The sequence below is a fragment of the Nonomuraea fuscirosea genome, from assembly GCF_035917475.1.
GTDB lineage: Bacteria > Actinomycetota > Actinomycetes > Streptosporangiales > Streptosporangiaceae > Nonomuraea > Nonomuraea fuscirosea.
Genome location: NZ_CP109074.1, coordinates 9,788,551 through 10,012,585, shown reverse-complemented (window position 1 = coordinate 10,012,585; position 224,035 = coordinate 9,788,551). Strand labels below are relative to the sequence as shown.

General features: G+C 70.4%; 228 protein-coding genes and 1 pseudogene (2 of these 229 running past the window's edge). 138 read left to right on the top strand and 91 right to left on the bottom strand.

The window, feature by feature from the left end:
* A protein-coding gene (locus OIE67_RS45965) for an ATP-dependent Clp protease ATP-binding subunit (RefSeq protein WP_326632455.1) crosses the window boundary here: on the top strand, positions 1–800 show its end. The gene continues 1,702 nt to the left of window position 1, outside the view; 800 of the gene's 2,502 nt are visible here — the last part of the coding sequence; the start codon falls outside the window, past its left edge; the stop codon is at positions 798–800.
* 366 nt (positions 801–1,166) lie between these two features.
* Here the strand turns inward: OIE67_RS45965 and OIE67_RS45960 are convergent, their stop codons facing one another.
* Complete coding sequence (locus tag OIE67_RS45960; RefSeq protein ID WP_326632454.1) at positions 1,167–1,847, bottom strand: GntR family transcriptional regulator; 681 nt, start codon at positions 1,845–1,847, stop codon at positions 1,167–1,169.
* 74 nt (positions 1,848–1,921) lie between these two features.
* Here OIE67_RS45960 and OIE67_RS45955 point away from each other — a divergent pair, with 74 nt between their 5' ends.
* Both OIE67_RS45955 and OIE67_RS45950 read left to right on the top strand, forming a co-directional pair.
* Positions 1,922–2,500 (top strand): YbhB/YbcL family Raf kinase inhibitor-like protein, encoded by a 579-nt coding sequence (locus tag OIE67_RS45955; RefSeq protein ID WP_407674933.1) that lies wholly within the window; start codon positions 1,922–1,924, stop codon positions 2,498–2,500.
* Positions 2,497–2,907 carry a cupin domain-containing protein gene (locus tag OIE67_RS45950; protein WP_326632452.1) on the top strand — a complete coding sequence of 137 codons (411 nt, stop codon included), beginning with the start codon at positions 2,497–2,499 and terminating at the stop codon, positions 2,905–2,907. Before OIE67_RS45955 ends, OIE67_RS45950 begins: the two co-directional genes overlap by 4 nt.
* 85 nt (positions 2,908–2,992) lie before the next feature.
* Here the strand turns inward: OIE67_RS45950 and OIE67_RS45945 are convergent, their stop codons facing one another.
* Positions 2,993–3,607 (bottom strand): TetR/AcrR family transcriptional regulator, encoded by a 615-nt coding sequence (locus OIE67_RS45945; RefSeq protein WP_326632450.1) that lies wholly within the window; start codon positions 3,605–3,607, stop codon positions 2,993–2,995.
* A gap of 67 nt (positions 3,608–3,674) precedes the next feature.
* Here OIE67_RS45945 and OIE67_RS45940 point away from each other — a divergent pair, with 67 nt between their 5' ends.
* Both OIE67_RS45940 and OIE67_RS45935 read left to right on the top strand, forming a co-directional pair.
* Positions 3,675–4,466: an SDR family oxidoreductase gene (locus tag OIE67_RS45940; RefSeq protein ID WP_326632448.1), complete on the top strand. Its 792-nt coding sequence runs from the start codon at positions 3,675–3,677 to the stop codon at positions 4,464–4,466.
* 347 nt (positions 4,467–4,813) lie between these two features.
* Entirely contained in the window at positions 4,814–5,752 is a 939-nt protein-coding gene (locus OIE67_RS45935; RefSeq protein WP_106245945.1) for a TIM barrel protein, read from the top strand.
* A 15-nt stretch (positions 5,753–5,767) separates the two neighbouring features.
* On the opposite strand, the gene OIE67_RS45930 is transcribed toward OIE67_RS45935, so the two are convergent.
* Positions 5,768–6,703, bottom strand: coding sequence for a substrate-binding domain-containing protein (locus OIE67_RS45930; protein WP_326632445.1), 936 nt, complete (start codon positions 6,701–6,703; stop codon positions 5,768–5,770).
* Positions 6,704–6,758: 55 nt separating this feature from the next.
* Between OIE67_RS45930 and OIE67_RS45925 the strand changes: the two genes are divergently transcribed.
* The 3 genes and pseudogenes from OIE67_RS45925 to OIE67_RS45915 all read left to right on the top strand — a co-directional run.
* Entirely contained in the window at positions 6,759–7,646 is an 888-nt protein-coding gene (locus OIE67_RS45925; RefSeq protein WP_326632443.1) for a substrate-binding domain-containing protein, read from the top strand.
* Positions 7,647–7,668: 22 nt separating this feature from the next.
* A complete protein-coding gene (locus OIE67_RS45920) occupies positions 7,669–8,370 on the top strand; it encodes an ABC transporter permease (RefSeq protein ID WP_326632441.1) in 702 nt (233 codons plus the stop codon).
* 167 nt (positions 8,371–8,537) lie between these two features.
* Positions 8,538–9,542 (top strand): annotated as a pseudogene (locus tag OIE67_RS45915) (ABC transporter ATP-binding protein); the annotation flags it as partial.
* A gap of 65 nt (positions 9,543–9,607) precedes the next feature.
* Here the strand turns inward: OIE67_RS45915 and OIE67_RS45910 are convergent.
* A complete protein-coding gene (locus OIE67_RS45910) occupies positions 9,608–10,072 on the bottom strand; it encodes a MarR family winged helix-turn-helix transcriptional regulator (RefSeq protein WP_326632437.1) in 465 nt (154 codons plus the stop codon).
* Between the two features lie 60 nt (positions 10,073–10,132).
* Between OIE67_RS45910 and OIE67_RS45905 the strand changes: the two genes are divergently transcribed.
* Both OIE67_RS45905 and OIE67_RS45900 read left to right on the top strand, forming a co-directional pair.
* Entirely contained in the window at positions 10,133–10,510 is a 378-nt protein-coding gene (locus OIE67_RS45905; protein WP_106245954.1) for a cupin domain-containing protein, read from the top strand.
* 96 nt (positions 10,511–10,606) lie between these two features.
* Complete coding sequence (locus OIE67_RS45900; protein ID WP_326632434.1) at positions 10,607–10,969, top strand: cupin domain-containing protein; 363 nt, start codon at positions 10,607–10,609, stop codon at positions 10,967–10,969.
* Positions 10,970–11,000: 31 nt separating this feature from the next.
* Here the strand turns inward: OIE67_RS45900 and OIE67_RS45895 are convergent, their stop codons facing one another.
* Together OIE67_RS45895 and OIE67_RS45890 are read right to left on the bottom strand one after the other, a co-directional pair.
* Positions 11,001–11,909, bottom strand: coding sequence for a VOC family protein (locus tag OIE67_RS45895; protein WP_326632432.1), 909 nt, complete (start codon positions 11,907–11,909; stop codon positions 11,001–11,003).
* Positions 11,910–11,970: 61 nt separating this feature from the next.
* Positions 11,971–12,240, bottom strand: coding sequence for a DoxX family protein (locus OIE67_RS45890; protein WP_326632429.1), 270 nt, complete (start codon positions 12,238–12,240; stop codon positions 11,971–11,973).
* A gap of 78 nt (positions 12,241–12,318) precedes the next feature.
* Here OIE67_RS45890 and OIE67_RS45885 point away from each other — a divergent pair, with 78 nt between their 5' ends.
* Positions 12,319–12,903, top strand: coding sequence for a TetR/AcrR family transcriptional regulator (locus OIE67_RS45885; protein WP_326632427.1), 585 nt, complete (start codon positions 12,319–12,321; stop codon positions 12,901–12,903).
* Between the two features lie 147 nt (positions 12,904–13,050).
* On the opposite strand, the gene OIE67_RS45880 is transcribed toward OIE67_RS45885, so the two are convergent.
* A complete protein-coding gene (locus tag OIE67_RS45880) occupies positions 13,051–13,926 on the bottom strand; it encodes an HhH-GPD family protein (RefSeq protein WP_326632425.1) in 876 nt (291 codons plus the stop codon).
* A gap of 79 nt (positions 13,927–14,005) precedes the next feature.
* Here OIE67_RS45880 and OIE67_RS45875 point away from each other — a divergent pair, with 79 nt between their 5' ends.
* Positions 14,006–14,686 carry a hypothetical protein gene (locus OIE67_RS45875; RefSeq protein ID WP_326632423.1) on the top strand — a complete coding sequence of 227 codons (681 nt, stop codon included), beginning with the start codon at positions 14,006–14,008 and terminating at the stop codon, positions 14,684–14,686.
* 49 nt (positions 14,687–14,735) lie between these two features.
* Here OIE67_RS45875 and disA read toward each other — a convergent pair whose 3' ends face one another.
* From disA to OIE67_RS45850, 5 genes are all read right to left on the bottom strand, one after another.
* On the bottom strand, positions 14,736–15,812 hold the full coding sequence (disA, locus tag OIE67_RS45870) for a DNA integrity scanning diadenylate cyclase DisA (RefSeq protein ID WP_326632421.1): 1,077 nt from the start codon (positions 15,810–15,812) through the stop codon (positions 14,736–14,738).
* A gap of 40 nt (positions 15,813–15,852) precedes the next feature.
* Positions 15,853–17,259 (bottom strand): DNA repair protein RadA, encoded by a 1,407-nt coding sequence (gene radA, locus OIE67_RS45865; protein WP_326632419.1) that lies wholly within the window; start codon positions 17,257–17,259, stop codon positions 15,853–15,855.
* A gap of 105 nt (positions 17,260–17,364) precedes the next feature.
* A complete protein-coding gene (gene trxA, locus OIE67_RS45860) occupies positions 17,365–17,670 on the bottom strand; it encodes a thioredoxin (RefSeq protein ID WP_219912102.1) in 306 nt (101 codons plus the stop codon).
* Positions 17,671–17,672: 2 nt separating this feature from the next.
* Positions 17,673–18,041: a MerR family transcriptional regulator gene (locus tag OIE67_RS45855; RefSeq protein ID WP_106245964.1), complete on the bottom strand. Its 369-nt coding sequence runs from the start codon at positions 18,039–18,041 to the stop codon at positions 17,673–17,675.
* 60 nt (positions 18,042–18,101) lie between these two features.
* Positions 18,102–18,800, bottom strand: coding sequence for a class I SAM-dependent methyltransferase (locus OIE67_RS45850; RefSeq protein WP_106245966.1), 699 nt, complete (start codon positions 18,798–18,800; stop codon positions 18,102–18,104).
* A gap of 204 nt (positions 18,801–19,004) precedes the next feature.
* On the opposite strand from OIE67_RS45850, the gene OIE67_RS45845 reads away from it, so the two are divergent.
* The 7 genes from OIE67_RS45845 (at position 19,005) to OIE67_RS45815 (ending at position 25,831) form a co-directional block, all read left to right on the top strand.
* Complete coding sequence (locus tag OIE67_RS45845; RefSeq protein WP_106245968.1) at positions 19,005–19,814, top strand: sugar phosphate isomerase/epimerase family protein; 810 nt, start codon at positions 19,005–19,007, stop codon at positions 19,812–19,814.
* Positions 19,815–19,848: 34 nt separating this feature from the next.
* On the top strand, positions 19,849–20,646 hold the full coding sequence (locus OIE67_RS45840) for a class I SAM-dependent methyltransferase (protein WP_326632411.1): 798 nt from the start codon (positions 19,849–19,851) through the stop codon (positions 20,644–20,646).
* A complete protein-coding gene (locus OIE67_RS45835; RefSeq protein ID WP_326632409.1) occupies positions 20,643–21,239 on the top strand; it encodes a TetR/AcrR family transcriptional regulator in 597 nt (198 codons plus the stop codon). Before OIE67_RS45840 ends, OIE67_RS45835 begins: the two co-directional genes overlap by 4 nt.
* A 138-nt stretch (positions 21,240–21,377) precedes the next feature.
* Positions 21,378–23,483 (top strand): (Fe-S)-binding protein, encoded by a 2,106-nt coding sequence (locus OIE67_RS45830; RefSeq protein ID WP_326632407.1) that lies wholly within the window; start codon positions 21,378–21,380, stop codon positions 23,481–23,483.
* Positions 23,484–23,631: 148 nt separating this feature from the next.
* Positions 23,632–24,438: a hypothetical protein gene (locus tag OIE67_RS45825; protein ID WP_106245972.1), complete on the top strand. Its 807-nt coding sequence runs from the start codon at positions 23,632–23,634 to the stop codon at positions 24,436–24,438.
* Positions 24,435–25,520, top strand: coding sequence for a glycosyltransferase (locus OIE67_RS45820; protein WP_326632404.1), 1,086 nt, complete (start codon positions 24,435–24,437; stop codon positions 25,518–25,520). Before OIE67_RS45825 ends, OIE67_RS45820 begins: the two co-directional genes overlap by 4 nt.
* Positions 25,521–25,549: 29 nt before the next feature.
* On the top strand, positions 25,550–25,831 hold the full coding sequence (locus OIE67_RS45815) for a metal-sensitive transcriptional regulator (protein WP_080044376.1): 282 nt from the start codon (positions 25,550–25,552) through the stop codon (positions 25,829–25,831).
* Positions 25,832–26,336: 505 nt separating this feature from the next.
* Here OIE67_RS45815 and OIE67_RS45810 read toward each other — a convergent pair.
* Positions 26,337–27,761 carry a hypothetical protein gene (locus tag OIE67_RS45810; RefSeq protein WP_407674779.1) on the bottom strand — a complete coding sequence of 475 codons (1,425 nt, stop codon included), beginning with the start codon at positions 27,759–27,761 and terminating at the stop codon, positions 26,337–26,339.
* 203 nt (positions 27,762–27,964) lie between these two features.
* On the opposite strand from OIE67_RS45810, the gene OIE67_RS45805 reads away from it, so the two are divergent.
* Positions 27,965–28,729, top strand: coding sequence for a DUF1349 domain-containing protein (locus tag OIE67_RS45805; protein WP_106245976.1), 765 nt, complete (start codon positions 27,965–27,967; stop codon positions 28,727–28,729).
* Here the strand turns inward: OIE67_RS45805 and OIE67_RS45800 are convergent.
* Entirely contained in the window at positions 28,701–29,222 is a 522-nt protein-coding gene (locus tag OIE67_RS45800; protein ID WP_393270217.1) for a gamma carbonic anhydrase family protein, read from the bottom strand. The genes OIE67_RS45805 and OIE67_RS45800 overlap by 29 nt on opposite strands.
* Positions 29,223–29,372: 150 nt before the next feature.
* Here OIE67_RS45800 and OIE67_RS45795 point away from each other — a divergent pair, with 150 nt between their 5' ends.
* The gene (locus tag OIE67_RS45795) at positions 29,373–30,458 is read left to right on the top strand and encodes a coiled-coil domain-containing protein (protein ID WP_326632386.1); all 1,086 of its coding nucleotides are present in this window, start codon (positions 29,373–29,375) and stop codon (positions 30,456–30,458) included.
* 574 nt (positions 30,459–31,032) lie between these two features.
* Here OIE67_RS45795 and OIE67_RS45790 read toward each other — a convergent pair.
* The 3 genes from OIE67_RS45790 to OIE67_RS45780 form a co-directional block, all read right to left on the bottom strand.
* Positions 31,033–31,785: a GntR family transcriptional regulator gene (locus OIE67_RS45790; protein WP_106245982.1), complete on the bottom strand. Its 753-nt coding sequence runs from the start codon at positions 31,783–31,785 to the stop codon at positions 31,033–31,035.
* 152 nt (positions 31,786–31,937) lie between these two features.
* A complete protein-coding gene (locus OIE67_RS45785; protein WP_326632384.1) occupies positions 31,938–32,480 on the bottom strand; it encodes a VanZ family protein in 543 nt (180 codons plus the stop codon).
* Positions 32,481–32,536: 56 nt separating this feature from the next.
* The gene (locus OIE67_RS45780) at positions 32,537–33,241 is read right to left on the bottom strand and encodes a dienelactone hydrolase family protein (RefSeq protein WP_326632381.1); all 705 of its coding nucleotides are present in this window, start codon (positions 33,239–33,241) and stop codon (positions 32,537–32,539) included.
* Positions 33,242–33,396: 155 nt separating this feature from the next.
* On the opposite strand from OIE67_RS45780, the gene OIE67_RS45775 reads away from it, so the two are divergent.
* The 4 genes from OIE67_RS45775 to kynU all read left to right on the top strand — a co-directional run bounded on the left by OIE67_RS45775 (position 33,397) and on the right by kynU (position 37,449).
* Positions 33,397–34,806 carry an aldehyde dehydrogenase family protein gene (locus tag OIE67_RS45775; protein ID WP_326632380.1) on the top strand — a complete coding sequence of 470 codons (1,410 nt, stop codon included), beginning with the start codon at positions 33,397–33,399 and terminating at the stop codon, positions 34,804–34,806.
* Positions 34,799–35,596: a 2-keto-4-pentenoate hydratase gene (locus OIE67_RS45770; protein ID WP_326632379.1), complete on the top strand. Its 798-nt coding sequence runs from the start codon at positions 34,799–34,801 to the stop codon at positions 35,594–35,596. Before OIE67_RS45775 ends, OIE67_RS45770 begins: the two co-directional genes overlap by 8 nt.
* Positions 35,593–36,018 (top strand): RidA family protein, encoded by a 426-nt coding sequence (locus OIE67_RS45765; protein ID WP_326632377.1) that lies wholly within the window; start codon positions 35,593–35,595, stop codon positions 36,016–36,018. The genes OIE67_RS45770 and OIE67_RS45765 overlap by 4 nt, the downstream gene beginning before the upstream one ends.
* A gap of 159 nt (positions 36,019–36,177) precedes the next feature.
* Positions 36,178–37,449 carry a kynureninase gene (gene kynU / locus OIE67_RS45760; protein WP_407674778.1) on the top strand — a complete coding sequence of 424 codons (1,272 nt, stop codon included), beginning with the start codon at positions 36,178–36,180 and terminating at the stop codon, positions 37,447–37,449.
* 34 nt (positions 37,450–37,483) lie between these two features.
* Here the strand turns inward: kynU and OIE67_RS45755 are convergent, their stop codons facing one another.
* The 4 genes from OIE67_RS45755 to OIE67_RS45740 are packed head-to-tail and all read right to left on the bottom strand — an operon-like array spanning position 37,484 to position 40,605.
* Positions 37,484–38,017: a pyridoxamine 5'-phosphate oxidase family protein gene (locus OIE67_RS45755; RefSeq protein ID WP_326632373.1), complete on the bottom strand. Its 534-nt coding sequence runs from the start codon at positions 38,015–38,017 to the stop codon at positions 37,484–37,486.
* A 34-nt stretch (positions 38,018–38,051) separates the two neighbouring features.
* A complete protein-coding gene (locus OIE67_RS45750; protein WP_326632371.1) occupies positions 38,052–39,143 on the bottom strand; it encodes a serine hydrolase domain-containing protein in 1,092 nt (363 codons plus the stop codon).
* A gap of 36 nt (positions 39,144–39,179) precedes the next feature.
* Positions 39,180–39,551 carry an MmcQ/YjbR family DNA-binding protein gene (locus tag OIE67_RS45745; RefSeq protein ID WP_326632369.1) on the bottom strand — a complete coding sequence of 124 codons (372 nt, stop codon included), beginning with the start codon at positions 39,549–39,551 and terminating at the stop codon, positions 39,180–39,182.
* A 10-nt stretch (positions 39,552–39,561) separates the two neighbouring features.
* Positions 39,562–40,605 (bottom strand): DUF2293 domain-containing protein, encoded by a 1,044-nt coding sequence (locus OIE67_RS45740; protein WP_326632367.1) that lies wholly within the window; start codon positions 40,603–40,605, stop codon positions 39,562–39,564.
* A 148-nt stretch (positions 40,606–40,753) separates the two neighbouring features.
* Here OIE67_RS45740 and OIE67_RS45735 point away from each other — a divergent pair, with 148 nt between their 5' ends.
* The gene (locus OIE67_RS45735; protein ID WP_326632365.1) at positions 40,754–41,557 is read left to right on the top strand and encodes an FKBP-type peptidyl-prolyl cis-trans isomerase; all 804 of its coding nucleotides are present in this window, start codon (positions 40,754–40,756) and stop codon (positions 41,555–41,557) included.
* 130 nt (positions 41,558–41,687) lie between these two features.
* Here the strand turns inward: OIE67_RS45735 and mads6 are convergent, their stop codons facing one another.
* Positions 41,688–43,040: a methylation-associated defense system protein kinase MAD6 gene (gene mads6 / locus OIE67_RS45730; RefSeq protein ID WP_326632362.1), complete on the bottom strand. Its 1,353-nt coding sequence runs from the start codon at positions 43,038–43,040 to the stop codon at positions 41,688–41,690.
* Positions 43,041–43,101: 61 nt separating this feature from the next.
* Here mads6 and OIE67_RS45725 point away from each other — a divergent pair, with 61 nt between their 5' ends.
* Both OIE67_RS45725 and OIE67_RS45720 read left to right on the top strand, forming a co-directional pair.
* A complete protein-coding gene (locus OIE67_RS45725) occupies positions 43,102–43,719 on the top strand; it encodes a DJ-1/PfpI family protein (protein WP_326632360.1) in 618 nt (205 codons plus the stop codon).
* Positions 43,716–44,162 carry a MarR family winged helix-turn-helix transcriptional regulator gene (locus OIE67_RS45720; protein ID WP_326632358.1) on the top strand — a complete coding sequence of 149 codons (447 nt, stop codon included), beginning with the start codon at positions 43,716–43,718 and terminating at the stop codon, positions 44,160–44,162. Before OIE67_RS45725 ends, OIE67_RS45720 begins: the two co-directional genes overlap by 4 nt.
* 44 nt (positions 44,163–44,206) lie before the next feature.
* Here the strand turns inward: OIE67_RS45720 and OIE67_RS45715 are convergent, their stop codons facing one another.
* On the bottom strand, positions 44,207–44,695 hold the full coding sequence (locus OIE67_RS45715) for a hypothetical protein (protein WP_326632356.1): 489 nt from the start codon (positions 44,693–44,695) through the stop codon (positions 44,207–44,209).
* Positions 44,696–45,098: 403 nt separating this feature from the next.
* On the opposite strand from OIE67_RS45715, the gene OIE67_RS45710 reads away from it, so the two are divergent.
* Positions 45,099–45,365 carry a hypothetical protein gene (locus tag OIE67_RS45710; protein ID WP_326632354.1) on the top strand — a complete coding sequence of 89 codons (267 nt, stop codon included), beginning with the start codon at positions 45,099–45,101 and terminating at the stop codon, positions 45,363–45,365.
* 223 nt (positions 45,366–45,588) lie between these two features.
* Here OIE67_RS45710 and OIE67_RS45705 read toward each other — a convergent pair whose 3' ends face one another.
* On the bottom strand, positions 45,589–46,152 hold the full coding sequence (locus tag OIE67_RS45705) for a C40 family peptidase (protein ID WP_326632352.1): 564 nt from the start codon (positions 46,150–46,152) through the stop codon (positions 45,589–45,591).
* Between the two features lie 363 nt (positions 46,153–46,515).
* On the opposite strand from OIE67_RS45705, the gene OIE67_RS45700 reads away from it, so the two are divergent.
* A complete protein-coding gene (locus OIE67_RS45700; protein WP_326632351.1) occupies positions 46,516–46,782 on the top strand; it encodes a hypothetical protein in 267 nt (88 codons plus the stop codon).
* Positions 46,783–47,146: 364 nt separating this feature from the next.
* Positions 47,147–47,527 (top strand): STAS domain-containing protein, encoded by a 381-nt coding sequence (locus OIE67_RS45695; protein WP_326632349.1) that lies wholly within the window; start codon positions 47,147–47,149, stop codon positions 47,525–47,527.
* On the opposite strand, the gene OIE67_RS45690 is transcribed toward OIE67_RS45695, so the two are convergent.
* From OIE67_RS45690 to OIE67_RS45665, 6 genes are all read right to left on the bottom strand, one after another.
* Positions 47,451–49,694 (bottom strand): terpene synthase family protein, encoded by a 2,244-nt coding sequence (locus tag OIE67_RS45690; protein ID WP_326632347.1) that lies wholly within the window; start codon positions 49,692–49,694, stop codon positions 47,451–47,453. The genes OIE67_RS45695 and OIE67_RS45690 overlap by 77 nt on opposite strands.
* Before the next feature lie 19 nt (positions 49,695–49,713).
* Positions 49,714–51,090 (bottom strand): family 2B encapsulin nanocompartment shell protein, encoded by a 1,377-nt coding sequence (locus OIE67_RS45685; protein WP_326632345.1) that lies wholly within the window; start codon positions 51,088–51,090, stop codon positions 49,714–49,716.
* 31 nt (positions 51,091–51,121) lie between these two features.
* Positions 51,122–52,537 (bottom strand): family 2B encapsulin nanocompartment shell protein, encoded by a 1,416-nt coding sequence (locus OIE67_RS45680; RefSeq protein ID WP_326632343.1) that lies wholly within the window; start codon positions 52,535–52,537, stop codon positions 51,122–51,124.
* Between the two features lie 30 nt (positions 52,538–52,567).
* Entirely contained in the window at positions 52,568–53,509 is a 942-nt protein-coding gene (locus OIE67_RS45675; RefSeq protein ID WP_326632342.1) for a 4-hydroxy-3-methylbut-2-enyl diphosphate reductase, read from the bottom strand.
* Positions 53,510–53,521: 12 nt separating this feature from the next.
* Complete coding sequence (locus OIE67_RS45670; protein ID WP_326632340.1) at positions 53,522–54,571, bottom strand: polyprenyl synthetase family protein; 1,050 nt, start codon at positions 54,569–54,571, stop codon at positions 53,522–53,524.
* A 206-nt stretch (positions 54,572–54,777) separates the two neighbouring features.
* Complete coding sequence (locus tag OIE67_RS45665; RefSeq protein ID WP_106246021.1) at positions 54,778–55,047, bottom strand: hypothetical protein; 270 nt, start codon at positions 55,045–55,047, stop codon at positions 54,778–54,780.
* Positions 55,048–55,141: 94 nt separating this feature from the next.
* Here OIE67_RS45665 and OIE67_RS45660 point away from each other — a divergent pair, with 94 nt between their 5' ends.
* The 5 genes from OIE67_RS45660 (at position 55,142) to OIE67_RS45640 (ending at position 59,456) form a co-directional block, all read left to right on the top strand.
* On the top strand, positions 55,142–56,323 hold the full coding sequence (locus tag OIE67_RS45660; RefSeq protein WP_326632337.1) for a zinc-dependent alcohol dehydrogenase: 1,182 nt from the start codon (positions 55,142–55,144) through the stop codon (positions 56,321–56,323).
* A gap of 64 nt (positions 56,324–56,387) precedes the next feature.
* A complete protein-coding gene (locus tag OIE67_RS45655) occupies positions 56,388–57,437 on the top strand; it encodes an NAD-dependent epimerase/dehydratase family protein (protein WP_326632336.1) in 1,050 nt (349 codons plus the stop codon).
* Between the two features lie 98 nt (positions 57,438–57,535).
* Positions 57,536–58,009 (top strand): ATP-binding protein, encoded by a 474-nt coding sequence (locus OIE67_RS45650; RefSeq protein WP_326632334.1) that lies wholly within the window; start codon positions 57,536–57,538, stop codon positions 58,007–58,009.
* Between the two features lie 132 nt (positions 58,010–58,141).
* Positions 58,142–59,041, top strand: coding sequence for a dihydropteroate synthase (folP, locus tag OIE67_RS45645; protein WP_326632333.1), 900 nt, complete (start codon positions 58,142–58,144; stop codon positions 59,039–59,041).
* A 13-nt stretch (positions 59,042–59,054) separates the two neighbouring features.
* A complete protein-coding gene (locus OIE67_RS45640; protein WP_106246028.1) occupies positions 59,055–59,456 on the top strand; it encodes a DnaJ family domain-containing protein in 402 nt (133 codons plus the stop codon).
* 182 nt (positions 59,457–59,638) lie between these two features.
* Here OIE67_RS45640 and OIE67_RS45635 read toward each other — a convergent pair whose 3' ends face one another.
* Positions 59,639–61,951 carry a glycoside hydrolase family 6 protein gene (locus OIE67_RS45635; protein WP_326632329.1) on the bottom strand — a complete coding sequence of 771 codons (2,313 nt, stop codon included), beginning with the start codon at positions 61,949–61,951 and terminating at the stop codon, positions 59,639–59,641.
* A 358-nt stretch (positions 61,952–62,309) separates the two neighbouring features.
* Between OIE67_RS45635 and OIE67_RS45630 the strand changes: the two genes are divergently transcribed.
* Together OIE67_RS45630 and OIE67_RS45625 are read left to right on the top strand one after the other, a co-directional pair.
* Positions 62,310–65,204, top strand: a complete 2,895-nt coding sequence (locus tag OIE67_RS45630; RefSeq protein WP_326632327.1) for a glycoside hydrolase family 48 protein — start codon at positions 62,310–62,312, stop codon at positions 65,202–65,204.
* A gap of 44 nt (positions 65,205–65,248) precedes the next feature.
* On the top strand, positions 65,249–67,708 hold the full coding sequence (locus OIE67_RS45625; RefSeq protein WP_407674932.1) for a glycoside hydrolase family 9 protein: 2,460 nt from the start codon (positions 65,249–65,251) through the stop codon (positions 67,706–67,708).
* Positions 67,709–67,900: 192 nt separating this feature from the next.
* On the opposite strand, the gene OIE67_RS45620 is transcribed toward OIE67_RS45625, so the two are convergent.
* From OIE67_RS45620 to OIE67_RS45600, 5 genes are all read right to left on the bottom strand, one after another.
* Complete coding sequence (locus OIE67_RS45620) at positions 67,901–68,422, bottom strand: hypothetical protein (RefSeq protein ID WP_326632326.1); 522 nt, start codon at positions 68,420–68,422, stop codon at positions 67,901–67,903.
* Entirely contained in the window at positions 68,419–69,486 is a 1,068-nt protein-coding gene (locus tag OIE67_RS45615) for a lytic polysaccharide monooxygenase auxiliary activity family 9 protein (RefSeq protein WP_106246031.1), read from the bottom strand. Before OIE67_RS45615 ends, OIE67_RS45620 begins: the two co-directional genes overlap by 4 nt.
* Before the next feature lie 383 nt (positions 69,487–69,869).
* Positions 69,870–71,123, bottom strand: a complete 1,254-nt coding sequence (locus OIE67_RS45610; RefSeq protein WP_146178374.1) for a serine/threonine-protein kinase — start codon at positions 71,121–71,123, stop codon at positions 69,870–69,872.
* Complete coding sequence (locus OIE67_RS45605; RefSeq protein ID WP_106246034.1) at positions 71,110–72,081, bottom strand: LacI family DNA-binding transcriptional regulator; 972 nt, start codon at positions 72,079–72,081, stop codon at positions 71,110–71,112. Before OIE67_RS45605 ends, OIE67_RS45610 begins: the two co-directional genes overlap by 14 nt.
* 221 nt (positions 72,082–72,302) lie before the next feature.
* A complete protein-coding gene (locus tag OIE67_RS45600) occupies positions 72,303–74,462 on the bottom strand; it encodes a transglycosylase domain-containing protein (protein WP_326632321.1) in 2,160 nt (719 codons plus the stop codon).
* Between the two features lie 357 nt (positions 74,463–74,819).
* Between OIE67_RS45600 and OIE67_RS45595 the strand changes: the two genes are divergently transcribed.
* The 3 genes from OIE67_RS45595 (at position 74,820) to OIE67_RS45585 (ending at position 77,667) form a co-directional block, all read left to right on the top strand.
* Positions 74,820–76,100, top strand: coding sequence for a hypothetical protein (locus tag OIE67_RS45595; protein ID WP_326632319.1), 1,281 nt, complete (start codon positions 74,820–74,822; stop codon positions 76,098–76,100).
* The gene (locus OIE67_RS45590) at positions 76,097–77,095 is read left to right on the top strand and encodes a hypothetical protein (RefSeq protein ID WP_326632317.1); all 999 of its coding nucleotides are present in this window, start codon (positions 76,097–76,099) and stop codon (positions 77,093–77,095) included. Before OIE67_RS45595 ends, OIE67_RS45590 begins: the two co-directional genes overlap by 4 nt.
* A gap of 194 nt (positions 77,096–77,289) precedes the next feature.
* Positions 77,290–77,667: an STAS domain-containing protein gene (locus OIE67_RS45585; protein ID WP_326632315.1), complete on the top strand. Its 378-nt coding sequence runs from the start codon at positions 77,290–77,292 to the stop codon at positions 77,665–77,667.
* A 61-nt stretch (positions 77,668–77,728) separates the two neighbouring features.
* Here OIE67_RS45585 and OIE67_RS45580 read toward each other — a convergent pair whose 3' ends face one another.
* Positions 77,729–79,135: a dihydrolipoyl dehydrogenase family protein gene (locus tag OIE67_RS45580; RefSeq protein WP_326632312.1), complete on the bottom strand. Its 1,407-nt coding sequence runs from the start codon at positions 79,133–79,135 to the stop codon at positions 77,729–77,731.
* A gap of 158 nt (positions 79,136–79,293) precedes the next feature.
* On the opposite strand from OIE67_RS45580, the gene OIE67_RS45575 reads away from it, so the two are divergent.
* The gene (locus OIE67_RS45575; protein WP_326632311.1) at positions 79,294–80,430 is read left to right on the top strand and encodes a sialidase family protein; all 1,137 of its coding nucleotides are present in this window, start codon (positions 79,294–79,296) and stop codon (positions 80,428–80,430) included.
* Here OIE67_RS45575 and OIE67_RS45570 read toward each other — a convergent pair.
* The 3 genes from OIE67_RS45570 to OIE67_RS45560 all read right to left on the bottom strand — a co-directional run bounded on the left by OIE67_RS45570 (position 80,393) and on the right by OIE67_RS45560 (position 84,721).
* A complete protein-coding gene (locus tag OIE67_RS45570; protein WP_326632309.1) occupies positions 80,393–82,222 on the bottom strand; it encodes a CheR family methyltransferase in 1,830 nt (609 codons plus the stop codon). The two genes, OIE67_RS45575 and OIE67_RS45570, sit on opposite strands and share 38 nt — an antisense overlap.
* Positions 82,223–82,267: 45 nt before the next feature.
* The gene (locus OIE67_RS45565; RefSeq protein ID WP_326632307.1) at positions 82,268–83,068 is read right to left on the bottom strand and encodes an STAS domain-containing protein; all 801 of its coding nucleotides are present in this window, start codon (positions 83,066–83,068) and stop codon (positions 82,268–82,270) included.
* A 96-nt stretch (positions 83,069–83,164) separates the two neighbouring features.
* Complete coding sequence (locus OIE67_RS45560; protein WP_326632305.1) at positions 83,165–84,721, bottom strand: IucA/IucC family protein; 1,557 nt, start codon at positions 84,719–84,721, stop codon at positions 83,165–83,167.
* A gap of 79 nt (positions 84,722–84,800) precedes the next feature.
* Here OIE67_RS45560 and OIE67_RS45555 point away from each other — a divergent pair, with 79 nt between their 5' ends.
* Both OIE67_RS45555 and OIE67_RS45550 read left to right on the top strand, forming a co-directional pair.
* Positions 84,801–86,495 (top strand): IucA/IucC family C-terminal-domain containing protein, encoded by a 1,695-nt coding sequence (locus tag OIE67_RS45555; protein ID WP_326632303.1) that lies wholly within the window; start codon positions 84,801–84,803, stop codon positions 86,493–86,495.
* 52 nt (positions 86,496–86,547) lie between these two features.
* The gene (locus OIE67_RS45550) at positions 86,548–87,393 is read left to right on the top strand and encodes an alpha/beta fold hydrolase (RefSeq protein ID WP_326632300.1); all 846 of its coding nucleotides are present in this window, start codon (positions 86,548–86,550) and stop codon (positions 87,391–87,393) included.
* 54 nt (positions 87,394–87,447) lie between these two features.
* Here the strand turns inward: OIE67_RS45550 and OIE67_RS45545 are convergent, their stop codons facing one another.
* Positions 87,448–87,939, bottom strand: a complete 492-nt coding sequence (locus tag OIE67_RS45545) for a DUF1440 domain-containing protein (protein WP_245956151.1) — start codon at positions 87,937–87,939, stop codon at positions 87,448–87,450.
* A gap of 78 nt (positions 87,940–88,017) precedes the next feature.
* Positions 88,018–89,433 carry a D-glycero-beta-D-manno-heptose 1-phosphate adenylyltransferase gene (gene rfaE2 / locus OIE67_RS45540; protein ID WP_326632297.1) on the bottom strand — a complete coding sequence of 472 codons (1,416 nt, stop codon included), beginning with the start codon at positions 89,431–89,433 and terminating at the stop codon, positions 88,018–88,020.
* An 84-nt stretch (positions 89,434–89,517) separates the two neighbouring features.
* On the opposite strand from rfaE2, the gene OIE67_RS45535 reads away from it, so the two are divergent.
* From OIE67_RS45535 to OIE67_RS45515, 5 genes are all read left to right on the top strand, one after another.
* The gene (locus tag OIE67_RS45535; protein WP_326632295.1) at positions 89,518–90,606 is read left to right on the top strand and encodes a glycosyltransferase family 9 protein; all 1,089 of its coding nucleotides are present in this window, start codon (positions 89,518–89,520) and stop codon (positions 90,604–90,606) included.
* Between the two features lie 148 nt (positions 90,607–90,754).
* Positions 90,755–91,264 (top strand): SigE family RNA polymerase sigma factor, encoded by a 510-nt coding sequence (locus OIE67_RS45530; protein ID WP_106246425.1) that lies wholly within the window; start codon positions 90,755–90,757, stop codon positions 91,262–91,264.
* A complete protein-coding gene (locus OIE67_RS45525; protein ID WP_326632292.1) occupies positions 91,261–92,472 on the top strand; it encodes a hypothetical protein in 1,212 nt (403 codons plus the stop codon). Before OIE67_RS45530 ends, OIE67_RS45525 begins: the two co-directional genes overlap by 4 nt.
* Positions 92,473–92,598: 126 nt before the next feature.
* Complete coding sequence (locus OIE67_RS45520) at positions 92,599–93,177, top strand: TetR/AcrR family transcriptional regulator (protein ID WP_326632290.1); 579 nt, start codon at positions 92,599–92,601, stop codon at positions 93,175–93,177.
* Positions 93,178–93,196: 19 nt separating this feature from the next.
* A complete protein-coding gene (locus tag OIE67_RS45515; RefSeq protein WP_326632288.1) occupies positions 93,197–93,958 on the top strand; it encodes an SDR family NAD(P)-dependent oxidoreductase in 762 nt (253 codons plus the stop codon).
* Here the strand turns inward: OIE67_RS45515 and OIE67_RS45510 are convergent.
* Complete coding sequence (locus tag OIE67_RS45510) at positions 93,896–94,699, bottom strand: hypothetical protein (RefSeq protein WP_326632286.1); 804 nt, start codon at positions 94,697–94,699, stop codon at positions 93,896–93,898. The two genes, OIE67_RS45515 and OIE67_RS45510, sit on opposite strands and share 63 nt — an antisense overlap.
* Before the next feature lie 431 nt (positions 94,700–95,130).
* Here OIE67_RS45510 and OIE67_RS45505 point away from each other — a divergent pair, with 431 nt between their 5' ends.
* Positions 95,131–97,452 (top strand): sodium-translocating pyrophosphatase, encoded by a 2,322-nt coding sequence (locus tag OIE67_RS45505; protein ID WP_326632284.1) that lies wholly within the window; start codon positions 95,131–95,133, stop codon positions 97,450–97,452.
* 309 nt (positions 97,453–97,761) lie between these two features.
* Entirely contained in the window at positions 97,762–98,247 is a 486-nt protein-coding gene (locus OIE67_RS45500; RefSeq protein WP_326632282.1) for a SixA phosphatase family protein, read from the top strand.
* A gap of 38 nt (positions 98,248–98,285) precedes the next feature.
* Here the strand turns inward: OIE67_RS45500 and serB are convergent, their stop codons facing one another.
* From serB to OIE67_RS45480, 4 genes are all read right to left on the bottom strand, one after another.
* Positions 98,286–99,506: a phosphoserine phosphatase SerB gene (gene serB / locus OIE67_RS45495; protein WP_181307985.1), complete on the bottom strand. Its 1,221-nt coding sequence runs from the start codon at positions 99,504–99,506 to the stop codon at positions 98,286–98,288.
* 78 nt (positions 99,507–99,584) lie between these two features.
* Positions 99,585–100,151: a hypothetical protein gene (locus OIE67_RS45490; protein ID WP_326632279.1), complete on the bottom strand. Its 567-nt coding sequence runs from the start codon at positions 100,149–100,151 to the stop codon at positions 99,585–99,587.
* Positions 100,152–100,251: 100 nt separating this feature from the next.
* A complete protein-coding gene (locus tag OIE67_RS45485) occupies positions 100,252–101,259 on the bottom strand; it encodes an S-adenosylmethionine:tRNA ribosyltransferase-isomerase (RefSeq protein ID WP_326632277.1) in 1,008 nt (335 codons plus the stop codon).
* Positions 101,256–101,921 carry an SDR family oxidoreductase gene (locus OIE67_RS45480; RefSeq protein ID WP_326632275.1) on the bottom strand — a complete coding sequence of 222 codons (666 nt, stop codon included), beginning with the start codon at positions 101,919–101,921 and terminating at the stop codon, positions 101,256–101,258. The genes OIE67_RS45485 and OIE67_RS45480 overlap by 4 nt, the downstream gene beginning before the upstream one ends.
* A gap of 123 nt (positions 101,922–102,044) precedes the next feature.
* Here OIE67_RS45480 and OIE67_RS45475 point away from each other — a divergent pair, with 123 nt between their 5' ends.
* Entirely contained in the window at positions 102,045–103,160 is a 1,116-nt protein-coding gene (locus OIE67_RS45475; RefSeq protein ID WP_326632273.1) for a GAF domain-containing sensor histidine kinase, read from the top strand.
* On the top strand, positions 103,157–103,777 hold the full coding sequence (locus OIE67_RS45470; protein ID WP_326632271.1) for a response regulator transcription factor: 621 nt from the start codon (positions 103,157–103,159) through the stop codon (positions 103,775–103,777). Before OIE67_RS45475 ends, OIE67_RS45470 begins: the two co-directional genes overlap by 4 nt.
* A 191-nt stretch (positions 103,778–103,968) precedes the next feature.
* Here the strand turns inward: OIE67_RS45470 and OIE67_RS45465 are convergent, their stop codons facing one another.
* Positions 103,969–104,685 (bottom strand): hypothetical protein, encoded by a 717-nt coding sequence (locus OIE67_RS45465; protein WP_326632269.1) that lies wholly within the window; start codon positions 104,683–104,685, stop codon positions 103,969–103,971.
* A 68-nt stretch (positions 104,686–104,753) separates the two neighbouring features.
* On the opposite strand from OIE67_RS45465, the gene OIE67_RS45460 reads away from it, so the two are divergent.
* The 4 genes from OIE67_RS45460 (at position 104,754) to OIE67_RS45445 (ending at position 107,642) form a co-directional block, all read left to right on the top strand.
* Positions 104,754–105,542: an ABC transporter ATP-binding protein gene (locus OIE67_RS45460; protein WP_326632267.1), complete on the top strand. Its 789-nt coding sequence runs from the start codon at positions 104,754–104,756 to the stop codon at positions 105,540–105,542.
* An 86-nt stretch (positions 105,543–105,628) separates the two neighbouring features.
* Positions 105,629–106,552 carry an SPFH domain-containing protein gene (locus OIE67_RS45455; RefSeq protein ID WP_106246076.1) on the top strand — a complete coding sequence of 308 codons (924 nt, stop codon included), beginning with the start codon at positions 105,629–105,631 and terminating at the stop codon, positions 106,550–106,552.
* Positions 106,553–106,629: 77 nt separating this feature from the next.
* Positions 106,630–107,385 (top strand): sulfite exporter TauE/SafE family protein, encoded by a 756-nt coding sequence (locus tag OIE67_RS45450; RefSeq protein WP_326632264.1) that lies wholly within the window; start codon positions 106,630–106,632, stop codon positions 107,383–107,385.
* A gap of 23 nt (positions 107,386–107,408) precedes the next feature.
* Positions 107,409–107,642, top strand: a complete 234-nt coding sequence (locus tag OIE67_RS45445; RefSeq protein WP_106246079.1) for a hypothetical protein — start codon at positions 107,409–107,411, stop codon at positions 107,640–107,642.
* A gap of 154 nt (positions 107,643–107,796) precedes the next feature.
* Here the strand turns inward: OIE67_RS45445 and OIE67_RS45440 are convergent, their stop codons facing one another.
* From OIE67_RS45440 to OIE67_RS45415, 6 genes are all read right to left on the bottom strand, one after another.
* On the bottom strand, positions 107,797–108,621 hold the full coding sequence (locus OIE67_RS45440; protein WP_326632262.1) for an NAD(P)H-binding protein: 825 nt from the start codon (positions 108,619–108,621) through the stop codon (positions 107,797–107,799).
* A gap of 29 nt (positions 108,622–108,650) precedes the next feature.
* A complete protein-coding gene (locus OIE67_RS45435; protein ID WP_326632259.1) occupies positions 108,651–109,472 on the bottom strand; it encodes a Rieske 2Fe-2S domain-containing protein in 822 nt (273 codons plus the stop codon).
* A gap of 120 nt (positions 109,473–109,592) precedes the next feature.
* The gene (locus OIE67_RS45430) at positions 109,593–110,204 is read right to left on the bottom strand and encodes an HD domain-containing protein (protein ID WP_326632257.1); all 612 of its coding nucleotides are present in this window, start codon (positions 110,202–110,204) and stop codon (positions 109,593–109,595) included.
* 1 nt (position 110,205) lies between these two features.
* On the bottom strand, positions 110,206–112,386 hold the full coding sequence (locus tag OIE67_RS45425) for a molybdopterin-dependent oxidoreductase (protein ID WP_326632255.1): 2,181 nt from the start codon (positions 112,384–112,386) through the stop codon (positions 110,206–110,208).
* Between the two features lie 135 nt (positions 112,387–112,521).
* Complete coding sequence (locus OIE67_RS45420) at positions 112,522–113,172, bottom strand: hypothetical protein (protein WP_326632253.1); 651 nt, start codon at positions 113,170–113,172, stop codon at positions 112,522–112,524.
* A gap of 2 nt (positions 113,173–113,174) precedes the next feature.
* Complete coding sequence (locus tag OIE67_RS45415; RefSeq protein WP_146178377.1) at positions 113,175–113,390, bottom strand: hypothetical protein; 216 nt, start codon at positions 113,388–113,390, stop codon at positions 113,175–113,177.
* A 650-nt stretch (positions 113,391–114,040) separates the two neighbouring features.
* Here OIE67_RS45415 and OIE67_RS45410 point away from each other — a divergent pair.
* A complete protein-coding gene (locus OIE67_RS45410; protein ID WP_326632251.1) occupies positions 114,041–114,904 on the top strand; it encodes a helix-turn-helix domain-containing protein in 864 nt (287 codons plus the stop codon).
* A 52-nt stretch (positions 114,905–114,956) separates the two neighbouring features.
* Positions 114,957–115,181: a DUF397 domain-containing protein gene (locus OIE67_RS45405; protein ID WP_106246091.1), complete on the top strand. Its 225-nt coding sequence runs from the start codon at positions 114,957–114,959 to the stop codon at positions 115,179–115,181.
* A 323-nt stretch (positions 115,182–115,504) separates the two neighbouring features.
* Here OIE67_RS45405 and OIE67_RS45400 read toward each other — a convergent pair whose 3' ends face one another.
* The 4 genes from OIE67_RS45400 to OIE67_RS45385 form a co-directional block, all read right to left on the bottom strand.
* Complete coding sequence (locus OIE67_RS45400) at positions 115,505–115,843, bottom strand: hypothetical protein (RefSeq protein WP_326632247.1); 339 nt, start codon at positions 115,841–115,843, stop codon at positions 115,505–115,507.
* A 9-nt stretch (positions 115,844–115,852) separates the two neighbouring features.
* Entirely contained in the window at positions 115,853–116,296 is a 444-nt protein-coding gene (locus tag OIE67_RS45395) for a VOC family protein (protein WP_106246094.1), read from the bottom strand.
* 86 nt (positions 116,297–116,382) lie between these two features.
* Positions 116,383–117,828 carry a catalase gene (locus OIE67_RS45390; RefSeq protein WP_326632244.1) on the bottom strand — a complete coding sequence of 482 codons (1,446 nt, stop codon included), beginning with the start codon at positions 117,826–117,828 and terminating at the stop codon, positions 116,383–116,385.
* 148 nt (positions 117,829–117,976) lie between these two features.
* Positions 117,977–119,386 carry an MFS transporter gene (locus tag OIE67_RS45385; RefSeq protein WP_326632242.1) on the bottom strand — a complete coding sequence of 470 codons (1,410 nt, stop codon included), beginning with the start codon at positions 119,384–119,386 and terminating at the stop codon, positions 117,977–117,979.
* A 103-nt stretch (positions 119,387–119,489) separates the two neighbouring features.
* Here OIE67_RS45385 and OIE67_RS45380 point away from each other — a divergent pair, with 103 nt between their 5' ends.
* From OIE67_RS45380 to OIE67_RS45365, 4 genes are all read left to right on the top strand, one after another.
* Positions 119,490–120,317, top strand: a complete 828-nt coding sequence (locus OIE67_RS45380) for a helix-turn-helix transcriptional regulator (protein WP_326632240.1) — start codon at positions 119,490–119,492, stop codon at positions 120,315–120,317.
* Between the two features lie 59 nt (positions 120,318–120,376).
* Positions 120,377–121,459 (top strand): CapA family protein, encoded by a 1,083-nt coding sequence (locus OIE67_RS45375; RefSeq protein ID WP_326632238.1) that lies wholly within the window; start codon positions 120,377–120,379, stop codon positions 121,457–121,459.
* An 86-nt stretch (positions 121,460–121,545) separates the two neighbouring features.
* Complete coding sequence (locus tag OIE67_RS45370; protein WP_326632236.1) at positions 121,546–123,288, top strand: SDR family oxidoreductase; 1,743 nt, start codon at positions 121,546–121,548, stop codon at positions 123,286–123,288.
* 19 nt (positions 123,289–123,307) lie between these two features.
* Positions 123,308–123,961, top strand: coding sequence for a TetR/AcrR family transcriptional regulator (locus OIE67_RS45365; RefSeq protein WP_364662648.1), 654 nt, complete (start codon positions 123,308–123,310; stop codon positions 123,959–123,961).
* Between the two features lie 20 nt (positions 123,962–123,981).
* Here the strand turns inward: OIE67_RS45365 and OIE67_RS45360 are convergent, their stop codons facing one another.
* Positions 123,982–124,293, bottom strand: coding sequence for a hypothetical protein (locus tag OIE67_RS45360; RefSeq protein ID WP_146178378.1), 312 nt, complete (start codon positions 124,291–124,293; stop codon positions 123,982–123,984).
* Positions 124,294–124,465: 172 nt separating this feature from the next.
* On the opposite strand from OIE67_RS45360, the gene OIE67_RS45355 reads away from it, so the two are divergent.
* Entirely contained in the window at positions 124,466–124,996 is a 531-nt protein-coding gene (locus OIE67_RS45355) for a tetratricopeptide repeat protein (RefSeq protein WP_245956155.1), read from the top strand.
* 248 nt (positions 124,997–125,244) lie between these two features.
* Here OIE67_RS45355 and OIE67_RS45350 read toward each other — a convergent pair whose 3' ends face one another.
* From OIE67_RS45350 to dnaK, 6 genes are all read right to left on the bottom strand, one after another.
* On the bottom strand, positions 125,245–125,934 hold the full coding sequence (locus tag OIE67_RS45350; RefSeq protein WP_326632232.1) for a hypothetical protein: 690 nt from the start codon (positions 125,932–125,934) through the stop codon (positions 125,245–125,247).
* A gap of 293 nt (positions 125,935–126,227) precedes the next feature.
* Positions 126,228–128,801 carry an ATP-dependent chaperone ClpB gene (gene clpB, locus OIE67_RS45345; RefSeq protein ID WP_326632230.1) on the bottom strand — a complete coding sequence of 858 codons (2,574 nt, stop codon included), beginning with the start codon at positions 128,799–128,801 and terminating at the stop codon, positions 126,228–126,230.
* A 6-nt stretch (positions 128,802–128,807) separates the two neighbouring features.
* Complete coding sequence (locus OIE67_RS45340; RefSeq protein WP_106246113.1) at positions 128,808–129,158, bottom strand: heat shock protein transcriptional repressor HspR; 351 nt, start codon at positions 129,156–129,158, stop codon at positions 128,808–128,810.
* Between the two features lie 4 nt (positions 129,159–129,162).
* Positions 129,163–130,341 (bottom strand): molecular chaperone DnaJ, encoded by a 1,179-nt coding sequence (gene dnaJ, locus OIE67_RS45335; protein WP_106246115.1) that lies wholly within the window; start codon positions 130,339–130,341, stop codon positions 129,163–129,165.
* Between the two features lie 22 nt (positions 130,342–130,363).
* A complete protein-coding gene (grpE, locus tag OIE67_RS45330) occupies positions 130,364–130,954 on the bottom strand; it encodes a nucleotide exchange factor GrpE (RefSeq protein WP_326632228.1) in 591 nt (196 codons plus the stop codon).
* On the bottom strand, positions 130,954–132,828 hold the full coding sequence (gene dnaK, locus OIE67_RS45325) for a molecular chaperone DnaK (protein WP_106246118.1): 1,875 nt from the start codon (positions 132,826–132,828) through the stop codon (positions 130,954–130,956). The genes grpE and dnaK overlap by 1 nt, the downstream gene beginning before the upstream one ends.
* A gap of 138 nt (positions 132,829–132,966) precedes the next feature.
* Between dnaK and OIE67_RS45320 the strand changes: the two genes are divergently transcribed.
* Both OIE67_RS45320 and OIE67_RS45315 read left to right on the top strand, forming a co-directional pair.
* Complete coding sequence (locus OIE67_RS45320) at positions 132,967–133,518, top strand: RNA polymerase sigma factor (protein ID WP_326632225.1); 552 nt, start codon at positions 132,967–132,969, stop codon at positions 133,516–133,518.
* The gene (locus tag OIE67_RS45315) at positions 133,511–134,647 is read left to right on the top strand and encodes a hypothetical protein (protein WP_326632223.1); all 1,137 of its coding nucleotides are present in this window, start codon (positions 133,511–133,513) and stop codon (positions 134,645–134,647) included. The genes OIE67_RS45320 and OIE67_RS45315 overlap by 8 nt, the downstream gene beginning before the upstream one ends.
* 315 nt (positions 134,648–134,962) lie before the next feature.
* Here the strand turns inward: OIE67_RS45315 and OIE67_RS45310 are convergent, their stop codons facing one another.
* Positions 134,963–135,406, bottom strand: a complete 444-nt coding sequence (locus OIE67_RS45310; protein WP_326632222.1) for a hypothetical protein — start codon at positions 135,404–135,406, stop codon at positions 134,963–134,965.
* Positions 135,407–135,532: 126 nt separating this feature from the next.
* On the opposite strand from OIE67_RS45310, the gene OIE67_RS45305 reads away from it, so the two are divergent.
* From OIE67_RS45305 to OIE67_RS45285, 5 genes are all read left to right on the top strand, one after another.
* Positions 135,533–136,414 (top strand): proline dehydrogenase family protein, encoded by an 882-nt coding sequence (locus tag OIE67_RS45305; protein ID WP_326632220.1) that lies wholly within the window; start codon positions 135,533–135,535, stop codon positions 136,412–136,414.
* A gap of 44 nt (positions 136,415–136,458) precedes the next feature.
* Positions 136,459–137,253, top strand: coding sequence for a pyrroline-5-carboxylate reductase (gene proC / locus OIE67_RS45300; protein WP_106246122.1), 795 nt, complete (start codon positions 136,459–136,461; stop codon positions 137,251–137,253).
* Positions 137,254–137,368: 115 nt separating this feature from the next.
* Complete coding sequence (locus OIE67_RS45295) at positions 137,369–138,715, top strand: efflux RND transporter periplasmic adaptor subunit (protein ID WP_326632217.1); 1,347 nt, start codon at positions 137,369–137,371, stop codon at positions 138,713–138,715.
* The gene (locus tag OIE67_RS45290) at positions 138,712–139,428 is read left to right on the top strand and encodes an ABC transporter ATP-binding protein (RefSeq protein WP_326632215.1); all 717 of its coding nucleotides are present in this window, start codon (positions 138,712–138,714) and stop codon (positions 139,426–139,428) included. Before OIE67_RS45295 ends, OIE67_RS45290 begins: the two co-directional genes overlap by 4 nt.
* A 46-nt stretch (positions 139,429–139,474) precedes the next feature.
* Positions 139,475–140,659 (top strand): ABC transporter permease, encoded by a 1,185-nt coding sequence (locus OIE67_RS45285; RefSeq protein WP_326632212.1) that lies wholly within the window; start codon positions 139,475–139,477, stop codon positions 140,657–140,659.
* Between the two features lie 84 nt (positions 140,660–140,743).
* Here the strand turns inward: OIE67_RS45285 and OIE67_RS45280 are convergent, their stop codons facing one another.
* The 4 genes from OIE67_RS45280 to OIE67_RS45265 all read right to left on the bottom strand — a co-directional run bounded on the left by OIE67_RS45280 (position 140,744) and on the right by OIE67_RS45265 (position 144,259).
* Entirely contained in the window at positions 140,744–141,487 is a 744-nt protein-coding gene (locus tag OIE67_RS45280) for an ABC transporter permease subunit (RefSeq protein WP_326632210.1), read from the bottom strand.
* On the bottom strand, positions 141,484–142,374 hold the full coding sequence (locus OIE67_RS45275; RefSeq protein WP_326632209.1) for an ABC transporter ATP-binding protein: 891 nt from the start codon (positions 142,372–142,374) through the stop codon (positions 141,484–141,486). Before OIE67_RS45275 ends, OIE67_RS45280 begins: the two co-directional genes overlap by 4 nt.
* Positions 142,375–142,454: 80 nt before the next feature.
* Positions 142,455–143,123 carry a response regulator transcription factor gene (locus OIE67_RS45270; protein ID WP_326632207.1) on the bottom strand — a complete coding sequence of 223 codons (669 nt, stop codon included), beginning with the start codon at positions 143,121–143,123 and terminating at the stop codon, positions 142,455–142,457.
* Positions 143,120–144,259 carry a sensor histidine kinase gene (locus OIE67_RS45265; protein ID WP_326632205.1) on the bottom strand — a complete coding sequence of 380 codons (1,140 nt, stop codon included), beginning with the start codon at positions 144,257–144,259 and terminating at the stop codon, positions 143,120–143,122. Before OIE67_RS45265 ends, OIE67_RS45270 begins: the two co-directional genes overlap by 4 nt.
* Positions 144,260–144,410: 151 nt before the next feature.
* On the opposite strand from OIE67_RS45265, the gene OIE67_RS45260 reads away from it, so the two are divergent.
* From OIE67_RS45260 to OIE67_RS45220, 9 genes are all read left to right on the top strand, one after another.
* Positions 144,411–145,574: an acetoin utilization protein AcuC gene (locus OIE67_RS45260; RefSeq protein WP_181307990.1), complete on the top strand. Its 1,164-nt coding sequence runs from the start codon at positions 144,411–144,413 to the stop codon at positions 145,572–145,574.
* Between the two features lie 13 nt (positions 145,575–145,587).
* A complete protein-coding gene (locus OIE67_RS45255; protein WP_326632203.1) occupies positions 145,588–146,376 on the top strand; it encodes a phosphatase in 789 nt (262 codons plus the stop codon).
* A 306-nt stretch (positions 146,377–146,682) separates the two neighbouring features.
* Positions 146,683–146,886 carry a helix-turn-helix domain-containing protein gene (locus tag OIE67_RS45250; protein WP_043629748.1) on the top strand — a complete coding sequence of 68 codons (204 nt, stop codon included), beginning with the start codon at positions 146,683–146,685 and terminating at the stop codon, positions 146,884–146,886.
* A gap of 174 nt (positions 146,887–147,060) precedes the next feature.
* The gene (locus tag OIE67_RS45245; protein WP_018654693.1) at positions 147,061–147,159 is read left to right on the top strand and encodes a 30S ribosomal protein bS22; all 99 of its coding nucleotides are present in this window, start codon (positions 147,061–147,063) and stop codon (positions 147,157–147,159) included.
* A 22-nt stretch (positions 147,160–147,181) separates the two neighbouring features.
* Complete coding sequence (locus OIE67_RS45240; RefSeq protein WP_326632150.1) at positions 147,182–148,177, top strand: NAD-dependent epimerase/dehydratase family protein; 996 nt, start codon at positions 147,182–147,184, stop codon at positions 148,175–148,177.
* Positions 148,174–149,073: a lysophospholipid acyltransferase family protein gene (locus tag OIE67_RS45235; RefSeq protein WP_393274426.1), complete on the top strand. Its 900-nt coding sequence runs from the start codon at positions 148,174–148,176 to the stop codon at positions 149,071–149,073. The genes OIE67_RS45240 and OIE67_RS45235 overlap by 4 nt, the downstream gene beginning before the upstream one ends.
* A gap of 87 nt (positions 149,074–149,160) precedes the next feature.
* The gene (locus OIE67_RS45230) at positions 149,161–149,946 is read left to right on the top strand and encodes an SDR family NAD(P)-dependent oxidoreductase (protein ID WP_326632148.1); all 786 of its coding nucleotides are present in this window, start codon (positions 149,161–149,163) and stop codon (positions 149,944–149,946) included.
* 58 nt (positions 149,947–150,004) lie between these two features.
* A complete protein-coding gene (locus OIE67_RS45225) occupies positions 150,005–150,583 on the top strand; it encodes an RNA polymerase sigma factor (protein WP_326632146.1) in 579 nt (192 codons plus the stop codon).
* Positions 150,584–150,585: 2 nt separating this feature from the next.
* Positions 150,586–151,587, top strand: a complete 1,002-nt coding sequence (locus tag OIE67_RS45220) for an LCP family protein (protein ID WP_326632144.1) — start codon at positions 150,586–150,588, stop codon at positions 151,585–151,587.
* 40 nt (positions 151,588–151,627) lie between these two features.
* Here OIE67_RS45220 and OIE67_RS45215 read toward each other — a convergent pair whose 3' ends face one another.
* Genes OIE67_RS45215 through OIE67_RS45205 form a run of 3 tightly spaced genes read right to left on the bottom strand, consistent with a single transcriptional unit; the run spans position 151,628 to position 153,861 of the window.
* On the bottom strand, positions 151,628–152,500 hold the full coding sequence (locus OIE67_RS45215) for an HAD family hydrolase (RefSeq protein WP_326632143.1): 873 nt from the start codon (positions 152,498–152,500) through the stop codon (positions 151,628–151,630).
* A gap of 30 nt (positions 152,501–152,530) precedes the next feature.
* Positions 152,531–153,163, bottom strand: coding sequence for a DUF5667 domain-containing protein (locus tag OIE67_RS45210; protein ID WP_326632141.1), 633 nt, complete (start codon positions 153,161–153,163; stop codon positions 152,531–152,533).
* Positions 153,164–153,222: 59 nt separating this feature from the next.
* Positions 153,223–153,861 (bottom strand): sigma-70 family RNA polymerase sigma factor, encoded by a 639-nt coding sequence (locus OIE67_RS45205; protein WP_106246146.1) that lies wholly within the window; start codon positions 153,859–153,861, stop codon positions 153,223–153,225.
* Between the two features lie 179 nt (positions 153,862–154,040).
* On the opposite strand from OIE67_RS45205, the gene OIE67_RS45200 reads away from it, so the two are divergent.
* A complete protein-coding gene (locus OIE67_RS45200; RefSeq protein ID WP_326632139.1) occupies positions 154,041–155,585 on the top strand; it encodes a putative quinol monooxygenase in 1,545 nt (514 codons plus the stop codon).
* Positions 155,586–155,645: 60 nt separating this feature from the next.
* On the opposite strand, the gene OIE67_RS45195 is transcribed toward OIE67_RS45200, so the two are convergent.
* Positions 155,646–155,882, bottom strand: a complete 237-nt coding sequence (locus OIE67_RS45195; RefSeq protein WP_326632137.1) for a glutaredoxin family protein — start codon at positions 155,880–155,882, stop codon at positions 155,646–155,648.
* A gap of 116 nt (positions 155,883–155,998) precedes the next feature.
* Between OIE67_RS45195 and OIE67_RS45190 the strand changes: the two genes are divergently transcribed.
* The 7 genes from OIE67_RS45190 to hemL all read left to right on the top strand — a co-directional run bounded on the left by OIE67_RS45190 (position 155,999) and on the right by hemL (position 163,463).
* Entirely contained in the window at positions 155,999–156,676 is a 678-nt protein-coding gene (locus OIE67_RS45190) for a redox-sensing transcriptional repressor Rex (protein WP_326632135.1), read from the top strand.
* Positions 156,673–157,929 (top strand): glutamyl-tRNA reductase, encoded by a 1,257-nt coding sequence (locus OIE67_RS45185; RefSeq protein ID WP_326632133.1) that lies wholly within the window; start codon positions 156,673–156,675, stop codon positions 157,927–157,929. Before OIE67_RS45190 ends, OIE67_RS45185 begins: the two co-directional genes overlap by 4 nt.
* Entirely contained in the window at positions 157,926–158,846 is a 921-nt protein-coding gene (gene hemC / locus OIE67_RS45180; protein ID WP_106246155.1) for a hydroxymethylbilane synthase, read from the top strand. The genes OIE67_RS45185 and hemC overlap by 4 nt, the downstream gene beginning before the upstream one ends.
* Positions 158,837–160,387, top strand: coding sequence for a bifunctional uroporphyrinogen-III C-methyltransferase/uroporphyrinogen-III synthase (locus tag OIE67_RS45175; RefSeq protein WP_407674931.1), 1,551 nt, complete (start codon positions 158,837–158,839; stop codon positions 160,385–160,387). The genes hemC and OIE67_RS45175 overlap by 10 nt, the downstream gene beginning before the upstream one ends.
* Positions 160,388–160,407: 20 nt before the next feature.
* Positions 160,408–161,391: a porphobilinogen synthase gene (hemB, locus tag OIE67_RS45170; RefSeq protein ID WP_326645690.1), complete on the top strand. Its 984-nt coding sequence runs from the start codon at positions 160,408–160,410 to the stop codon at positions 161,389–161,391.
* A 130-nt stretch (positions 161,392–161,521) separates the two neighbouring features.
* Positions 161,522–162,151, top strand: a complete 630-nt coding sequence (locus OIE67_RS45165) for a bifunctional DNA primase/polymerase (protein WP_106246160.1) — start codon at positions 161,522–161,524, stop codon at positions 162,149–162,151.
* A 22-nt stretch (positions 162,152–162,173) separates the two neighbouring features.
* Positions 162,174–163,463 (top strand): glutamate-1-semialdehyde 2,1-aminomutase, encoded by a 1,290-nt coding sequence (hemL, locus tag OIE67_RS45160; RefSeq protein WP_106246161.1) that lies wholly within the window; start codon positions 162,174–162,176, stop codon positions 163,461–163,463.
* 15 nt (positions 163,464–163,478) lie between these two features.
* Here hemL and OIE67_RS45155 read toward each other — a convergent pair whose 3' ends face one another.
* Positions 163,479–164,354: an EamA family transporter gene (locus OIE67_RS45155; protein ID WP_326632128.1), complete on the bottom strand. Its 876-nt coding sequence runs from the start codon at positions 164,352–164,354 to the stop codon at positions 163,479–163,481.
* Positions 164,355–164,538: 184 nt separating this feature from the next.
* Here OIE67_RS45155 and OIE67_RS45150 point away from each other — a divergent pair, with 184 nt between their 5' ends.
* A complete protein-coding gene (locus tag OIE67_RS45150) occupies positions 164,539–165,459 on the top strand; it encodes a LysR family transcriptional regulator (protein WP_326632126.1) in 921 nt (306 codons plus the stop codon).
* A gap of 40 nt (positions 165,460–165,499) precedes the next feature.
* On the opposite strand, the gene OIE67_RS45145 is transcribed toward OIE67_RS45150, so the two are convergent.
* Positions 165,500–166,351 carry a DMT family transporter gene (locus OIE67_RS45145; protein ID WP_326632124.1) on the bottom strand — a complete coding sequence of 284 codons (852 nt, stop codon included), beginning with the start codon at positions 166,349–166,351 and terminating at the stop codon, positions 165,500–165,502.
* Positions 166,352–166,442: 91 nt separating this feature from the next.
* Here OIE67_RS45145 and OIE67_RS45140 point away from each other — a divergent pair, with 91 nt between their 5' ends.
* The 6 genes from OIE67_RS45140 (at position 166,443) to OIE67_RS45115 (ending at position 171,687) form a co-directional block, all read left to right on the top strand.
* Positions 166,443–167,081, top strand: coding sequence for a histidine phosphatase family protein (locus OIE67_RS45140; protein WP_326632122.1), 639 nt, complete (start codon positions 166,443–166,445; stop codon positions 167,079–167,081).
* A gap of 122 nt (positions 167,082–167,203) precedes the next feature.
* Entirely contained in the window at positions 167,204–167,779 is a 576-nt protein-coding gene (locus tag OIE67_RS45135; RefSeq protein WP_326632120.1) for a TlpA family protein disulfide reductase, read from the top strand.
* Positions 167,772–168,494, top strand: a complete 723-nt coding sequence (locus OIE67_RS45130) for a cytochrome c biogenesis CcdA family protein (RefSeq protein ID WP_326632118.1) — start codon at positions 167,772–167,774, stop codon at positions 168,492–168,494. The genes OIE67_RS45135 and OIE67_RS45130 overlap by 8 nt, the downstream gene beginning before the upstream one ends.
* Positions 168,494–170,068: a cytochrome c biogenesis protein ResB gene (gene resB, locus OIE67_RS45125; RefSeq protein WP_326632116.1), complete on the top strand. Its 1,575-nt coding sequence runs from the start codon at positions 168,494–168,496 to the stop codon at positions 170,066–170,068. The genes OIE67_RS45130 and resB overlap by 1 nt, the downstream gene beginning before the upstream one ends.
* A complete protein-coding gene (ccsB, locus tag OIE67_RS45120; RefSeq protein ID WP_326632114.1) occupies positions 170,058–171,116 on the top strand; it encodes a c-type cytochrome biogenesis protein CcsB in 1,059 nt (352 codons plus the stop codon). Before resB ends, ccsB begins: the two co-directional genes overlap by 11 nt.
* A gap of 61 nt (positions 171,117–171,177) precedes the next feature.
* Positions 171,178–171,687 carry a DinB family protein gene (locus OIE67_RS45115; protein WP_326632112.1) on the top strand — a complete coding sequence of 170 codons (510 nt, stop codon included), beginning with the start codon at positions 171,178–171,180 and terminating at the stop codon, positions 171,685–171,687.
* Here the strand turns inward: OIE67_RS45115 and OIE67_RS45110 are convergent.
* Positions 171,684–171,977 carry a PLDc N-terminal domain-containing protein gene (locus tag OIE67_RS45110; RefSeq protein ID WP_326632110.1) on the bottom strand — a complete coding sequence of 98 codons (294 nt, stop codon included), beginning with the start codon at positions 171,975–171,977 and terminating at the stop codon, positions 171,684–171,686. The genes OIE67_RS45115 and OIE67_RS45110 overlap by 4 nt on opposite strands.
* 157 nt (positions 171,978–172,134) lie before the next feature.
* Between OIE67_RS45110 and OIE67_RS45105 the strand changes: the two genes are divergently transcribed.
* Together OIE67_RS45105 and OIE67_RS45100 are read left to right on the top strand one after the other, a co-directional pair.
* A complete protein-coding gene (locus OIE67_RS45105) occupies positions 172,135–173,304 on the top strand; it encodes a hypothetical protein (RefSeq protein ID WP_326632108.1) in 1,170 nt (389 codons plus the stop codon).
* A 10-nt stretch (positions 173,305–173,314) separates the two neighbouring features.
* The gene (locus OIE67_RS45100) at positions 173,315–173,557 is read left to right on the top strand and encodes a hypothetical protein (RefSeq protein ID WP_106246178.1); all 243 of its coding nucleotides are present in this window, start codon (positions 173,315–173,317) and stop codon (positions 173,555–173,557) included.
* A 271-nt stretch (positions 173,558–173,828) separates the two neighbouring features.
* On the opposite strand, the gene OIE67_RS45095 is transcribed toward OIE67_RS45100, so the two are convergent.
* Entirely contained in the window at positions 173,829–174,050 is a 222-nt protein-coding gene (locus OIE67_RS45095; protein WP_026214226.1) for a BldC family transcriptional regulator, read from the bottom strand.
* A 256-nt stretch (positions 174,051–174,306) separates the two neighbouring features.
* Between OIE67_RS45095 and OIE67_RS45090 the strand changes: the two genes are divergently transcribed.
* The gene (locus OIE67_RS45090) at positions 174,307–174,525 is read left to right on the top strand and encodes a DUF4229 domain-containing protein (RefSeq protein WP_326632095.1); all 219 of its coding nucleotides are present in this window, start codon (positions 174,307–174,309) and stop codon (positions 174,523–174,525) included.
* Here OIE67_RS45090 and OIE67_RS45085 read toward each other — a convergent pair.
* Positions 174,522–175,727: a delta-60 repeat domain-containing protein gene (locus tag OIE67_RS45085; RefSeq protein WP_326632093.1), complete on the bottom strand. Its 1,206-nt coding sequence runs from the start codon at positions 175,725–175,727 to the stop codon at positions 174,522–174,524. The genes OIE67_RS45090 and OIE67_RS45085 overlap by 4 nt on opposite strands.
* A gap of 107 nt (positions 175,728–175,834) precedes the next feature.
* On the opposite strand from OIE67_RS45085, the gene OIE67_RS45080 reads away from it, so the two are divergent.
* The 17 genes from OIE67_RS45080 (at position 175,835) to OIE67_RS45000 (ending at position 194,496) form a co-directional block, all read left to right on the top strand.
* Positions 175,835–176,551, top strand: a complete 717-nt coding sequence (locus OIE67_RS45080) for a demethylmenaquinone methyltransferase (RefSeq protein ID WP_326632091.1) — start codon at positions 175,835–175,837, stop codon at positions 176,549–176,551.
* A gap of 358 nt (positions 176,552–176,909) precedes the next feature.
* Positions 176,910–178,166: a geranylgeranyl reductase family protein gene (locus tag OIE67_RS45075; protein WP_106246184.1), complete on the top strand. Its 1,257-nt coding sequence runs from the start codon at positions 176,910–176,912 to the stop codon at positions 178,164–178,166.
* Positions 178,167–178,230: 64 nt separating this feature from the next.
* A complete protein-coding gene (locus tag OIE67_RS45070; protein WP_080043646.1) occupies positions 178,231–178,626 on the top strand; it encodes an NADH-quinone oxidoreductase subunit A in 396 nt (131 codons plus the stop codon).
* 2 nt (positions 178,627–178,628) lie between these two features.
* The gene (locus OIE67_RS45065; RefSeq protein WP_106246186.1) at positions 178,629–179,180 is read left to right on the top strand and encodes a NuoB/complex I 20 kDa subunit family protein; all 552 of its coding nucleotides are present in this window, start codon (positions 178,629–178,631) and stop codon (positions 179,178–179,180) included.
* The gene (locus OIE67_RS45060; protein WP_407674777.1) at positions 179,177–179,872 is read left to right on the top strand and encodes an NADH-quinone oxidoreductase subunit C; all 696 of its coding nucleotides are present in this window, start codon (positions 179,177–179,179) and stop codon (positions 179,870–179,872) included. The genes OIE67_RS45065 and OIE67_RS45060 overlap by 4 nt, the downstream gene beginning before the upstream one ends.
* On the top strand, positions 179,869–181,194 hold the full coding sequence (locus OIE67_RS45055; RefSeq protein ID WP_106246189.1) for an NADH-quinone oxidoreductase subunit D: 1,326 nt from the start codon (positions 179,869–179,871) through the stop codon (positions 181,192–181,194). The genes OIE67_RS45060 and OIE67_RS45055 overlap by 4 nt, the downstream gene beginning before the upstream one ends.
* On the top strand, positions 181,181–181,915 hold the full coding sequence (nuoE, locus tag OIE67_RS45050; protein WP_326632082.1) for an NADH-quinone oxidoreductase subunit NuoE: 735 nt from the start codon (positions 181,181–181,183) through the stop codon (positions 181,913–181,915). The genes OIE67_RS45055 and nuoE overlap by 14 nt, the downstream gene beginning before the upstream one ends.
* Complete coding sequence (nuoF, locus tag OIE67_RS45045; RefSeq protein ID WP_106246193.1) at positions 181,912–183,201, top strand: NADH-quinone oxidoreductase subunit NuoF; 1,290 nt, start codon at positions 181,912–181,914, stop codon at positions 183,199–183,201. Before nuoE ends, nuoF begins: the two co-directional genes overlap by 4 nt.
* Positions 183,198–185,576 (top strand): NADH-quinone oxidoreductase subunit G, encoded by a 2,379-nt coding sequence (locus OIE67_RS45040; RefSeq protein WP_326632079.1) that lies wholly within the window; start codon positions 183,198–183,200, stop codon positions 185,574–185,576. Before nuoF ends, OIE67_RS45040 begins: the two co-directional genes overlap by 4 nt.
* Positions 185,573–186,856, top strand: a complete 1,284-nt coding sequence (nuoH, locus tag OIE67_RS45035) for an NADH-quinone oxidoreductase subunit NuoH (RefSeq protein ID WP_106246196.1) — start codon at positions 185,573–185,575, stop codon at positions 186,854–186,856. The genes OIE67_RS45040 and nuoH overlap by 4 nt, the downstream gene beginning before the upstream one ends.
* Positions 186,843–187,358, top strand: coding sequence for an NADH-quinone oxidoreductase subunit NuoI (gene nuoI / locus OIE67_RS45030; RefSeq protein WP_106246440.1), 516 nt, complete (start codon positions 186,843–186,845; stop codon positions 187,356–187,358). Before nuoH ends, nuoI begins: the two co-directional genes overlap by 14 nt.
* A complete protein-coding gene (locus tag OIE67_RS45025; RefSeq protein ID WP_326632075.1) occupies positions 187,351–188,130 on the top strand; it encodes an NADH-quinone oxidoreductase subunit J in 780 nt (259 codons plus the stop codon). The genes nuoI and OIE67_RS45025 overlap by 8 nt, the downstream gene beginning before the upstream one ends.
* Positions 188,127–188,423, top strand: coding sequence for an NADH-quinone oxidoreductase subunit NuoK (gene nuoK / locus OIE67_RS45020; protein ID WP_106246199.1), 297 nt, complete (start codon positions 188,127–188,129; stop codon positions 188,421–188,423). The genes OIE67_RS45025 and nuoK overlap by 4 nt, the downstream gene beginning before the upstream one ends.
* A gap of 73 nt (positions 188,424–188,496) precedes the next feature.
* The gene (gene nuoL / locus OIE67_RS45015) at positions 188,497–190,347 is read left to right on the top strand and encodes an NADH-quinone oxidoreductase subunit L (RefSeq protein ID WP_326645686.1); all 1,851 of its coding nucleotides are present in this window, start codon (positions 188,497–188,499) and stop codon (positions 190,345–190,347) included.
* Positions 190,347–191,906: an NADH-quinone oxidoreductase subunit M gene (locus OIE67_RS45010; RefSeq protein ID WP_326632072.1), complete on the top strand. Its 1,560-nt coding sequence runs from the start codon at positions 190,347–190,349 to the stop codon at positions 191,904–191,906. Before nuoL ends, OIE67_RS45010 begins: the two co-directional genes overlap by 1 nt.
* On the top strand, positions 191,903–193,495 hold the full coding sequence (gene nuoN, locus OIE67_RS45005) for an NADH-quinone oxidoreductase subunit NuoN (RefSeq protein WP_326632071.1): 1,593 nt from the start codon (positions 191,903–191,905) through the stop codon (positions 193,493–193,495). Before OIE67_RS45010 ends, nuoN begins: the two co-directional genes overlap by 4 nt.
* Positions 193,496–193,506: 11 nt before the next feature.
* Positions 193,507–194,496, top strand: coding sequence for a polyprenyl synthetase family protein (locus tag OIE67_RS45000; protein WP_326632069.1), 990 nt, complete (start codon positions 193,507–193,509; stop codon positions 194,494–194,496).
* Here the strand turns inward: OIE67_RS45000 and rarD are convergent.
* The 3 genes from rarD to OIE67_RS44985 form a co-directional block, all read right to left on the bottom strand.
* A complete protein-coding gene (gene rarD, locus OIE67_RS44995; RefSeq protein WP_326632067.1) occupies positions 194,472–195,410 on the bottom strand; it encodes an EamA family transporter RarD in 939 nt (312 codons plus the stop codon). The two genes, OIE67_RS45000 and rarD, sit on opposite strands and share 25 nt — an antisense overlap.
* A gap of 147 nt (positions 195,411–195,557) precedes the next feature.
* The gene (locus OIE67_RS44990) at positions 195,558–196,211 is read right to left on the bottom strand and encodes a response regulator transcription factor (protein WP_326632065.1); all 654 of its coding nucleotides are present in this window, start codon (positions 196,209–196,211) and stop codon (positions 195,558–195,560) included.
* Positions 196,189–197,340 (bottom strand): sensor histidine kinase, encoded by a 1,152-nt coding sequence (locus OIE67_RS44985; protein ID WP_326632062.1) that lies wholly within the window; start codon positions 197,338–197,340, stop codon positions 196,189–196,191. Before OIE67_RS44985 ends, OIE67_RS44990 begins: the two co-directional genes overlap by 23 nt.
* Before the next feature lie 165 nt (positions 197,341–197,505).
* Here OIE67_RS44985 and OIE67_RS44980 point away from each other — a divergent pair, with 165 nt between their 5' ends.
* The 3 genes from OIE67_RS44980 to OIE67_RS44970 all read left to right on the top strand — a co-directional run bounded on the left by OIE67_RS44980 (position 197,506) and on the right by OIE67_RS44970 (position 201,514).
* On the top strand, positions 197,506–199,350 hold the full coding sequence (locus OIE67_RS44980) for a serine hydrolase domain-containing protein (protein WP_326632061.1): 1,845 nt from the start codon (positions 197,506–197,508) through the stop codon (positions 199,348–199,350).
* Between the two features lie 91 nt (positions 199,351–199,441).
* Positions 199,442–199,744, top strand: coding sequence for a PIN domain-containing protein (locus OIE67_RS44975; RefSeq protein ID WP_326632059.1), 303 nt, complete (start codon positions 199,442–199,444; stop codon positions 199,742–199,744).
* A gap of 678 nt (positions 199,745–200,422) precedes the next feature.
* Positions 200,423–201,514 (top strand): helix-turn-helix domain-containing protein, encoded by a 1,092-nt coding sequence (locus OIE67_RS44970; protein ID WP_326632056.1) that lies wholly within the window; start codon positions 200,423–200,425, stop codon positions 201,512–201,514.
* Positions 201,515–201,604: 90 nt separating this feature from the next.
* Here the strand turns inward: OIE67_RS44970 and OIE67_RS44965 are convergent, their stop codons facing one another.
* Positions 201,605–202,561 carry an NADP-dependent oxidoreductase gene (locus OIE67_RS44965; protein WP_326632054.1) on the bottom strand — a complete coding sequence of 319 codons (957 nt, stop codon included), beginning with the start codon at positions 202,559–202,561 and terminating at the stop codon, positions 201,605–201,607.
* Between the two features lie 110 nt (positions 202,562–202,671).
* On the opposite strand from OIE67_RS44965, the gene OIE67_RS44960 reads away from it, so the two are divergent.
* The 4 genes from OIE67_RS44960 (at position 202,672) to OIE67_RS44945 (ending at position 204,886) form a co-directional block, all read left to right on the top strand.
* Positions 202,672–203,232, top strand: a complete 561-nt coding sequence (locus tag OIE67_RS44960; RefSeq protein ID WP_435876018.1) for a TetR/AcrR family transcriptional regulator — start codon at positions 202,672–202,674, stop codon at positions 203,230–203,232.
* Between the two features lie 159 nt (positions 203,233–203,391).
* Positions 203,392–203,874, top strand: coding sequence for a hypothetical protein (locus tag OIE67_RS44955; protein ID WP_326632049.1), 483 nt, complete (start codon positions 203,392–203,394; stop codon positions 203,872–203,874).
* Between the two features lie 181 nt (positions 203,875–204,055).
* Complete coding sequence (locus OIE67_RS44950) at positions 204,056–204,364, top strand: hypothetical protein (RefSeq protein ID WP_326632048.1); 309 nt, start codon at positions 204,056–204,058, stop codon at positions 204,362–204,364.
* A gap of 3 nt (positions 204,365–204,367) precedes the next feature.
* Positions 204,368–204,886, top strand: coding sequence for a type II toxin-antitoxin system RelE family toxin (locus OIE67_RS44945; protein WP_326632046.1), 519 nt, complete (start codon positions 204,368–204,370; stop codon positions 204,884–204,886).
* A 105-nt stretch (positions 204,887–204,991) separates the two neighbouring features.
* On the opposite strand, the gene OIE67_RS44940 is transcribed toward OIE67_RS44945, so the two are convergent.
* Both OIE67_RS44940 and OIE67_RS44935 read right to left on the bottom strand, forming a co-directional pair.
* Entirely contained in the window at positions 204,992–205,174 is a 183-nt protein-coding gene (locus tag OIE67_RS44940) for a DUF397 domain-containing protein (RefSeq protein WP_326632044.1), read from the bottom strand.
* Positions 205,175–205,387: 213 nt separating this feature from the next.
* Positions 205,388–206,227, bottom strand: a complete 840-nt coding sequence (locus OIE67_RS44935; RefSeq protein WP_326632042.1) for a helix-turn-helix domain-containing protein — start codon at positions 206,225–206,227, stop codon at positions 205,388–205,390.
* Positions 206,228–207,204: 977 nt separating this feature from the next.
* Here OIE67_RS44935 and OIE67_RS44930 point away from each other — a divergent pair.
* On the top strand, positions 207,205–207,798 hold the full coding sequence (locus OIE67_RS44930; protein ID WP_326632040.1) for a hypothetical protein: 594 nt from the start codon (positions 207,205–207,207) through the stop codon (positions 207,796–207,798).
* Positions 207,799–207,907: 109 nt separating this feature from the next.
* Here the strand turns inward: OIE67_RS44930 and OIE67_RS44925 are convergent, their stop codons facing one another.
* Positions 207,908–208,633 carry a MerR family transcriptional regulator gene (locus tag OIE67_RS44925; protein WP_326632038.1) on the bottom strand — a complete coding sequence of 242 codons (726 nt, stop codon included), beginning with the start codon at positions 208,631–208,633 and terminating at the stop codon, positions 207,908–207,910.
* Positions 208,634–208,692: 59 nt separating this feature from the next.
* Here OIE67_RS44925 and OIE67_RS44920 point away from each other — a divergent pair, with 59 nt between their 5' ends.
* The gene (locus OIE67_RS44920) at positions 208,693–209,382 is read left to right on the top strand and encodes a hypothetical protein (protein ID WP_326632035.1); all 690 of its coding nucleotides are present in this window, start codon (positions 208,693–208,695) and stop codon (positions 209,380–209,382) included.
* A gap of 84 nt (positions 209,383–209,466) precedes the next feature.
* Here the strand turns inward: OIE67_RS44920 and OIE67_RS44915 are convergent, their stop codons facing one another.
* Positions 209,467–210,276, bottom strand: coding sequence for an isocitrate lyase/PEP mutase family protein (locus OIE67_RS44915; RefSeq protein WP_326632033.1), 810 nt, complete (start codon positions 210,274–210,276; stop codon positions 209,467–209,469).
* Positions 210,277–210,417: 141 nt separating this feature from the next.
* Here OIE67_RS44915 and OIE67_RS44910 point away from each other — a divergent pair, with 141 nt between their 5' ends.
* The 4 genes from OIE67_RS44910 to OIE67_RS44895 all read left to right on the top strand — a co-directional run bounded on the left by OIE67_RS44910 (position 210,418) and on the right by OIE67_RS44895 (position 213,632).
* Positions 210,418–211,326, top strand: a complete 909-nt coding sequence (locus OIE67_RS44910; RefSeq protein ID WP_326632031.1) for a LysR family transcriptional regulator — start codon at positions 210,418–210,420, stop codon at positions 211,324–211,326.
* A gap of 16 nt (positions 211,327–211,342) precedes the next feature.
* Entirely contained in the window at positions 211,343–212,272 is a 930-nt protein-coding gene (locus OIE67_RS44905) for an MBL fold metallo-hydrolase (RefSeq protein ID WP_326632030.1), read from the top strand.
* A gap of 59 nt (positions 212,273–212,331) precedes the next feature.
* Entirely contained in the window at positions 212,332–213,069 is a 738-nt protein-coding gene (locus OIE67_RS44900) for a polysaccharide deacetylase family protein (RefSeq protein ID WP_326632028.1), read from the top strand.
* 143 nt (positions 213,070–213,212) lie between these two features.
* The gene (locus OIE67_RS44895) at positions 213,213–213,632 is read left to right on the top strand and encodes a VOC family protein (RefSeq protein WP_326632026.1); all 420 of its coding nucleotides are present in this window, start codon (positions 213,213–213,215) and stop codon (positions 213,630–213,632) included.
* Here OIE67_RS44895 and OIE67_RS44890 read toward each other — a convergent pair.
* From OIE67_RS44890 to OIE67_RS44880, 3 genes are read right to left on the bottom strand one after another with little or no spacing between them, the layout of a single operon-like run.
* Complete coding sequence (locus OIE67_RS44890) at positions 213,577–214,239, bottom strand: TetR/AcrR family transcriptional regulator (protein ID WP_326632024.1); 663 nt, start codon at positions 214,237–214,239, stop codon at positions 213,577–213,579. The two genes, OIE67_RS44895 and OIE67_RS44890, sit on opposite strands and share 56 nt — an antisense overlap.
* Before the next feature lie 26 nt (positions 214,240–214,265).
* Positions 214,266–214,934 (bottom strand): DUF4166 domain-containing protein, encoded by a 669-nt coding sequence (locus tag OIE67_RS44885; protein WP_326632021.1) that lies wholly within the window; start codon positions 214,932–214,934, stop codon positions 214,266–214,268.
* Entirely contained in the window at positions 214,856–215,674 is an 819-nt protein-coding gene (locus OIE67_RS44880; protein WP_326632019.1) for a hypothetical protein, read from the bottom strand. Before OIE67_RS44880 ends, OIE67_RS44885 begins: the two co-directional genes overlap by 79 nt.
* A gap of 107 nt (positions 215,675–215,781) precedes the next feature.
* On the opposite strand from OIE67_RS44880, the gene OIE67_RS44875 reads away from it, so the two are divergent.
* From OIE67_RS44875 to rfbD, 10 genes are all read left to right on the top strand, one after another.
* A complete protein-coding gene (locus tag OIE67_RS44875; protein WP_106246256.1) occupies positions 215,782–216,153 on the top strand; it encodes an MmcQ/YjbR family DNA-binding protein in 372 nt (123 codons plus the stop codon).
* An 11-nt stretch (positions 216,154–216,164) separates the two neighbouring features.
* Positions 216,165–216,692, top strand: a complete 528-nt coding sequence (locus tag OIE67_RS44870; RefSeq protein ID WP_326632016.1) for a GNAT family N-acetyltransferase — start codon at positions 216,165–216,167, stop codon at positions 216,690–216,692.
* A gap of 57 nt (positions 216,693–216,749) precedes the next feature.
* Positions 216,750–217,133, top strand: coding sequence for a hypothetical protein (locus OIE67_RS44865; protein ID WP_326632014.1), 384 nt, complete (start codon positions 216,750–216,752; stop codon positions 217,131–217,133).
* Between the two features lie 33 nt (positions 217,134–217,166).
* Positions 217,167–218,099 (top strand): EamA family transporter, encoded by a 933-nt coding sequence (locus OIE67_RS44860; RefSeq protein WP_326632012.1) that lies wholly within the window; start codon positions 217,167–217,169, stop codon positions 218,097–218,099.
* Positions 218,096–218,740 (top strand): GntR family transcriptional regulator, encoded by a 645-nt coding sequence (locus OIE67_RS44855; protein WP_326632011.1) that lies wholly within the window; start codon positions 218,096–218,098, stop codon positions 218,738–218,740. Before OIE67_RS44860 ends, OIE67_RS44855 begins: the two co-directional genes overlap by 4 nt.
* Before the next feature lie 57 nt (positions 218,741–218,797).
* Complete coding sequence (locus OIE67_RS44850) at positions 218,798–219,148, top strand: hypothetical protein (RefSeq protein WP_106246263.1); 351 nt, start codon at positions 218,798–218,800, stop codon at positions 219,146–219,148.
* 333 nt (positions 219,149–219,481) lie between these two features.
* Positions 219,482–220,936: a sugar transferase gene (locus OIE67_RS44845; RefSeq protein WP_326632006.1), complete on the top strand. Its 1,455-nt coding sequence runs from the start codon at positions 219,482–219,484 to the stop codon at positions 220,934–220,936.
* A 2-nt stretch (positions 220,937–220,938) separates the two neighbouring features.
* A complete protein-coding gene (locus OIE67_RS44840) occupies positions 220,939–222,006 on the top strand; it encodes a glucose-1-phosphate thymidylyltransferase (protein WP_326632004.1) in 1,068 nt (355 codons plus the stop codon).
* Entirely contained in the window at positions 222,003–222,968 is a 966-nt protein-coding gene (rfbB, locus tag OIE67_RS44835; RefSeq protein ID WP_326632002.1) for a dTDP-glucose 4,6-dehydratase, read from the top strand. Before OIE67_RS44840 ends, rfbB begins: the two co-directional genes overlap by 4 nt.
* Before the next feature lie 25 nt (positions 222,969–222,993).
* Positions 222,994–223,845 carry a dTDP-4-dehydrorhamnose reductase gene (rfbD, locus tag OIE67_RS44830; RefSeq protein ID WP_326632000.1) on the top strand — a complete coding sequence of 284 codons (852 nt, stop codon included), beginning with the start codon at positions 222,994–222,996 and terminating at the stop codon, positions 223,843–223,845.
* Here rfbD and OIE67_RS44825 read toward each other — a convergent pair.
* Positions 223,827–224,035, bottom strand: the final stretch of a protein-coding gene (locus tag OIE67_RS44825; RefSeq protein ID WP_326631997.1) for a dTDP-4-dehydrorhamnose 3,5-epimerase family protein. It continues 379 nt past the right edge of the window; 209 of the gene's 588 nt are visible here — the last part of the coding sequence; its start codon lies off the right edge, out of view; the stop codon is at positions 223,827–223,829. The genes rfbD and OIE67_RS44825 overlap by 19 nt on opposite strands.

The following is a 224,035-nucleotide window of genomic DNA, read 5'->3' as shown; positions in this document are numbered from 1 at the left end:
GCGACGAAGACGCTCTGATCAGCCTGGACATGTCGGAGTTCATGGAGAAGCACACCGTCTCCAGGCTGTTCGGCTCGCCTCCCGGCTACGTCGGCTACGAGGAGGGCGGCCAGCTCACCGAGAAGGTGCGGCGCAAGCCGTTCTCCGTGGTCCTGTTCGACGAGATCGAGAAGGCCCACCCCGACATCTTCAACTCGCTGCTGCAGATCCTGGAAGACGGTCGCCTGACCGACGCCCAGGGCCGGGTGGTCGACTTCAAGAACACGGTCATCATCATGACCACCAACCTCGGCACCCGCGACATCTCCAAGGGCATCGGGGTCGGGTTCGCGAAGTCCAACGACGCCGACTCCAACTACGACCGGATGAAGGCCAAGGTGCAGGAGGAGCTCAAGCAGCACTTCCGGCCCGAGTTCCTCAACCGTGTCGACGACATCGTGGTCTTCCACCAGCTCACGCCGGCCGAGATCATCAAGATCGTGGATCTGATGCTCGCCCAGGTCGACGCCAGGCTGAAGGACCGCGACATGGGGCTCGACGTCTCTCCCGACGCCAAGCAGCTGCTGGCCGACCGCGGCTACGACCCCGTCATGGGCGCCCGGCCGCTGCGCCGGACGATCCAGCGCGAGCTGGAGGACTCCCTGTCGGAGAAGATCCTCTACGGCGAGCTCCGTCCGGGGCAGGTCGTGAAGGTGACCATCGAGGGTGAGGGCGACAACGCCAAGTTCATCTTCAAGGGCGAGACGTCCTCGAAGATCCCGGACTCGGCCGCCGCCATCGCCGCCCCGATCCAGAACTGACCCTGTTCTGACGAAAGCCCCCGCGTGGAGTCTCACGCGGGGGCTTTTCGCGTCCTCAGTGCTTGCGGCGTTGCCGGCGGTGAGCCGTCACGCGAGCAGCCTTGCCTGTACCCGCGTAGGCACATGCCGTCGCCTATGTGGGCGTCATAGACCGCCCGCCGCCGCCCGCCCGCCGCCGCCCACCCGTGCGCCGCCTACTGCCGCGAGCTGCTGCCCGCCACCGCCCGCTGACCCCCGGGGCGCTGATCCGGACGGGTGGCACGTACCGTCCGCTCAGCCGGGCAACGTGACGACAAGCCGGTGAGACCTCGATGCTGTCGCTTCTCTCCGGGGTCGTCGAGGGCGCTGCTGGTCAGCGGGGCGTGCTCAGGCCTCGTCAGGTGGCGATGTGAGCGCGGCGACGGTCAGGGTCAGGTGCTGGGTCAGTACCTCGGCGGCGGTGTCGGCGTCGCGGGCCAGGGCCGCTTCCTCCAGGCGGCGGTGCTCCGCGACGCCGTCGCGGTCGGGGGTGCGCTGGGCCGACCAGCGGCGGGCCAGCTCGCCGGCCGTCCACAGCCGGTCGAACATGTCCAGCAGCACCGGGTTGCCGCACCCGTCCAGCAGCGTCCGGTGGAAGACGCGATGTGCCTCCGACCACGCACTGCTGTAATACTCGCCTTCCTCGAGCGCGTACGCCGGCGTGCGGGTCAGGCGGTGGTGGGCCGCCCGTACCCGTGCCTCCCAGTCGAGGTCGCCGTGCTCGATCGCCAGGCGCAGCATGACCGGCTCGATCGTGCGGCGGGCCTGCGCGATCTGCTGCCACCGCCGGTCCGAGAAGTCGGGGACGGCGAAGCCGCGGTTGGGCAGCCGCACCGCGATGCCCTCGCCGACCAGGCGCACCAGAGCCTCGCGTACGACGGCCAGGCTGACGTGGTGCCGCTGGGCCAGCTCCTGCGGCTTGAGCGCCTCGCCCGGTGCGTACTCGCCTCTCATGATCGCTGTCTGGAGCAGGGCGTGGACCCGCTCGGAGAGCATCGGTTTCGCCGATGGGTCGGCCGTCTGCGTCATGTCCCCAGGATAGACCATTCGCCAAATAATCGATTATTCGTGTTATGGTCGATAGTGTCGCGACGGCGCCCCGGATGGTGCTGTACGCGGCTGCCGACATCCCGCACCAGCTCAATGAAGGAGCAGACGTGAACAACCCCTTTGCCCGCCTCCCCGAAGTGCCCTCCTTCACCGTCACCAGCACCACGCTGGCCGACGGCGCTCCCTGGCCCGCCGCGCAGATGTCCGCGGGCGTCCCTGGAGGCAAGGACATCTCCCCGCAGCTGTCGTGGAGCGGCGCCCCTGAGGGGACGAAGAGCTATGCCGTCACGGTGTACGACCCGGACGCGCCGACCGGCTCCGGGTTCTGGCACTGGGCCGTGGCCGACATCCCCGCCACCGTCACCGAGGTGCCGGAAGGCGCGGGCGACGACACCGGCTCCGGTCTGCCCGAAGGCGCGTACCAGCTGCCCAACGACGCTCGCGTGGCGCGTTACCTCGGCGCGGCCCCGCCGGCCGGGCACGGCCCGCACCGCTACTTCGTCGTGGTGCACGCCCTCGGCACCGACGCCATCGGCGTCCCGGCCGACGCCACCCCCGCGTACCTCGGCTTCACCATCGCCGGCCACGTCCTCGCCCGCGCAGTCCTGACCGCCACCGCGGAAACTCCATGACCGTGACCCCGATCGAGCTCTCCGCGTCCGTCATCCACCTGTCCCAGGGCGGCCGGATCCACACCAGAGCCCGGCCGGTGGACGTCGGGCGCGACGGCTGGCATCTGAAGGCGTTCCACGCCAGGACCGGTGCCGATGTCCACGCCGACCACTGGCAGGTGAACACCGAGGCCGAGCAGATCGTGTCCTGCGTCATCGGCAAGATCCGCCTCTATCTGCGTGCGGAACGGCCGGGGGAGGGCGAGGAGGAGATCCGGCTGACGGCCGGCACCGCCGCCGTCGTCCCGCGTGGACGGTGGCACCGGATCCAGCTCGACATCCCCAGCACCGTCATGACCATCACTCCGCCGTGTGGCGGCCGCTCGGAGAGACGCGCCGACGTGCCTGCGACGACGCCTGCTCTCTGATGGCGCACACCCCGGTGCAGTCCGACGGCACCCGCTCTCAGCTTCGCGCAGGCGGTACACGACCTTGGTCACGTGGGAGTGCGCGTCAGCTTGGGGGACGGCTCGGCCAGGCGGCCAGGGCCAGGTCGGCGATCTGGGTGAGTTCGGCCGCGTCGGCTCCGTCCCGGGCGCGTTGCGACATTCCTTGGACGACGGCGGCGAAGTATCCGGCCAGCGCGCGGGGATCGGCGGACGGGGGCAGTTCGCCGTCCCGCTGGGCGGCGCGCAGGCGGTCCTGGAAGACCGCGAGGTTGGCGTTGCGCAGCTCGCGCAGGAACGCCGCTATCTCGGCGTCCTGGACGGTCACGTTGGTGGCGGCACTGATGGTCAGGCAGCCGGCGGGGTGCGCGGGATCGGGGTAGATCGTCGCGGCCTCGCGCAGGATGCGGGCGAAAGCGTGGTGCGCCGTGGCCTCCTCGCGCAGGGCGACGCCGACGAACGCGCCGACGGGCGAGCGGGTGTAGGCGTGTACGACCTCCTTGAACAGCGCCTTCTTGTCGCCGAAGGCGGCGTACAGGCTGCCTGGCCGGATGCCCATCGCCTCGGTGAGCTCGTTCAGCGAGGTGGCCTCGTAGCCGCGCTCCCAGAACAGCCGCGTGGCCGCGGCGAGTGCCGCGTCACGGTCGAACGTACGCGGACGGCCCCGTGCTGCTTGACCCATGCCCCACATTCTAGAGCGTTCACTCAAGAAGTCGTGTTAGCGTACTTGTTGAGTGAACACTCAAGAATTGAGAGGCGGGATCGTCATGGGCGGACGCGTGCTGGAGGGCAGGGTGGCGCTGGTCACCGGCGGCAGCAGGGGGATCGGGCGAGCCATCGCAGAGCGGCTCGGCCGGGACGGCGCGGTCGTGGCCGTCGCCTACGCCCGCGATCAGGGCGCGGCCGACGAGGTCGTCGAAAGGATCGGCGAGAAGGGTGGCCGGGCGTTCGCGATCCGGGCCGAGCTGGGCGGGCACGGTGACGCGGCCGCGCTGTGGGCCGCCTTCGACGCCCACCTCCAGCGGCACTCGCTTCCGGCGGGCGTGGACATCATCGTCAACAACGCCGGCATCGGCCGCAGTTCGGATCTGGCCGCACTCACCGAGGAGGAGTTCGACCGGATCTTCGCGGTCAACGTCCGGGCGCCGTTCTTCATCGTGCAGCAGGGGCTCGGCCGGCTGCGCGACGGCGGGCGGATCATCAACATCTCCAGCGGCGCGGCCCGGCTGGCCATGCCGGACATCATCGCGTACAGCTCCACCAAGGGCGCCCTGGACACCTTCACCCTCAACCTGGCCAAGCAACTGGGCCCGCGAGGCATCACGGCGAACTCGGTGGCCCCCGGGATCGTGGACACCGACCTCAACGCGGGATGGCTGCGCGGCAACGCGGACGCGGAGGCCCACGCCGCGTCGCTCCATGCGCTGGGCCGGGTCGGGCAGCCCGAGGACATCGCCGACGTCGTCGCGTTCCTCGCCTCCGACGACGCGCGCTGGGTGACGGGCAGGGTGATCGACGCGACCGGTGGCGCCGGGCTGTGACCCCTCCGGGGGGATCGCCGGGGGGGTGTTCAGGGGCGCCTGCGGGCATCTTGGCGATCTTCACCGTACGAGATGAGCAGAAGTGAGAAGGTTGCGGTCGTTGCGTAATTGTTGGGCCAACGGGTATGACGCCACCGCGAGTAGTACTACACTGCGTAGAGCTTCGCCAAGTCTCATCCAAGTGAGCGACAAGTGCGTGTCCCTAGGCTGAAGGCTGCTCCGCAGGGAGTAGCGAGATGTCAACTCAGGGCGGACGCGCGTGCCACCTGCAAGCAGGCATGCTCACATGGCTCGTACGTACCGAGGCGGGCGAGGGGAACACTCAAAGCAAGCCGTGGAGGAAACCGATGCGCCTGCGTCACGATGACGGAACGCTCGTTCACCTCGCCTACAACGCAGGCGTCCACCCCGCTGAGGACCTGGAGAACCTCATCGCCCACCTGACGCGATACGCGGTTCCGGTGCGCAAGCGGCTGGGAGTGGAGCGGATGGGCATCGGGCTTTGGCTGTCCCCGGCCGTCGCCGACCACCTCACCGCCGACCGCATCGAGCTCGTACGGCTGCGTCGTTCCCTGGAGGAGCGCGGCCTGGAGGTCGTGAGCCTCAACGGCACCGGCGGACGCAACCAGGAGGTCCCCGGCCCCGACTGGGCCAAGCCGGAGCGCTACCGCTACACGATGGCGCTGGCCAAGATCCTGGCGTTCCTGCTGCCCGAGGACGTACGGTTCGGCAGCATCTCGACGATCCCGATCGGCTGGCGCCGCGACTGGCCCGCCGACCTGCACGCGATCGCCACGCGCCGGCTTGAGCGGCTGGCCCGCGAGCTGCGCGGCATCTACAGCACATCGGGCAAGACGATCAGGGTCGGGTTCGAGCCGTGGCCCGGCTGCGTGCTGGAGACCACCGAGCAGGCGCTGGAGCGGGTCGGCGGCATCGACTCCGAGCACCTGGGCGTGTGCCTGGACGCCTGCCACCTCGCGTGCGGCGCCGAGGAGCCCGGTGTGGCGCTGAAGGGGCTGGCCGCGGCCGGCGCGCCCGTGGTCAAGCTCGGCCACGTGCACAACCACACCGGTGAGACGCCGAGCACGGGCGCGGTGCTGCACGACACGCTGACGGCCCTGCTGTCGGGCGCGGTGAGCGGCAGTGCGCACATCGAGGTGGAGACGCACAACCTCATGGTTCCCGGGCGGGCCAAGGGGCCGGGGGCGCTGGTGTCGCTGCTGGCCGAGGAGCTGGCCTGGGCGCGTACGAATCTGACCAGCCTGGGTCTGCAACTGGCCGCCTAGTTCACCGACGCCTGCTCAACGCCGGGCCCGTTCCGTGCCGGTGAGTTCGGTGACCTGGCCGGAGCGGGAGGTGTCGTAGCCGCCGAGCGCGGTGATCTTCTCGCGCAGGGACGGCGTCCGCAGGACGGCGATGAGGTGGGCCGCCGGGTCGAGGCCGTTCTTGATCAGGGCGATGTCGAAGTCCTCCCACGTCAGGGGGACGAAGTCGAGGTCCAGGCCGATGGCGGCCGAGCGGATGCCGAGGCCGGCCTCGACCGTTCCGGTGGCCACGGCCAGGGCGACTTCGAGATGTGTGCCGACCTGGGGACCCCTGAGGTCGTCCGGGTCGTGGCCGGCGGCGAGGAGCAGCCGGTCGAGCAGGATCCGGGTTCCGGTGCCGGGGCGGCGGGTGGAGATGCGCCGGTTCGCCAGGTCGGCGATGCCGGTGATGCGGCCGGGGTTGCCCGGAGGCACGATCAGGCCCTGCTCGCGTCGCCAGAGGTGGATCAGGTGCGCTCCGAGGCCGCGCAGCATGCCGCGCGCGAAGGGCGCGTTGTAGACGCCGGTGTGGTGCAGCAGATGGATCGCGGCCCCGTCGGCGCGGCCTTCGCGTACCGCGGCCAGACCGGAGACGCTGCCCTCGCGCTGGGTGATCTTCAACTGGCCGGACAACGTTCCGAGCAGCAGGTCGAGCGCTGGGTCGTCACTGCCGGCCAGGGTGAAGACCTGGTCCTCGTGCATGAAGCGCCGGGCGGCGAGCGCCGCGCCGGGCGCCACGCGGGCGCGGCGGCGTTCGGCGAGTTCGAGCACGCCGGCGTCGGCCAGCCGGCGCTGCGCCCGGCTGACGGTGGAGGCGGTGGTGTGCCACTGCTGCGCGATGTCGCGCACACCCGGCAGTTCGTCGCCGGGCTGGAGGGCCCCCGCGCTGATCTGGTGGGCGAGGTCGCTGCAGATTTCCCGATATCGGGTCACATCGCAATAACTTACCCTTGCACTACTCTGAAGTAGCGCAGATAGGGTCACATCCATGCGTAGAGGGATCCTGATCGGTATCGCCTGGATCGTGGCGGTTCTCCTGGCCGGGTGCGGGACCGCCCCCTCCGCCGGCGGGCCCTCCGCGATTACGTCGGCGGCGTCGGCGGCTCCGGCGGAGAAGTCGCTGATCCTGGCCACCACCACCAGCACCCAGGACAGCGGCCTGCTCGACGAACTGCTGCCCGTGTTCACCCGCGAGAGCGGCTGGCAGGTCAAGACCGTGGCGGTCGGCAGCGGGCAGGCCATCGAGCTGGGCCGTCGCGGGGAGGCGGACGCGCTGCTGGTGCATTCGCCGGAAGCGGAGGAGAAGTTCGTCGCCGAGGGCTCGGCCGGCGCCCGGCGGCTGGTGATGCACAACGACTTCGTGCTGCTCGGCCCGAAGGCCGACCCGGCCGGTGTGCGGGGGGCGAGCAGCGCGGACGCGATGAAGAAGATCGCGGACGCCAAGGCGGTGTTCGTCTCGCGGGGCGACGAGTCGGGTACGCATTCCAAGGAGAAGGGCCTCTGGTCCCAGGCCGGGGTGACGCCGGGCGGCTCCTGGTATCAGTCCACCGGCCAGGGCATGGGCGCGACGCTGCGGGTCGCCGGTGAGAAGGCCGGTTACACCCTGTCGGACCGGGCCACGTACCTCACCCAGCGCGACTCCCTGGAGCTGGAGGTGCTCAGCGAGGGCGACCCGGGCCTGCTGAACGTCTACCACGTCATCGAGATGACCCAGAAGGCCGGCGGCAGGGTGCGGGCGGACGGCGCCGAGGCGTTCGCGGACTGGATGGTCGCCCCGGCCACGCAGCGGCTCATCGGCGAGTTCGGACGGGCGAAGTTCGGCCGGCCGCTGTTCACCCCGGACGCCGGCAAGGACGAAGCGAAGCTGGGCGAATGAGCACAGTCCGGGAGGCCGCCTTATGGACGTGCTGTTCGACGGGTTCGTGGACGCGGTCAAGCTGCTGCTGTCCGGGGACGAGGACAGCTGGTCGATCATCGCGCTGACCCTGCGCGTCTCGTTGACGGCGACCGCGATCGCCCTGCTGGTGGGCCTGCCGCTGGGCGCGATCGTGGCGCTGGCCCGCTTTCCCGGCCGGCGGGTCCTGCTGGCGGCGGCCAACACGGGGATGGGCATGCCGCCGGTGGTGGCCGGCCTGTTCGTCACCGTGCTGCTGTGGCGCAGCGGGCCGCTGGGCGGGCTCGGGCTGCTCTACACACCGACCGCGATGATCGTCGCCCAGGCCGCGATCGCCACCCCTGTCGTGATCGCGTTGGTCGCGGCCGCGCTGCAACAGGTCGATCCCGACTTCCGTGTACAGATGCAGGCTCTCGGGGCGAACCGCGTCCGTGCGTTCGCGGCGCTGCTGGGCGAGGCCAGGCTGCCGCTGTTCGCCGGCACGATGGCGGCTTTCGGTGCGGTGGTGAGCGAGGTGGGGGCGGCGCAGATGGTCGGGGGCAACCTGGTCGGGCAGACCCGGGTGCTCACCACCGCCGCCGTGCTGGCGACCAGCCGGGGGCAGTTCTCGCTGGCGATCGCGTTCGGGCTCATCCTGTTGTTGATCGCGTTCGGCGTGAATCTGTCGCTGACCCTCGTCCAGCAGCAGCGGGCGGTGCCGCGATGAGCGGTCAGAGCGCTGGGGTGGGTGGCCGGCACACCGGGATGAGCGCTCATGGCGCTGGAGTGGGTGGCCGGCACACCGGGATGGGGGGCCAGGGCACTGGGGTGGGTGGCCGAGGCGCTGGGATCGGCTGCCGGGACCTGCGCGTGCGGGCCGGCGACCGTGAGCTGCTCAGCGTGCCCGAGCTGGACGTCGCGTCAGGACGTACGCTGGCCGTGCTCGGTCCGAACGGAGCCGGTAAGTCCACCCTGCTGCGCGCGCTGGGTCTGCTCAGCAACCACCGCGTGAGCGGGCGGATCCTGCTCGACGGCCATCCTGCCACCCGGCCGCTGATGCGTCATGCCATCGCCGCCGTGCTGCAACGGCCGATCCTGCGCCGCGGTACGGTCGCCGCCAACGTGATCAGCGGGCTGCGGTTCCGCGGGATGAGCCGGCGCGAGGCCCGGCAGCGCGCGTGGCCGTGGATGGAGGCGCTCGGCCTCGTTCCGTTCGCCGACCGGGACATCCGCAGCCTGTCGATCGGCGAGGCCCAGCGGGTCAGCATCACCCGCGCGCTCGCGGTCGGGCCCAAGGTGCTGCTGCTCGACGAGCCGTTCACCGGACTGGACAGCACCACCCGCGCCGACCTGATCGCCGACCTGCGCGCCGCGCTGAGCGGGCAGCCCACTGCCACGATCCTGGTCACCCACGACCGGCAGGAGGCGCTCGCCCTGGCCGAGGACACCGCGCTGCTGATCGGCGGCCGGATCCGCCAGCACGGCCCGACCGCCGAGGTGCTCGACCATCCCAGCGACGCCGACACGGCCCGGCTGCTCGGGTACACGAACCTGCTTCCGCCGGCGCTCACCGGCCGTACCCATCCGCTCGTGGCCCGGCCCGAGCACACCCACCTCATCCTCGATCCGTCCGACGGTCCCGCGGGTCAGGGTGATGACGACGTACGGCCGGTGCCCGGAACGCTGCGTCGCACGGTCGCGCTGGGGATCGCCACCCGGGTGGACGTCGACACCGCGGGCGGCCCGCTGACCTGCCTGCACCCTGGAGACCTGCCCGGCACATCGCTTCCTCCAGTTGGAGGCGACGTCCGCGTACGGGTCCGGCAGGCGCGGGCGCTGGCCGGGGTCGATGGGAACGGGTGGACGGCGGGCCTCAGTTCCCGTCCGTCCGCGTCCTGAGACCAGGCGTCGTCCAACGCGACGAGGCGGCCGGAGGGCGCCGTCGGGGCCTCGGGGCGGAGGGGTCAGAGGTTGCCGAACCAGCCGGGGGTGTCCAGGCGCCAGGGGTTGCCCGGCGTCATCGTGCGCAGGTCGGCTTCGAGGGCGTTCAGGCGGTCCTCGCCCAGCTCGCCGGCCCAGTGGGCGCGCAGGGTGTCGAAGATGCGGGCTGAGCGGTTGAGTGCGTCCATGCCGTACGGGGTGAGGCGGACGATCTTGCGTCTGGTGTCCTGGGCGTCCGTGGTGCGTTCGACGTAGCCGATGCGTTCCAGGGTGTCGATGGTCTTGCCCGCGGCCTGTTTGGAGACGCCCAGCGTACGGCCCAGCTCGACGGCGGTGGTGCCGGCCGGGCCGATCGCCTGCATGACGAAGCCGTGCATGGGTCTGATGTCCGGGTGACCCTGCCGGGCGAGCTCCGCGTGCAGCTCGTCGATCAGCATCCGGAACGCGAGCAGCAGGCGCAGGGGCAGTTCGAAGCCATGGCTTGACACGATAGACAACCTGGTTAACTATATGGACAACGTGGTTGCCTATCTTAGGGGGTAAGTGGCATGGCCGTCATCCATGCGGACGACGCGCGGCGGTCGGAGACTCCTGGCGGGGTCATGACGACGCTCGCCTCGCCGACGCAGGGAGGGGCCTCAAGGGCCCTGTGGAAGGTCGAGGCCAAGCCGGGCGCCGAGGGGCCCGTGCACGACTTCGACGTGGAGCAGGTGTGGAGCTGGGTCGCCGGGGCGGCGACGGTCGAGCTGGGCGGGGAGCGGTTCGAGGTGACGGCCGGTGACACGGTCGTCATGCCCGCCCGTACGGTGCGACGCGTCCTCGCCGACCCCGCCACCGGCTACACGGCCGTCGTCACGGCCGCGGCCGGAGCCCGGGCATTCGCCGCCGACGGCACCGAGTACGGCGTCCCGCCGTGGATCGCGTGAAAGGAGTTGCCGATGTCTGTCGTACCGGAATCCGCAGTACCTGGGTCCTTCGTGTCTGGGGCTGAGGCCCGCAGGATCGAGACGCCCAATGGGGTGATGACCACCCTCGCCTCCCCGACCCAGGGGAGCGCGGGGCAGGCAGTGTGGCGGGTGGACGCCAAGCCCGGGATGGTGGGGCCGGTGCACGCGTTCGACACCGAGCTGGTGTGGACGTGGCTGTCCGGGGCCGCCGTGGTGCGGCTCGGCGGCGAGCGGTTCGAGGTGGGGCCCGGCGACACGATGGTGCTCCCGGCGGACGTGAGCCGGCAGATGTACGCCGACCCCGAGCACGGGTTCGTGTCGGTCGTGGTCGCGTCGGCCGGGGCCCAGGTCTACAACCCAGGCGGTGTGTCGGATCCGGACGCCTGCGCCCTGGCCCCCAAGGCCACCGAACGCCTGGTACCGCCCTGGGCGCGGTGAACGCCGACCTCCCTGGGTGAGGCGCGAGAGGTCAGTTCTGGGTGAAGGCGAGTGGCACGCCGCAGGCGTCTTCGGCGGTGACGTAGAAGCCGTCGGAGGTGGCGTGGGTGGCGATCAGGTTGTGCTCGACGAGTTTGCGCGCGGTGGTCAGGTCGCGGACGGCGACGGTGTGGGCGGCGAGCAGCGGCAGGCCCGGCACCGCGTGGCCGGGGAGGAAGTCGCAGAGGGAGGACTCCGGAATGATCTCCACTCGCCCGTGCCGCAGCGGGAGCACGTGCTTGGGGCCCTCGATCCACACGTCAGTGTCCAGGAGGCGGGCGTAGCGCTCCTCGTGGTCGTCGATCTCGTCGTCGGGCACGACCAGCAGCACGCTGCGCAGGCCGACGGCGCCGTTCGGATGATCGAGATAGCGCGGCTGGTGAACGTACTGAGGGGTGTGGTGCTGCGTCGTCTGGAGCGCCCCTTCGGGGGTGTGGGCGGCATCGATGCGGACGCTGTCAGCGCGTACCGTCCGCGGCCCGTCGGCGGTGGCGACCTCTCGTTCCAGCGCGCGGATCCCGGTGGAGGTCAGGCCGGTGGCGCGGAGCCGTTCGGCGGTGGCCTGGATGTCGCGCGAGCCGAGCGTCATGAGCAGGCCGCGGTAGGTCCGGCGTAGCTCGTGAACACCCCAGGGGTCGGGGGCGGCGGGATCGACGATGCCGAGTAGTTCGATGAACGACTGCCCGAAGTAGGCGCACCGGTTGGCGGTGCAGGTGGGCAGGAGCGGGCCGCCGGGCCGTTCGGCCAGGTGGTGCGGCGAGACAGGGCTGAGGGTGAAGCCGAGCGCCTCATAGCGGGCGGAGGTCGCCGCGAGGTCGGCGGTGATGAGCACGGTGTGGTCGATGTAGTCGATGTCGGCGGCGTGCTGGGCGGTGTGTTCGGCGGTCTGTTCTGTGGTCATGTGCGTTGTCCTCAAGGGGTTCGCGGTGGTGGGGCGAGGCCGGCGGTGGTGGCGCGTGTCCTCAGGCGGCCGCCGCGACGGCGGCGGCGATGAACAGCACCTGCAGGGCCGTACGCGCGGGCACGGGGGTCACCGGCTTTCCGGCCAGGGTGAGGCCGCGGCGGGCGGCCGAGACGTTGGCCGGGAACATGGCGAGCATGAGCAGGGCCAGCCCGATCGCCGCGTACGGCGCGAGCGGCGGCAACAGCAGCCCTACGGCGCCGGCGAGCTCCAGGACGCCGATGAAGCGGAGAACGACGAAGCCGCCCGTGAGAGCGAAGAACGGAACCATCTCTCCCTCCAATCTTGTCACCGGCAAGATTGGAGCAGATTTCCTATCTTGTCAATGTCAAGATACGGTGGATCCGTCATGCGGAACGCGGAGGTGAGAGAGATCGATCAGCCGTCCTACCACCACGGCAATCTGAAACGCGTCATCATTGACGCCGCTCTTCAAGCCATCGGCGAGTCCGGTCCGGCCGGATGGAGCCTGCGCGAGCTGGCCCGCCGCGCCAGCGTCTCGCACGCCGCGCCCGCCCACCACTTCGGCGACAAGCAGGGCCTGCTGACAGCCGTGGCCGCCGAGGGCTTCGGCCTGTTCGCCGACGCTCTCGAACGCGCCGCCGCCGACGTGTGGGAGGTCGGCGTCGCCTACGTCCGCTTCGCCATCGACCATCGGCCCTACTTCGAGGTGATGTTCCGGCCGGAGCTCTACCGCGCCGACGATCCCAGCGTCCAGTCCGCGCACGAGCGCGCCGCCGGCGTGCTCATCACCAGCGCCCACGCACTGTCGCCGGGCGCTGAGCACGACCGGGCGACCACGATCGCCGCCTGGTCGCTCGTCCACGGCTTCACCAGCCTGTGGCTCAGCGGAGCCCTGCCGGAGAGCGCCGACGGAGACCCGGAGGCCCTGGCCCGTTCGATGATCCGCCTCGTCCTCGGCTCCCTGCGCTGACGATCAGACCTGCGGGCTGCGGGCCTGCGGGGGAGAGAGGCGCGGCCCTGGTTCCGCACGTCGCAGGGGAGAGGTGCGGCCCGGGTTTCCTCGCGCCGCGGGTGCGGCGATGCCTCCCGGGCGCCCCGGCTGCGGGAGGTGGCGGGGTCAGGCGTGCGGAAGGCGGTAGGTGTCGTCGGGGAGGACTTCGGCCAGGCCGTCGGTGATCAGGCCGTCCAGGGCGCGTTCGCGTTGCGGGGCGTCGTCCCACACCGCGTCGAGCGCCGCTTTCGGGACCGGGCCGTGCGCGTCGCGCAGCACTTCGAGCAGGCGGCCGCGGCACTGGCGGTCGGTGCCCGCGTACGTCTGGCCCTTGCGTGGCGGGCCGGCGTGCGGTGGTTTGCCGGCCAGGCGCCACGCGCACACGTGGGTGATCGGGCAGTCGGCGCAGCGCGGCGCGCGGGCCGTGCACACCAGGGCGCCCAGTTCCATCACGGCCACCCCCCACCGGGGCGCGCCCAGTTCGGGCAGCAGCGCCTCCGCCAGTCGCCGCTCGGCCGCCGAGGTGGCGGTCGGCGGGTATTCCTCCGCGCGCACCGCCCTGGCGAACACCCGCCGCACGTTGGTGTCGAGCACGGCGTGCCGCCCGCCGTAGGCGAAACTGGCGACCGCGGCGGCGGTGTATTCGCCGATGCCGGGCAGCGCCAGCAGGGTCTCGTGGTCGGACGGCACCTCGCCGCCGTGCTCGTCGGTGATGGCCCTGGCGCAAGCGTGCAGGCGCAGGGCGCGGCGCGGGTAGCCGAGGCGGCCCCAATGGCGTACGGCCTCGCCGGGCTGCTCCGCCGCGAGCGCCTTCGGGGTGGGCCAGCGCTCCATCCACTCGTGCCAGATGGGCAGGACGCGGACGACCGGGGTCTGCTGGAGCATGATCTCGCTCACCAGCACCCCCCACGGTGTCGCCTCGGGGGCACGCCAGGGGAGATCGCGGGCGTTGTCCGCGTACCAGTCCAGAATGGCGGTGTGCAGGAGGTTCGGCTCGGCCACGCGGTCAAGGGTATTCCGTGATGGCCAAGACTCGGCGTGTCGTCACTCACCGTCGCTGACTCGTCACCAGACTTGGTGTATGGACCCGGATACGATGCGTGGCGACGGCGGTGACATCTACTGGCGGCGCCGGATGAGCCTTCTGGTGGCGGTGCTCGTCGTGGTGGCCGTTGTGGCGTGGGCGTGCTCCAGCGGCAGTGGCCCGGAGCGCTCGTCCAGCGCGCAGACCTCGCCGAGCGCGAGCGTCAGCGCCACGCCCTCCGTCGACCCGCTGCTCGCGGGGCTGCGTACGCTCGCCATGGGCACGGCCAGCCCCTCGCCCACCGCCACCCCCAAGGCGACGCCCACCCAGCGGCCCAGGCGGCCGGGGGAGCCCTGCTCCGAGCAGGACCTGGTGCTCAGCCTCCAGGGCGGCAAGGAGCAGATATACCCGGGCGGCTCCCGTCCCAGCTTCATGGTCACGCTGGTGAACACGGGCACGGTCATGTGCACCACCGACGTGGGGCCGCGGGCGATGGAGATCCGCATCACCTCGGGGGCCGACCGCATCTGGTCCACGGCCGACTGCGTGAGCGGTGAGGGCATGGAGATCAGGCAACTGCAGCGGGGGGTTCCGTACGTGCGGTCCCTGGAGTGGGACAGGCGGCGGTCGAGCTCCGACTGTCGCGCGACCCCGTCGGCGGCCCTGCCGGGGACGTACGTGGCGACGGTGCGCATGGGGAAGATGCGCAGCACCAAGGGAGTCTTCCACCTCCGCTGACCGCCCTGGTCGAGTTCATTCGACTGGCGTTTCGAGGCCGGGAAGGGCGTCAGACGTAGCGTTCGAGGATGGAGGATTCGGCGAGGCGGGACAGGCCCTCGCGGACGCTGCGGGCCCGGGACTCCCCGACGCCGCCGACCGCCTGGAGGTCGTCGATGCTGGCGGCCAGCAGCTTCTGCAGGCCGCCGAAGTGGTTGACCAGCCGGTCCACCACCGTCGCGGGCAGGCGGGGGACCTTGGCCAGCAGGCGGAAACCGCGCGGGCTGACCGCGCTCTCCAGCTGGTCGCTGCCGGTGTGGCCGAGGACGCGGGCGACGGTGGAGAGGTCGAGGAGCTCGTTGCCCGACAGTTCGTCCAGCTCGTGCAGGGCTTCGAGCAGCCGCCGCTGGCGGCGGCCGGCGGGGGCGGGGAGGTAGTCGCGGATGACCAGCTCGCGCTCGGAGTCGACGCCGGCCACGAGCTCGTCGAGCTGGAGGGAGAGCAGCCGGCCGTCGGTGCCGAGCTCGACCACGTAACCCTTGATCTCGTCGGAGATGCGGCGGACCATCTCCAGCCGCTGCGCCACGGCGGCCACGTCTCTGACCGTGACCAGGTCCTCGATCTCCAGCGCCGACAGGGTGCCGGAGACCTCGTCGAGGCGGTGTTTGTAGCGTTCGAGCGTGGCCAGGGCCTGGTTGGCCTTGGACAGGATGGCCGCCGACTCCTCCAGGACGTAGCGGATGCCGTCGAGGTAGAGGGCGATGATGCGCATCGACTTGCTGATCGCGATGATCGGCAGGCCCGTCTGCAGGGCGACGCGCTGCGCGGTGCGGTGGCGGGTGCCGGACTCGTCGGTGGGGATGGCGGGGTCGGGCACGAGGTGCACGGCCGCGCGGACGATCTTCTGGTCGCCGCTCACCACGATGGCGCCGTCCATCTTGGCCAGCTCGCGCAGCCTGGTGGCGGAGAAGTCGACGTCGAGCTCGAAGCCGCCGCTGCAGACCTCTTCGACGACCCCGTTGTAGCCGAGGACGATCAGCCCGCCGGTCTGTCCGCGCAGGATTCGCTCCAGGCCGTCGCGCAGAGGTGTGCCCGGCGCCACAGCGGCCAGGGCTTCGCGACGGCGGTCGTCAAGACTCCTATCCACCTGACCCCCGTGTCGATCGGTCACCTCAGCTTAGCCGTGCTCATGTGACGTGTGTGAGTGCGTCCCAGACGTTCTCCGCCTGGACCACCTCGAATCCGGGCGCGAACGCCACCGGGCCCACCGGCACCAGCGCGCGCTGCCCGCCGCGCCTGCGACCGGCCTCTTCGAGGGATCCGGCGGGTACGAGAGCGCGCTTGAAACCCATGCGCGCGGCCTCCGTCAGCCGCCTGCGCACGTCCTTGACCGGCCGCAACTCGCCCGCGAGGCCCACCTCGCCCAGCGCCACCAGACCCGAGGGCAGCGGCTTGTCGCCGGCGGCGCTGGCGACGGCGAGCATGACGGACAGATCGACCGCGGGGTCGGACAGCTTGATGCCGCCGACCGTCGCGGTGAACACGTCGCAGCCGCCGAGCCGGGCGTTGAGCCGGCGCTCCAGCACCGCCAGGATCATCTGCACGCGATAGGTGTCGAGGCCGGAGGAGGTGCGCCGGGGCTGCTGGGCGTCGGTGCGGGCGACGAGGGCCTGCACCTCGGCGGGCAGCGGACGGGTGCCCTCGACGGTTACGGTGACGCAGGTGCCGGGGACCGGCTCGCTGCGCCGGGAGACGAACAGCCCGCTCGGGTCGGTGATGCCCTCGATGCCCCGCTCGTGCAGGTCGAAGCAGCCGACCTCCTCGGTCGGGCCGAACCGGTTTTTGATCGCGCGCACCATGCGCAGCCGGGAGTGGCGGTCGCCCTCGAAGTTGAGCACGACGTCGACGAGGTGCTCAAGGGTGCGCGGGCCGGCGATCGAGCCCTCCTTGGTGACGTGGCCGACCAGGACGGTGGACATGTTGCGCTCCTTGGCCATCCGGACCAGGTTGGCCGCCACCTCACGCACCTGCGTCACCCCGCCCGGCACCCCGGTGGCCTGCGCGGAGCCGATCGTCTGGACCGAGTCGACCACCAGCAGCCTGGGCTCCACCTTCTCCACGTGGGTCACCAGGGCCGACAGCTCGGTCTCGGCGGCGAGGTAGAGCCGGTCCTGGATCGCGCCGATGCGGTCGGCCCGCAGCCGCACCTGGGCCGCGGACTCCTCGCCCGTGACATAGAGGACGGTGTCGCGCTCGGCGATGCGGGCGGCGGCCTCCAGCAGCAGCGTGGACTTGCCGATGCCGGGCTCACCGGCCAGCAGCACGACCGCGCCCGGCACCAGCCCGCCGCCGAGCACCCGGTCGAGCTCGGCCACGCCGGTCGTGCGGGCGGTCGCCAGCTCGGCCTTGACCTGGCCGATCGGCAGGGCCGGCGCGGTGGTCGCGCCCGCCTGGACGACGTTGACGCCGGCGCGGGCGCCCTCCTCGTCGACCGTGCCCCACGCCTGGCACTCGCCGCACCTGCCGACCCACTTCGTGGTGCGCCACCCGCATTCGGCACAGCGGTATCCGGGCTTCTGGGCTGTCTTGGCCATGCCAGGCAGGCTAGCGGCTGGGGCCGACAATCTTCGAGGGCGCGGCGGCAGATGTCGTGGCGGGCGCCCGAGCGGATTCGGGAGCCCGCGGGTACGGCGGCGGCGCTACGCCAGGCCGAGCTCCGAGACGAGCATGCGCTTCGGCTTGGCGCCCACGATCTGCTTGACCGGCTCGCCGTTCTCGAACAGCAGCATCGTCGGCACCGCCATGACGCCGTACCGGGCCATGATCTCCGGGTTCTCGTCGGTGTTGAGCTTGCCGATCGTCAGGCCGTGTTCGGCCTCGATCTGCTCCAGCACCGGCCCGACCATCCGGCACGGCCCGCACCACTCGGCCCAGAACTCGACCAGCACCGGCTTGTCGTTCTTGAGCACCTGCTCCTCGTAGTTGTCCGTGGTCAACGTGATCATCTTCATCCCCTCACAAAGCATCCTGGGCAGGACTGGGCGAGCTGGGCGGCCACCTCGGCGCGGCGGGCGAGCAAGACGCGGATCTCCTGGTCGATCTCGGTCAGCTTGCGCTCGTAGACCTCGACCGACTCGGCGCACGAGCCGCCGGTGCTGTTCCCCCGGCGCAGGCAGTCGACGAACGGCCTGGTCTCCTCCAGCGTGAAGCCGATCTGGAGCAGGGCCCGGATCTCGGACACCAGCCGGACGTCGTCCTCGGCGTAGTCGCGGTAGCCGTTGGAGCCACGGCGGGCGCGGAGGAGCCCGTGCTGTTCGTAGTAGCGGAGCGAGCGGGTGCTCACTCCGGTGCGTTCCGCCAGCTCACCGATGCGCATGCGTCCACGGTAAACGTTGACGCCTGTGTCAAGGTCAAGCGATGGAGTACGGGGTTGTGGTCAGAAGTAGCGCCAGCGCAGGACGTTCGGGTAGGCCAGCTCCAGCCCGGTCGTCTCGGCGATGGCCTGCTCGGCCACCTCGGGCGTGAACTCGATGCGCAGCACCGCCTCCAGGTCCGCCCGCCGCCGGAACGTCATCCGCAGATCGAGCGGCCGGCGCTGCCAGCCCTGCCGGTCCCAGAACGCCTCGACCTCGCGGGTGGAGTAGGCGGGCACGGTACGGGAGAACCAGCGCCCGAACGACCCCCGCGCCGCGTCGAGGTCGAGGACGAAGGCGGCCCCGCCGCGGCGGACGACCCGGGACAGCTCGCGCAGGCCGGGCTCGCAGCCGGGCCCGAAGAAGTACGCCCACCGCGCGATGGCCACGTCCACCCCCGCGTCGGGCAGCGGCAGGTCCTGGGCCGCCGCGGCGTGCACGCTGACGTTGGGCAGGTCCGCGCAGCGGCGGCGGGCCAGCGCGGCCAGGTCTCCGTGCGGCTCCACGCCGATCACCCTGGCGGCCTCGGCGGCCAGGACCGGCAGGTGGTAGCCGGTGCCGCAGCCGATGTCGAGCACGGTGGCGCCGCCCCAGGGGCGCAGGGCGCGCATCGCCGCGTCGGCCGCGCCGTCGGGGTCGACGGCGCGGTTCTCCAGCTCGTAGATCTGGGGGGTGTTCCAGATGTTGGGGCTGGGGATCGCGCCTTTCGCTATCCGGGACATGCCACAACGGTAGAGGCACCTTCGTGCTGGGCAAGCCGCCGCCCGGGAACGTCGGGGGCGAGGTCACGAGCCCCGATGTGTCGCCGCCGCGGCAGCGCCGACGCCGAGGTCACGAGCGTGCCGGCGCCCCCGGTGAGACGCTGAGACACGGCTCACCACGGGTGACCGCGCGCCAGAACGCCTTCTCCGGCTTAGGCTGGCAATGTGGCTGATGTCATCCGCGTGCCCAGCGCGAAGATCGCGCTGAGCACCGCTTCGGTATATCCGGAACGCACTCCCGATGCGTTCGAGCTGGCCGCGCGCCTGGGCTACGACGGCGTAGAGATCATGGTCGGCGCCGACCCGGTGAGCCAGGACATCGACGTGATCGAGCGGCTGTCCGAGCACTACCAGGTGCCCGTGCTGGCCATCCACGCGCCCTGTCTGCTGGTGACCCAGCGGGTTTGGGGCCGTGACCCGTGGGCAAAGCTCGTCAAGGCGCAGAAGGCGGCCGAACGGCTGGGCGCCTCCACGGTCGTGGTCCATCCGCCGTTCCGCTGGCAGCGTGACTACGCCCGTGACTTCGAGAACGGGCTGGCCAGGATGCGGGATGAGACGGATGTCGCGTTCGCGGTGGAGAACATGTTCCCTTTGCGGGCCAGGGCCAACGACGTGGTGCCCTACTCGCCTGACTGGAATCCGATCGACTACGACTTCCCCCAGGTCACGCTGGACCTGTCACACACGGCGGTCTCAGGCTCCGACGCCATGGAGATGGCGGTCAAGCTCGGCGACCGGCTCGCGCACCTGCATCTCGCCGACGGTCTCGGCGTGACGAACAAGGACGAGCACCTGGTGCCCGGCCGGGGCAACCAGCCGTGCGCGCCGATGCTGGAGCGGCTGGCCGGCAACGGCTACTCGGGGCTCGTGGTCCTGGAGATCAACACCCGGAAGGCGGCCAGCCGCACCGAACGGATCGACGATCTGGCGGAAGGGCTGGCCTTCGCCAGGTTGCACCTGGCGGCGTCCACATGATCCTGGTGGCATCCTCCATGAACGCGGCGACCACATGAACGCAGGGCCGATCAAGGACCTGGGCAGGACCTTCGACCGAGTGGCTGACGCGTACGACGAGGGCAGGCCCGGCTACCCCGACGAGGTCTACCGCGCGCTGGGCGAGGTGACCGGCGTCGACCTCGACGGCGCGACCGTGGTCGACGTCGGCGCGGGCACCGGCATCATGACGCGCGGCCTCAGGGCGCGCGGCGCCCGGGTGGTGGCGGTCGATCCGGGCGAGCCGATGCTGGCGCGCCTGGTGTCCAGGAGCGCCGCCGACGAGCGGGCGGGCGAGGGAGCCGGTGAAGACGCGCCCGTGGCGGCGGTGCTGGCCGACGGCAACGTGCTGCCGCTGGCCGGCGAGGCGGCGCATCTGGTGATGTACGCCCAGTCGTGGCACTGGCTGGACCCCGTGCTGTCGATCGCCGAGGCGCGGCGGGTGCTGCGGCCCGGCGGCTCGATCGCGGGTTGCTGGAACTTCCACCACGCCTCCCAGGCCGAGTGGCTGGCCGCCTACGAGGCCCGGCTGGCGCAGGCGGTGCCGACCTACTGGGGGCCGGCGGTCGAGGAGTGGTCGGTGCCGCCGATCGCCTCGGCCTTCGAGGTGGTCGAGGAGCGCTGGATCCCCTGGACCAGGCTGGTCGGCATCGAGCACTTCCTGCTCGACCTGCGCTCCCACTCCTACATGGCAGCGCTGTCCAAGGAGCGGGCGGACGAGCTGGTCGATCGCCAGCGGGTGGAGCTGCGCGCGGCCTTCCCCGAGGGTGTGCTGTCCGTGCCGATGCGGGTTTACCTGGCGGTGGGCCGGTGAGCGGTACGCCGCGGCGGCCGGGACGCAGGCCGGGCTCGGCCGACACGCGCGGCGAGATCCTCACGGCGGCCAGGAGGGTGTTCGCCGAGAAGGGCTTCGACAAGGCGACCGTGCGCGGCATCGCCAGGGAGGCCCAGGTCGATCCGGCCCTCGTGCACCACTATTTCGACACCAAAGAGGGCATGTTCGCCGCGGCGATGCAGCTGCCGATCACTCCGCAAGAAGTCATCCCGCTGCTGCTGGAAGGCCCGCGTACGGAGATCGGCGAGCGGCTGGTGGGGATGATCCTGCGCGTCACCGCCTCGCCCGAGACCCGCGACCCGATGGTGGCGCTGATCCGCTCGGCGATGACGAACGAGCAGGCGGCCGCGATGTTCCGCGAGTTCATCTCCAACGCCCTGCTCTACCAGGTGGCCGACCGGCTCCAGGTGCCGCACCTGCGGGTCGAGGCGGGCTTCGCGCAGATGTTCGGCGTGCTCATGGCGCGTTACGTGCTCAAGCTGGAGCCGATGGCCAGCGCCAGTCACGAGGAGCTGGTGAAGCTGCTCGGCCCGACACTCCAGCGGTACTTCACGGGCGACGATCTGAATTAGAGCATTGTTCTGGAGGCGGCGATGACCTTAGGGTATGTCGAGTGACCCGATAAAGTTACTCACGGGTAGGATCGGGGTACACGCCTGCTCGGCGGGTCACCGTACGCTGACAGCCAACGTCGTCTGTGGGAGGATCCCGTGCTCTGGGTAGCCATCGTCGGGCTCGTCATGACCATCCTGGCGGTGGCCGTGGCCGGCCGCAGAGTGATGTTCCTCTACCGGCTCGCGACCGTGGGCCCACCCGCCCCCGAGCGGATCGACTACGCCAGGACGCACGCAGGCGACGAGATCAAGGCGCAGCTCGTCGAGGTGTTCGGGCAGCGCAAGCTGCTCAAGTGGACGCCGTCGGGCGTCGCCCACTTCTTCGTCATGTGGGCGTTCTTCATCCTGCTGACCGTCTACATCGAGGCGTACGGCGCGATCATCCAGGGCGCGATCACCGGCACCCCGAACTTCCACATCCCGCTCATCGGCACCTGGGGCGTGCTCGGCCTCCTCCAGGACTTCATCGCCGTGGCCTGCGTGCTCGGTCTGATCGCCTTCGCGGTCATCCGGGTGAAGAACTCGCCCAAGGCGCTCGGCCGTGAGTCCCGCTTCTCCGGCTCGCACCTCGGCGGCGCCTGGCTCGTCCTGTTCATGATCTTCAACATCATCTGGACGCTGTTCCTGGCCAGAGGCGCGGCCGCGGCCAACGGGAACTTCCCCTACTCCTCCGGCGCGTTCGTCTCGCTCGCGCTCGGCGACGCGCTGCCGGCCAGCCCGCTGCTGGAGGAGATCGCGCTGCTCCTGCACATCGGCTTCATGCTGGTGTTCCTGGTCATCGTGGTCAACTCCAAGCACCTGCACATCTTCACCGCGCCGATCAACGTGCTCTTCTCCCGCCGCCCCGACGGCATGGGCGGCGCGCCGGAGATGCGCGTGGACGGCAAGCCGGTCGACTTCGAGGACGAGGACCTCGACCCCGAGCGGCTCGGGCGCGGCAAGATCGCCGACACCACCTGGAAGGGCTTCCTCGACTTCTACTCCTGTACGGAGTGCGGCCGCTGCCAGTCCCAGTGCCCGGCGTGGAACACCGACAAGCCCCTGTCGCCGAAGATGCTCATCCTCGACCAGCGCGACCACGCCTTCGCGGTGGCCCCCTACCTGCTGGCAGCCGCGAACGGCGTCGAGCACAAGGACACCGACGTGCTCGCCCTGCTGGACAAGCCGCTGGTCGGCGAGGAGGGCGTGATCCACCCCGACGTGCTCTGGTCCTGCACCAACTGCGGCGCCTGCGTCGAGCAGTGCCCGGTGGACATCGAGCACATCGACCACATCCTCGACATGCGCCGCTACCAGGTGATGGTGGAGTCGTCGTTCCCGTCCGAGGCGGGCGTGATGGTGAAGAACCTGGAGAACAAGGGCAACCCGTGGGGCATGTCCGAGATGAAGCGGGCCGACTGGATCGAGGAGCTCGACTTCGAGGTTCCGATGGTCGAGGACAAGATGCCCGCGGACACCGAATACCTGTTCTGGGTGGGTTGCGCGGGCGCGCTCGAAGACCGGGCCAAGAAGACCACCAAGGCGGTCGCGGAGCTGCTGCACATCGCGGGCGTCAAGTTCGCGGTGCTCGGCCCGATGGAGGCGTGCTCCGGCGACCCGGCGCGGCGGCTGGGCATGGAATACCTGTTCAACATGCTCGCCCAGCAGAACATCGAGACGCTCAACGAGGCGGGGGTGAAGAAGATCGTGGCCACCTGCCCCCACTGCTTCAACACCCTGGCCAACGAGTATCCGCAGCTCGGCGGCACGTACGAGGTCGTGCACCACACGCAGCTGCTGTCGAAGCTGGTGGACGAGGGGCTGCTCACCCCGGTCACGCCGATCGAGGAGAAGATCACCTACCACGACCCGTGCTTCCTCGGCCGCCACAACAAGGTCTACTCCCAGCCGCGCGACATCATGGCGAAGGTGCCCGGCGTGCAGACGCAGGAGATGCACCGGCACAAGGACCGCGGCTTCTGCTGCGGCGCCGGCGGGGCGCGCATGTGGATGGAGGAGCGCATCGGCAAGCGCATCAACACCGAGCGGGTGGACGAGGCGCTGACCACGAATCCTGACACGGTCTCGACCGCGTGCCCGTTCTGCATGGTGATGCTCGGCGACGCCATCAACGAGAAGAAGAACAACGGCGAAGCCAAGGAGACGCTCGAAGTCGTGGACGTCGCCCAGCTCTTGATCAAGTCGGTCAAGGGCACTTCCTGACCGCCGTCAGTCGGACTCCTCCACACCAGTTGTGGAGGAGTTTCGCATGTCAACGCGTGTGGCTGGAAGAAATCCGGCATCCACATAACGGGAAAATCACGGTAACCTCAACGTCGCATGGCTCTATTCGACGGGGAGGGGGCTCGTGATGGGCGTCGTCGTCACGGACGCCGAAGTCACCCTGGCCGACGTACTCTCCCTGCGGCTAGCCATCGACGAACCTCTGGAAGACGGCACCGAACTCGTTCTCAGGCATCGCACCACGGGGGTGGAACGCGACGTGCTGCTCGCCACTTCACGCGCTCGGGCGCGCGAGGCCACGCTGACGGTCTCACTGGAGCCGCTGGAGCTCAGCACCGGCCGCTGGGACGCCTATCTGCGCCGTGACGGCAAACGCAGCAGGCTGCGCAGCGTCGATCCCGGCTTCTCCCTCGACCACCTCGACGCGTACGCGCTGTGCCGGCGCACCCTCGCCTACCGCTCCTACCGCACCCGCAACGGCTTCCTGGCGCTGAAGATCTCCGACGCCGAGCCGGTGGCCGAGGTGCGCTCCATCTGGTTCAGGGAGGGCCGGTTCGAGGTGATGGGCCTGCTGGCGTACACGGGGCTGGAGGACGACGACACCCGCCACGAGGCCACGCTGACGCTCGACCGCCGCCTGACCGGCGCCCACCTGTCGGCCACGGCCACCGTCCAGGGCGTGCGCTTCCACGCGGCCGTGTCGCTGGTGGACGTGCTGGTGGCGGCCGACCACGAGGAGGCCGAGGGCGCGGGCACGTGGGAGCCCGCGCTGGAGGTGGACGGCGTGCCCACGCCGCTGCGCCTAGGGGCCAGGCTCGACGACGTGGACGGCAAACGGCGCCGACTGCACTATCCGTCCTCACGGGTGGACGGCGTGCTCATCAGACCCTGCTACACCGCGGACGACGAGCTGCGGATCGAGGTCGGCGGATGAAGGTCAGCCTCGTCCTCACCTCCGCGTACGCCATGCGCGGCGACGTGCGCGCCACGCTCAACCTGGCCACCGCGCTCGCGGAGCGGCACGAGGTCGAGGTCATCAGCATCCGGCGGCAGAAGGAGAAGCCGTTCTTCCCCGTCGGGCCCAAGGTGAGCATGCGCAGCGTCGTGGACGCCAGGCCGGGGATCAGGCACCTGCTGCCGCGCGGCCAGGTCCGTACCGAGGTGGCACTGTGGCGGATGCTGCGCAACCTCAGGTGCGACGTGCTGATCACGACCAGGCCGGGGCTGGGCGTCCAGGCGGCCAGGCACGCGCCGCGCGAGACCATCAAGATCGCCCGCGAGTGGGGCAGGCCGTCGGTGCCCGGGCCCGTGCAACGCCTCTACCCGCGCCTGAACGCCGTCGTGACGGCCACGGAGTCGGCCCAGGAGGACTGGGTCAGGCTGCTCGATCTGCCGCCGGGAGACGGCGGGCCCGTCGTGCACAGCGTGCTGGACGCGCTGCCGCGCGGCCCGTGGCCGCGCTCGCGGATGGACAACAGGATCGTCGCCGCCGGTGGTCGGTGGGTGCCGGTGAAGGCGTACGACCGGCTGATCAGGGCGTTCGCGATCGTGGCCGACAAGCGCCCCGACTGGCGGCTGCGGCTGTACGGCGGCGGCCCCGAGGAGCGCCGGCTGCGTTCGCTGGTGCGCGAGCTGCACCTGCACAACCACGTCTACTTCATGGGCACCACCCCCGACCTGGCCGGCGAGTTCGCCAAGGCGTCGATCGTGGCCAACCCCTCGCGCGTCGAGGACCTCGGCATGACGGTGCTGGAGGCCATGGGGTGCGGGGTGCCGGTGGTGGCCTTCGACGGGGCCAGGGGGCCCAGGGAGTTCGTGGCGACGGGCTACAACGGGGTGCTGGTGCCCGAGTCCGAGAGCGACCAGCAGCAGCTGTTCGCCGGGGCGCTGCTGGCGCTGATCGACGACGAGCGCAGGCGGCGCTCGCTGGCGGCGGGGGCGCTGGACACCGCGGTGCGTCACTCGGCCGACGAGGTGGCCGAGCAGTGGGAGAAGCTGATCGACGGCCTCCGCTGAGCGATACCTTCTCCGGGTACCGTAGAAGCATGCATGGGTACAGCGGGGACAAGCAGGCATATCTGACGCGCCTGCGACGGATCGAGGGGCAGATCAGAGGTCTGCAGCGCATGGTCGACGACGACGCCTACTGCATCGACGTGCTCACCCAGGTCTCCGCGGCGACCAGGGCTCTGCAGGCGGTGGCGCTGGGGCTGCTGGAGGAGCACATCTCCCACTGCGTGGCCGACGCGATCAACACCGGGGGCCCCGAGGCCGAAGCGAAGGTCAAGGAGGCCTCGGCGGCGATCGCCCGTCTCGTCCGCTCGTAGTTCGCCTCTCGTCCGAAAGTCGGACCGCCGGGCGATGGATTGACTAGTTATGTGAAACCCCGGAAACCGGTGTTCCCGACTCCATTGGAGCCGGGAACTAGGTCCCCGGGGCTAGTAATCGTCGGTCCTTCAGCGGCTCGCCGAAGTCCGCAATCCGAGCGCGTCGTCGAGTTCGTCCAAGGTCAGCCGCCGCTCGCTGACAGCCACGGCCGTGAGCACCTCGGCGTAGAGCGCAATCTCGTCCAACGCGACACGGTCGTGGACCCGAGAGTCCAGGTCATTGTGCCCCACCGCGTCGTCCTTCCTTCCGCAGCCCACACCCTCTACGAGGTTACGGCGGAGACTCTGCGGGCGACATGGCCCATCGGAGTCATTCCTTTCAGCGCCGCGGGGGCCCCTCGGGGATCATTTCCCGAAGCCGAGATCACAATTCAGCTAATTGACTGTTATCGGAAGTGTTAGAACGATATAGGGGAGGTAAGGTGGAAATATCGGTATTTGTGGTTTAGATGTGACCTGTGTGATGGTCGTCGCGTTCATGAACGATCTTTCGTACGAGTGCCGACTGGCTCGCCAGCCCCCGCTCGGGCACCTTGGCCCCCGTCAGCCGCCCCCACGCGAGCCCCATGGCGTAAGCCGCCCCCAGCACCGCCGCCGCGCTCGCCCGGTCGGGCGGCGCCACCTCCAGCACTGGCGCGGGCGCGACCGAGAGCCCTCCCGTACGGACCGGGAAGCCGTCGGGCTCCGTCGAGTCGGCCGCGGACGTCCCGATCCGCCCCGCGCGCGCCAGCTCCTCGTACGCCATCCGCAGCCGATGGTCCAGCCGCTCAGGCAGCAGGTCTCTGGAGTCGGACAGGTCGGCCAGGAACATGGCCGCGGCCGCCGGCGGGTCCGGCATGAAGGACAGCGCCTCGACGAGGTCGTACACGGTGTGCGTGAAGTGCGCCCCGGGGTCGTTCTCGATGAGCAGAGCCCGGCACAGCCGGGCGGGCACGCGCTCCAGCCACGCCTCGCGCAGCCCCGCATCGTCCCCCTGGAAGTCCCGCCGGAGTTCCGGCGACCGGCTCTGCGGGCCGGTCGGTGAGCCGTTGTCCGCGTTGTCCTGGTAGGCGCTGTGCAGGCCGCTGGTGAACTCGCCGCGGAAGTCCTCCGGCCTGGCCGTGCGCAGCGTCGGCTCGACCATCGTGAGCAGCGCCAGCGCGCGCGGCCTGAACCGGGTGTCGAGCAGCAGGATCTGCGCCGCGTCCGCCATCACGGCGGCCAGCCGCAGCGCCTGCCGCGAGCGCCCGGCCCGCAGCCGTTCGGCCACGAGCGTGACGAGGTCGAGCAGCGGCGGCGCGGGCAGCCAGCGCACCCACTCGTCGCCGGGCAGGGGACGGCACAGGTATTCGCCGAACACCGTGATCAGCCGCTCGTTGCCGTCGAAGGCGGGCGCGTAGGCGCACCACATGATCGTGCCCCAGACGGCCGCCACCGTGCTGGGCACGTCGGAGGCGAAGATCTCGCCGAACGCCGTCAGCGGGTAGTCCAGCTCCGACTTGCGCCCGCTGCTCCGGAGCAGCACCCTGAGCTGCTCGGTGAGGCTCCCGGGCACGTCGGGGCCGACGAACGCCTGCGTGGAGCCGGGCTCGGCGTGGAAGTCGTAACCCTGCGGCACCACGGCGTCGGGCAGGGTCGTCGTCGCGTGTCCTACCTGGCGCGCGCGTACGCGCCGCGCCGGCGGGGCGAGGTGCCAGCGGCCGTCGGCGGGGTCGAGCAGGTGCCAGCGCGCGTGGGCGCCGAACAGCCATCGGTCGCCATCTGGGGTCACAAGAATTCTGGCCGCCAGGACGTGGGCGCGATCGGGCACGGAAAGGCGCTGCCAGCGTGGGTCCGCGACCATGGCACGGACCTCCGCCTCCGTGGCGGTGAACGCATCCCAGGGTGGCACGGCGGTCATCGTACTGGTGGTACTCGGATCATCCATCGGCTTTTCACGGCACAATGTCCGCTATGAGGGCGAAGGTAGCAGGGTTGTCGGTGGTCGTTTGTGTGCTCTCCGGTTGCGGTACCGCAGCGGCGCCGCAGCCGACGCTCACGGGCCCCGGCATCCTCACGCTACAGAACGCCTCTCCGCCGGCGCCCGGCGGGGAGGTGGGTGAGGCCTCCACGGAGTTCGACGACGCCGCCGACCTGTCGGCGTGGACCAAGCTCAGCGAGACCGAGAAGGACGTCGACCGCATCGGCAAGTACGACGTGAACAAGACCGTGAAGGGCTCGATGTATCTGGAGCCCAAGACCTCGGCCTGGTTCGACGGCTTCCGCGGGCCCTTCGTCTACCAGGATCTGGCCGGCGACATCGTCATGCACGCCCGGATCAAGGTCACGGGGAAGAGCGGCAGCGGATGGCCGAAGCGCAAGTTCTCGCTCGGCGGGCTGATGGCGCGTCAGCCCGGCTCGTACGCCAAGCCCAACTGGGTGTCGGTCGCGGTGGGCACGGGCGAGAAGAGCGGCCAGGTCGAGGTGAAGTACACCCAGGACGGCAGCTCCAAGCCGCAGGAACTCGCGGTGAAGAGCGGCTGGGTCGAGCTCACGCTGGCCAGGGTGGGCCGCGTCTTCGTCGCGCTCTACAAGGAGGACGGCGGCAAGTGGAAGGTGGGCCGGCGCTGGCCGTCCACCCTGCCCGACGTGCTCCAATGGGGGGTGACGGCCTACACCGACTGGGACAGCTACAGCCTGCTCAAGAAGGACGCCACCAAGGGCAACGCCAAGCAGGTCACGGGCACGCCCGACCTCAAGCTCACGGTCGACTTCGTCCGCTTCCTGCGGCCCGAGCTGCCCGAGTACGCCGATCCGCTCAACGCCGCCTCGGTGCCGGACGAGGTGCTCATCAAAGCGATGACGCCTGCCGGTGCCTGATCGCCTTGGCCATGTAGGTGTCCGGGGTCCCGGCGAAGGACTCGCGGTCGTCGTCGGTGAGCTCGCGCACGATCTTGCCGGGCACGCCGGCGACCAGCACGCCCGAGGGGATCTTCTTGCCGGGGCCGACGAGCGCTCCGGCGGCCACGAGCGTGCCCGCCCCGATCCTGGCGCCGCCGAGCACGATGGCGCCGATGCCGATCAGCGCGCCCGACTCGATGTGGGCGCCGTGGACCATGGCCTTGTGGCCCAGGCTCACGCGGTCCTCCAGGATCGCGGGCTCACCCGGGTCGGAGTGGAGGCAGGACAGATCCTGTACGTTGCACTCCTCGCCGATCTCGATCCGCTCGCCGTCCCCCCGGAGAACGGAGCCGTACCAGATGCTGGATGCCCGGCCCACGCGTACGTCGCCGACCACGACGACGCCGTGGGCTATGTACGCATCGGGGTGTATGTCGGGCACTGCTCCGTTGTCCAACGCTGCTATGTACATTCGAGACATCGTAATTCCAGCTCGGGGTATGGCGTTCGGGTTGCGGACGTGGGCAGATGGCAGGAAAGTCGTTTCCTGACGTCCCGTTGCCAGACCCTCACAACCCGCAGTTTTCCCCCGCCTCACGCAAACCACCCTTAGGTAACCCCCATGACACACCAGCACGAGAGCATTCCCGATCTGATGCAAGAGGACACGTTCGAGGTCGTGATGCGCGGCTACAACCGCCGCCAGGTCCACGACTACATGATGCGAACCCGTAACCAGATAAGGGACCTGGAAGAGCGGCTGGCACGGGCCATCGAGCAGGCCGAGCAGGGCCGGATCGAGCTGGCCGAGGCCCGCCGGCGCATGGTCGAGACGCCGCAGAGCTACGAGGACCTGAGTCCCCGGCTCGCGCAGATCCTCCGGCTCGGCGAGGAGGAGGCCGCGGCCAAGCGCGAGGACGCCGAGGCCGAGGCCACCAGCGTGCGCGAGTCCGCCAAGGCCGAGTCCGAACGGCTCCTCAGCACCTCGCGCGAGACCGCCGACAAGATCCTCACCTCCGCGCAGGCCGAGGCGGAGCGGCGGGTGAGCGAGGCCACCCAGGCGGCCGAGAACATGCTCGCCCAGGCGGGCAGCGACGCGGAGGAGCAGCTGACCTCCGCCCGCACCGAGGCCGACGAGACGCTGAAGGGGGCCAGGGCCGAGGCCGAGCGGCTGGTCACGGGCGCGCGGACCGAGGCCGACCAGACCATCACGAGCGCCAGGACCGAGGCGGAGCAGGCCGTCGCGAGCGCCAACGCGCAGGCCGAGCAGACCGTGCAGTCCGCCAACGCCCAGGCCGAGCAGATCGTCTCCGGCGCGCGCGCCGAGGCCGACTCCATGCTGGAGCAGGCGCGCCAGCGCACCGCCGCGCTGGACGAGCAGGCCGGGCGGCGGGTCGACTACCTGAGCAACACGCACTCCGAGGTCGTGCGCCGGCTCACCGAGGTCAGCGCGGTGCTCGGCGACCTGATGCGGGCGGAGGCGAACGCCGGCCCGCTGGTCCCCGACGCGATCATGCCGCCGGCCGGCCAGGGCGCGGAGGACGCTCCAAGCGCTCAGGAGGACGTACGCGTGGTCCTCGACCCCGAGGAGACGGTTGAGGTCGTCGTCGACAAGGACGCGGCCGAGCAGCGGTCTCAGGGCCGGGAAGAGGGCATCTCGGACGATACGGACGTCAATATCGCCCGGCTGTCAGAGGCGCACAAGTAGGCGACAAGTCGGCACACAAGCAAGCCGCGAGCAGGCCCGAGCAGATCCGGCGAGCGGTCGTAAGCGGAAGCCCCCGCCCCCGATAGGGTCGGAGGCTTCCGCGTTCGTGGCCCCTCCTGTTGGGGGCCCGGTACCGGGGCCGCCGAGACGCTGAACCCGGCACCGGGCTGCTCGTGTGCGCGGGCCGGGGAACGCTCCGCGGCCCGCGTCATGGAGGTGCGGGGCCGGCCCGCCACGTCTGGTGCTCACCGGCCCGCCTCTCCTGGTCCCGGAGATGGTCGCGCAGTCCCTCCGGGTCGTCCGCGTCGATGGTCATCGCACATCCGGCATCGCGCTGCGCCACGCTGAGCGGATGGTGTCTCGTGGCCCACCAGCGGCCCGCGTCGCTCCGCCAGACGGTCCAGTGGGGGTAGTCCCGGGCAATGTCGGCAAGATGTCGGTCAAAGGACATCTCCGTCCGCCTTTCCCGGGCCCCAGGCGAGGTTCCATCTCCCTACAAGATGCGCCACCTCTCTAGAGAATTTCTATGATCGTGGCGGACAGGTCAACCTATCGCTTGACAGATCCCCTTGAATTACGCGTCGAAGTCGTACTGGAGTACATACGCCGCCGAGTCGAGCACCATCTCGTTGAGCTCGATCGGCAGCCCTCCCGACGTGTACGCGGTCCGCGAGATGACGATCACGGGTGTGCCGCCGGGCAGGTCGAGCAGCCCGCTCTCGCGCGGTCCCGGCATGCGGGCGCGTACCTCCTCGGTGAAGTGCACGGGGGGCAGGCCCAGGTCGCCCAGCCGGGCGTAGACGCCGCCCGGGCCGGTGTCCGCGAGGGTGATCGCGCTTCCCTCGACCAGGTGGGCGGGGAAGGAGGACGTGGCCAGCTGCACGGGTCTGGCGTCGACCGAGTAGCGCCGCCGCCGGACCCACACCTCGCCGCTCTGGAGGACCGCGGCCACCTCCTCGGTGGCGCGCTCCAGCACCACCTCCACCCGGTCGACGGTGAACGGCCTGCCGCGCGCGTCGGCGTCCCAGATGGCCCGTCCCTGACCCCACTGCTCTCGTGACAGGCGGCGCGAGCCGTGCCTGCGGATCGGTTTGAACAGCCGCACGTAAACCCCCGAGCCTCGTTTGGGCACCGCCAGCCCTTCGTTGATCAGTACGGCAAGCGCCTGCCTGGCGGTGGCTCGTGCGATTGCGTATTCGGCCATCAGCGCGTTCTCGCCCGGCAGTCGGTCCCCGTCGCGCAGTTCGCCGGACAGAATCCGGGCGCGGAGGCCGTCGGCGATGCGTCGATAGATAGGGGGCTCGTGGGGTACCGGGGATTCAGACAACTTTGATCACCCTCTGTCACCGACCGGGTAGTGGCGTCTCCAGAGAACTTGCCCCGTCTTGTCCACGATCGCACAGATGCAGGGCTTGGTCGCGGGCTGATTTTGAGAGGATCGTGCCCGTGTGGTGAATTCCGCGATGTTTTAGCGGACCGTTAGCGTGGAACGGTCCCGGCCGGTATTCGATCGGCCCACCAGCGGCGAGTAACCAAAGCGAAGATCACGGCGCCGGCCGTATTGAGGATGACGTCGTCCACGGAGGAGAAACGACCCAGTCGCAGCACGTACTGGAGCACCTCGACCAGGACCGAAAATGCCGCCGCGACGGCCGCAACACGGGCGGGAGAGGACATCGCCGCGCTGCGCGCCGGCAGCAGCGCGCCCAGCGCGGCGAAAACCAGCAGGTTGCCTCCGACCTGCACCGACGCCGCTTCCCACGGTGCCGTCAGCAGGTCCGCGAGGTCGGCGAAGGGGACGAGCCCGACTCCTCCCCGGCCGTCCGAGGGCGTGAGGATCATCCAGATCCAGGGCGTGGTCCCGGCCACGATGCCGACGTCGGCGATCGCGGTCCGCAGGGCTGCGGGACGGCCGGCGCGAGCGCGGTGGCGGTGGAGAAGCAAGATTGCTAGCAACGCGACAGGGAGTGCAAACGTACCAGCAATAATGACGTTTCCCCACAATTCCCACGTCCGCGCCATCCGACCATCATGGCGATTGATCTAGGGGTACCGGAAGATGTCCATCTGGACAGGTCTCACCGGGCGGGCAGATGCTCGCCGAGGAAGGCCATGGCGACCCCCCACGTACGCTCCGCCGCCTCCGGCCGGTAGAACATCGGCGCCTCGCTGTTGTGGAAGGCGTGCCCGGCCTCCTCCTCCACATGCATGATCACGTTCGGCCGGGACTCGGCGGCCTTCTCGACCACGGCCACCCGCTCGCGGGCGATGAAGGGGTCGTCGCCGCCGAAGACCAGCAGCAGCGGCGCCTGGATGCGCTCCATCAGGCCGGTCCCCTCGGGCACGGCCGAGCCGTAGAACGACAGCACCGCGCCCAGCTCGACCTGGGTGGCCAGCATGTACGCGATCGAGCCGCCCAGGCAGAAGCCGACCGCGCCGACGCCGCCGCGCACCTCGGGCAGCGCGCCCAGATGGGCGACCGTGAGCGCGCAGTCGGCCACGCCCTGGGCGAAGTCGAACCCCTCGGCCAGCGCGATCGAGGTCTGCGTGCCCTCGGGCGTGTGCTCGCCGATCCAGTGCGGCTGCAACCGCCAGAACAGATCGGGCGCGGCCACCACGTAACCGCGCGCGGCCAGGTCGGCGGCGACCTTCTCGATGTACGGGCCGACGCCGTAGATCTCCTGGACGAGGAGGATCCCCGGGCCGCTCCCGCCGTCGGGCAGCCACACGCGTACGTCGAAGGAGCCGTCATGGGCGGCGATTCTGTCTGTTCGGATCTGCATGTTCACCAGCATCGCTCATAGCGCGCCGCGCGATCCGGCGAGACGATGCGATCAGAGGTTCCGTGTCCCCGGGACGCTCCAAGGTCCACGAGCCGCACGTCGATCCAGACCGGTCGATCCAGACCGGGAGGCGAGGGAGAGATGAGGAGAGTGCTGTGCTGACCCATTTCATCGGCGGCGAGCCGGTGGCCGCGGGCAAGGTGTTCCCCGTGCACGACCCGGTGACGGGCGCGGTGGTCAGGCAGGTGCACGAGGCCGACCCCGAGGTCGTCGACCGGGCGGTGCGCGCGGCCAGGGAGGCGGCCCGCGACTGGGCCGGGCTGCCCGTCGGCGAGCGCGCCGGGTGGATGCGGCGCCTGGCCGAGGGCATCGAGGCGCGCTTCGACGACCTGGTGGCCGCGGAGATCGCCGACACGGGCAAGTCGTTCGACCAGACCCGCACGCTCGACATCCCGCGCGGCATCGCGAACTTCCGCGCGTTCGCCGAGATCGCGGCCCAGCGTCCCGACGACGCCTTCCACCTGTCGGGAACGCTCAGCTACACCGTGCGCAGGCCACTCGGCGTGGTCGGCGTGATCGTGCCGTGGAACCTGCCGTTCCTGCTCATGACCTGGAAGCTCGCCCCCGCCCTCGTCTCGGGCAACACCGTGGTGGTCAAGCCGTCGGAGCAGACGCCCGGCTCGGCGGCGGTGTTCGCCGAGATCTGCGCCGACACCGGGCTGCCGCCGGGCGTGGTCAACATCATCTTCGGGCCCGGCCCGGTCGGGCAGCTGCTGGTCGAGCATCCGGACGTGAACGGGGTGACGTTCACGGGGTCAACGAAGACGGGCACCGCGATCATGATCACGGCGGCCGAGCGGGTCAAGCCGATCTCGTTCGAGCTGGGCGGCAAGAACGCCGGGCTGATCTTCGAGGACTGCGATCTCGACCGGGCGGTCGAGGGCGCGGTGAAGTCGGTCTTCACCAACGGCGGCCAGGTCTGCCTGTGCACCGAGCGGCTCTACGTGCAACGCTCGATCTTCGAGGAGTTCTGCGCCCGGCTGGCCGTGCGCGCCCAGGAGGTCGAGCTGCAGCCGATGATCTCGGCCGAACATCGCGACAAGGTGCTCTCCTACTACGCCCTGGCCCGCTCGGAGGGAGCCAAGGTGCTGGCGGGAGGCGGCGTCCCGCTGTTCGGCGACCACCGCGATTCCGGATATTTCGTGGAACCGACGGTGGTGACAGGCTTGTCGGAGTGGTCCAGGTTCAACAGGGAGGAGATCTTCGGTCCCGTGTGTCACGTCGCCCCCTTCGACAGCGAGGCCGAGGCGATCGACCTGGCCAACAGCAGCGACTACGGCCTGGCCGCCACGCTGTGGACCACCAACCTCGACCGCGCCCACCGGGTGGCGCAGCGCCTGGAGGCGGGGCTCGTCTGGGTGAACACCTGGTACCTGCGCGACCTGCGGACGCCGTTCGGCGGCGTGAAGCTGTCGGGCATCGGCCGGGAGGGCGGCACCCGGTCACTCGACTTCTACTCTGAACCCACCACGATCACCATCAAACTGGAGCAGTCCGATGCATGACGAATGGTCCCAGGCAGTCAACGCGCACGCCCAGGCCGCCGACCGGCTGGCCGAGGCAGCACTCTCCGGCAAGCCCTGTGCGCCGATCAGGGACCTGGTCAGCACCGCCGCCGACGCGTACGCCGTACAGGAGATCGGCACGAAGCGGGCGCTGGCCGAAGGGCGGCGGCTGGTCGGCCGGAAGATCGGCGTCACCAACCCGCTGCTGCAGCAGCAGTTCGGCATCGACCAGCCCGACTTCGGCATGCTGTTCGCGGACATGTACCACCGCGACGGGCTGCCGATCCCGCTGGAGCCGTTCCTGCAGCCCAAGGCCGAGGCGGAGGTCGCGCTGGTGCTCGGCGCCGACCTGGAGGGCGGCCCCTTCACGGTGGCCGACGTGATCAGGGCGGTCGACTTCGCGCTGCCGGCCATCGAGATCGCCGACTCCAGGATCGCCGACTGGGACATCACGCTGGCCGACACCGTCGCCGACAACGCCTCGGCCGGCGCGTTCGTGCTGGGCAGCACGCCGACCTCGCTCATGGGGCTGGACCTGCGGGCGGCCGGGATGACGATGACGCGCGGCGGCGAGGAGGTGTCGACCGGGTCGGGCGAGTCGTGCCTGGGCCACCCGCTCAACGCCGCCGTCTGGCTGGCCGACCGGCTCGGCCGCACCGGCTACGCGCTGCGGGCCGGCGACGTCGTGCTGACCGGCGCGCTCGGCCCCGTCGTGCCGGTCGGTCCAGGAGACGTGTTCGAGGCGCGCGTCGAGGGGTTGGGATCGGTGCGGGCGGTGTTCGGGAAGTGAGGCCCAAGGCCATCCGCGTTCCGGGCAAGGCCGCGCCGCGAGGCAGGTTCCCGCACGTCAAGAGGGCGGGTGACTTCCTGTACATCTCCGGTACGAGCTGCCGGCGCCTCGACGACACGTTCGTGGGCGTGGAGGTGGACAAGCACGGCACGACGAACCTCGACATCCGCGCCCAGACCCGCGCGGTCATCGAGAACGTCGGCGACATCCTCAAGGCCGCGGGCGGCTCACTGGCCGACCTCGTGCAGATCACCACATACCTGGTGAACATGAACGACTTCAAGGGCTACAACGAGGTCTACGCGGAGTTCTTCGACGAGGAGGGACCCGCCAGGGCCACGATCGCGGTGCACCAGCTGCCGCATCCCCACCTCCTCATCGAGATGCAGGCCGTGGCCTACCATCCGCTGGAGCGATCATGATCGTCCCCATCGACTTGCCGGCGGGCGGCCTGATCAGGCGGGCCGGCTTCCTGTTCGGTACGCCCGCGCGAAGCTGCTCGGGGTAACGCGGAGGTGTTCCTCGGTCAGGTCCCATAATGGCGTAAATAGGGTGATATTCACTATTTCGTCAGGACAGGAGTGGCCGTGGACCGCGACCAGTGTCTCGCCTCCGACGCCTCGGACCCGCTGCGGGCCTTCAAGGACGAGTTCGTGCTGCCGGACGGCGTGATCTACCTCGTCGGCAACTCGCTCGGCGCGCTACCCCGGCGCACGCCCGAGCGGATGCGGCAGGCGGTCGAGGACGAGTGGGGCGCGCAGCTCGTCGGCGGCTGGAACCACGCCGGCTGGTACGACCAGCCGCTGACCACCGGCGACCGGCTGGCCCCCCTGATCGGCGCCGGGCCCGGGCAGGTCGTGGTGGGCAACACCACCTCGATCGCGATCTTCCAGGCGGTGGCGGCGGCGCTGAGGCTGCGCCCGGACCGCCGGGTGATCGTCTCCGAGGTGCGGAACTTCCCCACCGACCACTACATCGTGCAGGGGCTGACCCGGCTGCTGGGCGGCGGGCAGGACCGTTACGAGGTGCGCGACCTGGCCGAGCGGCGTTTCGAGGACGCGGCCGTGGTGCTGCTGTCGGAGGTGGACTACCGCACCGGCGCCCGGCGCGACATGCGCTCGATCACCGCCGAGGCGCACGCGGCGGGGGCGCTCATCGTGTGGGACCTGTGCCACAGCGTGGGCGCCATGGAGGTGAACGTCTCGGGCGACGGCTTCGCGGGGGCCGCCGCCGCTGAGGCCGATCGCGGGGGCGCCGACTTCGCTGGGGTTGACTTCGCGGTTGGATGTACCTACAAGTACCTGAACGCCGGTCCTGGCGCGCCCGCGTTCCTCTACGTCAACCCGCGCCACCAGGCCACCGCCGAGAACGTGCTGTCCGGCTGGCACGGCCATGCCGAGCCGTTCGCGTTCGAGGAGGACTTCCGGCCGGCCGAGGGCATCAGGCGGTTCGCGGTGAGCACCCCGCACGTGCTGTCGTTCGCCGCCCTTGAGGCCACGCTGGACATCTGGGAACGGGTGGACCTGGCCCAGGTGCGGGCCAAGAGCATGGCGCTGACCTCGCTCTTCATCGACCTGGTCGGCGACGCGCTGGAGCTGGTCTCGCCGGCCGGCCCCACGGAGAGGGGCAGCCAGGTCAGCCTGCGCCACCCCGACGGCTATCCGGTGATGCGGGCGCTGATCGACCGCGGTGTGCACGGGGACTTCCGCGCGCCCGACATCCTCAGGTTCGGCTTCGCGCCGCTCTACATCGGTTACGCCGACGTGCACGACGCCGCCACGACCCTGCTGGAGGTGCTGGACAAGGAGCTCTGGCGCGACCCCGCCTACGCCACCCGCCTGGCCGTCACCTGAGGTCTCCTGACACGTGTCCGGGCGGTGGCGGCCGTCAGCGCCACAGGTAACGCGTCTGGGACGACCGCTTCCCGTCGGCGAAGGCGAACGCCTTGTCCGGCTGGACCCGGTAGAGCTGGACGGCTCCGGCCCGGACGCGGTCGCCCAGCTGGTACCAGGTTCCGTCCTCGCGGGTGAACTGCCAGCCGTAGGACTGCTCGAACGCGGTCGCGGCTGCGTGCCGGGTGTCCTGGTCGGTGACCAGGCTCGCGGTGCCCTCGATGACGTAGTTGGTGCTGGTCAGGGTGTCGGTTCCGCTGGTCAGGGCGCAGTGCTGGTTGGCGCTGAGGTTTTTGGCCTTCTGCTCGTTCTCGCCGGTGATGAACCACATCGCGCCGAACGCCCAGATCGCCACGAGTGGTGTCACGTGCGGGCGGCCGTCCCGGCGCACCGTGCAGAGCTGGAACTTCTGGATCCGGCGCAGCGCCCACTCCGTCTCCTCCCACGGCGTCGGACTGGCATCCGGCGTGGAGAAGGGGCCGAGGATGGTCTGCGGCACGGCCGGGTCGCCGGTGGTGGGAGTGGACATGATCTCTCCTGGTGGTGGTTTAGACGAAGGCGGCTCAGGTCATTCTGGCGAGATGGTCCGACAGAATCGTGGTGACCGAGAGCGCGGTGTCGAAGTTCGGGACGAGCCGGGTCTTCGTCAGCGCGAACGCGACGCCGCGCGCGGGGTCGGCGTAGGCGTAGCTGCCGCCCCCACCCGGCCAGCCGAACGCCACCGATCTCTCCGCGGCGGGCGCGCCGATCCGGCCGATCGGAAAGCCCAGCGCCATCCGCGCCGGAGTGCCGAAGACCTGGTCCACGCCCTCGTACGCGGGCGCGCACAGTTCTTCCAACTGCGCGGAGCCCACGAGCTCGCCCCGCAGCAGGGCGTCGAACATCGCGGCGAGGCCGTGCGCGGTGGCGCTGCCCACCGACGGTATGTCGGCGCGCAGGATCGCCTCGTCGTTGCCGAAGTCCGCCCGCGGCCCGCTCTCCCAAGGCGCGAGGATCGCGTCACCGTCGTCCGGGACGGCGGGCCACTGCTCCGCCCGCTGCTCCAGGCGGGCCGGCCCCGGCAGCGACTCCGGCGGAGCGCCGAAGAAGAGCTGCCCCTCGATGCCGAGCGGCGCGGTGATCCACTCATGCAGCAGCTCGCCCATCGGCCGCCCGGTGGTGCGGCGCGCCAGCTCACCGACGAGATGGCCGAAGGTGTAGGCGTGATAGCCCATGGCGGCGCCGGGTCGCCAGCGCGGCTCGGCCGCGGCCAGGGCCGCGCACACCCTGGACCAGTCGGGCAGCTCGGCCGGAGTGATCTCGCGCGGCATGGCGGGAAGACCGGTCGTGTGGGTCAGGACGTGGCGCAGCGTCGTCGTGGCCTTGCCGCGTACGCCGAACTCGGGCCAATGATCCTCCACCAGGCTGTCGTAGCCGAGGAAACCGCGCGCGACGAGCATGTGAGCGAGCGTCGCGGCCATGTTCTTGCCGGTGGAGAAGCTGAAGATCGGCGTACGCGAGGTGAGCGGCCGGCCGATGACCGGATCGGCCGGGCCGGCCACCGCGTCGACGATCAGCGCGCCGTCCTGATAGACGGCGACCTGCACGCCCGTCTCCACGCCGGCGCCGACGAGCGTGTCGAGGTGACGCTGAATCCGGTCCTGTAGATCACTCATCGCCGTTCCCGCTCCGTAACCGGCCCCGTCCGGCTGTCACCTGAGGTCGAGCTCCTTGACCGCGCGCTTGGGCGCGATGGCACGGTAGCTCTCCTCGACCCAGTCGAGCAGCACCTCGGTCTCGGGCAGCTCGGCCAGGAACGGCACGGTCACCCACCCGGCCTTGCCCAGCCCGTAACCGCTCGGCTTGGCCCCCTCGACCGTCAGCGCGTGGCCATGGGTCTCCGACAGCAGCTTCACCCCGAAGGTCGGGTCCCACTTCTCGGTCCGCTCGTCGATCCCGAGGAACAGGAAGACCTTCTTGTTCACCTTGATGACCGTCTCGCCCCAGGGATGATCCTCGTGGCTCTCGGGCAGGCCGAGCGCGAACGCGCGCAGCTCTCGCCTCACGTCGTGCCAATCGCTCATGTTTTCGACATTAGCGTGGGACGCGGAACTCTTCGAGCTTGCGCTCGATGGCTCCTCTGATCCGCTCCCTGGCCTCCATCCGCGGCACGCCGGACATGAGCAGGCTGTCGTAGTCGGTGTCGAGGTGCCGGACCGAGGCGATGACGGCCAGGGTGATGGCGTTCTCGTCGAGCGCCCTGGCCGCCGCCGACCTGCCGACCCGGCCGCTGCCGCGCAGGCCGGCGTGCTCGGCGATCTCCCGCGCCCGCTCCTCGGGGCAGCCGGGGAACAGCCGGGCGATCTCGGCCGCCATCCGTGCCTGGAACTCGACGTCCTGATCCGCTCTGCGGACGCGGTCGCGCTCGCGGCGGCGCAGCCGTACCTCCTCGTCGGCCAGGCACCGGTCCTCGGCGGCGGCGAGCGGGGCCTCCTCCACCAGCAGGCCCTGGCGCTGGTAGAGCCGGCGCCGCCGGTTGTAGCGGACCACCACCGCAGACAGGCCGCTCTCCTGCTTGGCGCGGCGGCTGAGCGCGGCGTTGCCCGACGGCAGGAACACCAGGTGGTCCATGTCCGCGCAGGTCAGGCAGTGGGGCGCATCGTCCTCCATGATCAGGTAGGGGCCGGTGCCGGCGCAGGACGCGCACGTCCAGTCGTCGAGCGGGGACACCGCCACCAGGTCGGGCGCCTTGCTCTGCGCCTCGGTGAGCCGGCGCACCCTGGCCTCGCTGAGGTCGGGCGAGAGCCAGTGCACCCGGAACGGCTCCTGCGCGTGCGCGGCGGTGAAGCGCAGCTCGCGGCGGTCCCGCGTGCCCGCGACGTAGGGGGTGTCGACCGGCTTGAGCCCCTTGGCCCGCGCCCAGTCGCGCAGCAGGCCGGCCGTGGCCAGCAGGCGGTCCTCGTCGACCGCCGCCAGCTCGGCCAGCGTGGCCGCCCTGCCCTGCCGCCAGGTGTCCACGTGCCGGGTGTGCAGCCAGCGCAGAGCGGTCACCACGTCGATGAACGTCACGTACTTCCGGGTGGTCAACGCGATCTCGGCCGCCTCGGCGACCCGCCGCGCGAGGTTGGGCTTGCTCACAGGCTCTCCTTGCGCGGGCCCGTCAGCGGGCCGCGTCCGATGATCCCCTCACTCACGTTCCAAGTTTGTCGTGAGATGGCGCGCCCCGAAGCTTTCCTTTGGACACTTACGGCAAGTAACTCCTTCGGATCTGGTCCTGGAGGAAATCGTGCGTCTGTTCTGGCCTGCCCTCCTCATGCTCGCCACCACGTGCGGGGTGGCGGAAGAGGGCACGCAACCCGTCGTGACGGGGCGGTTCGGCAGCAAGCCGAACGTCTCCATACCCATGGGCCAGCCGGGGCGCACGCCGCGGATCACGGTGCTGTCGATGGGCAGCGGACGGCGTACGGTGCCCGGTGACGTGGTGCTCGCCGACGTGGACATCCGGCGCTGGTCGGGCAATCGTCCCTATCTGAGCACCTGGGACGGCAACCAGCCCACCACGGTCGTCTTCGACGGCCGGCAGGTGTCGGAGACCTGGCGGCAGGCCCTCATCGGGCGGCCGGCGGGCAGCCGGGTCATGCTGGTCAGCCCGGCCGGCGAGGCGACGGGCCCGAACGTGCCGCTGGGCGGCCTCTCGCCCGCCGACACGCTGGTGCTCGTCTTCGACATCCTGGGCGGTTACCCGCCCGACGCCCGGCTCGTCGGCCGCGCGCTGCCGGTGGTCCCGGCCGACCTCACGCCGTCGGAGCCGCCGCGTACGCTCATCGACGGGTCGGGGCCGCGCGTGGAGGCCGGCGCGAAGGTGGTCGTCCAGTACGTGGCCGCGTCCTGGCCGTCGCGGACCGTGGTGGACTCCTCCTACCGGCGGGGCGGGCCGAGCGCGTACACGCTGGAGGCCGGCGCCGCGCCCGTGTCCTGGGTCAAGGCGCTGACCGGGCAGCACGTGGGCAGCCGGGTGGCCGTGCCGTCGCCGGGAGAGCTGCCCATGCTCTACGTGATCGACATCCTCGACACGATCACGTCCGCGTAGTCCGGCCTTAGGCGCCCCGTCGGATCGTCGTCGCCGGCGGGACGACAGCGATCGTCATCTCCGGCGGGTTGTGCGGATCCGGCGGCATGCGCGGGCGGTCGTCGTCTTCGGCGAGGGGTGCCGGTGTTCGTCAGGAGCCGGAGACGATCCGGCGGACGAGCCGCCTGATCTTCGACCCCTGCTGCGGCGTGCTGCGCAGCGACTCCAGCGCCTGCTCGGCCGTGGGCCGCTTGGCGGGTGAGTGGTCGAGCATCCGGCGGACCACGTCGGGCACGTCGGGGCCGCCGTGGGCGTCGGCGCTGGTCGGCAGCTGGCCGGTGAGGAGCTGGTAGGCGATGGCGCCGGCCGCGTAGACGTCGGAGGCGGTCGTCATCTGATCGGGCCGCTCCTGGCACTCGGGCGCCACGTAGTGGGCGTCGAGCACGTTGCCCAGCTCGTGGGCCACGGTGTAGTTGCGCGGCCCCGGCTTGGCGTAGTCGAACCCGGTCAGCACGGCGTGCCCGGCGTCGGTGACCAGGAGGGACGCCGGGGTCAGCGCGCGGTGGACGACGCCGTTGGCGTGCGCGTGCGCCAGCCCGCGCAGCAGGTCCTGGATCACCGGCATCGGGGCGGCGCCCTTGCCCATCGCCAGGTGCAGCGCCTGGCCGTGGACGTCGTCGAGCACCAGCACGAACCGGCTCTCGTCGTCGATGGCGAAGAAGTCGCGCGAGCGCACCACGCACGGATGGGGCGGGATCCTGGCCAGCGACTGGTAGGCGTTGGCGATGCGCTGCCGTTCGGCCGCCCGCGACTCGTGGTCGGCCAGCGGATCGGCCTGGTAGACCCGCAGCAGCACAGTCTCACTGCCCGGCAGCGTGGCGTTGAACGCGCGGTATTCGGTGACCTTGGCGTCGCCGCCGAGCTGTTCCTCGACCTCCCAGTTGCCGAACCTGGGCGGCGCGGTGCTGCGGCGCACGGTCTGGTTGAGCGAGTCGAGGATCGCCGTCAGGTACGGCTTCGCGTCGGGGCTGCACCCGCGCCTGACCCGGGAGACGTCGCTCAGCGTGGCCAGCAGGCCCGGCAGGTCGGTGACGTTGACCGCGTCGCGCCCGGCCGGGTCGATCAGCTCGGCGTCGGGCGAGGTGAGCACGACCAGGCTGTCGACGTAGACCCGTTCGAGCTGGGTGGCCCTGGACACCAGCAGGCCCTTGAGCGCCTTCGCCGTGCCCCGTAGCTTGGCCACGGGGGAGCCGAACGCCTCCCTGCGCGGGGGGAACCAGCGGGTGCCGGACACCTCGATGCGGCCCCTGGTGCCCTTGACGTCGACGACGACGAGCGAGTGGCCGGTCAGCACGATCAGGTCGACCTCGAACACGTCGTGGCCGCGCGGGACCTCGACGTTGTGCAGCAGCAGCCAGTCGCCGGGCGCGTGGTCGCGCAGATAGGCGATCACACGCCGCTCCGCGTCGTTCACCGGGCGTCCGCCGCCGACGATCTCTGCCATGACGACTATCCTCGCATGGGATCGCATTGACAACATACTGTCGAAATGACAAGATGCTGTCATGAAGCGAATCGTGCACCACGCCGTCTACGACACGCTCGCCGACTGGGAGACCGGTCACGCGACGGCACACCTGCGCAACGGCCGCTACATGCGCGAGCCCGGCGGATACGAGATCGTCACGGTCGGCCTGACCCGCGACCCCGTCGTCACCATGGGCGGCGTGCGCCTCACGCCCGACCTCGCGCTCGGCGACCTGTCGCCGGCCGGCAGCGCGCTGCTCATCCTGCCCGGCGCCGACCTGTGGGACGCGGGCGACTCGCTCGCGCCGTTCGCCCGCAAGGCGGGGGAGTTCCTCGGCGCGGGCGTGCCGGTGGCGGCCATCTGCGGAGCCACGGCGGGGCTGGCCCGCGAGGGGCTGCTCGACGAGCGCGACCACACCAGCGCCGTGGTGCACTACCTCCAGGCGCAGCAGGGCTACGCCGGAGCCGGGCGCTACCTCGACCGGGACGCGGTGCTCGGGGGCGATCTCATCACGGCCGGGCCGACCGAGCCGGTGGCCTTCGCCAGGGAGATCTTCCGGCGGCTCGACGTCTACCGGCCCGAGGTGCTGGACGCCTGGTTCCGGCTGTTCGGGCACAGCGACGCCACGGCGTTCGAGGTGCTGGCGGCCGCATGAGCGAGACTGCCGAGCTGTTGTCGGGGATGGCGCTGGGGTCGTTCCGGCTCAACGGGCAGTTCCTGCACGTCGCCGAGGGGCTGGCCCGGCCGGCCGGGATGACGGCGGCGTGGTGGCAGGTGCTCGGAGCCGTGCTGGACGAGCCCCTGCCCGTCGCCGGGATCGCCCGCGTCATGGGGATGACCAGGCAGGGCGTGCAACGGATCGCGGACCTGCTGGTCGAGCGGGGGCTGGCCGAATACCGGCCCAACCCCGCGCACCGGCGGGCCAAGCTGCTGCGGCCCACCGCCGAGGGGCGGGCGGCCATCGCCGAGATCATCCCCGGCCATCAGGAGTTCGCCGACCGGCTCGTGGGGGAGCTGGGCGTGGAGACGGCACGAGACTGCCTGGAGGCGCTGCGCCGGCTGTCAGCGGCCCTCGACCGGCTCGGCGACAGCCCCTGACGACCCCGGTCCCGGTCGCGCCACGCCGGTCCCGGACACGCCAGTCACTCCAGGTCCCCGCTCCCGGTCACGCGGATTCTGCGGCGTGGTTTGAAGACCGAGAGTGTCGTGGCCGTCATCAGCATGACGATCTGGGCGCCCAGCGCCGCCACCTGGCCCCACTGCCGCGCCTCCGCCACGGACCGGCCGCCCGAGGTGGCGGCGGCCATTCCCTCCGGATCGAACAGGAACATGCCCACGCCGACCACGGCCAGCAGCAGCACCAGCTTGCCCACCACCCAGTAATGGCGGAACACCCCCCAATGGCTGGTCAGGCCCAGTGTTATGCCGCTGGTCAATGCGATGAGGCTGAGCGGTATCCCGCCCGCGAACACCAGCGGCGACATCATCCGATAGGCCGAGTGCGTCAACGCGGGATCGTTCGCCAGCGTCGCCGCCGTATTCAGCACGACCAGCCCCCACACCTCCCCGACCAGCGCGACCGAAGCGATGACGTGGATGACCAGGATCGTCTTCCTCATTCGCGGCCGCATCTCACCCGCCTCCTTTCCTGGTCCAGGCGGCCATCCTCACCGCTCCGTCCGCTCGTGACGTCCCCCCTCGGGCGGTCGTCCGGATACACCGCAGGGCGTAGGGCGATATTCAAGTTTCGGGCGATCCTTGCCTAACCGGTGGTGAGCCGATAGGCGGGCATTCTCGTGGAGAGCCAAAACAGATGTCGATTCCCGGCCTGGCGTTGGCGTGTAAATGCCGGGCGCGGTCGACGGGCGTGAAAACACCGTGCCAAGAAAGAGGGGTTCCGGCTCGGCCTCCGGCAGGGCCAAATGAGTTGCGGTTCTTGCTGCCTGCCGCGATTGTTATTGGCGGCACCTCACAGCCCTGCACAAACGACTATGGCGTCGGGATTTCCGCGCCGATCCATGGAGGAAAGCACACATGATCCGTCGCATTCTCGCCGGTGCAGCAATCGCGGCCGTCGCTCTCGGTTTCTCCGCGTCCGCGGCCTCGGCCGGCGTCGGCCCCAACCCGAACAACAGCGGGCAGAGCATTCTGAGCCAGTTCAGCATCCTGGACGACCTGACCGCGCTGAACGACGTCCTGAACGACTCCGTCAAGTACGTCGACGTGCTGACCATCGCCCACCTGCAGGACATCGACGCCGACGTCCTGAGCAACGTGGAGAACTCCGGCGACAACAACTGACGACTCCTCACATGGCGTAGGCAGGAAGGTGATCGGCGGCTTTCCGAATATGCGGAGAGCCCGCCCGGCCAAGATCGTCTTTCTGGTGCCTTGAGGTAGGCCGAATGTACGGGCCGTGGACATCGCGACCACGGCACTGGCTTGGTGCGCACCGAGCTACGCGCATCGCGCGGTCCGGGTCGATCACTGCAGGACGACCCCGGGCCGCGCGATCGTCGTTTTCTCAGGCCGGCGGGTCGAGGTTCGCCGAGGTCTCGCTGGGCCGGATCACGCCCATGAAGGTCCGCCGATCCAGCGCGTCCACCCGGACGACCTGCCCCGTGTACGGCGCGTGCACCATCCGCGTCGCGTCCACCGCCACGGCGACGTGCTCGGGCCCCGGACTGCCCGGGTCGTTGTCGTAGAAGACCAGATCCCCCGGCTCCACCTCCTCCTTGGAAACGCGGATCCCCGAGCGCCACTGCTCGTGCGTGGTCGTGCCGATGAGCACCCCCGCCCGTGCCCAGGCGTACTCCGTCAGGCCCGAGCAGTCGAAGCCGAGCGTCTTGGCGCCTTTCCCGATTCCGAATCCGGGCCCGCGCACCCCGCCGCCGCCCCACGAATAGGGAATTCCGATCATCTCCATCGCCGCCCGCGCCGCGATGGCCCCGGCTCCTGACCGTATCGCCGCGACGGGCCGGCATATTTGCGCGGGACAAGCGTCGACGGCCGCCACCGCGGTGCCGGGAAACGTGCTGACAAGTGTGCCTGCCAGTACGGTCAGCAGCACCGGCCTTATTCCGTTCATGGCATATTCAGCGCTCCTCGACTCGTTTACGCCGAGCCCGTGGTCACGGCGCTCTACCGCTAGCATTCCTCCATCCCTATGCGGATAAAACGCCCTTTGGTCAGGCGGGGTGTGTGTATGGGCATAAGATGAAAAATTGCCGTCATGCCGCCCCGGGCATATCAGGATCACTCGGACATATCCCGACTGGGGATGATCGGCAGCCAAGGAAATGGGGCGGGTATTTGACTTTGACTTAGCGTGCTCGGGTTGCGGCGCGCCGACGGGCCGCGAGATTGTTATTCAGGGAATCTCGCAGTGCTGTGCGAGTGATTCACGATGACGCGCATCCCGCGCCGATTCCGACGAAGGAGAAACAAACAAATGATCCGTCGCATTCTCGCTGGTGCAGCGATCGCGGGCTGCATGTTCGGGATGTCGGCCACGAGCGCCTCGGCCGACGTCGGTCCCAACGCGTTCAACAAGGGCAAGCAGATCCTCAGCCAGCTGAGCATCCTCGACGACGCCACGGTGGCCAACGACGTCCTCAACGACTCCGTGAAGTACATCGACATCGCTACCTTCCTGCACCTGCAGGACATCGACCTCAACGCTCTCAGCAACCTGGAGAACGTGGGCGACAACAACTGATCGCCTGAGGACGGCGGCGGCTCGACGCCCAGGTCCGCGCGCCCCGGTGTGACGGCCCTCCGGCAGCCACGAACCCCTCGTGGCGGCACCTTGCCGGAGTGCTCCGCGCCGGTCGCGTACGCGGAGCCGGGTGCGGCGGGTCACCGTCCTCGGTAGATCGCGAATCCGAACAGGCCGGTGTCCGTCAAGCCCGCAGCCGGCGCGGGTACGGCCCGCCTGTTCGGAAAGCGCTACCTACCAACATTCACCCTAAAAACGGTCATAACACGGCGAAGAATGCCTATTAATTAATTCCTCGTGTAGCCTGTATTTCAGGAAATTCGGCAATATGACCCCCATAGGTGCGTGTTGGGGGGTGCGAGGAGTGTGTAGCGTCCAGCAGCGACTGCTCTACCAGGACGGGCAGCTGAGCATCACCGTGGCGATGACGTCCGCGGCTCCGGTCGTCACGCTGATCGGCGAGATCGACGCCACCAACAGTCCGGCGCTGGCCGGCGTCCTGGCGAACTGCCGCCAGGACCCCGAGCGGAACGCCGTCGTTCAGAATGGCCCCAGCCCCTACGTCGACGTCGACACCGGGGCGCTGAGCTTCATCGACGTGTCAGGTCTGCGTGTGCTGGTCATGCCGATGCTGCCCGCCGGGCAACGCTGGATCCGGCTGCACAACGTCACGCCGGCTCAGCGGCGGCTCCTGCGCATGATGGGGTGGTACTACCAGCCCACGGTCCACCGCGTGCCCCTGTGAGCTCGATCATCGCGGCCGAGCTGCCCAGCCCCGTGGGGCCGCCGAGCCGCCACCGCGCCGAGCGGTGGTGACGGAGCAGCGACGGCTCGTCGTAGCGCGAGCACTCGCGGTGCCAGTGGGTGACGCCCGCCAGCCAGTCGCGCAGCTCGGCCACGAAGGCGTCGAGGTCCTGCCGCGCGGCGGCGTCGAGGCCGAAGTCGGCGCAGAGGATCGGCAGCTCGTGCGCCACGATGTGCTCGAACTGCCGCACCCGCGAGGCCATCAGGTCGTTGACGACCTCCAGCGCGGTCGGGTAGTCGCAGTCGAAGAAGTTCTGCACCACCAGCACGGCGTTGTGCACCTCGCCGTCGAACTCGATCTCCTTCTGGTACGAGAACATGTCGTTGACCAGCATCCCGGCGTCCATCATCGCGTTCTCCAGCGCCACCATCGGGCCGGCCGCGTAGAACTGCCTCGGGATCGCCTTCGAGTGCCGCAACCGGCACAGGCTCATCGTCAGCTTGGAGCCGAAGGTGTGCCGCCGCATCTCCAGGTAGTCCACCGGGTCGGGGATGTGGTGAGCGATCTCGCCGGCCAGCTCCCACAGCCAGGACGCGCACATGTCCTCGACCGCCGTACGCAGCTCGCGGCGGTCATCGACCGGCATCGGCCCCGCCGTCCTGGCCCAGAGGTCGGCCAGCCCCCGCTCCAGCGCGCCGACCGGCTGCGGCGGGGCGGAGCAGTCGAGCGGCATGAGCTCCTTGAACCTGTCCACGCTCACCTTGGCCGCCGACAGGTTACGGGTCCCGCCGAAGACGGCGGGGAAGTAGTCGTCGCCGTACGTGCCCCAGGCCAGCCAGAACGAGGCCAGGTCGAGCTCCTCCGGCGAGGCGTCCGGATGCAGGCCCGCCGCGCACAGCGGCAGGTCGTAGTCGATCAGCTTCGCCTCGTCCCACACCGCCGTGCCGACCACCCCGTGCTGCGGCTCCAGCATGCCCATCGCCCGGCACCAGTCCACGGTTTCCCGCCGTGACCGGTCGAGATGCGGCGACAGCTTCAGGTCGAAGGGCACGTACAGGTCGGGGATGCGCGAGGGACCCACGCGCGGGTACGGCACGTGCGCGAAGTTCCGCAGCCGCTTGGCGCCCAGCAGGTCGAGCGCCGACGACATGCCGAGCGGCCGGCTCGCCCTGGCCCGCGCGTTCATGTACCGGCTGGAGCGCAGGTGCCACTCGTGCCCGCCCGACTGCCAGTCCTGCAGCCCCTTCACGTACGCCAGCACGTCGGCCGCGCCGATCGGGTCGACGGCGTGCTCCACGAACAGCGGCCCCAGCTCGAACGCCGCCGTGTGCTCGAACTGCTGCATCCGCGAGGTCAGCAGGTCGTTGACCGCCTCGGCGGCCTCCTGAGTGCCGCAGCCGAGGAACGTCTCCAGCACCAGCACCCCGTTACTCAGCTCACCCTCGTCACGGACCTCACGCTCATAGGAGAACAGGTCGTTGCGCAGATGAACGGCGTCGGAGAAGGAGTCGCGCAGCACCCGCATCGGCCGCGACGCCGCGATCCTGGCCGGCACCTCGGCCGCCACGGCGTGCTCGACGAGCCCGGCCGACCAGGGGGCGCCGCCGACCTTGCGCCGCATCTCGATGTACTCGACCGGGTTGGCCACCCGGCCCCTGTTGATGTTGGCCAGCTCCCACAGGGACTCGTCGAGCAGGTTGCGGGTGCTCTCCGCGAACCGCGCCCGCCAGTCGGCGGACATGCCCGGCACCGTACGCGGCCACAGGTCGGCCAGACCGGCTTCCACCGGACCTGACGGTTCGGGCACCGTCAGGTCCGAGCCCATCGGCATGAACCCGGCCAGCCGGTCGAGATACGTCTTGCCGCCCTTCAGGTCACCGGTGCGCTTGAAGACCTCAAGGAAGTGGTCGTCGAAGAAGAAGACCCACACGTACCAGTCGGTGATCAGACTCAGCTCGGCGCCGTCGCAGTCGGGATGGGTGTAGGCGCACATCAGCGGATAGTCGTGGGCGTCGAGGTCGGCCTCCTCCCAGACGCCCGAGCCCTCCAGCATGCCCATGTCGCGCGCCCACCGCCTGGAGTGGGCGCGGGCCTCGTCCAGGTGCGGGTTGAGCCGGGCCGGATACGGCTGGTAGAAGTCCGGCAGTTCGAACGGCTGGGACATCATCGCTCCTTCACGTGAACGGTCAGCGCGCCACCTCGACGTTCTCCAGCACGCCGAGCGCGTCCGGAACCAGGACCGCGACCGAGTAGTAGGCGCTGACCTGGTAGGACGCGACGGCTCTCGTGTCGATGCCGGTGAAGCGCACGCTCAGCCCCGGCTCGCGCTCGCCGGGGACGCCGCCGCGGTGGAGGCCGACGACGCCCTGATCCTCCTCGCCGGTGCGCAGGACGAGGATCGAGGTCGTGCCGTCCCGGCTGATCGGGATCTTGTCGCAGGGCAGGATGGGCACGCCGCGCCACGCGGTCAGCCGCGAGCCGTCTATCTCGACGCTGTCGGGATAGACGCCCCTGGCGCTGCACTCGCGGTGGAAGGCGGCGACGGCGCGCGGATGGGCCAGGTAGAAGCGGGACTTCTTCCTGCGGCACAGCAGCTCGTCCAGGTCGTCGGGGCCCGGCGGGCCTGTGCGGGTGTGCACGCGCTGGCCGGGGTGGGCCTGGTGGAGCAGCCCGAAGTCGCGGTTGACGATCATCTCGCGCTCCTGCGACTCGCGTACCGCCTGGATGGTCAGGCGCAGCTGCTCCTCCTTCTGGTCCATCGGGTCGTTGTAGAGGTCGGTGACCCGGGTGTGCACGCGCAGCACGGTCTGCGAGACGCTCAGCTCGTACTCGCGCGGCCCCGGATCGTAGTCGGCGAACGTGCCCGGCAGCGTCACCTCGCCGCGGTGCCCGGCGGCCGTGGCGATCTCGGCCTCGCCCCACCTGTTCTGCGGCGCGGCCCGGCGGGCGCGGTAGGCGGCGAGCCGGTCGCGCAGCGCCGGTGACCGCTCGCTCAGCGCGCGCAGCTCCTCCCAGCGCAGGAACAGCACCGTGCAGGCGGTGTCGGCCGTCAGCGTGCTGTCCCACGGCTCGCCAGGGGCGGGTTCGTCGGCGCCGGCGTGGTCGCCGTCGGCCAGGATGCCGGCGAAGGCCCGGGCGCCGTACTCGCCCGCCCGGAACCTCCGCACCCGCCCGCGGGCGACGACGATCAGCTCGTCCGCCGGCCGTCCGGCCCGCACGATCGTGTCGCCGCGCTCGTACTCCCGCTGCTCGAACCGCTCGCCGACCAGGTCGAGCACGGGGTCGCCGGCCAGCCCGTGCAGCGGCGGCAGCTCGGCCAGGGTCGGTGGGACGACGTGGATCCTGGCCCCGGTGTTGGCGAAGCTCACCCGGCCACCGCCGACCGGGTAGGTGAGCCGCCGGTTCACCCGGTAGACCCCGCCCGCGACGTCCACCCACGGGAGCACCCGCAGCAGCCAGCGCGGGGAGATCTCCCGCATCTGGGGGGACGTCTTGGTCGTCGTGGCCAGGTTGCGCGCCGCCGGGGCGCCGAGGCTCGACCTCTGGCCGGGCTCCGCTGTCATCACACCAACTCCTGACGGGAAAGGGTGGCTGCTAGCCGTTGCGGCCGAGCTCGACGTCCTCCAGCACGCCGAGCGCGTCCGGCACCAGCACGGCGGCCGAGTAGTAGGCGCTGACGAGGTAGGAGATGACCGCCTTCTCGTTGATGTTCATGAACCGGACCGACAGGCTCGGCTGGTACTCGTCGGGGATGCCGGTCTGGTGCAGGCCGACGACGCCCTGGTTCTCCTGCCCGGTGCGCATGAGCAGGAAGGACGTCGTCCGGGTGCCCGAGACCGGGATCTTGTTGCACGGGAAGATGGGCACGCCGCGCCAGGCCGGCACGCGGTGCCCGCTGACCTCACTCGACTGCGGGTAGACGCCGCGCTTGCTGCACTCGCGGCCGAACGCGGCGATGGCCTGCGGGTGGGCCAGGAAGAACGACGGCTCCTTCCACACGGTCGCCAGCAGGTCGTCGAGGTCGTCGGGGGTGGGCGGGCCGGAGCGGGTGCGGATGCGCTGGCCGAAGTCGGCGTTGTGCAGCAGCCCGAACTCCCTGCTGTTGATCAGCTCGTGCTCCTGGCGCTCGCGCAGCGCCTCGATCGTCAGGCGCAGCTGCTGGTCGAGCTGGCTCATCGGCTGGTTGTACAGGTCGGAGACGCGGCTGTGCACGCGCAGGACCGTCTGGGCCACGCTCAGCTCGTACTCGCGCGGGCTCTGCTCGTAGTCCACGAACGTGCCGGGCAGGACGGCCTCGCCGACATGGCCTGCCGACATGTTGATCGCGGCCTCGCCGTAGTCGTTCTGCTTCCGGTCGCCGCTGGTACGCCAGCGCTCGACGTGCTCGCGCAGCGCCGGGACCTGCTCGGCGATCTGCTCGAAGTCCTGGCGGGAGAGCGTGAGCACGGTGGTGGCCGTCTTCGCGCGGGCCGAGAACTCGTGCCTGCCGCCCCCGGCCAGGCTCAGCTCGCCGAGGTGGTCGCCGTCGGCCAGCACGCCGAGGTTCTGTTCGTCGCCGTACGAGCCGCGCCCGACCTTGGCCACCCGGCCGTGCGCGATCAGTACGAGCCGGTCCACCTCGCCGCCCTCGGAGACGATCTCCTCGCCCGCCTCCACCTCGCGCTGGCTGAACCGGTCGGCCAGCGCTCCGAGCGCCTCCATGTCGTCGAAGCCGCGCAGCATGGGCAGCTCGGTCAGCTCGGCCGGGATCACCCGCACCTCGGCGCCCGTGGTGGTGAAGGTGATCCGGCCGTCGCCCAGCGTGTACGTCAGCCGCCGGTTCACCCTGAACACGCCGCCCGAGCACTGCACCCACGGCAGCAGCCGCAGCAGCCACCGGCTGGTGATCTCCTGCATCTGCGGCGGCGTCTTGGTGGTCGTCGAGAGCTGTTTGGCCGCGTCGGTACTGAGGCTGAGCTGCCCGTTCCCGTTGCCGTTCTCGGGTGCCGTGGTGTGCGTGGTTTCGGTCATCGTGGTGCACCGCCAATCTGTGGATGGGACCTAGCGAGGGTTGCGGGAGGATCGGAGTTCGAGCGGCAGCGAGAACGTGAGGGTCTCCTCCGTCAGCGTCACCTGCTCCACGTCGGCGTATCCGCGGGCCGAGAGCCAGGCCAGTAAGTCGCCGACCAGGCTCTCCGGCACGGACGCGCCGGAGCTCACTCCGACGGTCGTGACACCGTCGAGCCAGCGTTCGTCGGCGTCGCCGGCCCGGTCGACCAGGTGGGCGGCGCCCGCGCCGGCGTCGAGCGCGACCTCGACCAGCCGCCGGCTGTTGGAGGAGTTGGGCGAGCCGACCACGATGACGAGCTCGCACTCCGGCGCGATCCTGGTGATCGCCTGCTGGCGGTTCTGGCTGGCGTAGCAGATGTCGTCGCTCGGCGGATCGACCAGGCCGGGGAAGCGTTCACGCAGGGCCGAGACGGCCCGCATGGTCTCGTCCACGGCCAGCGTGGTCTGCGACAGCCAGCTCATCCGGCCGGAGCCGGCCGTCACCAGGTCGTCCGGCCTGGCCGGATCCACGACGTGGATGCGCTCAGGCGCCTCGCCGACCGTGCCCTCGACCTCCTCGTGCTCGGCGTGGCCGATGAGGACGATCTCGTAGCCCTCTTCGGCCATCCGCGCGGCCTCCTTGTGCACCTTCGTGACCAGGGGGCAGGTGGCGTCGATCGAGCGCAGGCCGCGCAGCCCGGCCTCGTCCTTCACCGCGGGCGAGACGCCGTGGGCGGAGAAGACGACCAGCGCGCCGTCGGGGACCTCGTCGAGCTCCTCGACGAAGACCGCGCCGCGCCGGGTCAGGTCGTCGACCACGAAGGTGTTGTGCACGATCTGTTTACGCACGTAGACGGGGGGTCCGAAGCGTCTCAGCGCCTCTTCCACCGTCATGATCGCGCGTTCCACGCCCGCGCAGTAGCCGCGCGGGGCAGCGAGAAGTACCCGTCCCATCCGGAGGTCCCCTTACGTGGTGCGGTGGGCGAGCTGGTCGGCCATGAGGGCCAGCACGCCGGCGGCCTCCGGCTTGATCTGTGCCCGGCCCAGGGCGGTCATGGCCTGGTCCACCCGTTCCTCGATCATTTCCTCGACCCTGGCCAGCGCGCCCGTGTCGATCAGGATCTGCCGCACCTCCGCGGCGCGCTCCTCGTCCAGCGCCTGGTTGCCGTGCCAGGTCCGCAGGTGAACGAGCTGGGCGGGGGAGGCGTGCTGCACGGCGTGCGCGAACATCACCGTCTGCTTGCCCTCCCGCAGGTCGTCCAGCGCCGACTTGCCCGTCTGCGCCGACGAGCCGAAGGTGCCGAGCACGTCGTCGCGCAGCTGGAACGCCTCGCCCAGGGGCACGCCGAAGCGGGAGTACTCGTCCAGCAGCTCCAGCGGGGCGCCGGCCAGCGCGCCCCCGATCTGCAGCGGCCGTTCGACGGTGTATTTCGCGCTCTTGTAGCGGATCACGGTCAGCGCCTCCGCCTCGGTCGCGCCCGAGCGGAGCTGGGTCAGCACGTCGAGGTACTGGCCGCTGATGACCTCGGTGCGCATGGTGTCGAACACGTGGTGCGCCGTCCGCAGCCGGGCGCCCTCCACGCCGCACGACGACAGCAGCGCGTCGGACCAGGCCAGGCTGAGGGTGCCGAGCAGGATGCCGCCCGCCCGGCCGAACGCCTCCGCGCCCGGCCCGTCGTGCAGCCCGGCCAGGCTCATGTGGATGGTGGAGCGGCCCCGGCGCAGCTCGCTGCCGTCCATGATGTCGTCGTGGATCAACAGGCCCGCATGGCACAGCTCAAGGGCGGCGGCGGCGCTGATGATCTCCTCACAGTCGTCGCCGCCGGCGCCGCGCCAGCCCCAGTAACACAGCTGCGGCCGCACGCGCTTGCCGCCGCCGAGGATGAACGAGGACAACAGACTGTAGGCGGCCTCGACGCCCGGGTCGGAGATCTGGGTGCGCCAGGATTCCAGGAAACCGCTCAGACGCTGATCAATGCGTGAACCAAGGGAATGCTGGGTGAAGCTCACCGGCATACGCACGGCTCCTTCTCTCTCGAGTCGGTCGCTACCCCTAGTTACTCATCGAATACAGAGAGTGTAAAGCTTCTCCCACGGCTTGGCCATGGGCACGCGGGAGGAAACACCAGGTCGCCGGGGCCGATCCACGGCACGACAAAAAACGGCCCCGACGGTGTCGTCACCGTGCGGGGCAGGAGCGGAGAGGGGTCAGGACGGGCCGGTCACGGGGTGAGCGGCGGGCGCTCCTGGTCGGTGAGCGGCTGGGCGCCGAGCTCGAACGTCATGCCACGCCGGCCGGCCACGCTGGTCACCGGGCGGCCGAGCTGTTCGCTCACCCGGTGCACCACCTCCTGGAAGTGGCGCTGCAGCTCCGGGTCCTCCACGGCGGACAGGCGGACCGAGCCCTTCTCCACGAGCTCCTTGGCGAGCCATTCGGACATGGTCACACGGAAGCGGGCGGCCTCGTCAGGGGTGAGGGGTGTCGGCGCCATGGGGGCAGTCTAGGCGTTCGCCGCGACGTGGGAGCCGTTTGGAGAGCTACGTGGGGGTATGCGGCTTTTGTGACCTCTGGCTGAGGAGACGAGGATGAAGGCAGTCACCTGGCACGGCAAGCGCGACGTGCGGGTCGAGGACGTCCCCGACCCGTCGATCAAGGAGCCGACCGACGCTGTCATCAAAGTGACCAGCACCGGGATCTGCGGCTCCGACCTGCACCTGTACGAGGTCCTCGGTCCCTTCATGGCCGAGGGCGACATCCTCGGGCACGAGCCCATGGGCGTCGTCGAGGAGGTCGGGTCCGCGGTCTCCGGCATCCGGCCGGGCGACCGCGTGGTCGTCCCGTTCAACATCGCCTGCGGTCACTGCCACATGTGCGGGCTGGAGCTGTACGCGCAGTGCGAGACCACCCAGGTGCGTGAGCACGGCATGGGCGCCGCCCTGTTCGGCTACACGAGGCTCTACGGGCAGGTGCCCGGCGGGCAGGCCGAGTACCTGCGGGTGCCCGAGGCCCAGTTCGGCCCGATCAAGGTCCCAGAGGGGCCGCCGGACGAGCGCTTCCTGTACCTGTCCGACGTGCTGCCGACCGCCTGGCAGGCCGTCGCGTACGCGGAGATCCCCGAGGGCGGCAGCGTCACGGTCTTCGGCCTCGGGCCGATCGGCCAGATGTGCGCCCGCATCGCCCGCCACCTCGGCCGCCGCGTGATCGGCGTGGACGGCGTCACCGCCCGCCTGGAGATGGCCCGCCGCCACGGCATCGAGGTGATCGACGCGAGCGAGGTCACCGACGTCCCCGGGGAGGTCCGCGGGCTCACCGGCGGGCGCGGCACGGACGCGGTCATCGACGCGGTCGGCATGGAGGCCCACGGCTCGACCGCGGCCAAGATCGCCCAGACGCTCACCGGGCTGCTGCCCGACGCGGTGGCCGCGCCGCTCATGTCGAACGCGGGCGTGGACCGGCTGGCGGCGCTCAACCAGGCCATCGACACCGTCAGGCGCGGCGGGGTGATATCGGTCATCGGCGTCTACGGCGGGATGACCGACCCGATGCCCATGCTGCGCATGTTCGACAAGGGCATCACGCTGCGCATGGGCCAGGCGCACGTCAGGAGGTGGATCAGCGCGCTGATGCCCCTGGTGACCGATGACGCCGACCCGCTGGGCGTGATGGATCTGACCACTCACCGGATGCCGCTGGAGCGGGCGCCGCAGGCGTACGAGATGTTCCAGAAGAAGTCCGACGGCGCGGTGAAGATTCTGCTGCAGCCGTAACGTCGCAGGTCAGCCGGTGGCTGATGCACGTTTCGCGGCCGGGGAGGCGGGCAGCGGAGCACCCATGAGAGTCGTCGTGGTGGGAGCTACCGGAAACGTCGGTACCAGCGTCGTCCGCGCGCTGGCCGCGGACGAGGACGTGACCTCGATCGTCGGAGTCGCCCGCCGGCTGCCCGGCTGGCGGGTCGACCGCACCCAGTGGCGGCAGGCCGACGTGGCCACCGACGACCTGACCCCGATCTTCGACGGCGCGGACGCCGTGGTGCACCTGGCCTGGCTGTTCCAGCCGACCCGGCACCCCGCGGTCACCTGGCGGGCCAACGTGCTGGGCAGCATGCGGGTCTTCCGCGCCGCGGCGGAGGCGGGCGTGCCCGCGCTGGTCCACGCCTCGTCCGTGGGGGCGTACTCGCCCGGGCCCAAGGACCGGCCGGTCGACGAGAGCTGGCCCACGCACGGCTGGCCGGGGGCGGCGTACGGGCGGGAGAAGGCCTACGTGGAACGGGTGCTCGACGTGTTCGAGCACGACCATCCCCATGTCCGGGTCGTGCGCATGCGGCCCGGCTTCATCTTCCAGCGCGCCGCGGCGACCGAGCAGCGCAGGCTGTTCGGCGGGCCGTTCGTGCCCAGGCGGCTGGTCCGGGCCGGGCGGATCCCGTTCGTGCCGGACATCCCCGGCCTGCGCATGCAGGTGCTGCACGCCGCCGACGCGGCCGAGGCCTACCGGCTGGCCGTCACCCGGCAGGTGCGGGGCGCGTTCAACATCGCCGCCGAGCCCGTGCTCGACCCGCACGACCTCGCCGAACTGCTCGGCGCCCGCACGGTCCCGGTGCCGAGCGGCCTGGCCAGGGCGGCGGTGGCCGCCGGCTGGCACCTGCGGCTCGTGCCCGCCGCGCCCGGGCTGCTCGAACTGTTCCTGCGCATCCCGGTCATGCGGACGGACCGGGCGCGGGAGGTGCTCGGCTGGACCCCGCGCCACTCCTCCTTCGAGGCCATGCGGGAGTTGTTCGAAGGCATGCACGACGGCGCGGGGATGGACACCGCACCGCTGGCGCCCGACGGGGGACCGATGGCCCGCGTACGCGAACTGGCCACCGGGATCGGCGGACGCCCGTAAGGACATGACTGTGTGTAAGATCCGGCCGCAGGGGAAGATGTCAGATCACGCGGGGTCCTGAAGCGTGGCCTGTGTGTCGGAACGGCACGGAGGAGCGCATGCGTACCCTGATCGCCCAGGTCTTCACTCTCCAGGACATCACGAAGCTGCGTCACGCCGTCTCCGAGCAGGCCAGAAGCTGCGGGCTGCACGGCCCGAGGCTCGACGACTTCGTGCTGGCGGTGCACGAGAGCGTGGTCAACGCCATCGAGCACGCGGGCGGGCACGGGCGGTTCAAGCTGTGGACGGTCGACGGAGTGATCCGCTCCGAGACCAGCGACCGGGGCGCGGGCATCCCGGAGGCATACGTGAACGGCGGCAAGCGGTCGTCCGACGAGTCAGCCACCGGGCGGGGGATCTACCTGATCAGGCGGCTGTGCGACGCGGCCGACTTCCACACCGGGCCGGGCGGCACCACGGTCCTGCTGACCATGCGGTTACCACGGGAGAGCGGCCTGACGGCGTCGGGCAGCATGCGGCGCATCCGGGTCACCGCACCGGGCGGGGGCCCGCCCGGCCGCTTCACCGCCTGATCCCGCTCCGGGTTCCGGCGCCGCACCACGTGACTTCCGCACCCGCGCCACGTGATCCTCGGCGCCGGGTCCCTGGCCGTCTGACCTGGCCGAGCGCCAGGTAGGCTCAAGACGACGGAAAGGGATCACTACGTGAGCGGCGAAGAGCTTTCCCCCGGGATCATCGCTCCCGTCCGGCGCATCGGGCGGCGCGAGTTCGATTTCGAGCGCCAGGTCGCCATCATGGCCATCGTCAACAGGACGCCCAACTCCTTCCACGACCAGGGCCGCACGTTCGAGCTCGACCGCGCGGTCGAGGCGGCGACGCGGGCCGTTTCCGAGGGGGCCGACTGGGTCGACATCGGCGGCTTCGCCTTCTCCGCGGCCCAGGCCCACATCGACGTCGCGGAGGAGATCGACCGGGTGGCCCCGGTCATCGCCAGGGTCAGGGCCGTCACCGACGCGGTGATCTCGGTCGACACCCACCGCCCCGAGGTGGCCAGGGCCGCCGTCGAGGCGGGCGCCGACGTCATCAACGACACCAACGGCCTGCGCGAGCCCGGCCTGGCCGAGGTCGCCGCCGAGACCGGCGCCGGCGTCATCGTCACCCACAGCCTGGGCGGCCCCGGCCGCCGGGTCTTCCGGCCGAGTTACGCCGACGTCGTGTCGGAGGTGGCCGACTTCCTGCGCGAACGGGTCTCGGCCGCGCTCAAGGCCGGCATCCTGCCGGAGAAGATCATCATCGACCCCGGCCACGACCTCAACAAGAACACCTTCCACTCCCTGGAGCTGACGCGCCGGCTGGAGGAGATCACCTCGATCGGCTACCCCACGCTGGTCGCGCTGTCCAACAAGGACTTCATCGGCGAGACGCTCGACCGCCCCCAGGGGGAGCGGAAGGAGGGCACGATCGCCGCCAACGTGGTCTCCATCCTCAAAGGCGCCCGCATCCTGCGCGTGCACGACGTGGCGGCGACCGTCGCGTCCGTGCGCATGACCGAGGCAGTGCTCGGCTGGCGCGGCCCCGTGGCCCCCAGTCACAACCTGGCGTGAGGAGAGCGCACCCGTGAGCGAGCGCAAGCCCGTCGGACTTCCCTTCGAGAGCTGGATCGACCGGCAGATCCGGGAGGCCGAGGAGCGCGGCGAGTTCGACGACCTGCCCGGCAAGGGCAAGCCGCTGCCCAACCTCGACCGGCACCTCGACGACATGTGGTGGATCAAGCAGAAAGTCGAGAGCGAGGGGCTGTCGATGCCGCTGCCGCCCACGCTGGCGTTGCGCAAGGACGCCGAGCGGGCGCTGGCCGAGGCGCGCGGGGCCCGGTCGGAGACCGAGGCCAGGCGGATCGTGACGGAGATCAACGAACGGATCCGCGCGGCGATCAGGACGGGGCTGCAGGGGCCGCCGCTCAACCTGATGCCCTTCGACGAGGACGAGATCGTCGCGGAGTGGCGCCGGGCCCACCGGTAGAGCCGCCGCACCGGCGTAGGGGCCGGGCGCGACGGACCTGGCGCCGCGTGCGATGGACCTGAGGAAGGGGCCGGGGCGCGATGGCCCCGGCCCCTTCCCGGTTGCCGAGGGACCCGGGTCAGGCGGGTCCCTCTGGCCGGCCGGCGTCCCGGGTCAGGCGGGTCGCCGGCCGGCCGGGTCTCTCAGTTGATCGGCGGGTAGGCGTTCTGCAGCAGCTGCCTGAACTGGGCGGAGAACCACTGCCCCGACAGCGGCGCGTCGGCCAGCGCGCCCGACGGGTTGTTGCCGTTGAGTTCGTTGCCGGGGTAGGTCGGGTCGCACATCCGGTCGAACCTCTTGCCCTCGTCGTTCGGGATGTCCGTGCTGGCGCCGTCGGACTCGCCGGGCGGCTTGATCCAGACGTAGGCGTCGAGACCACTGGCCGGAGCCGCGGTCGGCCGCGCGCCCAGGCCCGCGCCGCTCTGGTTGCACCAGTTGCCGGCGTGGATGCGGCGGTCGGTCCGCGACTGGTCGACGAACTGGTCCACGTTGGTCGAGGTGCTCGGGCCGCTCGGGCGGGCGCTGCCGCCCCAGCCGTTGCGCGAGGTGTCGATCAGCATGCCGAGCCCGGAGCGGAAGCCCTTGGCGATCAGGGCGGTGCGCAGGGCGAGGGCGAAGGACTGCTCGTCCACGTAGTAGTTCCAGTCGACCCACTTGGACTGGCGCACCGAGGTGCCGTTCACCGTGCTGTTGATGGTGAAGTACGGCTCGGTCGACGCGGAGTAGTTGGCGGTGTTGACGATGAAGCCGTCCACGCTGTCCACGCCGGCGGTGGCGCCGGCCACCGTCTCGTAGAAGAGGTTGACGGAGGGCTGGAAGTTCGAGTCCCAGCCGAGCCACGCGTGGTGGGCGGCGTCGATGTAGGTGTAGACGTTGGTGATGGCGTGCAGCTGGTTGAGCGCGTACCGGACGCCGTCACGGTAGCCGCCGGTGCCGTTGGCCTCGCGGCAGTCGGCGAACCTGTCCAGGTTGGTGACGAGGTTCGGCAGCGAGTCGGGCTCGATGATGGTGACGATGCGCAGGTTCGCGTACGTGGACTCGCGGAGGATGGCCGCGATCGGGTCGATGTACTCGGTCTTGTAGCGGTTGAAGCCGTTCTCGGAGATGCGCAGCTCGCCGTTGGAGGCCAGCGCCGAGCAGTCGCGGTTGGGCAGGTTGTAGATGACGACCTGGATGGTCAGCGGCGTGGAGCCGTTGGCGGCGTCCTGCCTGACGGCCTCGTCCAGGTGCTCGCGCAGGCCCATGGCGCCGGAGGCGCCGGCGATGGCCGCGGTGCGGTCCATCCACACGGCCGTGGAGACGTTGGCGACCGCCGAGCCGCCGGGCTCGGCCGCGGCCCTGGAGCTCCAGTTCGGGTTGACGTAGCCGGTGGCTCCCGAGTACGGGTTCTCGACGTGGGCCGGGGCAGGCCCGCCGTCGTCGTCGGCCTCGGTGGCGGTGACCGTACGCGAGGTCAGGCCGCTGGAGGCGACGGTGAAGGTGCGGCTGCCCGCGGCGCTGTCGGAGTCCTGTGCGGCGGCCAGGGTGACCGTCTGCGGGGTGTTCCAGTTCGAGGTGGTGAAGCTCAGGCTGGCCCCGGAGGAGACGGTGAGGTCGCTGTCGCCGCTGCCCGCCGTGGTCGTGACGGTCACGCCGGAGGAGGGCTGGGCGGCCAGGCGCACGGTGAAGGTGCCGGTCGAGCCCTCGGGCACGGTGACGGAGGTCGGGGTGACGACGAGCGACTGCTCCACGGTGGCGTCGTCGTCGACCTCGGTGGCGCTCACCGTGGCGCCGGTGACGCCGGTGCCGCTGACGCTGAACGAGGCGGTGCCCGCCGTGGTGTCGGAGTCCTGTGCGGCGGCCAGGGTGACCGTCTGCGCGGTGTTCCAGTTCGACGGCGTGAAGGTGAGCGAGCCGCCCGAGCTGACCGTCAGGTCCGTGTCACCGCTGGTGCGCACGGTGGTGACGGTCACGTTCGAGCTCGGCGCGGAGGAGAGCCTGGCGGTGAACGTGGCCGTGCCGCCCTCGTTGACCGCGACCGCGCTGGCGGAGGTGACCACCGACGGGGTGGTGGGGTTGGTGCCGCCGCAGCTCGTGCCGTTGACGCTGAACGCGGTCGGGTCCGGGTTGGTGCCGGACCAGGTGCCGTTGAAGCCCACCGAGACCGAGGCGCCCGTGGCCAGGCTGCCGTTGTACGGCATGTTGGTGCCGGTCACCCGGGTGCCCGACTGGCTCCAGTTGGCGCCCCAGCCCGAGGGGGTGTACTTCTGCGTGGTCGTCGGGTAGTCGAAGGCCAGCGACCACGACGAGATCGGGTCGCCGGTGTTCTTCAACGTGATGTTCGCGGTGAAACCGCCCTGACCAGGGCTGCTCGTCCACGAGTTGGCTGTGTAGGTCACGTCGCAGGCGACGGCGGCGTTCGCGGCCGTACTCTGGCCGGCGACGAGCCCTAAGGCCGCGACACTCGCGGCGGTCATGGTCACGGCCCATTTGCGGAGGCCGCGGTGGAGTCTCACTTGCGATCATCTCCAGTGCTTAGGTGGCTGGGAGCGCTCCCATGGTCTGTCGCGGTCGGATTCGTGTACAGAGCCCGCTTGATCGCGACGCCTCCGCCGCCCCGCATGCTCGCCGAATGCCCTCTAACGCAGATGAAACTTTCATCCCGGGCAGCCTGGTGAGAGGAAACACGGGGGTCACCGACACGCCATTCCGTTGACATACGCCGTACGGCACCCACAATCCCGTTTGGGAGCGCTCCCACACCCCTACTCCCATGGAGACCCCGTGAAGCACAGACCTCCGATTCTCTTGACCCGCTTAGCGAGGCGGCTCGCCGTGGCGACGACCCTCGTCCTCGTGGCGGGCGCGACCGCGGCCGTCACGGCCACTCCCGCCCAGGCCGCGGTGGCCTGCGACGTGACGTACGCGGCCAACCAGTGGACGAGCGGCCAGAACCAGGGCGGTTTCACCGCGAACATCACGCTGAAGAACACCGGTGACCCCATCACGTCGTGGTCCTTGGCCTTCGACTTCCCGACCACGGGCCAGCGGTACACCCCGACCGGCTGGGGCGCCAACTGGAGCCAGTCGGGCACCCGCGTGACCGGCACCAACATGCCGTGGAACGGCAGCCTGGCCACCGGCGCCTCCACGAACATCGGCTTCAACGGCACCTGGACGGGCAGCAACCCGAGCCCGGCCACGTTCAGCGTCAACGGGGTCACCTGCGGCGCCACCGGCAACGCGCCCACCGTCTCGCTGACCTCGCCCACCGCGGGCCAGACGTTCACCGCCCCCGCCACCGTGCCGATCACCGCCACCGCGGCCGACTCCGACGGCACCGTCGCCAAGGTCGACTTCTACCAGGGCTCCACGCTGCTGGGCACCGACACCTCCTCCCCCTACGCCTACACCTGGTCGAACGTGGCCGCCGGCAGCTACTCGATCACCGCCAGGGCCACCGACAACAGCGGCCTGGTCACCACCTCCGCCCCGGTCGGGATCACGGTCTCACCGAACTCGGGCCCGGCGCTCGTGGTCAGCCCGACGACGATCTCCGTGCCGGAGACCGGCACCGCGTCCTTCGGCGTGCGGCTGTCGCAGGCCCCGTCGGCGAACGTGAGCGTCTCCGTCGCCCGCGTCAGCGGTGACGCCGACCTCACCGTCTCCGGCTCCGCCACCAGGACGTTCACGTCGTCGAACTGGAACACCGTGCAGGACGTCACGCTGGCCGCGGCCGACGACGACGACACCACGGCCGGTTCGGCCGTCTTCCGGGTCAGCGCCAGCGGTTACACCCCGGTCGACGTGACGGCCAACGAGGCGGACGACGACGTCGGCGGCGACAACGAGTACGTGGCCCGCTTCGTCGAGCTCTACAACGAGCTGCACGACCCGGCCAACGGCTACTTCTCGCCCGAGGGCGTGCCGTACCACTCGATCGAGACGTTCATGGTCGAGGCGCCGGACCACGGGCACGAGACCACGTCCGAGGCCTACAGCTACTACCTGTGGCTGGAGGCGACGTACGGGCAGGTGACCGGCGACTGGTCGAAGTTCAACGCCGCGTGGGCCTCGATGGAGAAGTACATCATCCCGGCCACCGCCGACCAGCCGACGAACTCCTTCTACGACCCCTCGAAGCCGGCGACGTACGCGGCCGAGTACGACACGATCAACAGCTACCCGACGCAGATCGACTCCAGCGTCAGCGTCGGCACCGACCCGATCGCCGGCGAGCTGCAGAGCGCGTACGGCAGCCGCGACGTCTACGGCATGCACTGGCTGCTCGACGTCGACAACACCTACGGCTTCGGCCGCTGCGGCGACGGTACGACCAGGCCCGCCTACATCAACACCTACCAGCGCGGCCCCGAGGAGTCGGTCTTCGAGACGATCCCGCAGCCGTCCTGCGACACCTTCGCCCACGGCGGCACGAACGGCTTCCTGGACCTGTTCATCAAGGACTCCTCGTACGCCAAGCAGTGGAAGTACACCAACGCCCCCGACGCCGACGCCCGCGCGGTCCAGGCCGCCTACTGGGCGCTGACCTGGGCCAAGGAGCAGAACAAGGCCGGTGACATCTCCGCCACCGTGGCCAAGGCGGCCAAGATGGGCGACTACCTGCGCTACGCGATGTACGACAAGTACTTCAAGCAGCCCGGGTGCACGAGCCCCTCGTGCCCGGCGGGCACCGGCAAGAACGCCTCCAACTACCTGCTGTCCTGGTACTACGCCTGGGGCGGCGCGACCGACTCGGGCGCCGGCTGGGCCTGGCGGATCGGCTCCAGCCACAACCACGCCGGCTACCAGAACCCGTTCGCGGCGTGGGCGCTGTCCAACGTGACCGAGCTGCGGCCGAAGAGCTCGACCGGCGCGACCGACTGGAGCACCAGCCTGACCAGGCAGCTGCAGTTCTACACGTGGCTGCAGTCGGCCGAGGGCGCCATCGCCGGCGGCGCGACCAACAGCTGGCAGGGCCACTACGCCACGCCGCCGTCCGGGCTGCCGAAGTTCCACGGCATGACCTACGACTGGCAGCCGGTCTACCACGACCCGCCGTCGAACCAGTGGTTCGGCTTCCAGGCGTGGACGATGGACCGGGTGGCGCAGCTCTACTACGCCACCGGCAACGCCGACGCCAAGGCGCTGCTGGACAAGTGGGTGTCGTGGGCGCTGGACAACACCACGATCAACGCCGACGGCAGCTACGAGATCCCGTCCACGCTGCGCTGGACCGGCCAGCCCGCGGGCAACTTCAGCTCCGCCTCCGGCATGCCGCCGGCCAACCCCGGCCTGCACGTGACCGTCGTGGACCACACGCAGGACGTGGGCGTCGCGGGTTCGTACGCCAAGGTCCTGATGTACTACGCGGCCAGGGCCGACCACGCCGAGGCCCGTGACACGGCCAAGGCGCTGCTCGACGGCGTCTGGGACAACCGCGACGCCGAGGGCGTGTCGGTGCCGGAGACCAAGACCGACTACCAGCGCCTGAACGACCCCGTGTACGTCCCGGCCGGCTGGAGCGGCGAGATGCCCAACGGCGACCCGATCAACTCGAACTCCACGTTCATGTCGATCAGGTCGTTCTACGAGGACGACCCGGACTGGCCGCGGGTGCAGGCGTTCCTGAACGGCACCGGCTCCGCGCCGGTCTTCAACTACCACCGGTTCTGGGCGCAGGTGGACGTCGCCGTCGCGCTCGCCGAGTACGGGCGGCTCTTCCCGTGAGAAAGGCAGCCATCACAGCCGCGGCGTCGCTGGTCCTGTCCCTGATGGGGGCAGGGCCGGCGGCCCCGGCCGACGCGGCGGCGCCCGCCTTCGCCTACGGCGAGGCGCTGCAGAAGTCGCTGTTCTTCTACGAGGCCCAGCAGTCGGGCGAGCTGCCCGGCTGGAACCGGGTCTCCTGGCGCGGGGACTCGGGCCTGGACGACGGCGAGGACGCCGGAGTCGATCTCACGGGCGGCTGGTACGACGCGGGCGACCACGTCAAGTTCGGCTTCCCGATGGCCTTCTCCGCCACGATGCTGGCCTGGGGCGCGGTCGAGTACCGCGACGCCTACGCCTCCTCCGGCCAGCTCTCCCACCTGCTGAACAACCTCAAGTTCGTCAACGACTACTTCGTCAAGGCGCACCCGTCGCCGAACGTGCTCTACGGGCAGGTCGGCAGCGGCGGCACGGACCACGCCTGGTGGGGCCCGGCCGAGGCGATGGCGATGGCGCGGCCGGCGTACAAGATCGACGCGTCGTGCGGCGGGTCGGACCTGGCGGGGGAGACGGCGGCGGCGATGGCGGCCTCCTCGATCGTCTTCCGCCCGACAAATCCGTCTTATGCCGACACGTTGGTGACGCACGCCAAGCAGCTGTACTCCTTCGCCGACACCGTCAGGAAGAAGTACAGCGAGTGCATCACCGACGCCTCCAGTTTCTACAACTCGTGGAGCGGCTACAACGACGAGCTGGTGTGGGGCGCGATCTGGCTCTACCGGGCCACGAACGACGCCTCCTACCTGGCCAAGGCCGAGAGCGGCTACGCCAACCTGGGCACGGAACCGCAGAGCAACACGAAGTCGTACAAGTGGACTCTCGCCTGGGACGACAAGTCGTACGGCGCGTACGTGCTGCTGCACAAGCTGACCGGCAAGCAGCAGTACCTCGACGACGCCAACCGCTGGCTCGACTGGTGGACGGTAGGCGTGAACGGGTCGAAGGTGGCCTACTCGCCGGGTGGCCAGGCCGTGCTCGACCGGTGGGGCTCGCTGCGGTACGCGGCCAACACCTCGTTCGCCGCGCTCGTGCACAGTGACACGATCACCGACGCCACCCGCAAGGCCCGTTACCACGACTTCGCGGTCCGGCAGATCGGCTACGCGCTCGGGGACAACCCGCGCAACTCGTCGTACCTGATCGGGTTCGGCGCCAACCCGCCGAGAAACCCGCACCACCGTACGGCGCACGGCTCGTGGACCGACCAGATCACCAACCCCGAGCAGACCCGTCACACCCTGTACGGCGCGCTCGTCGGCGGACCGCCCGACCCGAACGACGCCTACACCGACAAACGCGACGACTACGTCATGAACGAGGTCGCCACCGACTACAACGCCGGCTTCACCAGCGCGGTGGCCCGGCTCTACCAGGAGTACGGCGGCGCGCCGGCGGCGAACTTCCCCGTGGCCGAGACCCCGGACGGCCCCGAGATCTTCGTCGAGGCGGGCGTCAACGCCTCGGGGAACGGCTTCACCGAGATCAAGGCCATCGTCCGCAACCAGTCGGCCTGGCCCGCCCGGGTCCTGTCCGACGGCTCGTTCCGCTACTACTTCACCCTCGACGGCTCGACGACCCCGGCGCAGATCAGCGTCTCGTCGGCCTACACGCAGTGCGCGGCGCCGACCGTGCGCCAGGCGAGCGGCAGCACGTACTACGTGAACGTCGACTGCTCAGGACAGGCCATCGCGCCCGCCGGGCAGTCGCAGCACCGCAGGGAGGTGCAGTTCAGGATCACCAGCGCGGGCACGTGGGATCCGGCCAACGACTGGTCCTACCGGAGCATCCCCACCACGCCCGGAGCGACGCCGGTGCGCACCTCGAACATCACCCTCCACAGCGGCGGCACCACGATCTGGGGTGAGCCCCCGGGTCCGGTGGAGGAGGACACCAGCGCTCCCGGCAAGCCGGGCGAACCCGCGGTCTCCGCGATCACGGGCACCTCGGCCAGGCTGAGCTGGGCCGCCTCCACCGACGACGTGGGCGTGACCGGTTATGACGTCTACCTGGGGTCCACCAAGGTAGCGACCGCCACGAGCACGTCCTACGACCTGAGCGGGCTCACCCCTGCCACGGCCTACACCGCCCACGTGGTGGCCAGGGACGCGGCGGGCAACACCTCGGCGGCCTCGGACAGCGTCTCCTTCACCACCACCGACGCCCCCGGGCCCGTCGGCGGGTGCACGGCCACGTACCAGGTGGTCAACTCGTGGGGCGGCGCGTACCAGGCCGAGGTGACGATCAAGAACGCCGGCACGTCGCCCATCAGCGCCTGGACGGTCGCCTGGACCGCCTCGGGCACGATCACCCAGCTCTGGGGCGGCCGGCACACCGTGTCCGGCAGCACGGTCACGGTGCGGAACGAAGCGTGGAACGGCGCTCTCGCGCCCGGCGCGAGCACCACGTTCGGCTTCATCGCGGGCGGCGCCGCCACGACCCCCGATCCGATCAGCTGCGCTCCCGGCTGATCCGCGAACCCGCCCCCGCCGCAGCAGCGGCGGGGGCGGATCCAACGACCCGACTGAACCGGCCGGCCGACGGCTGCGTATGAGGAGGTGAGGGCCAACCAACAATCCCTGCCCCACACACCATCCCGCCCGGATGGGACGGACGCGGTCGAACCTCCACTCGACCGCGTCCGTTTTGTGTGTGCTGTGGGGTCATTTCGCGGCTGTCGCCAGCGCGAACCTCTCCCGCGCCGCGTCGATCGCCGCATCGTCGCTGAACTCGGCGAAGGCCTGCTCGTGGTAGCGCGCGGGGATGAGCCGCCTGACCCGCTCGGGGTAACCGGCGCCCGCTTCGGGCACCCTGACCTGGGGCGGGATGTCGATCTTCACGGCGATCGGGCCCGAGGCCCGGACAGATGACGCCCAGTCCCTGCTCTGCCCGGTGATGGCGCACATGTGCCGGGCGTAGACCCAGCGCACCTCGACCAGCGAGGTGGCGTCCGCGGGTTCGGTGCCGAAGGGCTCCACGGCGCACACGACGGCCGTGTCGAAGCTGTGCCCGTGGGAGTGGTGCTCGCCTGGCGAGGCCTGTTCGAGTATCAGGGTCACCTGGGCGGCGAGCTCCTCGTTGAGCTGCGTGGACGGCTGCCTGGACACGAAGAACGTCACCCCGGCCAGGGTCAGGCCGGCCAGGGTGACGACTGCCGCGACGAGCCCGCGACGGGTTGAGATCACGGGCTGGTGCAGGTCAGGCTGGGTGCGGGGCTCGGGACCGAGCCGGTGGCGTTGAACCCGAACGTGGTGGAGGCGTTCGGTGCGAGCTGCGCGTTGTGCGTGGCGTTCTTGACCGCCACGTTGGGCGCCTGCGCGGACAGCACGCCGTTCCACGGCTGGCCCTCGAAGCCCTGGCCGCCGCTGTAAGTCCACTTGACCGTCCAGCCGTTCAGCGCGCTGGTGCCCGTGTTCTTCACGGTCACCTCACCCTGGAAGTGGCCGGCCCAGCCGGTGTCGGTGGCCTTCCATGTGGCGGTGCAGCCGCCGGTGGGCGGGGGGTCGGTCGGGTCGGGGTCAGGGTCGGGGTCGGGGTCGGGCGTGCTGCCGCCGGGGCCCACGCCGGTCACCTCGCCGTTGCCGCCGTCGAAGACGACGTCGGAGCAGCTGTAGAAGTTCTCGCTGCTGTCCGAACGGATCCAGTGCGTGTAGATGATGTGCCGTCCGCTCTTGCCGGAGGGCAGCTGGGCGTTCCAGTAGTAGTAGTTGAGCCCGCCGGCGCCGCCGGACTTGGGCGGATTGGTGACGCTGCCGAACGGCTCCAGGTCGGACCACTTCAGCGGACCGTTCGGGTTCCAGCCGTTCTTGGTGATGTAGTAGTTGAACGCCCCGGGGTGCTCGGCCCAGTTGCTGTGCCGCATCGTGATGGAGGCCCCGGAGGTCAAGTGGGTCAGCGGCCAGTCGGAGCGGACCGCGTTGTAGGCCGAGAAGTCATAGGGCCCGCCGGTGCCGCCGCTGCAGAGCTGCCCGTCGGGGATGAATCCGGAGGTCCGGCCGGCGCCGTCGGAACGCAGCACCGCGAACCAGTTGTACAGGGGGGTCGTGCCGCTCTGGTTGACGGCGGCGGCGCACGCGGGGTTGTAGGGGAGGATCTGCCCGTTGTCCCGCAGGCCGTCCTGCCAGCACAGGAACGTACGGGCGCCGGGGAACATCGACACTCCGTGCGCCTGTGCCTGCGTTGGAGCCATCAGGACACTCGTGATGAGGACGAGGACGGCGGTGAGTGCCGCCGACTTGAATAACTTCATGGGATTCCCTTGCGCTGACGACAGAGGAGAACTGCCCACGACCTGCCCGCCCGGCCAGCGCATTGAATCACGACATTTCGTGATTCGACAATCTTCAGTGAAACTTTCACTCGATCTTGGTCATGGCGAATAATTAGGGCTGCCTTTTTGGGAGCGCTCCCACTACACTGCCCGTGGCGGGGGTCCGGGGAAGCGATAGGTCATGAGGCTTGGGCGCCTCCTGGCGATCATCGTCAGGCACCCGTGAGGCTCGCGCGGGGCCACGCATTGTGAGGGGTCTGGCTCGCGCGACGGAGGGGTACGGCTGGTGCGGCCGTACCCCTCATCAATCAAGCACCGCCGCCGCGCGCGCTCTCGCCGTCCCGGCCTCGCGTCCCGCGGCCTCAGTCCCGCTGTACGGCGGCGTCGATGTCGTCGAGCCTGGCCTGCAACTCGCTCAGGCAGGCCGGCGTGAGCCGGCCCTCCCGCAGCCGGGTGGAGAGCTTGGCGCGCAGGCTCGCCGTCCTGACCTCCGACGGGCCGTGCCGCGGCGTCACCGTGTCGTCCAGGACCTGCCGCAGGTCCAGCACCACGTCGTCGTCGGTCGCGCCGCACGGCGTCCTGGCCTCCAGCGCCGTTCTGAAGTCGGCCGCGGCCTGCTCGACGGTGATCGCCGTGGCCGTCGAGCGCTCGGCCAGGACGGCCGTGGGCGTCGGCGGCGGCACGGCCGCCCGCTGCTCGGGCGGCTGTTCAGGCGGCCTGGCCTGCTGGAACCAGAGCAGAATCGACAGCGCGATGGCCGCCGAGCCCGCCACCGTGAGCCCGCGCCGTACGTGCCGGCCCAGCGTCGCGGTGCCGAGCGCGGAGGTCAGCGCCGAGACGATCTGCGCCGCCGTCGGCCGCTCCTCCGGCAGGCGCGCCAGGCAGCGCTGGCAGAGCGAGGCCACCGCGTTCGGCACGCCGGCCACCCTGGGCGGGGGCTCGGTCCTGCGGGCCGCCTCGATCTCCTCCCACGTGGTCTCCGGGTACGGCGTGCGCCCGGTGAGCATCGTGTGCAGCAGCACGCCGAGGGCGTAGACGTCGACCGCGGGATCGGTGGGCGCGCCGAGCAGCCGCTCGGGGGCGACGTAGGGAGGGGTGCCGCGGTCGTCCTCCGGGTCGCCGGCCCAGGCCGCGATGCCGAAGTCGAGCAGTTTGGGGCCGGCCGCGGTGAGCAGCACGTTCTCCGCCGTCACGTCCCTGTGCACCAGGCCGCGGGCGTGCCCGGCCATCAGCACCCGCGCCAGCCGCAGCGCGATGGAGGCGGCCTCCTGCCACGGCAGCGGGCCCCGTTCGATCCGCTCGGCCAGCGGCGTGCCGTCGAGCAGCGGCATCACCACGTACGCCGCGACACCGCCGCTCGTGGTGACGGTCTCGCCGTAGTCGTAGATCTCGATCGAGTCGGGGTGGATGAACCTGGCCGCGGCGCGGGCCTCGCTGCGCACGCTGACCCGTTCTCCAGAGTCGGTGTGCAGGGAGGCGGTGAGCACCTTGACCGCGATCATCCGGTGCAGCGACTGGTCGAAAGCCCGCCAGATGACCGACATGCCTCCTCTGGCCAGCGGGTCCAGCAACAGATACCTGCGGGCCAGTACGTCCCCGGGCTCAAGCCGACTCACGGACGACCAGTTCCGTGGGGAGGACGGGGTCGATGCCCGCGGCCCCCGTCAGGAGGAGCCGGGTGGCGACGGTGGCGAGCTCCTCGACGGGCTGGCGGACGGTGGTCAGGGCGGGCACGGTGTGCCTGGCGACGGGGGCGTCGTCGAATCCGATCACCGCGACGTCGGTCGGCACCTTGCGGCCCGCCCTGCGCAGGGCCTGGATGGCGCCGGCCGCCATCAGGTCGGAGGCCACGAACACGGCGTCCAGACCTGGGGCGTGGCGTAACAGCCACTGCATGGCGTGGGTGCCTGAGGCCGCGGTGAAGTCGCCGTACGCGACGGGGACGTCGGGTGCGCCTGCGGCCTGAAGGGTGCGGACGAGGCCCTCCAGCCGGTCTCGGGCGCCGGGTAAGGACGGCGGCCCGCCGATGGCCGCCACGTTTCTGCGGCCGGACAGCAGGAAGTGCTCGGCCGCCTGACGGCCACCGTCGAGGTTGTCGACGTCGGCGTACGGGAGCTTGAGGTCGTGGGGCGGCCGGCCGATGTTGCGCACCGGGACGCCCGAGGTGGACAGTTTGATCGCCAGGGGATGGCGTTCCCTGGCGCCCACGATGAGCACCGCGCCCGAGAGGGCGGGCAGCGTGGAGGAGGTGGGGGAGATGGTGGTCACCATGAGGTGGGTGCCGTGTTCGGCGATCACCGCGCCGGCGGCGGACAGGAGCCTGGCGTAGTAGGGCTCGGAGAAGAGCCGGGGGAGATGGTCACAGATCACCGCCGTGACGCCGTCGGCCATGGTCTTGGCGGCCGTTCCCCGGGGTGCGCGTTGCCTGACGTATCCCATGCGGGACACGGCGTCGTAGACTTGGCGGCGGGTCGAGGTACTGACCCGCACCGAGCCCGTGAGGACTCGAGATGCGGTCGCGGGGGAAACCCCGGCAGCGGCCGCCACCTGTGCCAGTGTGGGCTGCTCGGTCATGGAGCACCTCGCGGAAAGATCCTGGGAGCGCTCCCACGTTACCAATGTTTCGCCGTTGTTAATAGGGCCTTTGCAAGGAGTGCGTCCCGTTGTACGGACGCACTCCGAATCTGCTCAGCTCGGGGCGCTGGTAACCGTCAGAGGTTTCTGTGCCGGATGGGGCGCAGGACATTCTGATAAATGCCCGTTTGTCCCATCCGGCACTTCGGAAACCGTCTCGCTTACTCCTCGCCCAGGCCCGTGTCCACTCCCGTGTAGTCCTCGTCGCCGCCGGTGACGTCGTCGCTGTCCTCGTCGGGCGTCTCGCGCCGCGGCGCGCAGCCCGAGCCGCAGCCGCCGAACCGCTCGCTGTTGACCGGGGTGAAGGCGGTGGCCGGCGTGCCCTTGAGGGCGGTCAGCATGGTGTCCTTCCAGATCGGCCCGGGGATCGAGGCGCCGAAGACGTTGGCGTAGTAGCGGCCGCCGATGGTGACGCCGTTGAGCTTGTGGTTCTGGGCGCCGCGCGGGTCGCCGATGCTGACCGCGCCCGCCAGGTCCGGGGTGAAGCCGGCGAACCAGGCACTGGCCTGGTTGTCCGTGGTGCCCGTCTTGCCGGCCGCCGGACGGCCGATGCCGCCGACGCCGCTCATCGTGCCCTTGGTGAACACGCCGGACAGGATGCTCGCCGCGGCGTCCGCGACCTCGGGGTCGAGCTTCTGCTCACAGTCGGGCTTGTAGTTCTTCACCTTGCCGTCACGGTCGGTGATCTTGGTGATCACCATGGGCGTGCAGCGCTTGCCGCGCGCGCCGAGGGTGGCGTAGGCGTTGGCGACGGTCACCGGGTCCATCTCGTTCGTGCCGAGCGTGAACGTCTCGTACTCGGTCAGCGGCAGGCCGTCGGAGCGCTTGATGCCCAGGTCCTTGGCCGTCTTGATGGTGTCGCACAGGCCCACCTTCTGCTCCAGCTGCACGAAGAAGGTGTTCACCGACTTCCAGGTGCCGGTCTGCAGCGTCATGAAGCCGCCGCCGCCCTCGTCGTTGGTGACGGTGTGCGAGGGGTCGCCGATGTTCTCGCCCTTGCAGTTCTTGAACGAGGAGTAGTACGGGGACCGGTAGCCGCCGCCGACGGAGAACCCCTGGTTGAGCTTCATGCCCTTCTTCAGCGCGGTGACCAGGGTGAACGTCTTGAACGTCGAGCCCGCCTGGAACCCGGTGCCGCCACCGTGCACGGCGTCGGCCACGACGTTGTACGACATCTCCTTCTTGCGCTTGTTGTTGCCGTACTTGCGGCTGGCGGCCATCGCCTTGATCGCGCCGGTGCCGGGCTGGACCAGGGCCTCGGAGGCGACCGGGTCGTCCGAGGCGAACACGTGCTTCCTGATGGCCCGCTCGGCGGCCCGCTGCATCTTCGGGTCGAGCGTGGTCTGGATGGTCAGGCCGCCCCGGTTGAGGAACGCGCTCCTGGTCTTGGCCTTCTTGCCAAAGGCCGGGTTGCTGAGCACCTCGTTGCGGACGTACATACAGAAGTACGGATATTTGCTCTCACCGCATCCGCCCGGGATCGGGGTGTTCTTGAAGCCGAGCTTCTGGGCCTTGGCCGCGGCGGCCTCCTCCGGCGTGATCTTCTTCAGCTCGGCCATCCGGTCGAGCACCACGTTGCGCCGCGAGAGCAGCCGCTTCTGCTGGGCCCTGCCGATGTTGGGGTCGGTCGCGTTGGGGTCCTGCACCGCTCCGGCCAGCGTCGCCGCCTGGGCCAGCGTCAGGTCCGACGCGCTCACCCCGAAGAAGCGCTTGGCCGCGGCCTCCACGCCGTTGGCGCCCGCGCCGAAGTAGGCGATGTTGAGGTACTTCTCCAGGATCTGGTCCTTGCTGTACTTCTCCTCGACCGCCATCGCGTACCGCAGCTCCTTGAGCTTGCGCGCGTAGCTGGCCTCCAGGGCCGCGGCCTTCGCCTCGTCGCTCGCGGCGGAGTTGAGCAGCACCTGCTTGACGTACTGCTGGGTGATCGAGGAGCCGCCCTGCGCGATGCCGCCCGAGGTGGCGTTCTTGGCCAGGGCCCGGATCGTGCCCTCGATGTCGATCGCGCCGTGCTCGTAGAAGCGGAAGTCCTCGATGGAGATGATGGCCGTCTTCATGATGTCGGCCACCTGGTCGAGCGTGACGCTCTCGCGGTACTCCTCCCAGAAGTAGGCGATCTCGTTGCCCTTGGCGTCGAGCAGCGTCGTCCGTTCGGCCAGCGGGGGCTCCTTGAGCTCCTCGGGTTTGATGCCGAGGTCCTCCGACGCCGAGACGAAGATCGCCCCGGTACCCCCGACCGCGGGCAGCGCGATGGCGGCGGCCACCACGCCGGCCGCCGCCGCGGCCGCCGTCAGGCGCGCGACACTCGACAAACGGGAACCCATGACGGTATACCCTCCCCCTCGTGGCATTTGGGTGCATCCTAAACCCGGGCATGACGTGCTCCGGGTAAAAAGTTGGACGCTCGTTGACCCGGAAATGTTGCTGCTGGGCGGGGTTTTCTCCGGATTCGTAGGCAGTGTGGCGTTCGACCTGGTCGGGACGTGCGGGACTGCTGTGCCGCGTGTGACGTGAGCCCGTAGCGGCCGCCCTCTCCGCCGCCTTCTTCCGCGCCGTCTTCTGTGGCGGCCGAGTTTCCACCAGGCCAAGGCAAAGAAGCGTGTTGTCCGCCGGGTCGTCGCGGGCCGGTCTGGCAACGTCTGGCAGGGCATTTCTTCCCGGGCCTTGGTGGAGGGGGCTGTATGCGTCGCGTCGGGGACCGTGAGCACGTCGATCGGCTGCTCGCCGCCGCCAGGATCTGGTGGGCGGACAGCGCCGGTGACGACGGGTGCGTCGTCGCGGAGGCGTACGACGAGGACCTGCGGGTCGTGGTGCGCACGCTGCTGGTGGCCAAGGCGATCTGCGGGCTGCTGTCCGCGCGGCTGGTCGTGCTGACGGATCCCGGGTGGACGCGGCTGGCCGAGGCGTTCGGCGGCACCGTGGGCGGGCGGCCGGACGTGCCGCCCCGCGCGCTGGTCACCAGCCGGGCCGAGCGCGCCGTGCCCAGGGAGGTGCCGGTCGTCCACGTCCACGGCACCGGGACGCTGCGGGCGTACGCGCTCTTCCCCGACCAGGGGACGTGCACGATCCAGGACGAGCTGCCCGCCAGGGTCGGCGCCTTCTTCGAGCGGCACGTCTGGCCGCACAGGGAGGTGATCAGGCCCGGCGCCGAGCGGGTGGCCCGGCGGGCGGGACACGCCTACCAGGTCCGTACGGAGACCGAACGCCGCCAGCTGCGTCACTACGCCTGCTCCCGCCTGGGCATCGACGCCGACCGGCCCACCGTCGCGGTCTTCGGCCACGAGCCGGGCAGGGATGCGGAGCTGTTCGCGGCGACGACGGAGTTCGCCGCGTCCGACCAGAGCGCGAACTGGCTCTTCCTCGACGCGCCCGCCGATGACGCCTCAGGGACCGGCTGCCGCAACGGCCCCTGGCGTGAGCTCGGGAGCACGCCCCGGATCAGGCACGTGCGCGGGACGATGTCGGCCAACCTGCTGTGGAGCACGACGGACGTGGGCGTCGCGTTCGGCGACAGCGACCTGCCGGCGTTCGGGATCCCCGTCATCCAGGCCGGCTGGTCCGAGGGCGGCGCCTGCGGGGCCACGCACGTGGCGCGCTCGCCGTCCGAGCACCGCCTGCTGCTGGCCGAGGCCATCGCCAGGAGCGCCAAGGGCGCCGGCTTCCTCGGGCCCGAGCAGCGCGAGCGGGCCCGGCTGTGGCTCTGGTTGCGCCGCTGCGGCGCCGACGTGCCGAGCCAGCTCCTGCCGCACTGGGAGCACGGTGCCGACTACGCCAGAGCCATGACGGTCAACCTGCGGCACGCGGAGCGGGACGGCGACGCCCTCTACAGCGCGGTCGGCCGCATGTGGCGATGGCGCGATCCCGTACTCACCCGATTCGACTTCCACGACCCGGCCGCGACCGCCGCCGCACTCATCCCTTCGACGACCGCCACCCGCGTCCCCTCGAGGAGCATCCGATGACCAGCTCAGGACCCGCCACCGACCTCGACCAGGTCGTCCTTCCCGCCATCCCGCCCGTCCACCTGTCCAGCGGCCGGCTGTCGGCGCTGCAGGTGACCGACCGGCTGCGGCGTGGCAGCCAGATCCTGGGCCGGTTCGAGACGTCCGGGCTGGCCGGCTTCAAGGTCTCCGCCCAGGGACGGGCGCTGCGGGTGCAGGTGTCGCTGTCCACGGACGAGCGGTCGGTGAGCGGCTGGCACGAGGGCCGTACGGAGATGAGCCCGCGGCCCCGCCTCATCCAGGTGCTCTCCCAGGGGCGGCTGCGCCAGTGCGTGCTGCTGCGTGGCCGGAAGGCGCACGCCAGGGTGGCCTTCGATCTGTCGCCCGACGAGATCCCCGACGACGGGTTGATCTGCGTCGAGGCGCTGGACATCACCGAGGGCGACGGCGTCCGCGACGAGGTGCGCACGGCCGTGGCCGGCCGCGTCGCCGAGGACGGGGTGGCCGGGGTGCGGCTGGACAAGGTCGTGTTCGAGGAGCCGCCCGTGGTGGACTACGACCCCGACACGCTCGACGGGGCCCGCTGCGAGCTGTACTCGCTGATCAGCGCGGGCGGGCTGGCCAACGCCAACCGGCAGGGGGCACGTGTGCTGCGCTCCGGCATGTTCGTGGTCAACCCCGTGCTCAAGGACCGGTTCGGGTCGAGCGGGCGCATCACGCTGCGGCTCGGCACCAAGGCCGAGGCGGTGAGCATGATCCCGGCCACGTGGCGCCGGGTCAACAGCGAGCTGCGCTGGCTGCGCCACACCACCAGGCGGCTGCTGCAGTCGGCGGCCCCGTCCGTCGAGCGGGTGATCAGCGTGCGGGACGGCGACCTGGGGGAGCCCGCGCAACGGGTCCGGGGGAACATCACGGAGCTGGAGCTGTCCGGCCCGGCGACCTCGCCCCTGCTGGTGATCCTCGGCCCGTGCCCGGACGCCATCCCGACCCTGGAATCGGGCACCGAGCACCGGTAAAGGCGCGGGGGTCCGCCTCGAAATAGGATGCGGAGCCATGGCCGGGATGACCAACCGGCTCGACCGGCTGGAGGCGGCCGGGCTGGAAGCTGGCCGACGGTCCGCTCGGCGAGCGAGACGACGGGATGACGTAACTAGCCGGGAAAAATGGCAAATACCCCGTGTTATCACCGCTCAGCGGGCAGTGTGTTGTTGTGGGCGATGGCGGTTTGCGGATCGAGACGACAAGGCACCTCCATTGCACGGTCCTGCGCGCCGGCGGCGTCCTCGACCACGCCGGCCGGGAGCGGTTCAGCGACCGCATCAACCAGGTGTGGAACTGGTCGGTGGGCCCCGTCCTCGTGTTCGACCTGGCCGACCTCGACTTCTTCGACTCCTCGGTCATCGGCGTGCTCGCCATGGCGATGCAGCGGATGGAGGAGCAGAGCGAGGGCCGGATCATCCTGGTACGGCCCTCGGACCACCTGCTGTCCGTGCTGCGGCTGACGGACCTGCTGTCGCGGGTGGAGCTGCGCGGCAGCGTCGAGGAGACGGTGGCGGAGCTGATGCTCCAGTCGGAGGTCAGCCCATGACGCGCCGCCGCAGCACCTTCACAAGGCCGCAGTACCGCCGCCACGCCGCGTCGTCGTCGTCCTACAGGCCGTAGGCCTCCAGGAGCCGCAGCCAGATCTCGCTCACCGTCGGGAAGGTCGGGACCGCGTGCCAGAGCAGGTCGAGCGGCACCTCGGCGGTCACCGCGATCGTGGCGGAGTGGAGCAGGTCGGCCGTCGCGGGTCCGACGAACGTGACCCCGACCAGGATTCTCCTGTCCTCGTCCACCACGGCCTTGGCCTTGCCGCGATAGCCGTCGCCCATCAGATAGGCCCCGGTGACCGAGCCCAGGTCGTACTCGACCGTGCGGACCCTGATGCCCGCCGCGCGGGCCGCCTCCTCGGTGAGGCCGACCGCGCAGACCTGCGGGTCGGTGAAGACGACCTGCGGTGAGCGGGCGCCGCCGACGAGGTCGCGCATCGCGGGCAGTTCGTCGCCGCGCGCCCGCGCGGCGATCACGTCGCCGCAGATCCTGGCCTGGTACTTGCCCATGTGGGTGAGGAGCGCGCGCCCGTTGAGGTCGCCCACGGCGTACAGCCAGCCGTCGGCGACCCCGGTGGCCCGCATGCTGTCGTCGACCTCGACGATCGTGCCGTCGGCCAGGCCCACCGTGCTGAGCCCCAGGTCGCCGGTCGCGGGCCGGCGGCCGGTGGCCACCAGCAGCTCGTCCGCCTCCAGCGGCGGGCCCTCCGGCAGGTGCACGGTCACCTTCCCGCCCGGCTCGGGGCGTTCGACGCGGACGGCGTCGGTGTGCGTGCGCAGCTCGATCCCGGCGTCGGCGAACGACTCGGCGAGCAGCTCTCCCGCGAACGGCTCCATCCGGCTGAGCAGGCGGTCGCCCCGGACGAGCACGGTCGTCGAGCGTGCGCCCAGCCCGTGCATGGCCTGCGCCATCTCACAGGCCACCACGCCGCCGCCGATCACGACCAGGCGCTCGGGGATCGACGTGGCCGCGGTCACCTCGTGGCTGGTCCACGGCCGCGCCTCGGCCAGACCGGGCGTACGCGGGATCGCGGGGACGCTGCCGGTGGCCAGGACGACGGCCTGGCGGGCGGTGATCACCCGCTCGCCGCCGTCCTCCGCGGTGACGCGGACACGCCTGGGCCCGTCGATGCGGCCCCTGCCGCGGAAGAACTCGGCCGGGACGCTCTCGATCCAGCGCACCTGGCCGCTGTCGTCGAAGTTCGACACGGTCTCGTCGCGCCTGGCCAGCACCGCGGGCACGTCGATCGGCCCCAGGGAGAGCCCTGGCACCCTGCTCACCTCGCCGGCCAGGTCGACCGGCCGCAGCAGCGCCTTGCTCGGCACGCAGGCCCAGTAGGCGCACTCGCCGCCGGCCAGCCGCTCCTCGACGATGGCCGCCGTCAGGCCGCCGCGCACGGCCCGGTCGACCACGTTCTCGCCGGCCGGACCTGCGCCGATCACGATGACGTCGAACTCGTCAGCCACTGCTGCCTCCCCAGGCACGGTATTCGTCCTCTTCTCGCATCGTTTCACGCCGAGGCGCTACTACCGTGGTGCCGGCCTCAGTGTCGCCGTCCGGGGCTTTCGCCCGCGCGTACGACTCCCGTCGGAGTCCGTTCACCCGGAAGCCCTAGCGTGCCCGCATGGCTGATCGCTACCCGACCTCGGTGCCGTACCGGCAGGCGACGGACGGCTATCACACGTACCGGATCCCGGCGGCCGTGGTCACGGGGGCGGGGACGGTCCTGGCGTTCGCGGAGGGGCGGCGCGGCTCGGCGTCCGACTCCGGCCACATCGACCTCGTGCTCAAACGGTCGGAGGACGGCGGGCGCACGTGGGGCACGTTGCAGGTCGTGGCCACCGAGCCGAGCCGGGGCACGGCGGGCAACCCCGCGCCGGCGGTGCTCGGCGACGGGCGGATCGTGCTGGTGCACGTGCGGCAGGGCCCGACGGCGACCGAGGAGAAGATCAGGCGCGGCCAGGTGGCGGCGGACGCGGGGCGGCGGGTGTTCGTCCAGGTCAGCGCGGACGACGGCGTCACCTGGTCGGCGTCGCGCGAGATCACCGGCGAGGTGAAGCGGCCCGGCTGGCGCTGGTATGCGACCACTCCCGGACACGCGCTCGTGCTGCGCCACGGCCCGCACGCCGGCCGCCTGGTGGTCCCCGCGAACCACTCGCTGCCGCCCGCGGGCGAGGACGACGGGACCGAGGGCAGGTACGACGGCGGCCACGCGCTGCTGAGCGACGACGGTGGCACGACCTGGCGGATCGGCTACGTCGACGACAACCCCGACGGGTACGTCAACGTCAACGAGACCACCGCCGCCGAGTTGCCCGGCGGACGCCTCTACCTCAACACCCGCACCGACTCCACCGCCCCCGGCACCAGGGCCGACGCCTACTCGGCCGACGGCGGCCAGACGCTGGAGCTGCCCTTCCGCCCGCAGGCCGACCTGACCGGGCCGGTGGTGGAGGGCAGCGTGCTGTGGTGCGACGGGCCGGAGACGCTGCTGTTCTCGGGACCGGCGGCTCCCGACGCGCGGGCTTTGATGACGGTGCGCGCCAGCGACGACCACGGCCGCACCTGGCGGGTGGCGCACACGGTGTCGGGGCTGCCCGCCGCCTACTCCGACCTGGTCCGGGTGGACGGCGACACGGTCGGGCTGCTGTTCGAGACCGGGAACTTCGGCCCGTACGAGAGCATCGCCTTCCGCCGGATCCCCGTTGCCGAGATGGCAGCGGTCAGGGCTGCTGAGGGCGGAGTTCCTTCATCACCATGATCAGGCCGTGTACGGCGTCGTCCTCCGTGCGCAGGTGTGACAGGCGTACGTCGAGCCGTGTCGGACGCCCGCGCCGGTTGACCGCGTCGAGCAGCAGGCCCTCGCCCTGTTCCGGCGGCCGGGACCGGTCGGCCAGGGCGGCGCGCAGCCGGGGGCAGAGCACGTCGAGGGGCAGGCCGACGTCGAGCTCGGCGAGCGGCAGACCGGCCGCCTCTTCGGCGCGTACGCCCCACAGCGCCTCGGCCCCCGGGCCCCAGACGACCACGTGCAACTGCTCGTCCAGGACCACCACCGCGTCGCCGAGGCTGCGTACCACCGAGGAGACGAACCGGTTGACCTCGTCCAGCTCGATCGTGCGGGTCGTCAGGACGTCGTTGAGGTGCCGCAGCTCGTCGTTGGTGGACTGCAGCTCCTCGTTCATCGTCTCCAGTTCCTCGTTGGTGGCCTGGAGTTCCCCGTTGGTCGTCTCCAGCTCCTCGTTGGTGGCCTGGAGCTCTTCGTTGGTCGCCTCCAGCGCCTCGTTGAGCGAGCGCAGCTCCGTGTAGGCCTGTTCGAGCCGGCGGTTGGCCTGCTTCAGCTCGTCCCTGAGCCGGCGGTAGCGGGTGACGTCGTAGAAGTGGATGCTCACCCCGGCCAGATCGCCGGAGACCAGCAGCGGGACGACGGAGACGTCGAACACCTCGGGAGCGGGGGTGCCGGCGCCGTACCAGTTCACCTCCCGCAACTCCACCGGACTCCGTCCCTCGCACGCCTGCTCGATGACGGACTGCAGCTCGACGGGCCAGTAGGAGACCTCGAGATCCTGGAAGGGACGGCCGACGTCACGCGGGCCGAGCCCGAACAGGGCCGCGGCCCTGGAGTTGGCCAGCGCCAGGTTGCCCAGGACGTCCACGACGATCTGGGCGACGGGGCCGCAGTCGAGCGCCACGGCCGTGAGCGCGGGCGGCCGGGAACCCCGGTCGGTGGTGCTGCTGGTAACGGGGCCGCGCTTCCTGAACAGCCGCAGGCCGAGGTCCACCGGCTCGAACGCGTGGCTCTGGCCGACCAGCGTCTCGGCCTTGCCGAGGAAGAGGAAGCCTGGGTCGGACAGGGCGAAGTGGAAGCGGCTGACGACGTCGAGCTGCGTCCGCGTGTTGAAGTACATCAGCGTGTTGCGGGACACGAGCAGGTCGACGCGGGAGATGGGGGCGTCGCGGGTGAGGTCGTTGCGGCCGAAGACGAGCCGGCCGCGCAGGTCGTGCCGGAAGGCGAAGCCGCCGTCCATCGGCTCGAAGTAGCGCTCCCGCAGGTCCGCAGGCACGTCGGCGAGCGTCCGGCCGGTGTAGACGCCGGCCCTGGCCGCGTGCACGGCCTGCTCGTCGAGGTCCGTGCCGTAGATCTTGACCCGCCGGCGGAACTCGTCCGCGCCGAGCTCCTCCGCCAGGATCATGGCCAGCGTGTACGCCTCCTCGCCGCTCGCGCAGCCGGCGCTCCACACCCGGATGGGCCGGCCGGCCGGCTCCAGGTCCAGCAGCGCCGGGACGACCAGCTCACGCAGCCGCTGCCAGGCGGTCGCGTCCCTGAAGAAGCCGGTGACGTTGATCAGCAGGCTGTCGAAGAGCTTGGTGAACTCGCCCGGTTCGAGTTCCAGCAGATCGCGGTACGCGTCGTAGTCACGCAGACCCAGCGCTTCGAGCCGGCGAGCGACGCGCCGGATCAAGGTGGAGCGCTTGTAGCCCGAGAAGTCGAAGCCGCGAGTCTCCCTGAGAAGAAGGAGGAGCTCGTCGAACCTCCGCTCTTCCTCTGTCGTCACGAGCGAAGCCTACGCCGATCCGGTGCGCTCAGCCTGGTGAGAGCCTCATCCTCCGTTCAGTCGGAACGACGTGGGGAGCTTGAGCGAGCCGACTCTCAGATGACCGAGGCTCACCACCGCGCGGGCCTGGACGAGGTTGCTCCGTATGGCCGCCAGGTTGTCGTCGCACCGCTCCAGGGTGGTGTGCAGCAGCGAGCGGGCCTCGACCGCGGTCGCGCGCCGCCTGGCCAGCGTCTGCTTCTGGTCGAACGCCTGCCGGCGCAGCATGCGCGAGCGCTCGACCAGCGGCGCCAGCGAACCGCCGGACGGGACCGGAGCCACCGGGCTCGCGGCCGGCGCCTCGCGTGTCGTCGCTCCACCGGCCTGGAAGGCGAGCGACGGCTCGCGCCGCGTCCTGAGGCGGCGGGCGCCGGACTGGAGGCGCGGCAGAGGACGCAGGTAAGGGAGGTGGCGGTACGCGCCGCCGGGAGGGGCCTCCGTCCGGTATTCCGCCACCCCGGCGGACGCGAGCGCCTCCGTCATGCTGGCGAAGACGGGGAAGAACGTCTGGTCCTGCTCGCTCATCAGCGAGATGAGGCGGCGCAGCGGCGGCCTGGGCTCCGCCACGGCGAGGTGGCCGCCCTTGGCCAGCAGCGCGTCGTGGGTGGCCGCCAGTTGTTCGAGGCCGTTGAGGTCGCAGAACCAGAGGTCTCCCGCGGCCACGAGCACGTGCATGACGGGGGACCTGGGCAGCGGGTCGAGGAACGCGGCCAGCACCGGCCTCGTCGTCGTGTCCAGCTCTCCCGTCAGGGCGATCACCAGGGTGGCGTCATCGATCGGGACGAGCCGTACCGAGAGCTGCATCATCGCGTTCCTCCCTCCGGCCATCCGCGCGATGGACGCCCGCGCGACTCACCGGCCCGGCCGCCATTGTCCTCCCGGACACGGGAAAGAGCCAGGCGCTTACGCGTTGTGCGCGGTCAGGGGGTTGGGCAGGGTCGTCCAGCTGCCGCCGGGCGGGGCGTGCTCCAGTCCGGCGGCCAGGTGGGCCTTGGCCGCGATCCGTTCGCCGAACAGGGCGGCGCGGTCGGCGCGTACGTCGCGGGTGCCGGGCAGCCGGTCCGAGGCCGCACGCGCGGCGGCGGCCAGCACGCGCCAGAGCCGGTCCTCCAGGGTGCGATCACCCTGGCCGAACAGGGCGACGAGGCTGCCGAACGTCGTCCCGACCAGCGAGCCGAGCAGCTTGGCGTGCAGGACCGCGGGGTCGTCGCTGAGCAGCCTGGCGCTCACCGGCGGCGGCTCGACGCCGTTGCGGGCCAGCCTGGCGGGGCTGATCCTGACGTCGGCCAGGTCGCGGTAGATCAGCCGGTACGGCTGCCCGTCGCCGTCGAGCGCGACCAGCAGGTTCTGGCCGTGCGCCTCCAGCGCCACGCCGAGCGCGAGCAGGCCGAACGCGTCCGTCACGGCCAGGCGGGCGAACGCGTCCAGCCAGGCGGCGGGATCGCCGACCATGCTCCGGGTGAGCGCGGCCACCGGCAGCACCGTGCCCTGGGCGGTCACGGGCTCACGCAACATCACCGACAGGTCGGCGCTGTGCGTGTCGGCCGGTCCGCCCGCGTCGTGCGGGCCGGCCGCGCCGGTCAGGTAGCGGGCGATGCTGAGCGTGCCGCCGCAGCGCGCGGACAGGCGGGTGAGCAGGTCGGACAGGGGCACGCAGTCACGTACGGAGCCGGGGGAGATGTCCCTGACGTCCGAGGTCATGCGGGTGCTGAACGCCGTCTTCAGATGCGGGCCGCCGTCGAGGGGGACGAGGGTGCGTACGGACATGAGCGGGCGCGCCGGGATGGCCCCCGTCGCGTACGGGCGCAGGCCCAGACCGGGCAGGACGTGCCGGGTCTGCCACGGATGCACGGGCAGCAGCAGCCGGTCGCCGTCCATGAGGGCGGACGGCCACGGGCCCGAGACGAGGCAGCGGGCGGCGGGCAGCGCCAGCAGGTCGAGCAGCACCGTGGGCCGGTGCTCGGGCATGTACGCCAGTTGCTCGGCCACCGACACGCCCGGCCGGTTGCGGCAGCCCGGGTGGTAGGGATGGCCGTCCACCACGCTCTGCTCGTGCTCCTCCAGCCCCTTGGCGCTGTGCGGAGGGGCGCCGGCCCGCGACAGGGCCAGCGAGGCGACGCTGTTGTCCAGGTCGGCGATCAACCGGCCGGCGCCGGGCAGGCCGAGGGCGGCCAGCAAGGTAGCGGGATGCGTGTGCGGCTCGCCGTCCAGGTGCAGCACCAGCTCGCCCCCGACGTCGTACGGCCGGCGCTCCCGCCCCGTGAGCCGGCGCCCGTCGGCCAGCAGCACGAGAGCCGGCCCGTGGGCGGTCAGACCGGGAAGCGGCTCGTACAGCAGCCCCCGCCACAGCCGGCCCAGGACGGCGGCGCGCGCGCCGGGGAGCGCCTCGGCGTACGCGGCGGACAGGTCGGGACGTACGAGGTCGAGCTGCGCCGCGAACTCCGCCGCCAAAAGGCTCATATATCCCATCTATCCCATGAATCTGCCTGGTAGCTACCCTGTGGGCACGGAGGAGGCAAAGGGTAGGAGTACGGTCGCCATGGCATCCACCGACGGTCTCCTTCCGTCCCCTGAGCCGGAGCGGGAGGCAGCGACCCGGGCCTCGGCGCTCGCGGTGACGGCGCTGCTCAACTGCCTGATCCGGGAAGTCGCCCGGCCCGACCCGGCGAGCCGGCGGCGGGACGGCGCAGGCGAGCACCCTGGCCGGCCCGGCGCGTACGTCCTGCCCGCGACCGGCCACGTGCTGCGCGTCGGCGGCGACCGGTATCCCGCCGCTCCCTCCCTGCGCACCCCGGACGGCTGGTGCCCGATGGAGCTGCCGGAACTGGTCGCGCTGACGGCCGCCGAGCTGCGGGCGGGCACCGGGGCCCGCAACGAGGAACTGCTCGCCGAGATCCTGCACAGTCGCGACGTGACGGCCGCGCTGCTGCTGGCCAGGCGGGCCGCCGTGCCGCCCGCCGACCTCTATCTGCGCTCGGAGCAGGCCCTGGTGGCCGGTCACCGCTACCATCCCGCGCCCAAGGCCAGGGGTGGCGGGAGTCCGGAGTCGTGGCTGCCGTACGCGCCGGAGGTGGGCGCGAGCTTCGCGCTGCCGCTGCTCGGGGTGCCGGTCGAGGACCTGGTCGAGGAGGGCGACGCCGGCGCCCTCGACCTGCTCGGCGATTCGGCCGGCGACGGCCTCGCCCTGCTCCCCGCCCACCCGTGGCAGATCACCCTGCTCGGCGGCCCGCCTGGCGCCTCGCCTGACGGCCGGCCCGGTGATCGGCCCGGCCACCCGCCCGGCGACCGGCCCGGCGACCTGGTAGGCGGCCTGCGCGGGGGGCGGTTGCGGCAGCTCGGGTTCACCGGGGCGACGGCGGTGGCGACCGCGTCGATCCGCACGGTGTACCTGCCGGAGCCCGACCTGTTCTGCAAGTTCAGCCTGGACGTGCGGATCACCAACGACGTGCGCCGCCTCTGGCTGCACGACCTGCGCCGGCTCACGCTCGTGACGGCCGTGCTGGACGAGGTCTTCGACGACCTGCCCGGCCACCTCCCGCGCCCCGCCGTGCTGCGCGACCGCGGCTGGCGCAGCGCGCGGCTGGGCGGGGACGGCGGTGAGGCGCTGGCCGTGGTCGTCCGCGACGGGCTGGGCGGGCACCTGCGCCCCGGCCTGACCGCGCTGCTCGCGGCGGGCGTCAGCGAGGGCTTCCCCGGCAACCCGCTCGACGCGCTGGACGAGGACGCGGCCTTCGTCTGGTGGGAACGCTACCTGGAGCACGTGGTGCCGCCGGTGCTGCACGCGTACCTGCGTCATGGCCTGGTCCTGGAGTCCCATCTGCAGAACGTGCTGGTCGCGGTGGACGAGCTGGGCCTGCCCGCGCAGGTCCTGTTCCGCGACGCCGAGGGCGTCAAGCTGGTGGCCGAGCGGTATCCGCGGCTCAGCGCGCCCGTGCTGGGCGCGGGACGGGCGTGGGAACGGCTGGTGTACTGCCTGCTGACCAACAACCTCTGCGAGATCGCCGGCGCCGTCGCCGAACGCCATCCGCCGCTGCGCGGCGAGCTGTGGGCGCGGGCCAGGGCGGTGTTCGCCGCCGCCGCGAAGGACTACGGGGATCCGGCCGAGCTGCGTGACCTGCTGGCGGCCACGCACATCCCGGCCAAGGCCAACCTGCTGCTGCGCTGGCTGGACGCCGACGGAGGGGCCATGCGCTGGGTGCCCATCCCCAATCCGTTGAGACTCTTTACGGCATAAGCTATTGTCGTCCGCATAATCCTTTACGGCGTATCGAGTTAGGGGCGGGCTCATGGTTCAGGTCACGATGCACGACGGCAGCATGATCGAGGCGGAGGTGAACGGCTCGGGGCCGACCCTGCTGCTGCCGGTCGATCCACAGCCTGTGGAAGGCGAGCAGGCCGACGAGATGCGCAAATGGGGCACCGACCCGGCGCTCGGCCGCTCCCTGATCGACGGGCTCAGCGACGTCTTCCAGGTCGTCGCCTTCGACTACACCGGGCACGTCCTGAGCGCGCCCAAGCCGGACACGCTCACCCCAGGCAACGTGGTCGCCGACCTGCTCGCCGTGGCCGACGCCGTCCAGGCCGAGCGGTTCGCGTACTACGGCTACTCGTGGCTCGCGCTCAGCGGGCTGCAGCTCGCGATCAGGACCGACCGGCTCTCCGCGCTGGCGATGGGCGGATATCCGCCGTACGCCGGGCCGTACGCCGAGATGCTGAAGGTCACCATGGCGGCGTACGAGCAGGCCGTCTCGCCCACGCCCGCGCCGGCCCCGCAGGAGAAGAGCTCCGACGACGCCTTCGACTGGTCGTCGGTCGAGGTCAGCACGACCGTGGAGCAGAGCAGGCAGTTCGTCACGCTGTACGAGGCGCTGCGCGGCTTCGACGACACGGCGGTCCGGCTCTCCTGCCCCCGGCTGTGCTTCGCCGGCTCCGACGACGCGATCACCTACGAGGAGCGGTGGGGCGGCGTGGTCGTCGACCTCGCCGGGCCGCTCAAGCGGCACCGGGCGGAGCTGGAAGCGCTCGGCTGGGAGGTCGTGGTGCTCGACGGGCTCGACCACATGAGCGCCATGCAGGCGGCGAACGTGCTGCCGGTCCTGCGCCCATGGCTCACCGCCGCACTGCTGACGTAACCCGTCAGCGGTATTCGCGGAGCCAGTGCCCTGGTCCGGGGTCCGCATGATCGGTCAGCGGTCCTCGTGGGGCCAGGGGGAGGCGGCCACCACGACGCCGTACAGGACGTGGTCGGCCAGCAGCGCCAGCCTGGCCGCACCGCCGTGCCCCCGGTGCAGGCCGAGCGCCGGGGCGAGGCCCGCCTCGAACGCGGTCCAGGCCAGCACGCCGTACACCGGGCCCGCCCACGGCCGGCGGCGCAGCCCCCGGGGCAGGAGGCCGAAGGCGGCCCCGCCCACCGCCCCGTAGGCCCAGTGCACGAGCTCGACCGCCGCCGGGCGCAGCCGTACGGGCACGCGGTGGAAGGCCGTGGGCGCGGTCCGTTCGATCACCGACTCCGGCGGCGTGGCCGGCAACATGCCCAGCGAGCCGGTGAGCCGCCGCAGGCCCGACATGGCCATGGCCGCGATCGCGCCACGCGCGGCCGAGCGGGTGATCGGCCGCCGCCGGTGCTCCAGCATCACGTGCTCGTGCAGCTCGGGACGGGCGTTCAGGGTCTGGGTCATGATCGGTCTCTTTCTGGCAGGGAACGCGGGCGTTCCGTGGAAGCGGGCGGGCGTGACGGTCATGGCGGGCACGGATGGTCAGGGCAGTGAGCGCATGCGGCCGATGATGGCGGTGGTCGAGCGGTCGGGCAGGTGGCCGAGCACGTGCACCTCGCCGCCCAGCGAGCGGACCAGCGGCGCTTCCGCGAGCATCTCGACGGTGTAGTCGCCACCTTTGACGTACAGCTCGGGCCGGATCATCCGCAGCAGCCGTTCCGGGGTGTCCTCGTCGAACTCGGTCACGTAGTCGACGTCGTACAGGGCGGCCAGCACGGACATCCGGTCCTCGCACGGGTTCACCGGGCGGCCGGGCCCCTTCAGCCGGGTCACGCTGGCGTCGCTGTTGACCGCCACCACCAGCACGTCGCCGAGCCGGCCCGCCTGCTCCAGGTACGTCACGTGGCCCCGGTGCAGCACGTCGAAGCAGCCGTTGGTGAACACCACCCGCTCGCCCCTGCGCCGGTGCTCGTCCAGCAGCAGGGCCAGCCGCTCGGCCGGGTGCACCGTGCCCTCGTGGCGGCGCAGGGCGCGCAGCAGCTCGTGCCGGGTGCAGACGGCGGTGCCGGGACGGCGGACGACGACGCCGGCCGCGGCCTGGCCCGCCTCCGCCGCCTCCTCCGGCGCTGCGCCGCCGGCCAGCCAGAGCGCGAACGCGGCGGTGTAGGTGTCGCCCGCGCCGGTCGCCATGTGCTGGGGCGCGGGCCTGGCGTGGGTCCGGTACGGCGGGCTGCCGCTCCGGTGCAGCAGCGTCCCCTCCCCGTCCAGCGTGGTCACCACGATCGCGGCACCGGTCAGCTCCAGCACCCGCTCCGAGTGGGCCGTCAGGTACGAAAGCCGGTCGATCGGCCCGGCCGTGCCGCCGAGGAGGCGTACGACCTCCTCGTAGTTGGGCAGCACGGCGGCGGGCGCGCACTCACGCCACGGCGCGACCGCGTGCGCGTCCACCACGAGCAGCGGCGCGCCCGCCAGCGCCCGGCGCACGGCGGGCGTGAACACCCCGCCGCCGTAATCGCAGGCCACGACCACGTCCGCACCCGCCACGGCCCCGGCCAGCCGGGCCAGCAGCTCCCGCTCGGCCCATCCCGGCAGGACGCCGTGGTCCTCCTCGTCGTAGCGTGCGGTCAGCTGGCCGCTGGTGACCAGCCGCCGCTTGTGCGCCGTCCGCCGTCCCGGCACGGTGAGCAGGTCGATCCCGACGCCGGCCAGGCGCAGCACCCGTTCCAGCTCCGCCCCGCAGGCGTCGTCGCCGACGATCCCGACGAGCCGGACGCGGGCGCCGAGCGCGACCAGGTTGGCCGCGGTGTTGGCGGCGCCGCCGGGGGCGTCCTCGGTCGCCTCCAGGCGCATCACCGGCACCGGCGCCTCCTGGGCCAGCCGCTTGGCCGAGCCGTGCAGCCACGAGTCGAGCATGACGTCGCCGACGACCACGGCTTCGATGACCTCGTCTGTGCCCATGAGGAGCGAGTACCTGGGAGAGCTCTGCTCAAACCAGACATTGCTCAAGTTATGGGGACGAAGTGCCGGGGTAGCCCGCTCGTCATGCAGCAGCTCGAAGTGCTCACCACGCCGGGCCGCCCGGCGGCGCTGGTCGGCGACGTGCGGAGGCTGGCGGTGCTGCGGGCCAACGCGCTCGGTGACTACATCATGGCGATACCGGCCCTGGACGCGCTCAAACGGGCCTATCCCGGCGCGCGGCTGACGCTGCTGGGCACCGCGTGGCACGCCGCCTTCCTCACCGGACGTCCTGGACCGGTGGACGACGTGGTGGCGCTGCCGCCCATCTCCGGCGTGTCCACGCTGGAGAGCGGGCACCCGGTACCGGACGGCCTGTGCGAACGGCTGCGGGAGCACGCGTACGACCTGGTGGTCCAGATCCACGGGGGCGGGCGCTTCTCCAACCCGTTCGTCCGGCGGCTGGGCGCCCGGGTGACCGCGGGGATGCGGGCGCCGGGGGCGGAGAGCCTGGACCGCTGGCTGCCGTACACGGACTACCACCACGACACCCTGCGTTTCCTCCAGGTCGCCGCGCTGGTGGGAGCGGTGGGCGGGGAGCTGGAGGCGCGGGTGGCGATCACCCGCGACGACCGCGCCGAGCTGGCCCGCGCGCTCGGCTCGCCGCCGCGCGGGCTCGTCGCCGTGCACCCGGGCGCCAGGGACCCACGGCGGCGCTGGCCGGTCGAGCGCTTCGCCGAGGTGGCCGACGCGCTCGGCCGTCCCGTCGCCGTCACCGGCACGCCGGAGGAGAAGGACCTGGTGATGGGGGTGGTCACCGCGATGCGCCGCCCGGCGATCCCCGTCGTCGGCACGCTCGGGATCGGCGCGCTGGCCGCCCTGTACGAACGGTGCGACCTGCTGATCGCCAACGACACCGGACCGCGCCATCTGGCCGCGGCCGTCGGCATCCCCACGGTCGCCGTCTACTGGTGCGGCAACCTGATCAACGCGGGCCCGCTCAGCAGGACGATGCACCGGCCGCTGATCTCATGGACCACGGCCTGCCCCCGCTGCGGCGCCCCCGGCGTGCAGCCCCTGGCCGAACGCTGCCCGCACGACGACTCCTGGGTCTGCGACGTGCACCCGGACCTGGTCCTGGAACAGGCCGAGGACCTGCTGTCCCGCGCCGGCTAGCGGCCGCTCGCAAGGCGGAGGCGGCTCGCCCGTCAGGTGGGGTACGGCTCGCTCGTGCGGAAGCGGCGGAGCCCGTTGTGGCCGTGGACGCATAGCGGGCGGTCCCGGCGGCGTCTGAGAGGGTGATGTCAATCCCTTGGAGGTGACCGTGGACGCCGCGGACGAGCAGCGTTTCCGCGAGTTCGTCGCCGCCCGATCTCCCGCCCTCATCCGGCTCGGCTTCCTGCTCACCGGTGGTGACCAGCACGCGGCCGAGGATCTGGTGCAGACCGCGCTGGCCAAGCTGGTGACCAGATGGCGGCGCGTGGAGACGCCGGAGGCGTACGTCAGGCAGATCATGTACCGGCAGCAGGTCAGCTGGTGGCGTACGAGCGCGCGGCGCGGCGAGGTGGTGCGGGCGAGCCCGCCCGAGACGGCGGCGCGCGACCCGCACCATCAGAGCGAGCTGCGCCTGGTGCTGCGCTCCGCGCTGGCCAGGCTCACCGCCCGCCAGCGCGCGGTGCTCGTGCTGCGTTATTTCGAGGACCTGCCGGAACAGGAGGTCGCCCAGGTGATGGGCTGCTCCGTCGGCACGGTCAGGAGCACCGCGCACCGGTCGCTGGCCCGGCTGCGCGAGATCGCCCCCGAGCTGGCCCAGGACCTGGAGGTGGCCACGTGACCCGACTGCTGCGCGACACGCTCGACGACTGGGCCGACGAGGCCAGGGTGCCGCACGACCTGGCCGACCGGGCGCTACGGAGGCGCGCCTGGCGGCCGGTCGGCGCGGCGGCCCTGGTCGCGGTCATGATCGCGGCCGTGGCCGTGTTCGTCACCGGGCAGCGCGACCCCGAGCCGGTCATCCGCCCGGCCGACGGCGTCACGCTGCCGGCCCGTCCGTCGCCCGCGCCGACGGACGTGCGGACCGACACGACCGACAGCCCGCCGAAGAAGCTGATCGCCGCGGGGCGGATGGCCGTGTCGGCGTACTACGTCTACGGCCGCGAGGCGATCGACGAGAAGAACGCGCGCATCCGGCGCACCTGGTCCCTGTACGACCCGCGCACCGGCGGTTACGAGCAGACCCCGTACGCCTGGGTGGACGTCGCCCCCGGGCTCCAGCTCGCGGCCGTGCTCGAAGGCGACCTGCTCAGCAGGCGGCTGGGCGTGCTCGACCTGAACACCCGCCGGATGCTCACCTGGATCGACCTGGAGCACCCCGTGGGCTCCGTGGTCTGGTCGCCGGACGGCACCAAAATCCTGGCCACCGCCTACTCCCGCTATCCCGACGTGCTCGTGGGCAAAGGAGAGGAGGCGATGCCGCCGATGGACGGCGAGAGTCCGCGCACCGGCTACTACATCGTGGACGTGCGGGAGGGCACGGCCGACTACCACGAGCTGCCGCCCATGGCCGACAGCAGGCCGGGGGACCCGGAGGGCAGGCCCTTCAACGTCAACGCCCGCCAGGATCTCGGCTGGAGCCTGGACGGCACGATGATCTACGGGCCCACCTCCACCCGGCCCGACCGCGTCTTCTTCACCCTCGACGGAGAGGAGCGGCCCTGGCCCGAGGGGCAGCGGTACGTCGACCACTCGAACCAGCCGGCCACCTCGCCGGACGGCAGGCTGGTCCTGGGCTCGCCGGGACTGCCGACGAAGATCACCGACGCCGGGACCGGCGCGGTGGTGGGTTCACAGCGGGTGTTGCAGCTGCACGCCTGGGCGGACGACGACAACGTCATCGCGCTGGGCTGCGCGGGCGCGTGCGAGAACGAGTTCAACGCGGGTCTGGTGCTGGTCAGCGTGGACGGCTCCAGGATGACGCAACTCGCCCGCAACCAGGACACCAACGGCGACGGCGCCTGGCGCTGGGTCCTGACGCCCCGATAACGCGGATGCGCGCCCGGCCGGCCATCGAAGGGCCGGCCGGACGCGCACCGAGCCGGCCGAGCCTGCACGGGGCAGCCCGGTCCTCTTTTTTTGACCGAACGTTCTCGATGCTGCTAGCTTGCCCGTGTGGGCAGAAGCAAGGAGTTCGATCCCGAGGTCGCGCTGCAGCAGGCGCTGGAGCTGTTCTGGGAGCGCGGCTACGAGGCGACCTCGATGGCCGACCTCGTCGAACGCCTCGGCATCGCGCGGGCCAGCATCTACGCCACCTTCGGCGGCAAGCGCGAGCTCTACCTCAAGGCGCTGGAGCGCTACGACCGGCAGCGCGACGTGGTGGGGCCGCTGTCCCAGCCGGGTCCCGCGCTGCCGGCGATCCGCGCGTTCCTCGACGGCTACGTGGCGGAATGCCTGGCCGACCAGGACCGGCGGGGCTGCATGGTGGTCAACACCGCCGTGGAGTTCGGCGGGCGCGACGCGGAGATGTTCCGCCGGGTTGCGCGGAGCTGGACGGAGTTGGAGACGGCGCTGTCCGGCGCGCTGGTCAGGGCGCGTGCCCAGGGGGAGCTGGCCGCGGACAAGGACCCGTACGCGCTGGCCCGATTCCTGCTCGTCCTGCTGCAGGGCGTCAGGGTGCTCGGCCGGGCCGATCCCGACCCGCGCCGGCTGCGTGACGCGGTCGATCAGGCCATGACGGCCATCCACATTTGAGAACGATAGGTATGAAATAATGACTGAACGGTTCGCAGGCAAGGTCGCGCTCGTCACCGGGGCGAGCGGAGTGGTGGGCCGGGCCGCCGCGCTGGCGTACGCGCGGGAGGGCGCCGCCGCCCTCGTGGCCGGCCGCGACGCCGCCAGGCTGGCCGAGATCGTGAAGCTGGCGGAGGCGGAGGGCGGCCGGGCGAGCGCGTTCACCGTGGACGTCACCCGCTCCGCCGAGGTCGCCGCCATGGTCGAGGCCGCGGTCTCCCGCTACGGCGGCCTCGACGTGGCGCTCAACACGGCCGGGATCTTCGGGCAGATGGCGCCGCTGGCCGACTACGACGAGGACACCTGGGACGACGTGCTCGCCGTCAACCTCAAGGGCGTCTTCCTGTCGATGAAGCACGAGATCGCCCACATGAGGGCGCACGGCGGCGGGGTGATCGTCAACGTGTCCTCCAACCTGGGGGCGCATTGGCGCCTGGCGGGGGCGAGCGCGTACGCCGCCTCGAAGGCCGCGGTGAGTCACCTGACCCGCACCGCCGCCCGCGACCACATCGCCGACGGCGTCCGGATCAACGCCATCAGCCCGGGCCCGGTCGACTCGCCCATGTCGACGCGGCCGGGGGAGACCCGCGCGGACCGCGACGAGCGGATGAGGTCCGCGCTGCCGATCGGCCGCGTCAGCACCCCTGAGGAGATCGCCGCCGCGGCCCTGTGGCTGTCGTCAGCGGATTCGAGCTTCGTCGTGGGCGCGGACCATGTGATCGACGGCGGCGCCACGGCCTGACCGGCGCCGCAGGAGCAGGCACCTGGCCACGGCGTAGACCACGATCACCGCCAGGAGCAGCGCCCGTGCGGGCTCGGCGATCAGGTGGTCGAAGGAGAACCAGAAGACCATGCCGTACTCCAGGTCGTCCGGATGCTGCTCCGACAGCGTGAAGACGAGCCTGAAGATCGTCAGGACGGCGAGGTAGTCGATCGCGAGCAGCAGCGTCCACCGCGCGATCCGCGGCCAGGGGAAGACGGCCGTTCGCGCGAGGGGCTCCTCCGCCGGGCCGAGCCGCTGCGTGGCGACCAGCACGAGCCCGGCGGCCAGCAGCAGAGAGGTGCTGGTGGCCGACCACCCGCCGATCACCTCCCCGAACCACTGCCCGCTGAGCACCGGGACCTGCCGGCACTCCCGCAGGTCGAAGTAGGGGAAGAAGACGGGGCCGAGGAGGGCCGCCAGGCCCAGGACCGCCGCCGCCCGCCTTCCCGCGACCGCCGAATGCCACCGCCCGAAGCACACGAGCACGACGATCGCCGGAGCCCCCACGGCGAAGGCGTAGTAGAGCACGCTGTTCACGTCCGAGCGCAGGGGCAGGGCGACCAGGTCGAACTGCTCGCGCCAGACACTCGTGCCGCGGAAGAACATGCCGCCGCAGGAGAAGGTCTCCGGCTCGGCGAAGAAATCGCGCCAGAGCCGCCAGGTGGGGAAGAGCGCGGCGCACAGTGCTCCCAGCCAGGTGGTCAGGGCTAATCGTGACAAGTTGATCTCCGTTTTGGGCGCCACCCTATCGGCGTGGGGGAGAAGCGGCGGATGCCGGACGCCCCGCGTCCCCGCGTTCTTCGGTACCCCTGGTTGACAGGGGCGGGCGCTCCGTCATCCTCCCTGCAAAACCGGGTTTCGGCCTGACCGTTTTCCCGGTCTGCTGCGACCGTAAAGCGGTGGAAATTCTCCTTGTCAGATCACAAATCGGGTCACTGTCAGGGGATTACTAGACACTGCCACAATTAGCGGGCGCGAGAGCCTTCATATCCGCGGAGTGCCTGCGTAGACTCCCGGCACCGGCCAAGGTGATCCGGCGGAACGCGGATTCAACCGGAAGCGGCACCCACAACCCGGATGGTGCCGCAACACCCGCCGAGGAAAACTGCAGCACCGCCCGGGCAGGACGACCGGTCTTGCCGAGGAGAACGATGAGCAGGCACATGCTGGCAGCGGAGCCAGCGTCCAATCTGGCCCTGAGCGCAAACAATCTCACCATCGTGATCGTGGTCGCCGCGGTCGCACTGATCGCCCTAGCCGTCGCCGGCGGACTGGTGCGCGAAGTGCTGTCCGCCGGCCAGGGCACCGAACGCATGCAAAACATCGCGCGTGCCGTACAGGAAGGCGCGGCCGCCTATCTCACGCGCCAGTTCCGCACGCTGGCGATCTTCGTGGTCGTGATTCCCTTCCTGTTGCTGTTGCTACCTGGAGAAACCGACGTCCGCATCGGACGTTCCATCTTCTTCGTGGTCGGTGCGGTCTTCTCCGCGCTGACCGGATTCATGGGCATGTGGCTGGCCGTGCGCGGAAACGTGCGCGTGGCCGCCGCGGCCAACGACTCGGGCGAGAAGCGCGCCATGCGCATCGCCTTCCGCACCGGCGGCGTGGCCGGCATGTTCACGGTGGGCCTCGGCCTGCTGGGCGCGGCCGTGGTCGTGTTCGTCTACCAGGGTGACGCGCCGGGCGTGCTCGAAGGATTCGGCTTCGGCGCGGCGCTGCTGGCGATGTTCATGCGAGTCGGCGGCGGCATCTTCACCAAGGCCGCCGACGTCGGCGCCGACCTGGTCGGCAAGGTCGAGCAGGGCATCCCCGAGGACGACCCGCGCAACGCGGCGACGATCGCCGACAACGTGGGCGACAACGTCGGCGACTGCGCCGGCATGGCGGCCGACCTGTTCGAGTCGTACGCGGTCATGCTGGTCGCCAGCCTCATCCTGGGCAAGGTCGCCTTCGGCGAGCAGGGGCTGGTCTTCCCCCTGATCGTCCCGATGATCGGCGTCATCACCGCGATCATCGGCATCTTCGTCACCGGGATGCGCGACCGCGACCGCAACGGCATGGCCGCGATCAACCGCAGCTTCTTCATCTCGGCCGCCATCTCGGCCGTCCTGGTCGCCGCGGCCGCGTTCTGGTACCTGCCGAGCAGCTTCTCCGGCCTGACCAACGCCGGCGTGCAGTCCGACGCCGACCCGAGGCTCATCGCCATCGGCGCGGTGCTCATCGGCCTGGTGCTGGCCAGCGCCATCCAGCTGCTCACCGGCTACTTCACAGAGACCAATCGCCGCCCCGTACGCGAGATCGGCGAGAGCTCGGCCACCGGCCCGGCGACTGTCATCCTGGCCGGCATCAGCGTCGGCCTGGAGTCGGCCGTCTACTCGGCCCTGATCATCGCCGGCGCGGTCTACGGCGCGTTCCTGCTCGGCTTCGGGAACGTGACGATCGCGCTGTTCGCGGTGGCTCTGGCCGGCACCGGCCTGCTCACCACGGTCGGCGTCATCGTCTCGATGGACACCTTCGGTCCCGTCTCCGACAACGCCCAGGGCATCGCGGAAATGTCGGGCGACGTCGAGGGTGAGGGCGCCCGCGTCCTGACCAGCCTCGACGCGGTGGGCAACACCACCAAGGCGATCACCAAGGGCATCGCCATCGCCACGGCGGTGCTGGCGGCCACGGCGCTGTTCGGCGCCTTCCGCACCGCCGTCGAGCTGGAGCTGGCCCAGGCCGACGCGGCGATCAAGAACGCGCTGGGCACCTTCCAGAACTTCAACCTGGGCATCGACAACCCCAACGTGCTCGTCGGGCTCATCATCGGCGCCGCGGTCGTGTTCCTGTTCGCCGGCCTGGCGATCATGGCCGTCGGACGGGCCGCGATGCGCGTCGTCTTCGAGGTGCGCGACCAGTTCCGCAACCATCCCGGCATCATGGACGGCACCGAGCTGCCCGAGTACGGCCGCGTCGTGGACATCTGCACCCGCGACTCGCTGCGCGAGCTGGCCACGCCCGGCCTGCTGGCGGTCATGACGCCGATCGCGGTCGGGTTCGCGCTGGGCTACGCGCCGCTGGGCGCGTTCCTGGCCGGAGCCATCGCCTGCGGCACCCTGATGGCCGTCTTCCTGGCCAACTCGGGTGGCGCCTGGGACAACGCCAAGAAGCTGGTCGAGGACGGGCACCACGGCGGCAAGGGCTCCCCCGCGCACGAGGCCACGATCATCGGTGACACGGTCGGCGACCCGTTCAAGGACACGGCGGGCCCCGCCATCAACCCGCTGATCAAGGTGATGAACCTGGTGGCGCTGCTGGTGGCGCCGGCCGTGGTGCTGTACGCGGGCAACCCGGCCGTGCGCATCGGCGTCACCGTGGTGGCGGTGGGCGTGGTGGTCGCGGCCATCATCATCTCCAAGCGGCGCTCCGTGAGCAGCGCGCCGGCCAGCGACAACAACAACGACCGCGAGCACGAGCCCGTGGCGTCCTGACCGTCGGGTAACCGGCACGAACCAACGCCGAGGCGCCCGCTCCCCGATGGGGGCGGGCGCCTCGCGCGTGTACGGGGTGCCTCGCGTAGGGGCGGGCCCAGGTAGGGGGCCGCTCGCCCGAGCCGGATCCGGGGCCACTTGCCCGAGCCGGGCGCGGCCCCAGGCCCCTTCGGTGGGAAACTGGGCGCGTGAACGATGACAAGCCGCCCAGCGGCGGAAAGACCCTGGGTCTCATCCTGCTGGCGATGTTCGCCGTCCTGGCCGTGATCGTAGGGCTGGCCGTGTGGGCCTCGAAGACGGGATGACCTCGTGCGTACTCTGATCGTGCTGCGTCACGCCAAGGCCGCCCAGGTGCCCGGCCTGGCCGACCGCGAGCGCCCGCTGACCGACCGCGGCGAGCGGGACGCCAGGCGGGTGGGCGACGAGCTCAGGGCGGCCGGCCTCGACCCCGACGTGGTGCTCTGCTCGCCGGCGCTCAGGACCAGGCGCACCGCCGAGCTGGCCTTCCCCGGCGCGGAGATCAGCTACGAGCGCGACATCTACGAGGCGTACCCGGAGGAGCTGCTTGAGCTGGTCCGCCGCGCCGACCCCGGCCTGGGCACGGTGGTGCTGTGCGGGCACAACCCGGGCGTGCACGAGCTGGCCCTGGCGCTGGCGGCGGGCGACTACGCGTTCCGGCCGGGGGCGTACGCGGTGATCGGGGTGGACTCGCCGTGGGAGGAGCTGCACCCGGGCGAGGGCCGCCTGATCTCCCACTGGGACCCCAAGGAGCACCGAGACCTCAAGGACCACTGACCTGAGGACCCCGAGGAGCGCTGAGACGCCGAGGAGCGCTAGGAGCCGGTCAGCGCGCCGTCCTCGGCGTCGGCCGCCTCGACCTCGTCCCGTGAGATGCCCAGCAGGTAGAGGATCGAGTCGAGGTAGGGCGTGTTGACGGCGGTGTCGGCCGCCTGACGGACGACGGGCTTGGCGTTGAACGCGATGCCCAGCCCGGCCCGCGCGATCATGTCCAGGTCGTTGGCGCCGTCGCCGATGGCCACCGTCTGCGAGATCGGCAGCCGCGCCTCGCGCGCGAACCGCTCCAGCGCCCGCGCCTTGCCCGGCCGGTCCACGATCTCGCCGACGACGCGCCCGGTCAGCCGGCCGTCGACGACCTCCAGCACGTTCGCCGCCGAGTAGTCGATGCCGAGCTCGTCGACCAGCCCGTCGGTGATCTGGGTGAAGCCGCCGCTGACGATGGCGAAGCGGTAGTCGAGCCGCTTGAGCGTGCGGACGAGCGTACGCGCGCCGGGGGTGAGCACGACCTCCTTGCGCACGTGCTCGAACACCTCGGCCGGCAGCCCTTCGAGCAGTGCCACCCGGCGGCGCAGGGACTCGGCGAAGTCGAGCTCGCCGCGCATGGCCTCCTCGGTGACCCGGGCGACCTCCTCCAGGCAGCCGGCGTGCGCCGCGAGCAGCTCGATGACCTCGCCCTGGATGAGGGTCGAGTCGACGTCCATGACGATGAGGCGCTTGGCCCGGCGGGACAGGCCGGTGCGCTGCACGGCGACGTCGACCTCCTGCGCGGCGGCCTCGGCGGCCAGCTCCACGCGCAGCGCGTCGGGGTCGGCGCCGGAGACCGACAGCTCGATGCAGGTGACGGGCCACTGGGCGAGGCGCTCGATGCGGTCGATGTTGGCGCCGGCGGCGGCGATGCGGCCGGCGATGCCCGCGATGGCGGCCGGCTGGAGGGTGGCGCCGAGCACGCTGACCGACAGCCGGCCGCGGCGGCGCGCCTCCTTGGCCGTCGATCCGGTGGAGAGCTCCACCTCCATGCCGAGGTCTTCCGCCACCCGCTCGACGGCGGTCCACATCGCGCCGAGGGTGGTGCCGGTGCCGGTCGAGGGGCCGCCCGTGTACGCCACGAGCACGCCCAACGTGAGTCTGCCTCGGATGACGACCTGCTCGATGTCCGCCACGGCCACCGGAAATCTCGACAGAACCGAGAAAAGCCGTGAAGTGACGCCCGGGCGGTCAGGGCCGGTCAGTGTGATCAGGAGGGTGCGCTGGTCCACATCCAGCCACGGTACTGCGCCCGGTCCGATGCTCGTGAAGCAGGTTGGGCATTCGGGCGCGGGCGCAGGGTGCGGGAACTAGCGGACGATCTTGGTCTTGACCGTCTTCAAGTAGCCGTGAGCCGGGATGCCGAGGCGGTCCAGCTCTTCCTTGCTCAGGTTCTCCATGCCGGTCTGGACGTCATAGGAGATGACGCCGAGCGCCGCGGTCTGGGTGCCCTTCGCCTTCTTCGTGAGCTTCGTGTAGAAGGAGAACGAGACGGACTCGCCCTTCTTCAGCGCCTTCGGCGCGAAACACAGGAACGCCCGGCCCTCGGAGAAGCACTGGGTCTTCTTGACACTGCTGCGGTAGGTGACCCGCTTCAGATCGACGCCCTTGGGGAACTGACCGCCGAGGAACCAGGCGTCCGCGATGTACGGCCCCGTGTTGAGCGCCTTGACCTGATACGTGACTTTACCCCCGGCCTTCGCCTTCTTCGGCGCCTTGACCGACACCTTGAAGACGTTGAACGGATCGTCCTGGACGGACGCCGAGACCGCGGCGGTGCCGGCCGCGGTCGTGTTCGCGGCGGCCGGAACCGCCGGGAGGAGCAGGACGCCCGCGAGTAAACCGAGCGAGGCGACCTTGGTTACCGAGTTACGCATTCAACGTCTCCGTTGTGAGAGGAATGCGGGGACGCGACAGACTAAGCCCCCGTGAATGTCGGCTTTTCCTATCACGAATGCAAAATCTATGTAAAGCCAGTTACTTCAGTATCAGGTGCGTGTCGCCGAACTCGTGCCACAGATATCCCTCGCGCAACGCCGCCTCGTACGCGCGGGCCAGCGCCGGCCGCCCCGCGATGGCGGTCAGCATGAGCAGATGACTGGAGCGCGGCTCGTGCAACCCCGTGATCAACCCCGTGACAGCCCGTACGCCGCCTTCCGGCGTCACCACGTGCCTGGTCCAGCCCGCGGCGGCCGAGACCAGGCCATCGGCCCCCGCGGCCGTCTCCAGCGCCCGCACGACGGTCGTCCCCGCCGCCACCACCCGCCCGCCGTTCGCCCTGGTCAGGTTGACCAGGGCGGCGGTGGACGCGGGCACCTCGTACCGCTCCGCGTAGGGCGGCTCGTCCTTCTCCGGCGAGGCCACCCCGGTGTGCAGCGTGATCGGCGCGATGCCGACCCCGCGCGCCACCAGCGCCGTCACCAGCTCGGCGGTGAACGGCCTGGCCGCGCTCGGCATCTCCGCGCTCCCCGGTACGGTCGCGAACACGGTCTGGTACGCCTCGATCGGCCAGTCCCGCTCCACGTACGAGTAGCGGATCGGCGTGCCGTGCACCCGCAGGTACGCCTGCACGTCCCGGTCGAGCTCCGCCCGCCACAGCCGCGGCGTCTCCCGCTCGATCAGCCGCAGCGTGGCCCGCCCCGGCAGCGGCAGCCACTCGCCCGGCTCGCCCCCCGCGTACGGCTCCGACGCCTTCGAGGTGCGCCGGCGCAGCTCCACCAGCCACGTCCCGTCGTTCCTCGCGGTGGAGAAGTGCACGGCCAGGCGGTCCAGCCGGACGGCCGCGGGCAGGGTCGCCGAGTTGTTCACCACGATCAGGTCGCCCGGCTCCAGCAGCCGCGGCAGGTCGCTGAAGTGGTGGTGGCCCGGCTCGGCGTCGCCGCGCGAGACCATCAGCCGCACCGCGTCCCTGGCCATGCCCCTGGCCTCGGGCGGTTCGGTGGCCGACAGGCCGGGCGGCAGCAGGAAGTCCAGCGAGGCGGTCATTGCAGGCTCACCCTGCCGCTCGCCGGGCGGGAGCCCACCAGGCCGGACAGCGCGGCGGCCACCTTGGCCGGGTCGGCCGCGCCGGCCGCCTCCTCCCGGCCCACGGCGTCGGCCAGCATGCGGGTGTTCATCTCGCCCGGGTCGACCCACCAGACGCGCACGTCAGGCTCCTCGGCCGCCAGCACGTTGGACAGCTGCTCCAGCGCGGCCTTGGTGGCGCCGTAGCCGCCCCAGCCCTCGTAGGCGCCCGTGGCGGCGTCCGAGGTGACGTTCACGACCGAGCCGCCGGCCGCGCGGAGCGCGGGCAGCGTGGCCTGGATGAGGGCGAGCGGCGCGGTGACGTTCGTCTCCAGCAGCACCCTGAACGCCTCAAGCGGATATCCGGCGAGCGGCGGCAGCGGCGTCACGCCCAGGTCGCTGGCGTTGTTGACCAGCAGGTTCAGCTCGGGCGCCGCCCTGGCCAGCCGCCGCACGTGCTCCGGGTCGGTGACGTCGCCGGGCAGCGCGGTGGCGCCCAGCTCGGCGGCGACCCGCTCCAGCTCGGCGGCTCCGCGCGCGGTGAGGACGAGGTTCCAGCCCGCGGCCGCCAGGGACCGCGCCAGCGCGAGGCCGAGCCCGCGGGAGGCTCCGGTGATGAGTGCGGTGTTCGTCGTGTTCGGCATGGAACCGACGGTAGGAACGCGAGGAACGCGGCACATCGGGCTGTGGGCCCGCGACGTCCTCGGCACATCGTCCTAGGTCCAGGGACCCGTGGTCCTGTCGGTGCCGGACCATAGAGTGGGGCCGTGACCTCAGACCGGGACGAGATCCTTCAGGCGGTGAGCTCCGCGGTGCTCGCGGTCACCCGTCACCTGTCGGTCCGCGAGGTGCTGCAGGTCATCGTCCGCTCGGCGCAGCGCCTGCTCGACGCCCGCTATGCCGCGCTCGGCGTGCCCGACGACGACGGGTCGTTCGCCGAGTTCGTCGCCGAGGGCCTGACCGACAAGCAGTGGGAGGCGATCGGCCCGCTGCCCAGGCAGCACGGCATGCTCGGCGCGATGCTCCGCGAGGGCGCGCCCGTGAGGCTGCCCGACCTGCGCAGCGATCCGAGGTTCGAGTGGTGGCCGAAGGCTCATCCGGTGATGCGCGACTTCCTCGGCATGCCGATCCGCGACCGCGATCGGGTGCTCGGCATCATCTTCCTGGCCAACAAGCGCTCGGGCGGCGGGTTCACGAAGGCCGACGAGGAGCTGCTCACGCTGTTCGCCGCGCACGCCTCGATCGCGCTGATCAACGCCACGCTCTACGAGCGCGGGCGCGAGCTGGCCATGATGGAGGAGCGCAACAGGGTCGCCAGAGAGCTGCACGACGCGGTCACCCAGAAGCTGTTCTCGCTCAGGCTCTCCGCGCAGGCCGCCGGTGACCTGATCGGCAAGGCGCCCGACAAGGCCGCCGCCGAGCTCGACCGCGTCCAGCGGCTGGCCGGCGAGGCGCTGTCGGAGCTGCGGGCGGTGATCGTCGAGCTGCGCCCGGCCGAGCTCGACCGGCACGGGCTGCCTGAGACGCTGCGCAAGCACGTGCGCATGCTCGACCGGCTCCATCCGGCCGTGGTCACGTTCGAGTGCGCCGAGCTGCCGCCGCTCGACCCCGAGGTGGAGGTGGCGGTGCTGCGGGTGGCCCAGGAGGCGCTGCACAACGCGCTGCGCCACTCCGGCGCCGAGCGGGTCTCCGTCGGCCTGTCCTACGCGGACGGCAGGCTGACGCTGGTCGTGTGCGACGACGGCAAGGGGTTCGAGCAGGGGGAGTCGCGCGGGCTCGGGCTCGCGTCGATGCGCGACAGGGCGGAGTCCACGGGGGGCGTCATGACGGTCGAGTCGGCCCCGGGCACGGGCACCACCGTCCGGGTGGAGGTGGGCGGATGATCCGGGTGCTGATCGCCGACGACCATCCGGTGGTGCGGCAGGGGCTGCGGACGTTCCTCGACCTCCAGGACGACATCACCGTGGTCGGCGAGGCCGGCGACGGGGCCCAGGCCGTCGAGCTGGTGGCGGAGCTGGCGCCCGACGTGCTGCTGCTCGACCTGAGGATGCCGGTGCTCGACGGGCTCGGCGCGCTGGAGCGGCTGAGCGGCGCCACGACCAGGATCGTGGTGCTGACCTCGGTGAGCGACCCGTCCGACGTGGGGCCGGCGATGCGTGCCGGGGCGGCCGGGTTCCTCTACAAGGACGTCGACCCGCCCGCGCTCGTCCAGGCCGTGCGGGCCGTGCACGGCGGGCAGGTGCTGCTCGCCCCCGAGGCGGCCGAGGCGATGTTGTCGTCCAGAGGCGGCGGCGTGGCCCCCGCGCCGGTGCCGCTGACCGAGCGCGAGCGCGAGGTGCTGGCGCTCATCGCGGCCGGGCGGTCCAACAGGGAGATCGCGCGCAGCCTGGCCGTGGCGGAGAAGACGGTCAAGACCCACGTCTCCAACGTGCTGATGAAGCTGGGCGTCCAGGACCGCACCCAGGCCGCCCTCTACGCCGTCCGCCACGGCCTCGCCTGAGCGAGCGACCGGGGATGACGACGCGGCGATCAACATCCTCGCCGCCGGACGGGCGGAGAGGCTGAACGCCTGCGGAGGGACCGTGAGACCCGCCGCCTATCGAAGGGCAGGACCCAGAGATACAGGAAGCCATCAGAAGTGCCGCACGCGCGGTACAGGCTGAACCCCCAGCCTTCAGGCTGGGGAGCGCGTCAATGGTTTCTGACCGGTTCGAAGATCGCGTGGTGGGCCGCCACCAGCGCGCGGCGTACCGCCCGGTCGAGCTCGCGCAGCGCGGTCGCCCGCGCGGCGACCTGCCCCGAGGTGAGGCCGCGCTCGTCGGCCAGGCGCAGCACGGCGGCCAGCCGGGTGGCCAGGGCGGAGACCCGATGAGCCCGGCCGGGATAGCCGGGCGCGAGCTCACCGCCGCGCGGCGTCCGTTCAGGCCGGTCCTGGGCGGGCCCGTCGACCGAGGTCAGGGCCTCGGTGGCGGCCCGGATCGCGTCGGACAGCTCCCGCTCGGCCTCCGACAGCGTGGGCAGGTCATGGCGTACGGGCCCGGCGTCGTGGATCTCCAGGCGCACGCCGACGTACGACGACCCGCGCAGGTCGGGCACCGGCACGAGCCCGAGGTTGCGGTCGCCGAGCACGGCGATGGCGGCCTGGCCGGCGTCGACGGCGGCGGAGTTGAACGCCGCCGGTCCCGACAACCCGAGCGGGTCACCGGGAGCGGGCAGGGCCAGCCGCACCTCGCGCAGGCCGCCGCCGCGCAGGTTTGCGAGGTATTTACGCAAGGGGACGTCGCTGGCGACGACGGGTCCGCCGGCGGCTTCTACGTGGTCAGCCGCCTCGTCGAGGCCGACGTGACCGGACAACCACGCGTTGCCCCAGGCGACCAGGGATGGGCAGACAGTCGATTCAGGGCGCACCGATCCACGATAAGCGCTCGCCCTGCAATAGGTTTGTCCCGAGGGTGACTCCTAAGGAGGTATCGGGGATGGGTGGTCAGGTGCTGCGGCTCCAGGACGTCGCCGTCAGGCGCGACGGAGCGGCCCTGCTGCGCGGCATCGACTGGACGGTCAACGCGGACGAGCGGTGGGTCGTCATCGGTCCCAACGGTGCGGGCAAGACCACGTTGCTGCAGGTCGCGGCCACGTTGCTCTATCCGAGTGAGGGCGTGGTCGAGGTGCTGGGCGAGCGGCTGGGGCAGGCTGACGTGTTCGATCTGCGGCCCAGGATCGGGCTGGCGAGCGCCGCGCTGGCCGAGCGCATCCCGCCGGAGGAGAAGGTCATCGACCTCGTGCTGACGGCTTCGTACGGGATCATGGGCCGCTGGACCGAGGAATACGACTCCAACGACGTCACCAGGGCCGTCGAGCTGATCGACATGCTGGGCGCGGCCCACCTGATCAGGCGGCGCTTCGGCACCCTGTCCGAGGGTGAGCGCAAGCGGGTGCAGATCGCGCGGGCGCTCATGCCCGACCCCGAGATGCTCCTGCTCGACGAGCCGGCCGCCGGGCTCGACCTGGGCGGCAGGGAAGACCTGGTGCGCCGCCTGTCGGTGCTGGCCGGCGACTACCGCTCGCCGACGCTGGTGCTGGTGACGCATCACGTGGAGGAGGTGCCGGCCGGGTTCACCCACGGTCTGCTGCTGCGGCACGGCTCGGTGGTGGCCCAGGGGCCGCTCGACACCGTCATGACCTCCGACACGCTCTCCGATACGTTCGGGGTGCCGCTCTCGCTGGAGCGCAGCGCCGAGGGCCGCTGGTACGCGCGAGCTCACTAGATCACCATTTATGACGATAAAAGACGCCGAAACCTGAAACGCCATAGGATCTACGGAGTCTGTTTTCTCGGCTCCGGAGCGTCGCCATGTCCGTCGAACAGCTCGTCGTCGCCATCGTCGTGGTCGCGGCGGTGGGCTTCGGAGTGGCCCGCACGATTCGCATCATCCCGCAGGCCACGGCCGCCATCATCGAGCGTCTCGGGCGCTATCACCGCACGCTGACCCCGGGGCTCAACCTGGTGGTGCCGTTCATCGACCGGATCAAGGACCTGATCGACCTCAGGGAACAGGTGGTGTCGTTCCCGCCGCAGCCGGTGATCACCTCCGACAACCTGGTGGTGTCCATCGACACCGTCATCTACTTCCAGGTCACCAATCCGAAGGCGGCCACGTACGAGATCGCGAACTTCCTGACCGGCGTCGAGCAGCTCACGGTCACCACGCTGCGCAACGTGGTCGGCGGCATGGACCTGGAGCGCACGCTGACCTCCAGGGAGGACATCAACACGGCTCTGCGCGGCGTGCTGGACGAGGCGACCGGCAAGTGGGGCATCCGGGTCAACCGGGTCGAGCTCAAGGCCATCGACCCGCCCGCCTCCATCCAGGACTCGATGGAGAAGCAGATGCGCGCCGACCGCGACAAACGCGCCGCAGTGCTGACCGCCGAGGGACAGCGCCAGGCGGCGATCCTGGCGGCCGAGGGCGAGAAGCAGGCGTCGGTGCTGCGGGCGCGCGGCGAGGCGGAGGCGGCGGTGCTGCGCGCGCAGGCGGAGGCGGAGGCCCAGGCGATGCGGGCCAAGGGTCAGGCGGACGCGATCGGCATGGTCTTCAAGGCCATTCACGAGGGCAATCCGGACCAGCATCTGCTGGCCTACCAGTATCTGCAGACCCTGCCGGAGATCGCCAAGGGCGACGCCAATAAAATCTGGATCGTCCCATCCGAGATGGGCAAGGTCCTGGAGAACCTTGGCGGCCTCTTCACTCCCCCGAAAGACCAGGACACCCGGTGAGAACCCTGCCGAACGGACTGCCGCCGCGGCCTTGACCGGGCCTTTCGGCGCGGCTGCGGTCCGAGCGGGGGTTGTGCGTGACTGGGTGGGAACTGGCCGCGATCTGCGCCGCCGGTCTGGTGGCCGGCGCCATCAACGCGGTGGTGGGGTCGGGCTCACTGATCACGTTCCCGACGCTGGTGGCGCTCGGCGTCGATCCGGTCACCGCCAACGTCTCCAACACGATCGGCCTGGTCCCCGGCTCCTACACCGCCGCGTACGGCTACCGCGCCGAGCTCAGTGGCCAGCGTGACCGTCTCCTGCGCCTGGGCGCGGCCTCCGCGCTCGGGGCGCTGATCGGCGGGATCCTGCTGCTGTTCCTCGATCCCGACGTGTTCGAGTTCGTGGTGGTGGTGCTGATCGCGGTGGCCTGCGTGCTCGTCATGACACAGCCCAGGCTGAACGCGTGGGTGGCCGCGCGGCGCGAGGAGCCCCGCGCGCACGGCGGCGCGGCGCTGTGGGTGGGCGTGCTGGCCTCGGGGATCTACGGCGGCTACTTCGGGGCCGCGCAGGGTGTGCTGCTGATCGGGCTGCTCGGCATCTTCCTCGACGACGGCCTGCAGCGGGTGAACGCGGCCAAGAACGTGCTCGCGCTGATCGTCAACGGGGTGGCCGCACTGCTGTTCGTGGTGGTGGCGGAGGTGGACTGGGCAGCCGTGGCCGGGGTGGCGCTGGGCGCGATCGCCGGCGGGTTCCTGGGGGCCAGGGTGGGGCGGCGGATCCCGGCGCGGGTGCTGCGGGCGATCATCGTCTTCGTGGGACTTGCAGCGATTATCGTACTGGTGTACGGATAAGTCGGGATGGGTATAACTTGGTCATGAAAGGTGACCGGGTGGAGATCGTCATCGACGCGGGAGGCTCGTCACCCCGCACGTACGAGATCACGGCCACCCGCGCCGGGCGGCGGGTCGAGGTGGCCAACCGGCGGGGGCTCGTGGAGGTGAGCGAGGTGACCCGCACCGGCACACCGGTGCGTACGGCCAGGTTCATGTCCAGCCGCATCCTCGCCCTCGTCGAACACCCCGCCGACTCCTCGGACGCGGGCGACTGAAGCGGGCCGGCGAGGAAGCCGCAGGCCGGTCGCCGGTCGGACGCCGACAGGTCCGGCGAGGGCGCCTGCCGGACACCGACAGGTCCGGCGAGGGCGCCTGCCGGACACCGACAGGTCCGACGGGGGCGTCGGCCGGCCGCGACAAGGTCCCGGGTCAGGCGAAGTCGGCCGCGTGGTCCTCCGCCCACCGGCGGAAGGTGAGCGCGGGACGGCCGAGCAGCCGCCGCACCGTGTCCGTGGCCCGCTCCGGCCGCGTCACGAAGCTCTCCCAGGTCGTCAGCGCGCTCTCCACGAACGCCGGCTCCCCCCACGCCGCCATGAGCCGCTCGCGCGCCTCCTCGACCGGCTGCTCCTCCCAGCGCACCTCGCGCCCGGTCACCTCGCCGATGACCCGCGCCTGCTCGGCCTGGGTCAGCTCCTCGGGGCCGGTGAGCGCGTACGCGGCCCCGTTGTGCCCGGCCGAGGTGAGCACGTGCACGGCCACGGACGCGATGTCCCGCTCGTGGATCAGCGCCCTGGACGCCTCCCCGTACGGCCATCGCACCACGCCATGCCTGATCTGCCCGGCCCAGCCCAGCGTGTTGGCCGCGAACCCGCCCGGCCGCAGGAACGTCCACCCGAGGCCGGAGCGCCGGATCAGCTCCTCGATCTCCGCGTAGTGCGACGGGGCCTCGCCTCCGTCGCCCGCCTGCGCGGACAGGTAAACGACCCGGCGCGCCTGCCGGGCGACGGCCGCGACCACCTCGGCGGCGTTGCCGGTGGTGAAGCCGGGCCAGAGCAGGAACACGCTCTCCACGTCCTTCAGCGCGGGCTCCAGCGTCGCGGGGTCGTACAGGTCGCCCTGGACGACCTCCACGGCCGCCCGCACCCGCTCTGGGTGCCTGGCGAACGCCCGCACCTCCAATCCAGCCCCGGCGAGCTGGGACACCACATGACTGCCGACATTGCCGGTCGCGCCGGTCACCAGAATCTTGCTCATGACCCCGACCGTAGGACCTCAACCAAACTTCAGGTCAACCCCGGCCGCACCTGGATGGTGCCGTCCCTCCTGATCCGCGTCTCGAACACCGGCGCCGGCGCGGTCGCGGGCCCGTGCCTGACCGAGCCGTCGGACAGCCGGAACGTGCTGCTGTGCCACGGGCACACCACGCACGCCTCGCCGTCCTCCATCACGAGCCTGCCCTGGTGCAGCGGGCCCGCCAGATGCGGGCAGCGGTCGGCCAGCACGGTCACGCCCTCGCCCTGGCGCAGCACGAAGAGCTGGATGTAGCCGAGCCGCCTGGCCACGGGCCGCCCGTCGGGCAGGTCCTTGAGCGGGCACAGGTCGTGCCAGCCCAGCGGCACCAGGTGCGTCACCTGCGGCGCGTGGTTGGCGCCGGCCGCCTGGCGATGGGCCAGGTGCCCGCCGAGGTAGGCGCCGAGCCCGCCGACGGCCAGGCCCGCGTACGACATCATCCGGCCCGGCCGCTCGTGCCCGCGCAGGCGCGCCAGCAGGGACGCGGAGAACAGGCCGAGCGCGGCCGCGTTGGCCAGCATGTGGACGAAACCCACCCGCTGCTGCTCGCGGTGGAGCGAGGACCAGTCCGTGAGCCCCGCCGCCGCCGTGGGCAGCGCGTTGATCAGACCGGTGGCCAGCAGCAGGCGGGAGGCGCGTGGATCGGCGTCGGCCAGGTCCAGCACGGCCGTGGAGAGCCAGCAGCCCAGGGAGACCGTCGCCAGCGGCGGATGCACGGGCTCCCCGAGGGGCACGCCGTGCAGCACGTCACGCAGGCGGCCCTGACGCAGCCGCCGGCGCACGGCCTTGGCGAGTCCTCTGATCGGCGCGTCCATGGCCTTCGACTTCTCGAGCCGATCGGCGATGGCAACCGGCCCGGCGAAACCCCGCAACTGCCGACGTCTCGCTCGTACTGTCTCTTTCACGACAAGTCCCCTACCCCGGCCATGTGGGGATCACTCGGGCAGGTGTCCCCTGGCAACGGAGAGTTCGACCAGCTCCAAGGCGTACGCGCCCAGCGTGGGCGAGCCCTCCTCGATGATCCGGACCTTCTCCTTCACCTGCGTGGCGGTGACCTTGAACAGCGGCCAGGTGCCGCCCTCGTTGAGATGGTTGGCCAAGATGGGGGCGAAACGGTCGAGCGCCTTGGCGAATCTCGCCTCCGGAGTCGTCCTGTCCTCGAACTCGGCCCACAGTTCCCGCATCGAGGCCCCCTGCTCTCCCGGCAGCAGCCCGAAGATGCGGTCGGCGGCGGCCCGCTCGACCTCGGCCTGCGCGGCCACCGCGACCGGGTCGTAGATGAAGGTGTCACCGGCGTCGATCTCCACCAGGTCGTGCACCAACAACATGGCCACCACCCGTTGCAGGTCGGTTCCGGGTGGGGCATGCTCGCCGAAGACCATCGCCAGCGTGCCCACGTACCAGGAGTGCTCTGCGGTGTTCTCCCGCCGCGAGCCGTCGATCAGATGGTTGCGGCGGATGACCCGCTTCAACTTGTCGATCTCGACGGCGAAGGCGATCTGGGCGTTCAGGCGGTCCTCTTCTGGTGCGATAGTCACGCGCGACACCCTATTGTGCGGTGATCACCCCGGTTGGTGAAATCGTGACCGGAACTCCGTTGAACACTGCGTTACCACTTGGAACGTCAACGGCGGTTTCGTCCGTCAGCGTGTTGGCGCTGACGCCCGCGTGCCCGGCCGCGACGCTCTGTGTGCTGCCCGCGTGCCCCCAGCCGTGGGGCAGGCTCACCACGCCGGGCATGATGCTGTTGGTGGGCTCGACGGGCACCGTGACCTGGCCCTTCGCCGAGCGCACGACCGCCTGGCCGGCCAGCCCCAGCCGCCGCGCGTCGGCCGGGTTGATCTGCAGCGTGCACGTGTTGCTGCCGCCGACCAGCGGGCCCACGTTGTGCATCCAGCTGTTGTTGGAACGCAGGTGGCGCCGGCCGATGAGGACCATCTCCGGCGGCTCCTCCTCCAGTTTGCCGCGCAGCCGCTCCACGTCCTCGATGAGCTGCGGCGGGGCCAGCTCGATCAGCCCCGAGGCCGTCCTGAGCACCTCGCCGAGCCGCGGCTCCAGCGCGCCCAGGTCCAGGCCGTGCGGATTGTCCAGCAGCTTGCGCAGCGACAGGTCCCCCTTGCCGGCCCACTCGCCGTACGGGCCGAGCCTGAGCATGAGGTCGAGCCGCCGCTCGCCGCCCGACTCGCCGTCCAGCAGCTCGCGCAGCTCCGCCACGTCCCGTCCCTCGATCCCCGAGCCGGGCGTCTGCGTGGCCTTGCGCAGCGTGTCGTCGATGACGAACGCGTCGAGGTCCCCTTCGAGCCCCGAGGCGATCATGGCCAGCCTGGCCAGGATCTGCGCCTCCGACGGCCGCTCGTCCAGCGGCAGCAGCGGCGGCGAGTATCGCGCGTAGTTGCGCACGGCGAACCCGAGCAGCGCGAAGTCGAAGTGCCCCGACTGCAGGACGCGGGGCGGGGGCAGGATGACGTGCGCGTGCTTCGTGGTCTCGTTCAGGTACGGGTCCACGCTCACCATGAAGTCCAGCCGCCCGAAGGCCGCGTCCAGCCGGTCCCCGTTGGGCGCGGACAGCACCGGGTTGCCCGCGACCGTGAACAGCACCTTGACCTGCCCGTCACCGGGCGTCTCGATCTCGTCGGCGAGCGTCGCCACCGGCAGCTCGCCGTTGGCCTCGGGCAGCCCTCTGACCCGGCTGCTCCACCGGCCGACCGTGTACGGCCTGCGCCTCCCGCGGGTCTCGGTGGCGGACTTGGGGAACATCGAGCCACCGGGACGGTCCAGATTGCCGGTCAGCACGTTGACGACGTCCACCAGCCACTGGGCCAGCGTGCCGAACTCGGTCGTGCACGTGCCGATCCTGGCGTACACGGCGGCCGTACGCGCCGCCGCCAGCTCCCTGGCCAGCCGTACGACCACCTCGGCGGGCACCCCGGTGCGCCGGGCCACGCTCTCCGGCGGGAAGTGCTTGGCCGCCTCGCGCACCTCGGCCAGCCCGTTGACCTCGGCGAGCGGCCTGGCCAGGTCCTCGGCGAACAGGGTGTGCACGATGCCGAACAGCAGGTAGGCGTCCGTACCCGGCCGGATGAACAGGTGCTCGTCGGCCAGCGCGGCCGTACGGGTGCGGCGCGGATCGACCACGACCAGCCGCCCCCCGCGCCCGCGCAGCGCCTTGAGCCGCCCGGGGAAGTCGGGCGCGGTGCACAGGGAGCCGTTGGACTCCAGCGGGTTGGCGCCCAGCATCAGCAGATAGTCGGTCCGGTCCAGGTCGGGCACCGGGATCGCCATCGGATGACCGAACATGAGCCCGCAGGCCACGTGCTTCGGCATCTGGTCGGCGGTGCTGGCGGAGAAGACGTTACGGGTGCCGAGCGCCTTGATCAGCGGCGCGCCGTACAGGGCGCCCGCCATGGTGTGGGCGCTCGGGTTGCCCAGGTAGACGGCGACGGAGCGGCGGTCGGAGACCCGTTCGAGCCCCGCCCTGACGGCCTCGAACGCCTCCTCCCAGCCGACCTCGCGCCACAGCTCGCCCTCCCTGATCAGCGGCTTGCGCAACCGGTCGGGATCCTCGTCCAGCCGCCCCAGACTGGCCCCCTTGGGGCAGATGAACCCCTTGCTGAACGGATCGTCCTTGTCGCCCCTGACGCTGGTGACGTGCCCGCCCGCGTCGAGGGTGAGGGTCAGGCCGCAGACGGCCTCGCACAGGGGACAGGTCCGGTGGACGGTCGAGGTCATCACGACTCCTGAGTTCGCCAGCTGAACTCATCTTCGCGCGCCCCCCGCCCATGGGGAAGCCCCGGAGCCCCCGCGGTCTCCGGGGCTTCGCCCCCCGGGGAATTTCCGGATTCCCCAGGTCTTCTCAGGAAGGTCTCATCGGCCCATCAGGGGAAGCGCCACCTCGGTACGCAGATCGGGCGGCTCCTCGAGGTCGGGTCTCATGGAGATCCACGATCGGCGGCCGTACAGGCGCTCCAGGCCGGGGGAGAGGGCCCCCGGCACCTCGTCCCGCCGGATGATCTCGACGATCAGGAACTGGGCCCGCGTTCGGTGCCGGTAGACGTTGACGCTGCGCGCCCAGCAGGCCGCGGCGATCTCCTCGCTGTAGGCCTCGAACTCCTCGGCGCTGATGCCCGCCCTGACCAGCACCAGCGCCTTCTCGCCGGTGGCCGTGGGCGTGATCCACAGCACCAGCGGGATGCGCCCGGCCCTGGTGTGCATGGTGGTCTCCAGGCAGACCCGCCGCAGGCGGTGCCGGGAGATGACGCACCAGACGTGGGCCGCGATCCAGTTGCGGCCCGCCCTGGTGGCGGCCGGCACCGAGATGGCGCTGGTCAGCAGGATGAACGGCATCCAGCGGCCCTCCTGGGCGGCGCCCAGGAGCGTCAGCGTGAACAGCGCCAGCCCGGCGAGCAGCAGCAGTTCGGCGCGGGCCCGCCAGAGCTTGACCAGCGGCCCGCCGCCCCCGGCGGCCGGAAGGTCCTCGTTGGCGGGGAAGATCTGGTTACGCGGATTCCTCGGCATCTCTAGGACACCTCCTCGGTCACCTTGCGTGGCAGGTGGAGCTGGTCGAAGCGCGGGTCGCGGTAGCGGCGGGAACCGAAACCGGTTTTCGTCACGGTCCAGCCCATCCGGAAGGCGAATTCGTCGGGCTCGACGCAGATTCGGTAGTCGGCCGGCGCCATGAGTTCCTGGATCCAGGACTTGATTCGGCTGAGTCCCTTGGTACCTTGTGAGTACATAGAAGACCCCTTTCGCGGCATTTTAGAGGTGGCTTCTTGGCCGGTCCGACGGCTGATGACCGGTTTCTCCGCAGGGTGGCAGCCCATATGCGGTGAACCGGTGGTCAGCCTCGGCCCGGCTTTTTTGGTGCTCGATCGAGCAGACTCGCGCGGTTTTTTCTAGGCGAATGCGCGATCCTTCCGGCAAGTGGCCTCCCTGGGGTGGAGTTTCGTATCCGGGACGGCGACGTTGCCGGAGAGGCGGCCCCTGCGGGGGCTCGCCAGCGGAAGCGGAAGGCTCGGTGTGTGCGGCCCTGTCGTCATGTCAGGCCTCCTCACCACCATCGAGATCCCTCCTGGATCTGATCGTCCCCCGAGGTCGTCGATGCTGCAATAGCTTGAGCAAGGGAAGATTTAAGATTCTTGCGGCTTGCCGTGCAACTTGCAGGAGAAGTGTCGGCCATAGGGGGTCGCCGGGAGATCTTTGCCCGTTCTAGACCACTCAGCGGAGCTTGTCTTGCTCCTACGCTCTACCCATGAAAGCCTTCTGGCAAGGCTGTGCGGCAGTGTACGTGCAACTTGCAGGGTAAGATTTGCTGGACGGCCCAGAAAGCCGGGCTCCAAACGGTCCCTTCCGGCTACACCTCCATTCCCGAGAAGGAGCGTGGACGGTGCCAACGCAGCAGGGCAGTCCAACGGTTCGGCGACTTCGTCTAGGGCAGGAGCTTCGCTTCCTCCGCGAGCGGCGCAAGCTCACCGGGGCCAGGGCGGCCAGAGATCTCGGCTGGTCAGCCAGCAAGGTGAGCCGCATCGAAGCGGCCAAGACGATGCCCAGCGCCGACGACATCAAGGCCATGGCGAAGCTCTATCGCGTTGACGGTGACAAACTTGACGAGCTCGTTGGCCTGTTGCGTGATGCGGAGCAGCGGGGGTGGTGGGAAGATTACGAAGACTCCCTGCCCGAGGAGTACACAAGATTTCTCGGGCTGGAGGCGGAGGCCACCTACCAGCGCAACTGGGAACCCCAGGCTGTGCCCGGCCTCCTGCAGACCGAGGACTACGCGCGAGAGGTCATCCTGGCCACCCGCGGCATCGCGCGTATCACGCACAGCGGTGTCCGCAGCCGGGTGGAGGCCCGACTCGACCGGCAGAAACGCGTCCTGCACAGGAGCGATCCCTGCCGGATGAGCGTGGTGCTCGACGAGGCGGCGCTGATGCGCCGGTTCGGCGAGCCCGCGGTCATGCGTGAGCAGATGGAGCATCTCCTGGAGATCTCCCTGCTGCCGCATGTCAGCGTGCACGTCCTTCCGCTGGACGCACTACATCCGGTCAACACCGGTGCGTTCATTCATCTGAAGTTCGCGGCATTCGACGATGTCGTGTATTTGGAACAGCTGTACACTGCTCACTTTGTCGACGACCTGGAACGGGTGGCCGGCTACGAGTCGGCTTTCGACCACATCAGGTCGGAGGCCCTCGACGTGGACGAGTCACGTGTCCTCATCCAGCGCAAAGCCATGCTCTGGCGGCGTTGACAAGCTACCTCAACAAAGAGGCAACGAAGCCTCTGCACCCTTTGGGGAGACAATGCACAACGACATCACGAAGGCGGCCTGGCGCAAGGCCAGCTACTGCAACGGCGCCACGGCGTGCGTGGAGGTCGCTCCGCTGGCGGACGGCAACGTCGCACTGCGTGACAGCAAGCAGGAGGACGGGCCCGTCCTCGTCTTCACGCCCGCCGAGTGGACCGCCTTCGTAGCCGGCGTCATGGACAACGAGTTCGACCTGGCCACACTGGTCGCGCGCGCATGACGAACGGCTCTGGCATGTTGCTGGCACAACCGTCCAGAGCCGTCCTGTAAGAGGCCTGGGGTGCGCCTCTGTCGTAGGTGACACGCCGTCCGGCGTGCCGCGGAAAACCCGCATATCGTGGCACCGAATGACCTGTGTGCGCAACTCAGTTGATCTTCTCTGAGAAACGCCACGGGTTAATCTCGCCACGCCCAGGTGCCCCCATGCCTTTTGTTCCGGACAATGGAGAGGCAGCGGGCGGGAGCTTTTTCGCCGGCGATTCATCGGAAAGGCGAAAAGGCATTTCCCGGCCGCGGACATTCTGCATGGGGAAAAGCAGCGGGTTACGCGGGGAGGGTGTCTCCGGGGAAGCCGTGGCAGGGGTGGACGTCGACCTGCATCATTCCGGCTTGTACGCAGGGGTCCGCGGTCATGATGTCCGTTGCTTCCGGGGCCGGGACGGTCATGATCGCGATGCCGGCCACGGTGTCCGAGGCGACCGGGCACAGCACGGCGATCACCCCGTCGGCGCGCAGCGAGACCATGCGCCGCTGGTGTTCGAGTTCGATCGCGTCCGCGCCGTCCATCGTCCGCCCGGGCGCCCACCGCAGGATCGCCACACTGTACGGCTTCGCGGTCGCGGCCAGGGTCTGGATCTGTTCGTCGGTCACAGTGGTGCTCATGCCGTCTCCTCAGTTCTCGACGCGCTCGGCCAGCGAGACGATGATGCCTTCCGGCCCGCGGACGTACGCCATCCGCCACATGCCCTCGTACTCGCCGATGTCTCCCACCAGACCGTAGCCGCCGGCCGCGGCGTGCTCGACCGCGGCCCGCAGGTCGTGCACCTCGAAGGCGACGTTGCGCAGCCCCAGTTCGTTGGCCGGCGCGGCGGGCGAGCCCGGGAGGTGGTCCGGACGGGTGAAACTGGACAGCTCCAGCGTCGTGCCCCCGCCGGGCGGACGCAGCATGACGATCTCGGTACGGGCGCCGGTCATGCCGATCACGGTGTCCAGGAACTCGCCCTCGACGGCCATCTTCTGGTCGGCCTCCAGGCCGAGGCCGACGAAGAACGCCGTCACGGCGTCGAGGTCGGCGACGGTGATGCCGACGTGGTCGAAATGCCTGATGAAGGTCATCGACTCCCTTTCTAGGTGGGTTCTTCGGGGAACCCTGAGAAAGGTAGCACGTTGAAGTTCCCTAAGGGAACTCCAAGTCGCCGGCGTCAGGTCAGGCCCAGGCCTTTGCGGACGCGGTCGCCGAGGTCCTTGTGGATGTTGGTCCAGTAGTCCGCGACGCGCAGCTTCATCGCGGACGTCACCTCGGGGGCCGAGGCGTGGCCGACGATGTTGCCTACCATGCTGGTCCGGTCGCCTTCGGACAGGACGTTCTCCCAGAACGCGCGCGGCTGCGCGTAGTCGTCGTCCTCCGCGTGCCTGCGGTACGCCGAGCGCACGATCTCACCCGTGACGTGGTAGCGCTCGCCCTCGAACAGCGACGGGTCGGCGGCGGGACCGCCCGCGGAGTTGGGGGCGTACACCGGGTCCTGCGGGTTCGTGAAGGTCATCGGCCCGTCGAAGTTGTAGGAGTTGACGGGACTGCGCGGCTGGTTGATCGGCAGCTGCAGGTAGTTGGGCCCGATCCGGTAGCGGTGGGCGTCCGGGTAGGAGAAGAGCCGGCCCTGGAGCATCTTGTCGGGGGAGGCGCCGATGCCGGGCACCAGGTTCGACGGCTCGAAGCCCGCCTGCTCGACCTCGGCGAAGTAGTTCACCGGGTTCTTGGTCAGCGTGAGCCGGCCGATGGTGATCTCGGGGTAGTCGCTGTGCGGCCACACCTTGGTCAGGTCGAACGGGTTGAACCGGTAGTCGGCCGCGGCCTCGAACGGCATGATCTGCACGTTGACCGTCCACGACGGGTGGTCGCCGTTGGCGATGGCCGTGTGCAGGTCGCGGATGTGGTGGTCGGGGTCGGCGAGCAGCGCGGCGGCCTCGTCGGCGGTGTAGTTCCTGATGCCCTGCTCGGTCTTGAAGTGGTACTTGATCCAGAACCGCTCGCCGGCCGCGTTGTACCAGAGGAACGTGTGCGAGCCGAAGCCGTGCATGTGACGCCACGAGGCCGGGATGCCGCGGTCGGTCATGAGGAACGAGACCTGGTGCGCCGACTCCGGCGACAGCGTCCAGAAGTCCCACTGCATGTTGTTGTCACGCAGGTGGTTGTCGGCGCGGCGCTTCTGGCTGTGGATGAAGTCGGAGAACTTCGAGGGGTCGCGGATGAAGAAGATCGGCGTGTTGTTGCCGACGAGGTCGTAGTTGCCGTCCTCGGTGTAGAACTTGATCGCGAAGCCGCGCGGGTCACGCGCCGTGTCCGGGCTGCCCAGCTCGCCGGCGACGGTGGAGAAGCGCAGGAAGAGCGGGGTCTGGACGCCCTTCTGGAAGAGCTTGGCCTTGGTGAACTGGCTGACGTCCTCGGTGATCTGCAGGATGCCGTGGGCGCCGCCGCCCTTGGCGTGCACGACCCGCTCGGGCACGCGCTCGCGGTTGAAGTGGGCCATCTTCTGGATGAGGTAGTGATCCTGCATGAGCAGGGGCCCGTTCGGGCCGACGGAGAGCGAGTGCTCGTCGCTCGGCGCGGGGATGCCCGCGTCGTCGGTGCTGATGGGCCTGTTCTTCATGATCACGATCCTCCGGGGGTTCGACGTCGCCGCTGGTGCGACCTGTCTCCCGCGGTCCGGCGCGTACGACCTGCGGCGCGGGGGACGGTCGCCGTCACGTCAAGCTACCCCCTTAACTTGAATCATTCAAATAAACGAGTGATCCAAATTAGGTCAGGGCAGGGGTGCGCCGCCGTACCAGGAAGATCGCGCACAGCCCGGCCAGCGCGGCCAGTGCCGCCATCGCGACGGCGGTCGGCAGCGAGGCGGCCACGGACGCGGACTCCAGCGTGATGAACAGCGTGCCCACCGTGGAGACGCCGATGACCTGGCCGAGCTGCATCACGGTGAGCAGCGCGCCGCTGGCGTCCGCCGCGTACGCCCGGTCCACCCGCTCGGTCACCATGGTCGTCACCGCGATCTGCACGCCGAGCCCGGCTCCGATGAGCGCGCTCATGACCGCGTACGCGACCCCGCCCCCCGCGGCCAGCCCGAGCCCGAGATAGGCCGGCGCGGCCACCAGGTAGCCGACCGGGACGAGCGAGCGCTGCAGCCGCTGCGGCAGGCGCGGCCAGGCCAGCCCGACCAGGCCGAAGGCCAGCGCGCACGGCACCAGCATCATGCCGGAGGCCAGCGGCGTCATGTGCAGGTCGCCCTGCAGGTGCAGCGCCGAGGTGAACAGGAACGCCCCCCAAGTGGCCGGGCCGAACAGCAGCACCGCCAGCCCCGGCCGCATGCCTGGCGCGCGCAGGACGCCGGCGTCCACCAGCGGACGGCGGCCGCTCGCGGTGACCCACCGCTCGACCCGGACGAACGCGTAGAAGGCGGCCACGCTCAGCGCCATCGAGATCCAGCCCCAGACGGGCCAGCCGAGATCGCGCCCGAGCACGAGCGGCACCACGAACAGCAGCACGGCCGCCGACAGCGTCACCAGGCCCCACGGGTCGAGCCCGCTCCTGGCGCCGCCCGTGTCGGCGGGCAGCACCCGGAACCCGGCCACCAGCAGCAGCGCGGAGACCGGCACCAGCACCAGGAACACGAGCCGCCAGCCCAGGCCGACGCCCAGCAGGATCCCGCCTGCCGCCTGGCCCGCCACGATGCCGCCACTGATCATCAAGGACCACAGGCCCATCGCCCGGCCTCTCGCCGCACCGTGATAGTTGCGCTGGAGCAGCGTCAGCACCTGCGGCACCATCATCGCGGCCCCGGCGCCCTGCAGCAGCCGGCTGCCCACCAGCCACGCGGTCGAGGGCGCCAGGCCCGCGGCGAGCGTGGTGAGCGTGAAGAGCGCCAGGCCGCCGAGGAACGCCCGGCGGTAGCCGAACAGGTCGCCCACTCTGGCGCCGGTGATCAACAGGACGGCATAGACGATGGTGTAACCGGCGATGATCATCTGCAGTCCGGCGCCGGACGACTGCAGGTCCGACTCGATGGTCGGGGTGGCCACGTTGACGATGTTGACGTTCAGGACGGCCAGGAACTGCCCGACGAGGATGATCGTCAGTAGCAGGCCGCCGGCCTTGGGGCTCTCCTGCGGCTTTGTGTGCGCAGGAGGGGAGGAAGCGGCAATTTGCGACATGATGGCCAGTCTGCCGGTGATCCAGTACCAGTAACGAGTGCCCCTTTATACTGGTACTGGGGATAACTGGCTAAGTATCGCCCTGTCGCCCCATAGTGGAGGAATGACGGTGGCAGAGAAGAGACGTGCCGACCTGTCCGCGTTCCTGCGCTCCCGCCGGGAACGGATCACACCGGAGATGGTCGACCTCGCGCCGGGGCCGCGCCGGCGCACCCCAGGGTTGCGCCGCGAAGAGGTGGCCCAGCTGGCCGGCGTCGGCGTGACCTGGTACACGTGGCTGGAGCAGGGGCGGCCGATCAACGCCAGCAGCCAGGTGCTGGACGCGATCGCGCGCACGCTCAGGCTGGACAGCGCCGAGCGCCACCACCTCTACCGGCTGGCCGGTCAGCCCGCCGAGCCGTTCCCCGCCGACTCAGCCCAGGTGACGCCCGAGATGCGGGTGATCCTCGACCGGCTCGGCGGCCTGCCCGCGTGCGTGACCAACAGCAGGTGCGACGCCCTGGCCTGGAACGACGTCTACGCGGAGCTGTTCCCCGAGATCGTGAACGCCCCGGAAGGGGAGCGGAACTCGCTCTGGCAGGCCTGCCTCAACCCCTCGCCCACCATGACGCTGCTCGACCGGGACCAGGATCTGGGCCGCGCCGTGGCCGTTTTCAGGAGCGCCTACAGCCGGCACGCCGACGACCCGTGCTGGCAGGACTTCCTGCGCCGGCTCAGCTCGGAGAGCGCCGAGTTCGCCCGGCTCTGGGCCCGGCAGGAGGTGGCCGAGCCGGGGCCGAGGGTGAAGGCGTTCAAGCACGCGAAGCACGGGATCCTGCACTTCAGCACGACCAACCTCACGGCCGCGCCCGAGATCCGGCTGGTGGTCTACACGCCCATGGACGACGACACCTGGGAGGTGCTGGCGAAGCTCAGGGGGGCTGCGCGGTAATCCGTCCTGCATGGCATGCTCGATCCCTGAAAGTCAGTATTCGAGCGGAAGTGCCGCAGATGAGACTCCCCCTTACCCTCCCGGTGGTCGCCGCCGTCCTCGTGCCGCTGGCCGCGTGCTCGGCCGTGCCGGAACGGGAGCCGCTGCGCAAGCAGGTCGAGCAGCCGGTGACCGCCACGCCGTCCAAGTCGAAGAAGCCGACGCCACAGCGCCGGCCGTACACGATCGCGTTCGGCGGGGACGTGCACTTCGAGGGGATGCTGCGCGGACGGCTGAGCAACCCGCGCACCGCGCTCGGGCCGATCGCCGGCGTGCTGCGCAAGGCCGACTTATCGATGATCAACCTGGAGACGGCCGTCACCACCGGGGGGACGCCGGCGCCGGGCAAGCAGTTCACGTTCAGGGCGCCGGCCAGCGCGTTCACCGCGCTCAAGGCCGCCGGGGTGGACGTCGCCTCCATGGCGAACAACCACGGCATGGACTACATGGAGACCGGCCTGGCCGACTCCCTGGCGGCGATCAAGCGCAGCAAGTTCCCGGTGGTGGGGATCGGTAAGGACGCGGCGCAGGCGTACCGGCCGTGGCGGACGACCGTGAACGGCAACCGCGTCGCGATCATCGGCGCCACCCAGGTGATGGACGCCGAGTTCATCCAGGCGTGGACGGCCACGGCCGACAAGGGCGGGCTGGCCTCGGCCAAGGACGAGCCGGCCCTGCTGAAGGCGGTACGCCAGGCGCGCAAGAACTCCGACACCGTGATCGTCCACCTGCACTGGGGCACCGAGCTGCAGAAGTGCCCCAACGAGGCGCAGCTGTCGCTGGCTCCCAAGCTGGTCAAGGCGGGGGCCGACGTGGTGGTCGGCGGGCACGCGCACATCCTGCTCGGCTCCGGCTACCTCGACGACGCCTACGTCAGCTACGGCATGGGCAACTTCGTCTTCTACAACTCCGACCCGGCCACCACCGGCAGGACCGGGGTGCTGACGCTGACGATCAACGGGCGGAAGATCCTCAAGGACACGTGGACGCCGGCCACCATCCAGGGCGGCGTCCCGGTGCCGATGACGGGCTCGGCCAAGACCCGGGCCGTGGCGGACTGGAAGGAACTGCGCGGCTGCGCGGGCCTGGCCGCCCGCCCCTGACCTCGGGGCCGCGGGTGGCCGCGCGAGCCTGATCGATCTATCCTGCGGACAGCCCTGCTGGACAGGGCGTCCAATAGGAGGTCGCGATGCGGTGGGTCGAGTCCGGTGACGTACGGCTGGCGGTGCACGAGGAGGGCGATCCCGGCCATCCGGTCGTGCTGCTCCTGCACGGTTACCCGGACACGCACCGCGTCTGGGACGAGGTGGCCGCGCTCCTGCGCGACCGCTTCCGGGTGGTGCGGTACGACGTCCGCGGCGCGGGCGCGTCGTCGCCGCCCCGCGACCGCCGCGACTACGGCTTCGACCGCCTGCTCGCCGACCTCGGCGCGGTGATCGACTCCCTGGACGTCCCCAAGGTCCACCTCGTCGGACACGACTGGGGCTCGCTGCAGGGGTGGGAGGCGCTCGGCAGGGACGGGATCGGCGATCGGCTGGCCTCGTTCACCAGCCTCGGCGGGCCGGGGCTGCGGCAGGTGGGGGACTTCTTCCGGCACGGGCGGCGGCGCGACGTCGCCGCGCAGCGGCTGCGGTCCTGGTACATCGGCGCGTTCCTGCTCCCGGTGCTGCCCGAACTGGCCTGGCGCTCGGTCATGCCCCGGCTCGTCTCCCGTACGCTGCGGCGGGGCGAGGGCGTCGCGCTCCGGCCCGGGCATCCCGCGGCCACCATGGCGGCGGACGGGCGCAACGGGCTCTGGCTCTACCGGCGGAACATGCCGGCCACGCTCGGCGACCCCGGGCTCGATCCGCGCGTGCCCGGGATTCCGGTGCAGCTCATCGAGCCCACCCGCGACCCGTACGTCACCCCGGCGCTGGCGGAGGCGGTCGGGCGATGGGCTCCCGAGCTGTGGCGGCGGAAGGTCGCGGCCGGGCACTGGGTGCAGCGCAGCCGCCCCGGGACCGTCGCCGCGATGATCGGCGAGTTCGTCGAGCACGTCGAGGGCGCGCCGGCCGGGCGGGGGCTGCGCCGGGCGCGGGCCGGCGGGGCGTTCGGCGGGCGGCTGGTGGTCGTGACCGGCGCCGGGTCCGGGATCGGGCTGGCGACCGCGCGGGCGTTCGCGGCCCACGGGGCCGAGGTGGTGTGCGCGGATATCGACCTTGACGCGGCAAAACAGGCCGTCGATGCCATTGGCCGGGATCTCGGGGGAACGGCATACGCGGTACGGGTCGATGTGGCGAATGCCGATCAGATGGAGAACTTCTCGCGAAATATCATCGCTGATTATGGGGTGCCGGACATTGTGGTGAACAATGCCGGGATCGCGGTCGCCAAGCGGTTCTTCGATCACAGTCTGGACGACTGGCGCAGGACCCTCGACGTCAATCTCTGGGGCGTCGTCCACGGCTGCCGGCTCTTCGGCGCCGCCATGGCCGAGCGCGGCGAGGGCGGGCACATCGTCAACGTCGCCTCCCTGGCCGCCTTCGCGCCGTCGAGGGTGCTGCCCGCGTACTCGGCCTCGAAAGCCGCCGTGAAGATGCTCAGCGACTGTCTCAGAGCCGAGCTGGCCGACCAGGGCATCGGGGTGAGCGCCGTCTGTCCCGGTTTCGTGTCGACGGCCATCGCGCGCAACGCCGCGTACCCGACGGAGAGAATGCGTGAGGAGGCCGTCAGAGGGCTGGCGCGGCGCGGGTATCCGCCCGAGCGGGTGGCCGCGCACATTCTCCGTGCGGTGCACAGAAATGAGGCTGTGGTGCCAGTGAATCTGGAGGGAAAAATCGGATATGTCCTGTCACGGGTTTCCCCTCGTGCGATGCGTGGCCTCGCCCGATTGAGCGTGGTCGCGGAGAATCGGGAAATCGCGGGTAACGATCGCTCATACAGGAGAAGATGAATCCGTGTCTTCGCCGCAAATGGATGATGAGTGCGTCCAACCCCAAGCCCTCAGGCGGCAGCCCGCACAGCGCCGCAGCGCACGCCGCGTCGAGCGGATGCTCGACGCTTGCGCCGAACTGCTCGACGAGATGGGCTACGAGGCCCTGTCCACCACGCGCATCGCCGAACGGGCGGGCGTGGCGATCGGTTCCGTCTACCAGTTCTTCCCCGACAAGCGGGCCATCACCCAGGAGCTCACCCGGCGCAACGTCGAGGAGTTCGTCCGCAGAGTCGATCGCACCTTCCTGGAGGAGGACTACCACGGCTGGTGGGAGGCCGTCGACGCGATCATCGACATCTACGTCGACATGCACAGGACGGTCGCCGGATTCCGCAGCCTGCGCTTCGGTGACGCGGTCGACCTCAACCTGCTCGACTCCGACTCCGACAACAACATGGTGATCGCGGGGCGGCTGCGCGGATTGTGCCTGAAGGAGTTCGGGCTGGCCGACGGCGCCGAGCTCGACCTGGCCGTGATGGTGGCGGTCGAGGCGGGGGACGCCGTGCTCAAGCTGGCCTTCCGCCACGATCCCGGGGGCGAGCCCGAGCTGGTCGAGGCGGCCAAGGAGCTCATCAGGAGCTTCCTGGCCCGCCGGCTCAGGTCCTGGTCGCCGCTTGAGAAGACGCGCTGAAGAAGACGCGCGGGGCGCCTTCAGTTGTGGCCGTTGTCGCCGAGGTCCCGTGACGGGCCGGCCAGCCAGCCCGGCACGTCATGGAGCCAGCGTTCGCCCTGTTCGGTCGTGGGTGTCTGCTCGTCGCCCGGTGTGCGCACGCACGGGGCTCGATAGGAGGCCGGTCTCGCGTCCCTGGCCTCGCGCACGTTCAGCCTGGCCTCCAGCGCCCGCAGGTTGCTCTCCGCGGCCTCGATGGCCTCCAAGCGGGCCGACAGATAGCCGGCGACGCCGGGGCCGAGGGCCGACAGGACGACGGCACAGGCCAGAGTGAAGGTCATCTGCTTGGACATGCCCATCACAGTCCCTCCGCTCGCATGGCGGCTGAGGACTTCTATATGCCCGGTGACCTGCGCAGATAGGCATTCCGTGACCAGCAATGGACAAGTCGTTACCGAATTTGCACCTCACCGGCGATGCGGATTGACCGGGCAAAGGGCAGGCAGGCTCGGTAGTCTCGGCGTTGTGGCGCATGTGACCCGTGAGCACCTTGATCGTCTGCTTGAGCAGGCCCTGCTGGCCGACGACCACAGTTCCTTGGCCAGTCGGCTCTACGACGTGGCGCTCGACTACTCCTCCGGAGACGTTTCGAGGGCATCCATCCTGGTCCTCGCCGCCGAGGAGTGGCGAGCGGCGGGCCAGCCCGCCCGCGCGATGGAGTGTTTCCAGCGCGCGGTCGAGGACGGCGGCGAGGCCGGGTTCGATCCGCGTGCCGGCATCGCCGACACGCTCTTCGAGCTGGACCGGCCGGACGAGGCCAGGGAGGTCATCGAGACGATCCGCAAGGAGGGCGACGTCTCCACGGCGACCGCCCATACGATCGCCGAGACCCTCGTCGCCTACGGTGACCTGAAAGGGGGGCTCGAATGGGCCACCCAGGCCGCCCTGCGGTGCGAGGAGAACGATCCTGAGCAGGTGGCGCTGCTGCGTACCCGCTACCGGATCAGGGTCGATCTGGGGCTGCCCGAGGACGAGCTGGACGAGCTCGTCTCCTGACGGCTCGATCTCCCGCCGGAGCACGTGTCTCCGGCACGGCTCGCTTCGCCGTGCCCGCGTGCCGTCGGCTCGAACGTGAGCCTTGACCCGAGCCCCGATGCCCGAGCGTGAGGCCGGTCGGAGGGGCCGCGGCGGCTGACCACGGCCCCTCCGCTGTGGGGAGGTCCGGGCGCGACAGGCACGATCCGCGCCCGGACGGATGGCTCATCGCACGGGGCTCCCGGCCACATGAGCGGTCACTGGGAGGGTCACAGGCCGAGGGCCTGCTTGAGGCCGGTGAAGCCGGTCACCGCGGCCTCGCCGCCGGGCAGCATCGAGGTGCCCTCGACGCTCTCCACGGCCTTGGGCAGCAGCACGCCGATGACGTCCTCGCCGACCTCGCGCACCGGCCGCTGCAGGTCCGTCGGCGACTGGATCCCGGTGCCCCCGACCGAGTTGTGGTGCGGAGCCTGGGCGCGCCGCGCGTCGCCCTCCAGCGGGGTACGCGCCAGCGGGGGCAGCTCGGGCACCGACGGGAGCGAGGGCAGCGGCGGCAGGGCGGGTATGCCCGCGACCGTCGACAGGTCCTTCATCGCGACCGGCCCCGGCACCACGGGGATCGCCGGCGAGGCCGAGGTGAGCGACGGCATGCCCCAGGTGGCGGCCATCCCGCCCAGGTCGGCCGAGCCTAGCACCGCCCGGCCCGTCGCCAGGCCGGTCAGGCCGAGCCGCCTGGCCAGCTCGCCGGCCGCCATGGCCAGCTTGTTGCTCTCCGACGCGACCATCCGGCTGCTGCCCGAGCCGCTGTCGTTCACGCGCAGCTTCGTGTGCTCGTCGCAGTACGTGGCGACCGAGCGCGGCGACAGCAGCCCCGGCTCGGCGTTCCGGCAGTTCGCGGCCGTGGCGGGACCGGCGACCAGCCAGCTGACGCCCGCGGTCAGAGCGGCCACCGCGATCATGCTCCGCATCCTCTGGAATGACACCTGCACGTCTCCCCGATCGACTTCGGTGATCTGACGAACGCTGAACGTAGTCACCTGTCCGGACGGGGAACGGCGGCTTGTCCGAAGAGTGGGGCGAACCTTACCGAGGGCACGGCCCGATGACCTCGCCATGACACGCCGGAGCCCGGAGATCTGCGGGATCTCCGGGCTCCGATGCGGCCTCTCAGACGCCGGACGAGCGGCTCGCCGTCAGCCGGCGGTCGTTCAGGACGCCCGCCGAATGAGCGGCTCGTCGTGCGGGCGGCCGTTCAGGACGCGCGCTGGATGAGCAGCTCGTCGTCGCCCAGCTCGACCTGGACGTGATCGCCGTCGGTTATCTCGCCCGACAGCACGGCCTTGGCCAGCTTGTCGCCGATGGCGGACTGGACGAGGCGGCGCAGCGGGCGGGCGCCGTACATCGGGTCGTAGCCCGTCAGCGCCAGCCACTCGCGGGCCGCCGGCGTGACCTCCAGCGTCAGCCTGCGGTCGGCCAGGCGCTGCGCCAGCCGCTCGACCTGCAGGTCGACGATCTGCGCCAGCTCCTCGGTGCCGAGCGCGTCGAAGAGGATCACGTCGTCGAGCCGGTTGAGGAACTCCGGCTTGAACGAGCCGCGCACCGCCCCCATGACCGCCTCGCGTTTCGCGCCGTTCTCCAGCTGGGGATCGACGAGGAACTGCGAGCCGATGTTGGAGGTCAGGATCAGGATCGTGTTGCGGAAGTCGACCGTGCGCCCCTGGCCGTCGGTCAGCCGCCCGTCGTCGAGCACCTGCAGCAGGATGTCGAACACCTCGGGATGAGCCTTCTCGACCTCGTCGAGCAGCACCACGGTGTACGGGCGCCGCCTGACGGCCTCGGTGAGCTGGCCGCCCTCCTCGTAGCCGACGTAGCCGGGAGGAGCGCCGACGAGCCTGGCCACGCTGTGCTTCTCGGAGTATTCGCTCATGTCGATGCGGGTCATCGCCCGCTCGTCGTCGAACAGGAACTCCGCCAGCGCCTTGGCCAGCTCGGTCTTGCCCACGCCGGTCGGCCCGAGGAACAGGAACGACCCGGTCGGCCGGTCGGGGTCGGAGATGCCGGCCCGGCTGCGGCGTACGGCGTCGGAGACGGCCTGTACGGCCCGCTGCTGCCCGATCAGACGCCGGCCCAGCTCCTCCTCCATCCGCAGCAGTTTGCTCGTCTCAGCCTCAAGGAGCCGCCCGGCGGGGATGCCGGTCCACGACGAGATCACCTCGGCGATGTCGTCGGCCCCGACCTCCTCCTTGACCATGGCGTTGTCCGGCGGAGCGGCGTCGGAGGCCGCCTTGAGCGCCTGTTCGAGCCGGGGCACCTCGGCGTACATCAGCCGGGACGCCGCCTCGAAGTCGCCGTCGCGCTGCGCCCGCTCGGCCGCGCCGCGCGCCTCGTCGAGCTGCTTCTTCAGCTCGCCGACCTTGTTGAGCCCGGCCTTCTCGTGCTCCCAGCGGCCGACGAGGGCGTTGAGCTCCTCCTGCCGGTCGGCCAGCTCCTGGCGCAGCCGCTCAAGCCGCTGGACGGAGGCCTCGTCGGTCTCCTTCGACAGGGCCAGCTCCTCCATCTTCATCCGGTCGACGTTGCGCTGGAGCTGGTCGATCTCCACCGGACGGGAGTCGATCTCCATGCGCAGCCGCGAGGCGGCCTCGTCGACCAGGTCGATGGCCTTGTCGGGGAGGAACCTGCTGGTGATGTAGCGGTCGGACAGCGCCGCCGCGGCGACGAGCGCGCTGTCGGCGATCTGCACCTGGTGGTGGGCCTCGTATCGGCCCTTGAGCCCGCGCAGGATCGCGATCGTGTCCTCGACCGTGGGTTCGCCGACGTAGACCTGCTGGAAGCGGCGCTCCAGCGCGGGGTCCTTCTCGATGCGCTCGCGGTATTCGTCGAGCGTGGTCGCGCCGATCATGCGCAGCTCGCCGCGGGCCAGCATGGGCTTGAGCATGTTGCCGGCGTCCATCGCGCCCTCGGCGGCCCCGGCCCCGACCACGGTGTGCAGCTCGTCGATGAACGTGACGACCTGACCGTCGCTGTCCTTGATCTCCGACAGCACGGCCTTGAGCCGCTCCTCGAACTCGCCGCGGTATTTCGCGCCCGCGACCATCGCACCCAGGTCGAGCGAGATCAGCCGCTTGCCCCGCAGCGACTCCGGCACGTCGCCGGCCACGATGCGCTGGGCCAGGCCCTCGACGACGGCGGTCTTGCCGACGCCGGGCTCGCCGATGAGCACCGGGTTGTTCTTGGTGCGGCGGCTGAGGACCTGCACCACGCGGCGGATCTCGGAGTCGCGGCCGATGACCGGGTCGAGCTTGCCGCCGCGGGCCCGCTCGGTGAGGTCGACGCCGTACTTCTCCAGCGCCTGGTAGGTGTCCTCGGGGGTCTCGCTGGTGACGCGGGCGTTGCCGCGTACCTTCTCGAACGCGTCGAGCAGCGCCTGCGGCGTCGCGCCCTGGGACTTGAGCAGCTCGGCCGACTGGCCGCCGTCGGCGGCCAGGCCGACCAGCAGGTGCTCGGTCGAGACGTAGAGGTCTTCGAGGCGGTTGGCGTGCTGGGCCGCGGTGTTGAGCACCGTCAGCAGGTGACGCGAGCTGGACGGCGCCCCCACCGTCGAGCCCTGCGCCTTCGGCAGCGCCGCGAGCTGCTCCTCCGTGCGGGCCCGCAGCGTGCGCCAGTCGGCGCCCACGGCTTCGAGCAGCGGCACGGCGGTGCCGCCCGTCTGGGAGAGCAGCGTGGTCAGCAGGTGAGCGGGGGAGATCTCCGGGTTGCCCTCCGCGGCGGCGCGCCGCATGGCACCCGAGAGAGCTTCCTGGCTCTTCTGGGTGAGCTTGTAGTCCATGTCTTTCTAGGCCCCCGGTGGCAACTCGTAGCGGATCAGCGCTCTGACCATGCGCATCTCGGCGCGCAGGCGGACGACCTCCTCACGCAGCCGCAGAGCTTCGTTCTCGAGCTCGAGGATCCGCTTGATGCCCGCGAGGTTGATGCCCTCCTCCTGGGAGAGCCGCTGCACCTCGCGGAGCTGGATGATGTCGCGGGTCGAGTAGAGGCGGCCGCGCCCCGCGGTGCGCCCCGGACTGACCAGCCCGAGCCGGTCGTACTGCCGCAGCGTCTGCGGATGCAGCCCGGAGAGCTGCGCGGCCACCGAGATCACATAGACAGGGGTGTCATCGGAGAGGTCGAAATAGTTGGCGTCCATCGGCTTACTCGCTTCTGGCTCGCTGTATGAGCTCGGCCCGCGGGTCCTCACTCGCGACCGCGGTGCTGAACTCGTTGAGCAGCTCGCGCGACTTGTCGTCGAGCGTCTTCGGCACGACGACCTCGACGCTGGCGAGCAGGTCGCCCTTCGTTCCGTCCTTGCGGGTGACGCCCCTGCCGCGCACGCGGAACGTGCGACCGTTGGGAGTGCCCGCGGGAATGCGCAGCGTGACCGGCATGCCCTTGAGGGTCGGCACCTTGATCTCGGCGCCCAGAGCGGCCTCCGAGAACGTCACCGGCACGGTGATCGTCAGGTTGTCGCCCGACCTGCCGAACACGGCGTGCGGCTTGACGTGCGTCTGGATGTAGAGGTCGCCCGCCGGGCCGCCGTTCTCGCCCGGCGCTCCCTTCGCCTTGAGCTTGACCCGCTGGCCGTCGGCCACCCCCGCGGGAATGCGCGCCTGGATGGTGCGGGTGCTCTTGGCCCGGCCGCTGCCCTCGCACACGGGGCAGGGGACGTCCACGATCAGCCCGCGCCCCTTGCAGTCGCGGCAGGGCTCGGAGAAGGCGAAGTTGCCCAGGTTGCGGCTGGCCGCGCCGGTGCCCTCACAGGTGGGACAGACCCTGGGGGTCGTGCCCGCCTTGGCGCCGGTGCCGGTGCACGCCGCACAGGCGGCGGAGCTGGTCAGCCGGAGGGACACGGTGGTGCCCTCGACCGCTTCGGTGAAGGTCAGCGTGACCTCGGACTCGATGTCCTGGCCACGCCGCGGCCTCGACGTGGTCGTGGTGCGGGTCGATCCGCCCCGGTTGAACAGCCCGCCGAACAGGTCGCCGAGCCGCTCGCCCGCACCCCCGGTCTGGCCGCCCTGCTGGGCGGTGCCGCCGAACAGGTCACCGAAGTCGAACGGGAAACCGCCACCGCCCGGCCGCTGGCCGCCCACCCCGGACCCGAACAGCGTGCGCGCCTCGTCATATTCCTTGCGGCGCTTGGTGTCCGACAGGACGTCGTACGCCTCGGAGACCTCTTTGAACTTGGTCTCCTTGGTCGCGTCGCCCTGGTTGGTGTCGGGGTGGTACTGCCTGGCCAGCTTGCGGTACGCCTTCTTGATCTCGTCGGCGGTGGCGGTCTTGGGCACACCAAGGACGGCGTAGTAGTCCTTTTCCAGGTAGTCCTTGGTGCTCATCTACGGCCCTTCGTCCTTGTGATCAGTTGTCGTCGTCATTGGACGCGGCTGGGGCGTCCTCGGGTTCGGCGACGGCCACCCGCGCCGGGCGCAGCACCCTGTCACCGATGCGGTATCCGAGCTGCAGCACCTCGACGGCGGTCGGCTCGCTCACCTCGGTCGAGTAGCTGTGCATCAGCGCCTCGTGGACCGTCGGGTCGAACGGGTCGCCCTTCTGCCCGAAGGAGCTGAGGCCCAGCTTGGTGAGCGCCGACTCCAGCGACTCCGCCACCTTCGCGAAGCCGCCGGTCAGCTCGCCGTGGTCGCGGGCCCGGCCGATGTCGTCGAGCACGGGAAGGAGGTCCGACAGGGCCCCCGCGACGGCCTGCTCGCGCACCGCGACGCGGTCGCGCTCGACCCTGCGGCGGTAGTTGGTGTACTCCGCCTGGAGTCGCTGCAGGTCTGCGGTCCGCTCGGCGAGCTGGGCCGCCAGCTCGCCATCCTGCGGCTCGAGCACGTCGCCCGGCACCTCCTGTGGCGCCGCCGGCGCCTGTCGAACCTGGCCCGTCTCCGGGTCGATCTTGCGGTTGTCGCGGATCACCGGCTCCTCGTGCCCGTTTTCACGCGGTGGCATCACTGGTCCTTCTTCGGCTGGTCGTCGTCGACGATCTCGGCCTCGACCACGTCGTCGTCGGCCTTCTGGTCACCCTGGCCGGTGGTGGCGTCCTGCGGGGCGCCCTCGGGGCCGGCCTGCTGACCCTGGCTCTGAGCGTAGATCGCCGAACCCATCTTCTGGCTGACGGTGGCGAGCTTCTCGGCCGAGGTGCGGATGACGTCGGTGTCGGTGCCCTCCAGAGCCTTCTTCAGCTCGGCCAGGGCATCGTTGACCTCGGTCTTGATCTCGCCGGGGACCTTGTCGTCGTTCTCGCGGAGGAACTTCTCCGTCTGGTAGGCCAGACCGTCCGCGTTGTTGCGGACCTCGGCCTCCTCGCGGCGCTTCTTGTCCTCCTCGGCGTACGACTCGGCCTCGCGCATCATCCGCTCGATGTCGTCCTTCGGCAGCGCGGAGCCGCCGGTGATCGTCATCGTCTGCTCCTTGCCCGTGCCCAGGTCCTTGGCGGAGACGTTGACGATGCCGTTGGCGTCGATGTCGAAGGTGACCTCGATCTGTGGGATGCCGCGCGGCGCCGGCGCGATGCCGGTCAGCTCGAACGTGGCCAGCTTCTTGTTGTACGAGGCGATCTCGCGCTCGCCCTGGTAGACCTGGATCTGCACCGACGGCTGGTTGTCCTCGGCCGTGGTGAAGACCTCGGAGCGCTTGGTCGGGATCGTCGTGTTGCGCTCGATGATCTTGGTGAAGATGCCGCCCTTGGTCTCGATGCCCAGCGACAGCGGGGTCACGTCGAGCAGCAGGACGTCCTTGACCTCGCCCTTGAGCACGCCGGCCTGCAGGGCGGCGCCGATGGCGACGACCTCGTCCGGGTTGACGCCCTTGTTGGGCTCCTTGCCGCCGGTCAGCTCCTTGACCAGCTCGGAGACGGCGGGCATGCGGGTCGAGCCGCCGACGAGCACCACGTGCGCGATGTCGGCGACCTTGATGCCGGCGTCCTTGATGACCTGGTGGAACGGGCCCTTGGTCCGCTCGAGCAGGTCGGCGGTCAGCCGCTGGAACTCGGAGCGGGTCAGCTTCTCGTCGAGGTGCAGCGGACCCTCGGAGGAGGCCGTGATGTAGGGCAGGTTGATGTTGGTCTCGGACTGGCTGGACAGCTCGATCTTGGCCTTCTCGGCCGCCTCGCGCAGGCGCTGGAGCGCCATCTTGTCCTTGGCCAGGTCGACGCCGTGCGCGTTCTGGAAGCGCTTGACGAGCTCGTCGACGACGCGCTGGTCCCAGTCGTCGCCGCCCAGGTGGTTGTCACCGGAGGTGGCCTTGACCTCGACGAAGCCGTGGCCGTCCTCCTGGCCGACGTCGAGCAGCGACACGTCGAAGGTGCCGCCACCGAGGTCGAAGACCAGGATCGTCTGGTCCTGCTCCTTGTCGAGCCCGTAGGCGAGCGCCGCCGCGGTCGGCTCGTTGATGATGCGCAGCACGTTGAGCCCCGCGACCGTGCCGGCCTCCTTGGTGGCCTGGCGCTGGGCGTCGTTGAAGTAGGCGGGGACGGTGACCACCGCGTCGGTGATCTTCTCGCCCAGGTAGGCCTCCGCGTCCTGCTTCAGCTTCTGCAGCACGAACGCGCTGATCTGCTGCGGGGAGAACTTCTTGCCGTCGATCTCCTGGGACCAGTTGGTGCCCATCTCCCGCTTGACGGAGCGGATCGTCCGGTCCACGTTGGTGACGGCCTGCCGCTTGGCGACCTCACCGACCAGGACCTCGCCGTTCTTCGCGAAGGCGACCACGGACGGCGTGGTCCGCGAGCCCTGCGCGTTGGCGATGACGGTGGGCTCACCGCCCTCGAGGATCGAGACGACGGAGTTGGTCGTCCCAAGGTCGATACCTACCGCACGTGCCATGAGTACGTCCTTGTGGTCAAAGTTGAGTCTGTTGGACTCAACCTATGGATGCGTGTCGTCTTTGTCAAACGACTTGAGCCTACCCGACTCAACCCTCGTGAGCGTGAAAGCATTCCTGAATTCCGGGCAAGAACGGGCGTGACAGTGCACAACTCACGTAACGGACCCGCGCGGTTAGGGGTTCCGCCCGATCTCTTCGACGCCCACTTCGCGGAGATCCACCGCTACATCGCGCGCAGGCTCTCCGCGGACGTCGCCGACGACCTCGCCGCCGAGGTCTTCGTGGTGGCCGTGAGTGGCGGGTACGACGCCGCGATGGGCGCGGTCAGACCATGGTTGTACGGGATCGCGACCAACCTGGTGGCGCGGCACCGGCGTACCGAGATCAGGCGGTGGAAGGCCATCAGCCGGGCGGCCGAGCGCGAGGCCGCCGGCCATGAGGACGAGGTGCTCGACCGGGTCGCCGCCGCCCGCTTCGCCCGGCCGCTGGCGGGGGCGCTGGCCGGGCTGAAACCGCGCGACCGCGACGTGGTGCTGCTGGTCGCGCTGGCCGGGCTGAGCCACGCCGAGGTGGCGGCCGCCCTGGAGATCCCGTACGGAACCGTCGCCTCCCGCCTGAACCGGGCCCGCAAGCAGCTGCGCGCGGTGCTGGGCGATGTGAATCCGCTGAAGGAGGACGTCGATGGATGAGCTCGAGCTGCTGAACCGCGCCCTTCCCGACGCGCGCCCGCCGGCTCCGGAGGTGGTGGCCCGCGCCCGTGCCCGGGTCGCGAGCGGGACACACGCACCGGGACGGGCAGGCGTACGGGCGACGAGGCGGTGGATGCGGGCGTGGTGGGCCGCGCCGGTCACCGTGACGGTCGTGGGGCTCGTCTTCGCCCTCGTGACGAACCTGGCCCCGCCCTCCGCCCCTGTGCTCACGCGCCCGAACCAGGCGCTCTACGACCTGGCGGACCGGATCGAGCGGCTGCCCGCGGAGAAGGGCGCCTACTGGCGCGCCGTGGAGCTCTGGGGATCCTACGTGTACGCGCCCGGCGGATACACGTTCCTGAGCACCTTCCGCCAGGATCGGTGGCTGCCGCGTAAGCCCGGCGGGCCGAAGCTCCTCGTGTCCCGGCCCGGCTACATGATGAACCCGCTCACGGAGGCGGACGAGCGAGCCTGGCGGGCGGCGGGATCGCCGGACAAGATCACGGTCCAGTGTGGCGACGGCGGGTTCTGCGGCGAGGTGGAGATCAAGGGGGGGCATGACTACTGCAGCTACACCCGGACAGACACCAGAGGAGGCGTGAGCGAGAACGTGTTCTCTCGCCTGACCGTGGCCGAACTGGCGGCTCTGCCCACCGGTCAAGACGCGCTCATGGCCTGGCTGCGCGCCTTCCACAAGGAGTGGGCCGGCCGCGACGCCAAGCCGGCGTTCGAGGAGTTCCTGCCCGCGGCCTCCAACCTGCTGGCGGCGCCGATCGGCCCGGCGCAGCGGGCCGCGCTCATCCGCCTGCTGGCCGCCTCGCCCCTCACCAAGGTCGTGGGCGAGGTGCGAGGCCCCTTGGGCGGAAGGGGGTTGTCGCTGGACTTCGGGGAGCTCGACCACGTCTTCAGCGAGCAACTGTCCCGGAAGCCGTTCCCCTACCAGCGGCGGATCATCGACGTCAGCACAGGGGAGTGGCTCGCCGACGTCTCCTACGCGGGCCGCGCGATCGGCGGCGAGGCCAAGGGGGCGCCCCTGATGTTCGCCGCCCGCCACGTGAGCACCGGCTGGGCCGAGGGGCCGCCCGTCCCGCCGAAGGGGTGCAAGGAGATGAAGACGGTGAGCGGCTGAGGGACGTGGGCGGACCCCGGCGCGGTGGGCGCGCACCGGGGTCCGCGTAGGAGATGGCTCACGTGACCCGGGCGTTCATGCCCTCCAAGGGAGTGCGACCTCGCCGGCGGCGGGCCCGGCGGCGGGGTGTTCTGATCGATGTATCGCAACAAATCGATCATTTGTCACTACGGTTGTCCGTAAGTGGACATGTCAGGACTTTGCGCCGTCACTTCGGGTCGTCACCGGCCGACGTCGCCTCGGTCGGCACGGGGCGCTGTCACCGGGGCGCTGTCACCGGGGCGCTGTCACTGGGGCACCGTCACCGGGACACCGTCACTTCGCGCCGTCCACGAGCTTCCGCTTGCCGAGGGCCTTCTTCAGGGTGACCGTCGTGGTCTTCTCGATCGCGATCATGATGCAGGACACGTTCTTCGCCTTGCGGCCGGTGCCCTCGTACAGGGTGACGGTGACCCGCTTGCCCGTCTCCTTCACCTTGACCCGGTCGAGCACCGTGCACGGCTCCACCCCCGACCACCAGGTGAGCTGGACCTTGCGGCCCTTCGAGACCGGCTTGGCCTTGGTCCAGCGGACCTTGTGGACGTTGAGGGCGTCACCCGTCGGCTTGACCGCCTCGGGCGGCTTCGTGGGAGAGGTGGTGACCGGCTCCGACACGACGGGAGGCTTCTCCGGGGTCGAGGAGGAGGCCCGCTCGACCGGCGGGGTCGTGCCGCAGCCCGCGGCGAGCACCAGGCATCCGGTCAGGAGAGTCGCTGTCATTGTCCGCATACCCCTACGACGGACCGCGCCCGCCGCCGGTTCAACTCCCCGGCCGGATCCTGGTCAGAGCAGGAGTTGCGAGGTGGCGGCGCACGATCGGCAGGCCGACTGATTAGTGTGGATCGTGTGCTCCGTCAGGCCATGCTCGCCCTCTCCAAGAGCCCGCGCGCCGAGCGGCTCGTCACCACCTCACCGCTGACCGCCGACGTGGTCAGGCGCTACGTCGCGAGCGACGTCGGCGCCGTCGTCGGCGCGCTGACCCGCCAGGAGCTGCTCGTCAGCGTCGACCACCTCGGCGAGGGGGTGACGGACGAGGACCAGGCCGGGGCCGCCGTCGCCACCTACGTGTCGCTGCTCGACCTGCTGCCCGCCGGCGCCGACGTGTCGGTCAAGCTCACCGCGCTGGGCCTGCGGCTCTCCCAGCGGCTGGCCACCGCCAACGCCGCCGCCATCTGCGCGGCGGCCGAGGCGAAGGGCGTCACGGTCACGCTCGACGCCGAGGAGCACGACACGATCGCCGGGCTGCACGCCGTGCACGCGGTGCTGCGCAGGGAGCATCCCGAGGTGGGCGTGGTGGTGCAGGCCTACCTGCCCGACTCGCTCGACCGCTGCGAGAAGATCGGGGCCGCCCGCGTACGGCTCTGCAAGGGCGCCTACACCGCCCCCGGCGGCTACCGCAGGACCGCCGACATCGACCGCTCGTTCGTCCGGTGCCTGAAGGTCCTCATGGCCGGCACCGGCTACCCCATGGTCGCCACGCACGACCCGAGGCTGCTGCGCATCGCCTCCACGCTGGCCGTGCTCGACGGCCGCGACACGACGGGCTTCGAATACCAGATGTTGTACGGCGTGCGCCCCGAGGAGCAGACCCGCCTGGCCGGGCTCGGCTCCCGGGTGCGCGTCTACGTCCCCTACGGCGCCGACTGGTACGCCTACCTGATGCGCCGCCTCGCGGAGCGCCCCCGCAACCTGGCCTTCTTCCTGCGCTCCCTGGTCTCGCGGCGGTAGCGGATAGGCTGCCAGACCAGCGTTCCACTCATCGAGGGGCCGAAATGATCGCGATTCTGGGCACGGGCAAGATGGGCGAGGCCCTGCTGTCCGGGTTGCTGCGCGCCGGGCTCAAGCCGGGCGACATCATGGCGACGACCCGCAGGGCCGAGCGCGCGCAGGCGCTGCGTGACGCCTACGGCGTGCGCACCGTCTCCAACGCCGAGGCGGCCAAGTCCGCCGACACCCTCGTCCTCGCGGTCAAACCGCAGGACATGGCGACGCTGCTGGCCGAGATCGCCCCCTACGTGGCTCCTGAGCGGCTGGTGATCAGCGCCGCGGCCGGCATCACCACCTCCTTCGTCGAGCAGCGGCTCGGCGTCCAGGTGCCGGTGGTGCGGGTGATGTCCAACACGCCGATCAAGTTCGACGAGGCGATGAGCGTGATCTCGGCGGGGGCGCACGCCACCGAGGAGCACCTCAAGCTGACCGAGGGGCTGCTGGAGCCGGTCGGCAAGGTGCTGCGCATCCCCGAGTCGCAGCAGGACGCCGCGACGGCGCTGTCCGGCAGTGGCCCGGCCTACTTCTTCTACCTGGTCGAGGCCATGGTCGACGCGGGCATCCTGCTCGGCATGCCGCGCGCCGCCGCCCTCGACATGGTCACCCAGTCCATCGTGGGGGCCGCGGTGATGCTGCGTGACTCGGGTGAGCATCCGGTGATCCTGCGTGAGGCCGTCACGTCGCCGGGCGGCACGACGATCGCGGCCATCGCCGAGCTCGAACGGCACAGCGTGCGCGCCGCCTTCCTGGCCGCCATCGAGGCCGCCCGCGACCGCGGCCGCCAACTCGCCTCCGGCTGACCCCTGCGCCCGGTCGGCCACCGCGCCCGGCTGACCGCCTGTGCCCGGCCACCCGCGCCCCAGCGACCGAGCGGGCGCTTGTGAGGGCGGCGGGCCCGGCTCCTACGATGGGGCCGTGACGGTCCGACGCGGGGTGGCCCCGCTGCTCGTCCTGTTAGCACTGACCGGCTGCACGGCCGAGGAACCCGCGACCGTCCAGGTCGCCGAGGTCCGGCGGGCACCGGTCACCGAGGTCGTCGAGGCGCCCGCCACCATCGGCGCGCGCGCCTCCGCGACACTGCGCTCTCCCGCCCAGGGCACGATCGCCAAGCTGCACGTCAGCGAGGGCGACCGCGTCCGCAAGGGCCAGATCCTGGCCAGGATCCGCTCGCCCCAGGCCCAGGACCAGCTCAGCCAGGCCCGCCGCGCGTCCAGGATGCCGGCCCCGGCGAGCTTCGGCGGCGACGTCCGCCTCCCGTCCCTCGACACCGGCGCGTTCGACCGCCAGGTGGCCGCCCACTTCGCCAAGGCCCGCCAGGAGGCCAGGAAGGTGAAGGACCAGCAGGCCCGCAGGCAACTGCTCACCGCGATCGGGCTGGCCCAGACCCAGCACAGGGCGCAGACGAAGGCGCTGGCCTCGATCACCGCCCAGCTCAACCGCTCGATCAGCGGCGTGCTGAGCGGGGTGACGAGCGGCCTGTCCAGCTCCATGGCCTCGCTCCAGGCCGCCTCGCGCACGCAGGCGAAGGCCGCGGTGAAGGCGGCCGAGAGCACGGTGAAGTCACTGACGATCAAGGCGCCGTTCTCCGGCGTCGTCAGCCTGGGCCGTGTCTCGGGCGGCGGCGCGCCGGGCGGGGTCGAGAGCCTGCTCGGCCGGCTGCCCGGCGGCGGGCAGCAGCTCCCGTCCGTCCCCTCGGGCGGATCCGGCTCCGGCTCTCCTGTCGCGATCGGCGTGCCGGTCTCGCCCGGCGACTCCATCGTGACCGTGACCGACGTGTCGCGGCTCACCCTGGACGCCGACGTGGACGAGACGGACGTCCTGCTGGTACGCGAAGGGGTCGAGGCCGCGGTCGAGCTGGACGCGGTCCCAGGAGCCACGTACACGGCCGTGGTCACCGGCATCGGCGTCAATCCCATGGAGGGCACGACGGGCGGCGTCAGCTACCCCGTACGCCTCAGGCTCGGCCGCGGCGCCTTCGACGACGGCGCCAAGGCCCCCGCCCCCAAGCCGGGCATGAGCGCGGTCACCAGGCTGACCGTGCGCGAGTCGCCGTCGGCCGTCTCGGTGCCCGCCTCGGCCATCGTCTCCAGCGGGCGCGAGAGCGTGGTCTGGGCGGTGGCGGACGGTGTCGCGCGGCGGCGCGTGGTCAAGCTCGGCGCCCAGGGCGACGCCGTGGTGGAGGTGCTGAACGGGGTGTCCGTGGGCGAGCGGGTCGTGGTCAAGGGCGCGGACTCCGTACGGGAGGGGCAGCGGCTGCCATGACCGCACCCGCCATCGAGGCGGTGGACCTCACCCGCCGCTACCAGCTCGACGGCGTGGCCGTCGAGGCGCTGCGAGGCGTCTCGCTCCGGATCGACCAGGGCGAGTTCACCGCGATCGTGGGCCCGTCCGGGTCGGGCAAGTCCACGCTCATGCACCTGCTGGGCTGTCTCGACCGGCCCTCCTCCGGCGTGCTGCGGATCAACGGGGTGGACATCGCCCGGCTGTCCGACGCCGCGCTGGCCGAGCTGCGCAACCGGACGATCGGCTTCGTCTTCCAGTCCTTCCACCTGCTGGCCAGGACCACGGCGCTGGACAACGTGGCGCTGCCGCTGGTCTACCGGGGGCTGGGACGGGCCGAGCGGCGCGCCAGGGCCCGCGCGGCGCTGGAGTCGGTGGGGCTGGGGCACCGGATGGACCACCGGCCCTCGCAGATGTCCGGCGGGGAGCAGCAGCGGGTGGCCATCGCCAGAGCGTTGGTCGGCGAGCCGAAGGTGCTGCTGGCCGACGAGCCGACCGGCAACCTGGACACCGCGAACGGGGCGGAGGTGATGGCCATACTCGACCGGCTCAACGCGGGCGGCGGCGTGGCCGTGGTGCTCGTCACGCACGAGGCCGAGGTCGCGGCCCACGCCAGGCGGCAGGTCCACGTACGGGACGGCCTGATCGAACGGATCCACCTGCGGGACGGCCTGGCAGCGGACGGCGGCCCGTGACGGCGGCGCGCCGGCTCCCCGGGCCCGCCGGGACGGGGAGGAGGCCGTGAACGCGACCGAGGCGCTGGTCATGGCGATGGAGGCGCTGCGGGTGAACCGGCTGCGCAGCGTGCTGACCATGCTCGGCGTCATCATCGGCGTGCTGGCCGTGGTGATCCTGGTGGCGATCGGCACGGGCGCCAAGGATGAGATCGAGCGGCAGATCTCCGGCCTCGGCACGAACATCATCCTCGTCGTCCCCGGCCGGATCAGCCTGGGCGCGGCGCCGACGCAGAGCAAGCTCGGCCTGGCCGACGTGGCCTACGTGCGGCGGGTGGTGGGCGACCCGTCGAAGGTGACGGTCTCGCTGCAGTCGGGCGAGACCGTGCGCGTGGGCAGGACCGAGGTGTTCGTCACGGTGATCGGCACCGACCAGAACCTGGTCAACATCTTCGAGCGGCCGGTCGCCAAGGGCCGCCCGCTGAGCGAGACGGACGTGGACACCCGCCGCCGGGTCGCCGTGCTGGGCTCCGAGGTGGCCGACCGGCTGTTCGGCGACCTGGATCCGATCGGGCGGCAGGTGACGGTCGCGGGCGCCAGGTTCAGGGTGGTCGGCGTGTACGCGACGGTGGGGCAGACGTTCGGGCTCTCCCGCGACCAGGAGATCCACATCCCGGTGACGACGGCGCAGCGGCTGCTCGGGATCGAGCGGATCAACGGGCTCGCGGTCGGCGCCTCGGGCCCCGACGAGATCGACCCGCTGTCGGACCGGGTGACGGCGGCGCTGCGCGACCGGTATCCGGGCGAGCAGTTCTCCGCCGTCACGCAGACCGCGCTGCTCGGCACGATCGGCAGCGTGCTGGGCATGCTCACCGGCGTGCTCGCGGCCATCGCGGGCATCTCGCTGCTGGTCGGAGGCGTCGGGGTGTCGAACATCATGCTGGTCAGCGTGCGCGAACGCACCCGGGAGATCGGGCTGCGCAAGGCGCTGGGGGCCAGACAGCGCGACATCCTGGCCCAGTTCCTCATCGAGGCGGTGCTGCTGACCACGATCGGCGGGCTCGTCGGGATCCTGCTCGGGGTGGGCGGCGCGCTCGCCATCGAGGCGTTCACCGAGGTGCCGGCCTCGATCACCTGGTGGTCGATCGCGCTGGCCTTCGGGGTGTCGGCGGCGGTCGGGGTGTTCTTCGGCGTGGCGCCGGCGCGCAGGGCGGGCCGGTTGGATCCGGTGATCGCCCTGCGTGCCGAGTGAGTCGGGAGCGGGCCGCAGGCGTCGCGGCGACCCGAGGCGGAAGATCGGCTCAGGCGTCGCGGCGGTCCGGGGCAAGGGAACGGCTCAGGCGTCGCGGCGCTGGAGCAGCACGGCGCCCGCGGCGACGGTGACGGCGATCCACACCAGGTAGACGCCGAACCCGCTCCACGGCCCCAGCGCGCTGTCGCCCCGGACCGGCAGCACGATCATCATGCCGGCGTTGGTGGTGAAGTAGTCGGCCACCGTCCTGCCCCACTGTCCCGGCAGCTGGTACATCAGCTGCGGCAGCACCAGCATCAGCGCGATGGCCGACACGATGGCCCCGGGCGTGTGCCGGATCAGGACGCCGAGGCCCAGCCCGAACAGGCCGCAGGCGGTCAGGTAGAGCGCGGATCCGAGCGCCGCCCCCGCGACCGCGCCCGGATCGACCGACGGCGGCTGGGCGATGAGCAGGCCCAGCAGGATCGAGACGGCCGAGGCGACCGCCGAGACGACCAGCGCCGTCGCGGTGAAGACCACGATCTTGCCGGTGAGCAGGCGCATCCGCTTCGGCACGGCCATGAGCGAGGTGCGGATGCCGCCCGTCCGGTACTCGCTGGAGATCACCAGGGCGCCCAGCGTGGCCATGGCGAGCGAGGCGAACATGTTTCCCACCAGGCTGAGCTGGATCGCGGTCGCGGCGGTGACCGGCTCGTCGACGCTGCCCTTCTGCGCGGCGTTGATGAGCGCACCGATGCCGATCAGCAGGATCGCGGCGGCCGCCAGCGTCCAGACGGTCGAGCGCACTGAGCGGATCTTGGTCCATTCGGACCTGAGGATGTCGGTCATGAGGAGAACTCCAGGCTGTCCTTGGTCAGCTCCATGTACGCCGCTTCGAGCGAGGGACGCACGAACGTCAGCTCCTCCAGCGGTATGCCGGCCCGCGCGGTGAGCGTGCCGATCTCCAGCGTGCTCATCGCGGTGACCCGCAGATGGTCGGGGTGCAGCTCGCCCACCTTGACCAGGTCGGCGACCTCGGCCAGCCGGGGCGAGCGGATCCGTACGTAACCCTGCGAGCTGCGCCCGATGAACTCGGCCACGCTCGTGTCGGCGATGAGCCGCCCCTTGCCGATCACGATCAGGTGGTCGGCGGTCTGCGCCATCTCGCTCATGAGGTGGCTGGAGACGAACACCGTCCGCCCCTCGGCCGCCAGCCGGCGCATGAACGTGCGGATCCACAGGATCCCGTCGGGGTCGAGGCCGTTGACGGGCTCGTCGAACAGCAGGATCTCTGGATCGCCGAGCAGCGCCGCGGCGATGCCGAGCCGCTGCGACATGCCCAGCGAGAACCCGCCGACCCGCCGCCCGGCGACCTCGCGCAGGCCCACGGTCTCCAGCACCTCGCCGACCCGGGAGGAGGGGATGCCGTTGCTCTGTGCGATGGCGAGCAGGTGGTTGCGGGCGCTGCGTCCGCCGTGCACGGCCTTGGCGTCCAGCAGCGCGCCGACCTTGCGCAGGGGATGCCGCAGCTCCGCGTACGGCCGCCCGCCCACGAGCACGGAACCGCCTGAGGGCCGGTCGAGGCCGAGGATCATGCGCATCGTGGTTGATTTGCCCGCGCCGTTGGGTCCGAGGAAGCCGGTCACCTGACCCGGCTCGACGTCGAACGACAGATCCGCCACGGCGAGGGTCCCGCCGTAGCGCTTGCTCAGGTTCGTTGCCCGGATAGCGGTCATGGTCACAGCCTGCCGTCGCGCTGCTCCGATCACCTCCTGCCCCGGGACCGTTCGCACCGGCGTGATCTAGGACCCTGGTCCTACTCTCCTGGGTGGATCAGACCCGCCTCGTACGCGACGATCACGGCCTGGGCCCGGTCCCGCACGCCGATCTTGGCGAACAGGCTCGTCACGTGGTTCTTCACGGTCGAGGGGGAGACGGACAGGCCGGTCGCGATCTCCGCGTTCGACCGGCCGCGGGCGATCAGGACGAGGATCTCCCGCTCGCGGTCCGTCAGCCCGGACAGCACCGCGGGGGCCTGGCGCGGAGGTGAGGTGCGGACGTACGTGCCGATGAGCCGGGTCAGCAGGCGCGGCGCGACGGCCGACTCGCCCCGGTGCACCACCCGTACGCCCTCGATCAGCTCCTCGGGGGAGACGTCCTTGGGCAGGAAGCCGTCCGCGCCCGCGCGCAGCGCCGCGACCACGTTCTCGTCCAGGTCGAACGTGCTCAGCGCGAGCACCCGCACGCCGGGCAGCTCCCCGGTGATCAACTCGGTCGCGCGCACGCCGTCCATGCCCGGCATGTGCAGGTCCATCAGCACCACGTCGGGCCGCAGCCGCCGGCTCAGGTCCACCGCCCGCTCGCCGTCGCCCGCCTCGCCGACCACGCTCAGGTCGGGCTGGGCGTCGAGCATGAGCCGGAAGCCCTTGCGCACCAGCTCGTGATCGTCGACGAGGAGCACCTCGATGGGGCCGGCGGCGGTCATGCCCGCTCCAGGGGGAGGCGGGCGTGCACGCGGAATCCTCCCTCCAGCCGGGGGCCGGTGGACAGCTGGCCCCCGCACAGGGCCACCCGCTCGGCCATGCCGCCGAGCCCGAACCCCGGCGTGCCCTGGTCCTTCTTCAGGCCGTCGTCGAGCACCTCGACCTCCACGGCGGCCGGTTCGTAGGCGAGCAGCACGCTGGCCCTGGCGCTGACGGCGTGCTTGCGCGTGTTCGTCAGGGCCTCCTGCACGATCCGGTAGACCGCGTGGTCCACGGTGGCGGGCAGTTCGACCGGCTCGCCGGTCACGGTCAGGCTGGCCGGCAACCCGGCCGACCTCGCCTCCTTGATCAGCGCGGGCAGTCGTTCCGCGCCGACCCCGGTCGCCGCGTCGGGGCCCTCCTGGCCGTCGGCCCGCAGCACGTCGAGCAGGCGGCGCATCTCCGACATGGCCTGCCTGGCGGTCTGCTCGGCGCTCTCCAGGGCGTTCCTGCTGACCTCCTGCTCCGGCGGCAGCGTCGCCCGCGCGCCGCCGACCAGGGCGTTGATCACCGTGATGTGGTGCGCCACCACGTCGTGCAGCTCCCTGGCGATGCGCCGCCGCTCGGCCCTGACCGCGGCGTCGGCGGCCTCGCGCAGGCCGCGGTCCTTCAGCTCGGCCCGCAGGCGGACGAGCTGGCCGAGGCCCACGGTGGCGCCGACGGTGAACAGGGACACCAGCCAGAGCCCCTGGCCCTCCATGCCGAACGTCATGACGGCGGCGGCGGCGACGTACGCCGCCGCCGAGGTGATCGCGGTGGTCCGGCCGCTGGTGTAGCGGCCCACGCTGTAGAGGGCGATGAGCGTGGGGAAATTGGTGTTGGTCACGATCCCGCTCAGGATGAACACCGCGTCCACGGCGAGGACCAGCGCGACGGTCGGCACCGGGTGGCGGCGGCGGGTGAGCAGCAGCGCCGTTCCGAGCAGGTAGTGCAGGGAGGCGTTCGGGGGGACCTGCACCTCGCCCCGGCCGATCATCAGCAGGGGCCCGAGGACCGCGGGGAAGGCCAGCACGATCACCAGCGTCCGGTCGAAGACGACCGGACGTCTGAAGAACCCGGGGATCCGGCCGATCTTCCGTAAGATCCGCGCGATGCGCACGATGACACCATAAGTCACGACTTCCGGGTGGAGCTTGAACGTCTCCGGCCGCCGAACCGGGCTGTGCCGCCGCGGAACCCGCGCCACAGCGGGAGGTCCGTGGCTGCGGTAACGTCGGCGCAAGGCGAGGCAGCACGTGGAGGGGTTGGGCATGAGCCGGTCGGCACGGGTGATCTGGGACGACGCTCTCACCTCCTACGACTTCGGCCCGAGCCATCCGCTCGCCCCCGTGCGCGTCGAGCTGACCATGGCCCTGGCCCGCGAGCTCGGTGTCCTCGACAAGGTCGAGCTGGCAGGGTGCGAGCCCGCGAGCGACGACGAGCTGGCCCTGGTCCACGATCGCCCCTACATCGAGGCCGTCAAGCGCGTGTCCGTCTCCGGCCGGGCCGATCTCGGCGTGGGCCTGGGCACCACCGACAACCCCGCGTTCAAGGGCGTCCACGAGGCCTCCGCGCTGATCGCCGGCGCCACGCTGGCCGCCGCCCGCGCCGTCCACGAGGGCTCGGCCGAGCACGCGCTCAACATCGCGGGCGGGCTGCACCACGCGATGGCCGCCACGGCCAGCGGGTTCTGCGTCTACAACGATCCGGCGCTGGCCATCGCCTGGCTGCTGGAGCAGGGCGTGAGCCGCATCGCGTACGTGGACGTCGACGTCCACCACGGCGACGGCGTGCAGGCGGCGTTCTACGACGACCCCAGGGTGCTGACGATCAGCCTGCACGAGAGCCCGCGCACGCTGTTCCCCGGCACCGGATTCCCCCAGGAGACCGGCGCCGAGGGCACGGCCGTCAACGTGGCGCTGCCCGCGGGCTGCGGCGACTCCGGCTGGCTGCGCGCCTTCGACGCGGTGGTGCCGCCGCTGCTGCACGAGTTCGGGCCGGAGATCCTGGTGACCCAGCACGGCTGCGACAGCCACGCGCTCGACCCCCTGGCCAACCTGATGCTCAGCGTGGACGGCCAGCGCACCGCGTACGCCGCCCTGCACCGCCTGGCCCACGAGACGGCCGGCGGCCGGTGGCTCGCGACCGGCGGAGGCGGCTACGAGCTGGTCCAGGTGGTGCCGAGGGTGTGGACCCATCTCATCGCCGAGGCGGCCGGGCACCCGATCGATCCGGCCACGCCGACGAGCGAGGAATGGCGCCGGTTCGTACGCGAGCGCACGGGGGAGACGCCACCGCTCACCATGACGGATGGGCGCAAACCGGAATTTCATCACTTCTCTGATGGTTATGATCCTGCGGACCCCATTGACCGTGCGGTCATGGCGACCCGGCACGCGGTGTTCCCCCTGCACGGCCTCGATCCGATGCCCTGACGAGGAAGATGCAGTGCTCAGTCGCGACGAACTCCGTGAACAGCTTGTCCAGACCCGGATCGCGGGCGATGTCGCGACCTCCCGCGAGAACAACCTCGACCACTACAGCAGTCTCGCGAACGGCGACGCCTACTATGCGCTGGGTCTGACGTTCGACCAGCCGTGGTCCTACCGCGACATCCTGGCGCTGATGGCCAAGTCCGCCGGCGTGGTCGCCGACCCGGGCCACCGCTGGGGCCAGGACACCATCGACCCCGAGCTGACCATCGACGCGATCGACGCGATGGCCGAGCGCATCGCCGCGGTGCTGGCCCGGCCGGGCGCGCGGCTCCTGTTCGCCACCGGCCACCCCACGGGCCTGCTGGCCGTGCACCTGCCGCTGGCGGCCCTGTGCGTGGCGAAGGGCGCGCGGCTGCTGACGCCGGGCGAGGGATGGACGTACGCGGGGTCGGGTTTCGGCCGGCCGCGGCGGATCAGATACCTCCAGGACGTCGCCATGCTCGACGACAAGGGCGCGCTGGTGCACACGCACGACGCCGACCCGATGCGGCACATGCTCGGCGAGCTCGACGGCGACCTTCCCGACCTTGTGATCGCCGACCACGGCTGGGCGGGAGCGGCAGGAGAGGCGGGTGTGCCGACTGTGGCCTTCGCCGACTGCAACGACCCCGGGCTCTTCGTCGGGGAAGCGGAAGGCAAGATTGACGTCGTCGTGCCACTCGACGACAACGTGCTACCCCGCTACTACGCTCCGTTGACCGATCGATTGGTCACAAGAGTCTCACAAGCCCTTCCTGTCTAATTCGGTCCTCCCCATACCGTCTTTTCGCGCCTGCATTCCAAGAGGCTCGCTGTCCCTTTGCCAACTTTTGACAGGGCTCCGGCGACTCTTATGTGTGGCAACTTGGACAGTTCCAACGTCCAGGTGAGGTGCTCGGCCGGGCTGCTGGCCAGCGATTTTGCTGGTTCGGCTGACAGGTGGCTCCGGCAACTGAGAAAATAGGGGGTTTGCGCACTCGGAGTCCCGACTTACGCTGACGGCAGTACACGTGCGTGAGCAATGGCACCAGTGGGGATAACCCGGAAACACGTGCGGAAGAGGCGTCCGATGGCTGCAGGCGAAAGACCTCTCAGCGAGGTGAAGTTCCTGACCGTCGCAGAAGTGGCGACGGTCATGAGGGTGTCCAAGATGACGGTGTACCGGCTCGTCCACTCCGGCGAGCTGCCGGCCATCAGAGTCGGCCGCTCGTTCAGGGTGCCTGAGCAGGCGGTACACGACTATCTGCGGGAGGCCTACATCGAGGCAGGTTGATGTAGCGACACGCCCGGTCGTGTCGTGAATGCTGTCGCGGGAGAGGCCCGGTTGCCGCTGATGCGACCGGGCTCTCGCCCCCCGATGGGCGATCTACCGTGGATCGCCGGTAGTCTGTGAGCCGGTGTGCGCTCGCACATCGATTCAGACTTGCTATCAGTACCTGGGGGTCCCGTGGGCTCTGTGATCAAAAAGCGCCGCAAGCGGATGGCTAAGAAGAAGCACCGCAAGCTGCTCAAGAAGACGCGCATCCAGCGGCGCAACAAGAAGTAACCGACGCAGCTGCGAGGCGCTGATGACCCACACCGTGCTTGTCACCGGGGTCTCGCGCCACATCGGCGCCCGGGTGGCGAGTGCCCTGGCGGCAGACCCGGACATCAGCCGTGTCATCGGAGTGGACACCGTACCGCCCCCCTCGCTGACGCGGGACGGTGACAGCTCCCTCGGCCGGACGGAGTTCGTCCGGGTGGATCTGCGCAGCCCCGACATCGCTCAGGTGATCGCGGCCGCGGACATCGACACCGTTGTGCACATGAGCCTCGTCAGCGCTCCCTCACGGAGTGGTGGCAGGGCCGCCATGAAGGAGCACAACGTCATCGGCACCATGCAGTTGCTCGGTGCGTGCCAGCGGTCGGCGACCGTGCGACGTGTGGTGGTGCGTTCCACCACCGCCGTCTACGGCTCGTCGCCCCGCGATCCAGCGGTGTTCACCGAGGATCTGGAGCCGCACGACGGCCCCGTCCACGGTTACGCCAAGGACGCGGCCGAGGTCGAGGGCTACGTGCGGGGTTTCGCGCGGCGCCGTCCCGACGTGACGGTGTCGTCGCTGCGCTTCGCCAACTTCATGGGTCCAGGCGTCGACTCGCCGCTGACGCGTTACTTCACCCAGCCGGTGCTGCCGAGCGTGTTCGGCTTCGACCCGCGGCTGCAGTTCATCCATGAGGACGACGCGGTCGAGGTGCTCCGCCGGATGGCCACCGAGCATCACCCCGGCACGTTCAACGTGGCCGGGGCAGGCGTGCTGCTGCTGTCGCAGTGCGCGCGCAGGGCGGGGCGGCTGTCACTGCCGCTGCCCTCGTCCGCCTTCCGCGTGCTGGGCGGAGCCGCGCGCAGGGCCGGCCTGGTCGAATACTCACCCGAACAGGTCAGGCTGCTGTGCCACGGCCGCGCGGTCGACACCGCCAGGCTGGAGGCCGAGCTGGGCTGGAAGCCCAAGTTCAGCACCGCCGCGGCCTTCGACGACTTCCTGCGCTCCCACGACCTGCGCCCGCTGGGAGGTGCCCGGCCGTGAGCGTTCCCCACGAGGAGGAGGGCCGGGTGATCCCGATCAGCGCGGCGCCCTCGTTCGCGGAGCCCGAGCCCATGGCCAGGCTGCTGGCCTTCGTGCGCAGGCGGGTCACCGGCGACTACGAGGTCGACGAGTTCGGCTACGACCCCGAGCTGACCGACAAGGTCGTCCTGGAGCTCATCAGGCCGCTCTACAACCACTGGTTCCGGGTCGAGCCCGTCGAGCTGAAGAACATCCCCGACGACAGCGGCGCCCTGATCGTGGCCAACCACTCGGGGACGCTGCCGATGGACGCGCTGATGCTCCAGGTCGCCCTGCACGACGAGGCCGGCCGGGCGCTCCGGCTGCTCGGCGCCGACCTGGTCTACCAGCTTCCCTTCCTCAGCCACCTGGCCCGCAAGACCGGTCACACGCTGGCCTGCCCCGAGGACGCCGACCGGCTGCTGCGCAAGGGCGAGCTGGTCGGGGTGTTCCCCGAGGGCTTCAAGGGCGTCGGCAAGCCCTTCTCCGAGCGTTACAAGCTCCAGCGCTTCGGCCGCGGCGGTTTCGTGGCCTCCGCCATCAGGGCCGGGGTGCCCATCGTGCCCACCGCGATCGTGGGTGCCGAGGAGATCTACCCCAAGATCGGCGACCTGAAGACGGTGGCCAGGCTGCTGGGCCTGCCCTACCTGCCGATCACTCCGTTCTTCCCGCTGCTCGGGCCGCTCGGCCTGGTGCCGCTGCCGTCGAAGTGGATGATCGAGTTCGGCGAGCCGATCAGGACCGACGAGTACGACCCGTCGGCCGCCGACGACCCCATGCTGGTCTTCAACATCACCGACCACGTGCGCGAGGTCATCCAGCAGCTGCTCAACGAGCTGCGGCTGCGCAGGGGTCACGCCTTCCCGCCCTTCCTCTGACCGGCCGGGCGAAGACCGGGTGCAACCGGACGGCCCCCGGCGGTGTTCTGCGGATCGATCGACTGAACACCGAAAGGGACAACCCTCATGGATCTGCAGCTTTCCGGCCGCGTCGCCGTCGTCACCGGCGCGTCCAAGGGCATCGGCCTGGCCGTCGCCCGCACCCTGGCCGGGGAGGGCGCCCACGTGGTCGCCGCCTCCCGTACCGTGCCCGACGCCAAGGTGAGTCACGTCGCGGTGGACCTCATGGACCCGGAGGCGCCCGCCCAGGTCGTCGCCCACGCGGTGCGGGAGTTCGGCGGGGTGGACATCCTGGTCAACAACGCCGGCGGCCCGCCGCCCGGGGTGACGCTGCCGCGGGCCGGGTTCCTGACGCCCGACGACGCCGGTTGGCGGGCGATGTTCGAGTTCAACCTGTTCGCGGTCGTCCGGATGATCCGCGCCGCCGTCCCGGTGATGCTGGAGCGGGGCGGCGGCTCGATCGTCAACGTGTCCTCCACCATGGCCAGGCAGCCGAGCGCCATGAACGTGGACTACGGCGCCGCCAAGGCGGCCGTGCTGGCGATCGGCAAGTCCCTGTCGGAGGAGTTCGGGCCGCAGGGGATCCGGGTCAACACCGTCTCGCCTGGACCCGTGCTGACGGACTGGTGGACCAAGGACGGCGGCGCCGCCGAGGTGTTCGCCGGATTCGTCGGCTCCGACAGGGACAGCGTGATCAAGGAGGTGGCGCCTGCGATGATGAACCTGACCACCGGCCGGCTGGTGCACCCGCAGGAGATCGCCGACGCGGTCGCCCTGCTGGTCTCGCCCCGCTCGGGCGGCACCACCGGCGCCGAGGTCGTCGTCGACGGGGGCCAGCTCAAGGAGATCTGAACCCGCTGGGCGGGTTGTGGAGAGACATCCGTGACCGATCCCCCACAGAAGGGCGGAGATGATCACGCAACCCGCCGTCAGGGGTGTGGACTCGGAGCTGGTGAGCGCCTCGTGGTCCGACCCCGAGGCGTTCGCCGAGCTCTTCGACCGCTACTCCGCCATGCTCTACCGGTACGTCTCCAAACGCCTCGGCCCCGGGCCGGCCGAGGACCTCGTCGGTGAGACGTTCTTGATCGCCTTCTCCAAGCGGAGAAGCTACGACCTGTCCTACCCGGACGCCCGGCCGTGGCTGTTCGGCATCCTGACCAAGCTCGTCGCCCGGCACCACCGCTCCGAGGCGACGCGCTACCGGGCTCTGCTGCGCGCCCCCGTGGAGGCGGAGGTGGAGTCGCCGGCCGACCGGGTGGCGGCGGGGGTGAGCGCCCAGGCCGTCCGCGGTGAGCTGGCCGGCGCCCTGGCCGCGCTGCCCGCCAAGGACCGCGACGTGCTGCTGCTGATCGCCTGGGGCGATCTCACGTACGAGGAGGTCGCGCGGGCGCTCGGCATTCCCGTCGGGACCGTGCGCTCCCGCCTCAACAGGGGCAGGCGGAAGGTACGCGCCGCGCTCGGCGACATCAACCCCATGGAGGAGGAGTGACGATGGACGACCTGAAGCTGCTCCGCGACCTGGGGGCCGAGCTGGAGCACGGGCCGCCGCCCACGCTCGTCCGCCAGCGCACGCGATACCTGCACAGCCGGCCCCGCCGCCGGTGGACCGGCTGGTGGACGGCCGGCCTGGTCGCGGTCGCGACGGTCTGCGCCGTCGCGGTGCCCACGGTGCTCCTCTCGCACCGCGGACCGGCGGGACCGGCGGCCGGGGGCGAGGCGGTGGACGTGAGCGGCGCCGTCAACGTGCTGCTGATCGGCTCGGACACCCGCGACGGCGAGGGCAACGCCAAGTACGGCCCGTCGAGCAGGAACACGGGCCAGCGCGCCGACACGATCATGATCGTCCACGTGCCGGCCGACCGGGGCAGGGCGACCGCGGTCAGCGTCCCGCGCGACTCGCTGGTGCGGGCCGCCCCGTGCACGTCAGGCCCGGCCAGGACCGTCATGATCAACGCCGTGTACGACGAGGGCGGCGCCGCGTGCCTCAGGACGACGCTGGAGAAACTGACCGGCCTGCGGCTGCACCACACGATGGCGGTCGACTTCGCCGGGTTCGAGGACATGGTGGACGCGCTCGGCGGCGTCACCGTCAAGGTGCCGGCGCCGGTGAACGAGCCGAAGGCCAAGCTGCGGCTGCGCGCCGGCGAGCAGGTGCTCGACGGCGAGAAGGCCCTCGGGTACGTGCGGCTGCGCTACTACGGGGACGGCTCCGACCTGTCCCGGATCAAGCGGCAGCGCACGGTCGTCATGGCGCTGCTGAAGAAGGCGCAGACGGCCGTCGCGGACCCGGCCGAGCTCCAGGGCTTCCTCGACGTGGTACGCAGATCGGTGAAGACGGATCTCACCGTTGAGGAGATGTACCAGCTCGGCACCCAGCTCGCGGAGACCAAGGTGAGCCTCAAGGTGGTGCCCACGGGCCCGCATCCGGACGACCGCCTCAGGCTTCAGTGGAAGCAGCCGGAGGCGGGCAAGTTGTTCGGGTCGCTGAAGTAGGGGAGCCTCGCGGGGGCTCCTCGTCAGGCGCACCCAGGGGTCAGACGCGGCCGCGGTAGTGGCGGCGCAGGGCGATGCCCGCCGCCACGCCGCCCGCGAGCGCGCCCACGCCGGCCGCGATGGGCAGCGCCGTCATCGTGGCCTTGCGCCCGGTGCGGAAGTCCCTGATCGGCCAGTCGTGCTTCCTGGCGTGCTCACGCAGCTCGTTGTCCGGATTGATCGCCACGGCCTCGCCGACCAGGGACAACATCGGCAGGTCGTTGGCCGAGTCGCTGTAGGCGGTGCAGCGCGACAGGTCGAGCCCCTCCCTGCGGGCCAGCGCGCGCACCGCCTCCGCCTTGGCGGGGCCGTGCAGCAGGTCGCCGACCAGCCGCCCGGTGTAGACGCCGTTGCTGGTCTCGGCGACGGTGCCGAGCGCGCCCGTCAGGCCGAGCCGCTGCGCGATGACCCTGGCCAGCTCGACCGGGGTGGCGGTGACCAGCCAGACCCGCTGGCCGGCGTCGAGGTGGCTCTGGGCGAGCAGCCGGGTGCCGCCCCAGATGCGGTCGGCCATCACCTCGTCGTAGATCTCCTCGCCGAGGCGTACGACGTCGTCGACCTTGGCCCCGGCCACGAACGCCAGCGCGGTCTCCCTGGCCACCGCGATGTGCTCGGGGTTCTCGTTGCCGCGCAGCCGGAACACCGCCTGCCCCACGGCGAACTTGAACAGGTCGGACGTGGTGAACAGCCCGCGCGTGGCCAGGCCTCTGGCGAAGTGGTAGATCGACGCGCCGCGCATCATCGTGTTGTCCACGTCGAAGAAGGCCGCGGCCTCCAGGTCGGGCTCGACCGGCGTGATCGGCGCGACCGTGACCGCCGCCAGCGCCGCGGCCTCGCCTGCGACCTCGGGCTGCACTTCCTGTCGTCGTCGCATAAGCCGCCACATGGGCTTCAGCTTACTTACCTACTCGGGCGCGACCAGACCTTCGATGTAGTCGAGGTAGTCCTCCGCGCGGGCCAGGTCGGCCTCTCCGAGCTGGTCCAACATGGGTTCGACGACCTCCTGCTGATCCCGCGCGAACTTCTTGATCTTCGGTGAACGCGGCTCGGTCCTTTCCAGGCGTTCGACGCCCACGCGCGTCGACTCCTCCATGTCCTTCAGCGTCTTGTCGATCAGCGGGGCGTCGGTGGTGGTGGAGCCGAGCAGGGTGGCCACCTCCTTGGCGCGGGTCTTGGCCGAGTCGAGCTCGCGCTCGCCGCGTTCCGCTCCCGAGCTGAGCCGGACGAGCGTGGTCTCGGCGGCGCGCTTGAGCGGGTAGAGCGAGTCGCCGGGCACCGCCTGGTAGGTGGCGAAGGAGGAGACCATCATCGCCGCCACCAGCCCCACGGCGGCGAGCTGGGACAGCAGCGGCCGGCGCCGCGCGGGACGGCGGCGGTGCGCGCGCTCGGCGACGGGCTCGTCCTGCTCGTGGGCGAGCGACAGCAGCTCCGCCCGCAGGCGTTCCTTGAAGGCCGGCTGGGGAGCGCCGATCGGCAGCTCCTGGAGTTCGGTGAGGTGATCGAGCACGCGCTCCCGCCGCCTGCGCGCACTACTCATGCGAACTCCTGGGCCTTTCCGCTCGTGACAAGGGCCTAACGACGCGCGGTCGGCGTAGGTTACGCCAGGTCGTGCTTGAGAGCTCTGGCCAGCGACCGTACGGCCCGGAACTGCAGCGCTTTGATCGCTCCACTCTTCTTCCCCATGATCAGCGCGGTTTCCGCGAGCGAGAGGCCGTGCAGGAAGCGCAGGACGACGCACTCCTGTTGTTCGGGATTGAGATCGCGTACGGCACGCAGCACCCGGTCGTTGATGATGGCCGTGACCACGGCGTTCTCGGGGATGTGGGAGCCGTCGAGCGGGACGTCGATCACCTCACCCGTGGTGACCTCCAGCCGGTAGCGTCCCGACTTGAAGTGGTCGGTCACCAGGTTTCTCGCGATGGTCACGAGCCAGGCGCCGAAGTCGCGGCCCTGCCAGGTGAAGTCGCCGATCCGGCGCAGCGCGCGCAGGAAGGTCTCGCTGGTGAGGTCCTCCGCCAGCGGGTGGGAGCCCACCCGGAAGTAGATGTAGCGGTAGACGAGGTCGACGTAGCGGTCGTAGAGCGTGCCAAAGGATTGCGTGCATCCGTTCTTGGCGTGCATCACCAGCATGCGGAGGTCGTCGGGCACGTCTTCGTGCACGACGAGCTCGCCCGTCCGGGCAGGTCCAGCGACGGCTGGAGCGAGCAGCCCGGCGAACGGCGACGAGTCAGGCATCCGGTATCCCTAGGGGTAAGGGGTGCGGCGTGCTCGAACACTCTAGAAATCAACCGGAAATTCCACAATCCACAGCGTGATGGCATGACTAGCCGTAATCGGCAGATACCGTGTTGGACCGACCCGTTCCCTCTTCGGCTACCGGCTGGGAGGCATCGTCCGGCAGCATTGGAGTCACCATGGAGATCCTCGTTGCTGTCATAGCTTTCGCCGGCGCGCTCCTGGCCGCCGTCGCGGCCGGTGCCCTGATCCAACGGCTGCGCGACGACCCTGAGGGATGGCTTGTCGCCTGGACCGTTGCAGTCGTGGCGCTCTGTCTCGCCTTGGGCGTGATCGGCCTCGGCTACCTCATCGGCTTCGGCGGTGTCACTTTCCGTGTCTACCAGGTGACGGGATCACTGCTGGCGCCGCTGTGGCTGGCGGTCGGGCTGGTGCAACTGCTGTCGGAGAAGGCGCCGCCGAGGTTCCTGGCGTGGCTGGCCGGCATCGCGCTGAGCTTCGTGACCGTGGTCATCATGGTGTGGGACCCGCTGAAGAACCAGGAGATGGGCAGGTCGCTGCCGGCCGCGTCCAACCACTGGAACCTCTTCCCCGGCTACCTGCTGATCGCCGTGCACGCCGTCGCCGTGCTGCTCATGCTGGCGATGCTGGTGGTGGCCGGGATCAAGTGGCGCAACGGCGACGAGTACGACACCGACAACCTGCACGCGACCGTGGTCATCGTGCCGTCGGGGCTCGCGCTCGTGGGGGCGATGCGGTTCGCGGTGCCGCCGCTGTTCACCACCGCGTTGCTGGCGGTGGCGGGAGCGGCGGTCTGGTACACCGTGCTGCGGCCGCTGGCGCCGTACGAGGACGACGACGAGGACGACTTCGGTCCCGACGGCGACGAGCGCCTCTCACGCCGCGAGGAGCGCTCTCAGCGCCGCGAGGAACGGGTGCCGCGGGACGAGCGGATGCCGCGCGGCGACCGCGTCCCGCGCGACGAGCGCCCCATGCCGCTGGACGAGCGCCAGATGACGCCGGGCGACCGCCCGATGTTCCGCGAGGAGCCGCCCGGCGACCGTCCGATGTTCCGCGACGAGGTGCCGGGCGGCGGGCGCAGGGGCATGCCGGAGCCGATGCAGGCGGCCGACCTGTCGCCCGCGCCGCCGCGCAGGTCGTCGGGCCTGGGGGATCTGGTGGCCGAATATCGCGCGGGCGACCAGGAGGTCGACTACGCGGCGCGGATGGCGCCGCCGCCCGACGCGGGGCCCTCGACCGGCTACATCATGAACGGCGCGCCGCCCCAGCGGCCCGACTACAACCTGTCACCGCCGGCGCCCGGCACCGGCGCGGTCTTCCCCGGCGCCGACGTGTTCACCCCCGCGCAGCAGCAGCCCGGCTCGGGCCGGCTCTCGCCCACCATCTACGGCCTGCTCACCGTCTTCACCATCATGGACGGCGCGGGCGACGCGTTCGACCGGCTGGCCGAGGCGACCGTCGAGGCCGTGCGCAGGGGTGAGCCCGACACGCTCGTGTACGCCTGCCACGCGGTGAAGTCGGCCCCGCTGCAGCGCATCGTCTACGAGCTCTACCGCGACGAGGTCGCCTACCGCGACCACCAGCGCCAGCCGCACGTGGAGCGGTTCGTCAACGAGCGGCAGACGATGGTGCTGGCCACCAACGTCATCGAGCTCGACGTCAACGCCGCGAAGGTGGTGCCGCTGCCCACCGTCGCGTACTGACCGCGGCCTCCGCCGCGCGGGCCGCCACGTTTCGAGCGCGGCCTGCGCCTCCCCGAGCCGTCACGCTTCGAGCGCGGCCCGCAGCCTGGCCTCGTCGACCCGCCAGAAGTCGTGCTGGACCCCGTCGACGAGCGTCACCGGGATCATCTCCCAGTATTTCTCGGTCAGCTCCGCCGACGACTCGATGCTGACCTCCTCCCACGGCACGCCCAGCTCGCCCGCGACCCTGGCGATGACCTCGCGCGCGTCGTCACACAAGTGACATCCGGGTTTGCCGAGCAAGGTGATGCGATGCATGTGAGCAACCGTACCCCGCCGACTTTGTGCATCGGTTCACAAAGGGATTAACCTGAAAGACGGTTCGATTCCTATCACGCGGTCCCCAAGCCGCCCGTTCCCTGGAGCACCGGCACGTGAAGAGCCCGTCCCAACCCCGCGACCGCGGCATCCCCGAAGCCACGGTCGCCAGGCTCCCGTTGTACCTTCGGGCGCTGCACGGGATGGCCGAGCGGGGGATCGCGACCGTCAGCTCGGAAGACCTGGCCGTCGCCGCCGGGGTCAACTCGGCCAAGTTGCGCAAGGATCTGTCTCATCTGGGCTCCTACGGCACGCGAGGCGTAGGCTATGACGTCGAATACCTCGTCTACCAGATCTCCCGCGAGCTCGGACTGACCCAGGACTGGGCGGTGGCGATCGTCGGAGTCGGTAACCTCGGCCGCGCGCTGGCCAACTACGGCGGTTTCGTCTCCAGGGGCTTCCGCGTCGCGGCGCTCGTGGACGCCGACCCCGAAGTGGTGGGCGACACCATCGCGGGGTTGAATGTGGAGCACATCGACGAACTGGAAACCGTGATCGGGCAGCGCGGAGTCTCGATCGTGGTTCTGGCGACACCGGCGCCGGCGGCGCAGGCGGTCTGCGACCGCGTGATGGCCGCGGGCGTCACCAGCATCCTGAACTTCGCCCCTGTAGTACTTTCCGTGCCGGACAGCGTCGATGTCCGTAAAGTCGACCTATCAATCGAACTGCAGATTCTCGCGTTCCACGAGCAACGCAAGGCTGGGGGGCCACTCATGGCGATGGACGGTCAATGAGTGTTCTGGCTGTAGGACTCAGTCACCGGACCGCGCCGGTGGCCCTGCTGGAGCGCGTCTCGATGACGGGCGAGGCGCTGGTCAAGCTCCTGCACGACGTACGGCAGGACTCCTGCGTCGCCGAGGCCATGGTGATCTCGACCTGCAACCGGGTCGAGGTGCTGGTCACGGCCGACCGCTTCCACGCCGCCGTCACCGCGATCACCGACCTGCTCGGCGTCCACTCCGGCGTTCCCGTCGAGGAGCTGCGGCCGCACTTCTTCGTGCACTACGAGGAGCGGGCCGTCGAGCATCTGTTCTCCCTGGTGTGCGGGCTCGACTCCATGGTCGTCGGCGAGGGCCAGATCCTCGGCCAGGTCCGCCAGGCGCTCAAGCTGGGGCAGCGGCAGGGCGCCGTCGGCGCCACCCTCAACGAGCTGGTCCAGCAGGCACTGCGGGTCGGCAAGCGGGCCCACCACGAGACCGGCATCGACAAGCACGGCGCCTCGCTCGTCTCCGCCGGGCTCGCCCTGGCCGGCGACCTGACCGGGCGGCGCGCCCTGGTGGTGGGGGCCGGCTCCATGAGCTCCCTGGCCGCCGTCACGCTCGCCCGCGCGGGCGTGACCGACATCACCGTGGCCAACCGCACCTTCGAGCGCGGCGCCAGGCTGGCCGAGTCCGTCGGCGGGCGGGCGGTCGGGTTCGGCGCCGTGGCCGGCGAACTGGCCGGCGCCGACATCGTCATCACCTGCACCGGCGCCGGGCGCCATGTCATCACCCCCGGCATGCTGAGCGGGCCCGCGTTCCTGCTCGACCTGGCGTTGCCGCACGACATCGACCCGGCCGTACGCGAGGTGCCCGGCGTCACGCTGGTGGACCTGGAGACGATCCAGGAGTCCGGTATCGGCTCCGCCGAGGGCGACGCCGTACGGACCGTGCGCGACCTCGTGGCCGGCGAGCTGCGCGCCTACCTCGACGCCGAGCGGGCGGCCAAGGTCACTCCGACCGTGGTGGCGCTGCGCAGCAAGGCCGCGGGCGTGGTCGAGTCCGAGCTCGGCCGGCTCCTCATGCGCGTGCCCGAGCTCGACGAGCGGGCGCGCGACGAGGTCGCCATGACCGTGCAGCGGGTGGTGGACAAGCTGCTCCACGAGCCGACTGTGCGTGTCAAGCAGCTCGCCACCTGCCCGGGAGGCGATCATTATGCCGAAGCCCTGCGCGAGTTGTTCGACCTGGATCCGAAGATGCCCGAGGCCGTGAGGGAGGTGGAGCTGTGACGACCCGTACGGGCGCGCTGCGGCTCGGCACCCGACGCAGCCTCATGGCGACCACGCAGTCCGGCATGGTGGCCGACGCCTATATCCAGCGCACCGGGCGCGCGATCGAGCTGGTCGGCGTCACGACGTTCGGCGACGTGACCAAGGCTCACCTGGCCCAGCTCGGCGGCACGGGCGTGTTCGTCAACGCGCTGCGCGACAAGCTGATCGAGGACGAGGTCGACTTCGCCGTCCACTCGCTGAAGGACCTGCCGACCACGCAGGACCCGCGCTTCGTCCTGGCCGCCATCCCCGCCCGCCACGACCACCGCGACGCGCTGGTCGGCACGCACAAGTTCGCCGACCTCGCGCCGGGCGCCAGGGTCGGCACCGGCTCGCCGCGCCGGGTGGCCATGCTCAGCGCGCTCCGCCCCGACCTGGAATACGTCCCGATCCGCGGCAACGCCGACACCCGTATCGGCAAGGTCACCTCGGGCGAGCTCGACGCCGTCGTGCTGGCCTCGGCCGGCCTGGAGCGGATCGGCCGCAGCCACGAGATCGCGCAGATCTTCGAGACCGAGGAACTGCTGCCCGCCCCCGGCCAGGGGGCGCTGGCCGTCGAGTGCCGCGCCGACCGCGCCGACCTGATCGAGTTCCTGCGGGTGCTCGACGACCCGTCCACCCGCTCGGCGGTGATCGCCGAGCGTGCCGTGCTGAACGCGCTGGAAGCCGGGTGTTCCGCCCCGGTGGGTGCTTTCGCGGCCGATGACGGGCACACTCTGAACCTGACCGCTGTGGTCGTCTCCATCGACGGCCGCGAAGCGGTCCGCAAGTCCGCCGCCGGCTCTCCTTCGGAGGCTGCGAAACTGGGCCGCCTCCTAGCGGCCGAGATGATCGCCGAAGGGGCCGACAGATTGATGGGGGAGCAATCCCATTGAGCTCCGATAGTCCGACCTCCGGTTTCGTCGCGTTCGTGGGCGCGGGTCCCGGTGATCCCAACCTGCTCACGCTCCGCGCCGCCGAACTGCTCGGCAAGGCCGACGCGGTGGTGCTCGACGACGAGACCCAGACCCCGCTGCTGCGCCACTGCCGTGAAGGCGTCGAGGTCGCCGAGCGCGACTTCGTCAAGCGTGCCGCCCGCGGGCAGCTCGTGGTGCGCCTGTGCGCGGGCGACCCGATGCTGTTCTCCTCGATCACCGAGGAGGTCGCGGCCTGCGCCGCGGCGGAGGTCGACTTCGAGATCGTGCCCGGCGTGCCGCCCGCGACCGCCGTGCTCACCTACGCCGGCATCCCGCCGGCCAGCGCGGTGCCGGAGTTCCGGGTCGTCGACGCCGCCCAGGAGCAGGACTGGGCCGCCCACGCCGCCTGCCGCGGCACGCTGGTCGTCTACAACGGCATCGGCGACGCCGTGCCCATCGGCAAGGCGCTGATCGCGGGCGGCAAGCCCGACACCACGCCCGTCGCGGTCAGCAGCGGCGGCACCACCACCGAGCAGTACACCGTCGTGTCCACGCTCGGCCGGCTCCAGGCCGACCTCAAGCACGCCGGCTTCACCGAGCCCGCGCTGATCGTGGTCGGCGAGGCCGTCGGGCTGCGCGACAAGCTCTCGTGGTTCGAGACCAAGCCGCTGTTCGGCTGGCGGGTGCTGGTCCCGCGGACCAAGGAGCAGTCGCGCAGCCTGTCCGAGCAGCTCGTGGCCTACGGCGCGGTGCCCGAGGAGGTGCCGACCATCTCGGTCGAGCCGCCGCGCACGCCGCAGCAGATGGACCGCGCGATCAAGGGCCTGGTCACGGGCCGCTACGAGTGGGTGGCCTTCACCAGCGCCAACGCGGTCAAGGCGGTGCGCGAGAAGTTCGAGGAGTACGGCCTCGACGCCCGCGCCTTCGCCGGGCTCAAGGTGGCGGCCGTGGGCGACGCGACCGCGCGCGCCCTGGTCGAGTTCGGCGTCAAGCCGGATCTGCTGCCGTCGGGCGAGCAGTCGTCGGAAGGGCTCGTGGCCGAGTGGCCGCCCTACGACTCGATGCTCGACCCGATCAACCGGGTGCTGCTGCCGCGGGCCGACATCTCCACCGACACGCTCGTGGCCGGGCTCACCGAGCTGGGCTGGGAGTGCGACGACGTCACCGCGTACCGCACCGTGCGGGCCGCGCCGCCGCCCGCGCCCATCCGCGAGGCCATCAAGGGCGGCGGCTTCGACGCCGTGCTCTTCACGTCCTCGTCCACGGTGCGCAACCTCGTCGGCATCGCCGGCAAGCCGCACAACGTCACCGTGATCGCGGTCATCGGGCCGCAGACGGCCAAGACCGCCGAGGAGTTCGGGCTCCGCGTCGACGTCATGGCCGACACACCGTCCGCCACCGCCCTGGCCGCCGCCGTGGCCGAGTTCGGGGCCAAGCAGCGCCAGGCGGCACTGGCCGCGGGCGACCACCCGCGACGGCCCTCGCAGAACCGCCGTGGCGCCAGGAGGAGAGTCAAGTGAGTGCCCCAGTGAGTGCGCACGTGAGCGCGCAGTATCCCGTCGCCCGCCCCCGCAGGCTGCGCCGCGGTCCTGCCATGCGCCGCCTGGTTCAGGGCAACCGGCTGCACGCCGCCGACCTGATCCTGCCCATGTTCGTCAAGGAAGGGCTCACCGAGCCGCAGCCCGTGGCCTCCATGCCGGGCGTGTTCCAGCACACCCGCGACTCGCTGCGCAAGGCCGCCCACGAGGCCGCCGAGGCCGGCGTGGGCGGGCTGATCCTGTTCGGCATCCCCGCCGTGAAGGACGCCCGCGGCTCGGCTGCCGACGACCCCGACGGGATCCTGCAGCAGGCGCTGCGCGACGTGAACGCCGAGGTCGGCGACTCCCTCGTGGTGCTGGCCGACACCTGCCTCGACGAGTTCACCGACCACGGCCACTGCGGCATCCTCACCCCGTCGGGCGACGTCGACAACGACGCCACCCTGGAGCGGTACGCCTCGGTCGCGGTCGCCCAGGCCGAGGCCGGGGCGCAGATGGTGGCGCCGAGCGGGATGATGGACGGCCAGGTCGGCGCGATCCGCACGGCGCTCGACGCGGCCGGTCACGCCGGTGTCCCGATCCTGGCCTACTCCGTCAAGTACGCCTCCGCCTTCTACGGGCCGTTCCGCGACGCCGCCGAGTGCGCCCCGCAGTTCGGCGACCGCAGCACCCACCAGCAGGACCCGGCAGGCCCGCTGGACGAGGCGCTGCGCGAGGTGCGGCTCGACCTGGCCGAAGGCGCCGACGCCGTCATGGTCAAGCCCGCCGGGGCCTACCTCGACGTCATCACCCGCGTCCGCGCCGAGGTCGACGTGCCCGTGGCCGCCTACCAGGTGAGCGGCGAGTACGCGATGATCGAGGCCGCCGCGGCCAACGGCTGGATCGACCGGGACCGGATGATCCACGAGTCGCTGGTCGCGATCAAGCGCGCGGGGGCCGATCTGATCCTCACCTACTGGGCCGTGGAAGTGGCACGAGGGCTCTAACCTAGGGGTTTCCCGTCAACTCCTGGGGCCCGTGGGTTAGAGTTGCAGGACAAGTGCTGGTGTGTCCCGCGTGTGCGTACAGCCCGGGATCCGGGACCTCCTCAGGCACTGTGAGGCGACGGGAGACACCATGGTGGGGGTACCACTGGCTCGGCGTACCAAAAAACGCGCGCGGCCGACACGCATCGACGCCGTGCTCGAATACGCCGCCCTGGGCTGGCCCGTGGTGCCCGGCGCCTACGCGCTCCGCACGGGGCCGCGGGCCTGCTCGTGTGACCGGGTCGGCTGTCCCGACCCAGGCGCCCATCCGCTGTCGCCCGCCTGGCATCTGCAGGCCACGACCGACCCGGCCCTGCTCACCCGCTGGTGGCAGGCCGAGCCCGAGGCGGGTGTGATTCTGCCCACGGGGCGCGTGTTCGACGTCTTCGACGTACCGCTCGCCGCCGGCCTGTCGGCCCTCACCAGGATCGACGCCGCCGGCGCCCACCCAGGCCCGGTCGCCGCCAACGGCGACCGGGTCTTGTTCTATGTGGCGACCAGGGGCAATCCAGAGGACGAGGACGAGTGGTGGTCGTGTCACCTCGACTGCGACCCGGCGACCATCGACGACACGCCGGGGCTGCGCTGGCACTGCCGCGACAGCTACGTCGTGGCCCCGCCCTCGACGCTGCCCGGCGGGCAGAACGTCACCTGGCTGCGCGCACCCGACGGGCGGCCGCTGCCCGACCCGCTGCTCCTCCTGGAGTGGCTGGCCGACTGAGCGGCGCGGCTAACCTGGATCGGTGAGCCGTACACAGAACTCCGACGACCTGTTCGCCCGCGCCCGCCAGATCGTCCCCGGCGGCGTCAACTCCCCGGTGCGCGCGTTCGGCGCGGTGGGCGGCACGCCCCGCTTCATGGCCTCGGGGCAGGGCCCCTACATCACCGACGTCGACGGCAACCGCTACGTCGACCTGGTCTGCTCGTGGGGCCCGATGATCCTCGGCCACCGCCATCCCGCCGTCGTCGAGGCCGTCTCCGACGCGGTGGCGGGCGGGTTCTCCTACGGCACCGCCACGCGGGGCGAGGTCGAGCTGGCCGAGGCGATCGTCGAACGGGTCGCGCCGGTGGAGAAGGTGCGGCTGGTCAGCTCCGGCACCGAGGCGACGATGAGCGCCGTACGCCTGGCCAGGGGCTTCACCGGGCGGTCCAAGGTGATCAAGTTCGCCGGCTGCTACCACGGCCACGTCGACGCGCTGCTGGCCTCGGCCGGCTCCGGCGTCGCCACGTTCGGGCTGCCCGACACCCCCGGCGTGACGGGGGCCTCGGCGGCCGACACGATCGTGCTGCCGTACAACGACGTCGAGGCCGTCGAAGCGGCGTTCGCGACGGGGGAGATCGCCTGCGTCATCACGGAGGCGTGCCCGGCCAACATGGGCGTCGTCCCGCCGCGCGACGGGTTCAACGCGCGCCTGCGCGAGCTGTGCACGGCGGGCGGCGCGCTGCTCATCGTGGACGAGGTGCTGACGGGCTTCCGCGTCTCGGCGGCCGGCTGGTACGGCCTCGACCCCGTCGACGCCGACCTGATCACGTTCGGCAAGGTCATGGGCGGCGGACTGCCGGCGGCGGCGTTCGGCGGCCGGGCCGACGTCATGGGGCACCTCGCGCCCGAGGGCCCCGTCTACCAGGCGGGCACGCTGTCGGGCAACCCGCTGGCCTGCGCGGCCGGCCTGGCGACGCTGCGCGCTCTCGACGCCGAGGCGTACGCGCGGGTGGACGACGCGGCGCTCAAGGTCGGGCAGGCTGCCTCGGAGGCGCTGGCGGCCGCCGGGGTGCCGCACCGGCTGCAGCGGGCGGGCAGCCTGTTCTCGATCTTCTTCACGGACGCCGAGGTGACGAACTTCGCCGAGGCCAAGACGCAGAACACCGCGGCGTTCACGGCCTTCTTCCACGCGATGCTCGACCAGGGCGTCTATCTGCCGCCGTCGGCGTACGAGGCGTGGTTCCTGTCGGCCTCCCACGACGACGAGGCGCTCGGCCGCGTCGCCGAGGCCCTGCCCGCCGCCGCCAAGGCGGCCGCCGCCGTCCTCTGATCCGCTCCCGGGGAGTTACGAGGGCGTGGCCGCCGGTTCGGCGGGCGCGGGGCGGCGGGGCCTGGTGCCGGCGTAGAGGACGCCGGAGACGATGAGCGCGGCGGCCAGCAGCTTGACCCAGGACAGTGCCTCACCGGTCACCAGGGCGGCGGAGGACATGCCGAAGACGGGCACGAGCAGCGTGTACGGCGCCACGGTCGAGGCGTCGTAACGCCGCAGCAGCCAGCCCCAGACGCCGAAGCCGCCCAGGGTCGAGACGAAGGCCACGTACACGAGCGACAGCCACCCCTCCGTCGCGGTGCTCAGCACCGGCGCCCCTTCCACCAGCACCGACAGGAGCAGGAGAGGGGGCGCGGAGAGGGCGCTCACCCAGACCATGAAGCGCAGGGAGTCGGGCGGCGCGGCGCGGCGCTGGACGACGTTGCCCAGCCCCCACGCTGCGGCGGCGGCCACGCACAGGGCGAAGGCGCCCAGCGGGCCGGCGACGCCGAAGTCGAACGCGACCAGGGCCAGCCCGCAGAAAGCGACGGCCAGCCCGAGCACGCGGCGGGCGGTGAGCCGCTCCCCGAGCAGCGTCACCGCGAACAACACGGTGAACAGTGCCTGCATCTGCAGGACGAGGGAGGTCAGGCCGGCCGGCATGCCCGCTCGCATTCCCACGAGCAGCAGCCCGAACTGGCCCACTCCCAAGGTGGCCGCCACCCCGGCGACCCAGCGCCACGGGACTCCCGGCCGGCCCACGAAGAGCAGGGCGGGGAACGCGGCCATGGCGAAGCGGAGGCCGGCGTACAGCAGGGGCGGGAAGTGCTGCAGGCCGGCCTGCATGACCACGAAGTTGAAGCCCCAGACGGCCGCGAGACCGACGGCGAGGGCGAGGTGGCGGGGGCTCACTCAGCGAGCGGGCTTCTGGTACCGGATGCGCTGGTCGCGAGCCTGCTCGGCGAGCACCTTGAGGTAGGAGACGGAACCGGTCTGCTGCTTCTTCGTCTTGAGGATTCTCATGCATCTATTTTCATCTGCTACACATTCAACGACAAGCGAGACTTTCTACGCTAAACCGTTTAGGCTGGCTTACATGTTGGACTTGAACCGGTTGAAGGCACTTCACGCAGTCCACGTCTACGGTTCCGTCGGGGCCGCCGCGGACGCCCTCATGGTCACGCCGTCGGCGGTGTCGCAGCAGATCGCCAAGCTGGAGCGCGAGACCGGCGCCAGGCTCATGGAGCGCAACGGGCGCGGCGTGCGCCTGACCGACGCGGCCGGGCTGCTCGCCGAGCACGCCGAACGCATCCTCGCCCTGGTCGAGACGGCCGAGGCCGACTTCGAGGCGCTGCGCGGCGAGGTCGTCGGCCGGCTGAACATCGCCGCCTTCCCCACCGCCTCGCGCGGGCTCATGCCGGGCGCGCTCGTCTCGCTCAGGGGACGCCATCCCGACCTGCAGGTGCAGCTCAGCGAGCGCGACCCCGAGCGGGTGGTGCGCGAGGTGGCCAGGGGCGAGCTGGACCTGGGCGTGATCCAGGACTGGCTCAACCGGCCCATGGCCATCCCCGAGGGCCTGTCCAAGGCCACACTGCTGGACGACATCGCCGACGTGGCCATCCCGGCCACGCACCCGCTGGCCGACCAGCGCGAGATCGAGCTGGCCGCGCTGAGCGGCGAGCAGTGGATCAGCGGCGCCCCCGGCACGGTCTGCCACGACTGGCTGGTCTACACGCTGCGCAGCGCCTCGCTTGAGCCGGAGATCTCGTGCATGGCCGACGAGTACCCGACCCAGCTCGCGCTGGTGGCGGCCGGCCTGGGCTGCGCGATCGTGCCGCGGCTCGGCCGTGACTGCGTGCCCGACGGCGCCCGGCTCGTCCCGCTGCTGCCGCGCCAGTCCCGGCGCATCTACGCGATCTGGCGCCAGGACGCGGCCCGCCGCCCCGCGATCCGCGCCATGGTCGACGCGCTGGTCGAGGCCAGCAAACAACAGGAGAACGCCTGGGCCGTCACCTGACAAGCGGGCGCCCGGCTGAGGGGGCCGGCTCAGGGCGGAGTCAGCTCAGGGCGATGGCCACGACGCCGCCGAGGATGACGGCCGCGGCCATCAACCGCCGCCGTACGTCGCCCTCGGCCAGCAGCCGCCCCCCGAGCAGGACCGCGATCAGCACGCTGACCTCACGGGCCGGCGCCACCACGCTGACCGGCGCCATCGTGAACGCGAACAGGATCAGCAGGTACGACAGGAAGATCAGCACCGCCGCCCCCAGCACCCGGTACCGGTGCTCCCGCCAGACCGGCCGGATCAGGGCCCGCCGGGCGCCGAGCACGAAGGGCGTGAGCGCCAGCGCCCGCCCCACCTCACCGAGGTAGTTCAGCATGATCGGCGCCACCGCGAACGCGCTCACCACCCGCGAGTCCCACACCGTGTACGCGGCGATGAACACCCCCACGACCAGCCCGGGCACCAGTCCCTTGAGCTCCGCGTGCCCGCCGCTCATCAGGAACACCCCGGCCCCGATCAGCACGATCCCGGCGATGTTGGCCGCCGACGGGCGCTCGCCCAGAAACAGCACCGCGACCAGGGAGGCCAGCAGCGGCCCCGTGCCCCGGGCGACCGGGTAGACGAGTGACAGGTCGCCGCGGCCGTACCCGCGCTGGAGCAGCACGAAGTAGCCGAGGTGCAGCGTGGCGCTGCCGCCCGCCACCGCGAGGTCTTTCAGGGTGACGGGAGTGCCCGTGACCAGGAGGAACCCGGCGAACAACGGGCTCCAGACGACGGCCGCCGCGACGGCGACGAGCCAGAGGAAGACCGCCCCGTCGGCCTGGGCGGCCCGTTTGCTCAGCAGATTCCAGGTGGCGTGGGAGACGGCGGCGGTCATGACGAGGACGAGTGCCCATGGGCTCACGCGGGAGGCTCCCTTCCGGCCCGACTTTACCGCGCGCGCCCCGCGAGGCCCTGGCGGCACGGTCCTGCCGAGCGGATAGGCTGGGCCCACCATGGCTGAAACCACCGTCGTCCACCTGCTGCGCCACGGTGAGGTGCACAATCCCGGGGGCGTCCTCTACGGCAGGCTGCCCGGCTACCACCTGTCGGAAACGGGCCGGCTCATGGCCGAGACGGTCGCCAAGGCGGTCGGCGGCCGTGACATCGTCACCCTCTACAGTTCACCGCTGGAGCGCGCGCGGGAGACGGCGGCTCCGCTCGCCGCGAAACTCGGCATCGAGGTCGTCCAGGACGAGCGGCTGATCGAGGCGGGCAACCTGCTGGAGGGGCGGGTGCTGGGCCAGGGCCTGGCCGTGCTGCGCAACCCGCGCAACTACCGCTATTTCTGGAACCCGATGCGTCCGTCCTGGGGCGAGCCCTATCCGGTCATCGTCCGGCGGATGAAGTCGATCATCGACGAGGCGCGGGCGGCGGCACGCGGCCACGAGACGGTGCTGGTCAGCCACCAGCTGCCGATCTGGGCGATCAGGTCGGCCGCGGAGGGCCGCAGGCTGTGGCACGACCCCCGCCGCCGGCAGTGCGCGCTGGCCAGCCTCACGACGCTCACGTTCGACGGCGATCGTCTGGTCAGCATCGGTTACAGCGAGCCGGCCGGAGGCCTGGAGACGGGACCCACCGTCCCCGGGGCCTGATGTCCCGGGCGAAGAGCCCGGCGAGACGGGCCCGCCGTCCCCGGGGCCTGATGTCCGGGGCGGAAGGACGCACCGGTAGAGTTGCAAGCTCTACCGGTTGTAGTACAAGGAGATCTTCCTCCGTGCGCGCCAAGTCCATCTCCCTCCTTCTCCTGGCCCCCCTGGCTCTTCTGGCCGCCGGCTGCGCGGGCGCCCAGGGCGGTCAGCCCGCGGCCGGTGACACCCGCTTCGTCGCGGGCGACGGGAAGATGCAGGTGTTCGAGGCGAGCGAGCGCAAGACCGCGCCCGCGATCGAGGGGCCGACCCTCGACGGCGCCACCGCCTCGCTGGCCGCGCACAAGGGCAAGGTCGTGGTGCTCAACTTCTGGGCGTCCTGGTGCGGCCCGTGCCGGGCCGAGGCGCCGGTGCTCAAGGAGGTCGCGGCCAAGACCAAGGCCGGCGGCGTCGAGTTCCTCGGCGTCGACTTCAAGGACCGCCAGGCCGACGCGAAGGCGTTCGAGCGCACCGAGCAGACCGGCTACCCCCATCTCTTCGACCAGCCGGGCAAGGTCGCGCTGGCCTTCCAGGGCACGGTGCCGCCCGCGGCCATCCCGTCCACGCTGATCATCGACAAGCAGGGCAGGATCGCGGCCAGGGCGCTGGGCGCGGTCAAGTACACCGACCTGATGAACGCGGTGACCAAGGTGCGCGATGAGTGATGTCGTCGCCTCGGGCTCGCTGCTGCTGGCCGTGCCCATCGCGGTGCTGGCGGGCGTGGTGTCGTTCCTGTCGCCGTGCGTGCTGCCGCTGGTCCCCGGCTACCTGTCGTACGTGACCGGCATGAGCGCCGACCCCAGGCGGGGGCGGCTGGTGCTGGGGACGGCGCTGTTCGTGGCCGGGTTCGGGCTGGTGTTCGTGCTCAGCGGGGCGCTGTTCGGCGGGCTCGGGTCCATGATGCTGGGCAACGCGGAGATCATCACGCGCGTGCTCGGCGTGCTGACCATCGGGCTCGGGCTCGCCTTCCTCGGCGTGCTGCCCGGTCTGATGCGCGACGTGCGCATCCACCGCCTGCCCGCCGCGGGACTGGCCGGCGCGCCGCTGCTCGGGGTGGTGTTCGGGCTCGGCTGGACGCCGTGCATCGGGCCGACGCTGGCCGTCGTGCTGACGCTCGGGCTCAACGAGGGCAGCGCCGGACGTGGCGCGCTCCTGGCCGTCGCGTACGCCCTGGGCCTCGGCCTGCCGTTCCTCGGCGCGGCGCTGGCCTACAGCCGGGCCCTGCGCACGTTCCGTGCCATCCGCAAGCACTCGCGCCTGATCACCAGGATCGGCGGCGGCATGATGGTGGCCGTCGGCGTGCTGCTCGTGACCGGGCTCTGGGGAGAGATGATCGCGGCCATGCAGGGCCTGATCGGCGCGTTCGAGCCGGTGATCTGATGAGCGTCGAAGAGCTGGAGCGCAAGCGGGCACCCGAGCGGGCCTCGTTCGGGCCCGTGGCCTGGGCGCGCTGGGTGTGGCGCACGCTCACCTCGATGAAGACGGCCCTCATCCTGCTGTTCCTGCTCGCGCTCGGCTCGGTGCCCGGCTCGCTGGTGCCGCAGCGCGGTGTCGAGCCCGACAAGGTCGCCCGGCTCTACGAGCAGAGCCCGGCGCTGGCCGCCTGGTACGACCGGTTCCAGCTCTTCGAGGTCTTCACCTCGGTCTGGTTCGCCGCCATCTACCTGCTGCTGTTCACCTCGCTGATCGGCTGCGTCATCCCGCGTACCGCGACCTACGTGCGCGAGCTGCGCCGCAAGCCGCCCGCCGCGCCGAAGAACCTGTCCAGGCTGCCTCACACCGCCGCGTTCGAGACCGGCCTGGACGACGGGCCGGCGGTCGAGCAGGCCGCGCGGCGGCTGCGCAGGCTGCGCTTCCGCGTCGTGACGGGCGACGGCTGGGTGTCGGCCGAGAAGGGCTACCTGCGCGAGACCGGCAACCTGTTCTTCCACGTCGCCCTGCTCGGCATCCTGCTCGCCATCGCGGGCGGCTCGCTCTACGGCTACCGGGGCAACGTGCTGGTCGTCGAGGGCGACGGCTTCGCCAACACCGTGGCCGCCTACGACCGGTTCTTCCCGGGCAGCCAGGTCTCGGCGGAGTCGCTGGAGCCGTTCTCCTTCCAGCTCCAGGACTTCAAGGTGGCCTACCAGGTCACCGGCGACAAGCGCGGGCAGGCGCTCGACTACAGCGCCCACCTCAGGGTCAACGACTCGCCGCAGGCGCCGGCCCGCGACTACGACCTCAAGGTCAACGATCCGCTGGAGATCGACGGCACGCAGACGTACCTGATCGGCAACGGCTACGCGCCCGTGTTCAAGGTGACCGACGGCAAGGGGCAGGTGGCCTTCGAGGGGCCCGTGGCCTGCCTGATCGAGGACAAGGCCACGATGACCTCGGGCTGCGTGGTCAAGGTGCCCGACGCGCAGCCGTCGCAGCTGGGGTTCCTGCTGCGGTTCCTGCCGACCAGCGTGCCGCTGACCGACGGCAACCACGCCTCCGCCTTCCCCGGCGAGCTCAACCCGGAGGTGCAGGTGCTCGGCGCCTTCTCCGGCGATCTGGGCGTCCGCTCGGGCAAGCCGCAGTCGGTCTACGAGCTGGCCGAGCCCGAGGTGCTGAAGAAGCTCAAGCCGGTGCTCATGGGCACCGGCATGCCCAAGCCGCTGGCCGTGGGGCAGGCGGTCGATCTGCCCGGCGGGCTGGGCAAGCTCGAGTACACCGGCGTCAAGGAGTGGATCACGCTCCAGATGGCCTACGACCCGGGCCGCATGCCCGCGTTGCTCGCCGCCGGCACGGCCGTCGTCGCCATCGCGCTCTCGCTCATGATCCGCCGCCGCCGGGTGTTCGTCCGGATCGCGGGCGGCCGGGCCGAGGTGGGCGGCCTGACCCGTACGGAAGGGTCCGCGACGGGCTTCGCCGAGGAGTTCGCCGAAATCGTCAAGGTTCTATCAGCAGCAGGAGACAAGGATGTCCGTTGAGCGACTCGCCGAGCTGAGCGACCTTTTCGTCGTCGCAGCCGTCTTGCTCTACGTCGTCGCCATGGTCGGTTTCGCCGTCGATCTCGCCTTCGGCCGGACCCGCCTCGACCGGGCCGCCGACCGGGCCACCGACCGGGCCGCCGATGGGGAGCCGGTCGAGGCCAGGCAGCCGGTCGCGGTCGGAGCCGCCGTGCGGGACGGTGAGTCGTCCGCCACGTCCGAGCCGGCCTCGGTCACGTCAGAAGCCTCCGTGGCGGCGGGAGCCGGGGCCGCTGAGGCGGGTGCGGGGGCCGTCGGGACGACGAACGGGCCGAAGGCGCCGAACGTGCCCGCGCGGGCCGGGACGGTGGCTCTGGCGCTCGCCTGGCTCGGCTGGGCCGCCAACTTCGGCGCCCTCGTCACCCGCGGCCTGGCCGCGGACCGGTGGCCGTGGGGCAACATGTACGAGTTCGTGGTCGCGATCTGCTTCGCCGCCGTGACCGCGTTCCTCGTCACCCAGATCCGCCACAACGTGCGCTTCCTGGGCGCGTTCGTCATGGTCACCGCCGCGCTCGGCCTCGGGCTGGCGGTCAAGGTGTTCTACACGGTCGCGGGGCCGGTGGTGCCGGCGCTGGACTCGTACTGGATCGCCATCCACGTCACCGCGGCCATCATCGCCACCGGCCTGATGACGATGGCCGGGGTGTCCGGCATCCTCTACCTGATGCGCGGCGACGGCGCGTCACGCCTGCCGGCCCGCGCGGACCTGGAGCGGGTGGCGCACCGGGCGATCGTGTTCGCCTTCCCGCTGTGGACGTTCGCCGTCATCGCGGGCGCGCTGTGGGCGGACCGGGCATGGGGCCGCTACTGGGGCTGGGACCCCAAGGAGGTGTGGGCCTTCATCACCTGGGTGGCCTACGCCGCCTACCTGCACGCCAAGGCGACGGCCGGATGGAAGGGCAGGGCCTCCACGATCGTGCAGCTCGTGGCGTTCGGCTGCCTGATGTTCAACCTGATCGGCGTCAACATCTTCATCGACGGCCTGCACAGCTACGCCGACGTCGACTGACGGCGATGACGGCGTGAGCTCCTCGGCCAGGGTCCATACCGTCGGCTGTTAGGTTCCCGGCATGAGAACAGTGCCGTTCACCGGTGGTGAGAAGGAAAGCCTCCAGGCCAGCATGGACCGTCATCGCGACGTGGTGCTGTGGAAGGTCGAGGGCCTGGACGACGAGGCGCTCCGACGCCCCATGACCCCGTCGGGGACGAACCTGCTGGGCCTGGTCAAGCATCTGGCGGCCGTCGAGTACTGGTGGTTCGCCGACACGTTCGGGCAGGAGCACGAGGAGCTTCCGTTCGACGACGATGACGAGAACGCCGATCTGCGCGTCGATGCCGGCGAGAGCACGGCCGAGGTCCTCGCCTTCTACGCCCGCGCCCGCGCGTCATCGGACGAGGTCATCGGGAAGTTCGGCCTCGAGGATCTCGGCAGCAACGAGCGCGGTGAGAAGGTGACGCTGCGCTGGGTGCTCATCCACATGATCGAGGAGACTGCCCGGCACGCCGGTCACATGGACATCGTGCGTGAGCTCATCGACGGCGCGAGCGGCGACCACCGGCGGGCCCGGTCACAGCACTAGCTCACGTCGTCGCCGCGCATGCGGCGGTCGAGGTCGCGCAGGAAGTCGGGGTCGTCATCCGGTCCCTTCGGCATGCCGGGCCCCGGGGGCACGGGCCAGGCCGCGCGCGGGGCGCGCGGACGGCCGCGGACCATCCACACCACGCCGCCGAGCAGAGGGATGACTACGACGATGAGGATCCACAGTGCCTTTGGTACGTTCCTAACCTCGTCTTCGGGCGTGGTGACCACGTCGAAAAGCGAGAAGAGCCAGAAGACCAGCAGCGCCAGGCCAATCAGAACAACTGCCATGCCCGAACTGTAAGCCATCGCACGACCTGATCGTGCTGCCCGATGTCCCATATCTGGTGACTAGCGGAAGATCCGCGTCGTACGGTGGAAACGGATGTGGCGGTGTCCACGGAGGTCCGAGAGGCCGGGTGGGCATCCACGGGCGTTGAGAGGTGCGATGGCCTTTACTGCGGACAGGAGTCCGGGCGACAAAGGTCGGCATCGGCGCGGCCGCTGGTGGCGGCGCGGTTCCTACCTCTTCTCCCGCCGCGCCGAGGCCCCGCCCGACGCCCAGCGCTCCTTCTGGTCGAGGACCCGGGAGCGGCGCCAGGAGGCCAGGGCCGCCGCGCGGCGCGAGGCGGCGGCGGGGCGTCCCGGCGCGAGCCCGCCCGATCGGTCCGGCTGGCCCGGCGGCGAACGCGCCGAGCGGGTGGCCTGGCCCGGCGAGCAGGAGCGGGCGTCCGGTGCCAGCGGGTGGGAAAGGGCGAGGTGGCCCGGCGGCGACGAGCGTGAGCGGATGACGTGGCCGGGTGGCGAGCGTGAACGGATGACGTGGCCGGGCGGCGAGGCCCCCGGGTCGTGGGAAAGGCGTCATGAGATGAGCCGGGACGGATTCACGCTGCGCGAACGCGGCGAGAGGCTGCCCGCCGCCGTCATGATCGACCGCCCCCGCTACACCTGGTACGACTTCGAGCTGGCCGACCAGCCGCTCAGGGCCCAGCCCAACCGCCCCGACGCGCCCTCGCTCGGCGACGGCCTGCGTCACTGCGGCAAGCTGGAGACGATCCTGCACCGCCAGTGGGACGCCAGGCGGAGCCGGCCGCCGGTGGACGTCATCCGCGCCGTGGAGAGCCTGGCCAGGCTGCCGGAGCGGCTGAAGGAGCTGCTCGCGGAGGGCCTGGAGGGCATCTACGTCGGCCCCGGCGGTGTTCCCGACCTCGACGACATGGGTTACTTACGCGGCGCCCCGCTCCCGTCGGGCCGCGCGACCTGGGACATCTGCGCGGGCGCGTACGGCGACCGCAAGATCGTCGTGGGCGACCGCCCCTCACCCACCCCCGACGTGATGATGCACGAGGTGGGCCACGCGATCGACGACATCGACTCGGCCCACGGCGACTGGGTGTCCGACTCGCCGGAGTTCGTAAGGCTCTACGAGACGGCCGTCCCGCTGCTGGCCTCGACGTTCCACCGTCAGGGCGGCGGGCTGGGCCGCAAGGAGTTCTTCGCCGACGCCTTCGCCGCCATCGCCTCCCGCCAGCGCCCGGCCCTCGTCGACATGCTCGGCGGTGACACGCGCATGGCGCTCGACATCATGCTGTTCTTCAACCGGCGCTACGGAATCTAGGTGATCGGCGATGTACGTCATCCGGCTCGCGGACGGGACACTGCGCGTGCCGCAGAGCCTGTCCAGCGAAGACGGGCGTCTGATCGGCAACGCGTACGTGGACGTGCAACCCGGTGACCCCGACTACGAGCAGTGGCTGCCGGAGTCGCTGACCGAGGAGGAGGCGGAGCTGCGCCGCCGTCGCTGGGAAGAGGAGAACGACGAGCTGGAGCGCGAGTTCCTGGCCTTCAAGGCTCAGCAGGAGGATGCCTGAGCCGGCGGCGCGAGGCACGTCCGGGCGGGGGACAGGACGGAGTACCGGTCGCTGTCTGAGCGGGGGACAGGACGGATGACCGGTCGCTGCCTGGGCGGGGAGAATGGGCAGGCGCCAGCCACGGTCGGCGGTTGGCGCCGCCCCGTGCTCGCCGTACGGAAGTGTGGCCGGAAAGCACGCCGAACAGTGGGTCCCGCCAGCGGTGATCCTGGTGGCAGTGGTCGCCGTTGAACGACGGGCCACCGTGCAGGATCACCGACTTGACGGAACGTCAGACGCGCGGGGACTCACCTGCTGGCCTGTCGGCCGTAAGAACGTCCTCGCCTCGGAGAAGGGCGTGGACTTCCGACTCGCGGAAGCGCCGGTGCCCTCCGGGGGTGCGGATACTGCTGATGCGGCCTGCCGCAGCCCAGCGCGTAACCGTCTTTGGGTCTACCCGGAAGAGGGCGGCAACCTCTCCTGGGGTCAGCAGACGCTCGCTGCTACTCTCCACCAATCTCTCCCCCTCGCATCCCGCTTCCTGCCAGCGGGCGGACAGGTAACAAGTGTGTCGAGCGAAGCCTGATTTATCCGTGGTTTTCGACAAAGATCACGGGTTGTTATCAGCTGACTGCCCGATTGTTATATGATAGAGCCTCTTTGGGGCTCTCGTGGGTGTTTCTTTACGAAACTCCCTAACTGGGAACAGTAGCAGTGCTCGCGACCGATGCGAAGAGCGAGCCGTACACAGGTCCGAGTAACCTCGACCTGTGCGTCCCGTTCTCCTTTACACCGCGTCCAGACTCGCCCTGTTTCTCGTGACTCTCGGTGTCCTGTTCCTGCTCGGACTGCAAAACCCGATCGCGCTGATCGCGGCTTCTTTCTTGATCAGCGGCATAGCGAGCTACGTCTTGCTGTCGAAGCAGCGTGACGCCGTGAGCGAGCGGCTCAGCGACAGGATCGACCGGCCGAAGCCGCAAGACGACTAGGGCAGGGGGAACATGCCAATCCGGGCATGGTACTCCCGTCCGAGTCTCGTTGTGTCGCTACCGACAAGTAGTCCGCCGCCATGCGCGTAAAACGCCTTCACGCCGATGCCGCGCTCCCGAGTGGGATTCCAACTGAGCGCCTTTCCGGTGCGCGGATGAATGGCGCCGATCCCCGGCCGTGACACCGCGCCCGGCCCCGCCGAGTCACGGCCCCGCGGATTGTCCAGCCAGCGCTGATGTCCTCCGACGTAGACCGCGGCGCCGGTCACCGAGACGGCGTAGAGCGAGTCGCCGCCCGTCGCGTTGACCCAGGTGGGCCTGATCGCCGAGCCCCTGCTGTAGGTCTCGAACCTGGCCGCCGTGTCGCAGATCCCGCCCCTGGCGCCGCCGGTGGTGACCACCGCGAAATAGCTCCCGTCGGGGGAGAAGTCGAGGCCGCGTACGTAGGAGGGGAAGTTGGGGCTGCACGGCTTGGCGTACGCCTCCGTACGCCAGGGCGCGACCCTGGCCTGCGCGCCGCCGACGTCGATCAGCCCCAGCTGCGGCCTGGAGTGGCCGCCGAGCGTGGTGAACGAGCCGTCCACGGCGAGCCGGTCGCGCGAGACGGCCAGCGCGTGCACCTTCACCCGGGCGGTCAGCGGCCCGCCCGGCGTGATGGCGAAGGCCGGGTCGGCCGCGCCGGTGGTGGCGTCGAGCCTGGCCAGCGCCGTACGCGGGCTGTTGAAGTCGCCGCCGACGTACAGCCTGGCCCCCTGCCTGGCCACCGAGGTCACCATGCCGCCGCCGATGCGCGGATCGAACCCGGGCGTGAGCGAGCCGTCGGCGAGCGCGAGCCTGGCCAGGCCGCGGGCGCGCTGCTGGTTCACGCCGTGGAACTCGCCGCCCACGTAGACGGTGCCCCGGTCGCCGGCGGCCAGGCCGAAGACCGGCCCGGCCACGCTCGGCGCGAAGCCGGGCAATATCCGGCCGGTGACCAGGTCGTAGGCGAACAGGTTGGCACGGGCGTGGATCGTTCCACGGGAGGCGTCGCTCACTTCGCTGAACGAGCCGCCGACGACGACGGTGCGCCCGACGAGGGTGATGGCGTTGACGATGCCGTCGAGCACATGAGGGGTGGTGTCTATCGGGTCGGCCGACACGACGCGCGGATGCGCGGCGGGAGCCGAGGCGATGATGGCCGCAAGGGCGACACGGGAAAGCATTCGCCAATATCTAGCAGACGTTGCGTAGTCTCATGGCTACTTTCCGTCGATTGTCCCGGATGGGCATGGCCGCCGGCCCGGGGGCGCCGGCCCGTAGGGTGTGGGGCATGACGCGCGCTCAGTTGGACAAACAGCCGGATGAGGTCGCCGCGATGTTCGATCGCACCGCCCGGCGCTACGACCTGGTCAATGACGTGATCTCGCTCGGGCAGGTGAGGCTCTGGCGCAAGGTGGTGGCCGCCGCCGTGGACGCGGGTCCCGGTGAGCTCGTGCTCGACCTGGGGGCCGGCACCGGCACCTCCACCGACGCGTTCACCACGCTGGGCGCGCGGGCGATCGCCTCCGACTTCTCGCTCGGCATGCTGCGCACCGGCGTGGCCCGGCACGGGGGCAACGCGCTGTCGGGGGCCGGGGTGCCGTTCCTCGCGGGTGACGCGATGCGGCTGCCGTTCGCCGACGACGTGTTCGACGCGGTGACGATCTCGGTGGCGCTGCGCAATGTGCACGACACCGGCCTCGCGCTGCGGGAGATGCTGCGGGTGACGAAGCCGGGCGGCCGGCTGGTCATTCTGGAGTTCTCCCATGTGACCGTCAAAGCGTTCGACCTGGTCTACCGCGAATATCTGATGCGGATGCTGCCGAAGGTGGCCAAGGTGTTCGGCTCCAACGACGACTCCTACGAATATCTGGCCGAGTCGATCAGGGACTGGCCCGATCAGCGGACGCTGGCCGCGACCATCCAGCGAGCCGGCTGGGAACGCGTGGCCTGGCGCAATCTCACCGCGGGGATCGTGGCCGTGCACCGGGGTTTCAAGCCCGCCTGAGCGCGGCGGCCGGGCGCGTTTCCGCGGCATTTTCAGTGGGACGAGTCCGGTGAAAGAAATCGCCGCGGCGAATGCGCGAGTGCCGGACGGCATGGCCGGCGCGGCGTCCCGGAGCGGAGCGGGCTCCTGACCGGCCGGGCTCGGATCCAGTCAGGGCCTGCTGCTAGCGTGACGGATCATGAGTGCGCTGCCCCCAGGCGACACGCCGTCCCCTTGGATCACAGAACGGCACCCCGACTGCCACTATGTACCCGAAAAGCAGTAGACTACGGGCCGGTAAGTTTGTGAAGGGGTTCACAAAGGAACGAAGGCGCGCACACCCCCACGGCCTTCGAGCGTGTAGGGACAGGACAGTCCAGTGACCGTGCCAACAGCCATACAGGCTGACGCCGCCGACGTCATCGTCGTCGGCGCCGGTCCCGCCGGTTCCGCAACCGCTTTTCACCTCGCGCAGGCCGGGCTCGACGTGCTGCTCCTGGAGAAGACCACGTTCCCCAGGGAGAAGGTCTGCGGCGACGGTCTGACCCCCCGCGCGGTCAAGCAGTTGCAGAACATGGGCGTCGACATCGACGCGCCCGGCTGGATCAGGAACAAGGGACTGCGCGTCGTCGGCGGCGGCCTGCGCTTCGAGCTCGACTGGCCGCAGCTCGACCGCTTCCCCGACTTCGGGCTCGTCCGCACCCGCCAGGACTTCGACGAGATCGTCGCCGCCAACGCGGTCAAGAACGGCGTCCGCCTCATGGAGGGCGTCACCGTCACCGGCCCCGTCCTCGACGACCGCAGCGGCCACATCGTCGGCGTGACCACCAAGGACGGCCGGACCTTCCGCAGCCGCGTGGTCGTGGCCGCCGACGGCAACAGCACCCGCCTGGCCCTGGGCATGGGCCTGCACAAGCGCGAAGACCGCCCGATGGGCGTGGCCGTGCGCACCTACTTCGAAAGCCCGCGCCACGACGACGACTACCTCGAGACCTGGCTGGAGCTGTGGGACGGCGACACGCTGCTGCCCGGCTACGGCTGGGTGTTCGGCGTCGGCGACGGCACCTCCAACGTGGGGCTCGGGCTGCTCAACACCAGCTCACAGTTCGGCAACATCGACTACCGCGACCTGCTGCGGCGCTGGTGCCGGTCGATGCCGGCGGAGTGGGGCTTCACCGAGGAGAACATGACGGGCCCGATCCGCGGCGCCGCGCTCCCGATGGCCTTCAACAGGCAGCCCCACTACACACGCGGCCTGGTGCTCGTGGGAGACTCCGGCGGGGCGATCAACCCGTTCAACGGCGAGGGCATCGCCTACGCCATGGAGACCGGCGAGATCGCCGCCGAGATCATCGCGAAGGCCCTCAGGACCACCACCCCCGCGCAGCGGGAACGGACCCTGCGGACCTATCCTCAAGTGCTGAAGGACGCCTACGGCGGTTACTTCACCCTGGGGAGACTGTTCGTCGAGGCGATCGGGAAGCCCGGGGTGATGAGCTTCGGCACCAAGCACGGGCTGCCTCACCCGAGGCTGATGCGCTTCGCGCTGAAACTCCTTGGTAATCTCACCGACCGGCGAGGCGATGCGTCGGACATGATCATTAACGCACTCTCGAAGGTCGCGCCACCAGCATGAATCTCGCAATCAACAGATCCGGCTGCGCGCCCGCGCGCGCGGCGACTCCAGAGGAGGCGTAGCGATGGACCTTTACGTGCCCATCCTGGTGCTCGCCGTTCTCGCGGGGGGCTTCGCGATCTTCTCGGTCGCCATCGCTCCCTTCACCGGTCCCAAGCGCTGGAACCGCGCCAAGCTTGACGCCTACGAATGCGGCATCGAGCCGACGCCCCAGCCGGTCGGTGGCGGACGGTTCCCGCTCAAATACATGATCACGGCGATGCTCTTCATCGTCTTCGACATCGAGATCATCTTCCTTTACCCGTGGGCCGTCTCGTTCGCTCCGCAGACGGACGACCTCGGCCGCGTGCTCTCCTCGGGCCTGGGGCTGTTCGCGCTCGTCGAGATGCTGCTGTTCATCGTCACCGTGCTCGTCGCCTACGCGTACGTGTGGCGCCGCAAGGGTCTGGACTGGGACTGAAAATGGGACTTGAAGAGAAACTCCCCAGCGGGTTCATCCTCAGCACGGTCGAAGCGGCCGCGGGCTGGGCGCGCAAGAACTCCGTATGGCCGGCCACGTTCGGTCTCGCATGTTGCGCCATCGAGCTGATGGCCACCGGCGGCCCCCACTACGACCTGGCGCGCTTCGGTATGGAGCGCGCTTCGGCGTCTCCCCGCCAGGCCGACCTCATGATCGTCGCCGGGCGCGTGTCGCAGAAGATGGCTCCCGTCCTGCGGCAGATCTACGACCAGATGGCCGAGCCGAAGTGGGTCATCTCCATGGGCGTGTGCGCCTCCAGCGGCGGCATGTTCAACAACTACGCGATCGTGCAGGGCGTCGACCACGTCGTGCCCGTGGACATCTACCTGCCGGGCTGCCCGCCGCGGCCGGAGATGCTCATCGACGCGATCGTGAAGCTGCACGACAAGATCCAGAACATGAAGTTCGGCGCGCACCGAGCCGAGCAGATCGAGGAGCTCGAGCTGCAGGCGCTGCGCACGCTGCCGCTGATCGACCAGGGGAGCGCGAAGTGACCTCGCCAGACAACCTGCCGGAGGTCCCGGACGCACAGGTCCCCGAGGTGCCGGCGGCGCAGGAGCCGCCCGTCGCCAGGCGGGGCATGTTCGGTGCCCAGGACTCCGGCGACACCTCCGGCTACGGCGGCCTCGTCGTGCGCCGGGCGCCGCAGCTGTCGACGCCCCGCCCGTACGGGAGCTACTTCGACGAGCTCGTCGACACCCTCGGGCTCGACGACGCGATCGAGCGCGTGGTCGTCGACCGCGGCGAGCTGACCCTGCACGTCAAGCGTGAGCGCCTGGTCGAGGTCTGCCAGAAGCTGCGCGACGACCCGGCGCTGCGCTTCGAGCTGTCGCTGGGCGTCTCGGGCGTGCACTACCCGCATCTGGCGGGCGAGGAGCTGCACGCGGTGATCCACCTGTGCTCGATCACGCACAACCGGCGCGTACGCGTCGAGGCGAGCGCACCCGACGCCGACCCGCACATCCCATCCACAGTGAGCGTTTACCCTGGTCACGACTGGCACGAACGCGAGGCGTACGACTTCTTCGGGATCGTCTTCGACGGTCATCCCGGGCTCACCCGGATCATGATGCCGGACGACTGGGACGGGCACCCGCAGCGCAAGGACTACCCGCTCGGCGGCATCCCGGTCGAATACCGCGGCGCCACCGTTCCCTCGCCCGACCAGAGGAGGAGCTATTCATGAGCACCGCTTATGACGAGGCGACGGAAGGCAAGGTCTACAACGTCTCCGGCGCCGACTGGGACGAGGTCGTCACCGGCGTCCGCGACTCCGACGAGGAGCGCCTGGTCGTCAACATGGGCCCGCAGCACCCGTCCACGCACGGCGTGCTCCGCCTGGTCCTGACGCTCGACGGCGAGACGGTCACCGAGGCGCGCGGCGTCATCGGCTACCTGCACACCGGCATCGAGAAGAACATGGAATACCGGACGTGGACCCAGGGGACCACGTTCGTGACCAGGATGGACTACCTGTCGCCGATCTTCAACGAGACGGCCTACTGTCTCGGCGTGGAGAAGCTGCTCGGCATCGAGGACCGCGTCCCCGACCGGGCCCAGGCCATCCGCGTGATGATGATGGAGCTCAACCGGATCGCCTCGCACCTGGTGGCGATGGGCACGTTCGGCATGGAGCTGGGCGCGACCACGCCGTTCCTGTTCGGGTACCGCGATCGTGAGCTGATCATGGACCTGTTCGAGTACATCACCGGCCTGCGGATGAACCACGCCTACATCAGGCCGGGCGGCGTGAGCGTCGACCTGCCCGCGGGCGCGGTCGACAAGGTCGGCGAGTTCCTCAAGGAGATGCCCAAGCGGATCAAGGACATCCGCAAGCTCCTCGACGAGAACCCCGTCTACGTGCGCCGCACCCAGGACGTGGCCTACCTCGACCTGACCGGCTGCATGGCCCTCGGCATCACCGGGCCGATCCTGCGCGCCGCCGGCCTCCCGTGGGACCTGCGCAAGTCGCAGCCCTACTGCGGTTACGAGACCTACGAGTTCGACGTCGCCACCGAGCGCGGCTGCGACGTCTACTCGCGCTACCTCGTCCGCATGAAGGAGATGGAGGAGTCCCTCAAGATCGTCGAGCAGGCGCTCGACCGCATCGCCGGCCCGCTCAAGGGCGACCCGGTGATGATCGAGGACAAGAAGATCGGCTGGCCCGCGCAGCTCGCGCTCGGCCCCGACGGGTTCGGCAACTCGCCCGACCACATCGCCCACATCATGGGCACCTCGATGGAGGCCCTCATCCACCACTTCAAGCTGGTGACCGAGGGCTTCCGGGTGCCGGCCGGGCAGGCGTACGCCAGCATCGAGTCGCCCAAGGGCGAGCTCGGCGCCCACGTGGTCAGCGACGGGGGCACCCGGCCCTACCGCGTGCACTTCCGCGAGCCGTCCTTCTGCAACCTGCAGGGCTTCCCCGCGATGGCGGAGGGCGGCCAGGTCGCCGACGTGATCGCCGCGGTGGCTTCTATCGACCCCGTCATGGGAGGTGTGGACAGGTGAGCGAGCTTGTCGAGCGCACAATCAGACACAGCGCCCAAGTCATGAGTGGGCCGGAGGCACGCTCATGACTTATTCACCGGAGATCCGTGAGCGTCTGGAGCGGGACGCCAAGGAGATCATCGGACGCTATCCCAAGACCCGCTCCGCCCTGCTGCCGCTGCTCCACCTCGTGCAGTCGGAGGACGGTTACGTCTCCGACGACGGCCAGGAGTTCTGCGCGGAGATGCTCGGCATCAGCAAGGCCGAGGTCACCGGCGTGGCGACCTTCTACACCATGTACAAGCGCAGGCCCGCCGGCGACTATCACGTCGGCGTGTGCATCAACGCGCTGTGCGCGGTCATGGGCGGCGACCAGATCTGGGACGAGCTCACCGAGCACGTCGGCGTCGGCCACGAGGAGGCCACCGCCGACGGGAAGATCTCGCTGGAGCGCCTGGAGTGCAACGCGGCCTGCGACTTCGCCCCGGTCATGATGGTCAACTGGGAGTTCTTCGACAACCAGACGCCAGAGTCGGCCAAGCAGCTCGTCGACGACCTGCGTGACGGCAAGGACGTGCGGCCCACGCGCGGCCCGAAGAAGCTGTGCACCTTCAAGGACGCCTCCCGCGTGCTCGCCGGACTGCCCGACGACCTCGCGGGCGACGGCCCGTCGGCCGCGGGCCCCTCGCTCGAGGGCCTGAAGGTGGCCAAGGCCAAGGGATGGAAGGCCCCGGAAGCATGACGACGACTCTGACACCGGTCCTGACGGCCAACTGGGACCAGCCCAACTCGTTCACGCTCGACGTCTACGGCGCGTACGAGGCGGCGAAGAAGGCGCTGGGCATGGACCCCGACGCCGTCATCCAGGCCGTCAAGGACTCGGGCCTGCGCGGCCGCGGCGGCGCCGGCTTCCCCACCGGCATGAAGTGGGGCTTCATCCCGCAGGGCGACGGCAAGCCGCACTATCTCGTCGTCAACGCCGACGAGTCGGAGCCGGGCACCTGCAAGGACATCCCGCTGATGATGGCCAACCCGCACTCGCTGGTCGAGGGCATCATCATCACGGCCTACGCGATCCGGGCCAACCACGCCTTCATCTACGTGCGCGGCGAGGTGCTGCACGTGATCCGGCGGCTGCACGCGGCCGTGCGGGAGGCGTACGAGAAGGGCTTCCTCGGCAGCGACATCTTCGGCTCCGGCTACGACCTGGAGCTCGTCGTGCACAGCGGCGCGGGCGCCTACATCTGCGGCGAGGAGACGGCGCTGCTGGACTCGCTCGAAGGCTTCAGAGGTCAACCGCGACTCAAGCCCCCGTTCCCGGCCGTGGCGGGCCTCTACGCCTCGCCTACTGTGGTGAACAACGTGGAGTCGATCGCGAGTGTTCCCTCGATCATCGCGAACGGTGCCGACTGGTTCGCGGGGATGGGCACCGAGAAGTCCAAGGGCTTCGGCATCTTCTCCCTCAGCGGCCACGTCACCAGGCCCGGCCAGTACGAGGCCCCGCTCGGCATCACGCTGCGCGAACTGCTCGACATGGCCGGCGGCATCCGCGAGGGGCACCAGATCAAGTTCTGGACCCCGGGGGGCTCCTCCACCCCGATCTTCACCGACGAGCACCTCGACGTGCCGCTCGACTTCGAGGCGGTCGGGGCCAAGGGCTCGATGCTCGGCACCCGGGCGCTGCAGATCTTCGACGAGACCACCTGCGTGGTCCGTACGGTGCTGCGCTGGACCGAGTTCTACGCCCACGAGTCCTGCGGCAAGTGCACGCCCTGCCGCGAGGGCACGTACTGGCTCAAGCAGGTGCTCAAGCGCCTGGAGAAGGGCCAGGGCACCGAGGAGGACCTGACCACGATCACCGACATCGCGGACAACATCCTCGGCCGCTCGTTCTGCGCGCTGGGCGACGGCGCCACGAGCCCGATCCACTCCTCGGTGAAGTACTTCCGCGAGGAGTACCTCAAGCACTTCGAGATCGGCGGCTGCCCGTTCGACCCGAAGAAGTCCACTCTCTGGGGTGAGCAGTGACCGTCGTAGAGACCGAAACGAACCTGGTGACCCTGTCCATCGACGGGTTCCAGGTCAGTGTCCCCAAGGGCACTCTGATCATCAGGGCCGCCGAGCTGCTGGGCATCCAGATTCCCAGGTTCTGCGACCACCCGCTGCTCGACCCGGCGGCCAACTGCCGTCAGTGCCTGGTCGACATCCCCGACGCGGGCAACGGCCGCGGCTTCCCCAAGCCGCAGCCGTCGTGCGCGATCGAGGTCGCCGAGGGCATGGTCGTGCAGACGCAGCTCACCTCGCCGGTCGCCGAGAAGGCGCAGCGCGGGGCGATGGAGCTGCTGCTGATGAACCACCCGCTCGACTGCCCGGTCTGCGACAAGGGCGGCGAGTGCCCGCTGCAGAACCAGGCCATGTCGAACGGCCAGGGCGAGTCGCGCTTCCAGGAGCAGAAGCGGACCTTCCCCAAGCCGCTGCCGCTGTCCACGCAGGTGCTGCTCGACCGCGAGCGCTGCGTCCAGTGCGCGCGCTGCATCCGCTTCTCCGACCAGATCGCCGGCGACCCGCTCATCGAGTTCTTCGAGCGCGGGGCCAAGGAGCAGGTGCGGACGGCCGAGGGCAAGCCGTTCAACTCCTACTTCTCCGGCAACACGGTGCAGATCTGCCCGGTGGGCGCGCTCACGGGCGCCGCCTACCGGTTCCGGGCCCGCCCGTTCGACCTGGTGTCCACGCCGAGCGCGTGCGAGCACTGCGCCTCCGGCTGCGCCCAGCGCACCGACCACCGGCGCGGCCGGGTCACCCGCCGCCTGGCGGGCAACGACCCGCAGGTGAACGAGGAGTGGAACTGCGACAAGGGCCGCTGGGCGTTCACCTATGCCACGCAGCCCGACCGGCTCAAGACGCCGCTGGTGCGCAACGAGGACGGCGTGCTCGTGCCGGCCTCGTGGCCGGAGGCGCTGATGGTGGCCGCCGAGGGCCTGGCCAGGGCTCGCGGCAAGGCCGGCGTGCTGGTCGGCGGCCGGGTCACGGTCGAGGACTCCTACGCCTACGCCAAGTTCGCCCGGCTCGCCCTCGGCACCAACGACGTCGACTTCAGGGCCAGGCCCCACTCCGCCGAGGAGGCGCAGTTCCTGGCGCACGCGGTGGCCGGCAAGGGCATCGAGATCAGCTACACCGACCTGGAGAACGCCCCGCACGTGCTGCTCGTCGGGTTCGAGCCCGAGGAGGAGTCGCCGATCGTCTTCCTGCGCCTGCGTAAGGCGTGGCAGAAGAAGGGCCTCAAGGTCACCTCGATCGCGCCGTTCGCCACCCCCGGCCTGGTGAAGATGGGCGGCTCGCTCGTCCGCACCGCGCCGGGCGCCGAGGCCGACGCGATCGGCGACCTGGTCGGCACGCTGGCCGAGGGCACGATCGTGCTGGCCGGCGAGCGGCTGGCCACGGTGCCCGGCGCGCTGTCGGCGCTCGTCCGCCTGGCCGCCGCCTCCGAGGGCACCAGAATCGCCTGGATCCCGCGCCGGGCCGGTGAGCGCGGCGCCGTCGAGGCCGGCGCGCTGCCCAACCTGCTGCCGATCGGCCGCCCCGTGGACGACGAGAGCGCCAGGGCCGAGGTCGCCAGGGCGTGGAACGTGGCCTCGCTGCCCGCCACGCCCGGTCGCGACACCGCCGGCATCCTCGCCGCCGCCGCGGACGGAGAGCTGGACGCGCTGGTCGTGGCCGGCGTCGACCCCTACGACCTGGTCGACCCCGCCGCGGCGCTCGACGCGCTGGAGCGCACGCCGTTCATCGTCAGCCTGGAGATCCGCGCCAGCGCCGTCACCGACCGCGCCGACGTGGTCCTGCCCGTCGCCTCCGTGCAGGAGAAGGGCGGCACGTTCGTCAACTGGGAGGGCCGGGGCCGCTCGTTCGAGGCGCCGCTGAAGGTGCCCGGACTGCAGTCCGACCTCGCCGTGATCTCCAACCTGGCCGACCGGATGGACGTCCACCTGGGCCTGCCGGACGCCAAGGCGGTCCGGCGCGAGCTGTCCGCGCTGGGCCACTGGCGGGGCAGCCGGGTCAACGCGCCGAGCGCCCTGACCCGCACCCAGGAGCTGCCCGAGCAGGGCCAGGCCGTGCTGGCGACCTGGCACCTGCTGCTCGACGACGGCCGGCTGCAGGACGGTGAGCCGTACCTCGCGGGCACCGCCCGCACCGCCGAGGCGCTGGTCTCGGTGAGCACGGCGGCCGAGCTCGGCGTGGCGGACGGCGACAAGCTCGTCGTCGGCGACACCGTGACGCTGCCGGTGCGCGTCGCCGACCTGCCGGACCGCGTCGTCTGGGTGCCTGCGAACTCCGGCGGCTGCTCGGTCACCCGTGACCTGCGCGCGGTGGCCGGCGACATCGTCACCATCGGGAGCGCCTCATGAGTCCCACCCTGGAGAACTTCGGCCACGATCCGGTGTGGATCACCATCATCAAGGCCGTGATGCTGTTCGTCTTCCTGATGCTGAGCGTGCTGTTCGGCGTCTGGTTCGAGCGCAAGCTCATCTCGCGGATGCAGAACCGCTACGGCCCCAACCGGGCCGGCAAGTTCGGCCTGCTGCAGTCCGTGGCCGACGGTCTGAAGATGGGCCTGAAGGAGGACCTCTTCCCGCGGACCGTGGACAAGGTGCTCTACCTGCTCGCGCCGATCATCATGGTGGTGCCGGCGTTCCTGGCCTTCTCCATCGTGCCGTTCGGCCCGATGGTGAACCTGTTCGGCGTGGAGACGCCGCTGCAGCTGGTCGACCTGCCGGTGGCGGTGCTGTTCATGCTGGCCATGGGCGCTGTCTCGGTCTACGGCGTGGTGCTGGCCGGCTGGTCGTCGCGCTCGCCGTACGCGCTGCTGGGCGGTCTGCGCTCGGCGGCCCAGGTGGTCTCGTACGAGATCGCGATGGGCCTGTCGTTCGTGGCCATCTTCCTGTTCGCCGGGACGCTGTCCACCTCGGAGATCGTCAAGGCGCAGGAGCAGACCTGGTTCGCGGTGCTGCTGATCCCGTCGTTCCTCGTCTACGTGGTCTGCATGTTCGGCGAGGCCGCGCGCATCCCGTTCGACCTGCCCGAGGGCGAGGGCGAGCTGGTCGGCGGCTTCCAGACGGAATACTCCTCGTCGCTGAAGTTCGCCCTGATCATGATGGGCGAATACCTGCACACCTTCACCGCCACCGGCATCGCCGTGACGCTGTTCCTGGGCGGCTGGCGGGCTCCCTTCCCGATCTCGTTGTGGGAGGGCGCCAACCAGGGCTGGTGGCCGGTGCTGTGGTTCTTCATCAAGTTCGTGCTGACCTTCTGCTTCATCGTGTGGGTGCGCGCCTCGCTGCCGCGGGTTCGCTACGACCAGCTGATGTCGCTGGGCTGGAAGGTGCTGATCCCGGTCAACCTGGCCTGGATCCTGCTGGTGGCCGCCGTGCGCAACGTGGTGGTCAACGAGGGGAACAAGACGCTCGGCATCGGGCTCGGCGTGGTGATCGTGATCTGCGCGCTGGCCATCTGGATGCGCTTCGACACCGTCAACCAGCGGCGCAAGGAAGCGAAGAAGGCTCAGGTGGAGGCCGAGTTCGAGGAACTGTCCAACGAGCCGGAGGCCGGCGGCTTCCCTGTGCCGCCGCTCGACCTGCCGCACTACCACGGGGTGCAGCACAAGGAGATTCCCAGTGGGACTAACTGATTGGCTGAACCCCGTCAAGGGCTTCGGGGTCACCTTCCACACGATGTTCAAAAAGCCCGTCACGACGAACTACCCGGAGGAGAAGAAGCCGACGGCTCCGCGCTTCCACGGGCGTCACCAGCTGAACCGGTGGCCGGACGGGCTGGAGAAGTGCATCGGGTGCGAGCTGTGCGCCTGGGCGTGCCCGGCCGACGCGATCTTCGTGGAGGGCGCGGACAACACCGACGAGGAGCGCTTCTCGCCGGGCGAGCGTTACGGGCGCACGTACCAGATCAACTATCTGCGCTGCATCCTGTGCGGACTGTGCATCGAGGCGTGTCCGACCCGCGCGCTCACCATGACGAACGAGTACGAGCTCGCCGACACCGACCGAGAGAGCCTCATCTACACCAAGGAGATGCTCCTCGCCCCGTTGACCCAGGGCATGGAGCAGCCGCCGCACGCCATGCGGCTCGGTGAGACCGAAGAGGACTACTACCGGCTGGGGCGGACCAATGGGTGAGACCATCACTTTCTGGGTGCTCGCCGTCGTCTCCGTCGGCGCCGCGCTCGGCATGGTCTTCAACCGCAAGGCCGTGTACTCCGCGCTGATGCTCGGCACCGTGATGCTCTGCCTGGCCGTCCTGTACGCGGTGCAGGACGCGCCCTTCCTGGCCGCGGTGCAGATCATCGTCTACACCGGCGCGATCATGATGCTGTTCCTGTTCGTGCTGATGCTCGTCGGCGTCGACTCCTCCGACTCCTTCGTCGAGACGCTCAAGGGCCAGCGCTTCTGGGCGATCATCGCCGGCCTCGGCTTCCTGGCCCTGGTCGTCGCCGCGGTCGGCAACGCGATCTTCGCTCCGGAGGTCGGGCTGACGGCGGCCACCCAGCAGGGCGGCTACATCCGCTCGATCGCGCTGCAGCTGTTCACCAAGTACGTGTTCGCGTTCGAGATCACTTCGGCGCTGCTGATCACCGCCGCGCTCGGCGCGATGGTGCTGGCGCACCGCGAGAAGCTCACCGAGAAGCCGACGCAGAAGGATCTGTCCCGCGCCCGCTTCCTCGGCGACCACCCCTCGCCGCTGCCCGGCCCCGGCACCTACGCCAGGAACAACGCCATCGACATGCCGGCGCTCCTGCCCGACGGGTCGGTCGCCGAGTCCTCGGTCAACCGCTACATCGCGCGCTACGACGTCGAGCACGGGCACCTGCCCGATGATCCCAAGCTCGCCGAGGCCATCAAGCAGACGGCCGAGGACGACGCCGAGGAAAACAACGAGGTCACCAAATGACGACTCACTACCTCGTACTGTCCGGCCTGTTGTTCGCCATCGGCGCCATGGGCGTGCTGATCAGGCGGAACGCGATCGTGGTGTTCATGTGCGTGGAGCTGATGCTCAACGCCTGCAACCTCGCCTTCGTGACCTTCGCCCGGCAGGTCGGCAACCTGGAAGGCCAGATCATCGCGTTCTTCGTGATGGTGGTGGCCGCGGCCGAGGTCGTGGTGGGCCTGGCCATCATCGTGACGATCTTCCGAACCCGCAGGTCCGCGTCCGTTGACGACGCCAACCTGCTGAAGTACTAAGAGGTGACTGGTGGAATCTCATATCGCTGAGATCACCCAGCACACCGGCGGAGTGATCGGCAGCGCCTGGCTGATGATCGCCTTCCCGTTGCTGGGAGCGCTCATCCTGCTCACGCTCGGCCGCTTCACCAACCGCTGGGGCCATCTGCTGGGCGTGGCCATGTCCCTCGCCTCGTTCGTCGTGGCGGTGCTGGCGTTCTTCGAGCTGATCGGGTTCGGGGAGGAGCAGCGCCGCAAGGCCGTCGAGCTGTACGACTTCATCCCCGGCATGGTCAAGATGGGGCTGCTGATCGACCCGCTGTCGATCAGCTTCGCGTTGCTGATCACCGGTGTGGGCTCGCTGATCCACATCTACTCGATCGGCTACATGGCCCACGACGAGCACCGGCGCAGGTTCTTCGCCTACCTGAACCTGTTCGTGGCCGCGATGCTGCTGCTGGTGCTGGCCGACAACTACGTGGGGCTGTTCATCGGCTGGGAGGGCGTCGGTCTGGCGTCGTACCTGCTGATCGGGTTCTGGCAGTTCAAGCCGTCCGCGGCGACCGCCGCCAAGAAGGCGTTCGTGGTCAACCGGGTCGGCGACTTCGGCCTGCTGGTCGGCATGTTCGTCATCTGGACCACGTTCGGCACGCTGACCTTCAAGAACCTGGGCGAGCAGATCACGGCCGGCCAGACGAACGGCGCCATGCTCGCCATCGGCCTGCTGCTGCTCCTCGGGGCGTGCGGCAAGTCCGCGCAGCTGCCGCTGCAGTCCTGGCTGCTCGACGCGATGGAGGGCCCGACCCCGGTCTCGGCCCTGATCCACGCGGCGACCATGGTCACCGCCGGCGTCTACCTCGTGGTCCGCTCCGGCGCGTTCTTCTTCCCCGAGGGCTCGGGGGCGGCGCTCGCCGTGACCATCGTCGGCGCGGCCACGCTGCTCGCCGGTGCGATCATCGGTTGCGCCAAGGACGACATCAAGAAGGGCCTGGCCGGCTCGACGATGTCGCAGATCGGCTACATGATGCTCGGCGCGGGCCTCGGCCCGGCGGGCTACGCCTTCGCGATCGGCCACCTGATCACGCACGGCTTCTTCAAGGCAGACATGTTCCTCGGCGCCGGATCGGTCATGCACGGCATGAACGACGAGGTCGACATGAGGAAGTACGGCGCCCTGCGCAAGGTCATGCCGATCACGTTCGTCACGTTCTTCATCGGCTACCTGGCGATCATCGGGTTCCCGCTGCTGTCCGGCTACTTCACCAAGGACGGCATCATCGAGACCGCGGTGCACCACCAGCCGATCCTGGGCTGGCTGGCCGTGCTGGGCGCGGGCATCACCGGCTTCTACATGTCGCGCATGGTCTTCATGACCTTCTTCGGCCAGAAGCGCTGGGCCGAGGACGCGCACCCGCACGAGTCGCCGCTCGTGATGACCATCCCGCTGATGATCCTTTCGCTCGGTTCGCTCGGCCTGGGCGCCTACCTCGTTTTGAACGGGACGCTGTACCGGTTCCTCAGCCCCGCCGTGGGCGGAGACCCGGCCGACGCCCCGCACTTCGACCCGTTCACCACCCCCGGCCTGGCCACCCTCGCGCTCGTCGCGGTCGGCGTGGGCATCGCCTGGATGAAGTACGGCCGGGCCGAGGTGCCCGCGGTGCAGCCGCGCGGCTCCTTCCTCACCACGTTCGCCCGGCGCGACCTGTACGGTGACGCGCTCAACGAGTCGCTCTTCATGCGCCCCGGCCAGTGGCTGACCCGCCTCGCGGTGTTCTTCGACAACCGGGGCGTCGACGGGCTGGTCAACGGCCTGGCGGCGGGCATCGGCGGCAGCTCCGGGCGCCTTCGGCGGATCCAGACGGGCTTCGCCAGAACGTACGCGCTGTCCATCCTGATCGGTGCCGCCCTGCTGACCGGCGCCCTGCTCCTCGTTGGGACCATCTGATGTCACCCTGGCTTCCGATACTCATGGCGGTGCCCGTGGTGGGCGCCATCGTGGTGGCCCTGCTTCCCAAGGGCAGTGACAAGCTGGCCAAGCAGGTCACGCTGCTGGTCTCGCTGCTGGTGCTGGTCCTGACCGGGGTCATGGCCGCCGGGTTCTCGCCTGGCGGCGAGCGCTTCCAGTTCAAGGCCGAGTACGACTGGATCCCGAGCTTCGGTGTGAAGTTCGGGGTCGGCGTGGACGGCGTGGCGCTCGTGCTGATCGCCCTGTCGGTCGTGCTGGTGCCGATCGTGGTGCTGGCCTCCTGGCACGACGCCGACGGCGTCAAGACCGCCGACGGCACGCTGATCACGCCCAAGCGGTCGGTGAAGACGTACTTCTCGCTGCTGCTGGTGCTGGAGACGATGATGATCGGCGTCTTCGCGGCGACCGACATCTTCCTGTTCTACGTCTTCTTCGAAGCCATGCTGATCCCGATGTACTTCATGATCGGCTCGTACGGCGGCGCCCAGCGGTCCTACGCGGCCGTCAAGTTCCTGCTGTACTCGCTCTTCGGCGGCCTGCTCATGCTGGTCGCGGTCATCGGGCTCTACGTGGTGGCCGGCAGCAAGACGTTCATGTTCCCCGAGCTCGTCGGGGTCATCCAGGACCCGGCCATGCAGAAGTGGCTGTTCGCCGGATTCTTCATCGCCTTCGCCATCAAGGCGCCGCTGTGGCCGGTGCACACCTGGCTGCCCGACGCGGCCGCCCAGGCTCCGGCCGGCGCCGCGGTGCTGCTGGTCGGCGTGCTGGACAAGGTCGGCACGTTCGGGATGCTCCGCTTCTGCCTGGAGCTCTTCCCCGACGCGGCCAAGGCGTTCACGATGCCGATCGTCGTGCTGGCGGTCATCAGCATCATCTACGGCGCCATCGTCGCCATCGGGCAGACCGACATGAAGCGGCTCATCGCCTACACGTCGATCTCCCACTTCGGCTTCATCGTGCTGGGCGTGTTCGCCATGTCCTCGGTCGCCCAGTCCGGCGCGGCCCTCTACATGGTCAACCACGGCTTCGCCACCGGCGCGCTGTTCCTGGCCGCCGGGTTCCTCATCGCGCGGCGCGGCTCGCCGTTCCTCGGGGACTACGGAGGCGTGCAGAAGGTCGCTCCGGTGCTGGCCGGGTTCTTCCTGGTCGCCGGTCTGGCCGGTCTTTCGCTGCCGGGCCTGTCGTCCTTCGTCAGCGAGTTCATGGTCATGATCGGCTCGTACTCCAGCCAGGCTCACGGCTCGGGCGCGCTGTCCGTGGCCGCGATCATCTCCGCGGTCGCGGTGATCCTGGCGGCCGTCTACATCCTGTGGATGATCCAGCGCACGATGAACGGGCCGACGGCCGAGCCGGTCAAGGCGTTCAAGGACCTCAACGCCCGCGAGATCTGGGTGCTGGCCCCGCTGGTCGCCCTCATCATCGGCTTCGGCTTCTTCCCCAAGCCGCTGCTCGACGTGATCAACCCGTCAGTGCAACAGACGCTGACCAACGTGAAGGTGCCCACCTCCACCATCGCTGAGAAGGGGACGGGTCAGTGAACGACGTCATCCAAGCGCCGACGATCGAGTACGGCACTCTGGCGCCGTTGCTGGTCGTCTTCGGCGCGGCCTGCATCGGCGTCCTCATCGAGGCGTTCGCGCCGCGCTATCTGCGCAAGTCCTTCCACGTGCCGCTCACGCTGCTGAGCCTGGCCGGCGCGTTCGCGCTGGTCCTGGTGCAGACGCTGCGCGGTCAGGTCTCCACGACGCCGTCCGCCATGGGAGCGGTGGCGGTCGACGGCCCCTCGCTGTTCATCTGGGGCGTCATCCTCATCCTGTCGTTCGTCTGCGTGCTGCTGATCAACGACGAGGGGCACTTCGTGGCCTCCGCCGCGTCCGTGCCGGGCAGCTCCGACGAGGAGGAGGCCGAGGCCCACGACAACGGCACCGGCCACACCGAGGTCTACCCGCTGGTCCTGTTCGCGGTCGGCGGCATGCTGCTCTTCCCGGCCGCGCACGACCTGCTGATGATGTTCGTCGCCCTTGAGGTCATGTCGCTGCCGCTGTACCTGCTGTGCGGTCTGGCCCGCAGGCGCCGCCTCCTGTCGCAGGAGGCGTCGATGAAGTACTTCCTGCTGGGCGCGTTCTCCTCGGCCTTCTTCCTGTACGGCACCGCGATGATCTACGGCTTCGCGGGCACCGTCTCGCTGCCGGGCATCAACCAGGCCATGGCCGCGGGCAACACGCTCGACCCGCTGCTGCTGATCGGCTTCGCCATGCTCGGCGTGGGCCTGCTGTTCAAGATCGGCGCGGCGCCGTTCCAGGCCTGGAAGCCTGACGTCTACCAGGGCGCCCCGACCCCCATCACCGCCCTCATGGCCTCCGGCACGCTCGTTGCGGCCTTCGGGGCCGTGCTGAGGGTGTTCTGGGTTGGTCTGGGGAACCTCGACTGGAACTGGCGGCCGGTCATCTGGGGCGTCGCGGCGCTCACGATGGTCGTCGGCTCGATCCTGGCGATCACCCAGACCGAGATCAAGCGGATGCTGGCCTACTCGTCCATCGCGCACGCCGGCTTCCTGCTGGTCGGCGTGCTGGCCACGTACGGGAGCGCCGAGCAGAACGCGGTTTCGCTCAAGGCGATCCTGTTCTACCTGGCGGTCTACGGCATCACCACGGTCGGCGCGTTCGCGGTGCTGACGCTCGTGCGCGATCCCGGCGGCGAGGCCGGGCACCTGTCGCGCTGGGCCGGGCTCGGCAAGCGCGCGCCCGTCCTTTCCGGGGTGTTCGCCTTCTTCCTGCTGGCCTTCGCCGGCATCCCGCTGACCAGCGGCTTCTTCGGCAAGTACGCCGTCTTCGCCGCGGCGCTCAACAGCGGAATCCAGCCCGGCGACTCCATGGGCGGCTGGATGGCCGGCCTGGTCGTCGTCGGCGTGCTGGCCAGCGCGATCGCGGCGTTCTTCTACGTCCGCGTGATCGTGCTGATGTTCTTCAACGAGCCGGCGGCGGACGGCCCCGCCGTCGCGGCCCCCAGTATGGGGACCGTGGCGGTCATCGCCGTTTCGTTGCTGGTTACCGTAGGAGTGGGCCTCTACCCGGAGTCCGTGCTCGGTGTCGCCAACGACGCTGCCAGCAGCCTGTTCATCAGATAAGGGGATCTCGTATGTCTGCGCCTCCCGTGGTTGACCTTCCCATAGAGGACGAACGGCTGGCGCAGGACGTGGCCACCGGGCTGGCCGCGGTCGAGAAGCTTCTGCGCTCGTCCGTGGAGAGTGAGGACGCCTTCGTCACGGAGGCGTCCAAGCACCTCATCGAGGCGGGCGGGAAGCGGTTCCGCACCTTGATGGTGCTGCTCGCCGCGCAGTTCGGCGACCCGTCGGCGCCGGGGGTCGTCCCCGGCGCCGTGGTCATCGAACTGACCCATCTGGGCTCGCTCTACCACGACGACGTCATGGACGAGGCCCCGGTGCGCCGGGGCACGCCGTCGGCCAACGCCCGGTGGGACAACACCGTGGCCATCCTCACCGGCGACTATCTGTTCGCCCAGGCCTCCGACATCCTCGCCGACCTCGGTCCCGAGCTGATCCGCATCCAGGCGCAGACGTTCTCCCGCCTGGTGCAGGGCCAGATCCGCGAGACCATCGGCCCGCGGGACGACGAGGACCCGGTCGCCCACTACCTGAGCGTCCTGTCCGACAAGACCGGCTCCCTGATCGCCGCCTCGGGCCGTTTCGGCGCGCTGCTGTCGGGCGCGCCCGCGGACGTCGAGGAGCGGCTCAGCCGCGCCTGCGAGGCCATCGGGGTGGCCTGGCAGCTCGGTGACGACCTGCTGGACGTCTCGTCCACGGGCGCCCAGTCGGGCAAGACGCAGGGCACCGACCTGCGCGAGGGCGTCAAGACGCTGCCGGTGCTGTACGCGCTGGCGGCCGGCGACTCGCCGCGGCTGACGGCCCTGCTGTCGGGGCCGGTGGCCGACGAGGACGTCGAGGAGACCCTCACCCTGCTCCGCGCCCATCCCGGGATGGCCAGGGCGCGGGCCGAGCTGGCGGCCTGGGTGGACCGGGCCCGCACCGACATCTCGGGCCTGCCCGACATCCCGGCCAGAGACGCCTTCCTGGCCCTCTGCGACTACGTGGTCGAACGCTCGGGCTGAGGCGTCTCCAGCGCCACGCGCTTCCGGGTCTTCCGGGCGGACGTACGTGCCGCCCGGAACCCGTCGTACGTGAAGATCAGCAGGGCCAGCCACACGATCGAGAACCCGATCCACCGGCTGGACGGCATGACCTCCTTGGCGATCAGCACGCCGCACGCGAACTGCAGAATCGGCGCGATGTACTGCAACACGCCCAGCGCGCTCAACGGCACCCTGATGGCCGCCGCCCCGAAGCAGATCAGCGGCACCGCCGTGATGGCGCCGGCCCCTACCATGAGCAGCACGTGCCCGGCCCCGGCGTGCCCGAACGTGGTGCCCCCGCTGGCCTGCAGATAGATCAGGTAGCCGAGTGCCGGCAGCAACAGCACCATCGTCTCGATCGCGAAGCTCTCGGTGGCCGCCACGTTGGCCTGCTTCTTGACCAGCCCGTACAGGCCGAAGCTGACGGCCAGCGTGAGCGCGACCCACGGCAGCCGCCCGTAGTCGAGCGTCAGCACCAGCACCGCCAGCGCCCCGAACCCGACCGCCGTCCACTGCAGCGGCCGCAGCCGCTCCCGCAGCAGCACCACCCCGAACAGCACGCTGACCAGAGGGTTGATGAAGTACCCCAGAGCACTCTCGACGACGTGCCCGGCGTTGACCGCGTAGATGTAGGTGCCCCAGTTGACGGTCACCACGACGGCGGCCAGCGTCAGCAGGGCGAGTTTGGCGGGCTGCCCGGCGATCTGGCGCAGCCACGACCAGTGCCTGCGCACGCTCAGCAGGAGGACCACGATCACCAGCGACCACACCATGCGGTGGGCGAGGATCTCGATGGCTCCGGACGGCTTGAGGAGGGGCCAGTAGAGGGGGAAGAGTCCCCACATGATGTAGGCGGCGATCGCGAGCAGAACACCACGCCGAGCGTCAGGCATGTCACCCAGTTTGGGACATTACCACCTTGAACACAAACTTCGTCCACTATACGGAAATATGTAGACATGCTTAAGTGTGCGGCGCCGGATACCAGCGCGCGTGACCTTGTCTGGTCTGTTGGACGCCGCGACGAGGGACCCGGATGGTCAGTCGACCAGGCCGGCGCGGTAGGCGGCGATGGCCACTTGTACCCGGTTCGTGACGGCGAGCTTGACGAACAGGCGGGAGATGTGGCTTTTGACCGTGGCTTCGCTCATGTTCAGGCGGGCCGCGATCTCGGTATTGGAGCGGCCGAGCCCGACCTCGATGAGCACCTCGCGCTCGCGACCGGTCAGGGTCTCCAGCCGGGCGAGCGCGTCACGGCGGCGCCGAATGGGTTGGTCGGTGGTGAGCCGGTGGATCAGCCGCCGAGTGACCCGCGGGGACAGCATCGAGTCGCCGCCGTGCGCGAGACGGATGGCCTGGATCAGGTCGTGCGGCGAGGTGTCCTTGAGCAGGAACCCGCAGGCTCCCGCCTCCAGGGCGGTGAAGACGTGCTCGTCGCTGTCGAACGTGGACAGGATGATCACCGCGGGTGTCCGGGCGAGCCGGCGGATGGCCCCGGTGGCGGCGAGGCCGTCGTACCGGGGCATCCTGACGTCCATCAGGACGACGTCGGGCCCCAGGCGGCGGACCGCGTCGACGGCCTGGTTGCCGTCCTCGGCCTCGCCCACGACCTCTACGTCGGGGGCGGACTCGATGATGAACCGCAGTCCCGCGCGGATCAGCGGCTCGTCGTCAACCAGCAGTGTCCTGATCATGTGATTCCCCCGGGGATGCGTCCGTGGCGTGCCACGGCAGCCGGCCCTCCAGACGCCAGCCTCCCGCATCGTCCGGCCCGCCGCGCACCGTTCCGCCGATCAGCCGGAAACGTTCCGCCAGGCCCACCAGACCGACCCCGGCGCCGGTCTCCAGGCTCGGCTGGAGCGATGGTCCGTTGGTGACCGCGATCGTGACGCCGTCTTCCCTGCTCCCGGTCGTCGTGACCGTGACCGGGGCCCCGCGGGCGTGCTTGTGCGCATTGGTCAGGCCCTCCTGGACGAGGCGATGCGCGGCTCTGGCCGTTTCCCATGGCCACGTGCCGATATCGCCGTGCAGGGTGACGGTCCCGCCGGCCGATCGCCAGGAGTCCACCAGCCGCCGCAGGTCGGGGAAGCCGTCGTCGTCATCGCTGGGCCCGGCGCGCAGCACGCCAAGGATCTTGCGCAGCTCTTCGAGGGCCTCCTGCGCGCTGACCCTGATCAGCGCCGCCTCCCGCTCGATGCGCTCCGGCCCTGCGCTCGCGTTCACCTCAAGGCCGCCGGCATGCAGCGAGATGAGCGTGACCTTGTGCGCGAGCACGTCGTGCATCTCCCGGGCGATCCGGCCGCGCTCGGCGGACCTCGCCTGTTCGTTGCGCAGACGCTGCTCGGCCTCGGCGCGTTCGGCGCGCTCGCGCAGCGATCGGGTCAGCTCCCGGCGGGTGGTGGCGTACGCCCCTGCCGCCAGCGTGACCCCGGTCGCGGTCGCCGCCGAGATCAGCGCGTCCGTGCCCAACCGGCCGCCGTCCACCCACTGCTGGGCCATGAACCCCGCCATGCCGATCGCCGCCAGCGCCGGGAAACGCGTGCCCGCGCCGGAGAACAGGCTGATCAGCAGCGGCCCCGGATTGCCCGACAGCACGTACGCGCCCGCCCCGGCGACGGTCACCGCCACCGGCCACCGGCCCTGGAACCACACCGCACCCGTGCCTGCCAGCCCGGCGGCGGCGATGACGGGTCGCGGCAGCGGCGCCCAGGGCGTCTTGACTGCCAGGACGGTGAGGAACAGGCAGAGCGCCACGGAGGCCGCGCTGATCGCGTGTGGCCCGAGCACGGCCATCCGCCGCGGCACCGCGCGTAACGACAGCATCGGTCCAGCGTAGCCAGGGCGGCGGCGCATCACCTCATACCGGCGTCGGCGCTGGACGCCGGGCGTCTCCGACTTTCGTCGGAGACGCCCATGGCCGCGATGGCGATGCGGCCGCGCCCTCGCCGGCCGCATCGTGGATGGCCTCGACAAGGTCAGGAGCCGCCCGTGTACGTCCTCCGTTCGATGCTCGTCGCGGTGTGCGCGGCGCTGATGATCCTCGTGCCGCGTCCCGCCGTGGCAGCTACCGAGATTCCGGACGAACGTGCTCTGGCCGCCTTCTTCGACGCCGCGATGGCGGACGGGCTGGCGGCCGACCACGTGCCGGGCGCGGTCGTCTCGGTGGTGGGCAGCGGGAAGATGCTCTTCAGTAAGGGGTACGGGCTGGCCGACGTCGAGAACCGCAGACCTTTTGACCCGGCCACCTCAATGGTCCGGATCGCCTCGATCACCAAGCTGTTCACCTGGACCGCAGTGATGCAGCAGGTTCAGCAGGGCAAGCTGGACCTGAAGGCGGACCTGAACCGCTACCTCACCGCGTTCCGGATCCCCGCGACCTACCCCCGGCCGATCACGCTGCAGGACCTGATGGACCACACGGCCGGATTCGAGGACCGCACGATCGGCGTGGGGTCGCGGAGCAAGGACGACGTGCCGCCCTTGGCGGACTATCTCGCCGACAACATGCCCGCGCGGGTGCGTCCGCCTGGCGAGGTGTCGGCGTACTCGAACTATGGGGCGGCGCTGTCCGGACACATCGTGGCTCGGGTGAGCGGGCAGCCGTATGACGAGTACGTGCGCGACCACATCCTCGGCCCGCTGGCGATGCGGCACAGCACGGCCGCCGAGCCCGTTCCCGCCCCCTTGGCCGCGGATCTGGCGCGCAGCTACGACTACGAGGACGGGGCGTATCGGCGCAAGCCGTTCGTCTTCGACAACCTCGCCCCTGACGGGTCGATCAGTGCCACCGCGAACGACATGGCCCACTTCATGATCGCTCACTTGCTGCACGGACGCTTCGGCGACCGGCGCATCCTCGACGAGCCGACGGCCCGGCTCATGCACCGGCGGACGTTCGCGGCCGATCCGCGCATCGACGGGTACGCTCACGGGTTCAAGGAGCAGACACTCAACGGGCATCGCGTGATCATGCACGACGGCGGCTGGGAGGGTTTCCAGAGCGCGTTGCTGCTGGTGCCCGACGCCGACCTCGGCCTGTTCGTCTCCACGAACAGTCTCGGCGGGGCCGACGCCATGACCAAGATCATTCCCGCCTTCTTCGACCGCTTCCTGCCTGGACAGCGCGCAGTGCCCGACGGCGGTGCTTCCGTCATGCCTGTCGAAGGCTTCTACAAGCTCACCAGGTCCGCAGAGTCCAACATCGAGAAGGTGGTCGCCCTGACCGGTTCCACCCGGCTGCGGGTGGCGGGCGGGAAGCTCACCTTCAGAGGCTCGACGTGGAGCCCGCTGGGGCCTGGGCTCTATCAGCAGGACGGCGGCACGCAGCGGCTGGCGCTGGTGCCCGGCGGGAGCGATGCCGCGTACGTGGCCACAGACGGCCCCGCCTACCAACGCGTCCCCTGGTGGGACACCCCGCCGGTCAATGCCATCATCGTCCTGCTGTTCGCCGTCACCGCACTGACCGCCGTGCTCGGCCTGCCGGTGGCCGCTGTGGTCCGTCCGGCCAAGAAGCGTCCCGTTTCGCGTGTCTGGCGCGCCGGGCGTGTCCTGACTGGGCTCGCCGCCGCGGTCGGACTGGTGTTCGTGGTGCTGTTCACGCTGGTTCTGACCGGCGACACGAGCATCCTGTACGGCGTGCCGGCCAACGTCCAGGTCCTCCTGGTGCTGCCGCTGCTGGTCCTCGCACTCACCGTCGCCGCGGTCGCCACGACCGTGAGGACTTGGCGGCACGCGGGCGTCCTGGCCCGCGGCCATCAGATGGTCGTGCTGGCGGGGCTGCTCGCCCTCCTCTGGTTCTGCCAGCACTGGAACTTGCTCGGCTGGCACCTGTGATCACTCGACCGCTTGGGGCGGTGAGTTGCCCGGTCGGGTGACCGCCGGCGCAGCCGGATTCGCTGGCCGGCGTGCGTCCCCGCAGGCACAGATGACGGCCGCTCCTCGCACAGGACTTTTGCTACCGCCGATCGAAGCGCAGGACGTCCGAGCAAAGAGTGATCGTCTTAGGAGGCACCTGTCCAGGCTGAGGATCGAGCCTGTGACCGAGGACATATCGGCGCTGGCGATCGAACTGCTTCGCGATGCTCGCCGGCACGGTCACAAGTACGCCGTCGACGCCGTGGTGGCGGCCACCGCGCTCCGCTCAGTGCGGCCGGTCATCGTTCTCACCTCTGACGAGGACGACATGAGGAAACTGTGCGGGAAGACCGTGCAGGTGGTCAAGGTCTGACACGGCCTGTGCGGGGTCGCTCAATGCTGGGAGCGGACCGCTGCCACCAGCGGTCCCTCCACAAGGTGCCTCACGGGTATTGCGGCATCGATGGCGTCGGCGTGGCCTGTCCGGTCGGCCTGGCATTCGGCGAGGCGCAGACCTGCGGGAAGAGTGGGATCCCGACTTGAGCCGCAGCGGTTGTTGCGGCGTGCGAAGAATCGGTACCAGAGCGGCTCCAGCGAATTCCAGACCTTCACAGTTGCCTGCATTTCCAGTCACCCCCATGATGAGCGACGCCAACACGCCGATTTTCTCCAGCGTCCACTTTCTTGGCGATCGTCCCCTATGGCCGGACTCGCCGTGGCTCTCGTCTGCGAGGCCCGACCGATCGCCGCCTTGTCGAATTCGGCTCATCTGAGCAGTCCCATCGCCGTGAGATGGTCTTCGAAGTCCGGTAGATCCACAGTGCGACATCTTGCGCTGGCGGCGTCGTGTCATGCCAACGGTCACGCACGCATGGCGCCTCACCCGGGACGGCATCGCCTACGGGTGTCACGCGGTGGCATCAGCAGCTTGGCGAGTACCACTGCCAAGATGAAAGCGCCGGCAGAAGCGCCAGGTGGCGATGGTGGAACATTTGCCTGAGGCCGGTCGGAGCGCCTCGCCTGAGTCGGCGGGGTGTGCGATTATCGCAACATGAGCGACCGTACGGGGTGGGCAGACGTCGGCGAGCGGGTGCGTGAGTGTCGCATCGCGGCCGATCTGTCGCAAGAGCAGCTTGCCGCGGTCCTGAATCTCGATCGGACGATGATCGCGAAGATCGAGCGAGGCATTCGCCGGGTAGACGCGCTGGAACTCTCGAAACTCGCGGCGGCGCTGGATGTTCCGCTGGCCTATTTCCTCAGTCCCCCGCCTCTTGTCGTGTCGCGGCGTACCGAAATGGTGGACGACGGGGATACCGAGGCAGCCCGGCAGTCCTACTCGTTGGAAGTGGCTCTGACCGCATGGCTGAACGACGTCAGGCAACTCATGGAGATAGGGACACTCTCCGCACCTGCCATCCAGCGCTACGAGGAACCGATTCAGGACGTGCCGGCCGCCCGCCGCGCGGCCTGGTGGGTGAGAGCGCAAGTCGGTGTGAACAACGAGCCGATCGACTCGCTCATGAGGGTGTGCGAGCGTTTGGGACAACTGGTCGCGGTTGTGGATGTGCCAGGCGAGGGAGCATCGCTGATCGAAGACGACCTCGCTGTCGCCGTCGTCAGCAAGCGGGGCGAACCCGGGCGCCGCCGGGCAACCGCCGCTCATGAACTCGGACATCTGATCATCGGTGACGAGTACTCCACCGACATGGGAGTCCATGTTTCCCGTGACGGAAGAGAAGCGATAGTCGATGCCTTCGCGGCGGAGCTTCTTCTTCCGATACGCGCGATTGCGGCAGCCGATGGAGCGTCGCTGCGAAGAGAGGATCTGGTCGTTCTCGCCGCCCGGTACCGGACTTCCTGGACTTTGACCATCCGCCAAGCGGTCGCGGCGGGTGCCGTTGACAAGGCCACTGCCCTGGAGATGCGACAGCGCAATCCCACGAAGGCGGAGCTGATGGAAGCGGTCGGCTGGGCACCCCAGCCCGACCTCGAACGCGTTCGGGTACCGCCGAGCTGCGCGCATGCGGTGGTGGAGGCCTACAAGAAGGCGCTCATTACGACGCCGCGCGCTGTCGAGCTCATGCGGGGGCAACTTGTGGCAGCCGATCTGCCCGTACGGGATGAAGCGGAGCTGGAGCCTTGAGCGACGCGGGACCCGGCCATGTCCTCGTCTTCGATGCGATGTGCCTCAATCATTTCGCACGAGCGGAACGCTTGGATGTGCTGCGGGGAGCTATAGGTCGATGACGACCTTGCCGTGTACGTGCCGGCCGGCCTGGAGTTCGGCCGCGCGGCGGATCTGGTCGATCGGGAAGGTCGCCGCGATGGGCACCCGCAGGCGGCCCGCCGCGACCAGGCGGGCGACTTCTTCCAGGGCGCCGAGGGCGGCGTTCGCGCCGTTGGCCGCCGGTACGCCGTCGATCTGCGCGGCGATGGTGCAGATGCGGTCGTCCGGTACGCCGAGTTTCCTGGCGACGTGCGCCGTCTCCGTTCCGTGCAGGTCGATGGCGGCGGTGACAGCGCCGGGAGCGAGGGCTCGGACCCGGTCGGCCAGGCCGTCGCCGTAGGTGACCGGCTCGGCTCCGAGGTCGCGCAGGAAGTCGGCTGAGGTCGCCGATCCTGTTCCGATCACGCGTGCGCCCGCGAGCCGGGCCAGTTGGACGGCGAACACCCCGACCCCGCCCGCCGCGCCGCCGATCAGCACGGTGTCGTCCGGGCCGGGGGCGATCACGGCTAGGGCGGCGGATGCCGTACGGCCGGCGATCGCGAGGGTGGCGGCGGTGCGGTCGTCGACGCCCTCGGGAGTGTGGTGGGCCTCGTTCGCCGCGATCCCCTCGTCCAGATCGATCAGCACGAAGTCGGCGACCGCGCGGGACAGCGCGCCCCCGAACACCCGGTCGCCGGGCGCGAAGCCGGTCACCCCGTCGCCGGCCTGGTCGACCACGCCCGCGTAGTCGGTCCCGAACCCGGCCGGCAGGCTCAGGCCGAACCGGGCGGCGGTGTCCGCGTCGGCGGTCATGATCCAGTCCATCGGGTTCAGGCCCGCTGCGGTGACCCGTACGCGGATCTGTCCCGGCCCGGCCTGCGGAGCGGGAACCTCACGGACGTCCAGGACTTCGGGGCCGCCGAACGCGTCGAGCCGGACCGCCCTGCTCCTGACCGCCGGCTGCTGAGTGCTCTGTTCCTGCATGTACGCCTGTCTCCTTGGAGGGAACGCGGTGAAACGGACTATGCTCCGTTTCCATGAACGACACTAACATAACCGGAGCGTGATCCGTTTTGGCTGACGAGGAGATGCGCGTGCCAAGGGCGGACGCAGCCCGTAACCGCGACCAGTTGCTCGCGGTGGCGACCCGCGCGTTCATGTCGGCTGACGCCGAGCCGTCGATGCGTGCCATCGCCCGCGAGGCCGGGGTCGGCATCGCCACGCTCTACCGGCACTTCCCGACCCGCGAGTCGCTGGTCGACGCGGTCTACCGGGACCAGGTCGTACGACTGACGACCGGCGCCCGCGAACTGCTCGGCCGCCTGCCCCCGGCCGAGGCGATGCGACGCTGGATGGACTTGTTCGGGGACTGGATCGCGACCAAGAACGGCATGCTCGACACGCTGCTGACGATGATCGAGTCGGGCGAGATCGCCCACGCGCAGACCCGGAGCGAGCTGCTGGCGGCCATCACCACGATCCTCGACGCCGGTCGCGCGGCGGGCGACCTCCGCTCCGACGTCTCCGCCGAGGACATCGCCGCCTCCCTCATCGGCATCTTCACGGTGGCTCCCAGGCGCGAGCACGAAGCCAAGGCCGGCCGCCTGCTGGACCTCCTGATGGACGGCCTCCACCCCGTTGCTCGACCGGCCTGAGCCCGAGCGACCGACCGCCGATCTCGGGTTGCCACACGGCAGCGCTCGGCAGGGGGTGCGAGCCTGCTGCACCGAGATGCCGACGTCTTCCGGGAGAACCGCCCGACCTACCGCATCACGGAACCGCTGATCGCCTTCTACCACGCGATCATGCGGCCCGTGTGGGACCAGTTGGAACGTCCCGGCAGTGCGAACCGGGTCTGGCAAGCCAGCCGCCGCCGTTTCGTCAGCAATGTCCTCGGCCCCCATTTCGAACAGGTCTGCCGCGACTGGGCCTTGCACCACGCAGAACACGATCTCTTCGGCGGACTGCCCGCCCGCGTGGGGCACGGCACCGTGCACGACCCCGCCACCCGCACCGGCCACGAAATCGACGTGGCCGTCATCGGTATCGCCGACCATGGCAAAGCGCCCCTTCTAGCCATCGGGGAAGCCAAATGGAACGACACCATGGGTGCCGCGCACATCGATCGGCTCCGGCACATCCGTGAACTCATCACTCGGGCCGGCCGCTATGACACCTCACAGACGAAGCTGATCTGTTTCAGCGGAGCGGGCTTCAACGACAAGGCCCGCCAAGCGGCGACATCGTCATCCGAACTCCACCTCGTCGACCTGCCCGCTCTCTACGGGCATAACTGAGCTCGATCGCGTGGCAGGCGACGAGGCAGGGGGTCCGGTGTTCAGGACGGCGCGGCTTCCGGACTCGCTCGGGAGGCCCCCTCGGCAATGGCTTTTGCCGCGATCCCGAGCGCGGAATGCCCCCGCCGATGCTCGGGCCAGGGACACTACGCTTCTGTATAGAAAGATGTACAGTTGATGTATGAGTGTTCTGCGCGACGTCACTGAGCTGAGCGTCACAGAGGCGGCCCAGCGAGGTGTCGCCCGCCTCGTGGCCGATGCGGAGCACGGGAGCGACCTGGTGGTCACTCGTCGGCACCAGCCCGTGGCGGCCGTGGTGAGCATCCACCGGCTCAACGAGTTGGAGGAAGCAGCGGCCGATCTGCGCGATCTGGCGCTGGTGCTCGCCCGGTCGGTCACGGATACGGGGGAGCGGGTCTCGTTCGATGAGGTGCTTGCCGCTTTCGGGCACACCCGAGAGTCGCTGGCCGCCGTCCCGGACGATGAGTGAACCGTGTCCGACGTCGTTTTCACGGCGCCGGCGGTCGACGACCTCCGGCGCATCGGCCCGGACGCGGTGCCCAAGGTACTCAAGAAGATCCTTCTCCTGCTGGACAACCCTGAAGCCGGCCATCCGCTGGGCGGGGAACTGAGCAGTTTCCGCAAACTGGTCGTCGGGCGTAACACCTGGCGTGTCGTCTACCGCATCGCCGAGGACAAGTCGGTGGAGATCTGCGAGGTATGGGCTGTCGGTGAGCGGGCCGACGCGGAGGTGTACGCGGAGGCGACCGCGAGAGTGCGTGAGGCGGACTCGAACCGTCCCGAGATCATCCAGCTCGGCCAGGTGATCGAACGACTCGGCGCGCTCGCCGATCACATGCGAGTCCAGAAAGCTCCCGCCAGGGAGCCGGTGCCAGATTGGCTCGCGGACCGGTTGATCCACACGGTCGGGATGGCATGTGAGGACGTGGCCGCTCTTGATCTGCAAGAGGCGGTCGACGCGTGGGCTGAATATCGGTCCAAGCCCCAATAATGTGGTGAAGTCCAATTCGTAGAACGCCCTGCCCGGTGGTCGCTCCGGAGCCGGCTACGACAACAGGCGGTATGCCGATCAGCACTTAGGAGTCGCGGGCGAGGGTCAGGCGAAGTCGCCTGCATGGATGCCCTCCACGAAGGCGTCCCACTCGGGCCGGGTGAAGGCAAGCACCGGACCCGCCTGCTCCTTGGAGTTCCTGAGGAACACATAGGACCCCATGAACGCCACTTCTACACAGTCACCAGGATTGCACTTCGTGCTCTTTAACCAGGTCAAATGACGCATGCGAGGATCCGCCATGAAGTATCCCAGAGCTTCCCGTGGTAGGCACCATGCGTTGGCCGTGCTCTATCTCACGAGTGTAGGTTCCCTGACCGGGATTCTCCTACACCATCAGCACGTCACAGCACCCTGGCGGGCGCATCATGCGACGATCAATGACCCGCTCGTGTCACGGCGTCACTTCAAGCCGCAGCAGGAACACTAAAGGGTGACCCGTTACCCCATTTCCGCAATGACACGCTCGATGAGCTCGCGTGACGCCTCCGGGCTCAGCGCCGTCTCGCGCAAGGTCTCGAATGCCGAGTTGTAATTGACGATCTCCGGATCGCGACCGGTGACGGTGAGCGCACCGCCGCGGGAGTTCTCCAGGTAGAGGACCGGGCCGAGCGCGCCTTCGAATTCGAGTACGGCGAAGTTGCCAGTCATGCCGAAATGCGCGCCGACGTCGAAAGGGATCACCTGGATCGTCAGGTAAGGGCGGGTGGCCTGTAGTTCCAGCAAATGCTTCAGCTGGTTCGGCATGATCTTGAGATCGACCCGGCGGCCCACTCGGCGGCGGATGACGGCCTCGTCGAGAACGAACGCCTGCTCCGGTGGAGGGTCTCGTTCGAGCAGCTTCTCCTGGCGCAACATGCGGACGGTGACCAGCATCTCGGCCCGCTCTTCGCTCACGTATTGGCGGGTCAGGGCCCTAGCGTAGTCTTCGGTCTGCAGCAGCGCCGGCATGACCGCCAGACCGAAATGCTTGATCCGGGAAGCGCCGTATTCGTAGCCGAGGAAGGCGAGATAGGCGGGGTCGCTGGAAAGCTCTCTGCTGTATGAACTCCACCAGCCGCGTTCGCGCGCGCCCCTGGCCAGCTCGATGAGGTGGGCCATAAGCGGGGATCCGTCGTCGACGCCGTATTGGCGCAGCAGGGCCTGCAGGTCCGTGGTGGAGATGCCGACGCTGCCCCCCTCGATGCGGATCAGCTTGGACGGCGACCAATCCAGCGCACGGGCGACTGTTTCTTGTTTCAGATTCTTCTCCTGGCGCAGGCGTACCAGCTCTGAAGACAAGAGGGCCCGATGGATGACTGGCCCTTGATCAGCGCACATCCTTACTGTTACCTAACTCTCCGCATGCAGCGAGGTCTGCAAGTGTGCTACCTGCAATCTGACAGGAAGCATAGCGCATGGCTCTCACCGCCACATGCACCGGTCCCGACGACGCGTCATTCTCTGGTTACTTTGCCTACTTCCTCGGCGGAAGGAGCTACCCACCGTACCCTACCTGGCTAGCTGCAGGTGTATAGTAGCGACATGTAATCTGCTACATGCAGATGGCCAGATTACGATAGCTAGCTACAACATTACCAAGAGTTAGCAGGCGGGTCTCGATTGATGGCGGGAGATCGGGGAAGACGCGACCGCCGCCTCTGCTGCTCTGGGCGCGTATGCGAAGCACACGATCAGCACGGCGAAAGGTGGGCCTTTGGGGTGCACATAGCGAGCGCGAGGATGGAGAACCCCCGCCATGTGCGGGATGCGGACCCGCACAGCCATTCACCTCAGGCGCGAAGCCGCCTGGTCGGTGCAAGTCCCTCAGTTGAGGGGGCCACTCTCCTGCCGGATGCCCACGCGTCTCTGCCTGCCAGCTGATGAAGGCGTGGACAACGAGAGAGCGGCCCCCGTCGAACCCCCGGGAGGAGGTTCGTCATGTGTACGACCTCGACTGTGAGGCCACAGCGGAGTGCCTGTCTAGGCATTCGGCATGGTTCACTTGGCGCTACCGATTGGGGCCCACGGTTCCCCGGTCGCAAATACGCCCGCAGAGCGCCCATCGGCCCGCCAGTAAACCGGGACGTTCTACGTCCACGACCCCATTGTCGTCAAACAATCAGGGCAGGCGACGACCGCTGCCGGTCAACAAGGTGTGGCCTGAACGCCACAGCCCGCCGAACCCCCATTCAGTGTTTCGGTCGCGCCGATTGTGGGCGCGCCTGGCTTGCTCACATACCTCACTCCGGTCTCGTGAGCCGGCGCGGACGACTGGTATGAACATTCCAGGATCGTCACGGGCTCTCAAGGTTCTGAAGGTCGGTCTGGCGGTCGGGGGTGGCGTTCTGACCGCTGCCCATCTGCCCGCGCTGCCGTCCGCGCGGATGCTGAGCGATCAGACGGTCGGCTTTCTCGACGTCTGCGTCGTCGTCCTGATCGTGGGTTTACTGCTGCTGGTCATCGTGGACAAGGTCTTCCAGTACCGTCTGCAACGTCAGCGGCAGGATACTGAACGGCTGACGCAGGAGAAGGTAATAGACAAGATCAATTCGGACGAGGGGCTGATCGATTTCCTGCGGGCCCGTACGGAATATGAGATTGCGGCTCAAGGGCGTGCCCTTGAAGACAACGTCGTTTCTCTGCGGCACGGCCACCCGAACAGCGCTTCCACCGGAAACGACGCGGAAGCGGCGGGCCGGTCGGACGATCCCAGCGCGAGTCAGATAGCGGAGCGGATGCTCGTCATTCGTCACCAATATCGGACCGGGTGCCACGACTGTTCCTGCGCCCGTTGTCGAGGGCAGCGGAAAGCGGCGGTGAAGAAGAACGGCGACCATCGGAAGTTCCGGCAGACGAACGGGGGTCTATGACGTGGTCTCGCCACATTAATGCCGCTACAAGGGGTGGGTGGGGTTCGTGGTGGGTGCGGGATCGGTCGTCGTGCGTGGCGGCTTGCCGGGGGACGTTGTCGGCTCGTCTTCATGGCCGAATGTCTGCGAGGTGGGGGGTGCAGGGGATCTCCAGGATGGTGGCGTGAGCGCCGTCGGTGTCGGTGAGGTGGTCCTCGATGGTGGGGCCGGTGATGGTGAGGTGGTGGCGGTGCAGCCAGGCGAACAGGTCCTGGCCGGCGCGGATCACGCCGGTCGTGGGCGGAACGACGGCTCGTACGACCGTGCGGGGCGGCAGGGTGAGGTGTTCGGTGGCGTCTTCGGTGGTCAGGGCGGCGGTGAAGGTGCCGGTCGGGTTTGCTTGGAGCCAGGTCAGCAGGGTCGCCGGGGGTGGTGGGCAGAGTGCCGCCAGCTGCGCGGGGTGGTCGAGGGTCATGCGGTGGACGCGTAGGCGGCGTGGGCCTACCCGGGTCTGCTGGGGCAGGATCGAGGCCGGGGCGGTGAGGTGGTCTTCGGCGTGTGCGGCGGTGGTGGTCAGGGTGGCGATGTCGCGGCGGAGGGTCGCGACGGTCTCGGTCAGCGCCTGCCGCAGCTGTGACTCCGGGGCGTCCAGCAGGTCGGCGATCTGGCGCAGGGGGAGGCCGAGGCGTTGCAGGCCGCGGATGCGTTCGAGTCTGGACAGTTCGGTGACGCCGTACCAGCGGTAGCCGGTGGTGTGGTCGGTCGCTGCCGGGATCAGGAGGCCGATCTTGTCGTAGTGGCGCAGGGTTCGTTCGGATACGCCCACCATGCGGGCCAGTTGGCCGATCCGCCACATGACGTTCCTCTCCTGAGGGGTTGACCTTGTCGCCGCGTCAGGGTTCTAGCGTCCGGTCCATGAGCGATCCGAACCCTCGGCGCCGGCTCGCCGGCGTGCTGCTGCTGATCTCGCTGGTTGCCATGGTCGCCGGTACGGCCCTCGTGGTGCCATCGGGGTTGACCCTGAATCCCTACGACTCCGGCGCTGTGTTGATCGCGGTACGCCAGCAGGTCGGGGTGCATCTGGCCGAGCTGGCGTTCGACGTGGTGGGGTGGATGGGGTTGACCGCGGCTGGGCTGGTGCTGGCCGGGGCGGTGCACGCTGAGCCGGTGCCGGCACAGGCGTGGAGGCTGTACCTGGAGAGGTTGGCCGGGGGGCTGCTGGCCGGCGCGGGGCTGGCGGGGGTGTTGCATGATGCGGGGAATCTGGCCGTCACCCAGCTGGCGGCCCGGCCGGCGGCTCCGGGGGTCGAGACCATGGCCATGGGTGTGCTGCTCACCGCGAAGTGGACGGTCAACCTGGCCGGGCTGCTGTGGGTCGCGGCCACCGTCGCCGGCGCCGTGGGCTGGGCGATGCCGGCCGGGTTCCGGGTCGCCGGCCTGATCGCCGCCCTGTCCGGGCTGAGCGCGGTCGTCCTGCCGTGGACGACGGGCGCGGCCGGCCCCGCCCCTGGGCTGGAGCAGCTCGGGTACGCGCTCCACCTGCCCGTCATGATCTGGTACGCGGTCCTGGGCGGTCGGTATCTGCGCAGACGGGATGTCCCGTGACAGGAGGAGGAGCCGGGCCCTGCGCCGGCGAACGGGGACGGCGGTTGTCAGGTGAAGGGAGGGTGGCGTTCGGTGAGCGCGTGGTCAGGTGAAGGGAGGGTGGAGGTCGGTGAGCGGGGCCATGCGCGTGACGAAGCCGAAGCGGCCGGCGCGCATCTCCTTGGCCGCGTCCATGAACGAGCGCAGCGCCACCCGGGAGAGCGCTCCGCCGATGCTCACCCGGCGGACGCCGATCTCGGCGAGCTGGGCCAGCGTGATCTCCGGGTCGGCGAAGCCCATCACGACGTTGACCGGTCCGCCGACCGAGGACACCACCGCGCGCATCTCGTCGAGCGTGCGCAACCCGGGGGCGTACAGGACGTCCGCGCCCGCCTCCTCGAACGCCCGCAGGCGGCTGATGGTGTCGTCGAGGTCGCCGGCCTGCCACAGCAGGTTCTCGGCTCGCGCGGTGAGGACGAAGGGGATGGGCAGGGCACGGGCGGCCTCGACGGCCGCGTGGACGCGTTCGACGGCGAGCCCGAAGTCGTAGATCGGCGCTCGCGGATCACCGGTGGCGTCCTCGATGGAGGCGCCCACGGCGCCGGCGGCGCAGGCGTCCGCGATCATCGTGGCCGCCTCGGCGGGGTCGTCGGCGTAGCAGTTCTCCAGGTCGGCGTTGACGGGCAGCGGCGTGGCGTCGCTGATGGCGCGGAGGTTGCCGAGGATGGCCTGTCTGCTGGCCCGCCTGCGGCCGAGCTGGTTGGCCACGCCGAGGCTGGTGGTGGCCAGGGCCTCGAAGCCGAGCGAGGCGAGGAGGCGGGCGGTGCCGGGGTCCCAGGGGTTGGGGAGCAGGAGGGGTTCGGGGCGCTCGTGCAGCTCGCGGAAGCGGAGGGCCGCGGCGGCCTGGTCGGTCATGGTGGCTTTCCCGTCGTGGTCGTTCCTGGAGGGGTGGGTGGTTCAGGTGCGGGCGGAAAGTCGGGGTGGTGCGGTCCACTGTCCGGCTGCGGGGTTCTGAAGGCAAATGCATAGATCGGATGCTGTTCATCAGGAAAACTGATGGAAGTGATGACGATCGACGAGGTGGTGGCCTTCGTGGCGGTCGCGGAGTGGGGTGGGTTCACCGAGGCGTCGCGGCGGCTCAACCTTTCGCAACCGGCGATCAGCCGCCGCATCCGCGAGCTGGAGCGGGCGGTGGGGGCGCCGTTGTTCGAGCGGGCGGGCCGCCGGGTGCGGCTGACCGGTGCGGGGCGGGCGCTGCTGCCGTACGCGGAGACCGTGCTCGCGACCGTCCGCGATGCCGAGCGGGCCGTACGTGAGCAGGCCGCGCGGCCGGGCGGGAGCAGGACCTTCGGCCTGGCCATCGTGGGCACCCTGGCCGACTCCCACATCGTGGACGCGCTGCGCGCGTTCGAGTCACGCCACGAGGACGTCTTCGTCGAGCTGACCACCGCGTCGAGCCGCCAGGTCAGCGCGCTCGTCCGGACCGGCGAGGCGTCCCTCGGGCTGCGGTACTTCGCCGACGCCGATCCGCGCCTGGAATCGATCCCGCTCGGGGCGGAGCGGCTGGCGGTCGTCGTGCCGGCCGCGCATCCCGTCACCGCCGGGCGGCTGCCCGATCTGGGGGAGTTGCGCGGCGAGCGGTGGCTCGGGTTCTCGCCGGAACGGGGTCAGCCCGACTCCTTCGGCGCCCTGCTCGACCGGCTCCTGCCGGCGGGCACGCCGGTGACCAGGGTGGACAGTCTCACCGCGCAGAAGCGGCTGGTGCAGGCCGGACTCGGGGTGGCGCTCATGCCCACCAGCAGCGTGCGCGAGGAACTGCGGCTCGGCAGCCTGCGGGCGATCGAGATCGACGGGCTGGACGCGCGCCTGCCGGTGGTCGTGATCCGTCGCGGGCGCGGCCACCGGGGGCCGCTCGTCGAGGCGTTCCTGGAGGCGCTGCACGAGCACACCCCCAGCCTGCGGTGAGCGCTATCCTCTCGCCATGATCATGAGGCCGGACCGGCTGGAGCGCGGGCATCCGTTCCGGCAGTGGAAGACGTGGCGGATGCCGGGCACCTCGCTGACGCTCACCGGCTACTCGCGTGCCAACGACAAGACGTTCTTCCACGTGCCTGAGCTGAAGCTGGCGCTCGACGCGGGGCTGGCCGAGGGGCGGCAGGTCGACACGGTGCTGCTGACGCACGCGCATCTCGACCACTCCAAGGACCTCGACTTCCTGGCCACGCGGTCGACCGGGGTCGACATGTACGTGCCTGAGCAGGCGCTGCCGTACGTGCGCGACTATCTGCGCGCGACGACCGAGCTCAACCAGGCGGCCGCCTTCGATCTGGCGCTGGCGGCGGGAGCGCGGGTGCACGGAGTGCGGCCGGGCGCGGAGTTCCGGTTCGGCAGGAACGGGTCGCACACGGTACGGGTGCTGGCGACCGAGCACAAGGTGCCCAGCGTCGGGTATGGCGTCGCGGAGAACCGGCGCGCCCTCCTGCCGGAGATCGAGGCGCTGAAGGAGACGCTGGATCCCGGCGCGTTCGGCCGGGCCGTCGCGGACAGGAGGAGGCGGGGTGAGGCGGTCGATCGGCAGGTCCAGCGGCCGTTGTTCGCCTATCTCGGCGACACGCACGCCCGTGCGCTGGGGCGGGGTGGGTGGCTGTCCGAGTATCCGGTGATCATCACCGAATGCACCTATCTGGACGACGCCGAGCTCGATCGGGCGCGGCGCGTGGGGCACACGGTGTGGAGCGAGCTCAAGCCGTACGTCGTCGCCCATCCGGACACGCTCTTCGTGCTGACCCATTTCAGCCTGCGTCACTCGGACCAGGAGGTGCTCGACTTCTTCGAGCGCCAGGACGACGTGGCGAACGTGCTGGTCTGGGCGCACGCCGACAGCCACCTGCCTGAGCAGCACCAGCACTGACCCGTCTTCGTCGGCAAACGGGTCACCTGGACCCGCCGCTCGTGATTCCATGATCACCCATGAAGACAGCCGCAACGACCGGACGCCGGCGAGGGGTCAGGCTGCTGCTCGCACTCCTCCCGGTCGTCCTCCTGCTGACCGCCACGGGTCTCTACCAGCTGATGAACGCCCGCAGCTTCCAGCTGGCGGGAGAGCTGACCGACCGCGTGGAGACGAACGAGAAGGTCGTCGCCCTGACCTTCGACGACGGGCCCGACGAGCACACGCGCGAGCTCATCGACGTGCTCGCCGAGCAGCGGGTGCGCGCGACGTTCTTCGTCGTCGGCTCCCAGGTCGAGGCGCATCCCCGGCTGACCAAGGCGCTGGTGGACGCGGGGCACCAGCTCGGCAACCACACCTACAGCCACCGGCGGATGGTCTTCGTGTCGAAGTCCACCGTGGCCGAGGAGATCGAGCGTACGGACCGGGCCATCCGCGCGGCCGGCCAGCAGGGCGACATCGTGTTCCGCCCGCCGACCGGCAAGAAGCTGCTGAGCCTGCCGCTCTACCTGGACGAGCACCAGCGGCACACGATCATGTGGGACATCGAGCCGGACTCCGGCGCCACCCCCACCGCCGCCGAGATCGTCACGACCGTCCGCGACGAGGTCAGGCCGGGATCGATCATCCTGCTGCACCCCTGGTACGCCGGCGGCGCGGCCACCCGGGAGTCCATCGTGGGGCTGGTCACCGAACTGCGCGAGCAAGGGTACCGATTCGTCACCGTCGCCGAACTGCTCGCCCTGCGACAGCGCTGACCCACCGTTCATGACACCCGTCAAGGCCGCCGCCGACGGGAAAATTCGGCGTTGTCCGGCGCCGAATCCGCTTTTCTTACGGGCGGCCAGGTGGACAGGGCGATTCGTACAGCAGATATTGGAGGAAAAACGGAGGTGCTTGAATGCGCGCACGCCTGGACCACCTCGTCTGCTGGGTCTCGGATCAGCTCTTATCCCTGCAGTTCTACGAGCAGGTGGTCGGGCTCCCCGGAGTCAGGGCCGAGCAGTTCCGCCATGGGAGGGCGCCTTTTCCGAGCGTGCGAATCTCGCCCGACACCATTCTCGACCTGATGTCCTTTGAGGCCATGCGCGGCGTGGACGAGGCGACCGGTGTACGGGGCAGCGCCGGGCATCCGGTGAATCATTTCTGCCTGGCCGTGAACGAGGAGGACTTCGACGCGCTCCAGGTACGGCTGAAGCGCCACGACGTGGAGGTCTCCGGAACCAGGACCAATTCCTTCGGGGCCCGCGGAATCGCGCCGGAGATTATTTACTTTCCCGATCCCGATGGGAACGTGATCGAGGTCCGATACTACGAGTGAGCCGGGCGCGCACGACCCGGCGGACCATCGGGCCCATGTCCTCCAGGGCCGTCACCAGCACCGCCAGCTCCTCAAGCGCGTCCAGAGCCTGGGCGGCGCCGTCGGTGTCGACGCCCTCGTACAGCTCCAGCCCGACGAACGCCGCCGCCGTCGCCTTGGCCAGGCCCGACACGTCCGCGAACTCGGCCAGCGGCGAGGTCGCCAGCACCCTGCCGAGCGCCTGCTCCACCTCGCCGATCCAGAGGTTCAGCCCGCCGACCACCGCCGGGGCGAGCTTGCTGTCGGTCTGGCTGCCGGCCAGCAGCTGGGCCAGCGCCGCGACGCTGCCCTCGGCGCGCTCCTCCTCGTGGATCGCGCGGCCGAGGTCGAGCAGCTCGCGCAGCGTCGTCACGGCGGCGAAGCGGTCGCGGTAGAGGACCATGCGCTGCTCGCAGCCGCGCTCGACGGCGGCCGCGAGCAGCTGGTCGACGCTGCCGAAGTGGTAGAAGACGAGGGCCTGGTTGACGCCGGCCGCGGTGGCGATCGTCCGGGCGGAGACGCCGGCCATCCCCTGCTTCTTGAGCGTTTCGAGCGCCGCGTCGAGCAGCTTGGTACGTGTGTCGGCCACCAGGTTCCCCGGATCGTCGGGACGGGTCAGCGACGGGCGTCCTCCCGTCTCGGCCTAACGCTAGCGGGCACGCCGTGCTCGGCGACGTCCACGTACGCGGCGGTGAAGGTGCCCCAGTAGCCGAAGATCCGGCCGAGCAGCGGGTTGGAGACGGTCACCGCGATTCTGAAGCGCCCGATCCGGTCGTCGTAGTGCTCGCTGACGACGGCGGTGCCCGTGGCGGCGGACGGGATGCGGACGGCGAGCGGGCCCTCCAGCAGGCGCTGGCGGCCGGATCGGATGACCAGGCCGCCGCGGTCGTCCACGGCGAGCTGGAGCGGTGCCGCGATGTGCTGGTGGGTGCCCAGGTAGTCGAGCACCTGCGCCCGGGTCTCGTCGTAGATCATGGTGGCGTCGAAGCGGCTGTGCGGGAAGGTGCGGACGAAGGTCACGGTCTCGCGTCCGTACGAGTCGGCGTACGGATAGTTCTCGATCCGGAACGGGAGGTCGTGGCCGGTCTCCGCGACGAGGATGTTGCGGCGGCGGCCGAGGGCCAGGAACGGCTGGACGACGAGGCCGGCGTTCCAGACGCGGTGCATGACGCCGGTGCCCACGCACGCCTCGCCGCTGTCCAGCCCTACCCGGAAGCGGCGCTGGAGCTGGGGGTGGAGGCGGGCGAAGTCGGGGCCGAGCGCGCGTTCGAAGATCGAGGGCATGGTGGGGTCGCTCCGTTTCCGTGCTGGGCGCGGGAGTCGTGATGGTCGGCGGGGTTTTGCGGGGGATGGCGGAGGCAGCGGCGGGCCGCCGGTGTGGTCGGGAGGGGTGGGACGGCGAGGGCGAGTGCGGCGACCGCCAGGACGGCCAGGGGCGGCAGCGCGCAGGCGGCCAGCGCTACGGCGGCCGTGCGCAGGGCGGCCTCGGCCAGGGCCTGGCGCAGGAGGCGTTCGGGGGTTCTGCCGGTCTCCAGCCACAGGCGCAGCCGGTCGAACGACCAGGCCGTGGCCCACCACATCAGGCGGGCGGGCAGAACGTTCGGGCGATAGCGGTAGCCGGTGAGGAAGCGGACACCGCCGCCGGGCGCGGGGAGGTAACGCCAGTATCCGGAGCCCGAGCGGATGGGGGAGAGCGGGTGGGCCGAGCCGAACCGGAGCGCGGAGGTGCGGCTCCCGGAAGGGCTTTCAGAGCGGCTCCCGGAAGGGTTGTCAGAGCGGCTTCCGGTACGGCTTCCGGACAGGCTGCCAGTGCGGCTCTCGGTCGGGCTTCTGGTGAGGTGGCGGCTCCGGGTGGCGAGGCCCGTGCCGGAAATGCCCAGCGTCGTGTAGCGGAGCCGGCCGCCGGGCCGGGCCTCGATCCGGCCGAAGCGCAGGTCCCAGCGCTGGTGCTGGGCCAGGTCCTGGGTGGCCTGCCACACCTCCTCCAGATCGGCCTTGATCAGGGTCTCGACGTACACGCGCATGCTGACACCGCCAGAGAATTGAGCAGACGCTTAACCGCAGACTAGAGCTATTTAAGCACTCGCTCAAGAGGCTCGGAAGTGTCGGTCGGTTCTGGTACACAGGCGGCATGGGTGTGAGCGTCGATGAGTTCCTGGAGTTGCTGAAGGAGCTGCCCGAGGTCCAGCAGGGCCACGGCGGTGAGTGGGTCGCGCTGAGGGTGCACGGCAAGGGGTTCGGTTATCTGTGGGAGGCGACCGAGACCGTCGGGCTCAAGGCCACGATCGAGGAGCAGATCGCGCTCGTCAGTGAGCGGCCCGAGGTGTTCGAGGTGCAGTTCACGGCGGGGCGGTTCGGCTGGGTGGTGGTGCATCTCGACCGGATCGACGCCGAGGAGCTGTTCGAGCTGATGGCCGAGGCGTGGTGCCTGACCGCGCCCAGGCAGCTCGTCGACGACTTCGAGGCCACCCACCCGATCGGACAGAAGGTGCAAGCGCCGTAATCTCGGGCAACGTGACTTCTGTGAACGTGCGGCCGCGTCCTTGGTCCGACGACGACGCGCCGGTCCGGCTGCGGCCCTGGTCCGAGGAGGACGCGCCCGTCGTGCTGCGTGCCTTCCAGACGCCCGATCTGCGGCCGCAGGCGCCGCTGCCCGTGCTCACGCTCCAGGACGCCGCGGGCTGGATCGCCGCCTGGTCGGGCGTCGGCCACGCCTTCGCGGTGACGGTAGGAGAGCGGGTCGTCGGCAACGTCGCGGTGGACCGGATCGACGGCAACGACAACGGATGGGTGTCCTACTGGGTGGTGCCCGAGGCCAGGGGCCAGGGGGTCGCGGCGGCGGCTGTCGAGCTGCTGGCCCGGTGGGCGTTCGACGAGCGCGGGCTCTACCGGCTGGAGCTGGGCCACCGGACGACCAATCCGGCCTCGTGCCGGGTGGCCACCAAGGCGGGGTTCCTGCCCGAGGGGATCGAGCGGGGCAAGCTCAGCGACGAGGGCGTCCGCTACGACGTCGAACGCCACGCCCGGCTCGTCACGGACTGACCGGCCGCACGCCCGTGGCCTGGTCAGGGTGGGTGGGGCTGAACTACCCTTTGCGGGATGGACAGCGCGAGTCTGGCCGCGGCCGGGCTGCTGGCGGCCCTGGGGCGGGCGTCGGAGATCTTCGCGGAGTTACGCCACCCCTTCGTCAGAAGTGAGCGCTTCACCACTTTCCTTCCTCCGGCCGGCGTCCGCGTCGGCGCCGTCTTCACCCTGCCCGACGGCCGCGAGGTGCGCTTCGAGGTGTCCATCGTGACCGCCGGCGACGCCTTCCACGTGGACGGCGGCATCGACGCGGAGGGCGAGTCGCTGCTGGAGCTGCCGCGAGAGAGCGCGCAGGCGATCCAGGACGGGCTGGTCGTGTTCGACGACTACGCGGGGGAGGTGGCGGCTCCGGCGGTGCGGTTGATCGACGGTTTGCTCGAAGAATTGTCGGACAACTAGACGAGGGGTGTCTGGTTGTCTGACAATGGGTTCATGGGGAAGGGACCGCTCGCCGTCGTCGGCGCCTCCGTGCTCTGGGGAACCGCGGGCACGGCCGGCCTGCTCGTCACCGCCGACTCCGTGGCCCTGGCCGCCGCGCGGCTGGTGATCGGCGGTGCCGCGCTCGCCCTGCTGGCCGGGGCCGGGCTGCGCCGCGCGGTCAGCCCGGCGCTGCTGCTCGGCGCGGTGGCGGTGGCCGCCTACCAGCTGTGCTTCTTCGCCGCCGTGAGCCGTACCGGGGTCGCGATCGGGACCGTCGTCGCGATCGGCAGCGGGCCGGTGTTCACCGGGCTGCTGTCGTGGCTGCTGCACGGCCGCCGGCCGAGCGGGCGCTGGGCCGCGGCGACCACCGCCGCCGTCTGCGGCTGCGCGGCGCTGATCGCCGGCGGCGGCATCCGAGCAGACGCGCAGGCAGACGTGCAGGCGGGCGCAGAGGCGGGTACGCAGGTGGCCGCGCAGGGTGGATCGCAGGTGATGGCCGGAATTCTGTTCGCGTTGCTGGGTGGGCTGCTCTATGCGTTCTACGCGGTCACGGCGGCGCGGGCGATCGGGCAGGGCGGTGAGTCCAACGCGGTGATGGGGGTCATGTTCGGCGGAGCCGCGGTGATCATGCTGCCGGTGCTGGTGCTGAGCGGGACCGGCTGGATCGCCTCGCCCGGCGCCCTGGCCGCCGTGCTCTACCTCGGGCTCGGCACCACGGGCCTGGCCTACTTCCTGTACGGCCGCGGCCTGCGCACCACCCCCGTGGCCACGGCCGCCACGCTGGCCCTCGCCGAGCCGGCCGTCGCCGCGCTGCTCGGTCTGGTGGTGCTGGGCGAGCGGCTGGCCCCGGTCTCGATCGCCGGGCTGGTGCTGCTGGGTCTCAGTTTGGTGGCTGTGGCCGTACCGGAACGTACACCGGAAATGCGGCTAGAGTCGCAGCCGTGACCTTGCCCCTCAGACCCGTCTCCACCGTCGGAGCGCTCGCCGACGCCCTGCGCAGCAGGGTGTTGTCCGGCGAGATCCGGCCCGGCACCGCGCTGCCCGAGCAGGAGATCGCCGCGGCCTACCGCGTGGCCAGGCCGACCGTCCGCGAGGCGCTGGCGGTCCTGGTCAGTGAGGGGGTGCTGCGGCGCGAGCGCAACCGCAGCGCCTATGTCCCCGAGGTGACGCTTTCGGACCTCGAAGATCTCATGTACGTCCGCCGCCCCCTGGAGGACCTGATGGCGCGGGCCCTGACCGGCCGGACGGTGCCGGGGGCGCAGGCCGCGCTCGACCGGATGGCCGCGCTGCCCGCCGGCGCGCCCTGGTCGGAGATCGTGGGCGAACACATGGCGCTGCACCAGGCGCTCATCGAGGCGGTCGGCAGCCCGCGGCTGGAGCGGCTCTACGGCGCGCTGGCCGTCGAGACCAGGCTCGGGCTGGTCCGGCTGCGTGCCGTCTACAAGGACAGGGACGTGCTCGTCCGCGAGCACCGCGAGTTGCTGGAGGCCATCGCGAACGGGCCGGAGGAGGTCGCGCGGGCGACGGTGGCGGCCCATCTCAGCCACTCCTGGGGCGGCGAGGAGCGTCCCCCCGGTCCCGCCTGAGCGCCAATGAGCGCGAACCCTTGCGGTGGTGCCCCGTAACTCGCAAGAATCGCGGCCATGCACGGCAATCCGATGCCGGACTCCTACGTGTATGTCACGGAAGAGGGCGTCACTCGTCACTACGCGGACGGTAGCGTCGAAGCCCTCGCCTGGGAGGACGTGGTGGAGGTCCGTGTCGTCACCGAAGCCGGGGAAGACGTCCTCTACATTTTGCTCGACCGCGACGGCGAGGGCTGCGTCGTGCCGCGCTCGGCCACGGACGCCACGTTCCTGGCCCGCCTGCGCTATCTGCCCGACTTCGACCTCGATCGGCTGACGGTGGCGAGCGACTCCGCGCACGACGGCGTCGTGGTCGTCTGGCGCAGCCCCGACCCGCCGTCGGCGCTTCCCGATCTGGAGTACGACTAGCTCTGATTCGGGAGTTCGGCTGGCACTACGCCGCGCACGACCGGCTCTGATCTCGTGTACGACTAGCCGTTTCGCATAACGGTAACCTCCCGAAATATCCTGGCAAAACTCGCATTTCACCTGCGTGCTGCTGCCACTGATGGATCGTTCCGTCAAGCCCTTCACCCGCCCGGCAATCGTCCGATTGTGGACATTTGACGGTATATCCCGGGCCGGAATCGATCTTTACTCTTTAGTGGGGGCCGCCGCCCTTGTTGTTCGTGGGAGCTGTCAACCCACGAGGCTCAAGGAACGTCCGGTTATCGCGGTGCACAGAGTTGTCAGGATGGTGTTATGAGGGTGGGGACTGGGGAGTCCGCCGTCGTGCTCCTCGAGGCCGTACCACGCCGCGCGTCGAGCATCTGGACGCGCGCGTACCTACGGCTCCTGTTATCCGGGGACACGATGTGCGCGTTGCTCGCCTGCGTATGCGTGCTGGGTGTGCGGCTGATCGCCGGCGCCTACATCCCCGCGGCCGAGTACGTGCTGGGGTTCGGCCTCGTGGCCGCCTGGCCGCTCGCGCTCATGATGGGCGGCGCGTACCGCCAGCGCGCCAACGGCGAGGGAACGGAGGAGTTCAAGGCGGTGTTCAACGGCGGCGCCGGGCTGATGGCCGCCGTCGCCATCATGGCCTACGCCACGCAGACCGTGATCGCGCGCAGCTTCGTGATGGCCATGCTGCCGCTCGCGTTGCTGGCCACGCTCTACTACCGCTATCGCATGCGTAAACGGCTCCACCGAAGGAGAGCGGCGGGCGACTACATGCGCCAGGTGATCGCGGTCGGGCACCGGGAGTCGATCCTCGACCTGGTGCTGCAGTTCAGGCGCCAGCCTTATCACGGAATGCGGGTGGTGGGAGCCTGCCTTCCTGACCATGCGATGGAGGTGGACCTGGACGGGATCCCGGTGCTGGGGTCGTTCGGCGACGTGGCGAGCGTGGTGGAGCGGGAGCGGGCCGACGCGGTGGCCGTGCTGGCCTGCCCGGAGCTCGACGGGGCCGCGCTGCGCCGGCTGGCCTGGAGCCTGGAGACGGCGCGCACGGATCTGTTCGTGGCTCCGGCCCTGCTCGACGTGGCCGGGCCGCGCATCAGCATCAAGCCGGTCGCGGGGATGCCGCTGCTGCACGTGGAGCATCCCGAGTTCAACGGCAGCCGGCAGTTCGTGAAGGCCGTGTTCGACCGGCTGGGCGCGGGGATCGCGCTGCTGGTCCTGGCGCTGCCGCTGCTGGCGCTGGCGCTGGTGATCCGCCTGACCAGCCCCGGGGGCGCCCTGTTCCACCAGGTGCGGGTCGGCCGAGACGGCAAAGAGTTCCGGGTGGTGAAATTTCGTACGATGGTGGTGGATGCGGAGAGGCTCAAAGGCGCACTCCTTGAGGACAACGAGTTCGACGGCGTGCTCTTCAAAATTCGGAACGATCCAAGGATCACCCGGGTGGGCGCTTTCCTGCGGAAATACTCCCTCGACGAGCTGCCCCAGCTGCTCAACGTCCTGCGCGGCGAGATGTCCCTCGTCGGCCCTCGCCCCCCGCTGCCGGAAGAGGTGGGCAAGTACGGCGCCGACGTGCGCCGCCGCCTCGTCGTCAAGCCGGGCATGACCGGGTTGTGGCAGGTCAGCGGACGCTCCGACCTGACCTGGGAGGAGTCCGTCCGCCTCGACCTGCGGTACGTGGAGAACTGGTCGCTCATCCTCGACCTGCAGATCCTCTGGAAGACCTGGTCCGTCGTCACCCGTGGAGAAGGGGCGTACTAGCGGTGAAAGCACTCGTGCTCGCCGGGGGGTCGGGCACACGGCTACGACCCATCACGCACACCTCGGCCAAGCAACTGGTCCCGGTCGCCAACAAACCGGTCCTGTTCTACGGCCTGGAGGCCATCGCCGCGGCCGGGATCACGGAGCTGGGCCTGGTGGTGGGCGACACCCACGCCGAGATCGAGGCGGCCGTGGGCGACGGCTCGGCGTTCGGGCTGCAGGTCACCTACCTGCGCCAGCCGGCGCCGCTCGGGCTGGCCCACGCCGTGCTGATCGCCCGCGACTACCTGGGCGACGAGGACTTCGTCATGTACCTGGGCGACAACTTCATCGTGGGCGGCATCAACGACCTGGTGGAGCGGTTCGCCGGGGAACGGCCGGCGGCGCAGATCATGCTCACGAAGGTCGCCGACCCGCGGCAGTTCGGGGTCGCCGAGCTGGACACGGAAGGGCACGTGGTCGGCCTGGAGGAGAAGCCCGCCCGGCCCAAGAGCGATCTGGCGCTGGTCGGCGTCTACCTGTTCAGCCCGGCCGTGCACGAGGCGGTGGCCGAGCTCAAGCCGTCGTGGCGGGGCGAGCTGGAGATCACCGACGCGATCCAGTGGCTGATCGAGGCCGGGCTGCGCGTCGAGTCATCGGTAATCTCCGGCTACTGGAAGGACACCGGCAACGTCACCGACATGCTGGAGGTCAACCGGCTGGTGCTCGAATCGGTCGAACCTCTGGTCCAGGGGCAGGTGGACGCGGTCAGCGAGCTCATCGGCCGGGTCGCGATCGAGCCGGGGGCCGTGGTCGAGCGCTCCCGCGTCGTGGGCCCGGCCATCGTCGGCGCCGGCGCCAGGATCCAGGACAGCTACATCGGCCCGTCCACCTCGATCGGCGCCTCCTGCACCATCACCGGCAGTGAGATCGAATACTCGATCGTGCTGCCCAGAGCCACCATCGCCGGGGTCGGCCGGATCGAATCATCGCTGATCGGACATGACGTCGAGATCACGTCGGCCCCCAACACGCCCAAAGCCCACCGTCTCGTACTGGGCGATCACAGCAAGGTACAGATCAGTCCATGACAAGAATTCTGGTGACGGGCGGAGCGGGATTCATCGGCTCCCACTTCGTCCGGAGCCTCCGCGAGACGACCCCCGCCGACCCCCCGCCGCCGGATGGGGCCGAGCTGGACGTCACCGTCCTGGACAAGCTGACGTACGCGGGCGACCGGGCCAACCTCGACGGGGTCGCGCACACGTTCGTGCACGGGGACGTCTGCGACGCCGAGCTGCTCGCCCGCGTCGTCCCCGGGCACGACCTGGTGGTCAACTTCGCCGCGGAGTCGCACGTCGACCGCTCGATCGAGGGCGCCGCGCCGTTCATGCACAGCAACGTCCTCGGCACCCAGACCCTGCTCCAGGCCTGCCTGGAGGCGGAGGTGCCGAAGGTGGTGCAGGTGTCGACGGACGAGGTGTACGGGTCGATCGACATCGGCTCATGGGACGAGGCCGCGCCGGTGCGGCCGCGCTCGCCGTACGCGGCCTCGAAGGCGGGCGGTGACCTGATCGCGCGCGCCTACGCGATCACGTACGGGATGAACGTCTCGATCACCCGCTGCGGCAACAACTACGGGCCCAGGCAGTACCCCGAGAAGGTCATCCCGCTGTTCATCACGAACCTGCTGCGCGGCAGGAAGGTGCCGCTGTACGGGGACGGCGGCAACGTCCGGGACTGGATCCACGTCCGCGACCACTGCGCGGGCATCCGCCTGGTCGCGGAGCGGGGCGAACCCGGCGAGGTCTACCACATCGCCGGCACGGCGGAGCTGACCAACAAGGAGCTCACCACCCGCCTGCTCGAAGCCTGCGGCCGGGACTGGGACATGGTCGAGTACGTCGCCGACCGCAAGGGTCACGACCGCCGGTACTCCCTGGACGACACCAAGCTGCGCGGCCTCGGCTACCGGCCGGGGGTGCCGTTCGAGCAGGGGTTGAAGGACACCGTCCGCTGGTACGCGGAGCACCGCGACTGGTGGGCGCGATGATCGCTCTTTTATGCCTGGAGGCGGCATGAGGTGGCTCATCACGGGGGCGGGCGGCATGCTCGCGAACGACGCCCTCGATCGGACCGCGCTGACCGGCGAGCCGGTGCTCGCGCTCGGGCGCGGCGAGCTGGACGTGCGCGACCGGCGGGCGGTGCGCGACTTCGTCTCCGCCTACCGGCCCAGGGTCGTGCTCAACTGCGCCGGCTGGACGGCGGTGGACGACGCCGAGGCGAACGAGGCCGACGCGCTGGCGGTCAACGGGACCGCCGTGCGCTGGCTGGCCGAGGCGTGCGACCTCGTGGGGGCGAGGCTGGTCCAGGTGTCCACCGACTACGTCTTCGACGGCACGGCCGCGCTGCCGTACCGGGAGGACGCGCGGACCGGGCCGGTGAACGCGTACGGCAGGAGCAAGCTGGCGGGCGAGGCGGCGGCGCTGGAGCACGGCCACTACGTGGTGCGCACGGAGTGGCTGTACGGCGCGCACGGCGTCAACTTCGTCCGCACGATGATCCGCCTGGCCGGGGAGCGGCCGACCGTGGACGTGGTCGACGACCAGCGCGGGCAGCCGACGTGGAGCGCCGACCTGGCCGACTATCTCGTCCGGCTGGCGCAGTCGGACCTGCCGCCCGGCGTCTACCACGGCACGAGCTCGGGGGAGACGACCTGGTGCGGGTTCGCCAAGGAGATCTTCGCGCTGCTCGGTGAGGATCCGGGACGGGTGCGCCCGGTGCCGTCCGCACGGCTGTCGCGGGCGGCGGTGCGGCCGGCCAACAGCGTGCTGGCCCACACCCGATGGCAGCCGATCAGGCACTGGCGCGAGGCCCTGCACGCGGCCTGGCCCGTGCTGGCGATGAGCCGTCAGCGGAGCGTGGTGTGATCAGCGTAGAACTCCTCGCACGCGCGGTGGTCCGGCAGCAGCCCGCCGGCCAGCGCCTCCGCGAGGGTGGGCGCCTTGGCGTCCTTCTCGGACAACACGGGCTCGACGCCGGCCGGCCAGCCGATCGACAGGTCCGGGTCGAGCGGGTGCACCCCGTGCTCGCGGGCCGGCGCGTAGGGCTCGGAGCACA

Coding starts and splice junctions, on each gene's coding strand:
- OIE67_RS45960 (WP_326632454.1), bottom strand. CDS start 1,847: ATGACGCAGACGGCCGACCCATCGGCGAAACCGATGCTCTCCGAGCGG.
- OIE67_RS45955 (WP_407674933.1), top strand. CDS start 1,922: ATGGTGCTGTACGCGGCTGCCGACATCCCGCACCAGCTCAATGAAGGA.
- OIE67_RS45950 (WP_326632452.1), top strand. CDS start 2,497: ATGACCGTGACCCCGATCGAGCTCTCCGCGTCCGTCATCCACCTGTCC.
- OIE67_RS45945 (WP_326632450.1), bottom strand. CDS start 3,607: ATGGGTCAAGCAGCACGGGGCCGTCCGCGTACGTTCGACCGTGACGCG.
- OIE67_RS45935 (WP_106245945.1), top strand. CDS start 4,814: ATGCGCCTGCGTCACGATGACGGAACGCTCGTTCACCTCGCCTACAAC.
- OIE67_RS45925 (WP_326632443.1), top strand. CDS start 6,759: ATGCGTAGAGGGATCCTGATCGGTATCGCCTGGATCGTGGCGGTTCTC.
- OIE67_RS45920 (WP_326632441.1), top strand. CDS start 7,669: ATGGACGTGCTGTTCGACGGGTTCGTGGACGCGGTCAAGCTGCTGCTG.
- OIE67_RS45905 (WP_106245954.1), top strand. CDS start 10,133: ATGGCCGTCATCCATGCGGACGACGCGCGGCGGTCGGAGACTCCTGGC.
- OIE67_RS45900 (WP_326632434.1), top strand. CDS start 10,607: ATGACCACCCTCGCCTCCCCGACCCAGGGGAGCGCGGGGCAGGCAGTG.
- OIE67_RS45895 (WP_326632432.1), bottom strand. CDS start 11,909: ATGACCACAGAACAGACCGCCGAACACACCGCCCAGCACGCCGCCGAC.
- OIE67_RS45890 (WP_326632429.1), bottom strand. CDS start 12,240: ATGGTTCCGTTCTTCGCTCTCACGGGCGGCTTCGTCGTTCTCCGCTTC.
- OIE67_RS45885 (WP_326632427.1), top strand. CDS start 12,319: ATGCGGAACGCGGAGGTGAGAGAGATCGATCAGCCGTCCTACCACCAC.
- OIE67_RS45875 (WP_326632423.1), top strand. CDS start 14,006: ATGGACCCGGATACGATGCGTGGCGACGGCGGTGACATCTACTGGCGG.
- radA (WP_326632419.1), bottom strand. CDS start 17,259: ATGGCCAAGACAGCCCAGAAGCCCGGATACCGCTGTGCCGAATGCGGG.
- trxA (WP_219912102.1), bottom strand. CDS start 17,670: ATGATCACGTTGACCACGGACAACTACGAGGAGCAGGTGCTCAAGAAC.
- OIE67_RS45855 (WP_106245964.1), bottom strand. CDS start 18,041: ATGCGCATCGGTGAGCTGGCGGAACGCACCGGAGTGAGCACCCGCTCG.
- OIE67_RS45850 (WP_106245966.1), bottom strand. CDS start 18,800: ATGTCCCGGATAGCGAAAGGCGCGATCCCCAGCCCCAACATCTGGAAC.
- OIE67_RS45840 (WP_326632411.1), top strand. CDS start 19,849: ATGAACGCAGGGCCGATCAAGGACCTGGGCAGGACCTTCGACCGAGTG.
- OIE67_RS45825 (WP_106245972.1), top strand. CDS start 23,632: ATGGGCGTCGTCGTCACGGACGCCGAAGTCACCCTGGCCGACGTACTC.
- OIE67_RS45820 (WP_326632404.1), top strand. CDS start 24,435: ATGAAGGTCAGCCTCGTCCTCACCTCCGCGTACGCCATGCGCGGCGAC.
- OIE67_RS45815 (WP_080044376.1), top strand. CDS start 25,550: ATGCATGGGTACAGCGGGGACAAGCAGGCATATCTGACGCGCCTGCGA.
- OIE67_RS45800 (WP_393270217.1), bottom strand. CDS start 29,222: ATGTACATAGCAGCGTTGGACAACGGAGCAGTGCCCGACATACACCCC.
- OIE67_RS45795 (WP_326632386.1), top strand. CDS start 29,373: ATGACACACCAGCACGAGAGCATTCCCGATCTGATGCAAGAGGACACG.
- OIE67_RS45785 (WP_326632384.1), bottom strand. CDS start 32,480: ATGGCGCGGACGTGGGAATTGTGGGGAAACGTCATTATTGCTGGTACG.
- OIE67_RS45780 (WP_326632381.1), bottom strand. CDS start 33,241: ATGCAGATCCGAACAGACAGAATCGCCGCCCATGACGGCTCCTTCGAC.
- OIE67_RS45770 (WP_326632379.1), top strand. CDS start 34,799: ATGCATGACGAATGGTCCCAGGCAGTCAACGCGCACGCCCAGGCCGCC.
- OIE67_RS45755 (WP_326632373.1), bottom strand. CDS start 38,017: ATGTCCACTCCCACCACCGGCGACCCGGCCGTGCCGCAGACCATCCTC.
- OIE67_RS45750 (WP_326632371.1), bottom strand. CDS start 39,143: ATGAGTGATCTACAGGACCGGATTCAGCGTCACCTCGACACGCTCGTC.
- OIE67_RS45745 (WP_326632369.1), bottom strand. CDS start 39,551: ATGAGCGATTGGCACGACGTGAGGCGAGAGCTGCGCGCGTTCGCGCTC.
- mads6 (WP_326632362.1), bottom strand. CDS start 43,040: ATGGCAGAGATCGTCGGCGGCGGACGCCCGGTGAACGACGCGGAGCGG.
- OIE67_RS45725 (WP_326632360.1), top strand. CDS start 43,102: ATGAAGCGAATCGTGCACCACGCCGTCTACGACACGCTCGCCGACTGG.
- OIE67_RS45720 (WP_326632358.1), top strand. CDS start 43,716: ATGAGCGAGACTGCCGAGCTGTTGTCGGGGATGGCGCTGGGGTCGTTC.
- OIE67_RS45715 (WP_326632356.1), bottom strand. CDS start 44,695: ATGCGGCCGCGAATGAGGAAGACGATCCTGGTCATCCACGTCATCGCT.
- OIE67_RS45710 (WP_326632354.1), top strand. CDS start 45,099: ATGATCCGTCGCATTCTCGCCGGTGCAGCAATCGCGGCCGTCGCTCTC.
- OIE67_RS45705 (WP_326632352.1), bottom strand. CDS start 46,152: ATGAACGGAATAAGGCCGGTGCTGCTGACCGTACTGGCAGGCACACTT.
- OIE67_RS45700 (WP_326632351.1), top strand. CDS start 46,516: ATGATCCGTCGCATTCTCGCTGGTGCAGCGATCGCGGGCTGCATGTTC.
- OIE67_RS45690 (WP_326632347.1), bottom strand. CDS start 49,694: ATGATGTCCCAGCCGTTCGAACTGCCGGACTTCTACCAGCCGTATCCG.
- OIE67_RS45685 (WP_326632345.1), bottom strand. CDS start 51,090: ATGACAGCGGAGCCCGGCCAGAGGTCGAGCCTCGGCGCCCCGGCGGCG.
- OIE67_RS45680 (WP_326632343.1), bottom strand. CDS start 52,537: ATGACCGAAACCACGCACACCACGGCACCCGAGAACGGCAACGGGAAC.
- OIE67_RS45675 (WP_326632342.1), bottom strand. CDS start 53,509: ATGGGACGGGTACTTCTCGCTGCCCCGCGCGGCTACTGCGCGGGCGTG.
- OIE67_RS45670 (WP_326632340.1), bottom strand. CDS start 54,571: ATGCCGGTGAGCTTCACCCAGCATTCCCTTGGTTCACGCATTGATCAG.
- OIE67_RS45665 (WP_106246021.1), bottom strand. CDS start 55,047: ATGGCGCCGACACCCCTCACCCCTGACGAGGCCGCCCGCTTCCGTGTG.
- OIE67_RS45660 (WP_326632337.1), top strand. CDS start 55,142: ATGAAGGCAGTCACCTGGCACGGCAAGCGCGACGTGCGGGTCGAGGAC.
- OIE67_RS45655 (WP_326632336.1), top strand. CDS start 56,388: ATGAGAGTCGTCGTGGTGGGAGCTACCGGAAACGTCGGTACCAGCGTC.
- OIE67_RS45650 (WP_326632334.1), top strand. CDS start 57,536: ATGCGTACCCTGATCGCCCAGGTCTTCACTCTCCAGGACATCACGAAG.
- OIE67_RS45635 (WP_326632329.1), bottom strand. CDS start 61,951: ATGACCGCCGCGAGTGTCGCGGCCTTAGGGCTCGTCGCCGGCCAGAGT.
- OIE67_RS45625 (WP_407674932.1), top strand. CDS start 65,249: ATGGGGGCAGGGCCGGCGGCCCCGGCCGACGCGGCGGCGCCCGCCTTC.
- OIE67_RS45615 (WP_106246031.1), bottom strand. CDS start 69,486: ATGAAGTTATTCAAGTCGGCGGCACTCACCGCCGTCCTCGTCCTCATC.
- OIE67_RS45605 (WP_106246034.1), bottom strand. CDS start 72,081: ATGACCGAGCAGCCCACACTGGCACAGGTGGCGGCCGCTGCCGGGGTT.
- OIE67_RS45600 (WP_326632321.1), bottom strand. CDS start 74,462: ATGGGTTCCCGTTTGTCGAGTGTCGCGCGCCTGACGGCGGCCGCGGCG.
- OIE67_RS45595 (WP_326632319.1), top strand. CDS start 74,820: ATGCGTCGCGTCGGGGACCGTGAGCACGTCGATCGGCTGCTCGCCGCC.
- OIE67_RS45590 (WP_326632317.1), top strand. CDS start 76,097: ATGACCAGCTCAGGACCCGCCACCGACCTCGACCAGGTCGTCCTTCCC.
- OIE67_RS45575 (WP_326632311.1), top strand. CDS start 79,294: ATGGCTGATCGCTACCCGACCTCGGTGCCGTACCGGCAGGCGACGGAC.
- OIE67_RS45565 (WP_326632307.1), bottom strand. CDS start 83,068: ATGATGCAGCTCTCGGTACGGCTCGTCCCGATCGATGACGCCACCCTG.
- OIE67_RS45560 (WP_326632305.1), bottom strand. CDS start 84,721: ATGAGCCTTTTGGCGGCGGAGTTCGCGGCGCAGCTCGACCTCGTACGT.
- OIE67_RS45555 (WP_326632303.1), top strand. CDS start 84,801: ATGGCATCCACCGACGGTCTCCTTCCGTCCCCTGAGCCGGAGCGGGAG.
- OIE67_RS45550 (WP_326632300.1), top strand. CDS start 86,548: ATGGTTCAGGTCACGATGCACGACGGCAGCATGATCGAGGCGGAGGTG.
- OIE67_RS45545 (WP_245956151.1), bottom strand. CDS start 87,939: ATGACCCAGACCCTGAACGCCCGTCCCGAGCTGCACGAGCACGTGATG.
- rfaE2 (WP_326632297.1), bottom strand. CDS start 89,433: ATGGGCACAGACGAGGTCATCGAAGCCGTGGTCGTCGGCGACGTCATG.
- OIE67_RS45535 (WP_326632295.1), top strand. CDS start 89,518: ATGCAGCAGCTCGAAGTGCTCACCACGCCGGGCCGCCCGGCGGCGCTG.
- OIE67_RS45515 (WP_326632288.1), top strand. CDS start 93,197: ATGACTGAACGGTTCGCAGGCAAGGTCGCGCTCGTCACCGGGGCGAGC.
- OIE67_RS45505 (WP_326632284.1), top strand. CDS start 95,131: ATGAGCAGGCACATGCTGGCAGCGGAGCCAGCGTCCAATCTGGCCCTG.
- OIE67_RS45490 (WP_326632279.1), bottom strand. CDS start 100,151: ATGCGTAACTCGGTAACCAAGGTCGCCTCGCTCGGTTTACTCGCGGGC.
- OIE67_RS45485 (WP_326632277.1), bottom strand. CDS start 101,259: ATGACCGCCTCGCTGGACTTCCTGCTGCCGCCCGGCCTGTCGGCCACC.
- OIE67_RS45480 (WP_326632275.1), bottom strand. CDS start 101,921: ATGCCGAACACGACGAACACCGCACTCATCACCGGAGCCTCCCGCGGG.
- OIE67_RS45470 (WP_326632271.1), top strand. CDS start 103,157: ATGATCCGGGTGCTGATCGCCGACGACCATCCGGTGGTGCGGCAGGGG.
- OIE67_RS45460 (WP_326632267.1), top strand. CDS start 104,754: ATGGGTGGTCAGGTGCTGCGGCTCCAGGACGTCGCCGTCAGGCGCGAC.
- OIE67_RS45455 (WP_106246076.1), top strand. CDS start 105,629: ATGTCCGTCGAACAGCTCGTCGTCGCCATCGTCGTGGTCGCGGCGGTG.
- OIE67_RS45445 (WP_106246079.1), top strand. CDS start 107,409: ATGAAAGGTGACCGGGTGGAGATCGTCATCGACGCGGGAGGCTCGTCA.
- OIE67_RS45440 (WP_326632262.1), bottom strand. CDS start 108,621: ATGAGCAAGATTCTGGTGACCGGCGCGACCGGCAATGTCGGCAGTCAT.
- OIE67_RS45435 (WP_326632259.1), bottom strand. CDS start 109,472: ATGGACGCGCCGATCAGAGGACTCGCCAAGGCCGTGCGCCGGCGGCTG.
- OIE67_RS45425 (WP_326632255.1), bottom strand. CDS start 112,386: ATGACCTCGACCGTCCACCGGACCTGTCCCCTGTGCGAGGCCGTCTGC.
- OIE67_RS45420 (WP_326632253.1), bottom strand. CDS start 113,172: ATGCCGAGGAATCCGCGTAACCAGATCTTCCCCGCCAACGAGGACCTT.
- OIE67_RS45415 (WP_146178377.1), bottom strand. CDS start 113,390: ATGTACTCACAAGGTACCAAGGGACTCAGCCGAATCAAGTCCTGGATC.
- OIE67_RS45405 (WP_106246091.1), top strand. CDS start 114,957: ATGCACAACGACATCACGAAGGCGGCCTGGCGCAAGGCCAGCTACTGC.
- OIE67_RS45400 (WP_326632247.1), bottom strand. CDS start 115,843: ATGAGCACCACTGTGACCGACGAACAGATCCAGACCCTGGCCGCGACC.
- OIE67_RS45395 (WP_106246094.1), bottom strand. CDS start 116,296: ATGACCTTCATCAGGCATTTCGACCACGTCGGCATCACCGTCGCCGAC.
- OIE67_RS45390 (WP_326632244.1), bottom strand. CDS start 117,828: ATGAAGAACAGGCCCATCAGCACCGACGACGCGGGCATCCCCGCGCCG.
- OIE67_RS45385 (WP_326632242.1), bottom strand. CDS start 119,386: ATGTCGCAAATTGCCGCTTCCTCCCCTCCTGCGCACACAAAGCCGCAG.
- OIE67_RS45380 (WP_326632240.1), top strand. CDS start 119,490: ATGACGGTGGCAGAGAAGAGACGTGCCGACCTGTCCGCGTTCCTGCGC.
- OIE67_RS45375 (WP_326632238.1), top strand. CDS start 120,377: ATGAGACTCCCCCTTACCCTCCCGGTGGTCGCCGCCGTCCTCGTGCCG.
- OIE67_RS45370 (WP_326632236.1), top strand. CDS start 121,546: ATGCGGTGGGTCGAGTCCGGTGACGTACGGCTGGCGGTGCACGAGGAG.
- OIE67_RS45365 (WP_364662648.1), top strand. CDS start 123,308: ATGGATGATGAGTGCGTCCAACCCCAAGCCCTCAGGCGGCAGCCCGCA.
- OIE67_RS45360 (WP_146178378.1), bottom strand. CDS start 124,293: ATGTCCAAGCAGATGACCTTCACTCTGGCCTGTGCCGTCGTCCTGTCG.
- OIE67_RS45350 (WP_326632232.1), bottom strand. CDS start 125,934: ATGATCGCGGTGGCCGCTCTGACCGCGGGCGTCAGCTGGCTGGTCGCC.
- clpB (WP_326632230.1), bottom strand. CDS start 128,801: ATGGACTACAAGCTCACCCAGAAGAGCCAGGAAGCTCTCTCGGGTGCC.
- OIE67_RS45340 (WP_106246113.1), bottom strand. CDS start 129,158: ATGGACGCCAACTATTTCGACCTCTCCGATGACACCCCTGTCTATGTG.
- dnaJ (WP_106246115.1), bottom strand. CDS start 130,341: ATGAGCACCAAGGACTACCTGGAAAAGGACTACTACGCCGTCCTTGGT.
- grpE (WP_326632228.1), bottom strand. CDS start 130,954: ATGCCACCGCGTGAAAACGGGCACGAGGAGCCGGTGATCCGCGACAAC.
- dnaK (WP_106246118.1), bottom strand. CDS start 132,828: ATGGCACGTGCGGTAGGTATCGACCTTGGGACGACCAACTCCGTCGTC.
- OIE67_RS45315 (WP_326632223.1), top strand. CDS start 133,511: ATGGATGAGCTCGAGCTGCTGAACCGCGCCCTTCCCGACGCGCGCCCG.
- OIE67_RS45310 (WP_326632222.1), bottom strand. CDS start 135,406: ATGACAGCGACTCTCCTGACCGGATGCCTGGTGCTCGCCGCGGGCTGC.
- proC (WP_106246122.1), top strand. CDS start 136,459: ATGATCGCGATTCTGGGCACGGGCAAGATGGGCGAGGCCCTGCTGTCC.
- OIE67_RS45290 (WP_326632215.1), top strand. CDS start 138,712: ATGACCGCACCCGCCATCGAGGCGGTGGACCTCACCCGCCGCTACCAG.
- OIE67_RS45280 (WP_326632210.1), bottom strand. CDS start 141,487: ATGACCGACATCCTCAGGTCCGAATGGACCAAGATCCGCTCAGTGCGC.
- OIE67_RS45275 (WP_326632209.1), bottom strand. CDS start 142,374: ATGACCGCTATCCGGGCAACGAACCTGAGCAAGCGCTACGGCGGGACC.
- OIE67_RS45270 (WP_326632207.1), bottom strand. CDS start 143,123: ATGACCGCCGCCGGCCCCATCGAGGTGCTCCTCGTCGACGATCACGAG.
- OIE67_RS45260 (WP_181307990.1), top strand. CDS start 144,411: ATGAGCCGGTCGGCACGGGTGATCTGGGACGACGCTCTCACCTCCTAC.
- OIE67_RS45250 (WP_043629748.1), top strand. CDS start 146,683: ATGGCTGCAGGCGAAAGACCTCTCAGCGAGGTGAAGTTCCTGACCGTC.
- OIE67_RS45240 (WP_326632150.1), top strand. CDS start 147,182: ATGACCCACACCGTGCTTGTCACCGGGGTCTCGCGCCACATCGGCGCC.
- OIE67_RS45230 (WP_326632148.1), top strand. CDS start 149,161: ATGGATCTGCAGCTTTCCGGCCGCGTCGCCGTCGTCACCGGCGCGTCC.
- OIE67_RS45225 (WP_326632146.1), top strand. CDS start 150,005: ATGATCACGCAACCCGCCGTCAGGGGTGTGGACTCGGAGCTGGTGAGC.
- OIE67_RS45220 (WP_326632144.1), top strand. CDS start 150,586: ATGGACGACCTGAAGCTGCTCCGCGACCTGGGGGCCGAGCTGGAGCAC.
- OIE67_RS45215 (WP_326632143.1), bottom strand. CDS start 152,500: ATGCGACGACGACAGGAAGTGCAGCCCGAGGTCGCAGGCGAGGCCGCG.
- OIE67_RS45210 (WP_326632141.1), bottom strand. CDS start 153,163: ATGAGTAGTGCGCGCAGGCGGCGGGAGCGCGTGCTCGATCACCTCACC.
- OIE67_RS45205 (WP_106246146.1), bottom strand. CDS start 153,861: ATGCCTGACTCGTCGCCGTTCGCCGGGCTGCTCGCTCCAGCCGTCGCT.
- OIE67_RS45200 (WP_326632139.1), top strand. CDS start 154,041: ATGGAGATCCTCGTTGCTGTCATAGCTTTCGCCGGCGCGCTCCTGGCC.
- OIE67_RS45195 (WP_326632137.1), bottom strand. CDS start 155,882: ATGCATCGCATCACCTTGCTCGGCAAACCCGGATGTCACTTGTGTGAC.
- OIE67_RS45185 (WP_326632133.1), top strand. CDS start 156,673: ATGAGTGTTCTGGCTGTAGGACTCAGTCACCGGACCGCGCCGGTGGCC.
- OIE67_RS45165 (WP_106246160.1), top strand. CDS start 161,522: ATGGTGGGGGTACCACTGGCTCGGCGTACCAAAAAACGCGCGCGGCCG.
- OIE67_RS45150 (WP_326632126.1), top strand. CDS start 164,539: ATGTTGGACTTGAACCGGTTGAAGGCACTTCACGCAGTCCACGTCTAC.
- OIE67_RS45140 (WP_326632122.1), top strand. CDS start 166,443: ATGGCTGAAACCACCGTCGTCCACCTGCTGCGCCACGGTGAGGTGCAC.
- OIE67_RS45130 (WP_326632118.1), top strand. CDS start 167,772: ATGAGTGATGTCGTCGCCTCGGGCTCGCTGCTGCTGGCCGTGCCCATC.
- resB (WP_326632116.1), top strand. CDS start 168,494: ATGAGCGTCGAAGAGCTGGAGCGCAAGCGGGCACCCGAGCGGGCCTCG.
- ccsB (WP_326632114.1), top strand. CDS start 170,058: ATGTCCGTTGAGCGACTCGCCGAGCTGAGCGACCTTTTCGTCGTCGCA.
- OIE67_RS45115 (WP_326632112.1), top strand. CDS start 171,178: ATGAGAACAGTGCCGTTCACCGGTGGTGAGAAGGAAAGCCTCCAGGCC.
- OIE67_RS45110 (WP_326632110.1), bottom strand. CDS start 171,977: ATGGCAGTTGTTCTGATTGGCCTGGCGCTGCTGGTCTTCTGGCTCTTC.
- OIE67_RS45105 (WP_326632108.1), top strand. CDS start 172,135: ATGGCCTTTACTGCGGACAGGAGTCCGGGCGACAAAGGTCGGCATCGG.
- OIE67_RS45100 (WP_106246178.1), top strand. CDS start 173,315: ATGTACGTCATCCGGCTCGCGGACGGGACACTGCGCGTGCCGCAGAGC.
- OIE67_RS45085 (WP_326632093.1), bottom strand. CDS start 175,727: ATGCTTTCCCGTGTCGCCCTTGCGGCCATCATCGCCTCGGCTCCCGCC.
- OIE67_RS45080 (WP_326632091.1), top strand. CDS start 175,835: ATGACGCGCGCTCAGTTGGACAAACAGCCGGATGAGGTCGCCGCGATG.
- OIE67_RS45070 (WP_080043646.1), top strand. CDS start 178,231: ATGGACCTTTACGTGCCCATCCTGGTGCTCGCCGTTCTCGCGGGGGGC.
- OIE67_RS45065 (WP_106246186.1), top strand. CDS start 178,629: ATGGGACTTGAAGAGAAACTCCCCAGCGGGTTCATCCTCAGCACGGTC.
- OIE67_RS45055 (WP_106246189.1), top strand. CDS start 179,869: ATGAGCACCGCTTATGACGAGGCGACGGAAGGCAAGGTCTACAACGTC.
- nuoF (WP_106246193.1), top strand. CDS start 181,912: ATGACGACGACTCTGACACCGGTCCTGACGGCCAACTGGGACCAGCCC.
- nuoH (WP_106246196.1), top strand. CDS start 185,573: ATGAGTCCCACCCTGGAGAACTTCGGCCACGATCCGGTGTGGATCACC.
- OIE67_RS45025 (WP_326632075.1), top strand. CDS start 187,351: ATGGGTGAGACCATCACTTTCTGGGTGCTCGCCGTCGTCTCCGTCGGC.
- nuoK (WP_106246199.1), top strand. CDS start 188,127: ATGACGACTCACTACCTCGTACTGTCCGGCCTGTTGTTCGCCATCGGC.
- nuoL (WP_326645686.1), top strand. CDS start 188,497: ATGATCGCCTTCCCGTTGCTGGGAGCGCTCATCCTGCTCACGCTCGGC.
- OIE67_RS45010 (WP_326632072.1), top strand. CDS start 190,347: ATGTCACCCTGGCTTCCGATACTCATGGCGGTGCCCGTGGTGGGCGCC.
- OIE67_RS45000 (WP_326632069.1), top strand. CDS start 193,507: ATGTCTGCGCCTCCCGTGGTTGACCTTCCCATAGAGGACGAACGGCTG.
- rarD (WP_326632067.1), bottom strand. CDS start 195,410: ATGCCTGACGCTCGGCGTGGTGTTCTGCTCGCGATCGCCGCCTACATC.
- OIE67_RS44990 (WP_326632065.1), bottom strand. CDS start 196,211: ATGATCAGGACACTGCTGGTTGACGACGAGCCGCTGATCCGCGCGGGA.
- OIE67_RS44985 (WP_326632062.1), bottom strand. CDS start 197,340: ATGCTGTCGTTACGCGCGGTGCCGCGGCGGATGGCCGTGCTCGGGCCA.
- OIE67_RS44975 (WP_326632059.1), top strand. CDS start 199,442: ATGACGGCCGCTCCTCGCACAGGACTTTTGCTACCGCCGATCGAAGCG.
- OIE67_RS44970 (WP_326632056.1), top strand. CDS start 200,423: ATGAGCGACCGTACGGGGTGGGCAGACGTCGGCGAGCGGGTGCGTGAG.
- OIE67_RS44965 (WP_326632054.1), bottom strand. CDS start 202,561: ATGCAGGAACAGAGCACTCAGCAGCCGGCGGTCAGGAGCAGGGCGGTC.
- OIE67_RS44950 (WP_326632048.1), top strand. CDS start 204,056: ATGAGTGTTCTGCGCGACGTCACTGAGCTGAGCGTCACAGAGGCGGCC.
- OIE67_RS44940 (WP_326632044.1), bottom strand. CDS start 205,174: ATGCGTCATTTGACCTGGTTAAAGAGCACGAAGTGCAATCCTGGTGAC.
- OIE67_RS44930 (WP_326632040.1), top strand. CDS start 207,205: ATGAACATTCCAGGATCGTCACGGGCTCTCAAGGTTCTGAAGGTCGGT.
- OIE67_RS44925 (WP_326632038.1), bottom strand. CDS start 208,633: ATGTGGCGGATCGGCCAACTGGCCCGCATGGTGGGCGTATCCGAACGA.
- OIE67_RS44920 (WP_326632035.1), top strand. CDS start 208,693: ATGAGCGATCCGAACCCTCGGCGCCGGCTCGCCGGCGTGCTGCTGCTG.
- OIE67_RS44915 (WP_326632033.1), bottom strand. CDS start 210,276: ATGACCGACCAGGCCGCCGCGGCCCTCCGCTTCCGCGAGCTGCACGAG.
- OIE67_RS44910 (WP_326632031.1), top strand. CDS start 210,418: ATGGAAGTGATGACGATCGACGAGGTGGTGGCCTTCGTGGCGGTCGCG.
- OIE67_RS44905 (WP_326632030.1), top strand. CDS start 211,343: ATGATCATGAGGCCGGACCGGCTGGAGCGCGGGCATCCGTTCCGGCAG.
- OIE67_RS44900 (WP_326632028.1), top strand. CDS start 212,332: ATGAAGACAGCCGCAACGACCGGACGCCGGCGAGGGGTCAGGCTGCTG.
- OIE67_RS44895 (WP_326632026.1), top strand. CDS start 213,213: ATGCGCGCACGCCTGGACCACCTCGTCTGCTGGGTCTCGGATCAGCTC.
- OIE67_RS44885 (WP_326632021.1), bottom strand. CDS start 214,934: ATGCCCTCGATCTTCGAACGCGCGCTCGGCCCCGACTTCGCCCGCCTC.
- OIE67_RS44880 (WP_326632019.1), bottom strand. CDS start 215,674: ATGCGCGTGTACGTCGAGACCCTGATCAAGGCCGATCTGGAGGAGGTG.
- OIE67_RS44875 (WP_106246256.1), top strand. CDS start 215,782: ATGGGTGTGAGCGTCGATGAGTTCCTGGAGTTGCTGAAGGAGCTGCCC.
- OIE67_RS44865 (WP_326632014.1), top strand. CDS start 216,750: ATGGACAGCGCGAGTCTGGCCGCGGCCGGGCTGCTGGCGGCCCTGGGG.
- OIE67_RS44860 (WP_326632012.1), top strand. CDS start 217,167: ATGGGGAAGGGACCGCTCGCCGTCGTCGGCGCCTCCGTGCTCTGGGGA.
- OIE67_RS44850 (WP_106246263.1), top strand. CDS start 218,798: ATGCACGGCAATCCGATGCCGGACTCCTACGTGTATGTCACGGAAGAG.
- OIE67_RS44845 (WP_326632006.1), top strand. CDS start 219,482: ATGAGGGTGGGGACTGGGGAGTCCGCCGTCGTGCTCCTCGAGGCCGTA.
- rfbB (WP_326632002.1), top strand. CDS start 222,003: ATGACAAGAATTCTGGTGACGGGCGGAGCGGGATTCATCGGCTCCCAC.
- rfbD (WP_326632000.1), top strand. CDS start 222,994: ATGAGGTGGCTCATCACGGGGGCGGGCGGCATGCTCGCGAACGACGCC.